Genomic DNA, 230,686 nt, shown 5'->3' on the forward strand with positions numbered 1-230,686 from the left:
TATGGCAGAGGATGGCGCGGGGGCTGTGGGATAGAGCGTTGCAGGATGTAAGAAACATCCTGTGGGGTTTTGGGGCTGCTTTGCAGCCCATTCGCAGCACAAGGCTGCTCCTACAGGGGCATGCGTTCTCCTGTAGGAGCAGCCTTGCGCTGCGAAGAGGCCTTCACTTACTGCGAATAACCCTTCAGGAAATTCCCGATCCGGCCAATCGCCGCCTCCAGGTCATCCACCCGCGGCAAGGTGACCACGCGGAAGTGGTCCGGCCACGGCCAGTTGAACGCCGTGCCCTGAACGATCAGCAGCTTCTCCGACAGCAGCAGGTCGAGCACGAACTTCTCGTCGTTGTGAATCGGGCAAACCTTCGGGTCGATCTTCGGGAATGCATACAGCGCACCCATCGGCTTCACGCAGCTCACGCCCGGGATGTCGTTCAGCAGTTCGTAGGTGCGGTTGCGCTGCTCCAGCAGGCGGCCCGGTGGCAGCACCAGGTCGTTGATGCTCTGGTAGCCGCCCAGCGCGGTCTGGATGGCATGCTGGGCCGGCACGTTGGCGCACAGGCGCATGTTGGCCAGCATGTCGATGCCTTCGATGTAGCTTTGCGCGTGGTGCTTGGGCCCGGAGATGATCAGCCAGCCGGAACGGAAGCCCGCCACCCGGTACGACTTGGACAGGCCGTTGAAAGTCAGGCACAGCAGGTCGGGGGCCAGCGAGGCGGTGCTGATGTGCACGGCTTCGTCGTACAGGATCTTGTCGTAGATCTCGTCGGAGAACACCACCAGGTTGTGCTGGCGGGCCAATTCCAGCATGCCCAGCAGCAGCTCTTTGGAGTACACCGCGCCGGTCGGGTTGTTCGGGTTGATGATCACCAGGGCCTTGGTGTTCGGGGTGATCTTGGCCTTGATGTCCTCAAGGTCGGGGAACCAGTCGGCCTGCTCGTCGCACAGGTAGTGCACCGGCTTGCCGCCGGCCAGGCTCACCGCGGCGGTCCACAGCGGGTAGTCGGGGGCCGGGATCAGCACTTCGTCGCCGTTGTTGAGCAGCGCCTGCATCGACATCACGATCAGCTCGGACACACCGTTACCCAGGTAGATGTCCTCGATGCCGACGCCTTCGATCTGCTTCTGCTGGCAGTACTGCATCACCGCCTTGCGCGCGCTGAAAAGGCCCTTGGAGTCGCTGTAGCCTTGCGCGGTGGGCAGGTTGCGGATCACATCCTGGAGGATTTCGTCAGGCGCCTCGAAGCCAAACGGCGCCGGGTTGCCGATGTTCAGCTTGAGGATGCGGTGGCCTTCCTCTTCCAGGCGCTTGGCGTGCTTGAGCACTGGGCCGCGAATGTCGTAGCAGACATTGGCGAGCTTGTTCGATTTGCTGAACTGCATGATGGGATCCCGATTGAGAAAACGCGCTACGCCCCGCCGAAAGGTTTGAAAGGGCAGGAAGCGGGTGCCAGACTGAACGCCTGGCACACGAAGCCAACTAATATACGTGCCACCCGCGCCCCGGAAAAGACGGTGCGCAGTGAAATTCAGCCTGCCGAGGTCCCTACATGCAAAAGATCGAGAAAACCCTGGAACAATGGCGGTCGATGCTCGACCCCGAGCAGTACCAGGTGTGCCGCCTCAAGGGCACCGAGCGGCCGTTCAGCGGCAAGTACAACAGCGAGCGCCGCGACGGCATCTACCATTGCATCTGCTGCGGCCTGGCACTGTTCGATGCGCAGACCAAGTTCGATTCCGGCTGCGGCTGGCCGAGCTTCTACGCCCCCATCGAGGACAGCGCGATGATCGAGATCCGCGACACCTCCCATGGCATGATCCGCACCGAAGTCACCTGTGCCCGCTGCGATGCGCACCTGGGCCACGTGTTCCCCGATGGCCCGCCACCGACCGGCCTGCGCTACTGCATCAACTCGGTGTGCATCGACCTGCGCCCGCGCGACTGACCGGAGCCCGACCATGGCTGGATCGATACTGGACATCCCCTGCGTGACCCTGGGCGGCGAGCACAAGAAGCTCGGCGACTTCCCTGGCAAGGCGCTGCTGGTGGTCAATACCGCCAGCCAGTGCGGCTTTACCCCGCAGTACAAGGGCCTGGAGCAACTGTGGCAGGCCTATCGCGCACGCGGCCTGGTGGTGCTGGGCTTCCCCTGCAACCAGTTCGGCAAGCAGGAGCCGGGCGATGCACGGGAAATTGCCCAGTTCTGCGAGCGCAATTTCGGCGTGAGCTTCCCACTGTTCCGCAAGGTCGAGGTCAACGGCCCCGGCAGCCACCCGCTGTTCGTCGAACTCAAGCAGCGCGCCCCGGGCATTCTGGGCAGCCAGAAAATCAAGTGGAATTTCACCAAGTTTCTGGTCGACCCGGCCTCTGGCCAGGTAACGCGCTACGCCCCCACCACCAAGCCGCAGGCCCTGGAAGCGGACATCGAGCGTCTGCTCAACCGTTGACCGGCACCCAGTGGTCGACCAGCGCCAGCAGCTCTTCACGGCGGAACGGCTTGGCCAGGTAGTCGTTCATGCCCGCTGCCCGGCAGCGCTCGCGCTCCTCGGGCATGGCGTTGGCGGTGAGGGCAACGATCGGCAGGTCGGGCCAGCGGCCGCTCTGGCGGATGCGCCGGCTGGCCTCGTAGCCATCCATCACCGGCATGTTGCAGTCCATCAGTACCAGGTCGAACTCGTCCTGTTCCAATAGCTCCAGGGCCTCGGCGCCCTGGGTGGCCAGTTGTACCTGGCAGCCGAGCTTGGCCAGCATGCCCTTGGCCACCAGCTGGTTCACCGGGTTGTCCTCCACCAGCAGGATGCGCGCGCGGCCTTGTTCCAGGGTGATGGCCGGGGTCGCCAGCGGGTGTTCGGGCTCATGGCCTTGCAAGGTGCGGCGCAAGGTCTGGTACAGGGCGTTGCGCGCCAGCGGCCGGGCCAGCTGGTGCAGGGGAGCGAGGGTGACCGACTGTTCGCTGGGCAGGAAGTTGCCGTAGGCGGTCACCAGCAAGATCGGTGTCTTCAGTGCCGGGCGCAGTTCGAACAGCTGGTCCAGGCTGTCGGTGATCAGCAGGTCGATGGCCGTGGCGTCCAGCCCCTCGCTGCTGTCATGGTGCTGGTAGGCAAGGCCCCAGGCGGGCAAAAGGTCCTGCAGCAGTTCATCGAGCCCGCTGCCGGCCGCGCTCAGCGCCGCCACGCGCCCGTGCAACGGTGCCGGCGGGATGGCTTCGGTGTGCACCGCCAGCGGCAGCTCGGCGGTGAAGCGGCTGCCGAAGCCCGGGTCGGACTTGATATGCAGGTGGCCCTGCATGGCCTTGCACAGGTTGCGTGTCAGCGCCAGGCCAAGGCCGGTGCCGCCGTACTGGCGGGTGATGCCGGCGCCGGCCTGGGTGAACGGCTGGAAGATCCGCGCCTGGGCTTCTTCGGGGATGCCGATGCCGGTGTCGCGCACTTCCAGGCGCACACCGCCGACGATGGTCGCCAGGCGCACATCCACGCGGCCGAAGCGGGTGAACTTGAGGGCGTTGGACAGCAGGTTGCTGACGATCTGCCGTACCCTCGTGGGGTCGCCAAGCACGCTGCTGGGGAAGTCGCGGGCGATCAGGCAGGTCAGCTCCACGCTTTGCGCGGTGTTCTGCGACAGCAGGTTGGCAGTGTCCTCGACCATCGAACCCATGTCGAACGGAATGCGCTCCAGCTCCAGCTGGCCGGCATCGAACTTGGACAGGTCGAGAATATCGTTGAGCAACTCCACCAGCACCTTGCCCGAGTCATGGGCAATCGCCAGCTGCTGGCGTTGCTCGCTGGGCAGCGGGCTGTCCAGGGCAAGGGCGATCATGCCGAGCATGCCGTTGAGCGGGGTACGGATTTCGTGGCTCATGTTGGCGAGGAAGGCGGCGCGCGCCTGGGCCATGTCCAGCGCCCGGCGGCGGGCTTCTTCCAGCTCCTGGTTGGACAGGCTCAGGCTGCTGTTGCTGGCCTTCAGCTCGTTGGTGCGTGCCGAGACGATATCTTCCAGCTCGTTGAGGTACTGGGTAAGGCGGTTTTCCGCGGTGCGCCGCTGCTCGATCTCGGTGGCCATGCTGACGAACTGCTGGTTGGCGACCTTCACCAGTACGCCGATCTCGTCGTGTTCGTGGCCGTGCGGGCAGGCCACGCGGGTTTGCCGGGGCTTGCGCGGGTCGCTGCCGCTGAGCGCGCCGATCACCGTCACCAGCGGCTTGGTCAGCATCATGTAGAACAGCGCCAGGAGGATGCCGGTCAGCACCAGGCTGCGGGCGAAACCGTTGAGCAAGGTGATGCCGGCACGGTCGAGAAAGCGGCTGCCGAAGGCGTAGGTGTCCACCTCCAGGTACAGGGTGCCGAGGTATTCCTCGGGCATGTGGGTCAGGTACAGGCGTTCCTTGAACTGGCGCTGGTCGCCAAACAGGAAGTCGCTGAGCGGCCGGTAGCGGTCCTGCAGGCGCGGCCGTTCGACGTCGGCCAGCACTGTTTCGTTGTTGTCGATCAGCCGCGCACGGATGATCGCCGGCGATTGCAGCAGGCCGCGGGTCAGCTCCAGGGCCAGTTCCGAGTCGATGTTGTAGGCGATGCGCGAGGCCGGGTTGTGGCTGATTTGCAGCAAGGCACGCACTTCACGGTTGATGGACGCGTCTTCGCTGGCATAATCGATGCCGATCTGGAAGAGACTGAGCAATGTTCCCAGGATGAAGCCGACCAGGACTGTCAACCGGGCTTGCTTGTATGACAGGCGATTGGTGAACTTGATATCCATGTGTCCCGAGCCGGTTTCACGTCCCTTGCGCTGCGCAAGCATAGCCGAATAGCCCCGGCTGCTGGTGGGTCTGTCTGTTCATTTCAGTTGATTGCCAAGCGGGGGCCGCTTTGCGCCCCTTCGCGGGCTTGCCCGCTCCCACAGGTATATCACTGCCCTCGAGATTTGCAGTGTACCTGTGGGAGCGGGCAAGCCCGCGAAGGGGCGCGCAGCGGCCCCAAAAAACTGAAATTCGTAGGAGTCGTCATGGACGCTCGCTTGATTGCTTTCCTGGACCGCGCCGAATCGGTCCTGGCCCGCCTCGAACCCCTGTTGCCGGCCCAGCGCCCGAACATCGACTGGGCCACCACCCTGGCCGCGCGCTGGCAGCGCGATGGCCGCAGCGGCTACCTGCTGCCGCTGGAAGTCAGCCTGGACATCCGCCTCAGCGACCTGATCGGCGTCGACCAGCAGCGTGACCAACTGGGCCGCAACACCCATCAGTTCATCAACGGCATGCCGGCCAACCATGCACTGCTGTGGGGCTCGCGCGGCACCGGCAAGTCGTCGCTGGTACGTGCCCTGCTGGCCGAGCACGCGGGTGCCGGCCTGCGCCTGATCGAAATCGAACGCGACCACCTGGCCGACCTGCCACGGGTGGTCGAGCAGCTGCAGAAGTTGCCGCAGCGCTTCATCCTGTTCTGCGATGACCTGTCGTTCGAAGCCGGGGAGGGCGACTACCGGGTGCTCAAGAGCGTGCTCGACGGCTCGCTCGAGCAGGCCCCCGACAACGTGCTGCTGTACGCCACCTCCAACCGCCGCCACCTGGTGCCGGAGAAGGAGAGCGACAACGAGAACTGGAAGCGCGTGGACGGCGAGCTGCACCCCAGTGAAGCGGTGGAAGACAAGATTGCCCTGTCCGACCGTTTTGGCCTGTGGCTGTCGTTCTACCCCTTCACCCAGGAACACTTCCTGAACGTGGTCGAGCACTGGATCGGCCAACTCGCGCAAACTGCCGGCCTGGCCTGGCAGCGCAGCGAAGAACTCGACATCCTCGCCGTGCGCTGGGCCACCGGCCGCGGTAACCGTAATGGCCGTTGTGCCTATCAGTTCGCCCGCTACTGGGTCGGGCTGCAATTGCTGGAGCAAAAGTAAATGATCGACCTCAATGCCAGTGGCGCCGGCCTCGACGGCTACAACCTGCTGGCGGCGCAAGTGCAGGCGCTGTTTGCCGACGAGCGTGACTTCATCGCCAATGCCGCGCAGTTTTCGGCATTCCTCTATAACCAGGTGGACGACCTGAACTGGGCGGGGTTCTACCTCAACCGCAACGAAGAACTGGTGCTGGGCCCGTTCCAGGGCCAGGTGGCGTGCGTGCGCATCCCGTTCAGCAAGGGCGTGTGCGGGGCGGCAGCGGCCACCCGGCAGACCCAGCGGGTAGAGGACGTGCATGCGTTCCCGGGGCACATTGCCTGTGACAGCGCGTCCAACAGCGAGCTGGTGATCCCGCTGGTGAAGGAGGGCAGGTTGATTGGTGTGCTGGACCTGGACAGCCCGAAGCTTGGGCGCTTCAGTGAGGCGGATCAGGTGGGGCTGGAGCGGTTGGCGGCGATTTTTCTGGAGCTGACCGACTGCTGATGGTCGTTGCCTGTACCGGCCTCTTCGCGGCTAAAGCCGCTCCCACAAGGATGGCATCAAGCCTGAAGGCAGTGCGGTCCCTGTGGGAGCGGCTTTAGCCGCGAAGAGGCCAGTACAGGTTAAAGCATCAGTCGTACATCACCTTCTTCTTCCAGGTCTCTTCCTCATCGGTCTTGAGCCCCTGGGTCAGTTCATTCTGCTCGTCCTCCGCCGGGGCCATGCGGTCCAGCACCTGGGCGTTGGCCCGGACCAGCAGCTTCTCCAGGTACGTCAGCTGCTCTTCATACACCTTCGGTTCCGGCTGCTTGCGCAGGTACTGCACGCCGCGCTCGAAGGCCAGGCGCGCCTGGCCCGGCTGGTTCTGCTGCAGGGCCTGCTGGCCGAGGTTGTTGAAGAACTCGATATGCAGCAGCACCAGGATGTGGCGGATTTCCTTGATCCATTGCTTGGCCTCGGGCGTGGGCAGGAAGCCCTCCTGGGCGGCGCGGGTCACCTGGTTGTGCAACGCCTCCAGCAGGAAGCGCACATCCTTGGCCTTGATCTCGGTCTGGATCGGGTTGGGCGGGTTGTTCACCGGAATCTGCCCGCCCTGGGCAATCAGCCTCTCCAGTTCGGCGATGCGCGCCTTGATCTCGGCATTGTGCTTGTCCATCGCCAGTTGACGCTGGTTGAGGTTGAGCTCCAGGCGGGTCAGCAGCAGCTTCAGCGCCGGGGTCATGAACTGGCCGGGGAAGGTCTCGGTGATTTCGCCACAGCGGCGCAGGCGGTCGGCCAGCTCGACCTTCATCCGGGCGCGCTCGAGCTTGCCGTTCTCGACCACATTGTTGAGGTAGCCGATCACGATCAGCAACGCGATACCCGCCACGATGAGCAGGGTGATCAGAAGTGGTGTCACCGTTAATGCCTCATTGAAGAAGAATTACAGCTTTGAGTGTAGTGAGTTTGCCGGGGGGCGAATAGCGGCTATATGCCTGTACCGGCCCTTTCGCGGCTAAAGCCGCTCCCACAGGTACGGCACTGCCTTCAAGCTGCGCACGGTCCCTGTGGGAGCGGCTTTAGCCGCGAAAGGGCCGGCACAGGATTGCCTCTCTCTATATCGGCAACCCAACCCGCATCTGCACCCCAACCTACCCGGAAGTCATTGATTTAAATAAATTTCTACAAAGGGGTTGACGCCTGTCCGAACCATCCATAGAATGCGCGCCACTTGCAGCGTAAAGCACACAGCGAAACGCGGCAGGGAGTGAAAGCAGGCAGTAATGCCAGCAGCGTGTCCCCTTCGTCTAGTGGCCTAGGACACCGCCCTTTCACGGCGGTAACAGGGGTTCGAGTCCCCTAGGGGACGCCAAATTGCGGGAATAGCTCAGTTGGTAGAGCACGACCTTGCCAAGGTCGGGGTCGCGAGTTCGAGTCTCGTTTCCCGCTCCAGTTTCTCCGGCAACGCTTAACTGCGGGGCAGGAAAAGAAAATCCAGGCTGAATCGTGAGGTTCAAACCTGGTGCACTGAAAAGTGTCGTGTGTCCCCTTCGTCTAGTGGCCTAGGACACCGCCCTTTCACGGCGGTAACAGGGGTTCGAGTCCCCTAGGGGACGCCATTTGCGGGAATAGCTCAGTTGGTAGAGCACGACCTTGCCAAGGTCGGGGTCGCGAGTTCGAGTCTCGTTTCCCGCTCCAGTTTAATACTGTGGCGTCTATGCGGTGCAGTGGTGGTGAAGGTCTTCATGGCGCTTCACGCCAATAGCGGTAAAGCTTCACAATGCGGGAATAGCTCAGTTGGTAGAGCACGACCTTGCCAAGGTCGGGGTCGCGAGTTCGAGTCTCGTTTCCCGCTCCAAACATGTAACGCAGAAAGGAACCTTCGGGTTCCTTTCTGCGTTTTTGCATGCCTGATTTTCCGGCGATGCCTGCGCGAACACTGGTGCGCAGGCATCGCAGTACTTAGCGATAACTGATGGTGAAGTCGAGCGCGCCTTTGGCCAGGCCAGGCGTAACCCGGTCGTCGGTCTGGTAGAAATGCGCACGATAGGGCAGGCGGGTCTCAGGGAGTTCGAGTTTTTTGTTGCTCGAGACGTGTTCATGCAGGGGGACGGGAGCCCCCAGATCATCGGTTATCTGGATGCCGATGCCTTTCGCCGTCGAACCATTGCCCAGGCTGAACAGGCCCTTTTTCGGGTCGATCGCCACCGAGCCGTCGGTACCTGTCAGGTAGATGTAGGCGGTGGCGGTGCTCGCTGCGGGGTCGTCGTCGCAGTTACTCAACTTGATATGGAACGGCATGCTGGTTGTGGTGCTGCCCTTTCCCGGGAAATCCGCCACTGTGTGGCTACCCAGGTCCACAGGGTCGGCACTCACGGCATCGCTTTCCAGCGTGCACTGTGCCTGGTGCAGGGTGGCGCTTGCCCGCAGGCGAAAGGCGTCAGGCAAATCCGTGGTGCTGCCATGGGCCAGTTCTTCATCCAGCACGACCGGCCCTGCCGCAATCGGCCCGGTCTTGACCAACGTGACCCTCATGTTTATCGGGCCGATAAACAGAGGGGAGGCCATGGTGGTCATGTTGGTACCGTAGTAAGGCACGGTATTGTCGCCGCTGACCGATCTGAAGTTGTTGTTGAGTTGTCCGGCGAACGGCCAGCCCATCTCGATCACCGCGCCAACCCCTGCGATTCTTGTCCTGACGACCCTGCTGGCCAAGCGCCCGTTGCTCAGTCGCATAGGCAGGTTGTGAACGAATGGAGTGGTGTAATCGACGTGTGCTTCCAGCAGTCGATCGTTGGCGTTGGTGCATTGGACGCGGGTGGTTGATGGGTCGAGCAGCCCGCCAAAGAGTTTGCTGGCGATGGGTTCACCGACTGGCAGATCCCTTGGCACCCATACGTCTGTGAAATCTGCCGAGAACAGCGCGGGGCCAGAGCCGTTCTGGGTGACGCAGCCTGATGCGGCATAGGCGGCTTGCAGGGGAATCAGAGGCAGGCTGGCGAACAGCAGGGCCGTCAGCAGGCGCGGGCGAGTGAAAGTGTTCATTGGTTGTTCCAGTCGGAGGGGGCTTGGCAGCGCAAGGTCTGCATGCGGTAGCCTTGTTCAAGCGGCAAGTTGGCGGGCGTGATATCGAAGCTGCATTGCTGCTCATTGCCTGCGGTCCATCTGGCCAGCAGTTGCTGTTGCTCAAGGTGGGTGGCCACCAGTGCCTGGCCACCTTGGCCGACCACCGCCAGTTCCTGGCCTTGGGCATCGCTGACCTGTGCGCCGAACGGCAAGGGGCGGCCGTCTGCTTGCAACAGGGTCAGCACCAGGCGGTTGACCCGGCGCGCCGCGAATTCCGCCAGTACTACAGCACCGCGGCGTGGTACCACCTGCGTGGCGCCGTTGTCGATTTCGATTTCCGGGTCGAGCTGGTCCAGTTGCAGCACCACGGGGTTGGCCCGGTAGGGGCGCATATAAGGTGCCAGGACATAGCCGTCGCGGTTGGTTTTGCCCTGTTGTGTCTGGCTGACCCCGATCCCGGCGATATCCGGCACATGCACCACGGCGTTGGTTTCGCCTATGAACGGTGCCAACAGCATGCCGCCGCCGTGTGCCAGCAGGGCGCCGCTGGTGCTCAGTGACAGGCTGCGGTAGTCGGAAGCTTCGCTGTAGCCCACGCCGTAGTTGGCGTGGCTGCCCTGGTAAGACAGCGACAGGCTGCCACTTTGTTGAGTGTCGTTGGCCAGCGTGGCCCGGTAGTTCAGGCGCCGTTCGTCGAAGTGGCCGCTGAGGCTGGCGCGTTCGCTGTACTTGCCGGCACTGTGCTGCAGGTCGAACGTGGCGCTGGAGGCATGGGCGAAGTCCAGGGGCAGGGTGATGCCCAGGCCGATGATGCGGTCGTTGCTGTGCGACGAAGTGAGTGATTGCGAGGCAAACAGGTTGAGGCTGATGTTGTGTGGCAATTGCGTGTTGTATTGCAGCTGATATTGGCGCCGTTGCAGGCGGCTGTGCCAGTAGTCGTCTTGTGACAGGGTGAGGCTGAGCGCGCCGGCATTGCCGAAGTGCTGGTACACCGAGGCCTCCACCCGGCTGCGGCGGCTGCCCAGGTACCGGTTGGAGGCGTTGCGCTGCAGGACGGCTTCGTCGTAGTCGCGGTAGCCGACGGTGGAATAGCGGTAGCCGGCAAAGCGCAGGCTGGTACCGCTGTCGAAGGCCTTGCCGTAGCGGGCCGAGAGGCTGTTGCCCTGCACTTCGCCCAGCGCCGGGCCAAGGTCGGTGGTGGCTTGCGTGATGTCCAGCGACAATGCGCCGAGTGCCCCGAAGTCCCGTGCCAGGCCCAGGGTGGCAGCGCGGTAGTAGTCGCCACCGAGTATGCCGGTATACAGCGTGCTGTCCCAGCCGATGCCGCGGGCCAGCGCACCCTGCCACAGCGCCGGTGTATCGGCCTGGCCTGTGCCGTGGTAGCGGCCCAGGGCCAGGTCGTAGCGCCACACGCCGGCACGCATCAGGTTGCTGAGTGTGGAGTAAGGCTGGATGAAGCGGCGCACCTGGCCATCGGCTTCGGTCAGTACCACTTCCAGCTCGCCGCTGCTGGCGCCAACGGCCAGGTCATCGATTTCGTACGGCCCGGGGGCGACGAAAGTGGAGTACAGCGGGTAACCGTTCTGCAGCACCTCCAGCTTGGCGTAGGTTTGCGCTACCCCGCGCAACACGGGGGCGTAGTTCTGCATGGTGTCGGGCAGCATCCCGGTGTCGGAGGCCAGCTTCACACCCTTGAACGGCAGGCTGCGGAAAACCTCACCCTGGGTGAAGGTTTCGCCGAGGGTGAGGGTGCCCCAGCGCGCCGGCAGGTCGCGCTGGGCGTAGGTATTGCTGCGCGTCCAGCGCAGGTCGCCCTGCTGGTTCTCGCGCAGGGCTTGCTGGCTGCGCAGGCGCCAGCCATACAGGTTAATACCGCTGTTCAGGTACAGGTCCTGGCTGTTGCGGCTGCCGCTGCCACGCCGGTTGCTGTGCTGGGCCGAGGCCTGGTAATTGACGAAAGCGACATTGATGCCATCGTCCCAGTGGCTTTCGGCGATGGCGCCGCTGGTGTCGCGGCGCAGGTAGGACTGCGGTATCGACAGGTTCAGGCGCAGCTTGCCGGCATCCAGGTCGGCACTGGCGCCGTCCAGCTGTGTGGCAAGGTCGATGCAGTTGCCTTCGTTACCGGGTTGCCTGACGGCCAGGTGCTGTTCCCGCACACCCACCTCACCCAGCAGTCCGGCGTTCAGGCATGGCACCAGGGCCTGGCCGTCGCTGCTCTCGTTCACCGTGATCTCCCGTTTGCCCATTGGGCTGAGGTTGACGTACAGATCCAGGGTGTAGCGGCCTGCTGCGAGGGGGCGGTGCTCGGCCAGAGCACGCAGGGCGAGGGCGCCGGCATCGGCAGGTTGGCCCGGGCTTTGGCGGATGAAGCCGGGTTCGAACTGCAGATTGGGTGGGGCGGCCACGGCTGGCAGGCTCAGCAGGCTTGCGCCGAGCGCGGGGAGGGGCAAAAAGCGCAGGCGTGACAGCGCCTGCCGGCGTTTGAAGGGCTTGAGCATGACGGATGCCTGGGTTGGACGTTGGAGTGCGGCGGTTAGGCGGTGCCGGCGGTGGCAAGCGAGGCGTGTTTGGCTAGGGCGAGGCGGTCGCTTGGTGGGGAGGGAGGATAAGGAGACGGATGGGGGAGGGCTGTAGGGTTAGTCCGGGGTGGGGGGGGATAAGTCGGCAGGGTGTTTGCTTGAGATCTTGATTTTGCAGCTTGTGAACATGGTGGTGCAGACAGTATCTGCACCACCAGTTCAGGTTTGCTACTTACTATTCAGCTAGTCTAGGAATCGCTTACGGCTTGGCTTTTTGCTTCAGCCGGTTTATAAAATGCGTACGGCTGAGCGTGTCCTCGAATACATTTTTGTATACGGCACCGTTATAATTGGATATAACGACGTTCCCCATTGTGTTTAGGACTCTGGCACCTTGTGGAGGGAGTGGCCGATTGTTCGAATCCACTGTCATATTCCCAAGGTGCTCCTCCGAAGGCGCTTGCGTGCTCGAATGAGTTGAATTCGTATCGTTGTAATCCGCATCCGGTATCAAAGGTGCCGCGTTTTGAGTGCTTTCTCTCCTGTTCGTAACGGTGCCACGATGGGCATTAATTTCGGGGAGATCACTGTTAGTGATGTTGTTCTGCTGTGGCTGTTGTTCACCGCCTGGAGTATGACTCGTTAATTGCACTCCGTTGTCCCCATCTTTCGCGATGTTAGGATTGTCTTTCTTGGCGTTCCTAGCCCTGATCCCGCCTCCGATTGTCCCTAACGACAACAGCAACGTACCGGCTATTGACAGTGCCAAGGACGCGACTACATATTTCTGTTTCTTTTTCGGGTCTTTCGTGAACGCGGCGGTAATCTGCGTAGCCAAAGATCCAACCGATGCGGCTACGCCTACAGCCATCACGCCCATGAGCAGCGGGCCAGCGGCGCCCCCGGTGAGCACGGTAAAGGTGACGGTCAACGCCAAGTTCATCACCAGAACGCCAATGTTCAGCCAGAATTCAACCTTACCTTCCTTCTTCTGTTTCTTCGGATCATCGTTCGATCCCCAGCCGCGGCTGTAATGCCCGGTGGGGTCCTGCCACATCACCGGGTTGCCAAGGCAGTACACGTAAGGGTTGATGCCCGCCACTTCAGGGTCCATGTTGTCCGGGCTGTTGAAGCGCATCAGGCCCGGGTTGTAGGCGCGGTAACCACGCCCCAGCATGTACCAGCCAAGGAACCCCTCGAGTGCTTCGGCATTGAACCCCAGCAGGCCCTGCAGCTTGCCTTCCTGCAGTTCGCCATAGGCACTGTAGGTCACTTCATGAACCTCGTCATTGGCCGCGCATTCAGCGATAACACTGTTGTTGTTACTGGCCATGTACAGGTGTGTTGCGTTGCCGTTGCCCGACTGTTGCATCCCCAGCGGTGCCACGCCGCCATACAGGTACTCGGTAAGCACGCCATCGCGCAGGGTACTGCTGACGCGATAACCCTCGTAACGCCGTTGCTCCTCGGCCTGCGCGCCGTGGCGCACGCCCAGCAGCTGCCCGTGGCCGTCATAGCGGAAGCTGGCCAGGGCCTTGCCATCGGGGGTCGTTACGCTGGTCAGCTGGCCGGTATCCTCGTCGTACACCAGGCTGTTGCCCTGTTCGTCCTTCAGCATGTTGCCGTCGGCGTCGTAATCGTCCTTGGTGAACGTCACCAGTGCCGGGTAATCGGCCGTCAGCGTGTGGCTCACGCTTTTCAGCTGGAAGGGCGAATCTTCGAAGAAATCGTAGAAGGCTTCGTCGATTTCGCCGTCTGCGAACTCGGTCAGGCAGAAGTAGATGTTGTCGTAGTCATCAAATTCAAATGCCTGATTGACGATTTCACGGCCCTTGCTATTGGTCGGCAATACGCTGCCTTCACACCCGTGGTTGTACAAGCGATCACGGTCATCATATTCAAAGGTTTCCGTCAGTACCGGCTCGCCCGCTTTGATCAGCCTGCGGCGGTGCAGCATGTCATCGTCGCGCCACAACTGGTCGATCGTGCGCTCATCGATAATGGTTTCCAGCTCTCGCTTGTCGGTGGTGGTTTCAACACGGCTCAGCTTGAGGGTGCGCGAAGTTTCCCGGCCCCGATGGTCATAGGCTTGCGTGCACAGTAGTTGCTGTTTGTGGGTGGCCTCGGCGCTGTTGGTGGTCAGTGTCTTATGCAACAGGCCAGCACTGTTGTAAGTGAACACTGCCCGCAGCGAGCCTTGAGTGATCGAGGCCAGCCTGCCGAGCTCATCGTATTCGTAGGCCTTTCGGCTGTTGTCGCTGTCGCTGTCGCTGTTCTCCAGCATGCGCCCTTGCAGCGAGGTGAGGAAATCACGCGTGTAGGTTTCGCCCGATTGCTTGTCTGCCCAGCTTTCACTGAGCAGGTAGCCCTGGTCGGTGTAGCTGTAGTTGCGTTTACCTTGCTCGTTTTCGGCTTCGGTAATGTCTGCCGAGGCCATGCTGTACTTGAAGTGGGAAGGCTTCTGGTTTTTCCCCGCGGTGATACGCGTTGGCGAGGTGCCGACCGCCAGATCGTATTCGTAGTTGATAGTACGGCCCGATTTCAAGACCCGTTTTTCCGGCAGCAACCGCGAGCCCAGGTACTCCCGCGTTTCCTGAAGTGGGCCAACGGTCATCGAGACCAGGCGGTCGATGTCGTCGAACTCACGCTCGCACACCGAAAGCCCTTCAGCGTCCCGCTGCGGGTGCACCAGTAGGCTGGTAGCCAGCTCATCGGTACTGTGGCGGGCGAACTTGCGGCTTAGCGCGGAGCCATCGGCGCGGTCGGTGCGCGCCATCCGTCCCCAGACGTCGTACTTGTAACCGGTGGTGCGTTTGTGTTCGGCGCGCGCTGTTCGCTCGCCGCTTGCCGGCACGCCGAAGGTAAAGGTTTCTTCGACGCTACGCCCAAACCCGTCATAGCGGTATGCGCGTGTCGACGCCGCGACGCCTTCTTTGTCCAGCGTTTGCACGTGCTCGGGTTTGTCGAAGTGGTTGAAGGTGGTGACGTTCTGGTTTTTACGCACACCGGGTTGATCCGGGTATTCCTCCCAGGAGGTGACGATATCCCCATCGGTGCCGAACGGGGAGCGTTCGGTGAACACGGTCACCTTGTCCGGGCGGACGGTGGCGCACCGGTTACCCCAGTTGTCGTATCGATGCTCGCTGGTCAGGGCCAGGTTGCGGCCGGGCAGGTGGTCGTAGGTGGTTTCTGTTTCCAGCTGGCCGAAGGCGTTGTACGCGGCCGAGTACACCTGATACGTCTGCTTTTGCCTGCTGCGTGAGGCCACCTCCTCGCATACCCGCTCTTCCTTGACGGTGCGGTTGAGGCCGTCGAACAGCATGCGGCTGATCACGCCCTGGTTGTCTTCGGTTTCCTGATAATTCTGCGCAGCCGATACCACATAGCGATAGTGGACCGTAGCGCGCCGCTCGGCATCGTCCGGTGCGGAGGTTTCGCTGGTCAGCCGATTGCTTGTGTCATAGCTGAAGCGCGTGACCGTGTGGTGAATGTCGACGTTTTCCAGCACCTGGCCTGTCAGCGGATGCTGGCTTTGTTTCGCGACCTTTTTGCTCAGGTTGTGCCCGGTGGTCGTCTGTGTGGTCTGCAAGACATCGCCGAATGCCTTGTGAAGGTCGCGGCTGAACTTCCACTCAAGCGTGGTGGTGGTGTCGGCCAGCACTTTGCCCAGGCTTGTCCCGTCATGCTCGCCATGCAGCGTGGTTTCGCGTTTGCTCATGCGCCCATGCAAACGCGCATTCCCAGGGTTGTCGAGGTAGCTACGCCTGACCGTGCTGAGGGGGCGCAGGGCTTGCGGATTGGACGCGTCCGACAGCACTTCCTGATCGATGGCCAGCCATGTCGAAGCGATTTTGCCGTGTTCGGGCAGGTCGGTACGGCCTTCCAGAACAACCAGCGCTTTATAGGTGAAATCCGTGCGCAGCGGAATCGCCCCTTGTACAACCCCGGCAAGCGCACTCGGGTAGACTGTCTCGCTTTTCACATGTTTCCTGAAGCCGTTAGGCTCGGCAGGGCATCTGTCAGCTTCGCCCGTGGCCTCGAAGTATTCCAGCACGGTGTACGAGCCATCCGCTCTGATTTCCTTGATGAGATTGCCTTCGGGGCTGTATTCGGTGGTGATGCATTCGGAGCGCTCTTTATTGGCATCATCCACCATTCCCCAGGTTGTCTTGACTGTTTTGGCCATCAGGAAGTTGCTTGGCTGATCGTCGAAGGGGGTGCCCAACTCGCCGTGATAGGCTATTCGGGTCAGGGTGACCTCCTTGCCCTGAACACGGGTTTCCAGGGTGGCGCGGTGGAAACGGTCGTACTCGGTCGTGACGATACGGTCGGCCTGGCCCGCACAACGCCGGGTAGCCGTGGACCAATAGCTGTAGCCTGGGTCGACGATGTCGTACAAATTGTCGCGGCCGTTGTTGCGCCAGGTAATGTCGCTGCCGTTGCCCATGTAGTTTTCAGCGGAGTAGTCATAGTCTGTGCGCATTTCAGGCTGGTCATGCCCTGGCAGAACGCGATGGCGCTTGACCCGTGGCAATTTCTTATCGACACCCGGCAATGAATGGCCAGGGTCACCGTCAACGCCATAATCCACGTGTTCCACGGCACCCGTTGGCCAGATCACTCTGGTTACACAGGTTTGTCCATGCACCTCCTTGTACTCGAACTGCCACTGGGTCTGGTCGGGCATGACTACGTGCTGCAGCTGCCGCCCATTGAATTCGAGCACATGGCTGGCCCGTACATCCTCGGCGTCAGGGTAGCGGGTGAACACGGTAGTACCGCCATATGTCACCTCCAGCAGCCGGCGGCCTTTGCCGGGGCCGTCGCGGTGGCCGTCGCGTACTTCAGTCAAGCAGAACCAGCCAGGCGCATTCGGGTTACTGGCATACGTCAGTTCGATCCATTGCCCGGTCGGTGCGTAGATGCGCGTTGGCAAGGCCACACGCTGTTTTCCTTCGCCCATGCTTTCGAGCACTTCGACCACGCCGGTACGGTGCACGACGCGGAAGAGACCTTCACCGTCCTTGTGGAAATGAAAGCTATCGAGTTTCTTCTCGCTGATGCTCTCGATGCCATCCACGGTGAACTGTTCGCCGGTAGACAGTGACAAGGCGCCGCCGCCTTCAGGGTAGGCGTGCTCGACAAAGCGGGTACCGTTCAAGTCCCAGCATTCGCCGTAACCGACATCGCCCCCACCCATTGAGTTGTAATTGAGGACCGGTTTCAGATTGGGCCCTGCGCCGCTGTTGGCGACCAGTTCAGGGATCGTGATGCTTAGCCCATATTGTCCGGTACGTTCTTCGACGCGGTTTTCGACCGCGAAGTTGTTGGCGTTGGAGTGCGCGGCCATGTTGCTCATGGGGTCACCTGTGATTTGGCATTGGTTGGGTAGTACAGCGTGCCGCAACGGTATCGGGTGTAGCCGTTTTCATCGGACTTGTGGGCACGGCCGATCATGACTTCGCCAGCGCTGCAGGTAAAATCGAATTGGTATTCCAATGCACCGTCTAGCCACTCACCGGGCTCTACGATCATCCTGTTCTTTTTGTCATTATCTATTTCGTCTTTATAAAACTCGGCGCAGGTGTAGGTGGTATAACCGTTCTCGTCGCCTTCATGTTTTCGTCCGATCATCACACTGTTTGTCGGGCAGGTGAAATAAATGTAGTCTACCTCTTCTTTTTTGTAGTTCGTGGCTTCTGTGCAGTTTTTGTCCGGTGGCTCGGCACTCACGCTGCTGGGTTTACGTCTGCCGCATTCAGATATGTTTACGGAGGTAAAGCTATTCTTCATCAGGATTTTTTCGGTGCCGTTACCTTTGACTTCGGTGCAGCCGTATGTTGTTTTTTTGTTTTCGTCGCCGATATGCTTTCGGCGAGTCATGACCATATTTTTTTCGCAGGTGACATCGCTATCTTTTTCTTTCACGGTGAGGGTTGTAGTGGCTCCGAGTGTTACGGCTTTCAATTCCGGTGTTTCATCATCGTCCGAAATTTTTATTTCAACACAGCTTAGCCTGCGCGTGATTCGTCCTGCGCCATTGCTGGTTTTTTCGGTAAGTTTGAATCCCACCGACTTCTCATTTCTGTCGTTGACGTAGTCTATGTATTTGCCGGTTTCGAACTCTACCAGCCGGTCAATGCCAATTTCTGGAAGTTGTGACGGATTGCGTGTGGTTTCGAGCCGGATGACAAAGCTCTTGTTATCTTCCGGGTCATCTTCCGTGTAGAAGGTGCTGTCCAGTTCCGTATTGCACAACCAGTCGTCGGTCAGCAGGATTTCTGCTGCGGAGGGAATATCCTGCATGATGATTTCAGTGGGTTGCATGTCATAGCAGTTCCCTGTGCCGATACCACCTCTATCGGCCAGGGAAAGTTTCAATGTCTTGCCGGCCCCGGCAGCGGGGATGTCCACGTTGCACCGACGCTCGCCATGATCGTCCGTGGCCTTTGAAACCAGAGTAAGGGTTCCGGCGTTGGCATGGGGTGCAGCCAAGCCAATAAGCATAAGTGTGAAAACTGGGAAAAGGATTGTCGTTGAAGCGAGGCGGGGCAGGCTTCGCCTTACCGTATGGGTCATGGTCGAGTTCCTTCGGTTTTGAAGAAGTTGTTGGCGCAGGCCGCAAGTGTTTACAACGGCGGGCTGGTTATGCTCAGGCTAAAATACAAGGCGCAGGTTGGCACCTGGCAGAAATGACAGGTATGGCTGCTGGAGCAGCGTGGCTGCGTGTTACCTCTGCATGCCGCTTGGACCTGTTATTTTTGCCAGTAGTGGAAACGAGCCGGCAGGCGTAGAACTTCATTCCGGAACGCTTGATACGGAGTGACAGTAATGAGTTCAACGGCTGATAACAGCCCCATTGCCAGCCTGGGGCAGCGCCCACATTCGAGTAACCCGAAACCCGTTATTGCAGGGTTGACTCAAGACCTTGAAGTGGATCTGGATGCGTTGGGCGGCGCCAATCTCAAGGCCTCTATCCGAGGGGCGAATCTGCAAGCGGGTGACGTGGTGCTTTCCAACTGGCGAGGCCTGGATGCAGAGGGGGTTGCATTTGATCTGGTAGCGGATGGCACAGTGGTAACCGACCCGGATAACGTGATTGTAGAGATAGACAACAAAATAGTGACCGCTGCCCGCGGCGGGTATGCGTTCTTGTCTTATCAAGTCAATGATAGTGCAAGCGATGAGTCGCTACGGCAGTTCTGCTATGTAGGGTTGCGTTCCGCCAGCCGACTGCCAGTGGTACAGGTGTTGCAATCACATGGTCTGGAAATCGTCAAGAAAGACGTACAGCATCTCAACGTGGTGGCAGCAGCTTATCAAGCCATACAAGAAGGTGACAAGGCTAAGCTGATAGTGCGTCGCTTCAGAAGCAATGGCAACGAATTGACGCCGGCGTTCGAAACGCCATTGATTAGCCAACAGAAGTTCAAGGGGGAGCCCCTCGAATGGCTTGTACCAAAATCGGCTTTCAATACAGTCACTACGGGTGGGTATCTGGAGATTGGTTACAAAGTCGAGCTTAAGGACGGCAGCGAACTCGAAGCTTCGCGAGTCCAGAAGTTTATGATCCGTGACGGTATTGACATCGGTACACTACTGCCAGCCCCCCGTGTAGAAAATGGCGGCAGTGACGAGATTGACCCTGGAAATTACGCCAATGGTCTGCCGGTTGCCATTGACGCCTATACGCAGCGTGCTGTTGGCGACTACATGATGCTGGCCTGGGTGTTGGCGTCGGGTGAAGCGCACGTGCAAGTTGTCCGTGTGGATCAAAGCAGCCTGGTGGCAAAGCAGTTTGTGCTGCGCATTGCACATGAATGGCTAGTTGCCAGTTTGGGTGCGGTGCAGGTGTTTTACCAGTATGGTCGTGAAGGTCACTCGCTGACGTCAGAGGTATTGTCGCTGAAGGTTACGAGGCCTCGCCTAACTCCCCCTATGCCCACAGTCAGGGGCAGTTCGTCGACCGGGGCAGCAGACGAATACAATATAAATGCCTTCGATATCAGGAAAAGTGGTGCATACGTCATCATTCCCGCCGAAGCCGACCTTCGCGAGGGTGAAGACTTCGAAGTGCATTGGCAGGGCGAGTCGAACGCGGGGCGGGTGATTATTAAAACCCCGGATGCGGAAGGCCCGCGAGTATTCAACGTGCCGGCTGATTTTGTTGCGGCCAATATGGGTACTACACCTTCGAAACGATTTGAAGTGTTTTACCGGATCGTTGACAGGGAGACAAACCTTTACTGGGAAAGCAAGCCGGTGAAGCTACTGATATTACCCCTGGCAGAAGAAAGATATCAGCTCATTGACTGCCCGGAAGCAAACGCTTCAGGAGAATTGGTGTTGGCGCCAGGTGGTGCAACGCTGACGTTGGCTCCTTGGGCTTTCATTAATGACAACCAGCTGCTGAGCATTCATTTAACCGGTGTGGCGCCTGATGATAGACCTGTGGCGGAAGTTTTGCGGGACAGCGTACCGGTTAGCGAATCGGAGGTTAAGGCAGGTGTAATCGATGCACTTTCTTACGCTGTGCTGGACAAGCTGAAATCGGGTGACAAGTTTTTTGTCTGGGCCAGTGTCAGTTTTGACGGAACTCAATGGTGGAGTTTTCCAAAGCTGGATCTGACACTCAAAAAGTGAACGCTATTCCAAGAACTCCAGACGACTTTTTCGAAAACGAGGCAAGCCTTGGCATGCTACACCGCCGGGTCGTCAACATGATTCGGCCAATACCATTTGCCGACGGAAACACTACATGGCACTTAATTTAACCAAACAATCGAGGGTTTGATCATGGCAGACCTTACAAAAGAACAAATCCTAAAGCGCTTGGCCTCTGGCACTGTCATTAGGGACTGGAGCGCTGTTGGCGCGCTGGCGCGAAGCCACATCAACCTGTTGCTTCGCGACCAGTTCCTGCAGGGGTACACCGACCAGTCGTTCATCGCGCCCATGAGTAGCCAGTTCGACCTGGATGAAGGTGGCCAATTGCGTGGCGAATTCCGCAACCTGGTATTCGGGCCGCCACAGCTTTCATTCGAAGATGCCACTTTGCTCTCGGCGGTTACAACGGTGCGGATGAGTATTCTTTCAGGTGATTATGTGCAGCATGCTCACTTGCCGGGCAGCCCCCCGATTTTGCTGCGGGCCTATAGTGTGGACGAGGCCATGGGGTATGCGGTCAGTGCGCAAGTCGAGCTGAAGTTGCAGCAGAGTGCGAGCGGGCAGTACACCCAGTTGATGCTGGCGCTTTCCGACGCCAGGCCCGATACGCTGGAGTGTGAGCTTGGCACAACCCCTTACGCCTCGAAACAGATTGGCCAGGCGGTATTCAGCCATTGGCTTGAGCAACCCGGCTATCGTCAGGTTTATATCCTGGCCCAGTTCGATCGTGAAGACTACGCGTCGATGTCGCCCATGGGGATCAAGGTATTGACCCAGATGGCGCCCTGGGGAGGCAAGACCGACAAGGCGTCCAAGGACAAGGCTGCCAGCGAAGGCGATGGTGCCGTGCTCTTGCTGATGCAGACGCGCTCGCATTTGCTGCCCGGCACGCTTCCACAGCCAGGTCACGATTTCCCTTTCCTGCTTCCCGGCACGGCCGCGGCAGGTGCCGAGTACTCATGCACACTGTTGCTTGACCCGGTCAACGAGGGGAAGCGCGCCGAGCCGTTGACCCAAGTGTTGAGGCCGGTGCGTATGCCCAATGCACATCGGTACACGTACAGTGCCGGTGACAAGTTCGTGCCGGCCGATGTGGTCGGGTTTGGTCATATCTCGCCCACTGAAGGTACCTGTCGGGTCGAGCCAGGTATCAAGAGTATCGTTGCGCAAGAGACGCTGCCGTTCAAACTCGAAGGCAGCACGCCCGTCGAGGGGTGGAATACGACAAACATCAGGAGCACTGCTGCCAGCGGCACCATCACGCGTGCGGGTGTGTATACGTCTCGCGATGCCGACGCGTTCACAGCGGATAGCCAGATCTCATTGGTGACGGGGCACTATGCCGATGGCAGTGACGGCGACCAGCAACGTGCTGCGTTGGTGATCGAGCATGTCAGGCCGGTACAGATTTCCCCTCGGGTGATGACCACTGGCGCCAATGGAGTGCCGATCCAGCTTGCCGCTTCAAGCGTAGATGGCGGCACCCTTCGCTGGGAAAAGGTCGATACACCGCAATCGCTTCGTGCTTCACGGGGGCCGGAGCGGGCCGGTAACCATAAGAAGCACGACCTTACGGGTGCTTACTCGGCCGATCTGGGAAAACTCGAGGATCTGGGTAATGGGAAGGCCAGGTTTACCCCGGCAAAGATCGAGCAGGGCACCCCTGAAATCCTGTTCCAGGTCATTCGGGCGACGGATACCCGCTCAGGCGCATTTGCCGACGCGACAGTCGTGATCGTGACATGGCCGCAAACCTTGTCTGTCGAACCATTTCATGTATCGAGCTACAAACCGAACGGCACGGTGCCGTTCAGCGTCAAGGTCACCCCCCCTGACCTGACATGGCATGTGTTTGGCGAGGGCGAAATAGGCCAGGACGGTATCTATACGCCACCCCTGGCAGCCAAACTGCCAGTTACTGTGGTCATGGCCGATTGGAACAACCTGATTAGCGGCTACGCGATCATCGAACACCGTCCGGTCGTACTGGCCAGCCCGGCGACCAGTGACTGGGATGACCTTGCTGTTTTCAGCATCGAGTTGCTTAGCCCTGGTGTGTGTTTCGCCAACGGTATGCAGCAAATTGAAGTGCTGATAACCATTAAGACAAAAGTGAATGGGGTGGGAGTTTCGCCGCCGATCAGTGACACAGAACTGGCCAGCCTCAAGTTATTCAACACTGAGGGCGGAAAGGTGATCGAGTTCCTGCCTGCCGGTGAAGAAGGCTTGGAGCCTGATGAACTATCAGAAGATTCCGTGAACGCCGGGACTTGGGCAGTGAGCAAAGACCGTAACCGGGTAGGAACACGGCCGGGGGCCACGCAGGGTGAAACGTTGCCCATGGACGCCAGTACCAGAACCAAGCATTTGTTCTTGCTGACCAACAGTGTGGGGACCCTGTTCGTGGGGGCTCAGTTCACCGGTGACGATAGAATTCCTTACAAATCCACTAGCTATAACGATGGTACTTCGAAAGTCAGGGTGACCGGTGAGGCGCCGCCAGATAAATACACTGAAGATGCCTATACATTCAAGCGTATCCCGGTCAAAGGTTGGGAAGGCGAGAACACCGAAGACTTCGATAAAACCGATGACACCACCGACTACTGGGTACTGGCAGGGGCGAAGAGCGATGATTTCAAGACGCTGAGTTTTCTAAGGCTGAAGTTTGACGACGACAACAAGGTATCGATGATCCGTTGGGAGTCAAACCAGCGCAAAGAGAAGTATTGCAGTTTCACCAGCTTTGCGTTTACGCCATTGAAACCCGCAGTCATGCAATATCCCCAGAATGCCGAAAACCCGGAGGATCCGGAAAAGTACCTGGTGTATGACGGTCTGTTGCAAGCGTTGGTGAAGGCTCAAGTCGGCGACCCTGACTTCCTGGATACTGAACTGGTCGAGAGCGCCAAGCCTGGGCGGGGCGATGTTTGTTTTGCGCTCCATCGGGTATCGAACCTGCCGCTCTTTTATGACAGTGAGAAAGATAAGCGCGAGAAATGGCGAGCGCCACTGGAACGGCCATTATTATTCCGTCTGATGGATCAATTCGGCAATTGGCATCGGCTCAAGGTTGATTTCCACCTTGCCAGTGGTGTGAAAGGTAGCCGCGACAAGCTGTCTTTCTCGGTCCGTTAATATTGATATTTTTGAGGTGAACCAGTATGTCCGGCAAAACGGCACTGCATTCGGGGGCTTTCAACTTCTCCAGTTTCATCAGTAATAGTGTTGACCCGCGTACCGGCCAGTATGGCCTGAGTATTGTATTACCTGTCTTGCGTGGCGACTATTTGGGTGGCGTAAGCTTCCCGCCATCGTTTACGTACAGTTCGTTGGGCGCAGGTGACTTCGGCTATGGGCAAGGCTGGGATATCAATCTTAGCAGCTTCATCGAGCATGCTTATCCTGAAGGGGGGAGTGCGCTATCGTTGTACACCGGTGAGCGTTTCACGGTAGACGGTGTCGAGGGTATCAGTGAGAAAAAACTGGATACTTTCCATTTTCACAAGGATGGCGATAAGGCGTTTCGAGTCGAGCATAAAGATGCTCAATTGACAGAAATTCTGGAACTTATAGAAATCGGTACCAAAGAACTGGCGCTGCCCACAAAGATTTACTCCGATTCGAAGCGCTGGCTTGAATTTGTCTACCGTGACAACCCGCAATTGCCAGGCAACCCCTGCTTGAGTGAAGTGCGTGACTCCGGGGTAGGTGGGAAACAGGGGCGTCGCCTGCTGTTGATCGAGTACCCGGGCGATATGATCATCACCTTGTACCCCGATCAACCTGCGGCGCGAGCCAGTTATACCCTCAAGTTCAACGGGCGGCAGCTCGAGCGTATAGTCCTGCCCACCGATGATGCGGCTTATTGGGAGTTCGCTTATCAACAGGTGCACGGGCAAACCTGTGTGACCCGGGTGCGCAGGCCGACCGGTGCGGTGGAACATATCGAATATGGCATAGACGGTGATCCGGGCCACAAGCTGCCAGGCGTCGATCAGTACTTGCCGCGGGTCAAGCGTCACCGCATCGTTCCGGGGTTTGGCCAGGCCGAACAGGTTACCGAGTACGAGTACTCTTCGACCAACTTCGTGGGTAATGGCAGCGATGTTGTCTGGAACAATAATGGCCGCGATAACCTCTACGATGTGGCCGACGCCAACTATTCCTACTGGAGTAAAACCACCGAGCGCTGCCCTGGGCAAGCGGACCGCACCGTGCTGAGAACCTTCGACCGCTTCCATCGTATGGTCGAGGAAAAACAAGTTCAGGGCATTTGCGTCATTACCACGGTTAGCCAATACCCAGGCAATTCGGCGGAGCCGTTCGGCAAGCAACCTGAAAACTTCCAGTTGCAGCAACTTTCGACTCAGCGCTGGCAAAAAGCGAACGGTAATCCGGGCACTGCCAAACACACCACCGAGTATGACCTGTTCGGCAACCTGATCAGAGAAGTTGCAGTCACTGGCGTCGAGACTGTGTACGAGTACTTCCCCGTTGACGGAGAGCCCGGCAAGTGCCCGGCCGACCCCCAGGGTTTTGTACGCTGGCGCAAGAGCCAGACCATCAAGCCATCGGCCAAAGGTGAGGGCGCAGCCGCGACCGAGCGTACCGAATTCGTATACAAGGCCCTTGACCCGGTTCCCCTGCCTGAGGGCACGCCCGACCCTGTCGCCAAGCCGTGGCTTGTGTTGAAAGAAGAACAAGCCTTCGTCATGGCGGGTGAGATGAAGGTGCCGCTGAGCCAGACGATTACCCATTACCATGAGTCCAAAGAAGACCTGTTGAGTTATGGGCGGCCGGCCGAGACGATCATGACCATGGGCGCAAAGCCTACGACCACCTCGTACAGCTACACGACAGAGGTGGTGGAAAACCATCCAGCCCTGGTCGTCAATCAGGTAGTGACGGGTTTCGATCACGGGCAGGCGCTGGAAGATGGAACCGTTCGCAATGTGCAGAAAACCTTTGCCTTGAAGCACTCGGCATTGACCGCAGAGCCGTTGCTCAACCGCGATGACAACGATGTGGAAATCGCCTATGCCTATGATCTGCTGGGCCGTGTGACTGTCGAGACGGTTGCGCCAAACGACAAGTTATACAAGGCTTCCCGCAAATACAGCTACGTGCTGGCGGTGGGGGACAGCCCGGCGGTGCAGACCTCGACCGATGTCAAGGGCGTGACCACCCGCACCCTGCTCGACGGCCTTGGCCGTGTGTTCGAAGAACAGCGTATGGAGGCCGACAGTGTCGAAATCTGGCGGCGCCAGCGGTATCGCAAGACCTACCTGGCCACCTACAACGCTTATGGCCAGCTTGCCGAAGAAACCGAGTACGACTGGATGGCCGATGTGGTTACCGAGCCGGGTATCCACCACGCAGTGGACCTGACGCTGCAGACAACATACGGCTACGACGACTGGGGCCAGCAAGCATGGCAAAGGGGGCCGGACGGCATCTGCCATTTCGAGGTGACGGACCCGGCTGGCACCGAGGCGTCGGCCCAAATGCCCATCACCCGTAGCTGGCGTGAGTCGGCGGATGGCACGGTTGCAAGCGGCGTGACCGAGACCTGGCTCAACCGCTTCGAAGAGGCCACGCACGTCAGGCGCTTCAGGAAAAAGGACGACACCGTTGCGTACAGCCAGCACACCTATCATTACGATGGCCTGGGGCGTGTGGCCCGGGAAGTGGCTGCCGACAAATCCACCACGCTGAGCACGTACGACACCTTTGGCCGTTTGCTGACACAGACGCTCCCCGACAGGTCGGTGGTAACCCGCCGCTACGCCACGTTTGACAGTGACGACCTTCCGGAGAGCATCGATGTCGATGGCATTGTGCTGGGCACGCAAACGTTCGATGGCCTGAAGCGGCTTTACCGGTCTGTCACCGGTGGGCGAGAGCGCATTCTGCACTACAAGCCTGGGTATAACCGACCAGAGAAGGTGTTCACGCCTTCCAGGCAATGGGTCGAGTATGAATATAACCCGGTGTTGGGCGAAGAGCCGCTCAAACGGACATCCAGTCGATTCACGGCTGACTACACCTATGACCCGGAGAATGCCCGGTTGCTGCGCTGTACAGAAGATGGGCAAACCCTGGAACGGGATTATTTCAGTACCGGGCAGATGAAATGGGAGAAGCGCACCGAGGGCAACGAAACGTTCGAAATGACGTATGCGTACAGCTATCGCGACCGTATGTTGAGCTACACCGATGTACTGGGCCAGGTGCAGGACTATCAGTATGACGATGCCGGGCGGCTGCAGAAGACTACCCTGGGCACGACAGTGGCGATGTTCGAGTACGACAAGCTGGGCCGAACATCGAAGATCGAAACCCGTGATGGTGATAACTACCTGATCACCTGGTTGGAGTATGACGAGTTCGATCGTGAACGCTGCCGTCGCTTCGATATGAAAGGTGAAATTCAGACGTTGACCCAGGATTATGATGAATGCGACCGCATTGAATGGAAAACGCTGTGGGCTGGCGAGCCGGGCGACAATATGCTGCGCCAAGCCGAAGCCTATGCCAATCATGTACGAGGTAATCTGCACGCGCCTGCGGTGACTGAAAAAGCCAATCAGCTGTTGAGGGCGATTTATGCCAGGCACACACCCTATCGGTCGAATGTTAAAGCAGACTCGGCCCAGGAAGACTGGTTGCGGCATGAGGTTTATGCCTACGATAGCCGCGGTCGCCTGTATGACTATAAATGCAGCGGAACACTGTCCCCGGTCGACCCGCAAGGTCATGTGATTCGTACACAGGCGTTTGAATTCGATGCCCTCGACAACATTTACCTGGTTATCACCGAGCTGACAGACAAAGACACTGATAAACCAGGTGAAAACGTGGCTGAATACTTCTTCGAGTGTGAAGACCCTGCGCAGCTCAGTAGCATAACCAATAGCTACCCGGGCTACCCCGCCACGGCGAAGTTGATCTACGATCCCGACGGGAACCTGACCGACGATGGTGAGGGCATGTTGATGGACTATGATGCAACCGGTCGTTTGAGGTCAGTCGAAAAGGCTGGTTTGATGTCGAGCTATCATTACGATGGTGTCGACCGCCTGAGTGGTCAAAGTGGAGGCTGAGTGTCTGGTCCTCTTACAGTGAAAGCCCGCGTTAGTGTGTAATGTTGTTCACTCAAGTCTGATGTGACATCGATTGGGGCTGCCTTGCAGCCCTTCGCGGGCAAGCCCGCTCCCACAGGTACGGTGCAAACCTCAGGGCACGCACAATCCTGTAGGAGCGGGCTTGCCCGCGAAGGGCCGCAAGGCGGCCCCAATCGCTTAAGTGAACAGCATTACGCGTTAGCGCGAGCTTTTTAATTTCCAGTCTGTGTATGGAAAGCAAAGAGGTCTTTTTGGCAACTGATAAAACTGTCAGTTGTGTGGGGGGGAGCCTCGGTTCTAAATATTCATGTGTTTTTTCGACAGCCCCCTCCTGAACTGCTGAGGCGCCAAAATGAAAATAGAAAGCGTGACCGTGGCTGATGTTGTATTTGCGCCTGTCTCACCTGAAATCGACTTGGCGCTATTGGCAGACCCATCCGACGGTACGATGCGCAGTGAGGTTTTGACCGACGATGCCATCGAGATTTCTTTGACGATCCAGAACTGGAATGCCGCAGGTGATCCCTCCATGGGAGAGTATGACCAGATGTGGCTGTATCACCTGCCGGAGCGCGGGGTGGAGGAGGAGCTCCACAGTGGTCAATATGATAGGGACAGTACTTTTCCCTTCCAGGTGAAGTTGGATAAGGCAAAGGTAAAATCATGGGGTGAAGGCAAACATGGTTTTTTTATCAGGGTGGTTGCTTACAATAATCCCTTGCCTGTTGATTTCCTCCCGTTGAACCTGATTTTCGATCGTGTGGCTCCTTATCCAAATCGACTTCCGACAGCATTCCCGGCTATTGCCGCTGTGCTGGATGCCAATATTGATGCGGTCGAGCTTACGTTGCCCACCTATCCGGATTGGGATGCCAGAGACATCGTGGCGTGGATCTGGCGCAGGGACGTGCCCAGCAACCCGGGCGACCTGGTGCCTGACGGCTTCACGCCGGTCACTGCAGTGCCATTGTCGATACCGGTGCCTGAGAAGGTCATTCGGGATGCAGGGGATGGCGGCATCCATATTGCCTATCTTTTAAGGGACATCGCCGGCAATGTGAGTGCCGTGTCAGTGCCCACGCGCGTTACGGTGGCGACTGGAGATTTGCCTACCCCGGCGGACTTCAAAAAGCCCCTGGTCTTGGGCATGAACGGCGGAGTGGTGGACCAGGATGCCGTGTTCAACGGTATTACGGTGGAAATTGGTTCCTTCCTGCATTGCAAGGCGACTGACCTGATCACGATCAAGTGGGGCACGCATACCTTCGAGACGCGGACTATCGGTTCGTTCCCGGTCAAGCTGGCCATCCCTGCCAGCGTTGTTTTGGATATTTACGGAAAAGGCTCTACCGGCGTGAAACCGGTCGAAGTAACGTATGAGGTACACCGCGGTGACTACCTGTTGGGCGGCGAAAAGGATTCATTCGACGTCAACCTCGAGCGCATTGGCCCAGTTGTGCCTGATCCGGATCCGGAATGGCCGGGGCCTGTGAACCCGAGCATGGCCTTGCCGGACGTTTATGGCGGTAATGACAACCAGAAAAATCGGCTGACCGAGAAAGACGAGCTGGCCGATGCCGTGTTGAAAGTAACGATCGATGCTGCATTCATGGAAGGTGACCTGGCCGAGTTCTACTACACCGATGAGCATGTCGTGGAGGCGGATCATGTCCTTGGGAAGGATGAGCCCGGTACTGAAATCGAAGTGACGATTCCATGGTCGTACATTCTTCGGCACGACAATGGTAGCCGTTTTGCTCACTACGAGGTCAGCCGTAAGGATGTGCCGAACAAGGCTGTTTCCAAACCTCAGCCAATTGTGGTGGAAGCTATTGTTCTACACCCCGAAGCGGCGGAGATCCGCGGCGGGTTCACAAGCGGAGGGCGTCTGTGGCTGAACTGCAGTTCGTTGTTTGACCCGGATGATTCCGCTGATGTTACTCCTGATGTACGTATCCAGATCCCTGACCTAAGCAAATGGTTGGCGGAAGGTGACGAATTGACACTGACTTGGTCGGCGACGCAGGGAACGGCTCCCGGTGGGGCCGAGATACCCGATGCCAAGTATGAGGATGTCATCGAGCTGGACAAAGACAACCCGCCGATCGGTTTCGTTTGGTCAATTCCTTACGCCGATGGCCTGAAGCCGATCTACGAGTTCGATAAAGCAAACAATAAATATGATGGGTTGGCGACCTTTACTTATGCATTCATGCGTAATGGCAAAGTTGTCAAATCCGACCCTGCCGTGGCGGTGGTATCAATGCACAGTTTTGGCACAGAGTGCCCTCTCGTTCGCCCTTGAGTGTTGGCGGTACAGCATATTGAGCATGGCTGTTGAAAAGTCGCATTGATCATCAGGCTTTTCCTACATGGTTTTAGGCGATTTCTTAATAGCCTTGCTCACGTTTCTGCTGCCCGTTCACGGGTGAATCGATGAGGCAAAGGTGCAATGATCAAGCAACGCAGTTTTACCCAGACCCCCTTGGCGCTAGCCTTTGGGCAATTATTACTGGGCGCTTCGGCCGTATTTCTTGTCGGGCCGGCAAACGCCTTGACGTTGGTGGACCATGAGAAAACTATCGGTGCCGGCACCCCTGTTGACAGCTACAGGGTCACTGACGGCGGGCGCTTGGTAGCCGAGGGCGCTACCACACAGCAGATCGACGTGCGTACAGGCGGTGGTTTGCACCTTGAGGGCTCCACGGTGTCAGCCACCGGGGTCGCTGCGGTCATGGTCAACGGCGGTGCTTCGGCAACCATCACTAGTGGCTCGCGCCTTACCAGCAACCTGTTCGGCCTCGATGTGCTGCGCAGTGCGACGGCTGGCGCCAGGGTGTCTGTAAATGGCAGCCATATCGAAGGGGGTATAGGCGGCGCCAGAGTGGCCGGCAGTTCTCATCTTTCCCTGACTGACAGTACCCTGGTGAGTAAAGGGGCGGCCGGTGCTGCCTTGCTGTTTGGCGATGCCCGGCTGGATGCGACCAACAGCCGGCTGACCGGCGCCACGGATGGCATCCGGGTGGTTGGCGATGGCCTTTCGACTAAACCTGCATTGATCAATCTGCAGGGCACACACGTGGAAGGCCAGAATGGCGCCGCCATCCGGGTGGGGAGTGCAAACCAGGCGCCCGGCGATGCGACGATCATCGTCACGGGCGGTACTACGCTGCTCGGCAGCAATGGCAACCTGCTGGAAGTGGCGAACAGCTCGAATGCCACGATGCAGGTCGAGGGCAGCAACCTGGTGGGTGATGTGTGGGTGGAGGCCGGTTCCAGTGCCAATCTGACTTTGGGCAACCAGGCCAGCCTGACCGGGCGCCTGACCAATGTCGAACACCTGGCGCTGAATGATGGCGGCCGCTGGAACATGGTGGAGGACAGTGAGCTCGGGCAACTGACCATGGCGGGGGGCTCGGTGCGGTTCGGTGAGGCCACGCAGTACCAGCGCCTTACCCTGGGCAGCCTGTCGGGCAGCGGTACGTTCATCATGGACGCCGACTTCAGCAGCGCCCAAAGCGACTTCCTCGACATTACCGGCACGGCCACCGGCAACCACAGCCTGCTGGTGGGCAGCAGCGGCAGCGAACCCACCCAGGCAAACAGCTTGCACCTGGTTCACGCCGCGGCGGGGGATGCGCAGTTCTCCCTGCTTAACGGGCCGGTGGACCTGGGGGCGTTCTCTTATGACCTGGTGCAGCGTGGCAATGACTGGTACCTGGATGGCGCGACCAAGGTGGTAAGCCCAAGCACCGAGGCGGCCATGGCCTTGTTCAATACCGCACCGACCGTGTGGTATGGCGAGCTGTCATCCCTGCGCAGCCGCATGGGGGAACTGCGCCTCGACGAGCGTAAATCAGGCCTGTGGGCGCGTAGCTATGGCAACAAGTACAACGTTTCTTCTTCTACCGGTACGCCGTACAGCCAGGTGCAACAGGGCTTCTCGCTGGGTGCCGATACCCCGTTGCCGTGGGGTGACGGCCAATGGTTGGCCGGGGTGATGGCCGGCTACAGCAGCTCGGACCTGAACCTGACCCGTGGCGCCTCGGGTGAGGTGAAAAGCTACTACCTGGGGCTGTATGCCACCTGGCTGGATGCCCAGAGCGGCTATTACCTGGACAGCGTGGTCAAGCTAAACCGCTTCGACAACCAGGCCAAGGTCAGCCTCAGCGATGGCCAGCGAACCGAAGGCGATTATGACAACGTCGGCCTGGGGGCGTCGGTGGAGTTCGGGCGCCACCTGGCGTTGGACGATGGCTACTTCGTCGAGCCTTTCGGGCAGTTGTCGGTGGTCGGCATCCAGAGCAAGGATTACCACCTGGACAATGGCTTGAAGGCCGACGGTGATGCCACGCGTTCCGTACTGGGCAAGGCCGGCGCGACGGCGGGCCGCACCGTCACGCTCGAGGGTGGGCAGTGGCTGCAACCCTATGTGCGTCTGGCCTATGTGCACGAGTTTGCCAGCAACAACCAGGTAAAGGTCAACGATCACCAGTTCGACAATGACCTCTCGGGTTCGCGTGGGGAGCTGGGCATGGGGGTGGCGGTGTCGTTGATGGACCGCCTGCAGTTGCATGCCGACTTCGACTACAGCAACGGCAAGGCACTGGAGCAGCCGTGGGGCGTCAACCTGGGAGTGCGTTACAGCTGGTAAACCATGGCGAGCCGTTCATTGCGCCGGACTGGACACGTTGGAGGTTGGGTTATGCGAAACGGGAAGTCGGATACGCTTTTTTCTCCGCCCTGGGTGGAAGGCTCGCTTGAAAACCTGGAGGGTGGCGCGCAAAACGTCATCCCTCTGGGCCTGCTGGAAAAGCCCCTGCGTGTGGATGTCACGCCATGGGAGGGCTCCAACCCCGCCCCTGGCATGCCGGAGACACTGGTGCTGTTGTGCCATGGTGTGCAGATAGGCGAAACCAGGCAATGGGAGGTTCCCATTGAGCCCGACGACTATTATGTCGAAATACCCCAGCTTCATCTCAGGGAGGACAGTACGCTTGAGTTGATATACAGGGTCACGGGTTACAACGGTGCTGAACGACACTCGGAGCCGCTGACAATAACCCTGGATCTGACCGGGCCCAGGTTGGGCGGTGATCGCGGTGGCCTGATATTCGACGCAGAGGCGCTCGCTGATGGCGTAACGGCGGATTACCTGGAGCGTCACGATGATGTGCTTGTTGCGCGGGTGCCGGACTATCAGGTCTTTGTGCCTGGAGACCACATTCGCTGGTTTTGGGATACGACGCTGTACGAAGACAATCTTGCCGGCGAGAAGGTTCTCAAGCACGGGGACTTTCCCGTCACGCTGGAAATCTCCGGCGATATCATCCGGGAACGTGGGGACGGGGCGCGCTTCGTGCATTACCGGCTGAACGATTATGCCGGTAACAAGAGTTCACCAGAAGAGCCGAAAGTGGTCCAATTGAAAGCTGATACGGCACCTCTGCCCAGGGAGTTGGGTTGGCCGGAAATCACTTATGCCACGGGAAGCGGGCAACAGGTGGAACTGGACCCCAACAAGAAGCTGAACTACATGCGGGTGGCTGTGCCATCGGGGGCTGCGTTCCCGGGGGAGAAGGTCGAGGTGCTATGGGGGGAGCCGGGTGGAATCGGCAGCTACCTGGCGACAGAGGAGGCGCCAGGCTTTCCCGGGCAGTACGATATTCCGCTGAACCTGATAGCACAGCACAGCGGCAAAGTGCTGAAAGTGTACTTTCAGGTGACGGACAAGAATGGCAAGGTTCATCCGTCTGATGTACGCCTGGTATCGTTCTTGCCGCTCACTCAAGGGCTTACGACGCCAAACGTCAGCCCTTCCAGCCATAAAACGGTTTTTCTGTCCAATGTCCCTGAAGAGGGATTGACCATCACCCTCGATGCCTGGCGCTATAGCCATACGGATCACCGGGTCACGTTGGTCGTCAGCGGTGTGGATGACCAGGGTAAGCCACTGATCCAGGAGGTGCTGAAAGACCATGCCTTGACCTTGGAGGAAGTGGAAAACGGCTTGGGGTTTGATGATGCGCTCAAGGCGACCAAGGCTTTTCTGCTTTCGCTCAAGCGTGACCTGCTCTCTGTGCGGGTTTCTGTCAGTTTCGATCAAGGCCTGACCTGGCCGCCATCGCCCAACTTTCCAATACTTGACCTGGACTTGCGCGACTGAGCGGCTGCGTCATATCGACGAACCGGGCAGCGGTTTTTCCACCAGCCGGGTGCTGCCACCGTAGTCGTTGATTGTGCTGAAGCGTACCTGCAATCCTTCTACGGGGTGGGTTGTCTTCAGTTCAAAGGCTTGGTTTTGCATGGGCAGCGCCATCAGCGCCGTGTCAATCTTTTCGGTTGTGCCCGCTTTGCCCACTTCCAGCCGGCCGAAGGTAAAGTGGTAGGGCGTGGGGTTGTGAACCTGCAGGTAGGCCTTGCCGTTCTTGCTGGCCAGCGACCACTGCAGGCTGTCCAGGTGCTGCTCCGGCACGCCTTGCACCTGGCTGGGCCGGTAGAACAGCTTGATGCGGGTGCGCATGGCGATCTTCAGCACATTTTGTTGCGCGCTATCGACCTGGGGAATTTCCTGCACATTGAAGTAGAACAGCGATTCGCGATCGGTGGGCAGGTTGTTTGGCAGGGCGTTTATTTTGACCAGTTGCTCGCGCTTGGGGTCGAGCCGGAACAGGGTGGGGGTTACGGCAAAAGGCACTGCGGTGCTGGTGTCGTCGGCCGCCGTGTTTACCCAGGCCTGCACCGCATAAGGTGCCTGGCTTGGGTTGGCGACAACCACCGAACTGCTGTGTTTGTCGCTGGGGTGGACAACGCGGGTGGCACTGATGGTCAATGCCGCTTCACTGGTTGAGGAAAGCGTTGCCAGGCAGGCAAAGCTGAGTACGTACTTGCGCAGCAGGGTCATGGACATGGTGGGACCGGCATGAGAGGCGAAACGGGTTGGTCCCCCTGGTGGTGCCAGGGGGGCTTGAATCAGCGAATATCGACATTGAAGGAGATGTTGGAATCGATCTGCCCTTCGGTCACCGTTGCCGAAGTGGTGACAAGGCGGGCGGAAAAGACCATCTCGGTATTGCCGGTGTCCTTCACCTCATAGGCCATCGACTCGGTATTGGGCGCAAGGCGGCTCGTGAGGTCGTTGATTGCCAGGCCCAGGCCGGTGCTGTAGCCGAGGCCGTCCTGGAGGGCATAAAGATTGCCATTGGTCGGGTCCGCACCAAAGCCCGCCTGGAAGGTGGCATAGGCATTCTGTGTGCCGGTCACGCAGCTTCCCGGTACGCGTAATGCGAAGTGTTTCTTGGGGGTTTCCTGGTTGGCTGCAGTGAAGTCGAACGTATTGAAGTTACCCAGGTTGATCAGCGGCAGGCTTGGGCCGCCTGGGGTAACGACCTCGATGGGGCAGGTGCCAGGCCCGCTGACAGTACCTTCGAAGTTGATGGGCTTGGCCATTGCCGCGCTGCTGCAAAGGCTCAGCGCAAGTACGGATAGTGTTTTTTTCATTGGATGATCCCTGTGTTGAGTGGCTGCGAACTCATGTATCTCAGCGCGCAGGCAGAGTACGCAGGGCAACACAGGGGGTCTGTAGGCGAAGGTTGCACATGCCGGGGGAAACAGGCTGGCCGAAGGGGCGCCATACCCCTTCGCCCGGGCAGCCCGGGATCAGTGGCGGGTATCGGCTGCCGCCGAAGCCAGCAGCTGCTTTTGCTCAAGCCAGTCAAACGCCTCGCCACGCTGCTCGCATTCGTAGCGGCGCTCTTCCAGGGCCTGGTACAGGTTCAGCTCTTCATCCGGCATGTAGTGCAGGCAGTCGCCGCCGAAGAACCACAGCAGGTCGCGTGGCACCAGGTGGGCGATTTGCGGGTAGCGCTGGATTACCTGGCAGATCAGGTCTTGGCCCAGGTACTGGCTTTCCAGAGGGTCTTGCGGCAGCAAGCTCAACAGCTCGTCGAAGCGCTCGAGGAACAGGGCGTGGCTTTCCTCCGGTACCTGCTCGGCTTCACCCAGGGCCACCAGGATGGTACGCAGGTGGTTGAGCAGTTGCAGATGGTATTCCAGGTGGGGGTTGGCCATGGGGGCGGTCCTCGGGGTGGTTGAAACGGGGGCGGAGTATACGCCGGTTGGGGGCGGGTTGGGGAAGGCGGTAGCCCACAGGTTCCACACCGGTCCGGAGTACTGCGCGGTACTGTAGGAGCGGCCTTGTGTCGCGAAAGGGCCGCAGAGCGGCCCCGGGATCTCAGCGTCAACGTCCAGGTAGCTGGGGCTGCTTTGCAGCCCTTTCGCGACACAAGGCCGCTCAGGGGACCGTGCAGCTTGCAAAGAAAAAGGCGACCCGAAGGCTAATGCCAGTCATCACTGCGTTAACCCGGCACGTGGGGCAACGGATCAGCGTACCTTGCCCTGTTCGGGCAGCAACTGCGCTTTGTCGAAGGCATCCACATCGATCACTGTCCGGCGTGCCTGTTCCGCTGCCTGCAGCCGTTGCCCTTCACCGGGCTGCAGTACACCACTCTCGACAGCCGCCCCAATCGCTGACTGGCCCGGGGCTGGCCGTACCTTGCCCTCCTTGATCGCCTGATGAAGCGCCTTGTGCAGTGGCACTGCTTCATCCAGCAAGTCGCAAGCCCGTTGCAGCGCTGCTACCGGGTCGCCCTCCGCCTTCGGCCTGAAGCAACCAGCAAGCAGCTCTTCCAGCGCCGGGTCGCCCTTGCCGCGGCCGATCAGCGCCGCCACTTCAGCATCCAGTTCATCGCTTGGCCCGGTATGGCGGCGACCGAAGGGGAACACCAAGACCCGTAGCGCGCAGCCGACAAAGCGGTTGGGGAAATTGTCGAGCAACCGGTCCAGGGCTGTTTCCGCCTGGCCCAGGCTCTCTTCCATCGCCCAGCGCAGCAAGGGCTGCATGTGTTCCGGTGAGCCCAGGTCGTGATAGCGCTTGAGCGCAGCACTGGCCAGGTACAGGTAACTCAGCACATCCCCCAGCCTTGCGCTCAGCCTTTCGCGGCGTTTCAGCGCCCCGCCCAGCAGCATCATCGACAGGTCAGCCAGCAGGGCGAAGGCCGCTGCCTGGCGGTTGAGTGCACGGAAATAGCCTTGGCTCAAGGCATCGCCCGGTACGGTTTCCAGGCGGCCCAGCCCCAGGTTGAACACCAGCGTGCTGGCCGCGTTACCGGCGGCGAACATGATGTGTTTCATCAGCAGGTCGTCGAATTCCTTCAATGCCTGGTCACGGTCCTCACGGACGGCCAGGGCCATTTCCTTGAGCACGAACGGGTGGCAGCGGATGGCGCCCTGGCCGAAGATCATCAGGTTGCGCGAGAGGATGTTGGCGCCTTCGACGGTGATGAAGATCGGCGCGCCTTGCCAGTTGCGCCCCAGGTAATTGTTCGGGCCCATGATGATGGCCTTACCACCGTGCACGTCCATGGCGTGCTGGATGCACTCGCGGCCACGCTCGGTAAGGTGGTACTTGAGGATCGCCGACAGCACCGAAGGCTTCTCTCCCAGGTCCACGGCCTTGGCGGTCAGTAGGCGGGCGCTGTCCATCAGCCAGGCATTGCCGCCGATGCGGGCCAGTGATTCCTGGATGCCTTCGAAAGCCGCCAATGGCACATTGAACTGCTCGCGGATATTGGCATATTGGCCGGTGACCAGGCTGGTGTACTTGGCGGCACCGGTGCCCACGGCGGGCAGGGAGATCGAGCGGCCTACCGACAGGCAGTTCATCAGCATCATCCAGCCTTTGCCGAGCATGGCCTGGCCGCCTATCAGGAAGTCCAGTGGCACAAATACGTCCTTGCCGCTATTGGGGCCGTTCATGAAGGCGGCACCCAATGGCAGGTGGCGTTTGCCGATTTCGACGCCGGGCGTGTCGGTAGGGATCAGCGCCAGGCTGATACCCAGTTCTTCCTGCTCGCCCAACAGGTGGTCCGGGTCGTAGGCCTTGAACGCCAGCCCCAGCAGGGTGGCGACGGGCCCGAGAGTGATATAGCGCTTTTCCCAGTTCAGGCGTAGGCCTATGACCTCTTCGCCGTTCCATTGCCCTTTGCAGACCACCCCGGTGTCAGGCATGGCACCTGCGTCGGAGCCGGCCAGCGGGCCGGTGAGGGCGAAGCAGGGGATTTCATCGCCACGCGCCAGGCGTGGCAGGTAGTGGTTGCGTTGTTCGTCAGTGCCGTAATGCAACAGCAGTTCGGCCGGGCCGAGCGAATTGGGCACCATCACGGTGGAAGCCAGGTCGCCGCTGCGGGTGGCCAGTTTCATCGCCACCTGGGAGTGGGCGTAGGCTGAAAAGCCCTTGCCGCCGTATTCCTTGGGGATGATCAGGGCGAAGAAGCCATTCTGCTTGATATGTGCCCAGGCTTCGGCCGGCAGGTCCATGTCCTGGCCGATCTGCCAGTCGCTGACCATGGCGCAGAGTTCTTCTGCCGGACCATCGATGAAGGCCTGTTCTTCTTCGGTCAGCTTCGGCGCCGGGTAGGCGAGCAGGGTGCGCCAGTCGGGGCGGCCGCTGAACAGTTCGCCGTCCCACCATACGGTGCCGGCGTCGATCGCCTCGCGCTCGGTTTGCGACATCGGCGGCAGGGTGCGCTGGAACCACTTGAACACGGGGCCTGTGAATACCTTGCGGCGCCATTCCGGCAGCGCCACCAGGGCGGCTTTCAGTGCCAGCGCTATCCAGAGCAGGGTCAGCAGCCAGCCGGGAGCGCTGCTGAAAATGCCCATCAGCAGCACATAAGCGGCCATGATGCCAAGAATCTGCAAGGGCGCCAGGCGCCGGTGCGTGAGGTACGCCGCGCCGATCACCAGCACCACCAACCACAACAGCAACATAATCGGTCCTCCTTGGAACCAGGGGGGTAAGCCGTCCCAGACAGCTTAGACGCAACGCTGCGAACGGCCGGGTCAGAACAGTGACAGGGTATGGCGGTGGGAGTTTCAGGGCATTGTTTGTCTGTACCGGCCTCTTCGCGGGTGAACCCGCTCCCACAGGTACTGCACCCTGCTCAGGTCTGGCGCAGAACCCTGTAGGAGCGGGTTTACCCGCGAAGAGGCCGGTACAGGCAACGAAAGTCTGGAGTAGACTGCACCCCTCCGCATTCATAAGGACGTTGCCATGCTGAAGATCTGGGGCCGCAAGAATTCGAGCAATGTGCGCAAGGCGCTATGGATCGCCCATGAACTGGGCCTGGATTTCGAGTCGATCGACGCCGGCGGCGCCTTCGGCGTGGTCAACGAGCCGCACTACCGTGCGCGCAACCCCAACGGCCTGGTGCCGATGCTGGAAGACGGCGACCTGACCTTGTGGGAATCCAACACTATCGTTCGCTACCTGTGCGCCGAGTACGGTGCGGAGCAGGGCTGGTACCTGGACGACCCGCGTCAGCGCGCGCTGGCGGACAAGTGGATGGACTGGACCACCTCGTCCTTCGCCACGCCGTTCCGCCCTCTGTTCTGGGGCCTGTTGCGCACCCCGGAAGACCAGCGCGACTGGGTGGCGATCAACGCTGCGCACAAGCAATGCGCCCAGCTGCTGGCCATTGCCGACGAAGCCCTGGCCAAACAACCGTACCTTTCCGGTGACCAGATCGGCATGGGCGACATCCCATTGGGAAGCTTCATCTATGCCTGGTTCGAAATGCCCATCGAGCGCCCGGCCATGCATCACCTGGAGGCCTGGTACGAGCGCCTCAAGGCCCGCCCTGCGTACCAGGCAGCGGTAATGACTGCGCTGACCTGATCGAACACCACGGCCACTTCGATAGTCATTATCAATACACATGACTGTACTTGTGCGGCCAGGCCAAGCACCATTGGCCGCACTCACTGCGCCAGTGCCTTTACCTGGCGTGTCCTGCACCTTTTTCTCGGTAAGTGACCCGCTATGAGTTCCGCCCTGTCCATCCGACAGCTGACCAAGACCTACGGCAACGGCTTCCAGGCCCTCAAGGGCATCGACCTGGATGTTGCCGAAGGCGACTTCTTCGCCCTGCTCGGCCCCAACGGCGCGGGCAAGTCCACCACCATCGGCATCCTCTCCACCCTGGTCAACAAGACCAGCGGCACGGTCAACGTGTTCGGCCACGACCTGGACCGCGAGCCGTCGGCGCTCAAGCGTTGCCTGGGCGTGGTGCCGCAGGAGTTCAACTTCAACCAGTTCGAGAAAACCTTCGACATCGTCGTGACCCAGGCCGGTTACTACGGCATCCCGCCCAAGGTGGCCAAGGAGCGTGCCGAGCAGTACCTGACCCAGCTCGGCCTGTGGGACAAGCGTGACGTGCAGTCGCGTTCGCTGTCGGGGGGCATGAAGCGCCGCCTGATGATTGCCCGCGCGCTGATCCACGAGCCGCGCCTGCTGATTCTCGACGAGCCAACCGCCGGTGTGGACATCGAACTGCGCCGTTCGATGTGGAGCTTCCTCACCGAGCTGAACCAGAAGGGCATCACCATCATCCTCACCACCCACTACCTGGAAGAGGCCGAGCAGCTGTGCCGTAACATCGGCATCATCGACCACGGCACCATCGTCGAGAACACCAGCATGCGCCAGTTGCTGGGCAAGCTGCATGTCGAAACCTTCGTGCTCGACCTCAGGCAGGACCTGGCCACTGCACCGGTGCTGCAGGGCTACCCGTGCCGGCTGCTGACCCCGCACACCCTGGAAGTGCAGGTGGACAAGGACATCGGCATCACTGCGCTGTTCGGCCAGCTGGCGCTGCAGAACATCGAGGTGCAGAGCCTGCGCAACAAGACCAACCGACTCGAGGAGCTGTTCGTGTCCCTGGTGGAAAAAAACCTGTCGAAGGTGGCCGTATGAGTGTGGAACTGCGCACCAACTGGGTCGCCCTGAACACCATCGTCTACCGCGAAGTGCGGCGCTTCCTGCGTATCTGGCCGCAGACCCTGCTGCCGCCGGCGATCACCATGGTCCTGTACTTCGTCATCTTCGGTAACCTGATCGGCCGGCAGATCGGCGACATGGGTGGCTTCACCTACATGGAGTACATCGTGCCGGGGCTGATCATGATGTCGGTGATCACCAACTCCTACGGCAACGTGGTGTCGAGCTTCTTCGGCAGCAAGTTCCAGCGCTCTATCGAAGAGCTGATGGTGTCGCCGGTATCGCCACACACCATCCTCGTCGGTTATGTGCTGGGTGGCGTGCTGCGTGGCTTGGCGGTGGGTGTGATCGTGACTTTCCTGTCGCTGTTCTTCACCCACCTGCAGGTGCATCACCTGGGCGTGACCGTGGTCGTGGTGCTGCTGACCGCCACCATCTTCTCGCTGCTGGGCTTCGTCAACGCGGTGTTCGCGCGCAACTTCGACGACATCTCGATCATCCCGACCTTCGTGCTGACGCCGCTGACCTACCTGGGCGGGGTGTTCTACTCGATCAACCTGCTGCCGCCGTTCTGGCAGACCGTGTCGTTGGCCAACCCGGTGCTGCACATGGTCAACTCGTTCCGCTACGGCATCCTAGGGGTGTCGGATATCAGCATTGGAACGGCGATTACCTTCATGCTGGTCGCCACCGCGGTGCTCTACCTGGTGTGCGTTCGCCTGCTGGTCAGCGGCCGCGGCATGCGTGCCTGAAGCCTTGCACCGGCATTGGCGCAGACGCCACTGCCGGCCCACCCACCAGCGCCAGTAGAGCATGGTGGTGAAGTAGCCAAGGATGCCCAGCACCACACCGCACACCACCGAGCCGAGCAGGAAGGGTTGCCACAGCGTCGACAGCTGGTCGGTGATCCACTGGAAAGTCAGCTCGTCGGGCAGGGTGCGTGTCGGTACCTGCATCAGCCAGGCGCCGGTCATGTAGGTGACGAAGAACACCGGTGGCATGGTCAGCGGGTTGGTCAGCCATACCAGGCTGACCGCGATCGGCAGGTTGCCGCGCAGCGGAATGGCCAGCGCGGCAGCCAGCAGCATCTGCGCCGGCATCGGGATCAGCGCCGCGAACAGGCCAACGCCCATGGCCCTCGCCACCGAATGGCGGTTCAGGTGCCAGAGGTTCGGGTCATGCAGCAACTTGCCGAAAAAGCGTAAGGACTTGTGTTCCCGAATACTGGTCGGGTCCGGCATGTAGCGTTTGAAAAGTCGGCGCGGCATGTAGGCTCCCGGAGCGTTGATCCGGGCAGTATGCCCTGATTCCCGCTCAGCCTCGTTTAGAGTTTGTGACAATTGTTGAGCAAGCGCTGCCGACAATTGGGCTATGCCTCAGAAGGTGATTTCGCTTCTGGAGCTCTACTTCATGCGCACAGGGGTGTTTGCGCTCGCGCTCGGGCTGTTGTGCCTGGGCTTTCTCCCCGCATTGCCATCGGTCGGATGGCTGGTGCTGCTGGCTGTAGTCGGTGGCCTCGGCCTGTTCACCCGGCTGTGGCCGCTGGGCTGTTTTCTGTTGGGGCTGTGTTGGGCCTGCGGGTCTGCGCAACAGGCGCTGGATGACCGCCTGGCAACCGGGCTGGATGGCCGCACCTTATGGCTTGAGGGTCGGGTGGTCGGTCTGCCGACCCGGACTGCGCAGGGTGTGCGCTTCGAGCTGGACGCGGCCCGCTCGCGGCGGGCAGAGCTGCCGCAGCGCCTGCAACTGAGCTGGTTCGACGGCCCGCCGCTGCGCGCGGGCGAGCAGTGGCGGCTGGCGGTGACCTTGCAGCGCCCGGCCGGGCTGCTCAACCCGCATGGGCCGGACCGTGAGGCGCAATTGCTGGCGCGGCGGGTCGGTGCGACCGGTACGGTCAAGGCCGGGCAGTTGCTGGCGCCGGTTGTCGGCGGCTGGCGCGACACGCTGCGCCAGCGCCTGCTGGCAGTCGAGGCCAATGGCCGGCAGGCAGCGTTGGTGGCGCTGGTGCTTGGCGACGGGGCGGGCCTGGCCCGGGAGGACTGGCAAACGTTGCAGGCCACCGGCACGGTGCACCTGCTGGTGATCTCTGGCCAGCACATCGGCCTGGTTGCCGGCTTGCTGTATGGCCTGATTGCCGGGCTGGCGCGTTGGGGGCTGTGGCCCGCTCGTCTGCCCTGGCTGCCCTGGGCGTGTGGCCTGGCCATGGCTGCGGCACTGGCCTACGGTTGGTTGGCCGGTGGTGGTGTACCGGTGCAGCGTGCCTGCCTGATGCTGGCCGTGGTGTTGCTCTGGCGCCTGCGCTTTCGCCACCTCGATGCGACCTTGCCGTTGCTGCTGGCGCTGGTTGCCGTGCTGCTGGTGGAGCCGTTGGCCGCGCTGCTGCCCGGGTTCTGGCTGTCGTTCGCGGCCGTGGCCACGCTTGGCTATTGCTTCAGTGCCCGCCTGGGCGGCTGGCGGCCCTGGCAGGCCTGGACGCGGGCGCAATGGGTGATTGCCATCGGTTTGCTACCGGTGCTGCTGGCTACGGGCTTGCCAGTGAGCCTGAGTGCACCGCTGGCCAACCTTGTTGCGGTGCCTTGGGTCAGCCTGGCGGTACTGCCGTTGGCGTTGCTGGGGACCTTGCTGCTGCCGCTGGGCGGGGTGGGGGAGGCGCTGCTCTGGCTGGCGGGTGGTCTGCTCGATGTGCTTTTCCGGCTGCTGGAGTTGGTGGCGCAACAGCAGTCGGCGTGGCTGCCAGCAGTTCTGCCATTGTGGGCCTGGCTGCTGGTGTGCCTGGGTACGCTGCTGGTTTTGATGCCCCGTGGCGTCCCACTGCGCGGGTTGGGTGGCGTGATGCTGCTGGCGCTGTGGGTACCCCGGGAGACGGTGCCGTTCGGCCAGGTCGAGGTCTGGCAGCTGGACGTCGGCCAGGGGCTGGCGGTGCTGTTGCGCACCCGGCATCACGACCTGCTGTACGACGCCGGGCCGGCCAGGGGGGAGAGCGACCTGGGCGAGCGGGTGGTGTTGCCGACCTTGCGCAAGCTGGGGGTGGGCAGCCTGGACCTGATGCTGGTCAGCCACGCCCATGCCGACCACGCCGGTGGTGCTGGCGCAATCATGCGTGGCCTGCCGGTCGAACGGGTGATCGGCGGCGAAGTGCTGGATGACATGCAACTGCAGCCTTGTGTCAGTGGCGACCAGTGGACGTGGGATGGCGTGCGCTTTTCGCTGTGGCGCTGGGCTGATGGGCAGAGCAGCAATGACCGCTCCTGTGTGTTGCTGGTCGAGGCGCAGGGTGAGCGGTTGTTGCTGGCGGGAGATATGGAAGCCGGTGCCGAACGGGCCTGGCTTGCGGCCACAGAAGCGCCGCGGATCGACTGGCTGCAGTCGCCGCACCATGGCAGCCGCAGTTCGTCCAGCGAGGCCTTCATCCGCGCCACGGCGCCGCGCGGGGTACTGATTTCGCGCGGGCGCAACAACAGCTTCGGGCACCCGCACGCGCAGGTGGTCGAACGTTATCGGCGGCATGGGGTGGTGATGCATGACACAGCGGAGCAGGGGGCGCTGCGGTTGGTGTTGGGGAGATTGGGGGAGGTCGAGAGTGTGCGCCGACAGAGGCGTTTCTGGAGGGATGCGGGCGGTGGCTGAGCTGGCCCTTTCGCGGGTAAACCCACACAGGGACGGCGTCGCACTTGAGATCACGCGGTACCTGTGGGAGCGGGCATGCCCGCGAACACCGGCAAAGCCGGTGCCATCCACCGCGTCGTCTTTTTCGCGGGCGCGCCCGCTCCCACAGGTACTGCGCTGGCTTCGAGTTGACGCTGAATCTGTGGGAGCGGGTTCACTCGCGAAAGGGCCAGTTCAGCCACCCGACAGCTCAAGGTAGAAACCGGGTAGGGCAATTCCCTGACCTCCGGCAGATGAGCCCCCGGCGCGCCTATGGTAGAGTGGCGGCCTTTTTCCGAAGGGGCGTTTACTGTGTGGGAATTGGTCAAGTCCGGTGGTTGGATGATGCTGCCGATCATTCTGAGCTCCATCGCTGCCATGGCTATCGTCGTCGAGCGCCTGTGGACCCTGCGCGCCAGCCGCGTCACCCCGCCGCATCTGCTGGGTCAGGTGTGGATGTGGATCAAGGACAAGCAACTGACCAGTGACAAGCTCAAGGCTCTGCGCGCCGATTCGCCACTGGGCGAGATCCTTGCCGCCGGCCTGGCCAACTCGCGCCATGGCCGCGAAATCATGAAGGAATGCATCGAGGAGGCCGCCTCGCGCGTCATCCACGAACTGGAACGCTACATCAGCACCCTCGGCACCATCGCCGCCATGGCCCCGCTGCTTGGCCTGCTGGGCACCGTGCTGGGCATGATCGACATCTTCAGCGCCTTCATGGGCTCGCAGATGACCGCCAACGCCGCAGTGTTGGCCGGTGGTATCTCCAAGGCCCTGGTCACCACTGCGGCCGGCCTGATGGTCGGTATCCCGGCGGTGTTCTTCCACCGCTTCCTGCTGCGCCGCATCGACGAGTTGGTGGTGGGCATGGAACAGGAAGCGATCAAGCTGGTGGAAGTGATCCAGGGCGACCGTGAAGTGGAAGTGGCCGGAGGCAAGGCGTGAAGTTCCGGCGCAATCGCCAGCGGGAGAGCGTCGACATCAACCTGGCGTCGCTGATCGACGTGGTGTTCGTCCTGCTGCTGTTCTTCGTGGTCACCACCACCTTCACCCGCGAGACCCAGCTGCGCGTCGAGCTGCCCGAAGCCGCCAGCGCCGAACAGGCGCCGCCCGACCAGGGCAAGCTGGTGGAAATCACCATCAGCGCCGAAGGCGTGTACTCGGTAAACAACCACCTGCTGCCCAAGAGCGACCTGGCCACCCTGAGCGAAGCGATCGAGCGTGAGTCGGGCGGCGACAACAAGCTGCCGCTGGCCATCAGCGCCGACGGCAAGACCCCGCACCAGGCTGTGGTCACCGCGATGGATGCCGCCGGCAAGCTCGGTTTCAGCCAGTTGCGCATGACCACCGTCGAGGCGGCCCAGGGCACGCCTTGATGGCCTTCGCCGACCGTCTGCTCGCCGCCTGGTACGCCGGGCACCCGGCCCTGGCGCTGCTGCGCCCGCTGGAAGCACTGTATCGCCGCGTGGTCACGCGCAAGCGGGCGCGTTTTCTCAGTGGCGAAAGTGCCAGCTACCGGGCCCCGGTGCCGGTCATCGTGGTGGGTAACATCACCGTGGGCGGTACCGGCAAGACGCCGATGATCCTCTGGCTGATCGAGCACTGCCGCCAGCAGGGGCTGAAGGTGGGCGTGGTCAGCCGTGGCTATGGCGCCAAGCCGCCGCAGCTACCCTGGCGCGTGCAGGCCGACCAGGCCGCTGAGCAGGCCGGCGATGAACCGCTGCTGATCGTGCAGCGCACCGGCGTGCCGCTGATGATCGACCCCGACCGCTCCCGCGCCGTGCAGGCACTGCTGGCCAGCGAACCCCTCGACCTGATCCTGTGTGACGACGGCATGCAGCACTACCGCCTGGCCCGCGACCTGGAGTTGGTGCTGATCGATGCCGCCCGCGGCCTTGGCAATGCCCGCTGCCTGCCGGCGGGGCCGTTGCGTGAGCCGGCCGAACGCCTGCACGAGGCTGACGCGGTGCTTTACAACGGCGCCAGCGCAGACCGCGCCGATGGCTTCGGCTTCTGCCTGAAGCCGTCCGCCCTGGTCAACCTGCGCAGCGGCGAGCGCCGCGCGCTCGACCATTTCCCCGCAGGCCAACGCCTGCACGCGGTGGCCGGTATCGGCAACCCGCAACGTTTCTTCAATACCCTGCTGGGGCTAAACTGGCAGCCGGTGCCGCACCCCTTTGCCGACCATGCGCAGTTCAGCGCCCAGAGCCTGGCCTTCAGCCCGCCGCTGCCGCTGGTCATGACCGAGAAGGATGCGGTGAAATGCCGGGCCTTCGCCGCTGACGACTGGTGGTACCTGGCCGTCGAGGCGCAGCCGACGCCGGCCTTCAGTGCCTGGTTCGACAACCAGTTGCAACGCTTGCTGCGCAAGCCCTGAGCCCTTTTTCAATTCCCGGCCACCTGGCCTAAAGGAAGCCTCAAATGGACACCAAACTGCTCGATATCCTGGCCTGCCCGATCACCAAGGGCCCGCTCAAGCTCAGTGCCGACAAGACCGAGCTGATCAGCAAGGGCGCCGGCCTGGCCTACCCGATCCGCGACGGCATCCCGGTCATGCTGGAAAGCGAGGCGCGCACCCTGACTGATGAAGAGCGTCTGGACAAATGAGCCTGGATTTCACCGTGGTGATCCCCGCCCGGCTGCGCTCCACGCGCCTGCCGGGCAAGCCATTGCTGCCGATCGCCGGCAAGCCGATGGTGCAGCATGTGTGGGAACAGGCCCGCAAGAGCGGCGCCAGCCGCGTGGTCATCGCCACCGACGACGCCAGCATCGTAGAGGCCTGCAAGGCCTTCGGCGCCGAAGTGCTGCTGACCCGTGCCGACCATGAGTCCGGCACCGACCGCCTGGCCGAAGTGGCCGCGCACCTCGGCCTGCCTGCCGATGCCATCGTGGTCAACGTGCAGGGCGACGAACCGCTGATCCCGCCGGTGATCATCGACCAGGTGGCAGCCAACCTGGCGGCGCACCCGGAAGCCGGTATCGCCACCCTGGCCGAACCGATCCATGAGCCGGAAACCGTGTTCAACCCCAACGCGGTCAAGGTAATCAGCGACAAGAACGGCCTGGCCCTGACCTTCAGCCGTGCGCCGCTGCCCTGGGCCCGCGATACTTTTGCCAAGGACCGCAACCTGTTGCCGGAAGGCGTGCCGTATCGCCGCCACATCGGCATGTACGCCTACCGCGTCGGCTTCCTGCAGGACTTCGTCAGCTGGGGCCCGTGCTGGCTCGAGCAGACCGAAGCGCTGGAGCAGTTGCGTGCCCTGTGGCATGGCGTGCGCATCCACGTCGAAGACGCCATCGAGGCGCCTGCCGTGGGCGTGGATACCCCTGAAGACCTGGAGCGCGTACGGCGCTTGCTGGAGGCCTGATGCGCGTCCTGTTCGTCTGCCTCGGCAATATCTGTCGCTCGCCCACCGCCGAAGGCGTGCTGCGCCATCAATTGCAGGCTGCCGGGCTTGCCGACCGGGTGCATGTGGCCTCGGCCGGCACCGGCGACTGGCACGTCGGCAAGGCGCCTGACAGCCGCACCTGCAAGGCAGCGCTGGCGCGTGGCTATGACCTTTCGCAGCAACGCGCCCAGCAGGTCAAGGCGGCGCACTTTGCCGAATATGACCTGATCCTGGCCATGGACGAGAGCAATCTCGGCCACTTGCGTGCGATGCGCCCGCACACCGCAGTGGGGGAGCTCGACCTGTTCCTGCGCCGCTATGGCGCAGCGCTGGATGAAGTGCCAGACCCGTACTACGGCGGCGCCGATGGCTTCGAGCAGGTGCTCGACCTGGTTGAAGCGGCGTGCCAGGCGCTGGTCCTGGAAATCAAGGGGCGGCTATGACAGTGCAGTGGCAGGAGCAGGTATCGCTCAAGCCGTACAACACCTTTGGCATCGACGTGAAGGCGCGGTATTTCACCCAGGCACATGACGACCAGGAGGTGCGCCAGGCGCTGGCCCAGGCGCAGCGAGGCCGCGTGCCGGTGCTGGTGATTGGCGGTGGCAGCAACCTGCTGCTGACCCGCGATATCGATGCGCTGGTGCTGCATATGGCCAGCCGTGGCCGGCGCGTGCTCAGCGACGATGGCGAACGTATCGTGGTCGAGGCCGAAGCCGGGGAGCCGTGGCACCCGTTCGTGCAGTGGGCACTGGCACAGGGCTATTGCGGGCTGGAGAACCTCAGCCTGATCCCCGGTACCGTGGGCGCCGCACCGATGCAGAACGTCGGTGCCTATGGCGTGGAGATCAAGGATGTGTTCGTCGGTCTGAACGCCCTGGATCGCGAGACCGGGGAGTTGCGTGACTTCGGCCTGGCGGAATGTGCCTTCGGGTATCGCGACAGCCTGTTCAAGCGCAACCCTGGGCGTTGGTTGATCCTGCGTGTGCGTTTTGCCTTGAGCCGAACGCTGCAGGCTCACCTGGATTACGGCCCGGTGCGCCAGCGGTTGGCAGAGCAGGGCGTGACCGAGCCGACCGCGCAGGCGATCAGCGAGGCGATCTGCAGCATTCGCCGCGAGAAGCTGCCAGACCCGGCAGAGCTGGGTAATGCCGGGAGCTTCTTCAAGAACCCGGTGGTCTCGGCGGAACTGGTCGAGGGAATCCGTGCGCAGTACCCGGGAGTGGTGGCTTATCCCCAGGCCGATGGCCAAGTGAAGCTGGCGGCAGGCTGGCTGATCGAACAGGCAGGCTGGAAGGGCCACCGCGAGGGAGATGCCGGGGTGCATCGTTTGCAGTCGCTGGTGCTGGTCAACTACGGCCAGGCGAGCGGGGCGCAGATGCATGCGCTGGCGCGGCGGATCCAGGCCGATATCCTCGAGCGGTTCGGAGTCGAGCTGGAGATGGAGCCTAACCTCTACTGATTGATCTGGCCTTGTCTCAGGCCCACTGGTACCCCCTGTAGGAGCGGCCTTGTGTCGCGAAAGGGCCGCAAGGCGGCCCCGGCAATTCATGCTGCGAAGCTGAAAAACTGGGGCCGCTTTGCGGCCCTTTCGCGACACAAGGCCGCTCCTACACAGAGCAGTGATGAGGCAGTAGCGCAAGAAAAAGCCCCGCCAGTGCGAACTGGCGGGGCTTTTTCATTCAGCCTTGGCTATCAACCGTGATGAGGCTTTTGCTCATCAGTGGCTTCCAGGGCTGGCTCCTCGGTGGCTGCAGCAGCTTCCTGTGCGGCCTTGGCGGCAGCCTCGGCCTCACGCTTGCGGCGACGCACTTCACGCGGGTCGTTCGGCGCACGGCCGTTGGCCAGCATGACAGTGGCAGGTTCCACCGCCGCAGGGGCTTCGACCGGTGCAGGCTCGACGGCCACTGGGGCAGGCTCGGCCACCACTTCTGGCTGGGCCTCGACAACCGGGGCAGGTTGCTCGGCAACCGGAGCGGCTTCGACCACGACCGGGGCCTGCTCGATTTCACCGGCCTCGACGGCAGGCGCTTCTACCGGTGCTTCGGCAACCACTACCGGTTCGGCAGCAGGTGCTTCGTCTACCACTGGCTGCGGAGCGACTTCGACCACTGGCTCGGCAGTTGCCTCGACCACGGCCACAGGCTCGCTGACCGGCTGCTCGACCACCGGGGCCACAGCCACTTCTTCAGCCTCGGCAGCAGCTTCGACCTGTACGACCTTCTCGGCCTGCTCGACCGGCTGGGCGACTTCGCTGTTGTCGGTTTCCGCTACGGCGGCGACTTCGGCGGTGGCAAGCTCGGCCTGCTGGTTGGCCTGGGCTTCGGCGTCGGCACTGATGTTGCTGCTGGCGACGGCGGCAGTCACGGCCAGGCCGGCAGCCAGTTCGGCACCCAGCTCGGTGGCCTGATGCGGTTGTGGCTGCTCTTCGCTGCCTTCTTCCTCGCTGCCATCGATCAGCTCGCCGTTGGCGTTGCGCTGACGCTCACGACGGTTGCTGCGACGACGCTGGCCACGGGAACGGCGGCGCGGGCGCTCGCCATCGGTGCCTTCCTGTTCGTCCTGCAGCAGCTCTTCGTTCGGCAGTTGCTCTTCGGCCAGCTCGGCAGCCTGCTCGGCGGCTTCTTCGGCTACGCGTGGCTGACGCTCTTCGCGTGGTGGGCGAGGGGCTCGTTCTTCGCGTGGAGCACGTTCTTCACGAGGTGCGCGCTCTTCACGCGGAGCACGTTCTTCGCGCGGTGCGCGTTCTTCACGCGGAGCACGCTCCTCACGCGGTGCGCGTTCTTCACGTGGAGCACGCTCCTCACGTGGGGCGCGTTCTTCGCGAGGTGCACGCTCTTCACGCGGGGCACGTTCTTCGCGTGGGGCACGTTCTTCACGGGCTACACGCTCCTCGCGCGGCTGACGTTCCTCACGCTCGGCAGGGGTAGCGTCCAGTGGCTCACGCAGTTCGCGCACGCGCTCTTCGCCACGGTTGCCACGACGGTCTTCGCGTGGCTGGCGTGGAGCACGTTCTTCACGCGGTGCACGCTCTTCGCGTGGGGCGCGTTCTTCACGTGGAGCACGCTCTTCGCGCGGGGCACGTTCTTCACGAGGAGCACGTTCTTCACGAGGTGCACGCTCGGCACGCTCTTCACGCGGCTTGCGCTCTTCGTCGCGGCGGCCGTTGCGGTTGCGGCTCTGCTGGCGGCCGTTGCGGCGTTCTTCGTTGCGTGGGCTGCGCTCGGCGGCCGGCTTCTCGGCGGCAGTGACAACCGGCGCGGCGGCAGGCTCTTCCTTGCCGGCGAACAGGCTTACCAGCGACTTCACCAGGCCCTTGAACAGGCTTGGCTCCGGGGCGACCGGGGCAGGGGCGACCGGTGCGGCAGGCTGCGGCTCTTCGACAGTGGTCGGTACCGGCGCGTTGGCGCGGGCCGGGGCGGTCTTGACCGCGGCTTCCTGGCGAACCAGGGTGCGAGTGGCGGTCGGCTGCGGCGCTTCTTCGGCTTCGGCGGCGGCGATCTCGTAGCTGGACTGGTTGCTCAGCACTTCCGGGTTGTCGTCGCGCAGGCGCTGGACTTCGAAGTGCGGGGTTTCCAGGTGATCGTTCGGCAGGATGATGATGCGCGCACGGGTACGCAGTTCGATCTTGGTGATCGAGTTGCGCTTCTCGTTGAGCAGGAAGGCAGCCACTGGGATCGGCACCTGGGCACGAACTTCGGCGGTGCGGTCCTTCAGGGCTTCTTCTTCGATCAGGCGCAGGATGGCCAGCGACAGCGACTCGACGTCACGGATGATGCCGGTGCCGGAGCAGCGCGGGCAGACGATGCCGCTGCTTTCGCCCAGCGAAGGGCGCAGGCGCTGACGGGACATTTCCAGCAGGCCGAAGCGCGAGATGCGGCCGACCTGGACGCGGGCGCGGTCGGCTTCCAGGCACTCGCGAACACGTTCTTCGACGGCGCGCTGGTTTTTCGCCGGGGTCATGTCGATGAAGTCGATGACGATCAGGCCACCGATGTCACGCAGGCGCAGCTGGCGGGCGATTTCCTCGGCCGCTTCCAGGTTGGTCTGCAGGGCGGTTTCTTCGATGTCGCTGCCTTTGGTGGCGCGCGCCGAGTTGATGTCGATGGACACCAGGGCTTCGGTCGGGTCGATCACGATCGAACCGCCGGACGGCAGGTCGACCACGCGCTGGAAGGCGGTCTCGATCTGGCTTTCGATCTGGAAGCGGTTGAACAGCGGCACGCTGTCTTCGTACAGCTTCACCTTGCTGGCGTACTGCGGCATCACTTGGCGGATGAAGGTCAGGGCTTCTTCCTGGGCATCGATGCTGTCGATCAGCACTTCGCCGATGTCCTGGCGCAGGTAGTCGCGGATGGCGCGGATGATGACATTGCTTTCCTGGTAGATCAGGAATGGCGCGGCGCGGTCCTGGGACGCTTCCTTGATGGCGGTCCACAGTTGCAGCAGGTAGTCGAGGTCCCACTGCATTTCTTCGCTGCTGCGGCCAAGGCCGGCAGTGCGCACGATCAGGCCCATGTCGCCCGGCACGGTCAGGCCGTTCAGGGCTTCACGCAGTTCGTTGCGCTCTTCGCCTTCGATGCGGCGGGAGATGCCACCGGCGCGCGGGTTGTTCGGCATCAGCACCAGGTAGCGGCCGGCCAGGCTGATGAAGGTGGTGAGGGCGGCGCCTTTGTTGCCGCGCTCTTCCTTCTCGACCTGGACGATGACTTCCTGGCCTTCGCTCAGTACTTCCTTGATGTTGACCCGCCCTTCGGGGGCTTTCTTGAAGTATTCGCGGGAGATTTCTTTCAGCGGCAGGAAGCCGTGACGTTCGGAACCGAAGTCGACGAAGGCGGCTTCGAGGCTGGGTTCGATGCGGGTGATCTTGCCTTTGTAGATGTTGGCCTTTTTCTGCTCGCGCGCGCCGGACTCGATGTCCAGGTCGTAGAGACGTTGGCCGTCCACCAGGGCTACACGCAACTCTTCGGGTTGAGTCGCGTTAATCAGCATTCTTTTCATGTTGTACCGTCGGTTTCCGGGCTGCCGGAAACGGCGTTCGGCACACACGACGTCTCATGGTCGGTGCCAAGGTGCGCAAAGGGTGGCCGGGCCACCCCCGTGTCGAGCGACGTTCGGCACCAGCCGGTTGCCCAGCCTGCCGTTGTCGCGACGACGCGTCCTGTTTGCTGCGGTGCCAACAAGGCCCCGGTGGCTTCGAATTGGAATCCGAATCAACCAAGCGGGCCTTGTGCACTCAGTCAGGAGGAGGAATCAACCGTCAGCCGTGGACGCCCGGAGGCATCTGTTCAGGACCTTATCCGCTCGCCAGCCGTTCAGTGGGCTGGTGGGCCGGACGCGGTGCTACACGGTCCGAGGGCTGTGCATCTCCACCCTGCACGTATCCCTGATAATTCGGGTGCTGCCGCGCGCTGAATCCGCAACGGGTTGCATTTTTCGCCAACGCAGGTTCTGCGCTGGCGCCATTCATGTCCAAGGCAGGTATTTCCGAAGCATTCGCCGGGCGTTGCGTGGAAGCGACGGGGCGGGCAGAGGTGCAGCGAAAAGAATCGGGTAAGCAGGTGAAACACCGCACTTGTCGTTTTTTTTCGGTCTTCTCTACACAGCGCTGGTGGCGATTCCAGGCAATTCGGTAAACTGGCGAAAACCCCGTAGGACGGCCTCGCGTCCTGGAGAATTGCGTTGGTCAGGGACCGGCTAGGAGCCTGGTGCCGCTGGCCTGCCGCTTTTGGCGGCGTTCGCGACTATAGCAGCAATGATTAAGTGCTTCAATTCCATAAAAAATTGTTATGATCCCGCCATGACGACCAATACCCCTCCGACTTCCGGCGTTCAGCTGATCGAAGTCGCGCCGGAGCTTGCCGGCCAACGCATCGACAATTTCCTCATCACGGCCCTCAAGGGCGTGCCCAAGACCCTGGTGTACCGCATCCTGCGCAAGGGTGAGGTACGGGTCAACAAGGGGCGCGTCAAGCCGGAGTACAAGATCCAGGCCGGCGACATCGTGCGGGTACCGCCCGTCCGCCTGCCGGAACGTGACGAGCCGGCGCCGGTAGCCCAGGGCCTGTTGCAGCGCCTGGAAGCGGCCATCGTCTACGAAGACAAGGCGCTGATCGTGATGAACAAGCCGGCCGGCATCGCCGTACATGGCGGCAGCGGCCTGAGCTTCGGCGTGATCGAGGCGCTGCGCCAGCTGCGCCCGGACGCCAAGGAACTGGAGCTGGTGCACCGCCTGGACCGCGATACCTCCGGCCTGCTGATGATCGCCAAGAAGCGCAGCATGCTGCGCCACTTGCACGCCGCGCTGCGCGGCGATGGTGTCGACAAGCGCTACATGGCGCTGGTGCGCGGCCACTGGCCGACCTCGAAGAAGCAGGTCAACGCGCCGTTGCTCAAGAGCAACCTGCGCTCCGGCGAGCGCATGGTCGAGGTGAACGACGAGGGCAAGGAGGCGCTGACCCTGTTCCGCGTGCTGCGCCGCTTCGGCGAGTTCGCCACCATTGTCGAGGCGCGCCCGATCACCGGTCGTACCCACCAGATCCGTGTGCACACCCTGCATGCCGGGCATATGATCGCTGGCGACAGCAAGTACGGCGACGAAGACTTCAGTCGTGAAATTCGTGACTTGGGCGGCAAGCGTCTGTTCCTGCATGCTTATGCGCTGACCGTACCGCTGCCGGACGGTGGCGAGCTGAAGCTCGAGGCGCCAGTGGATGAAGTCTGGGCGAAAACCGTTGAACGTCTGAGTGCGTCCTGACCTATGAAAAAAGGCTATGAGCTACTGATCTTCGACTGGGACGGCACGCTGGCCGACTCGATCGGGCGTATCGTCGAGGCCATGAACGCCGCCGCCGAGCGTGCCGGTGAGGCGCAAAGCAGCGAGGACGCGGTCAAGGGCATCATCGGTCTGGCTCTGGGCGAGGCGATCCACACCCTGTACCCGCACCTGGCGCCTGCTCAGGTCGAAAGCTTTCGTCAGCACTATGCCGATATCTACATGGCCCTGGACCAGCAGCCCTCGCCGCTGTTCGAGGGCGTGGTCGAGTCGCTGGATGCCTTCCGTGCCGAGGGTTACCGCCTGGCGGTGGCCACCGGCAAGGCGCGTCGCGGGCTGGACCGGGTGCTCAAGGCCAATGGCTGGGAGCAGTTCTTCGACATCACTCGCGCCGCCGACGAGACCCGCGGCAAGCCGCACCCGCTGATGCTCGAGGAAATTCTCGGTCATTGCGGTGTCGAACCGGGGCGTGCGCTGATGGTTGGCGATTCGGCATTCGACCTGCAGATGGCCAGCAATGCTGGCATGCACTCGGTGGCCGTGGGCTATGGTGCCATGTCGCTGCAGGCGCTGGCCGAGTTTGGTCCGCAGGTGTGCATCGATCATTTTTCCCAGTTGCGTGAGTGGCTGGGTGGTTCCGCAATTCCATTTCCAAGGTAGGTAAGCATGGCAGACGAATGGAAAGCCCCCGAGGCCGAACCCGAGGAGCGCGAAGAGCGCAAGAGCTGGAAACTGCTGGAAAAGACCCTGCTGGCAGGCGTTCAGGAGCAGCGCCGGGCGCGACGCTGGGGGATCTTCTTCAAGTTGCTGACCTTCGTCTACCTGTTCGGCATCCTGATCCTGTTCACACCGTTGATGGACATGGACAAGGCCGCGTCGCGCAGTGCCAGCCATACCGCGTTGGTCGAGGTGCGCGGGGTGATTGCCGATCAGGAGCCGGCCAGTGCCGACAATATCGTCAAGAGCCTGCGCGAGGCGTTCAAGGACAGCAAGACCAAGGCTGTGGTGATGCGCATCAACAGCCCGGGAGGCAGCCCGGTGCAGTCGGGTTACGTGTATGACGAAATCCGCCGTCTGCGGGCCGAATACCCGGCCATCAAGCTGTATGCGGTCATCGCCGACCTTGGCGCTTCCGGTGCCTACTACATCGCCAGTGCGGCGGACGAGATCTATGCCGACAAGGCCAGCCTGGTGGGCTCGATTGGTGTGACGGCGGCCGGTTATGGCTTTGTCGGCACCATGGAGAAGCTGGGTGTGGAGCGGCGTACCTACACTGCAGGCGAGCACAAGGCCTTCCTCGATCCGTTCTCGCCGCAGAAGCCGGAAGAGACCGAGTTCTGGCAGGGCGTGCTGAATACCACGCACCAGCAGTTCATTGCCATGGTCAAGCAGGGGCGGGGCGAACGCCTGAAGGACAAGGAGCATCCGGAACTGTTCAGTGGCCTGGTCTGGTCGGGCGAGCAGGCCAAGGAGTTGGGCCTGGTGGACGGGCTGGGCAGTGCCAGCTATGTGGCGCGCGAGATCGTGGGCGAGAAGGAGCTGGTGGACTTCACGGTGCAGGAGTCTGCGCTCGATCGCTTCTCCAAGCGTGTGGGGGCCAGTGTGGCTGAGCGCTTGGCGATGTGGATGGGGTTCCAGGGGGCGCAGTTGCGCTGAGGGTTCGTCGCCCGTTTTGCGGTGTTTGTGAGATCGAGCGCCGCCCGCGCGGCGCTTCGCGGGGCAAGCCCGCTCCCACATTTGTTTTGGGCCAATCATTCCTGTGCCAGGTGGGTTGCAGCCTTGGTGTGTGGCTGGAGATGGTTGAAGGGCAGTTGCCCCCTTCGATATCAAATGGAACAAACAAAGCGGACACAGGTGCTCTCACAGGAGTGACTGGCCCGAAACAGATGTGGGAGCGGGCTTGCCCCGCGAAGCGCCGCGCGGGCGGCGCTCGATCTGTCAGGCGCAAAAGATCTTGAGGCGAACTACGGGATAACCACTCCTTCCCTGGTCAACATATCCACCAGCCGAATCAATGGCAGCCCGATCAGGCTGGTCGCATCGCACCCATGTGTGCTCTGAAACAAACTCACCCCCAGCCCCTCGGCCTTGAAGCTGCCGGCGCAGTCCAGCGGCTGTTCCGCCGCCACATAGCGTTCCACTCGCTCTCGGTCCAGTTCGCGCAGGGTCACGGTAAACGGCACGCAGTCCACCTGGCAGTGCCCAGTGGCGCTGTTCAGCAGTGCCAGTCCGGTCAGGAAGCTCACCTGCTGCCCGCTGCACTCCAGCAGCTGCTCGCAGGCTCGTTCGAAGGTGTGCGGCTTGCCCAGTACCTGCTCGCCCAGCACCGCAACCTGGTCCGAGCCGATGATCAGGTGCCCGGGGTGGCTGCCCGCCAGGGCCTCGGCTTTTTGTCTGGCCAGCCGGCGCACCAGCTCCACCGCCGGTTCGTCATCCAGGCGCCGCTCGTCTATATCGGGGCTTGCCCAGGTGAAGGGCAGGTGCAGGCGCGCAAGCAGTTCGCGGCGGTAGGCAGAGCTGGAAGCCAGTAACAGAGGAAGCATGGTAGACTCCTGAATCAGTTGAACAAATTCTATCACGCACGATGCCGCCGAATTTCCTTTGACAGGGGCGGGGGGCATCCCTAGAATGCTGCGCCTATGTTGAATGACCCGATTCCACCTCACGTTGACCCGCGCAAATTAGCCGATCGTGGCGTAACCCTTAACGGTTCGCTGCAACTCGCTGATTTGGAAAGACTCTGCGACCCGCTTTCCGACAATGTCGGTACGGTGCAGGCGAAGTTCGATTTTGAACGAGATGAACAGCACGTGGTGGTTATCCACAGCGAGCTGGACGTCGAAGTCAAGATGGTTTGCCAGCGTTGTCTTGAGCTGGTCACCCTGCCGATCCACAGCGAATGTACATACGCCGTGGTGAAGGAGGGTGCGAATACCCAGTCGTTGCCGAAAGGCTATGACGTGCTGGAACTGGGCGAAGATCCTTTGGATCTGCAGGCATTGATCGAGGAGGAGCTTCTGCTCGCCTTGCCAATCGTGCCTGCTCATCATCCGGAAGAATGCCAGCAGCCGGCGGGCGCAGACGAGCCCGAATCGAGCAAGGACGAGGTATCGCGGTCCAACCCGTTCAGTGTTTTGGCGCAGTTAAAGCGTGACCCAAACGTTTAGGAGTTAATCAATTATGGCTGTTCAGCAGAACAAAAAATCCCGCTCTGCCCGTGACATGCGCCGTTCGCACGACGCCCTGTCGGAAAACGCGCTGTCGGTAGAGAAAACCACCGGTGAAGTACACCTGCGTCACCACGTTTCGCCAGAAGGCGTATACCGTGGTCGCAAAGTGGTCGACAAGGGCGCTGACGAGTAATCCTTGTCCGCTCAGATCATCGCGATCGACGCAATGGGCGGGGACTTCGGTCCCCGCAGCATTGTCCAGGCTAGCATTGCCTGCCTTTCGGCTACCCCCTCGCTGCACCTGACCCTCGTCGGTCAACCCTCCCTCCTTGAAGATCTTGTCAGCGGCCTTGCGGCTGCGGATCGCGCGCGCCTGCAAATCGTGGCCGCCAGCGAGGTGGTCGGCATGGACGAGCGGCCATCCCAGGCGCTGCGCGGCAAGCCGGACTCGTCGATGCGCATCGCCCTTGAACTGGTGCGCGACGGCAAGGCCCAGGCCTGCGTCAGCGCCGGCAATACCGGGGCGCTGATGGCGCTCTCGCGTTTCGTGCTCAAGACACTGCCGGGTATCGACCGGCCGGCCATGGTGGCGGCGATCCCGACCCAGACCGGGTACTGCCAGTTGCTCGACCTTGGCGCCAACGTCGACTGCAGCGCCGAGAACCTCTACCAGTTCGCCGTGATGGGCTCGGTGGCGGCCCAGGCCCTGGGTGTGCAGCGGCCGCGCGTGGCGCTGCTTAACATCGGTACCGAAGACATCAAGGGCAACCAGCAGGTCAAACTGGCGGCCAGCTTGTTGCAGAACGCCCGCGGGCTCAACTACATAGGCTTCGTCGAAGGTGACGGGTTGTATCGTGGCGAAGCCGATGTGGTGGTGTGCGACGGGTTCGTCGGCAACATCCTGCTCAAGTCGAGTGAGGGGCTGGCGACGATGATCGGCGCGCGCATCGAGCAGTTGTTCAAGGGTGGCGTGTTGTCGCGGGCAGCCGGGGCCGTGGCCATGCCGCTGCTCAAGCGCCTGCAGGCCGACCTGGCACCGGCGCGGCACAATGGCGCGAGTTTCCTGGGGTTGCAGGGCATCGTCATCAAGAGCCATGGCTCGGCGGGGGTGCAGGGCTTCCAGAGTGCCATCCAGCGGGCGTTGATCGAGATCCAGGAAAACCTGCCGCAGCGCTTGCATGGGCGGCTCGAGGACCTGCTGTTGTAGCCTGTACCGGCCCCTTCGCGGGTAAACCCGCTCCCACAGGTGCTCCACAACCTTCAGGTCTGTGGTAACCCTGTGGGAGCGGGTTTACCCGCGAAAGGGCCGGTGCTGAAGGAATAAAGACCTTAGGCATATCGCCGCTGAAGTGCTTAAATGTGACCGCTTGGTCTGCGTCTCCATCCAAGCTTTCAGATTCCGCGCCTGGCCCAAAGCCCGGCGCACCCTATCCGACGACAAGATCATAAGGGCTTGTTCAATGTCTGCATCTCTCGCATTCGTCTTTCCCGGTCAAGGTTCCCAGTCGCTGGGCATGCTCGCCGAGCTCGGCGCCGAGAAGCCAGTGATCATCGAAACCTTCAAGGAAGCGTCCGAGGCACTCGGTTACGACCTGTGGAAGCTGGTCCAGGAAGGTCCGGAAGAACAACTCAACCAGACCGACAAGACCCAGCCGGCCATCCTCACCGCGTCCATCGCGCTGTGGCGCCTGTGGCTGGAAGAGGGCGGTGCCAGGCCGGCCTTCGTCTCCGGTCACAGCCTGGGTGAATACAGTGCCCTGGTTGCCGCCGGCAGCCTGAGCCTGAAAGATGCCGTGCGCCTGGTCGAGCGCCGTGGCCAGCTGATGCAGGAAGCCGTGCCGGCCGGTCATGGCGCCATGGCCGCCATTCTCGGCCTGGATGACGCCGTGGTCGTGGAAATCTGCGCCGAAGCGGCCGAAGACCAGGTGGTCAGCGCGGTCAACTTCAACTCGCCAGGCCAGGTGGTCATCGCCGGCAACAAGGCCGCCGTCGATCGCGCCATCGAGCTGTGCAAGGCCAAGGGTGCCAAGCGCGCCCTGCCGCTGGCGGTCAGCGTGCCGTCGCACTGCGCGCTGATGAAGCCGGCTGCCGAGCGCTTTGCCGAGTCGGTCAACGCCATCGAGTGGCACGCCCCGCAAATTCCCGTGGTGCAGAACGTCACCGCTGCCGTTGCCGCTGACCTCGATGCCCTCAAGCACGACCTGCTGGCGCAGCTGTACCAGCCAGTGCGCTGGGTCGAATGCGTGCAGACCCTGGCCGCTAATGGTGCGGTCAACCTGGTCGAGTGCGGCCCGGGCAAGGTCCTGGCTGGCCTGAACAAGCGTTGCGCCGATGGCGTGACCACCTACAACCTCAATACCCCTGACGCCGTCGCCGCCACCCGCGCGGCACTGGCCTGATTTGGAGAAGCTTGCATGAGCCTGCAAGGTAAAGTTGCACTGGTCACCGGCGCCAGCCGTGGCATTGGCCAGGCCATCGCCCTCGAGCTGGGCCGCCAGGGCGCGACCGTGATCGGCACCGCCACTTCGGCCTCCGGCGCCGAGCGCATTGCTGCCACCCTGAAAGAACACGGCATCACCGGTACCGGCATGGAACTGAACGTGACCAGCGCCGAATCGGTTGAAGCTGTGCTGGCCGCCATCGGTGAGCAGTTCGGCGCACCGGCCATCCTGGTCAACAACGCCGGCATCACCCGTGACAACCTCATGCTGCGCATGAAGGACGACGAGTGGTTCGACGTGATCGATACCAACCTGAACAGCCTCTACCGTCTGTCCAAGGGCGTGCTGCGTGGCATGACCAAGGCACGTTGGGGCCGTATCATCAGCATCGGCTCGGTCGTCGGTGCCATGGGCAACGCCGGCCAGGCCAACTACGCGGCCGCCAAGGCCGGCCTGGAAGGCTTCAGCCGCGCCCTGGCGCGTGAAGTGGGCTCGCGTGGCATCACCGTCAACTCGGTGACCCCGGGCTTCATCGACACCGACATGACCCGTGAGCTGCCAGAAGCGCAGCGCGAAGCCCTGCAGACCCAGATTCCGCTGGGCCGCCTGGGCCAGGCAGACGAAATCGCCAAGGTGGTTTCGTTCCTGGCATCCGACGGCGCAGCCTACGTAACCGGCGCCACCGTGCCGGTCAACGGCGGGATGTACATGTAACACTGCAACTCAATGTGACGGATTTCGTAAAAAAAGAGTCATACTGCGAGCCTAAAATCCGTTATAAAGCTGCAACCAGATTCCAGGCAGCGGGTGTGGTGACTGGTGTGAAGGTGCGTTTAGCTTGAAAAGCGAACGTCTTTCTATAAAATTAGCCACCGGCCAGCTGCCTGACATATATCCATTAGGAGTAAACCTAGGTATGAGCAACATCGAAGAACGCGTCAAGAAAATCGTCGCCGAGCAACTGGGCGTCAAGGAAGAGGAAGTGACTCTCGAGAAGTCCTTCGTCGATGACCTGGGTGCCGATTCGCTTGACACCGTTGAGCTGGTGATGGCTCTGGAAGAGGAATTCGAGACCGAAATCCCTGACGAAGAAGCCGAGAAGATCACTACCGTTCAAGCTGCTGTAGACTACGTCAAAGCCCACCAGGCCTAAGACGCTGTAGTCGACGCTTCTTGTCGGGAAAAACCGCACTGCCTTTGCCGGCGTGCGGTTTTTTCTTTGCGAGCACCCTGCGTTTTGCAGATCGGGCTCGTTCACCGGGTACCAAGAGCTTGTTGCCATTTCATTCCATTGCTTGAATGCAATGGCAAGAAACTCTGTCATTAGAAAAGGAGAGTACTGTGTCGCGTAGACGCGTCGTGGTCACCGGTATGGGTATGCTGTCGCCACTGGGTACTGATGTACCGAGCACCTGGCAGGGCATTCTGGCTGGCCGCAGTGGCATCGGTCCGATCGAACACACGGACCTGTCTGCCTACTCCACCCGTTTTGGCGGCTCGGTGAAAGGCTTCGAGGTCGAGCAATACCTGTCGGCCAAAGAGGCCCGCAAGCTCGACCTGTTCATCCAGTACGGCCTGGCGGCCGGGTTCCAGGCAGTGCGTAATGCCGGCCTGGAAGTCACCGACGCCAACCGCCAGCGTATTGGCGTGGCCATGGGCTCGGGTATCGGCGGCCTGACCAACATCGAAGAAACCAGCCGCACCCTGCACGATTCGGGGCCGCGTCGCATTTCGCCGTTCTTCGTGCCTGGCTCGATCATCAACATGATCTCCGGCTTCCTGTCGATCCACCTGGGGCTGCAAGGGCCGAACTACGCCATCGCCACCGCGTGCACCACTGGTACCCACTGCATCGGCATGGCTGCGCGCAACATCGCCTACGGTGAAGCCGACGTGATGATCGCCGGCGGCGCCGAAATGGCCGCCTGCGGCCTGGGCATGGGCGGCTTCGGTGCCTCCCGTGCACTGTCCACTCGCAACGACGAGCCGACCCGGGCCAGCCGCCCGTGGGACAAGGGCCGTGACGGCTTCGTGCTGTCCGACGGTGCCGGTGCCCTGGTGCTCGAAGAACTGGAGCACGCCAAGGCTCGCGGCGCGACCATCTATGCCGAGCTGGTCGGCTTCGGCATGAGCGGTGACGCCTACCACATGACTTCGCCACCCGACACCGGCGAAGGCGCTGCCCGCTGCATGGCCAACGCCCTGCGTGATGCCGGCATCCAGCCGGAAGAGGTCAGCTACATCAACGCCCATGGCACCTCGACCCCTGCTGGCGACGTGGCCGAAGTGGCGGCGATCAAGCGCGTGTTCGGTGAGCATGCCTACAAGCTGGCGGTCAGCTCGACCAAGTCGATGACCGGCCACCTGCTGGGCGCCGCCGGTGCCGTGGAAGCGATCTTCAGCGTGCTGGCGATCAACAGCCAGATGGCTCCGCCCACCATCAACCTGGACGAGCCGGACGAAGGCTGCGACCTCGACTTCGTACCGCACCAGGCGCGCAGCATGCCGATCGATGTGGTGCTGTCCAACTCGTTCGGCTTTGGCGGCACCAACGGTTCGCTGGTATTCCGCCGGTTCGCCGATTGATGCAAAGCTGGATCGATGGCCAGCCGGCGGCTGCAGTCAACCTGCAGAACCGCGGCCTGGCCTACGGCGATGGGCTGTTCGAGACCATCGCCGTGCGCGGCGGCCGGCCCAGCCTGCTGGACGCCCACCTCGCACGCCTGGCGCTGGGCTGCCAGCGCCTGGCGATCAGTGCCGACCTGGCGCTGGTGCGCGACGAACTCCTGCGCTATGCCAGCCAGCTCGGTGATGGCGTAGCCAAACTCATCCTTACACGTGGTGACAGCCAGCGCGGTTACGCATCGGTTGCCGGTGCCGCGCCGCGCCGTATTCTGCAGGGCAGCCCGTTGCCCAGCTATCCTGTCGAACATGCCGAGCACGGCGTGCGCCTGTTCCCGTGCCAGACCCGGCTTGGGGAACAACCGCTGCTGGCCGGCCTCAAACACCTCAACCGCCTGGAGCAGGTGCTGGCCCGTGCCGAATGGCAGGACAGCGAACATGCCGAAGGCCTGATGCGTGATGGGCAGGGCAGGGTGATCGAAGGGGTGTACAGCAATCTGTTCCTGGTGCGCGATGGCGTGCTGTTCACGGCCGACCTCAGCCGCTGTGGCGTCGCTGGCGTGATGCGGGCCGCGTTGCTGGAACAGGCAGCGCTGCTGGGCATCCCGGTGCAGGTCTGCGACCTGCCGTTCGAAGCGCTGGAGCAGGCAGATGAAGTATTTGTCTGCAACAGCGTCTACGGTGTCTGGCCCGTGCGTGGCGTTGCCGCGCTAAACTGGTCGCCGGGCCCGCTCACCCGTAAACTGCAGGCCGTTGCCCGTACGTTACTGGAAACCTGAATTCGTGAGACGTAAATTCCTGCTGCTGCTGGAAATGGGCTTGATCCTCGCCGGCCTTGCCGTGGGCTGGTCGGCCTGGAAGGTCAACTCGGTCCTGGAGCAGCCCCTGCACGTGACGCAGGAGCGCCTGCTCGACGTGCCCAATGGCACCACCCCCAATCGCATGTTCTACCGCATGCAGAACGAAGGGTTGCTCGACGACGCCGTCTGGTTGCGCCTGTACTGGCGCTTCAACATGGCCGGCACCCCCCTGCACACCGGCGAATACCGCCTGACCCCCGGCATGACCGTGGAGCAGTTGTTCGATGCCTGGCGTCGGGCCGACGTGGTGCAGTACAACCTGACCCTGGTCGAAGGCTGGACCTTCCGCCAGGTGCGCTCGGCCGTGGCCAAGCATGAAAAGATCAAGCACACGCTGGATGGGCTGTCCGATTCGGAAGTGATGGACAAGCTCGGCCATACCGGTGTGTTCCCCGAGGGGCGCTTCTTCCCGGACACCTACCGCTTCGTGCGTGGCATGAGCGACGTCGAGTTGCTGCAGCAGGCCTATATGCGCCTGGACGAAGTGCTGGCCAAGGAGTGGGCCGAGCGCACCACCGACCTGCCATACCGTGACCCGTACCAGGCGCTGATCATGGCCTCGCTGGTAGAGAAGGAGACCGGCATTCCTCAGGAGCGCGGGCAGATCGCCGGCGTTTTCGTGCGGCGCCTGCGCCTGGGCATGATGCTGCAGACCGACCCTACCGTGATCTACGGCATGGGTGAGCGCTACAACGGCAAGATCACCCGCGCCGACCTGCGCGAGCCGACGCCCTACAACACCTACACCATCACCGGCCTGCCGCCGACCCCGATCGCCATGGTCGGTCGCGAAGCGATTCACGCGGCGCTCAACCCGTCCGATGGCACCAGCCTGTACTTCGTCGCCCGTGGCGATGGCAGCCACGTGTTTTCCGACGACCTCGACGACCACAACTCGGCGGTGCGCGAGTTCCAGCTCAAGCGCCGTGCGGACTACCGCTCCAGCCCCGCGCCGCAATCGCAGCCAGAGCCGCAGCCACAACCCCAACCACAACCAAGTACCGACGAGGTCGAACAGCCCGAGGCGCCTGCCGACGAGTCTACCGCGCAGCCAGCGCCCGACCAGCCGCCTGTGCAGGACGCCCCTGCCGGCGGCGCGCAAGCGGCCGAACGGCCGATGCCTGACGAACAACATTAAGGACTGCCTGTGAGCGGCTTGTTTATTACTTTGGAAGGCCCCGAAGGCGCGGGCAAGAGCACCAACCGCGACTACCTGGCTGCGCGCCTGTGCGAGCAGGGCCTGGACGTGGTGCTGACCCGTGAGCCCGGCGGCACGCCGCTGGCCGAAAAGGTGCGCGAGCTGCTGCTGGCGCCCAGCGATGAAAGCATGGCGGCCGACACCGAACTGTTGCTGGTGTTCGCTGCGCGTGCCCAGCACCTGGCGCAGGTGATCCGGCCGGCGCTGGCCCGCGGGGCCGTTGTCTTGTGTGACAGGTTTACCGATGCCACTTACGCCTACCAGGGCGGCGGGCGCGGTTTGTCGGTCGAGCGGATCGCCACCCTGGAGCAGTTCGTTCAGGGCGACCTGCGCCCGGACCTGACCCTGGTCTTCGACCTGCCGGTCGAAGTGGGCCTGGCCCGCGCCGCCGCCCGTGGCCGCCTGGACCGTTTCGAGCAGGAAGGTCAGGCGTTCTTCGAGGCGGTGCGTCAGGCCTACCTGCAGCGCGCCAACCGCGAACCACAGCGCTATAGCCTGCTCGATGCCGCCCAGCCTCTGGAGGCCGTGCAGCGCTCCATCGATGCGTTGCTACCAGGCATCGTGGAGCGTTGCCGTGGCTGAGGCCTATCCCTGGCAGCAGGCGCTCTGGCAACAATTGGCTGGCCGCAGCCAGCACGCTCACGCCTACCTGCTGCATGGGCCGCAGGGCATCGGCAAGCGGGCCCTGGCCGAGCGCCTGATGGCCCGCCTGCTGTGCCAGCAGCCCCAGGGCCTGGAGGCCTGTGGCGCGTGCAAGTCCTGCCTGCTGCTCAAGGCCGGTAGCCACCCGGACAACTTCGTCCTCGAGCCCGAAGAAGCCGACAAGCCGATCAAGGTCGACCAGGTGCGCGAGTTGGTGGCCTTCGTGGTGCAGACCGCGCAGTTGGGTGGGCGCAAGGTGGTACTGATCGAGCCGGTGGAAGCGATGAACGTCAACGCCTCCAACGCCCTGCTCAAAAGCCTTGAAGAACCCTCCGGCGACACCGTGTTGCTGCTGGTCACCCACCAGCCCAGCCGCCTGTTGCCGACCATCAAGAGCCGTTGCCAGCAGGTCGCCTGCCCGCAGCCCAGCCTGGCCCAGAGCCAGGCCTGGCTGGCTGGCGCGCTGCCCGACAGTGACGAGGCCGAGCGCGACGAGTTGCTGACCCTGGCTGCCGGTTCGCCGCTGATGGCGGTCAGCCTGCAGGCGCAAGGCGTGCGCGAGCAGCGCGCGCTGGTCACCGACGGGGTGAAGAAGCTGCTCAAGCAGCAGCAATCGCCCAGCCAGCTGGCCGATGCCTGGAACGGTGTACCGCTGTTGCTGCTGTTCGACTGGTTCTGCGACTGGGCGCACCTGATCCTGCGCTACCAATTGACCCAGGACGAGGAGGGGCTAGGCTTGGCCGATATGCGCAAGGTGGTGCAGTACCTGGCGCAGAAGAGCCGCCAGGCCAAGGTGCTGGAGGTGCAGGCATGGATCCTGGAACAGCGCCAGAAGGTGCTGGGCAAAGCCAACCTCAACCGCGCCCTGCTGCTTGAATCGCTGCTGGCCCACTGGCTGCAGTTGCCGGGCGCCCGCTGATTTTCATTTTTTCATGTGTGCCGTTATCCCATGCTCGTAGATTCCCATTGCCACCTCGACCGTCTTGACCTGAGCGCCCACCAGGGCTCCCTCGATGCTGCCTTGCAGGCGGCGCGTGAGCGCGGGGTCGGGCATTTCCTGTGTATTGGCGTCAGTGCCGAGAATGCTGGTGCGGTGAAGGCGCTGAGCGAGCGCTACGCCGATGTCGATTGCTCGGTAGGCGTGCACCCGCTGGACCTGGCGCCGGGCGAAACGCCGGCGCTGGAATGGCTGCTGCGCGAACTGGCTCACCCGCATGTGGTCGCGATTGGTGAAACCGGGCTGGATTACCACTACGAGCCGGAAGCAGCCGAGTTGCAGCAAGCCTCGTTCCGCCTGCACCTGGAGGCCTCGCGGCAGACCGGCAAACCGGTGATCGTGCATACCCGTGCGGCGCGTGCCGATACCCTGGCGCTGCTGCGCGAGGCCAACCTGCCGCAGGCTGGCGTGCTGCACTGCTTCACCGAAGACTGGGACATGGCCAAGGCGGCGCTGGACCTGGGGTATTACATTTCGTTGTCTGGCATCGTTACCTTCCGCAATGCCGATGCCCTGCGTGAAGTGGCGCGGCAGGTGCCGGTCGATCGTTTGCTGGTGGAAACGGATTCGCCGTACCTGGCGCCGATCCCGCATCGGGGCAAGCCGAATTTGCCGCAGTACGTGCGTGAGGTGGCGGAGTACGTGGCTTCGTTGCGCGGGGCCAGTTATGAGCAGTTGGCAGAACAGACCACTGCCAACTTCAAGCGCTTGTTCCCGTTGGCGCGGGTGAGCTGATTCGAAGGGGGTGGGTGTGCGAGGGCTACCAGGTGCCTGTCACAACATCTTCAGCGCCTGTGAGATCGAGCGCCGCCCGCGCAGCGCTTCGCAGCACAAGGCTGCTCCTACATCTGTTTCGGGCCAGTAACGCCTGTTCCGATGCACGCGGCCGCCTTGTTTGCCCGGCACGATATCGAGGTGGACACCACGGGCCCGCGCGGGTCTGCCTCAGGAATAACTGGCCCGAAACAGATGTAGGAGCAGCCTTGTGCTGCGAAGCGCCGCGCGGGCGGCGCTCGATCTGACAGGCGCTGCAACTATCGTGGCGGGCGCCTGGTGGTCCTCATGCAATCCCCACCAACCCCAAACTTGAACCCCGGCTTCATTACCCCTCGAAACACAAAAAAAACCCGGGTTCTGGGGGGGGAATCCGGGTTAAGACCATTAGGAGTAAAACAAAGGTACGCGGTCCCTGAGCACCTTTATCGGCGCGCCACTTGGGGGGGATGCGCCGCGCCAACACTTCAAGTATTGGTCAGCTTTGGCGCAGTGCCAGTGCATATTGATCGTTTTTTAAACAGATTTGGAATACGACAACGTTTCATTCCTCCCGCAGCGCATGGCCGTAAGCATCATGAAACACAGACATGCTAGGATGATCCGTGCAATTTCCCGCAAGTTAGGCATAATAAACCGCTTCGATTGTCATCCAGTCCTTCCTATGCAGAAAGAACCTCGTAAGGTCCGTGAGTTTCGCCGTCGCGAACAGGAAATCCTCGACACCGCGCTTAAGCTGTTTCTCGAACAGGGGGAAGACAGCGTCACCGTCGAGATGATCGCCGACGCTGTGGGCATCGGCAAAGGCACGATCTACAAGCACTTCAAGTCCAAGGCGGAGATCTACCTGCGCCTGATGCTCGACTACGAGCGCGACCTGAACGCGCTGTTGCATTCGGCCGACGTCGATCGCGACAAGGAAGCCCTGTCGCGAGCCTACTTCGAGTTCCGCATGCGCGATCCGCAGCGTTACCGGCTGTTCGACCGCCTGGAAGAAAAGGTGGTCAAGGGTAACCAGGTACCGGAAATGGTCGAACAGCTGCACAGCATCCGTGCCTCCAACTTCGACCGCCTGACCCAGCTGATCAAGGGCCGTATCAGCGAAGGCAAGCTCGAAGACGTGCCGCCGTATTTCCATTATTGCGCCGCCTGGGCGCTGGTGCACGGCGCCGTGGCACTGTACCACTCGCCGTTCTGGAGCAATGTGCTGGAGGACCAGGAAGGCTTCTTCCAGTTCCTGATGGACATTGGCGTGCGCATGGGCAACAAGCGCAAGCGCGACCCGGAACCCTCGAACTGAAGCATCCGCGTTCAGGCAATACGCAGTACCTGTAGGAGCAGCCTTGTGCTGCGAAAGGGCCGGTACAGCCAGCACACATCTGCATGGCTGTACCGGCCCTTTCGCAGCACAAGGCTGCTCCTACCTATTTCGGCGATGTGCAGGGCTTGCAAAAACCTGATTTATGAGTCAGGTTTTGCCAGCCCCCATCATCCATGCCGGAGTCATTCATGATCGTCGATCGTCAAGGCAGGCGTTTTCGCAACCTGCGCGTCAGCCTGACGGCTGCCTGTAATTATGCCTGCACCTACTGCGTACCAGACGGCAAGCGCCTGGTAGCAGCACAGGACGAACTGCCGGCGGATGCCCTGGCCCGTGGCGTGGCCTACCTGATCGACGCCGCCGGCATCGAACGCTTGCGCATCACCGGCGGTGAGCCATTGGTCAGTCCACGTCTGGATGCCTTCCTGGCCGCCGTGGCCAAGCTCGACCTTGACGATATCTCGCTGACTACCAATGGCCAGCTGCTGACGCGCAAGTTGCCCCAGTTGCAGGCGGCAGGTATCCGCCGATTGAACGTTTCCCTCGACACCCTCGACCCACAGGCCTTCCGCCGTATCGCCCGGGGCGGCGACCTGGCCAGCGTGCTGGCGGGCATGGAGCGGGCTAGCGCCATGGGCATGCAGATCAAGGTGAACATGGTGCCGATGCGCGGGCACAACCTCGATCAGGTGCTGCCGTTGCTGGATTACTGCCTTGAGCGCGGCTTCGAACTGCGCTTCATCGAACTCATGCGCATGGGCCACCTGGCCCGTGACCACAACGCCTTCCTGCAGCAGTTCGTCGGCCTCGACCAACTGCTCGCACTGATCGCTGGCAAGCATGCCTACGTTCAGGTCGACGCGCCGCTGGATGCCACCGCCTTGCGTTATCAGGTACCCGGCAAAGGCCACTTCGGCGTGATCGCCAACGAAAGCGTACCGTTCTGTCGCACCTGTTCGCGGCTGCGCCTGTCCTCCACGGGCTGGCTGCACGGCTGCCTGTCGTCGGGCAATCGCCATTTCGTCGGTGACCTGCTGGAAAAACCGCGGCATCAGGCGCTGCCGGCCCTGCAGCGCTTGCTGGTCAAGGCCTTGGCAGACAAGCAGGACCTGGCGTTTTCCGGCGATGTGATGGTGATGAAGGTGATCGGTGGCTGAAGCTGGCGCAAAAGCTGCATCCGCCGGCTATTCGCCGGTTTTTCGTCGCCGGCCACTGGAGGAAAGATGCGTAGCCTGGTTTTGCTGCTGGCGCTGATGGCGCTGGGCGGTTGCATGAATGTCAGCGATATGGGCGAGGGCGTCCGTTACCACATGAGCGATGCCGGTCTGCTGGACCACAGCGATACCCGGCGCACCCTGTCGATCCGCCTGCAGCCCGATTCGTTCATCTTCATCGGCCAGGGCGCGTTCGTGCCCCCAGGCAAGGGGCCGGTGCCGCGGCAGAACGCGGTAGCCGAGCAGGCCTACAAGAGCTTCGTCGAGTATTTCCCGCTGGTACGCCGCGCCCAAGGGCCACTGGGCCTGGAAGAGGCCATCGCCCAGGCGCGTTCGGTGGGTGCCGACTACGTGCTGTACACCCGCTTCGCCCGGACCGACGACCGTATCGGCAATGGCGACGAGTGGTATGACGAACAGGCGGTCGACCGCCTGGGCTGGGACACCGGCGTGGTGCAGATGATGCTCATCGAAACCAGCACCCGCTACCTGATCGACACTGCGCGTATCAAGAGCCGTGGCGGTTTGTTGACGTTCCACGATAAAACCCCGGAGGATTTGCTTGGCGCGCCGATGCGCGAGTACGCTCGTAGCCTTCTGGGTGTGAGTGAATGAGGCAAGCGTGATGAGCGATTCCGGCAAGGCCAATGATCTTCTGGCGCAGATTCCCAAGGCCAAGGGCCTGCCGCCGGTGCATCTGTGGAACCCGGATTTCTGCGGTGACATCGACATGCGCATCGCCCGTGATGGCACCTGGTACTACCTGGGTACGCCGATCGGTCGCAAGCCGATGGTGCGGCTGTTTTCCACCATCATCCGCCGCGATGGCGATGACTACTTCCTGATTACCCCGGTAGAGAAGGTGGGCATCCGCGTCGACGATGCGCCGTTCGTGGCCGTGGCGCTGGACGTGGAAGGTGAGGGTGAGCAGCAGGTGCTGCGCTTCACCAGCAATGTCGAGGACCAGGTCGAAGCCGGGCCGGCCAACCCGCTGCGCGTGGTGATCGACCCGGTCACGCAGGAGCCATCGCCGTATGTGCTGATGCGCAGCAACCTTGAGGCGCTGATTAATCGGAATGTGTTCTACCAGTTGGTAGAGCTGGCGGTGCCGCGTGAGATCGATGGGGAAGAGTGGCTTGGGGTCTGGAGCCACGGTGAGTTTTATCCGATCGGGCGTAGCAGCTGAGATCTCTGTTGCCTGCACCGGCCTTTTCGCGGGCTCGCCCGCTCCCACAGGGTTCTCCACAGGCTTCAAGGGTGTGGAAGCGGGCAAGCCCGCGAAGAGGCCGGCACAGGCAATAATCGGCCTCTTGGTTTTTCCCCGAATTGGTCATTTGTCTCTCTGCCCCACAGGCCTAACCTGCAGGCAATTGCCATCCAGGAGAAGCCCCCCATGAAACCCTTCAGCATCATCCTTTTCGGTCTGTTCGCCGCTCAAACCCCTGCCTGGGCGCACGGCGACGCTGCCGACCAGGTCAAGGTCCTGCTGCAGCAACAACCCTCGAACGCCCCCGGCAAGAGCGCCGTGATGCTCACCGTCAGCTACGCCCCCGGCCAGGCATCACCCGCGCATCAGCACCCGGGCGCAGTGATGGCCTACGTGCTGGAAGGGGCAGTGGTATCGAAGCTCGATAACGAGCCGGAGAAAACCTACAAGGCCGGTGAATACTGGTACGAAGCCCCGGGTACCGTGCACAGCGTGTCACGCAACGCCAGTCAGAAGCAGTCAGCCAAGTTGCTGGTCTGGAGCCTGGTGGATGAAGGCAGTGCGGTCACGTTGCCCTATCCAGCAGCAGGCTCGGAGCGCTGAGCCTGCCCCAGCCGGGTTGTCACTTCCTGCATCAGGTTCGGGTCCAGTACCTGGCAAGGCGCGACCTGCGCGTTGCTGGTGTAGAACGGCGGCAGATTTTGCGCCAGTCGAGCAACGTCCTTGGCAGTGCAGCCTGTTGGCAGCAACACATATTGCAGGCTTGAGGGGAAGGACGGCGCGGTGTGCCGTTCCATAGTGGAGCCATAGGCGCCAAGGGTCATGACCGCCTCGCTGCCGGCCGGGTCCGGAAAACGGAGCAGGACGAATGTGCAGTAACGGGGGTGGGTGAGATGCTGGTGTGCTTCGTCGCGGACCTGTGGGTCGTCATGGTTCATCAGGTTCCAGCGTAACGCGGCGTAGCTGCGAGTGGTCTCCATGAACGCAGTGCGAATGGGGGAGCGCGTTTCGTCACCGCCCAGGCAGGCCAGCAGATTGCCGAATGGGTCCAGCAAGGCTACGGCGTTGCACGTATCTGCCGCGAGTGCTGTATCGACCAATGGCTCGGCCAGTTCGATGCCGGGCAGGCGAGGGTCTGCACTTTTGATGCGCAGGCTCCATGGGCTCAAACCCGCCAGGGCCTGGCGTACCAAGCTCCGGCTGGGTAGGGCGATCGGGTCTTTCAGGGCAGATGGCGGCAGGCCGGCGTTGCTGCTTTCGTCGTGCACATGGTTCACGCTGGCCTCGAACAACGAACGGGTAAGGCACATCGTTGCAGCATCGATGCGTTCGCCGGCGTAGATCGGCCCTTGCGCCGCCCCGACATAGTCGCGATCAAAAGGGCTGCCGACAGCATAGTAGCCCCACGTGGCTTGCGCGCGCAGACGAAGTGCGGCCGGCAGGCCGGGGAATTCGAAGCGGCCGTCATGATTGATGCCGGCAAAGGTGTCGAGCGCACTTACCGCAACATTGAAGCCGGCAGTCAGCAAGGCGCCTGCGCACATGGCGCAGGGGTCGAGCGTGGTGATGACGGTCAGTTCATGCGCAGGGGGGAGGGCAAGGCGCTGCTGGTTGTCGAAATACCAGTCGACCAGCCGGCGCTCACCATGCCCCGTTGGGTCGTGAAGCCTGAATGCGGGTTGCGCCTGGCTGGCAGAGGGCTCCAGCACGCGGTTGTGCAGGGCGACCAGTACCTTGCCAGTGGCATTTTCGATGATGCAGCCACCCACGGCGAACGTTGCTTGTCGGCTAGCCAGGAGGGCCTGGTTGGCGGCGATTGCTACCGCTTGCTGAGCGTTCTGGGTGAAATCGTTGGCTTTCATGCTTGCCCTGTGCTCGTCGAGGGATCTCGGACGATACAGCAGCTGTGCACTGGCATGAGGGGATAAGTGCAACAAAAAACCTCCAGTGCTTGCGCATCTGGAGGTTTTCAATGTTTGGCTCCGCGACCTGGACTCGAACCAGGGACCCAATGATTAACAGTCATTTGCTCTACCGACTGAGCTATCGCGGAATCTGTGCGTATCTTACTGATTGCCTAGGGGAAGTCAAGCCACCCCTAGGCAAAACAATGAGTTACAGCACCTGCACGATAGCTTTGGTCACCACGTGGATGTTGCTCTGGTTCAGCGCGGCCACGGCGATGCGGCCGGTGTCCAGCGCATAGATGCCGAACTCGTTCTTCAGGCGGGCGACTTGTTCGACGGTCAGGCCCGAGTACGAGAACATGCCAACCTGGCGGCCAACGAAGCTGAAGTCGCGGTTGGCGCCATATTCGGCCAGCAGCGCAACCATCTGCTTGCGCATGCCGTGGATGCGCTCGCGCATTTCGGCCAGCTCGGTTTCCCACATCTGGCGCAGTTCGGCGCTGTTCAGCACGGTGGCAACGATGGTTGCACCGTGGGTCGGCGGGTTGGAGTAGGTGGTGCGGATCACGCGCTTGACCTGCGACAGTACGCGGGTGCTTTCGTCCTTGGAGGCGGTGACGATCGACAGCGCACCGACGCGCTCGCCGTACAGCGAGAACGACTTGGAGAACGAGCTGGACACGAAGAACTCCAGGCCCGACTCGGCGAACAGGCGCACGGCGAAGGCGTCTTCGGCGATGCCGTCACCGAAGCCTTGGTAGGCCATGTCGAGGAACGGCACGTGGCCCTTGGCCTTGACCACTTCCAGGACGTTTTTCCAGTCGTCCAGGCTCAGGTCGACGCCGGTCGGGTTGTGGCAGCAGGCGTGCAGCACCACGATCGAGCCGGAAGGCAGCTTGTTCAGGTCTTCGAGCATGCCGGCGCGGTTGACGTCGTTGGTCGGCGCGTCGTAGTAGCGGTAGTTCTGCACCGGGAAGCCGGCCGATTCGAACAGCGCGCGGTGGTTTTCCCAGCTCGGGTCGCTGATGGCAACCACGGCGTTTGGCGACACACGCTTGAGGAAGTCGGCACCAATCTTCAGCGCGCCGGTACCGCCGACGGCTTGCACGGTAACCACGCGGCCAGCGGCCAGCAGTGGCGACTCGGCACCGAACAGCAGCTTTTGTACAGCCTGGTCGTAGGTGGCGATGCCGTCGATCGGCAGGTAGCCGCGCGAGGCGTGCTGGGCGGCACGCTGGGTCTCGGCTTCGATCACGGCGCGCAGCAGCGGAATGCGGCCTTCCTCATTGCAGTACACGCCCACGCCCAGGTTGACCTTGTCGGTACGTGGGTCGGCGTTGAATGCTTCGTTGAGGCCCAGAATAGGGTCGCGGGGTGCCAGCTCGACAGCGGAAAACAGGCTCATTGTTACCTTGGCTCTGATTGGAGTGTGATAGGACGTACACGCTCCAGCCCGAATGCACTGAAGCGGTGCACAAACGGGGAGTCAGTATAGTGATACCGACCGGTCACCGCGACAGTCCGGCATCGCTTTTCCGGTCATTTGCGCAAATATTTTTCGACCATTGGTCTAATTGCCGGGTCCACCGTAACAAGCGCTCACAGCTGTGCCTTGAAAGCGCCCCCCGGCGGGCGCATTTGGGTATAGACTACTGGCTAAATTTACAGTTGCTGCAACACCGTGAGGTCCGTCATGTCCGAGTTTCAGCTCGTCACCCGTTTCCAGCCGGCCGGCGACCAGCCCGAGGCCATTCGCCAGATGGTCGAAGGCATCGAGGCGGGGCTGTCGCACCAGACGCTGCTCGGGGTGACCGGCTCGGGCAAGACCTTCAGCATCGCCAACGTCATTCAGCAGGTGCAGCGCCCGACCCTGGTGCTGGCGCCGAACAAGACCCTGGCCGCGCAGCTATATGGCGAATTCAAGGCGTTTTTCCCCAACAATGCGGTGGAGTACTTCGTTTCCTACTACGACTACTACCAGCCTGAAGCCTACGTACCGTCGTCCGACACCTTCATCGAGAAGGACGCTTCGATCAACGACCACATCGAGCAGATGCGCCTGTCGGCGACCAAGGCGCTGCTGGAGCGGCGTGACGCGATCATCGTCACCACCGTGTCGTGCATCTACGGCCTGGGCAGCCCCGAGACCTACCTGAAAATGGTCCTGCACGTGGACCGCGGCGACAAGCTCGACCAGCGCGCGCTGCTGCGCCGCCTGGCCGACCTGCAATACACCCGCAACGAGATGGACTTTGCCCGCGCCACCTTCCGCGTGCGTGGCGATGTGATCGACATCTTCCCGGCCGAATCGGACCTCGAGGCCATCCGCATCGAACTGTTCGATGACGAGGTGGAGAACATCGCCGCCTTCGACCCGCTGACTGGCGAGGTCTTCCGCAAGCTGCCGCGTTTCACCTTCTACCCCAAGAGCCACTACGTCACCCCGCGGGAAACCCTGCTGGAGGCGGTGGAAGGCATCAAGGAAGAGCTCAAGGACCGCCTGGGGTACCTGCAGAAGGCCAACAAGCTGGTCGAGGCCCAGCGCCTGGAGCAACGCACCCGCTTCGATCTGGAGATGATCCTGGAGCTGGGCTACTGCAACGGCATCGAGAACTACTCGCGCTACCTGTCCGGGCGCCCGGCCGGGGCGCCGCCGCCCACCCTGTACGACTACCTGCCGCCCGATGCGCTGCTGGTGATCGACGAATCCCACGTCAGCGTTCCGCAGGTCGGCGCCATGTACAAGGGCGACCGCTCGCGCAAGGAAACCCTGGTCGAGTACGGCTTCCGCCTGCCTTCGGCGCTGGACAACCGGCCGATGCGTTTTGACGAGTGGGAAGATGTCAGCCCGCAGACCATCTTCGTGTCGGCCACCCCGGGCCCCTACGAGGGCGAGCACGCCGGGCGGGTGGTGGAGCAGGTGGTGCGCCCCACCGGCCTGGTCGACCCACAGGTGGAAGTACGCCCGGCGCTTACCCAGGTGGATGACCTGCTGTCGGAAATCCGCAAGCGCGTGGCGCAGGGCGAGCGGGTGCTCGCCACCACGCTGACCAAGCGCATGGCCGAAGACCTCACCGACTACCTGGCCGACCACGATGTGCGGGTGCGTTACCTGCACTCGGACATCGACACCGTCGAGCGGGTGGAGATCATCCGCGACCTGCGCCTGGGTACCTTCGACGTGCTGGTGGGCATCAACCTGCTGCGTGAGGGCCTGGACATGCCCGAGGTGTCGCTGGTGGCGATCCTCGATGCCGACAAGGAAGGTTTCCTGCGCTCCGAGCGCTCACTGATCCAGACCATCGGCCGTGCTGCGCGTAACCTCAATGGCCGGGCCATCCTGTATGCCGACAACATCACCGGTTCCATGCAGCGCGCCATCGACGAGACCGAGCGTCGTCGCGAGAAGCAGATCGCATTCAACCTGGCCAATGGCATCGTGCCCAAAGGTGTGGTCAAGGACATCACCGATATCATGGAAGGCGCCACCGTGCCCGGCGCGCGCAGCAAGAAGCGCAAGGGCATGGCCAAGGCAGCGGAGGAGAGCGCCCGTTACGAGGCCGAGCTGCGCACGCCGGGCGAGATCACCAAGCGCATCAAGCAGCTGGAAGAGAAGATGATGCAGTTCGCCCGCGACCTGGAGTTCGAGGCCGCGGCGCAATTGCGCGACGAGATTGCCCAGCTGCGCGAGCGGTTGATTACCAGCTGAAGCCTGGCGCGGGCCTTGTGGGAGCGGGCGTGCCCGCGAAGAATTCAGCGCGGTGGCTGGCACCGGCTGCGCCGGTGTTCGCGGGCGCGCCCGCTCCCACTCCCACAGGGACCGCATACAGTCTGAAATAGCCTCAATGTGCTTCTCCCGCTTTCAGCCCCTCTGGCAACTTCCGCGTCAACAACACCGCCACCATGCTCACCGCCAACCCGATCCCCACAAAGTGGAACGCATCGTTGTAGGCCATGATCAGCGCCTGCTGGTGAGTGATCTCGCTCAACTTGCCCAGCGCCGCATTGTCATTGCCCAGCCGCTCCGCCAGTTGCGCCAACCGCTCCGCCACCTGCGGGTTGTTCGGCACCAATGCCTCCCTCAGGTAATCGAAATACACCTTGGTCCGTGCATCCAGCAGGGTGGCCAGCAGCGCAATGCCGATCGCACCGCCCAGGTTACGCAGGATATTGAACAGGCTCGACGCCGAACCCGCATCCTGCGGCTGTATATACGCCGTGGCGATCAGCGAAATGGTCACCATGATCATTGGCTGGCCGATGGCACGGATGATCTGGATATGGTTGAACTGCGGCCCTGCAAAGTCCGGGTTGAGCACCCCCGAGCCGAAACTGGCGGCGCCGAACAGGCAGAACCCCAGTGCGCATAACACCTTGGGCGACACCACTTTCATCAGTTGCGGCACCAGCGGGATCAGGAACAGCTGCGGGATACCCATCCACATGATCACCTCGCCGATCTGCAAGGCGTTGTAGCCCTGTACCTGAGCCAGGTACAGCGGCAGCAGGTAGATCGACCCGTACAAGCCCACCCCCATGCCCAGGCTGGCGATGCTCGACAGGCCAAAGTTGCGGTTGCCGAGAATGCGCAGGTTGATCAGCGGGTGTGGCTTGGAAAACTGCAGAATCACGAAGGTGATCAGGCTGACCAGGGCGATGCTGCCAAGGCCGACGATCAGCTGCGACTCCAGCCAATCCTTGCGGTGGCCTTCCTCCAGGAACACCTGCAGGCAGCCAAGCCCCAGGCCCAGGGTGACGATGCCGGCGTAATCGGTACTTTTCAGCAGTTCCCAGTGCGCGTCCTTCTTTTCCAGCCCGTACAGCAGGCCGGCGATCATCACCAGGCCCGGTGGGATATTGATGTAGAAAATGTATTCCCAGCCCCAGTTCTCGGTCAGCCAGCCGCCCAGGGTAGGGCCGATGGAGGGGGCGAAGGTGGCGGTCATGGCGAACATGGCCATGCCCTTGGCGCGGTGGTGTTCGGGCAGCTTGATCAGGGTCAGGGTGAAGGCCAGCGGGATCAGCGCACCGCCGGTAAATCCCTGCAGGGCGCGGAACAGGATCATGCTCTCGAGGTTCCAGGCCATCGAGCACAACAGCGACGACAACAGGAAACCGCCGGATACCCACACCGCCAGGCGCCGCGCCGACAGCAGCTGCACCAGCCAGGCGGTGAGCGGGATCATGATGATCTCCGCGACCAGGTAAGAGGTGGAAATCCACGAGCCTTCCTCCAGCGTCGCCGACAGTGCGCCCTGGATGTCCTTGAGCGACGAGTTGGTGATCTGGATGTCCAGCACCGCCATGAAGGCGCCAAGCATCACGCTCATTACCGCGATCCAGTCCCTCCGGGTCGGCTCTGCGGTGGGCCTGAGCAGCTGGTCACCGGCCATTGTGGCCTTCGTCTTCGCTGCGCAGGTCGACGGTGGCGGTCACCGACATGCCAGGGCGGATGCGCCCGTGCAGTGGGTTGTCGGCGCGGAAGGTCAGCTTGACCGGGATGCGCTGCACCACCTTGGTGAAGTTGCCGGTGGCGTTGTCAGGCGGCAGCAGGCTGAACTGCGCGCCGGAGGCGGCGAACAGGCTGTCGACCCGGCCTTCGATCGGTGTGTCGGGGTAGCTGTCGAACAGCAGTTCGGCACGCTGGCCGGGCTGCATGCGGCCGATCTGGGTTTCCTTGAAGTTGGCCTGCACCCAGATGTCTTCGTCCGGCACGATCGACAGCAGGTAGGCACCGGCCTGTACCACCTGCCCATCGCGCGCGTTGCGCTGGCCGATGCTGCCGCTGATCGGTGCGCGGATTTCGCAGCGGGTCAGGTTCAGTTCGGCCTGGGCCAGGTCGGCGCGGGCGTTGGCGATCTGCGCGTCGAGGCGCTTGAGCTCGGCGGTCAGCGCATTGACCTGCTGGCGCTGGCTTTGCAGGTCGGCACGGGCCTTGTCGACCTGCGAGCCGGCGACATGGCTGTCTGCGGACAGGGTGGTGACCCGCTCTTCCGATACGAAACCTGGCTTGCGCAACTTCTCGGCGCGGCTCAGGTCCAGGCGCGAGCGGTCGAAGGTGGCCTGGTTGGCCGCCACCTGGGCCTGGCCGGCGGCGATCAGGCTGGCTTGCTGGGTCAGGCGGCTTTGCGCCTGCACCTGTTCGGCTTCGCGGGTGGCCAGGGCGGCACGGGCGCGTTGCACGGCCAGTTCGAAGTCGGCGGCCTCCAGGCGCACCAGCAGGTCGCCTTTCCTGACATGCTGGTTGTCCTCGACCCGCACCTCGTCGATGCGTGCGCCCAACTGGCTGGAAATGCGCGTGATCTCGCCCTGTACGTAGGCGTTGTCGGTGCTTTCGTAGAAGCGGCCCTTGAAGTACCAGTGGCCCAGGAAGGCAAGGGCGATGACGGCCACCACGGTGAAGAAGACCAGCAGGCGGCGTTTGAGTTGGGCAGGCATGAGGACTATCGTTCCAGAAATGTAAATAAATTTAACAGCGGCACACGGCCGGTCGACAAGTGACGTTCGCGCCATTGCTGGAGCCCGGTGCCTGCCTCCTGCTAACATCCCGCCTTTGTTTCATCTTTCGTTCGAGACTCTCCATGACCACCGTACGCACGCGTATCGCGCCATCGCCTACCGGCGACCCCCATGTCGGCACCGCCTACATCGCCCTGTTCAACTACTGCTTTGCCAAGCAGCACGGCGGTGAGTTCATCCTGCGCATCGAAGACACCGACCAACTGCGCTCCACGCGCGAGTCGGAACAGCAGATCTTCGATGCCCTGCGCTGGCTCGGCATCGAATGGAACGAAGGCCCGGACGTCGGCGGCCCGCATGGCCCGTACCGGCAGAGCGAGCGTGGCGAGATCTACGCCAGGTACGCCAAGGAGCTGGTTGACGCCGGCCATGCCTTCTACTGCTTCTGCACCGCCGAAGAGCTGGAGCAGATGCGCGCCGAGCAGCAAGCCCGTGGCGAAACCCCGCGCTACGACGGCCGCGCGCTGCTGCTGAGCGCCGAGGAAGTGCAGCGTCGCCTGGACGCTGGCGAGCCGCACGTGATCCGCATGAAAGTGCCGAGCGAAGGCGTGTGCGTGGTTCCGGACATGCTGCGTGGCGATGTCGAGATCCCGTGGGACCGCATGGACATGCAGGTGCTGATGAAGAACGACGGCCTGCCGACGTACTTCCTGGCCAACGTGGTTGACGACCATCTGATGGGCATCACCCACGTGCTGCGCGGCGAAGAGTGGCTGCCATCGGCACCCAAGCTGATCAAGCTGTACGAATACTTCGGCTGGGAACAGCCCAAGCTGTGCTACATGCCGCTGCTGCGTAACCCGGACAAGTCCAAGCTGTCCAAGCGCAAGAACCCGACCTCGGTGACTTTCTACGAGCGCATGGGCTTCATGCCCGAGGCGATGCTCAACTACCTGGGCCGCATGGGCTGGTCGATGCCGGACGAGCGCGAGAAGTTCTCGCTGGCCGAGATGGTCGAGCACTTCGACCTGTCGCGTATCTCGCTGGGCGGCCCGATCTTCGACATCGAGAAGCTGTCCTGGCTGAACGGCCAGTGGCTGCGCGAACTGCCGGTCGAGGAGTTCGCCGCGCGCCTGCAGAAGTGGGCGTTCAACAGCGACTACATGATGAAGATCGCCCCGCACGTGCAGGGCCGGGTGGAAACCTTCAGCCAGGTTGCCCCGCTGGGCGGGTTCTTCTTCGAAGGCGCGCTGAAGCTGGACGCCAAGCTGTTCGAAAGCAAGAAACTGTCGGCCGACCAGGTACGCCAGGTGATCCAGCTGATCCTGTGGAAGCTCGAAAGCCTGCGTCAGTGGGAAAAGGAGCGCATCACCGGTTGCATCCAGGCGGTGGTAGAGGCGCTGGAGCTGAAGCTGCGTGACGCCATGCCGCTGATGTTTGCCGCCATTACCGGCCAGGCCAGCTCGGTTTCGGTACTGGACGCCATGGAAATCCTTGGCCCGGACCTGACCCGCTACCGCCTGCGCCAGGCCCTGGACCTGCTGGGTGGTGTGTCGAAGAAAGAAAACAAAGAGTGGGAAAAGCTGCTGGCCTCCATCGCCTGACAGTGGTCCCGAGGCTATAAGCCGAACCTGTGGGAGCGGGTTCACCCGCGAATACGATGGTGCGTTTTCCGTCGCATTCGCGGGTAAACCCGCTCCCACAGGGCTCACTGTTCAGTTTTGGCAAGGGCAGGGCGGTAAGTGATTGTTATCTGTGAAAAATTTTTTGAATATTTTGAAAAATTCGTTTGACAGCCCTGCAATCCGATCTTAATATGCGCCCCGTCCACAGCGATGAACGAAAACGAAACGCCAGGCACCCAGCCAGCGCTTCGGTTCAAAGCGACATTGTGGGGCTATAGCTCAGCTGGGAGAGCGCCTGCATGGCATGCAGGAGGTCAGCGGTTCGATCCCGCTTAGCTCCACCAAATTCCGTCTGGCAGCCAAGGCTGTCGGGCAAGACCGGGTCCAGCAACCGGGTCTTGAAGGTAAGAAGGTTCGTCCCCTTCGTCTAGTGGCCTAGGACACCGCCCTTTCACGGCGGTAACAGGGGTTCGAGTCCCCTAGGGGACGCCAGTTTTGCACAAGCGATGTTTCAGGATGTCGCTGGGCCGAGAGGCTAAAAATCCGGGGCTATAGCTCAGCTGGGAGAGCGCCTGCATGGCATGCAGGAGGTCAGCGGTTCGATCCCGCTTAGCTCCACCAATTTTTGCCGCGGTTCGCGCAAGCGGATCGGCACGAAGGTTACGTCCCCTTCGTCTAGTGGCCTAGGACACCGCCCTTTCACGGCGGTAACAGGGGTTCGAGTCCCCTAGGGGACGCCACTTTTCCTGCGTTTTGCAGGGCTTTAAAGGCTCGTCGATTACTGATGAGCCTTTTGTTTCGGGGCTATAGCTCAGCTGGGAGAGCGCCTGCATGGCATGCAGGAGGTCAGCGGTTCGATCCCGCTTAGCTCCACCATTTCTGCCGCGGTTCGCGCAAGCGGATCGGCACGAAGGTTACGTCCCCTTCGTCTAGTGGCCTAGGACACCGCCCTTTCACGGCGGTAACAGGGGTTCGAGTCCCCTAGGGGACGCCACGTTTACCCGCGTTTTGCGGGACTTTTAAGGCTCATTCGATTATTGAATGGGCCTTTTGTTTTTCTTCCCTATTCAAAACTTCGCGACCGACAGGCGGCTGCAGATTCTGCTTGCCAAAAAATATTATGCGAATAATATTTCGATCATCATATTTTGATCTGCGAGTGGCCTGATGAGCGACAAGAAGAGCAGAACCCGCGAACGCATCCTCGAGGCGGCGCGAAGTGCGCTGATCCAGCATGGCCCGGCCGAGCCTAGCGTCAGCCAGGTCATGGGGGCGGCAGGCCTGACCGTCGGTGGCTTCTACGCCCATTTCGACAGCAAGGACGAGTTGATGCTCGAAGCGTTCCGTCAGTTGCTGGGCGAGCGCCGCGCCTTGCTCGCGCAGATCGACCCCAGCCTGGATGGCGCCGGGCGGCGGGCGCTGGCCAGTGCCTTTTACCTGTCGCGCAAGCACCGTGATGCCGAAGTGCATGCCTGCCCGCTGCCCAACTCGCTGGGCGAGATGCAGCGCCTGCCGGAGGCCTTCCGCGAGGTGCTGGCCGAGCACATCGAGTTGATGGCAGCCGCCATGGTCGACCGCCCCGAGGATGCCGACAAGGCCTTGGCCGACCTGGCCCTGATGGTTGGCGGCCTGGCGCTGGCCCGTGCCCTGGGCACCAGCGAGCTGTCTGATCGTATTCTGCGCGCCGCCAAATCGGCGGTGCTTTAACCCTGGAGCATGGCGATGACTACCCTGAGCTGGATTCGTGGTGTCAATGGCACCCTGGGCCACCTGGCCCCCGAGCATGTCGCGGGCAAGATGCGCCGTGCCTTCATGACCCCGCGCAACCTGCCGCCACGGGATTGGGAGTTGCCCGTGCTGGCCAGCGCCGAGCGCATCACTCTGCGCTTCGGCTTGTCGGCCTTGCGCTGGGGCAAGGGGCCGGCCGTGCTGCTGATGCACGGCTGGGAAGGGCGCCCGACCCAGTTTGCCGCGTTGATCGAAACCTTGGTCCAGGCCGGGCATACCGTGGTGTCGCTGGAGGGGCCGGGGCATGGGCGTTCGCCCGGCGAGCAGGCAAATGTGGTGCTGTTTGCCCGAGCGCTGCTGGAGGCTGCCGCCGAACTGCCGCCGCTGCGCGCGGTTATTGGCCATTCCATGGGCGGCGCCAGTGTATTGCTGGCCCTGCAGATGGGGCTGCGCACAGAGGCAGCGGTCAGCATTGCCGCTCCGGCGCGGCTGTTGGGCGTACTGCGTGGCTTTGCCCATCGCCTGGGGCTGCCAGCGCGGGCGCGGGCGGCATTCATTCGCCAGGTGGAGCGGGATGTGGGCATGCAGATTGCGCGGCTGGATGTGACGGGTTACCAGCTGGAGTTGCCTGGGCTGGTGGTGCATGCCGCCGATGATGCGTTGGTGGCAGCTGATGAGGCCCAGGTCATCCACAAGGCCTGGTTCGATAGCCGCCTGATGCTGCTGGAGGCGGGTGGCCACCAGCGGGTGCTGTCCGATCCGCGCCTGAGTGCAGCGGTGCTGGAGCTGCTGGCCCGGGCTGGCGCGGTCCCTGTAGGAGCGGCCTTGTGTCGCGATGGGCTGCGCAGCGGCCCCGGCAATCTGTGTCGGGACTGAGATTTTGGGGCCGCTGCGCGCCCCATCGCGACACAAGGCCGCTCCTACAGGGACCGCGTAGCCCCGCAGGCAAGTGCAGAAGGGCTGGACTTTCCCTCGGCCGTCCCTGCTAAATCCACTTTTGCTCCAAGGAAGCGAACATGAGCTGGGACCTGGCAACACCTTTCGTCATCGACCTGCGCGTCGGCAGCGAGGATATCGACGGCCTTGGCCACGCCAACAACGCGGTCTACGTCACCTGGCTGGAGCGCTGCGCCTGGCGCCACTCCCAGCGCCTGGGCCTGGACCTGGCCGAATATCGCCGACTTGACCGGGCCATGGCCGTGGTGCGCCACGAAATCGACTATCTGGCCGCTGCCTACGAGGACGACGAGCTGCAACTGGCCACCTGGATCATCGACTGGGACCAGCGCCTGCGCATGACCCGGCGCTTCCAGCTCAAGCGCCCGCGCGACGGCGTGACCTTGCTGCGCGCCCAGACCACCTTTGCCTGCATCGAGCTGTCCAGCGGCAAGCCCAGGCGCATGCCGGTGGAGTTCCTCGACGGTTACGGCCCGGCGCTGATCGGCGCCTGAAACACCGGCAATTTTTGTTAGACTGCCGGCTTTTTCCGCCGAGACCCCGACATGCAAATTGCCCTGGCCCCCATGGAGGGGCTGGTCGACAACATCCTGCGCGACGTGCTGACCCGCGTGGGCGGTATCGACTGGTGCGTCACCGAGTTCATTCGGGTGTGCGACCGCCTGCTGCCGCCTTCCTCGTTCGACAAGCTGGCACCCGAGTTGCGCAATGGCGCGCGGACTGCCGCAGGGGTGCCCATGCGTGTGCAGCTGTTGGGCTCGGACCCTGTGTGCCTGGCGGAAAACGCCGCGCTGGCCTGCGAGTTGGGCGCGCCGGTGATCGACCTGAACTTTGGTTGCCCGGCCAAGACCGTGAACAAGTCGCGTGGTGGGGCGGTGCTGCTCAAGGAGCCGGAGCTGCTGCACGCCATTGTGCGAGAGGTGCGCCGTGCCGTGCCGGCGCATATCCCGGTCACCTCGAAGATGCGCCTGGGTTTCGACAGCCCCGATGGCGCGCTGGAGTGTGCCACGGCGCTGGCCGAAGGCGGCTCGGCGCACCTGGTGGTGCATGCACGGACCAAGGTCGAGGGCTACAAGCCGCCGGCCCACTGGGAGTGGGTGGCGCGGGTGCAGGATGTGGTCAAGGTGCCGGTGTTCGCCAATGGCGAGATCTGGACCGTGGACGACTGGCGGCGCTGTCGTGAGGTCAGTGGCGCCGAAGACATCATGCTGGGCCGTGGGCTGGTTTCGCGCCCCGACCTGGGGCTGCAGATTGCCGCGGCGCGTGACGGGCGGGAGTACCAGCCGATGAGCTGGGAGGACCTGCTGCCGTTGCTGCGCGAGTTCTGGCGCCAGGCCCAGGCCAAGTTGTCGCCGCGCTATGCGCCGGGGCGGATGAAGCAGTGGCTGGCGATGCTGACCCGCAGTTATCCCGAAGCGGTTGTGCTGTTTGCCGAGTTGCGGCGGGAAGATGACTGTGCGCGGATCAGCAGGTTGCTGGGGGTTGAGGCGGTTTCCATCGAGGCTTGTGTTGCCTGATCCGGCCCTTTCGCGGGCTCGCCCGCTCCCACAGGGACTTCACGGATTCTGAGCCCTGTGCAGTACCTGTGGGAGCGGGCGTGCCCGCGAAGAGGCCATCAAATCCAATGCAGGAATTTAGATTTTTTCTGCTCCCCCCCTTGAAAGCATTTCCCTCGGCCATATCTCTTGAGTACGCGATGCCGAAGTCGGGTCGCGTAATGACTTACTTGCTGAATCTCAGGAGTTCATGACCATGACCACCGCTTTCTCTCTCGCTCCACTGTTCCGCCATTCCGTTGGTTTCGACCGTTTCAACGACCTGTTCGAATCCGCGGCACGTAACGAGGCTGGTAGCAGCTACCCGCCCTACAACGTGGAAAAGCATGGAGATGACCACTACCGCATCGTGGTTGCTGCAGCCGGTTTCCAGGAAGAGGACCTCGACCTGCAGGTTGAAAAAGGTGTCCTGACCGTGACCGGTGGCAAGCGCGACAATGGCCCTGCTGAAGTGACCTACCTGCATCAGGGTATCGCGCAGCGCGCCTTCAAGCTGTCGTTCCGCCTGGCTGACCATATCGAAGTCAAGGCCGCCGGCCTGGCCAATGGCCTGCTCAGCATCGACCTGCTGCGCATCGTGCCTGAAGAAGCCAAGGCCAAGCGCATTCCGATCAACGGCGACAAGCCAGCGCTGAACTGATCGTGTAGATGTGAAAAAGGGCACCCCCCCCAGGGGTGCCCTTTTTTGTGTCCGTTCCCACGGTCCCCTTGTAGGAGCGGCCTTGTGTCGCGATGGGCTGCGCAGCAGCCCCAAAATCTTGGTTCCAGCATCGATTGCCGGGGCTGCTGCGCAGCCCATCGCGACACAAGGCCGCTCCTACAGGGGCTGCGTCAGCGTCACCAAAGTCGCGTCAGTCGTTCGGTCAGTAATCCGCCGGCGCCTCCAGCAACATCTGCCGGAACTCCGGCAACGGCAGCGGCCGGCTGTGCAAGTACCCCTGGTACAGGTGGCAACCCAGCCGTTCCAGGAACTCCAGCTGCTCGGTCAGCTCCACCCCTTCGGCAATCACCGCCAGGTCCAGGCTGCGGGCCATGGCGACGATGGCGCGGACGATTTCGGCGTCGTTGGGGTCCACCGGTGCATCGCGCACGAAAGTCTGGTCGATCTTCAGCGCATCCACCGGCAGGCGCTTCAGGTAGGTGAGCGAGGAATAGCCGGTGCCGAAGTCATCCATGGCAAAGCTCACCCCGTAGCGCTTCAGTTCGCGCATCTTGCTGATGGTGTCTTCCAGGTTCTGGATGACGATGCCTTCGGTAATTTCCAGCTTCAGCATCTGCCGTGGCAGGCGGTAATCGTCCAGGCTGCGCAGCACCCGCCCGACAAAGTCGTTCTGGCGGAACTGCCGTGGGCTGATGTTCACGCACAGGCTGAAATCATCGGCGTCGATCAGCCCGTCGCCGAGCATGCGCGCGCAGGCATCGCAAGCTTCGTCGAGGATCCAGCTGCCAACTTCCAGGATCAGGCCGCTTTCTTCCAGCACCTGAATGAACTGCGCGGGCGGCTGCTGACCCAGTTGCGGGTGATGCCAGCGCAGCAGCACCTCGGCGCCGACGATGCGGTTGTCGCGGGCATCCACCTGTGGCTGGAAGTGCAGCGCCAGCTCGCCGCGGGCCAGGGCCAGGCGCAGGTCGTTTTCCATGCGCAGGCGCTCGCTGGCAGCCTTCTGCATGGTGGTATGGAACAGCTGGGTGGTGTTGCGCCCGGAGTCCTTGGCCCGGTAGAGGGCGATATCGGCACGCTTGAGCAGGTCGGCCGGGGTGGCGCCGTGGTCAGGGATCAGCGCCACGCCGATGCTGGGTGTCACCTGCAGGCGCTGGCCGTCCAGCGACATCGGCTCGGCCAGCAGTTCGCGCAGGGTGTCGGCCAGCCCGCGGACTTTCTCTTCGACCAGCTCGCGGCTCCCTTCCAGGCCGCTGAGCAATACCACGAACTCGTCGCCACCCAGGCGCGCCACGGTGTCTTCCAGGCGCACGCTGGCTTCCAGCCGTGCGGTGATGATCTTCAGCACCGTGTCGCCCACCGGGTGGCCCAGCGAGTCGTTGATGTGCTTGAAGTGGTCGAGGTCAAGGAACAGCAGGGCGCCGCGCAGGTTGTGGCGCCTGAGCAGGGCGATCTGCTGGCTCAGGCGGTCCATCAGCAGGGCACGGTTGGGCAGGTTGGTCAGCGGGTCGTGGTAGGCCAGGTGGCGAATCTGTGCCTGGGCGTTCTTCAGCTGGCTGACATCGCGGGCGGTCAGCAGCAGGCAGTCCACCTCGTTGAGGGTGATCGGCTCCACCGACACCTCCACGGTAAGGATATCGCCACGCTTGTTGCGCCCCAGCATCTCGCGGTGGTGCACCCGGCCACGCTCGCGCAACTCGGCCAGCAGGGCGCTGCGCTGCTTGTCGTCGGCCCAGATGCCGATCTCGTACACCGTGCGGCCGACCACGTCGGCGGCGTTGTAGCCGGTCAGGCGGCAGAAACCGTCGTTGATTTCCAGGTAGCGACCGCTGTAGCGTTCGGTGATGGTGATGGCGTCAGGGCTGGAGTGGAAGGCCTTGGCAAACTTTTCCTCGCTGGACTTCAGCGCCGCCTCGGCGCGCTGCTGCTGGGTGATGTCGCGCAGGGTGGTAACACTGCAAGGCTGGTCATCGACGGTGATGAGGCGGCTGGAAATCACGCAGGTCAGCGGTGCGCCATTGCGGTGGTTGACCACCACGGCGACGTTGCTCAGGGCCTGCTCGCGGATTACCCGCTCGATGCGTTGCGCGCGCTCGACTGACTCCGCCCACAGGCCGATTTCCTCGGCAGTTCGGCCGATCACCTGGTCGGTGCCCCAGCCGAAGGTCTGGGTGAACGCCGGGTTGATCTCGATGAACTGGCCAGTGTCCTGGCGAGTGACGCAGATCGGGTCGGGGCTGACCTGAAACAGGCTGGCGAACTTCTCTTCCGAGGCGCTCAGGCGCTGTTCGCGTTCCACCTGGTCGGTGATGTCGAGCAAGGTGCCAGCCATGCGCAGCGGGTTGCCCTGCTCGTCGCGGTACAGCCGGGCGCGGCTTTCGATGTAGCGCGAGATGCCGTTCTCCAGTTGTACCCGGTAGGTGATCTGGTAGTTGCCGGCAGGCCCTTCGCGCAGGCTGCGGTAGGCCTGGCGCATCGAGTTGCGCTCCTGCTCCGGTACCCCTTCGAAAAACGCGTCGAACGATTCGTGAAAGGGAATGGGCGGCAGGCCGTGCAACTGCGCGGCACGGGCCGAGCCGTAGAGCATGCCGCTGGGGATATGCCAGTCCCAGGTGCCCAGCTGTGCCGAGTCCAGGGCCAGGTCCAGGCGCTCCTGGCTGTCCTTCAGGGCCTGCTCGGCGCGCTTGCGTTCGGTAGTGTCGACGAAGGTGCTGATCAGATAGGTCACGCCTTCCAGCTCGATGCCCTGGGTGCAGAGGATGCCGTCATGCACCTTGCCGCTGATGGCGCGGAACTGCACCTCGAGGATCAGCGGGCCACTGTTGGCCCGGGTCGATTCCAGCATCTGGTGGCGCTGTTCGGGGTTGACCCACAGGCCCAGTTCCAGGCTGGTCTTGCCGATCACCTGGCTGCCGGGCCAGCCGAACATGTCTTCGAAGTGCTGGTTGACCTCGAAGATCATGCCGTCGTGGCGGCGGGTGAGCAAAATGGCATTGGGGCTGAGGTGGAACAGGGTGGCGAAGCGTTTTTCCGAATTGATCAGCGCCGTTTCCCGCTCGCGTTGGCGGGTGATTTCACGGATCACCCCGATCATCTGCGGCCGGCCGTTCGGGTCGTGGGTCAGGCTGCCGTTGATCTCCAGCCAGTGCAGGCTGCCGTCCGGCCAGCGTATACGGTGGCGCATGGCCTGTTCTACCGGTTCGCCGTTGAACACTGCCTGAAACACCTGGCGTGTACGCGCGCGGTCTTCCTCGGGCAGCAGGTCGAGGTAATCGACATCGGCGGGCAGCGGGCGCTGCGGGTCGAAGCCGAACAGGGCCTGGGTGCCCCGTGACCAGCTGACCCGGCCGCTTTCGATATCCCATAGCCAGGCCCCCAGCCGCGCGCCGTTGAGCGCGGCCAGCAGTTGCGGGGCGTTCTGCCAGGCCTGCTCGGACTCCTGAGGGTCGGCCGCAGGTATGCGCGGCAGGCGCAAAAAGCGATTCGCTGATTTGGGCATCGGTACCAGACCTTTGGCGTGTGACGCGTCCTTGGAGGTGGCAATACCGGGCTGACGACCGGTCAGGCGGGCCCTGCGTGGCTGTCGAGCAGGGCCATGAATGCCCTGGCCGCGTTCGATAGCGTACGCTCCGTGTGCAAAATGTAGCCTAGCTGGCGCGACAGCTGTATGCCCGGCAAGGCGATGGGTGCAACCTGTTCGTCGAGCATGGTGCGCGGCAGCACGCTCCAGGCCAGGCCGATCGACACCATCATCTTGATGGTTTCCAGATAGTTGGTGCTCATGGCGATGTTCGGCGTCAGGCCCTGGCTTTCGAACAGGCGCTGGACAATATGGTGGGTAAAGGTGTTGCCGCCGGGGAACACGGCCGGGTGGCGGGCGACGTCGGCCAGGCTGACCGTATGGTTGTTGGCCAGCGGGTGCTCGGGGGCGGCGACGAAGTCCAGGGCGTCGTCCCACACCGGCACGGCCTTGACCAGGTGGTGCGGCTCGGGCGCCAGGGTGATAACGGCAATCTCGGCGCGGCCATGGAGGATTTCGTCGTAGGCCTGTTCCGAATCCATGAACTGAATATCCAGCGCCACTGCCGGGTATTCCCGAGTGAAAGCCCGCAATAGCGGGGGAAGGCGGTGCAAGCCGATATGGTGGCTGGTGGCAAGGGTCAGCCGACCACTCACTTCCCCGGTCAAATTGGTCAGTGCGCGCCGGGTATCATCGAGGACGTTGAGGATCTGGTAGGCGCGGGGCAGCAAGGCGCGTCCGGCCTCGGTCAGGGTCACCTCGCGGCCCAGCCGGTCGAACAGGCGCACATCCAGTTGCTGTTCCAGCCCGGCGATGCGCTTGCTGACGGCCGGTTGGGTCAGGAACAGGCGGTCGGCCGCCCCGGAAAAGCTACCGGTTTCGGCAATCGCGATGAAGGCACTAAGGTTCGCCAGATCCATGGGTTTGTATTCCTGTTGGTTATCCAAAGCATAAAAATTATGAATTTGAGTTATTCAATTTAACCCCCTAGCATCGACCGCACAAGCCAAGGGGTCTTTGGCATAGAAAGACGCTGATGAGGAACAGTCTGATGGCTGGCAAAACGCTCTACGACAAACTCTGGGAAGCCCATGAGGTCAAGCGCCGTGATGACGGCTCGTCCTTGATCTACATCGACCGTCACATCATCCACGAAGTGACGTCGCCCCAGGCCTTCGAAGGCCTGCGCCTGGCCAACCGCAAACCTTGGCGCATCGACACCAACATCGCCACGCCGGACCACAACGTGCCGACCACGCCAGAGCGCAAGGGCGGTATCGAGGCCATCGTCGACCAGGTGTCGCGCCTGCAGGTGCAGACCCTCGACGAGAACTGTGACGAATACGGCATCGTCGAATTCAAGATGAATGACGAGCGTCAGGGCATCGTCCACGTCATCAGCCCGGAGCAGGGTGCCACCTTGCCTGGCATGACCGTGGTCTGCGGTGACTCGCACACTTCCACCCACGGCGCCTTCGGTGCCCTGGCCCACGGCATCGGCACCTCCGAAGTAGAGCACGTGCTCGCTACCCAGTGCCTGGTCGCCAAGAAGATGAAGAACATGCTGGTGCGCGTGGAAGGCCAGTTGCCTGCCGGCGTTACCGCCAAGGACATCGTCCTGGCCGTGATCGGCAAGATCGGTACTGCCGGTGGTAACGGCCACGCCATGGAATTTGCTGGCAGCGCCATCCGCGAATTGTCGATGGAAGGCCGCATGACCATCTGCAACATGTCCATCGAAGCCGGTGCCCGCGTAGGCCTCGTGGCGGTGGACGACACCACCGTTGCCTATGTCGAAGGCCGCCCGTACGCGCCGAAGGGCGAGCAGTGGAAGCAGGCGGTCGAAGCCTGGAAAGGTCTGGTTTCCGACGCTGATGCGGTGTTCGACACCGTGGTCGAGCTCGACGCTGCGCAAATCAAGCCGCAGGTCAGCTGGGGCACCTCGCCGGAGATGGTACTCGCCGTCGACCAGCGCGTGCCGGACCCGGCTGCCGAGCCTGACCTGATCAAGCGTGGTTCGATCGAGCGCGCCCTCAAGTACATGGGCCTCGCCGCCAACCAGGCGATCACCGATATCAAGCTCGACCGCGTATTCATCGGTTCGTGCACCAACTCGCGCATCGAAGACCTGCGCGCCGCTGCCGAAATCGCCAAGGGCCGCAAGGTCGCTGCCAACGTCAAGCAGGCGCTGGTGGTACCGGGCTCGGGCCTGGTCAAGGCCCAGGCCGAGCGTGAAGGCCTGGACAAGATCTTCCTCGAAGCCGGTTTCGAATGGCGTGAACCAGGCTGCTCGATGTGCCTGGCGATGAACCCGGACCGCCTGGAGAGCGGCGAGCACTGCGCGTCCACCTCCAACCGCAACTTCGAAGGCCGTCAGGGTGCCGGTGGCCGTACCCACCTGGTCAGCCCGGCCATGGCCGCCGCCGCCGCGGTGACCGGCCACTTCATCGATGTCCGCGAGTTGATCCAAGGGAGCGCAGCATGAAAGCCTTTACCCAGCACACTGGCCTCGTCGCGCCGTTGGACCGTGCCAACGTCGACACCGACCAGATCATCCCCAAGCAGTTTTTGAAGTCGATCAAGCGCACCGGCTTCGGCCCCAACCTGTTCGACGAGTGGCGTTACCTGGATGTGGGCCAGCCATACCAGGACAACAGCAAGCGCCCGTTGAACAAGGAGTTCGTGCTCAACCACGAACGCTACCAGGGTGCCAGCGTGTTGCTGGCGCGGGAGAACTTCGGTTGCGGCTCCAGCCGTGAGCACGCCCCATGGGCGCTGGACGAGTACGGCTTCCGCAGCGTGATCGCGCCGAGCTTTGCCGACATCTTCTTCAACAACAGCTTCAAGAACGGCTTGCTGCCGATCATCCTCAGCGACGAGGAAGTCGACGAGCTGTTCAAGCAGGTCGAAGCCATTCCGGGCTATCAGCTGACCATCGACCTGCAGGCGCAGGCGGTGACCCGTCCGGATGGCAAGGTGTTGCACTTCGAGATCGATGCGTTCCGCAAGCACTGCCTGCTCAACGGCCTGGACGACATCGGCCTGACCCTGCAGGACAGCGATGCGATCAAGGCCTTCGAAGGCAAGCACCGCGCCGGGCAGCCTTGGCTGTTCCGGGATGCCTGAAGTTTGCAGGTGACAGTACCGGCCTCTTCGCGGGCGCGCCCGCTCCCACAGGGATATCACCAACCCTGAGAGCAGCGTTGTACCTGTGGGAGCGGGCATGCCCGCGAAAGGGCCGGTACAGGCAGCAAGAAACCAAAAGGATCGAGACATGACCAGCACCCAGCACACCGATGTGGTCCAACGCCAGTTCGGCGAACAGGCCAGCGCCTACCTCAGCAGCACCGTGCACGCCCAGGGCAGTGAATTCGCCCTGCTGCAGGCCGCGCTGGCGGGGCAGGGCCATGCCCGTGTGCTGGACCTGGGCTGCGGCGCCGGTCATGTCAGCTTCCACGTCGCCCCGTTGGTCGCCGAAGTGGTCGCCTACGACCTCTCGCAGGCCATGCTCGACGTGGTCGCCAGCGCCGCCGCCGAGCGCGGCCTGGCCAATATCACCACCGAGCGCGGTGCCGCCGAACGCCTGCCGTTCGCCGACGCTTCGTTCGACTTCGTCTTCAGCCGCTACTCGGCCCACCACTGGAGCGACCTGGGCCTGGCCCTGCGCGAAGTGCGCCGGGTGCTCAAGCCGAGTGGCATGGCAGCGTTCATCGACGTGATGTCGCCGGGCAGCCCGCTGCTCGACACCTACCTGCAAACGGTCGAAGTACTGCGCGACACCAGCCACGTGCGCGATTATTCCGCCGCCGAATGGCAGCGCCAGGTCAGCGAGGCTGGCCTGCATGTACGCAGCCACACCCGCCAGCCGCTGCGCCTGGAGTTTTCCAGCTGGGTCGAGCGCATGCGCACCCCCGAGCCAATGCGCGTGGCAATTCGCCAATTGCAGCAAGCCATGGGTGAAGAAGTACGGCAGTATTACCAGATCGAGGCCGATGGTTCGTTCAGCACCGATGTACTGGTGTTGTGGGCCGAGCGTTAAGAACTTTTCGGTGGGGCCCGCTTGGCCGCACCGCGTGATTGGATAGAGGAAAGCATGAGCAAGCAGATTCTGATTCTCCCAGGTGACGGTATCGGCCCGGAAATCATGGCCGAGGCGGTCAAGGTGCTGGAGCTGGCCAACGACAAGTTCCAGCTCGGCTTCAGCCTGGAGCACGATGTGATCGGTGGTGCCGCCATCGACAAGCACGGCGTGCCGCTGGCCGACGAGACCCTGGAGCGTGCGCGCAAGGCCGATGCCGTGCTGCTGGGCGCCGTGGGCGGGCCGAAGTGGGACAAGATCGAGCGTGACATCCGCCCCGAGCGCGGCCTGCTGAAAATCCGTTCGCAACTGGGCCTGTTCGCCAACCTGCGCCCGGCCATCCTCTACCCGCAACTGGCCGACGCCTCGTCGCTCAAGCCAGAGATCGTTTCCGGCCTGGACATCCTCATCGTCCGTGAGCTGACCGGCGGTATCTACTTCGGTGCCCCGCGTGGCCAGCGCGAGCTGGAAAACGGCGAGCGCCAGGCCTACGACACCCTGCCGTACAGCGAAAGCGAAGTGCGCCGCATCGCCCGTGTCGGCTTCGACATGGCCCGCGTGCGTGGCAAGAAGCTGTGCTCGGTGGACAAGGCCAACGTCTTGGCTTCCAGTCAGCTGTGGCGTGAAGTTGTCGAGGACGTGGCCAAGGACTACCCGGATGTGGAACTGAGCCACATGTACGTCGACAACGCCGCCATGCAGCTGGTGCGCGCGCCCAAGCAGTTCGATGTGATGGTGACCGACAACATGTTCGGTGACATTCTGTCGGATGAGGCTTCCATGCTGACCGGTTCCATCGGCATGCTGCCTTCGGCGTCGCTGGATGCCGACAACAAGGGCATGTACGAGCCGTGCCACGGCTCGGCGCCGGACATCGCAGGCCTTGGCATCGCCAACCCGCTGGCGACCATCCTGTCGGTGTCGATGATGCTGCGTTACAGCTTCAATCAGTCGGCTGCCGCCGAGGCGATCGAGAAGGCCGTGAGCCTGGTCCTGGACCAGGGCCTGCGCACCGGCGACATCTTCTCGGAAGGCTGCCGCAAAGTTGGTACGCAGGAAATGGGCGACGCAGTAGTCGCAGCGCTGCGGAATCTGTAATCTCTCTGGCCCGCCACCCAAAATTCCCGGTGGCGGCCCACTTTTAGCAAAGGTGTAGTTGCGATGAAACGTGTAGGTCTGATCGGTTGGCGCGGTATGGTCGGTTCCGTGCTCATGCAGCGGATGCTGGAGGAGCAGGATTTCGACCTCATCGAGCCGGTGTTCTTCACCACCTCCAATGTTGGCGGCCAGGGCCCGAACGTGGGCAAGGATACAGCTCCGCTCAAGGACGCTTATTCGATTGAAGAACTCAAGACCCTCGACGTGATCCTGACCTGCCAGGGCGGCGACTACACCAACGAGGTCTTCCCCAAGCTGCGTGAAGCCGGCTGGCAGGGGTACTGGATCGACGCCGCCTCGTCCCTGCGCATGCAGGATGACGCGGTGATCATCCTCGACCCGGTCAACCGCAAGGTCATCGACCAGCAGCTGGACGCGGGCACCAAGAACTACATCGGCGGCAACTGCACCGTCAGCCTGATGCTGATGGGCCTGGGTGGCCTGTTCGAGGCCGGCCTGGTCGAGTGGATGAGCGCCATGACCTACCAGGCGGCCTCGGGTGCCGGCGCGCAGAACATGCGCGAGCTGATCAAGCAGATGGGTGCTACCCATGCTGCCGTTGCCGATGACCTGGCCAACCCGGCCAGCGCCATCCTCGACATCGACCGCAAGGTGGCCGAGACCATGCGCAGCGAAGCCTTCCCGACCGAGAACTTCGGCGTGCCGCTGGCTGGCAGCCTGATCCCATGGATCGACAAGGAGCTGCCGAACGGCCAGAGCCGTGAAGAGTGGAAGGCCCAGGCCGAGACCAACAAGATCCTCGGCCGCTTCAAGAGCCCGATCCCGGTCGACGGCATCTGCGTGCGCATCGGCGCCATGCGTTGCCACAGCCAGGCGCTGACCATCAAGCTGAACAAGGACGTGCCGCTGGCCGACATCGAAGGCATGATCAGCCAGCACAACCCTTGGGTGAAGCTGGTGCCTAACCAGCGTGAAATCAGCATGCAGGAGCTGAGCCCGACCAAGGTTACCGGCACCCTGAACATCCCGGTTGGCCGCCTGCGCAAGCTGAACATGGGCTCCCAGTACCTGGGCGCGTTCACCGTAGGTGACCAGCTGCTGTGGGGCGCGGCCGAGCCGCTGCGTCGCATGCTGCGGATTCTGCTGGAGCGTTGATCGTTCCGGTCTGACCGAAAACCCGCGCTGGTGACAGCGCGGGTTTTTTTGGGTCTGGAGACGCGTTTTGGCTGCAAGGTGCTTGCCACGGCGTTTTCAGCGCCTGTGAGATCGAGCGCCGCCCGCGCGGCGCTTCGCGGGACAAGCCCGCTCCCACATCTGTTTCGGGCCAATCACTCCTGTGAGGGCACCTCTGTCCGCCTTGTCTGTTCCCTTCGATATTGAAGGTTGCCACGCTGCACTTCATCAACCTCCAGCCATGCACAAAAGTTGCAACCCACCTGGGACAGGAAAGACTGGCCCGAAACAGATGTGGGAGCGGGCTTGTCCCGCGAAGCGCCGCGCGGGCGGCGCTCGATCTCACAGGCGCTGCAAATGCTGCGACAAGCCTCCGTCAGCCATCGCGCAATCTACTGTAGAACTTTGCCCGGCGAAGGTAAGGCCAGCACAGACAAAACTCTACAATCCAAGTAAAGTGCCGCCCCCCGCCGTTTTCAGCAAAAGGATCCCTTCCATGACACACCCTTTGGACATCGCCGTCGTCGGCGCCACCGGCAGCGTCGGTGAAGCCCTGGTGCAGATCCTCGAAGAGCTGGATTTCCCGGTCGCCACCCTGCATCTGCTGGCCAGCATGGAATCGGCGGGCAGCAGCGTGATGTTCGCCGGCAAGAAGCTGAAGGTGCGTGAAGTGGACAGCTTCGACTTCGCCCAGGTCAAGCTGGCCTTCTTCGCCGCAGGCGCCGCCGTCAGCCGCAGCTTTGCCAGCAAGGCGCTGCAGGCAGGCTGCACGGTCATCGACTTGTCCGCTGGCCTGGACGACGCCCTCGCCCTGGTGCCAGAAGCCAACGCCGAACGCCTGGCCAGCCTGGCATTGCCCGCCCGCATCGTCAGCCCGTGCTCGGCCGCAGTTGCCCTGGCCGTTGCACTGGCACCGCTCAAAGGCCTGCTGGATATCGAGCGGGTGCAGGTAATGGCCGCGCTGGCAGTGTCCGCACAAGGCCGTGAAGCGGTCAACGAACTCGCCCGGCAAACCGCCGAGCTGCTCAATGCCCGCCCCCTGGAGCCGCGCTTCTTCGATCGCCAGGTGGCGTTCAACATGCTGGCCCAGGTCGGAGCCGCCGATGAGCAAGGTCACACGGACCTGGAGCGCCGCCTGGTCAGCGAGCTGCGCGTGCTGCTGGGCCTGCCGGAACTGAAGATTTCCGTGAGCTGCGTTCAAGTCCCGGTGTTTTTCGGCGATAGCTTCAGTGTGGCGGTGCAGAGCCGTCGCCCGGTAGACCTGGACGCGGTCAATCAGGCCCTCGAGGCGGCCGACAGCGTCGAACTGGTGGAGCGCGATGATTATCCGACCCCGGTAGGCGACGCAGTGGGCCAGGACGTGGTCTATGTTGGTCGTGTACGGCACGGTGTTGATGAAGACCAGCAGCTCAACCTCTGGCTGACCACCGACAACGTGCGCAAAGGCGCCGCGCTCAATGCCGTGCAAGTGGCGCAATTGTTGATTAAACACATGCCGTAAAAGATACTGGCGAGCACTATTGTCCTGCTCCGCATGCAGGTTTCAGGACGCTTTATACAAGGGAAGAGGTCATGCTTCGAATTCGCAAACTGGTTCTGGCCATGGCTGCAGCATCGGCGCTGTCGTCGGGCATGGCGAATGCCCTGGGCCTGGGGGAGCTGACCCTCAAGTCGGCACAGAACCAGCCCCTGGACGCCGAGATCGAGCTGCTCGACGTGCGCGACCTCACCGCCGCCGAAGTGGCGCCGAGCCTGGCGCCGCCGGAAGAGTTCAGCAAGGCCGGGGTGGCGCTGCCGACGTACCTCGAAGACCTCACCTTCACGCCGGTGATCAACCCCAACGGCAAGAGCGTGCTGCGGGTTACCTCCAGCCAGCCGCTGCCTGAACCGGTGGTAAAGTTCCTGGTCCAGGTGATGTGGCCGCAGGGCCGCCTGCTGCGTGACTACAGCGTGCTGCTCGACCAGGCCAAGGCCCAGGGCGAAAAGCCGGCGGCAGGCAATGTCGCGCCAGCGGTGACCGCTGCCGGCAGCTACACCACCCAACGCCGCGACACCTTGTGGCAGATTGCCGCGCGCAACACCCAGGGTGGTTCGATCCAGCAGACCATGATCGCGATCCAGGCGCTGAACCCGGACGCCTTCATCGGCAACAACATCAACCAGCTGAAGGTTGGCCAGGTGCTGCGCCTGCCCGATCAGCAGCAGATCCAGAATATCGCGCAGGGCGAGGCGACCGCTGAGGTGGCCGAGCAGTATGCCGCCTGGCGTGAAGGCCGCCGCCTGGGCCCGCGTGCCCGCCAGCTGGACGCCACCCGTCGCGGTGCCGCCGAGGCAGCACCGGCGCGTATCGCCCAGGGCGACAACCTGCGCCTGGTCAGCCCGGGCAACCAGGCCGGTGCCGACCAGGCCAAGGCCCTCAACGACAAGCTGGCGGTGGCCCAGGAAAGCCTGGACACCAGCCGTCGCGACAACGAAGAACTCAAGAGCCGCATGGCCGACCTGCAGAGCCAGCTGGACAAGCTGCAGCGTCTGATCGAGCTGAAGAACAACCAGTTGGCCCGCCTTGAAGCCCAGGGTGCGGCGGCACCGGCCCAACCGGTCGCCAAGCCTGCGCCTGCCGCCGTCGATACCGCACCCAAGCCGGTGCCCGCCGCCGAGGCCGCACCTGCCGGTCAGCCTGGCAGCGTGGTCGACGAAATCATGGGCAACCCGCTGCTGCTTGGGCTGATTGCCGGTAGTGCCTTCCTCGTACTGCTGCTTCTGCTGTTGCTGCTGGCGCGCAAGCGCAAGGCCCAGCAGGAGGCTGAAAAGCACCTGCGCATGGCGCGGGCGCTGGAAGAAGAGCAGGGCGCAGGCTTCGACAGCGATAGCGCAAGCTTCGATGGTGTCGAGGTCTCGGCCCCGAGCGTGACCCTGTCGCCGGCCGTGGTCGCCGCTTCGGCTGCCGCCGCCACCGCCGCGGAAAAAACATCGGCACCCGCCGTCGAAGCGCAACCTGAACCACAAGTTGACCCCCATGCAGCGCTGCTGGCGGAGGTCGAGCAATGCGTGGCCGAAGGCCGCCTGAACCGCGCTACCGACCTGCTGGAGCCTGCCGTGGCCGCCGCGCCGCAGCGTGACGACCTGCGCCTGAAACTGATGGATGTGTACGCCCGCCAGGGTGACCAGAGCGCGTTCGTCGAGCAGGAACGCAAGCTGCCGGCCAGCGAGCCGAACAGTGCAGCTGTTGCCGGGCTGAAAGAGCGCTACCCGGCCATGCTCGGCCTGGCCGCTGCCGGCCTGGGCGCGGCGGCCCTGGCTGCCGAGATGGATGAGCAGTACGTGCAGGAGCTGCTGCAGGATCAGCCTGAAACGCCAGTGGTTGCCGATGTGGCACCCGAGGAAGTGCCGGCGTTCGAGCCAGAGGAGGCGGTTGAACCAGAGGCCGTTGCCCAGGCGGAACCTGAGGCAGTGCTCGAGCCCGAAGTTGATCTGGATGCTGAGCTGGATGCCTTCGATGAAGTGCCGACCCTCGATGCGCCGGGCCTGGACGAGCAGGACCTGGACAGTGCCTTCGACCTGAGCCTGGGTGACGACTTGCCCGAGCAAGACCCGCTGGCGACGCCGCTGCTGGACGAATCGGTGGCCCAGCAACCTGTCGTCGACGAGCCGGTACTGGATGAACCGATGCTGGAAACGGCTCAGCCGGAAGACGAGCCGTTTGCCGTGGATGCCGAGCTGCAGGCCGACGCCGACGCCGAGTTCGAGGCCATGCTGGCTCAGGCCGAGACACAGCCCGCTGTGGACCTATCCGACTTCGACCTCGACATCAGCGAGCCGGTTGCCCCGGCCGCCCCGGCTGCGGTGGACGAAACCCCGGTGGATGTCGCCGCCGAGTTGGCTGCCTTCGACAGCGAGCCAGCGTTCGACCCGCTTTCCGAGTTCGACCTGCCGTCCGACTTCGATCTTTCGCTGTCGCTGGAAGACGATTCGCCGGCAGCCAAGAGCTTTGCCTCGGAGCTGAACGACGTCAACGCCGAACTGGACAAGCTGTCGCAGAGCCTCGAATCGCCGTCGCTGGAGCCGCATTTCACCAGCGAGGACGCGGTTGCCCAGCCAGAGCCCGAGCCACTGGACGACCTGGACTTCGACTTCTTCTCCGGTAGCGACGAAGTGGCCACCAAGCTTGACCTGGCTCGTGCCTATATCGACATGGGCGACAACCAGGGCGCGCGCGACATCCTCGATGAAGTGGTCAAGGATGGCGACGACAGCCAGCGCCAGGAAGCCGAGGACATGCTCTCCCGACTGGTCTGATGTAAGCAGGGCCGGCCTCTTCGCGGGCTTGCCCGCTCCCACAGGATCTCCACACATTTTCGACCTTGTGAGTAACCTGTAGGAGCGGGCATGCCCGCGAAGAGGCCCTCAAGCGCGACACACGTTCAACGGCAGCCCTACACGGCTGCCGTTGTCGTTATAATCCCCGCCATTCCGTACACCCCACAGGTTTCATGCTCTTGGACATCATCGACACCGCCGCCGCCGAGTCCGCGGCCGAAGGCTACTCCCGCATCGCCCTGGGCGTGGAATACAAAGGCGCGCGCTATCGTGGCTGGCAGCGCCAGGCCAGTGGCGTGCCCAGTGTCCAGCAGGCCCTGGAGCAGGCCCTGTCCAAGGTGGCCAACGAGCCGATCTCGGTAATCTGCGCCGGGCGCACCGACGCCGGCGTGCATGGCTGCGGGCAGATCGTGCACTTCGACACCCGCGCCGTGCGCGACGAACGCGCCTGGACCATGGGCACCAACTTCAACCTGCCCCATGACATCAGCGTGGTCTGGTCGCGGCCGATGCCGGCCGACTTTCATGCCCGCTTCAAGGCCTGCGCCCGGCGTTACCGCTACGTCATCTACAACGATCCGATCCGCCCGGCGCACCTGGCCGAGGAAGTCACCTGGAACCACCGCCCGCTGGATGTCGAACGCATGGCCGAAGCCGCGCAGTACCTGCTCGGTACCCATGACTTCAGTGCCTTCCGCGCCAGCCAGTGCCAGGCCAAGTCGCCGATCAAGCACATCTACCACCTGCGCGTCACCCGCCATGGCCAGATGATCGTGCTGGATGTGCGTGCCACGGCCTTCCTGCACCACATGGTGCGTAACATTGCCGGTGTACTGATGACCATTGGTGCCGGAGAGCGCCCGGTCACCTGGGCGCGTGAGGTGCTGGAGGGGCGCAACCGCCGCGAAGGCGGGGTAACGGCGCACCCGTACGGGCTCTACCTGGTGCAGGTGGAGTACCCCGAGGAATACGCGCTGCCCAAGCGTTACATAGGCCCACACTTTTTGACCGGCTACGAGGCATTGGCAGACTGACGGGCGAAAAGTCATTTGCTAACATCCGGCCTTTCACCGTAACAAGCAGGGTTCGCTGTCCATGAGCAATGTTCGCAGCAAGATCTGCGGGATTACCCGCATCGAAGACGCACTGGCCGCTGCCGAAGCGGGCGCCGATGCCATCGGCCTCGTCTTCTATGCGAAGAGCCCGCGCGCCGTGGACGTGCGCCAGGCGCGGGCGATCATCGCCGAGCTGCCACCGTTCGTGACCACGGTCGGGCTGTTCGTCAACGCTTCGCGCTGCGAGCTGAACGAGATCCTCGAAGTGGTTCCGCTGGACCTGCTACAGTTCCACGGCGATGAAACCCCGCAGGACTGCGAAGGCTACCACCGCCCCTGGATCAAGGCCCTGCGCGTGCGCCCGGGCGACGACCTGGAGGCGGCCTGCCAGCTTTACGCCGGTGCCCGCGGCATTCTGCTGGACACCTATGTGCCAGGCGTACCCGGAGGCACCGGTGAAGCGTTCGACTGGTCGCTGGTGCCGGCGCGCCTGAGCAAGCCGATCATCCTGGCGGGCGGGTTGTCTGCCGACAATGTCGGCCAGGCCATCGCCCAGGTGCGGCCGTACGCGGTGGATGTCAGTGGCGGCGTGGAGCAAGCCAAGGGCATCAAGGACGCGGCGAAGATCGAGGCATTCATGCGTGCGGTGAAACAGGCGTGATGGCAGATGTGACGGCTGGCTGCGCGCCATCGTCCATAGCTTTCGCAGCCCTGCGGGGCAGCCGCCTGCGCCTTTGGCGGCAAGACAACACATTAGCGGTGGGGTGGCGCGCTGGAAGTCCCGGCGGCCGGTCCATCATCGTTTCATAAAAGATTTTGAGCTCAAGGGCAGGGCAGGGCCGGCGACACCGGCCAACGCCTGCCAATACTGGAGAAAGAAAGCATGAGCAACTGGTTAGTCGACAAACTGATCCCTTCGATCATGCGTTCCGAGGTGAAGAAGAGCTCGGTGCCTGAAGGCCTGTGGCACAAGTGCCCGGCCTGCGAGGCCGTGCTGTATCGTCCGGAGCTGGAAAAGACCCTGGATGTCTGCCCCAAATGCAACCACCACATGCGCATCGGCGCACGTGCGCGCATCGACATCTTCCTCGACGCCGATGGCCGTGCCGAACTGGGCGCCGACCTGGAGCCGGTCGACCGCCTGAAGTTCCGTGATGGCAAGAAGTACAAGGACCGCCTGACCGGGGCGCAGAAGCAGACCGGCGAGAAGGACGCCCTGATCTCCATGAGCGGCACCCTGATGGGCATGCCGATCGTGGTCAGCGCCTTCGAGTTCTCGTTCATGGGTGGTTCCATGGGTGCCATCGTCGGCGAGCGCTTCGTGCGCGCGGCCAACTATGCCCTGGAGCACCGCTGCCCGATGGTCTGCTTCTCCGCTTCGGGCGGTGCACGCATGCAGGAAGCGCTGATCTCGCTGATGCAGATGGCCAAGACCTCGGCCGTGCTGGCGCGCCTGCGCGAAGAAGGCATCCCGTTCATCTCGGTACTGACCGACCCTGTGTACGGTGGTGTTTCCGCCAGCCTGGCCATGCTTGGTGACGTGATCGTCGGCGAGCCGAAGGCACTGATCGGCTTCGCCGGCCCGCGCGTGATCGAGCAGACCGTGCGCGAGAAGCTGCCGGAAGGCTTCCAGCGCAGCGAGTTCCTGCTGGAGCACGGCGCCATCGACCTGATCATCTCCCGTGGCGAGCTGCGCCCGCGTCTGGCCCGCCTGCTGGCGCAGATGACCGGCCAGGAAACCCCGGAGCAAGCGCGTGAGGCGGCTGCCGTCGCGTGATGAAACAACGATCCCTGGGCGAATGGCTCGCCTACCTCGAGCAGTTGCACCCCTCGGCCATCGACATGGGCCTGGAGCGTTCGCAGAAGGTGCTTGCCCGGCTGGCGCTGGGCAAGCTGGCGCCACGCGTGGTGACGGTGACCGGCACCAACGGCAAGGGCTCGACCTGCGCCTTCGTGGCCTCGCTGCTGCGTGCCCAGGGGCTCAAGGTCGGCGTGTACAGCTCGCCGCACCTGTTGCGTTACAACGAGCGGGTGCTGATCGATGGCCAAGAGGCCAGCGATGAGCGCCTGTGCGAAGCCTTCGCCGCCGTCGAGGCGGCGCGGGGCGATATTTCCCTGACCTACTTCGAGATGGGCACCCTGGCCGCGTTCTGGTTGTTCTACCAGTCGCAGCTGGATGCCGTGGTACTGGAAGTGGGCCTTGGTGGCCGCCTGGACACCGTGAACGTGGTGGATGCCGACCTGGCCCTGGTGACCAGCATCGGCGTCGACCATGTCGATTACCTGGGTGATACCCGCGAGCTGGTGGCGTTCGAGAAGGCCGGCATCTTCCGTCAGGGCAAGCCGGCACTGTGCGGTGACCTGGATCCGCCTCGGCCGCTGCTGGACAAGGCCGCCGAACTGGCTGCGCCGCTGTTCCTGCGTGGTCGTGACTTCGACCTGGCCAGCGCCGATGGCAGCTGGAGCTGGCGGGGTACTGCGGCTGATGGTGCGCAGGTAGAGCTGCGTGGCCTGCCTTTGCTCGACCTGCCCATGGAAAACGCCACGCTGGCCCTGCAGGCCTACCTGCTGATGGGCCTGCCCTGGGACGCCGGGCAGATTCGCCAGGCGCTGCTGGCTACCCGCATCACGGGTCGCCTCGACCGTCGCCTGCTGAGCTGGCAGGGCAAGCCGGTGGAACTGTTGCTGGACGTCGGGCACAACCCTCATGCCGCGGAGTACCTGGCCCGGCGCCTGGCGGCCCGGCCGCTGAAGGGGCGCCGCCTGGCGGTGTTCGGCCTGCTCGCCGACAAGGACCTGGACGGTGTTGTCGCGCCGCTGCAGGGGCTGGTCGATGACTGGGCAGTGGCGCCACTGGATACCCCGCGCAGCCGGCCAGCTGCGGAGCTGGCCACGGCCTTGACGAACGTCGGCGCCGCGGTGAAGTCTTATGCCAGCGTCGATGCTGCCCTTGAAGGGCAGTGCGCGCAGGCAACGGCGGATGACCAGATCTTGCTGTTCGGTTCGTTTTTCTGTGTTGCCCAGGCACTGGAATGGCTGGAGCGGCACACCCAGGAGGGTGGAGTAGATGGTAGTGCTGGATAAAGGGATGAAACAGCGCATGGTGGGTGCGTTGGTGCTGGTGGCGCTGGCGGTGATTTTCCTGCCGATGCTGTTCACCCGCGAGGACGAGATGCGTCAGGTGCGCGTCGAGGCCCCGCAGGCGCCGGCCATGCCAAGCCTGCCGGAAGTGAAGGTGGAACCGGTCGCCGTGCCGGAGCCGCAGGCCATTGCGCAAGAGCCGCAACAGCCACCGGTGGTGGTGGACGAGTCCACCGCGCCGGCGAGCACGCCCAGCCAGCCGATTACCCCGTCACCGCAGACCCAGCCTCAGGCGCAGGTGCAGCCTCAGCCTCAGCCTCAGCCTCAGCCCGTCAAGCCGCAGGCGCCCGTGTCCAAGGTCGAGCCTCAGTCGGCAGCCAAGCCGGCCGCGCCGGCGGCGCCATCGAAGATCGACGTCAATGGCCTGCCGGTCAGCTGGTCGATCCAGTTGGCCAGCCTGTCCAACCGTGCCGGGGCCGAAAAGCTGCAGCAAACCTTGCGTAGCCAGGGTTACAACGCCTATATCCGCTCGGCGGGTGGCATGAACCGGGTGTACGTGGGGCCGCTGATCGAGCGGGCCGAGGCCGAGCGCGTGCGTGACGCCATCAACCGCCAGAACAGCCTCAAGGGCTTCGTGGTGCGCTTCCAGCCTGAGCGCAGCTGAGTCTGGCTGACTCGGGCCCTTGTAGGAGCGGCCTTGTGTCGCGATCGGGCCGCATGGCGGCCCCAGCGATTTTGGCTGTGTCCGAGACCCTTGGGGCCGCTGTGCGGCCCGATCGCGACACAAGGCCGCTCCTACAGAAGTCCGCATGCTAATCCACCCGACATTCCGCTTACTCCCAGCCCGCCGCTCTGTTAAAATGCGCCGCCTCAAACGTCTGCAGGCAGCACCGTGGCATTTACCTTGGTTGATTGGGCGATCATCGCGATCATCGCCGTCTCCACACTGATCAGTCTCAAGCGCGGCTTCGTCAAGGAAGCCTTGTCCTTGCTCATCTGGATCATTGCCGGTGCGGTTGCCTGGATGTTCGGTGGTTCGCTCTCGGTGTATCTTGAAAGTTACATCCAGACGCCGTCGATGCGCGTCATCGCCGGCTGCGCCATTCTTTTCGTCGCCACCTTGCTGGTGGGGGCCATGATCAACTTCCTCATCGGCGAGCTGATCCGCGTGACCGGGCTGTCCGGTACCGATCGTTTCCTGGGCATGGCCTTCGGCGCCGCGCGCGGGGCCTTGCTGGTGGTGGTGGCCATCGGGCTGATCAGCCTGGGGCCGGTTCAACAGGACACCTGGTGGCAGGAATCACGCCTGATACCACAATTTCTCTTGGTCGCCGACTGGTCGAAAAACCTGATCCTGGGTTTTACCGGCCAGTGGACACCCAGTGGGCTGATCGGCACTCCAGCTGATCTTCCGTTCAAGGAACAGTTGCTCGGGCCGGCAAAGCCCTGAGCGCTATTCACTCAAGTTTCGTCAAAGTAGGGGTTGCGTCGCATGTGTGGCATCGTCGGTATCGTCGGTAAGTCGAACGTCAATCAGGCGCTGTATGACGCGCTTACGGTCCTCCAGCACCGCGGCCAGGACGCTGCCGGTATCGTGACCAGCCATGACGGCCGGTTGTTCCTGCGCAAGGATAATGGCCTGGTGCGCGACGTGTTCCAGCAGCGCCACATGCAGCGCCTGGTCGGCAACATCGGCATCGGCCATGTGCGCTACCCGACTGCGGGCAGCTCGACCTCGGCCGAGGCCCAGCCGTTCTACGTCAACTCGCCATACGGCATCACCCTGGCACACAACGGCAACCTGACCAACGTCGAGCAGCTGGCCAAGGAGATCTACGAGTCCGACCTGCGCCACGTCAACACCAACTCCGACTCGGAAGTACTGCTGAACGTGTTCGCCCATGAGCTGGCGGTGCGTGGCAAGCTGCAGCCGACCGAAGAAGACGTGTTCGCCGCGGTTTCCCACGTGCACAGCCGCTGCGTCGGCGGTTACGCCGTGGTGGCGATGATCACCGGCTACGGCATCGTCGGCTTCCGTGACCCCAACGGCATCCGCCCGGTGGTGTTCGGCCAGCGTCACACCGACGAAGGCGTGGAATACATGATCGCCTCGGAAAGCGTGGCCCTGGACGTGCTCGGCTTCACCCTGATCCGCGACCTGGCGCCGGGCGAAGCGGTGTACATCACCGAAGAAGGCCAGCTGTACACCAAGCAGTGCGCCGAAGCACCGAAGCTGCAACCGTGCATCTTCGAGCATGTCTACCTGGCCCGCCCGGACTCGATCATGGATGGCGTGTCGGTGTACAAGGCCCGTCTGCGCATGGGTGAAAAACTGGCCGACAAGATCATGCGCGAGCGCCCCGAGCACGACATCGACGTGGTCATCCCGATCCCGGACACCAGCCGCACCGCGGCCCTGGAACTGGCCAACCGCCTGGGCGTCAAGTTCCGTGAAGGTTTCGTCAAGAACCGCTACATCGGCCGTACCTTCATCATGCCCGGCCAGGCCGCGCGCAAGAAATCGGTACGCCAGAAGCTCAACGCCATCGAGCTGGAGTTCCGCGGCAAGAACGTGATGCTGGTGGACGACTCGATCGTGCGCGGCACCACCTGCAAGCAGATCATCCAGATGGCCCGCGAAGCCGGCGCCAAGAACGTCTACTTCTGCTCCGCAGCCCCTGCGGTGCGCTACCCCAACGTCTACGGCATCGACATGCCGAGTGTTCACGAACTGATCGCCCACAACCGTACCACCGAACAAGTGGCCGAGTTGATTGGCGCCGACTGGCTGGTCTACCAGGACCTGCCGGACCTGATCGACTCGGTCGGTGGCGGCAAGATCAAGATCGACCACTTCGATTGCGCGGTATTCAACGGTGAGTACGTCACCGGCGATATCGACGAAGCCTACCTCGACCGTATCGAGCAGGCTCGTAACGACCTGGCCAAGGTCAAGAATCAGGCGGTCAGCGCGATCATCGACCTCTACAACAACTGATTTCGGGAGCGACGGCATGACGGATCAATGGGATGCCGGACGACTGGACAGTGACCTCGAGGGTGTCGGTTTCGACACCCTGGCGGTGCGCGCCGGTCAAAACCGTACACCGGAGGCCGAGCACAGCGAAGCGCTGTTCCTGACCTCCAGCTATGTGTTCCGCACGGCTGCCGATGCCGCCGCGCGCTTTGCCGGCGAAACGCCGGGCAACGTCTATTCGCGCTACACCAACCCGTCTGTGCGTGCCTTCGAGGAGCGCCTGGCGGCCATGGAAGGCGCCGAGCAGGCCGTGGGCACCTCCACCGGCATGGCGGCGATCCTCGCCGTGGTGATGTCGCTGTGCAGTGCCGGTGACCATGTGCTGGTGTCGCAGAGCGTGTTCGGCTCGACCATCAGCCTGTTCGAGAAGTACTTCAAGCGCTTTGGCGTGCAGGTGGACTACGTGCCACTGGTCGACCTCGCCGGCTGGGAAAAGGCCATCAAGGCCAATACCAAGCTGCTGATCGTCGAATCGCCGTCCAACCCGCTGGCCGAGCTGGTCGATATCACCGCCCTCAGCGAAATCGCCCATGCCCATGGTGCCATGCTGGTGGTGGACAACTGCTTCAGCACCCCTGCGCTGCAGCAGCCGCTGAAGCTGGGTGCCGACATCGTGTTCCACTCGGCCACCAAGTTCATCGACGGCCAGGGCCGCTGCATGGGTGGCGTGGTTGCCGGCCGTGCCGAGCAGATGAAAGAAGTGGTGGGCTTCCTGCGTACCGCAGGCCCCACCCTCAGCCCGTTCAACGCCTGGATCTTCACCAAGGGCCTGGAAACCCTGCGCCTGCGCATGCGTGCGCACTGCGAAAGCGCCCAGGTACTGGCCGAGTGGCTGGAGCAGCAGGAGGGCGTGGAGAAGGTGCATTACGCCGGCCTGCCGAGCCACCCCCAGCACGAACTGGCCAAGCGCCAGATGAGTGGCTTCGGTGCGGTGGTCAGCTTCGAGGTCAAGGGTGGCAAAGAGGGCGCCTGGCGCTTCATCGACGCTACCCGGGTGATTTCCATCACCACCAATCTGGGTGACAGCAAGACCACCATCGCCCACCCGGCCACCACCTCCCACGGTCGCCTGACGCCACAGGAACGTGAAGCCGCCGGCATCCGCGACAGCCTGATCCGCGTTGCCGTGGGCCTGGAAGATGTGGCCGACCTGCAGGCCGACCTGGCGCGTGGGTTGGCGGCACTGTGATCGAAATCCGCGGCGGTACGCCCGGCCATAACGGCCGGGTAGCCCTGGTGACCGGTGCCGCGCGCGGCATCGGCCTGGGCATTGCCGCCTGGTTGATCTGCGAAGGCTGGCAGGTGGTGCTCAGCGACCTTGACCGCCAGCGTGGCGCCAAGGCGGCCAAGGCCCTGGGTGACAATGCCTGGTTCATTACCATGGACGTTGCCGACGAGGCCCAAGTCAGCGCCGGGGTGTCCGAGGTGCTGGGGCAGTTTGGCCGCCTGGACGCGCTGGTGTGCAATGCGGCCATCGCCAATCCGCACAACCAGACCCTCGAAAGCCTGAGCCTGGCGCAGTGGAACCGGGTGCTGGCGGTCAACCTCAACGGCCCGATGTTGCTGGCCAAGCATTGTGCGCCGTACCTGCGTGCGCACAACGGGGCGATCGTCAATCTCACCTCCACCCGAGCGCGGCAGTCCGAGCCTGATACCGAGGCCTACGCGGCGAGCAAGGGCGGCCTGGTGGCCTTGACCCATGCCCTGGCTATGAGCCTTGGCCCGGAGATCCGCGTCAATGCGGTGAGCCCGGGCTGGATCGATGCCCGTGACCCGTCGCAGCGCCGTGCCGAGCCGTTGACTGAAGCGGACCATGCCCAGCACCCGACGGGCAGGGTAGGGACGGTGGAGGACGTGGCGGCCATGGTTGCCTGGCTGTTGTCTCGGCAAGCGGCGTTCGTCACCGGCCAGGAGTTCGTGGTCGATGGCGGCATGACCCGCAAGATGATCTACACCTGAGCCTTTTGCATATCCTGTACCGGCCTCTTCGCGGGCACGCCCGCTCCCACAGGTATTTCTCACATGTCAGCATCTGTGGAGATCCTGTGGGAGCGGGCGTGCCCGCGAAGAGGCCAGTACAGGCTATCGACAGCCGCAGACAGGTAAACCGCTTTTTGCTCTTTTCTGAAAAAAATTCAATGGGGCTATTGACTTAGCTTCGCCACCTGCGTAAATTTCGCGGCCTCAGCGAAGCAAACGCAACAAGCAACATCGCGAGGGTGATTAGCTCAGCCGGGAGAGCATCTGCCTTACAAGCAGAGGGTCGGCGGTTCGATCCCGTCATCACCCACCACTTCCTGAGATGTTCCTGGTGCTTCGAGTTTCGCAAGAAGCCGATAGCCAGAGAGGAACGCACTGCGCAGCGGTAGTTCAGTCGGTTAGAATACCGGCCTGTCACGCCGGGGGTCGCGGGTTCGAGTCCCGTCCGCTGCGCCATTTTTCAGTAACAGATGGGTGCCTGGCACCGGTCTGAAGCCACAAGGCAAACGCCTTGGGCTGATCCCAGTTTCAATCGGGCGAAAGCCTGAACGATACGCAGCGGTAGTTCAGTCGGTTAGAATACCGGCCTGTCACGCCGGGGGTCGCGGGTTCGAGTCCCGTCCGCTGCGCCATCTTCGTTTCAAGGTCCCTTGAACACCTTGAAGCAAACACAAGAGAAGCGATCACGTTATCGCTTTTTTTGTGCCTGCCCTGAGGCCATCGCGCCGGAAGGGCAGACCCAGGTTTCAATCGGGCGCAAGCCTGAATGATACGCAGCGGTAGTTCAGTCGGTTAGAATACCGGCCTGTCACGCCGGGGGTCGCGGGTTCGAGTCCCGTCCGCTGCGCCATCTTCGCCTCGAGGCCCCTTGAACGCCTCGAAGCCACGATAAAGCGACCTTCGGGTCGCTTTTTTCGTTTTTACGCCTGGCAATTGGCGCCCCTGACCCAGATTTACACGAACCTGACAGACTCTTCACCGATCAGCGGTTCCTGTGCCTGCCTGCTGTGTTGCACAATAGGCACCTTCTCGACTTACCCGGAATTCGCAATGACCAGATCTTCCGTCTTTGGTGCGCTCGGGCTGGCCCTGGTGCTGGCGGGCGTGACCGGTTGTTCCTCGAAAAAAGCCGCCGTCTACGAGCACGAGAACTTCGATGACTCGGGCACCTTCTCGCGCAGCTTCCCGGTGAGCGATGCCGGCTCCTGCGAGGCCGCCCGGCGCGCCTTGCTCAGCCAGGGCTACATCATCACCAGCAGCGGCGCCAACCAGGTGGTGGGCAACAAGAGCTTCCAGCAGAACAGCGAGAACCACCTGCAGATCAGCTTCAACGTCACCTGTGCGCCGGATGTGAGCGACGAGCAGCGTTCGACCATGTTCGCCAACGCCCTGCAGGACCGCTACGCCCTGAAAAAGTCCAACACCTCCGCCAGCCTGGGCGTTGGTGTACTGGGGTCGGTGTCGATGCCGATCGGCTCCAGCGACGACTCGATGGTCAAGGTGGCCAGCGAGACGGTGACGGCGGCGCAGTTCTATGACCGCTATTTCGCCCTGGTGGAGAGCTACCTGCCAAAGCCCAAGCCTAAACAGGAGAGCAAGGCCAAGGTCGAGGAGCCCGCGCCGAAGGTCGAAGCGCCGGCGGCTGCCTTGGGGCTGCCGGAGCAGGCCGCGGCGGCGCCGGTGGCGGCGCCTTTGGTTGAGGCGGCGCCAGCCTCGGCCCCTGTTGCCCCGGCCAGCGAGGCGGTAGCCGCGCCGGTGGTGGATGACAGCCAAGGCTCGCAGCCGGTGGCCCCGCCAGCGGAAGCGGCACCGATCGAGGTGCAGCAGGAAGCCCAGCCTGTCGAAGCCGCGGCGCCCGCACTCTGATTTTCAGCCTGTACCGGCCTCTTCCCACCTGATCGGTTATCGCGAGCCCTTGTAGGAGCGGCCTTGTGTCGCGAAAGGGCTGCGAAGCAGCCCCGGGGTTTCAGCGCAGATGCACAAATTGCCGGGGCTGCTTCGCAGCCCTTTCGCGACACAAGGCCGCTCCTACAAGGGCCTGCGTGGGCTGGCTTGCCGGTGATAACTTCCTGAACACCTGCTACGTTTACCACTCATAAGCTTGTCATCATTCCTTCACTCCACCTGCTTAGGTTGAAGGCGACACCGATAAAGATCATGAGATGAGAGGACGCAGGGCTATGGACGAATACCAGGAAGAACTTCTCGAATTCCAGGCTTATGAACTGGACACCCCGGAACCGGCTGACGACGCTACCGAGCTCTAGCCCGCCCGCCGCTGGCTGCGGCGAAACTCCCCCGGTGTAAGGCCCGTCCAGCGCTTGAAGGCGCGCTGGAAGGCCTCGGCCGACGCAAACCCCAGCAGATAGGCAATCTCGCCAAAGGCCAGCTCCGTATCGCGGATGTAGGTTTCGGCCAGGTCGCGCCGTGTTTCGCTGAGCAGGTCGCGAAAGCGCGTGCCTTCCTCGGCCAGTTTGCGGCGCAGCGTCCAGGTCGGCAGTTGCAGGTGCAGCGCCACTTCTTCCAGGTCCGGTTCACGGCCACCATTGAGCAACGGGCCCAGCAGGTGGGTGATGCGCTCACCCAGGCTGCGCACCCGCGTACGCTGCAGCATTTCCGCCTCGCACAGCTGCAGCAGGTGCTGCCAGGTGCTCGGGCAGTGCCTGGGGTTGGCCAGCTGCAGCGTGGCGCGGCTCAGGCGCAGCTGGTTGCCGTCGGCCGCGAACTGCACGGGCGCGCTGCACAGCGGCTGGTAGCGCGCGGCATAGGCGGGTGCGGCAAACTCGATGTCCATATGTTCGGCCTGCACCGCCGTACCGGCCAGGTCGGCAAGCTGGGCGAGCCAGCCGGCGAGTAGCGAATCGACCACGAAACGGTTGTAGGCGTTGTAGGGGCTGATGGAGTAGAAGCGTAGCCAGGCACCTTGGGCATCTTCCTGAAAACTGGAGTGGCCACGGTAGTTGGCGGCGTACAGCGGCTCGAAGCGCAACAGGGTGCGTGCCGCCTCGCCCAGGTTCGGTGCCTGGGCAGCGGTGACCCCGGCCAGGCCGGCATGCGCCAGGCGGCTCAGGCGCCCCATGTGCAGGCCCAGCGCGGCCTCGCCGCACAGTTCGATGGCGGCGTGCCCCAGGTGCATGTAGCGCGGGATCGACAAGCGCGCACCGGCTTCGCCCAAGCGCGCCGCATCCAGGCCATAGCGGCGCAGCAGCGGCTCGGGGTCGTGGCCCAGTTCGCGCAGGGCCTCGGTCAGCGGCTGGACAAAACCAACCGACAGGTCGCCCAGGCGCACGCGGGGGCGGGCCATGGGCTTACAACCACAGGTTCAGCAAGCGGGCGCCAGGGCTGGGGGTGCCCGCCAGCAATTCACCCGCCTGGTGGGCAAAGCCCTGGCCGTCGCTGCCCTGTTCCCAGAACTGCCCACGCATGAACACGCTCATGCTGCTGACGCCGGCCCCGGCCGCTTCGGTCAGGCGCTGCCAGGCCGCCTGTTCGCTGACTTCGCCGCGCTGCAAGGCCAGCCCGGCGCTGGCATCCTGATGGCGATTGCCGCGCCAGGGCGCTTGCCAGCTGCCCTTGCCGCTGAGGAACACCGGGTTGGCGATCAGTTGTACCGCCTGTCGTGCCAATTGCTGGTGGTTTTCCGGGTACCAGCTGTCACTGCCCACCAGCACGCCCAGGCGCCCGGCAGGGGTTTGCAGTACTTGCAGCGGGTGCTGGCGGCCATCGTGCACATAGCGGCGCATTTCGCTGTCGGGGAACTGCTGGCGTTGCGGTTGGCCCAGCAGCGAGCCGTCGCCGGCGAACACCACGCTGCTGTTGAACAGCGGGCCGCTACCGGCATGCAGCACGCCCTGTTTCACGTAGGGGGCGGGCAGCACGATGGAGCCGGCCACCAGGGTGACGTTGAACTCCTTGGCCAGGCCGCCGAACAGTTGCTGGTAGTCCGCAGCCATCTGCTCGGCTTTCATGCGCAGGTGCGCGTCGGCGCGCCAGTCGTCCCCGTCGGCACGGAGCATGGCCAGGCCATAGCGCAGCGGGTTGCTCAGTTCCAGCCATTGCAGGGCTTCGCGGCTTTGCGTGACCTGGTACAGCTCGTTCTTTTCGCCGCGTGCCCACAGCCAGGTACCGATGTGCTCTGGCAGCACCACCACCGTACGCGGGCCGACAAGCCCTTGGCTACGTGCCTGCTCCAGGTAGGCCGCGAGCTTGCGGTGCAGGCGTTGCAGGTTCTGGTAGTCGCCCGGGTAGAGCAGCGGTTCGACGCCGAGCAGGTTGCCGTGCTCGCCCGGCACGCCGTGGTTCAGCGCCAGTTCGATGCGCAGGTCGGACAGGTAGTGGCCTTCCGGGCGCTGCTGGGTCCAGAAACCGTAGCCGCAGAGGGCGGCGATCATCACCAGCGCCAGGGCGCTTGCCAGGAGTTTTCGCATGAAGCAGGACAGCGCCTTGGAAACGAGAGTTTCCTAGGGTAGTCGTGCTGTGCGCGAGGATCAATAACTTGTCAGTTTCGATCATTGAGCCCGTTCAAACGGCTGTTTAATGTCGCAGGCAGACAAACGACGGGGCCCGCCAACCGGTGCGGCATCCGCATTCCGTGATCACGCCACATGGGGACCTTTCCATGGCCGCCGACCGCTACCCGCACCTGCTCGCCCCGCTGGACCTGGGCTTCACCACCTTGCGCAACCGCACCCTGATGGGCTCGATGCACACCGGCCTCGAAGAGCGCCCGGGCGGCTTCGAGCGCATGGCGGCGTACTTTGCCGAGCGCGCCCGCGGTGGCGTCGGCCTGATGGTCACCGGCGGCATCGCGCCCAACGATGAGGGTGGGGTGTATTCCGGGGCGGCCAAGCTCAGCACCGAGGAAGAGGCCGACAAGCACCGTATCGTCACCGAGGCGGTACACGCTGCCGGCGGCAAGATCTGCCTGCAGATCCTGCATGCCGGGCGCTACGCCTACAGCCCGCGCCAGGTGGCGCCCAGCGCGATCCAGGCGCCAATCAACCCGTTCAAACCCAAGGAGCTGGACGAGGCGGGTATCGAGAAGCAGATCGCCGACTTCGTCAATTGCGCGGTGCTGGCCCAGCGCGCCGGTTACGACGGCGTCGAGATCATGGGGTCGGAAGGCTACTTCATCAACCAGTTCCTCGCCGCCCACACCAACCACCGCACCGACCGCTGGGGTGGCAGCTATGAAAACCGCATGCGCCTGGCGGTGGAGATCGTCAGCCGGGTGCGCGGCGCGGTCGGGCCGAACTTCATCATCATCTTCCGCCTGTCGATGCTCGACCTCATCGAGGGCGGCAGCACCTGGGACGAAATCGAGCTGCTGGCCAGGGCCATCGAGCAGGCCGGCGCGACCTTGATCAATACCGGCATCGGCTGGCACGAAGCGCGTATCCCGACCATTGCCACCAAGGTGCCGCGTGCGGCCTTCAGCAAGGTCACCGCCAAGCTGCGTGGCGTGGTGAACATTCCGCTGATCACCACCAACCGCATCAATACTCCGGAAGTGGCCGAGGCGGTGCTGGCCGAGGGCGATGCCGACATGGTCTCGATGGCACGGCCGTTCCTGGCCGACCCGGACTTCGTCAACAAGGCCGCTGCCGGCCGCGGAGACGAAATCAACACCTGCATCGGCTGCAACCAGGCCTGCCTGGACCATACCTTCGGCGGCAAGCTGACCAGTTGCCTGGTCAACCCGCGTGCCTGCCACGAGACCGAGCTCAACTACCTGCCCGTGCGCACCGTGAAGCGCATTGCCGTGGTCGGCGCTGGCCCGGCCGGCCTGGCGGCAGCCACGGTGGCGGCCGAGCGCGGCCACGCGGTGACCCTGTTCGATGGCGCCAGCGAGATCGGCGGGCAGTTCAATGTGGCCAAGCGGGTACCGGGGAAAGAAGAGTTCCATGAAACCCTGCGTTACTTCCGCAACAAGGTCAAAAGCACGGGCGTAGACCTGCGCCTGAACACCCGGGTCGATGTGCAGGCCCTGGTGGACGGAGGCTACGACGAGATCATCCTGGCCACCGGCATCGCACCGCGCACGCCGGCCATCCCCGGTGTCGAGCATGCCAAGGTGCTCAGCTACCTGGATGTGCTGCTCGAGCGCAAGCCGGTGGGCAAGGCTGTCGCGGTGGTTGGTGCGGGCGGCATCGGTTTCGACGTTTCCGAGTACCTGGTGCACCAGGGCGTGGCTACCAGCCAGGACCGTGAGGCGTTCTGGAGGGAGTGGGGCATCGACACCCATCTGCAGGCACGTGGTGGCGTGGCCGGGATCAAGGCCGAGCCGCATGCCCCAGCGCGGCAGGTGTACCTGTTGCAGCGCAAGAAATCCAAGGTGGGTGACGGCCTGGGCAAGACCACCGGCTGGATTCACCGTACCGGGTTGAAGAACAAACGGGTGCAGATGCTCAACAGCGTTGAGTACCTGGGTATCGACGATGCCGGCCTGCACATTCGCGTGGCCGATGGCGAGCCGCAGGTGCTGGCGGTGGACAACGTGGTGATCTGTGCCGGGCAGGAGCCGCTGCGCGAGCTGCAGGACGGGCTGGTGGCGGCGGGGCAGTCGGTGCACCTGATCGGTGGGGCCGATGTGGCGGCCGAGCTGGATGCCAAGCGGGCGATCAACCAAGGATCGAGATTGGCGGCTGAGCTCTGAGATCGCCGGGGCCGCTTTGCGGCCCTTCGCGGGCTTGCCCGCTCCCACAGGGATAGCGCACTCCTGACTGTGGGAGCGGGCAAGCCCGCGAAGGGCTGCAAAGCAGCCCCGGGATTTCACTGGTAAACTCGCAGCATGCTCCTCCACCTCCCCCAAGCTCCCCTGCAGCCCCTGAACCTGCCCTGGCTGACAGCAGCGCAGATCAAAGCCGCCATCCTGCGCCTGGACCTGATCGACCCGCTGATCAGTGGCAACAAATGGTTCAAGCTACGCCACCACCTGCAGCAGGCCAGCGCCAGCAACGCCCCGGGCCTGATCAGCCTCGGCGGCAACCATTCCAACCACCTGCACGCCCTGGCCGCTGCCGGCAAGCGCTTCGGCTTCGCCACCGCCGGCCTGCTGCGTGGCGACGCCCAGGACACGCCAACCGTGCGTGACCTGCAGGCGCTGGGCATGGAACTGCACTGGCTGGGCTATGGCGGCTATCGCGCACGAAACCAAGCGGGTTTCTGGGAACCCTGGCAGGCACGCTACCCGGGTTGGCACTGCATCCCTGAAGGGGGCGGCGGGCTGGCCGGTGCACAGGGCTGCGCGCTGATCATGCAGCAGGCGCGCGCGCAAATCGCGGCACTGGGCTGGTCGGGCTACGACGCCTGGTGGCTGGCTGCCGGAACGGGGACTACCCTGGCCGGCCTGGTAATGGCCGAGGCGGGCGCACATGTGGTGCATGGTGCATTGGCTGTACCCAGAGACCATGGTGTGCCGGAGGCGGTAGCGACACTGGCCGGCGCGCATGGCTACCAGCTGCACGACGCCTGCCGTGGCGGTTTCGGCAAATTCGACGCTGAGCTGATGGCGTTCATCACCGATTGCGAGCGGCACACCGGCGTGCCGCTCGAAGCTCTCTACACCGGCAAGGCCCTGCTGGCCCTGCGTGAGCAGGTCGAGGCCGGGCTGTTCGCGCCCGGCACCCGCCTGATCGTGGTGCACACCGGCGGCCTGCAGGGCCGGCGCGGTTACTTGTAGGGCAGCATGCGCAGCAGCGTGTTGTCGCGCTGCACATAGTGGTGATACAGCCCGGCCACAGCGTGCAGGCCGATCAGCCAGTAGCCCCAGCTGCCGATGCGTTCATGCCAGCCTTTGATGAACTTGGCCTGGTCCGGGTTCGGGCCAATCAGGTGCGGCAGCTCCAGGCCGAAGAACGGCACTGGTTTGTCGGCGGCGCTGAGGATCAGCCAGCCGGCCAGCGGCAGGATGATCATCAGCAGGTACAACGCCAGGTGCATCAGGTGCGCGAGGCCGGTCTGCCAGGCCGCAGGTTTGGGCACGATGGGTGGAGTCGGGCGGCTCAGGCGGATGGCCAGGCGCAACCAGACCAGCACGAACACGCTGAGCCCGAGCATGAAGTGCAGGTCCTTCATCAGGTTGCGCTCGACGCTGTCCTTGGGGAACAGGCCACGCAGTTCGATTAGGGCATAGACAGCGGCCAGCAGCACCAGCATCAGCCAGTGCAGGGCGATGGACAGGCGCGCGTAATGGGTCGCGGGGGTGGATGAAACCATGATCGGTCCTCGTCATCAGGTCGGAATGGCGCTCTTGCCGGCGCTCAGGAAGTACTGTAATGGCTACGGGGGAACAAATCTTTGCGCCAGGTCTGTGAAAATTGTGTTGTCTGCACCGGCCTCTTCGCGGGCTTGCCCGCTCCCACAGGCATAGCGCAGAGCCAGAGACCTGTGCAGTACCTGTGGGAGCGGGCAAGCCCGCGAAGAGGCCGGAACAGCCGGCATCATGCCTCGGGTGTAAATGGCCAATTGTCAGCCACCAGAAACACCCGCTCGGCCTCCTGCCACGCCCCGTCAGCCTCTTGTTCCAACCTCACCAGCAACTGCGCCGGAGCCTGCCGCTCCAGCACGTGCAGCCACGCCGCAAACTGCTCCACCGCCCAGCACTCCTGCGCCTCGACCCGCGCCGGCGCCAGCCAGGCATGCCGTTGCAGCGGCTGCCATCGCTCACCTTCGCCCATGACCCAGTCCCGCCGCCGCAGCCAGCGCCCGCGCAGGTGCTGCGGGTTGGCGCCCTGTGGTGGCTGTGCATGCCCAGGCCACGGGTAGAACAGATAGCCACCCAGCCACACATGCGCCTGCACCTGCTCCACCCCCAGCCGGGCCAGCACCTCGCGGCTGTGCGCGCCCGCCGACATGGGCAGCTGGTGTCGCGCCAGGTGCGCCAGTTTGCTTCCCAGTCGGTCATGGCAGCCCGGCCCCAGCCAGGCGGCGGGGTCGTGCCCGGGATGCTCCGGGCCCAGGTACAGCTTGATGGCCAGTTCCAGGTGGTGCACACCGTCGCGGTCGCGCAGCACCACATCCAGCTCGCCCAGGGTGCGCCCGCCGTCGCGAATCGCCAGGTTGGCCGCCAGTAGTTCAATGCCCGGGGCCTGGCCCAGGGCGAATTGCCACAGCCGTTCGTAGTAGTGCCCCAGGCGCCGGCTGCCCAGCTGCGCCAGCCAGTCGCGCAATGGGCGGTCATCGTCATCCAGCGCCCGCAGCCAGTCTGCCAGGCGCTGTGGCTGGTCCGCCCAAAGGCTGCCCGCCAGCGGGTGGCGCTGGGGGCAGGGCGGGGCGCTGAGCAACGGGGGCGACAGCAGGGCCCAGGCCAGGTCGCGCACGTTGGGGCGGCGTAGCTGCCGGGGCAGGTCGTGGAGCAGGGCGAATGGCATCATCCTGCGAGCATAGCCGGTTTGCCGCTACCCGGTGGTTTCGCCCATAATCGCGGCATAGTCACCCGCCGCAGAGCCTCGCAGGAGCCCCATGGAGCAATTTCGCAATATCGGTATCATCGGCCGCCTTGGCAGCTCGCAGGTGCTCGACACCATTCGCCGACTGAAAAAATTCCTCCTCGAGCGCCACCTGCACGTGATCCTCGAGGACACCATCGCCGAAGTGCTACCCGGCCATGGCCTGCAAACCTCTACCCGCAAGCTGCTGGGCGAGGTCTGTGACCTGGTCATCGTGGTCGGCGGTGACGGCAGCCTGCTGGGCGCCGCCCGCGCCCTGGCCCGGCACAACATTCCGGTGCTGGGCATCAACCGAGGCAACCTGGGCTTCCTCACCGACATCCGCCCCGACGAGCTGGAAGAGAAGGTCGCCGAAGTGCTCGACGGCCACTACCTGGTGGAAAACCGCTTCCTGCTGCAGGCCGAAGTACGCCGCCACAACGAAGCCATCGGCCAGGGTGATGCGCTGAACGACGTGGTGCTGCACCCGGGCAAGTCCACGCGCATGATCGAGTTCGAGATCTACATCGATGGCCAGTTCGTCTGCAGCCAGAAGGCCGACGGCCTGATCGTCGCCACCCCCACCGGCTCCACCGCCTACGCGCTGTCGGCCGGCGGCCCGATCATGCACCCCAAGCTCGACGCCATCGTCATCGTGCCGATGTACCCGCACACTCTGTCGGGCCGGCCGATCGTGGTCGACGGCAACAGCGAGCTGAAGATCGTGGTGTCCAAGGACCTGCAGATCTACCCGCAAGTATCCTGTGACGGCCAGAACCACTTCACTTGTGCCCCCGGCGACACCATCACGGTGAGCAAGAAACCGCAGAAGCTGCGCCTGATCCACCCGCTGGACCACAACTACTACGAGGTCTGCCGCACCAAGCTAGGCTGGGGCAGCCGCCTGGGAAGCAGGGACGACTGATGCTCGATCCGGCGCGTAGTTTCGACATCATCGGTGACGTGCACGGTTGTGCGCTGACCCTTGAACGCCTGCTCGACGCCCTTGGTTACAAGCGTGTGGCAGGCGTGTGGCGCCACCCGCGGCGCCAGGCGCTGTTCCTTGGCGACATCGTCGACCGCGGGCCACGCATTCGCGAGGCGCTGCACATCGTCCACGACATGGTCGAGGCCGGCCAGGCGTTCTGCATCATGGGCAACCATGAGTACAACGCGCTGGGCTGGGTTACCCCGGCACTGCCTGGCAGCGGCAAGGCCTTCGTGCGCGAGCATACGCCGCGCCACGCCCGGTTGATCGACGAAACCCTGGCCCAGTTTGCCCATCACCCCGCTGACTGGCACGACTTCGTCAACTGGTTCTACGAATTACCGCTGTTCGTCGACGCCGGGCGCTTCCGCCTGGTGCATGCCTGCTGGGACCCGCGGCTGATCGAGCCGCTGCGCCAGCAGTACCCCGACGGGCGTATCGACGAGCACTTCATCCAGGCCTCGGCGGTGAGCGGCAGCTTTGCCGCCACCGTGTGCAACCGCCTGCTGCGCGGCACCGACATGCGCCTGCCGGACGGCCTGACCCTCACCGGTGGCGACGGCCTGACCCGTGCCTTCTTCCGTACCAAGTTCTGGGAAGAAGACCCGCAAACCTACGGCGACATCGTGTTCCAGCCAGACGCCCTGCCCGCGGAAGTGGCCAGCACCCCGCTCAGTCACAGCCAGAAGAACGCCCTGCTGCGTTATGCCGAAGACGAGCCCATGCTGTTCGTCGGCCATTACTGGCGCAGCGGCCGCCCGGCGCCGATCCGCGCCAACCTGGCCTGCCTGGACTACAGCGCCGTGCTCTACGGCAAGCTGGCCGCCTATCGGCTGGATGATGAAACCCGCATCGACCCGCACAAGTTCGTCTGGGTCGATGTCGACCGCCCACAGGCCAACCAATGAACATTATCGAAGTGATGCGCCTGCCGCTGTCGGTCGACCTCAGCGGCTTCGTTCACCTGCTGCAGCGCCTGCAGGTGCCGCACCGGGTCAGCGAGGAGGGCGATGCCCAGGTGCTCTGGGCCCCCGACACCCTGGCCGCAGACGTCCGCGAACTCTACCAGCGCTACCCTGACGGCAACGCCGACCTGCCAGCCACCACCGATCCTGTGGGAGCGGGCGAGCCCGCGAAAGGGCCCTCCCTGGCGGAACAGGCCCGCGCCTGCAAAATCACCACCCTGACCCTGCTGCTGTGCTTCATCGTCGCCGGCCTCACCGGCCTGGGCGACAACTTCACCACCATCAGCTGGTTCACCTTCCTCGATTTCCGCGTCCAGGGCGACTACCTGTACTTCAGCCCGCTGGCGCAAAGCCTGGACGAAGGCCAGTGGTGGCGCCTGGTATCGCCCATGCTGCTGCATTTCGGCGTGCTGCACCTGGCCATGAACAGCCTGTGGTACTGGGAACTGGGCAAACGCATCGAATTGCGCCAGGGCCCGTGGGCGCTGCTGGGCCTGACCCTGCTGTTCAGCCTGGTGTCCAACCTGGCCCAGCACTACAGCAGCGGGCCGAGCCTGTTCGGCGGCCTGTCCGGCGTGCTGTACGGCCTGCTCGGGCACATCTGGCTGTACCAGTGGCTGGCACCCGACCGTTACTTCAACCTGCCCAAGGGCGTGCTGGTGATGATGCTGATCTGGCTGGTGGTGTGCCTGAGCGGCGTGATCGACACCCTGGGCCTTGGCCAGATCGCCAACGCCGCCCACGTCGGCGGGCTGCTCATCGGATGCCTGACCGGGCTCTTGGGTGGGGCGCTGGCCCGGCGTAAACTGTCGGCTTGAATCAGGAGACACTATGTCCACTTTCGCGCAAATGATTGAAAACATCACCCCGGAAATCTACGAGAGCCTGAAACTGGCCGTGGAAATCGGCAAATGGTCGGATGGCCGCAAGCTCACTGCCGAGCAGAAAGAGCTGTCGCTGCAGGCGGTAATCGCCTGGGAGATGAAAAACCTGCCCGAAGACCAGCGTACCGGCTACATGGGCCCGCAGGAGTGCGCCTCGAAGTCCGCGCCGATCGCCAACATTCTGTTCAAGTCGGACTCGGTACATTGATCGAACTCGCTCGTGGCTCGTTGAGCAAGATGGCGGTAAGCCTGCAGGCGCCAGTGGTGCAGTACAGCTTCCGTCTGGATGACACGCAGGTGCCGGTCAACCCGCTGATCGGCCAGCGCCTGCGCCTCGAATACCTCGGCGCCATTCACTGCAGCCATTGTGGCAAGCGCACCAAGACCAGCTTCAGCCAGGGTTACTGCTACCCGTGCATGACCAAACTGGCCCAGTGCGACGTGTGCATCATGGCCCCGGAAAAGTGCCACTACGACGCCGGCACCTGCCGCGAACCGTCGTGGGGCGAACAGTTCTGCATGACCGACCATGTGGTCTACCTGGCCAACTCGTCGGGGATCAAGGTCGGTATCACCCGCGCCACCCAGCTGCCCACCCGCTGGCTCGACCAGGGTGCCAGCCAGGCCCTGCCGATCGTGCGCGTGGCCACCCGCCAGCAGTCCGGCCTGGTCGAGGACTTGCTGCGCAGCCAGGTGCCGGACCGCACCAACTGGCGCGCCCTGCTCAAGGGCGACGCCGATGAGCTCGACCTGGTGGCCATTCGTGAACAGGTGTTCGACGCCTGTGCCGATGGCCTGCGCGAGCTGCAGGGGCGCTTCGGCCTGCAGGCGATCCAGCCGCTGGCCGACGCCGAAGTGGTGCAGATGAAGTACCCGGTCGAGGCCTACCCATCGAAGATCGTCAGCTTCAACCTCGACAAGGACCCGGTAGTGGAAGGCACGCTGCTGGGCATCAAGGGCCAGTACCTGATCTTCGACACCGGTGTGATCAATATTCGCAAGTACACGGCCTACCAGTTGGCCGTGCTCCAGTAAAAAGGACCTGCACATGCGTACCGAACAACCGCAAGTGATCTACCTCGAGGATTACCAGGCGCCCGAGTACCTGATCGACGAGACGCACCTGACCTTCGAGCTGTTCGAGGACCATACCCTGGTTCACGCGCAACTGGTCATGCGCCGCAACCCGGCACGCGGTGCCGGCCTGCCGCCACTGGCGCTCGATGGCCAGCAGCTGGAACTGCTGCGCGCCTCGCTGGATGACCAGGAGCTGCAGCCGGGCGACTACCAGCTCGATGCCGACAGCCTGACCGTGCAGCCCAAGGCTGAGCGCTTCACCCTCGACACCAGCGTGAAGATCCACCCCGAGAGCAACACCGCACTGGAAGGCCTGTACAAGTCGGGCAAGATGTTCTGCACCCAGTGCGAGGCCGAAGGCTTCCGCAAGATCACCTACTACCTCGACCGCCCGGACGTGATGAGCACCTTCACCACCACGGTCATCGCCGAGCAGCATCGCTACCCGGTATTGCTGTCGAACGGCAACCCGATCGGCAGCGGGCCGGCAGACGATGGCCGCCACTGGGCGACCTGGGAAGACCCGTTCATGAAGCCGGCCTACCTGTTCGCTCTGGTGGCCGGTGACCTGTGGTGCGTCGAGGACAGCTTCACCCGCCAGTCCGGCCGTGACGTGACCCTGCGCATCTACGTAGAGCCCGAGAACATCGACAAGTGCGACCACGCCATGGTCAGCCTGAAGAAGTCGATGCGCTGGGACGAGGAAGTCTATGGCCGCGAGTACGACCTGGACATCTTCATGATTGTCGCGGTCAACGACTTCAACATGGGCGCCATGGAAAACAAGGGCCTGAACATCTTCAACTCCAGCTGTGTGCTGGCCCGTGCCGAAACGGCCACCGATGCCGCCCACCAGCGCGTCGAAGGCGTGGTTGCCCACGAGTATTTCCACAACTGGTCGGGCAACCGCGTCACCTGCCGTGACTGGTTCCAGCTGTCGCTGAAGGAAGGCTTCACGGTGTTCCGCGATGCCGAGTTCAGCGCCGACATGAACTCGCGCACGGTCAAACGCATCGAAGACGTGGCCTACCTGCGTACTCACCAGTTCGCCGAAGACGCTGGCCCCATGGCCCACCCGGTGCGCCCGGACAGCTTCATCGAGATCTCCAACTTCTACACCCTGACCGTGTACGAGAAGGGCGCCGAAGTGGTGCGCATGGTTCGTACCCTGCTGGGCGCAGACGGCTTCCGCAAGGGCAGCGACCTGTACTTCGAACGCCACGATGGCCAGGCGGTGACCACCGACGATTTCATCAAGGCCATGGAAGACGCCAACGGCGTCGACTTCACCCAGTTCAAGCGCTGGTACAACCAGGCCGGCACCCCGCGCCTGGAAGTCAGCGAGGCCTATGACGCGGCCGCGCAGACCTACAGCCTGACCTTCCGCCAGAGCTGCCCGCAGACCCCGGACAAGGCCGAAAAACTGCCGTTCGTGATCCCGGTGGAGCTTGGCCTGCTGGATGCCGCAGGCAACGACCTGCCGCTGCAACTGGTCGGTGAAGCGACGGCGCAGGGCACCAGCCGCGTGCTGTCGGTGACCGAGGCCGAGCAGACCTTCACCTTCCAGGGCATCCGGGCCAAGCCGCTGCCTTCGCTGCTGCGTGGCTTCAGTGCACCGGTCAAGCTGAGCTTCCCCTACGACCGCGACCAGCTGATGTTCCTGATGCAGCACGACAGCGACGGCTTCAACCGCTGGGAGGCGGGGCAGCAGTTGTCGGTGCAGGTGCTGCAGGAGCTGATCGGCCAGCATCAGCGCGGCGAAGCACTCAAGCTCGACCAGCGCCTGATCAGCGCCCTGGGCACCGTGCTCGGCAACGAGTCGCTGGACCCGGCCATGGTTGCCGAAATGCTTTCGCTGCCGGGTGAGGCCTACCTCACCGAAATCAGCCAGGTGGCCGACGTGGACGCCATCCATGCCGCCCGCGAGTTCGCCCGCCAGCAGATCGCCGAGCAGCTGTTCGACGCCCTGTGGGCGCGCTACCAGGCCAACCGCGAAGTGTCGCGCAGCACCGCCTACGTGGCCTCGGCCGAGCACTTCGCCCGCCGCAGCCTGCAGAACATCGCGCTGTCGTACCTGATGCAGAGCGGCAAGCCGCAGGTGCTGCAGGCGACCCTGGAGCAGTTCGAGCACTGCGACAACATGACCGAGCGCCTGACCGCCCTGGCCGTGCTGGTCAACTCGCCGTTCGAGGCCGAGCGGGCCAAGGCGCTGGAAGCCTTTGCCGAGCACTTCAAGGACAACCCGCTGGTCATGGACCAGTGGTTCAGCGTGCAGGCGGCCAGTACGCTGCCGGGCGGGCTGGCGCGGGTCAAGGCGCTGATGCAGCACCCGGCGTTCACCCTGAAGAACCCGAACAAGGTACGTGCGCTGGTCGGCGCCTTTGCCGGGCAGAACCTGGTCAACTTCCATGCGGCGGATGGCTCCGGCTACCGCTTCCTGGCGGACCTGGTGATCGAGCTGAATGCGCTGAACCCACAGATCGCTTCGCGGCAGCTGGCACCGCTGACCCGCTGGCGCAAGTATGACGATGCGCGTCAGGCCCTGATGAAGGGCGAGCTGGAGCGGATTCTGGCTTCTGGTGAGCTGTCCAGTGATGTGTATGAGGTTGTGAGCAAGAGCCTGGCTTGAGTTTTCCGTAGCCTGAGCCGACCTCTTCGCGGGTAAACCCGCTCCCACAGGTACTGCACCGCTTTCATGGGCTGTGCAGGACCTGTGGGAGCGGGTTTACCCGCGAAGCTTTTGGAGCCGACAACAAAACATAACACCCCGCCCGTTGTGTTCCCGCAAATATCCCCGCTACGATCCCCTCAAGCTATTGCAGGCCTCTAGATCAGGCTTTTCGCAGTACCTGCAGTGCATTGACCCACCACACAAGAACACAACAGGGGGACAGTCATGAGGGAACAGAACAGGCGCTTTGCCTGGCCATTGGCAGCCAGCGCGGTACTGGCGCTGGGGCTTGGCGTGTGGGCTGACAGCGTGCAAGCCGCTGCCGCCGACGAGTATTCCACCGAATCGGCCAAGGCCAGCCAAAGCCTGCTGATCGACGCCACCCATGCCGGCAAGCGCCTGGTGGTGGTGGGCGATCGCGGCCATATCCTGTTCTCCGACGACCAGGGCAGCACCTGGACCCAGGCGCGGGTGCCCACCCGGCAACTGCTGACCGCCGTCTTTTTCCTCGACGACAAGCGCGGCTGGGCCGTCGGCCACGATGCGCTGGTGCTCGCCAGCAGCGATGGTGGTGCCACCTGGAGCAAGCAGTTCGAAGACCTGTCCCGCGAAGCACCCTTGCTCGATGTCGCCTTCCTCGACGCCCAGCACGGTTTTGCCGTAGGTGCCTATGGCGCCTTGCTGGAAACCACCGACGGCGGCCAGCACTGGCAGGACGTGGCCGAGCGCCTGGACAACCCCGACCAGCTGCACCTGAACGGTATCGCCCAGGTGCGTGACGCGGGCTTGTTCATCGTCGGCGAGCAGGGTGGCATGTTCCGCTCCGCCGACAACGGCCAGACCTGGGCCAAGGTCGAGGGCCCTTACGAGGGCTCGCTGTTCGGCGTGATCGGCACTGCCCAGCCGCACACCCTGCTGGCCTACGGCCTGCGCGGCAACCTGTTCCGTTCCGCCGATTTCGGTGACAGCTGGCAGCCGATCGAGCTCAAGGCCGCACGTGGCAACCTCGAATTCGGCCTGGCAGGCGCTACGCTTGTCCAGGACGGTAGCCTGGTGCTGGTCGGCAATGGCGGCAGCGTGCTGCGCAGTACCGATGATGGCCAGACCTTCAGTGTCTACAACCGCGCCGACCGCATTGCCCTGGCCGGCGTCAGCGGCCTGGCCGATGGCGGCCTGCTGCTGGTAGGGCAGGGTGGCGTGCACCTGGCTGACCCGCAGGGTGCTGACCAGGAGGTGCGTCCATGACCAGCAGGGAGAGCATCACCATGCACCCGCATCACCAGGACAAGGCCACGCTGCTCGAACGCCTGATCTTCAACAATCGCCCCGTGGTCATCGCCCTGTGCGTACTGGTCAGCATCTTCCTGTTCTGGCAGGCCACGCAGATTCGCCCGTCCACCAGCTTCGAGAAGATGATCCCGCTGCAGCACCCGTTCATCGAGCAGATGATGGAGCACCGCAACGACCTGGCCAACCTCGGCAACACCGTGCGCATTTCGGTGGAGGCCGTGAATGGCGACATTTTCGACAAGGACTACATGGAGACCCTGCGGCAGATCCATGACGAAGTGTTCTACATCCCAGGCGTCGACCGTGCCGGGCTGAAGTCGCTGTGGAGCCCCAGCGTGCGCTGGAGCGAGGTCACCGAGGAAGGCTTTTCCGGTGGCGAGGTGATCCCCAACACTTACAACGGTTCGCAGGACAGCCTCGACACCCTGCGCGACAACGTGCTCAAGTCGGGCCAGGTGGGGCGCCTGGTGGGCAACAACTTCAAGTCCAGCATCGTCGACGTGCCGCTGCTGGAGAGCTACCCAGACCCGCAGGACCCGGGCAAGCAGGTGAAGCTGGACTACCAGCAGTTCTCGCACCAGCTGGAAGAAAAGATCCGTGACAAGTTCCAGGCGCAGAACCCCAACGTGAAAGTGCACATCGTCGGCTTCGCCAAGAAGGTCGGCGACCTGATCGACGGCCTGGTGATGGTGGCGATGTTCTTCGGCGTCGCCCTGGCCATCACCTGGGTGCTGCTGTACTGGTTCACCTGGTGCATCCGCAGCACCATCGCCGTGCTCATCACCACCCTGGTGGCGGTGGTCTGGCAGCTGGGCCTGATGCATGCGGTGGGCTTTGGCCTGGACCCGTACTCGATGCTGGTGCCGTTCCTGATCTTCGCCATCGGCATTTCCCATGGGGTGCAGAAGATCAACGGTATCGCCCTGCAGTCGAGTGACGCCGACAACGCCCTGACCGCCGCCCGGCGCACGTTCCGCCAGCTGTTCCTGCCGGGGATGATCGCCATCCTCGCCGACGCCGTGGGCTTCATCACTCTGCTGATCATCGACATCGGGGTGATTCGTGAACTGGCCATCGGCGCTTCCATCGGTGTGGCAGTGATCGTGTTCACCAACCTCATCCTGCTGCCGGTAGCGATCTCCTACGTCGGCATCAGCAAGAAGGCCGTCGAGCGCAGCAAGCAGGACGCCACCCGCGAGCACCCGTTCTGGCGCCTGCTGTCGAACTTCGCCAGTGCCAAGGTGGCGCCGGTGTCGGTGGCCCTGGCGCTGGTCGCCTTCGCCGGTGGCCTGTGGTACAGCCAGAACCTGAAGATCGGCGACCTCGACCAGGGCGCGCCGGAATTGCGCCCCGACTCGCGCTACAACCAGGACAACAACTTCATCATCAGCAACTACTCGACCAGTTCCGATGTGCTGGTGATCATGGTCAAGACCCCGCCGGAAAGCTGCTCGATCCACTCGACCATGGCGCCGATCGACGAGCTGATGTGGACCATGCAGAACACCCCGGGCGTGCAGTCGGCAATTTCCCTCGTGACCGTGTCCAAGCAGGTGATCAAGGGCATGAACGAGGGCAGCCTGAAATGGGAAACCCTGTCGCGCAACCCGGACATCCTCAACAACTCCATCGCCCGCGCCGACGGCTTGTACAACGGCGACTGCTCGCTGGCGCCGGTGCTGGTGTTCCTCAACGACCACAAGGCCGAAACCCTGGAGCGGGTCACTGCCGTGGCCAAGGCGTTTGCCGACAGCCACAACAAGGAAGGCCTGCAGTTCCTGCTGGCGGCGGGCAATGCCGGGATCGAGGCGGCGACCAACGAGGTGATCAAGTCGGCCGAGCTGACCATCCTGATCCTGGTGTACATCTGTGTGGCGGTGATGTGCCTGATTACCTTCCGCTCGTTCGCCGCCACCCTGTGCATCGTCCTGCCGCTGGTGCTGACCTCGGTGCTGGGCAACGCGCTGATGGCCTACATGGGCATCGGGGTCAAGGTGGCGACCTTGCCGGTGGTGGCGCTGGGTGTGGGCATTGGCGTGGACTATGGCATCTACATCTACAGCCGGCTGGAAAGCTTCCTGCGCGCCGGGTTGCCGTTGCAGGAGGCTTATTACGAGACCCTGCGCTCGACCGGCAAGGCAGTGCTGTTCACCGGCTTGTGCCTGGCCATCGGCGTGTGCACCTGGATCTTCTCGGCGATCAAGTTCCAGGCGGACATGGGGCTGATGCTGACTTTCATGTTGTTGTGGAACATGTTCGGGGCGCTGTGGTTGTTGCCGGCGTTGGCGCGGTTCCTGATCAAGCCGGAGAAGATGGTGGGCAAGGAGGGGGGCTCCATTTTCGCTCATTGACCGCAAGGGGCCGCTATGCGGCCCATCGCGACACAAGGCCGCTCCTACAGGGGAACGCGTATCGGAAGGCTGATGCGATCCCTGTAGGAGCGGCCTTGTGTCGCGATGGGCTGCAAAGCAGCCCCAGGGCTATAATGCCAACTCATTTCAGATTGGTACCCCCATGTCCCCCCTCGCCACCGCCCTGCAGTCCTGCGACATGCTCCTGATCGACGGCCTGCACGCCTTCGACTTCACCTCCGATGAATCCGGCCTCACCATCGAATGCATGGACGGCCGCCAGCTCCGCCGCTGGTCCTTCACCCCCGAGCAGATCACTGCTGCCATCGCCGTGGGTGACGAGTGGCAACTCGACGATGCCAACGGCGAGCATCGACTAGTCTGTATGAGTGCCTTTCGTGCCCCGGATGATGACGAAGATGAATCGGATCTGGACGAGCCTGCTGACCGCTAGCCTGATGAGCGTGACCCTCCACGCCCACGCCGCTACCTTGCTGGTGGGCAGTTACACTGATGGCGCCAGCCAGGGCATCTACCGCTATCAGTTTGACGAAAAGACCGGCCATATCGACCCTGCGCCGCAGCAGGTGGTGAAGAGTGTCAGCCCTTCGTGGCTGGTATTGTCGGCCGATCAACGCCAGCTGTTCGCGGTCAATGAAACCCCGAACGGCCATGCCAGCAGCTTCAGCGTCAGTGCAAAAGGCGAGATCAAGCCCATCAACCAGGTGGCCAGCCAAGGTGACGAGCCGACTCACGCCAGCCTCAGCCAGGACCAGCGTTATCTGTTCGTGGCCAACTACGCGGTCAAGCCCGACCCTGGCGGCAGCCTGGTGGTAATCCCGGTGGCCAAGGACGGCAAGCTCAAGCCGGTGGTGCAACAGGCCCGGCACAAGGCGAGCGGGGTCAACCCCGAGCGCCAGGCTGGCGCCCATGTGCATTCGCTGGTGCTGTCACCCGACGGCCGCCACCTGTATGCCAGCGACCTGGGTGCCGACAAGGTGTTCATCTACCGCTACGACGGTGCAAGCGCAGACCACCCGCTGACGCCGGCGATCCCCGCGTCGGTGGACCTGCCGCCGGGCAGCGGGCCGCGCCACCTGTTGTTCGACGCCAAGGGCCGGCACGCCTACCTGACCCTGGAAATGAGTGCCGACGTGGTGATGTTCGATGTGCAGGAGGGCAACCTGGTCGAACGCCAGCGCCTGCCCCTGACCGAGAGCAAGGAAGCTGCGGCGAAAGCGGCAGGTGGCTTGCACCTGTCGGCAGACGGGCGCTTCCTGTATGTGAGCAACCGAGGCACGGCCAACGAGATCGTGGTGTTCAGCGTGGGCAAGCAGGATGGCCAGCTGACGTTCCTGCAGCGCCGTTCGGTGGAGGGGGATCATCCCCGCGAGTTCGCCCTCGATCCGAGTGACAACTTCCTGCTGGTGGCCAACCAGAAGAGCAACCAGATCGTGGTGATACGCCGCGATCCGCGCAGCGGCAAGCTGTTGGAGACAGTGCAGACGCTGAAGCAGGATGCGCCGTCGGACCTGAAGTTCATCGAGTGATATCGATCGGCGTGATATTCGATACTGCCGCAATGAATTTTTGCCTGCGGCTTCGGCGGCGTAAGTTTGACCCAAGGCCCAAACAGGCCAACGTCAAACCACCGCCGTCGAGGTCAGCCCAGATGAACTTCAATCTCTTCCCGGTCATTGCCGCATCCGCCATTTCCGCTTCGGTCGTATTGCCGACGCATGCCCATGCCGACAGCAGCGGCAAGGCGTCTGCTACCCATAGCTACACCGAACAGTACCTGCGCCAGAGCGCCAACTTCCATGCGGCATTGAGTGGCAAGCACAACCACTGAAGCTGACTCGGTCCCTGTAGGAGCGGCCTAGTGTCGCGAAAGGGCCGCAGAGCGGCCCCGGCAATTTCTGCTGTGACGCAAAAACCTGGAACCGCTGCGCGCCCCAATCGCGACACAAGGCCGCTCCTACAAGGGATCGCGTGAAGCTACCCCTCCAGCCAGCTCCGCACTCGCGGATAAGCCGCCTCGGCGAACCACTGCGGTTCGACCCCGGCAAACTGGCGCATCAGGGGCAGCAACGCGGCATCGGCAATGCGGCATTGAGTGGCAAGCACAACTACTGAACCTGACTCGGTCCCCTGTAGGAGCGGCCTTGTGTCGCGAAAGGGCCGCAGAGCGGCCCCGGCAATTTCTGCTGTGACGAAAAACCTGGGGCCGCTTCGCGCCCCTGTCGCGACACAAGGCCGCTCCTACACGGGATCGCGTGAAGCTACTTGGCCATGACTGACCTGAACAGCTCCGAAGCCAACCACCCCTCCAGCCAGCTCCGCACCCGCGGATAAGCCGCCTCGGCGAACCACTGCGGTTCGACCCCGGCAAACTGGCGCATCAGGGGCAGCAACGCGGCATCGGCAATGCTCGGGTGCGTGGCCAGCAAGTAGGGCCTGCCTGCCAGCAGGCCTTCGAGCTCCGCCAGCCAGGCCTCGGCCTGCTGGCGGTAATGCTCGCGGGTATGCTCGGGGTAGCGCTCGGCATACTTGTACAGGTTCACCTGCGCCTTGAACGTGCTGTCGTTGCGCGCAATCAGGGTTTCAGCCTGCTGCGCCGCCACAGGGTCGGCCTGCAGCCGCCAGTCCTGCGGGTCGTTTTGCGCCAGCGCCCAGCGCATGATGTCCAGGCTTTCTTCGAGCACCCCGGCACCGGTATCCAGTACCGGCACCGTGCCCTTGGGTGACAAGGCCAGCAGTTCTGCCGGCTTGTTCTTCATCGCTACCTCGCGAATCTCCACCTCGCACCCCGCATAGCGCAGGGCCAGGCGCGCGCGCATGGCCCAGGGGCAGCGGCGGAACGAGTAGAGGATCACCCGCACACCTCCACGTCACTCAGGCCATTGCCTTGGCGGCGTACCTGGATCTGCACCGGGATGCGTTCGTGCATTTCCTGCACGTGGGAAATCACCGCCACCTTGCGGCCCTGGGCCTGCAAGCCGTCGAGGGCGTCCATGGCCAGTTGCAGCGACTCGGGGTCGAGGCTGCCGAAGCCTTCGTCGATGAACAGCGATTCGATGCGCAGCGTGCTGGAGGCCATCGAGGCCAGGCCCAGGGCCAGGGCCAGCGACACCAGGAAGGTTTCCCCGCCAGACAGCGAGTGCACCGAACGCAGTTCGTCACCCATCTCGGTGTCCAGCACCAGCAGGCCGAGGGCGCTGCCGCCGCGTTTGAGGCGGTAGCGGCGGGCCAGCTGGCGCAGCTGGGCGTTGGCGTGGTGCAGGAGCAGGTCGAGGTTGTAGCCCTGGGCGATCTTGCGGAACACATCGCCCGAGGCCGAACCGATCAGGGCGTTCAGGCGAGCCCAGCGTTGCCACTGCTGGTGGGCCTGTTCTATTTCCGCCGCCAGCGCCTGGTGCGCCTGTTGGCGACGCTGGTCATCGGCCTGCTGTGCACGCAGTTCGGCGCATTGCTGCTCATGGCCGGCCAGGCGTTCACGCAGTTCGGTCAGGGCCTGTTCCAAGGCGTCGGCCGAGGTGTCCACAGTCATTTGCGCGGCATGTTGCTGCAGGCGTTGTTCACGTTCCTGCAGCAGCACGCGGCCCTGTTCGATGGCCTTTTCGGCGCCTTGCAGGCGCTGGCGCAGCTCATTGACCTGCGCATCCTCCATGCCCAGCAGGCGATCCAGGCCGGCGTCGTCCAGTTCCGGGTGTTCTGCGCGCCACTGGGCGATCTGGCCCTGCAACTGCTGGCACTCGGCGTCCAGCGCCTGCTGCTGCTGGGTGTTGGCCTTGAGTTCGCTGGCCAGTTGCACGCCTTGGGTACGCAGCTCCTGCAGGCGCTGGGCAGTGTCGGCGTCGAGGGCGCGGGCCTGCTCCAGCGCGGCGTCCATGTGCTGTTGCCAGGCTTCGGCGCTTGTGTGCCCGCCAAGCAGTTCGCCAAGCGAAGCCTGGGCCTGTTGGCGCTGCTCGTCGAGGGCGGCAAGTTTCTGCTGCAGCTGCTGCTGGGTCTGCACGCGTGCCTGCTGCTGGTCGCGCAGCTTGTCCAGCTGGGCCTGGCGGGCTTGCTGTTCTTCCTGTTCGTCCTTGCGCTGCTCCAGTTGCTGCAGGCGTTGGGCGATCTGCTGGTCCAGGGCGAGGAAGGCATTGGCCGGGTCGTCGTTCAAGGCCTTGAGGGCCTCTTCGGGCAATACGCCGGCAAGGTCCGCGAGGCCTTGCTGCAACTGCTGCTCGTCGCTGGCCAGGGCCTGGTGCTGTTGCTCCAGGTGGCGCTGGGCTTGCTGTTGCGCCTGCTGGGCGGCCTGCAATTGCTGGTTGAGACGGGCTGCATCTTTTTGCAGGGCGAGCAGGGCGCTCTGGCGTTTCTCGTCCTGGCCGATTTCTTCGTCCAGGCGCCGCAGCTGGCTGTCGAGCCAGGCACTGCGGGCCTTGTCGTCCTGCGGGGCCAGGGCCGGCCACAGGCTGTGCGCCTGCACCTGGGCCACCAGCGGTTGCAGCTGTTCGTCCAGGTGCTGCTGTTGCTGCTGGAAGTCCTTGAGCTGGGCGTTGACCACGCCCAGCTGGGTGCGCAGCTCCACCAGCTTGCTGTTGAGGGTTTCGACCTGCTTCTGCGCGGCATCTTCTTCGGCCTGGTCATGGCGACCCAGGCTTTGCAGCAGCGCTTCAGGCTGGTGGAACGGGTGCTCGGCGCTGCCGCACACCGGGCAGGGTTCGCCGTCGCGCAACTGGCCGCGCAACTCTTCGACGCTGGTGTTGCGTGCCAGGCGCTGGCGTTCCAGCAACTGGCGGGTGAGGTTGAGCGCTTGCTCGGCGGCTTCCAGCTCGGCCTTGGCGGCGGTGCCTTCGGTAATCAGTTGCTGGCGCTGCTGCATGGCCTGCTGCTGACGCACGCGCACGGCCTCCAGCTGCTGGCGCAGTTCCAGTTCACGGCCATGCAGGCGTGACAGCTCTTCCACGGCGCGCTGCTGCTTGCGGTTGTCCTGCAGCATGCCACCCAGCAGGTCGATCTGTTCTGCCAGGGCCTGGGGTTCGGCCTTGGCTTCGCGGAACAGCAGCTCGAAGGCATCGCGCTCGGCCTGCAAGTGCGCATTGGCCTGGCTGGCCTGGGCCTGCAGGCCGGGCAGCTCTTCACGGCCCTTGGCCAGGCGGCCACCGATCAGCATCACTTGCTTCAGTTGCGGCAGGTAGGCGTGCCAGGCATTGGCCAGGCCCGCCAGGTGCTGGCTGTCGGCGAGCGCGGTGTCGATCTGCGCCAGTTGCTGCAGGCTGCGCTGCTGGTTGTCTTCCAGCTGCTGCAGGTGCTGCTGGCCTTCGGCGACCTGCTGCTCGGCCTGCTGGCCGGCGCTGCGCTGTGCTGCCAGCTCCTGCTCCAGACGGGCCAGGTTGTCCTGGGCGGCGAAGGCCTGGCGCAGGCGAGGGGCGTTCTCGCTGTGTTGGGCCTGGCTATCGGCAAGCGCCTGACGCGCGGCGTCCAGCGCCTGTTCGAGCTCGCTGGTGCGCACTTGCAGCTCGGCTTGCTGCTGCTGTTGCTCGGCGATCTTCGCTGCCAGCGGTGCCAGTTGCGCGGTCAGTGTCTGCTGGCGGTGGAACTGGTGACGCTGCGGGGCCAGGCGCTCCAGGCGCACCAGGTCCAGGCGCTGCTCAGCCAGTTGTTGCCAGCCCTGTTCGGCGGCCTGCAGCGCGGTGCCGGCTTCGGCGTGCTGGGCCTGCAGCTGGCGCTGCTCGTTCAGCCAGTTGCGTTGCTGCTCCAGCTGGCGCTCGCCGGCCTGGTCGGCCTTGAACTGCTGCTGCGCCTGTTCCAGGCGCTGGTCGAGCTCGGCGCGGGCTTCGGCGGCCATCGGCAGCAGGTGGCTGGCACGGTCCTTCAGGGCATTGTGGGCCTCGCCGGCTTCGCGTGCCTTGCTGAAGGCCCGCTGGCCCAGGCGAGTGTAGATGGCGGTGTTGGTGAGCTTTTCCAGCAGCTCGCTGCGTTCTTTGTCGTCGGCCTTGAGGAAGGCGCCGAATTCGCTCTGGGCCAGCATCACCGCGCGGGTGAACTGTTCGAAGTTCAGGCCCAGGCGGGCTTCGACCAGTTGCTTGTATTCGTTCTTGCCGCTGCCCAGTACCTGCTCGCTGTCCAGGTCATAGAAGCTCTGGCGGCTGTGCTGCAGCTTGCCGTTGGCCTTGTCGCGGGCGCGGTTGGCTTCCCAGCGGGCGCGGTAGCGGCGGCCATCGATGCCGACGAAATCGACTTCGGCAAAGCCGCTGCCGGTGCCGCGGCGCAGCAGGTTGCGCGGGTCGGAGGTAGGGATCTCGCCGTCTGCATCCGGTACCTTGGCCTCGCGGCCAATGTCGTTCAGCCGTGGCACGGTGCCGAACAACGCCAGGCACAGGGCGTCGAGCAGGGTACTTTTACCCGCCCCGGTAGGCCCGGTGATGGCGAACAGGCCGGCGCTGGCCAGCGGTTCGGCGGTGAAATCGATATCGACCGGGCCGGCCAGGGATGCCAGGTTCTTCAGGCGGATGGCAAGAATCTTCATGGCTGTTCCTCTTCCTGCTGCACGTCCTGCAACAGCAGGGCGAAGTCGGCCAGCGCCTGTTCGTCGGCGGGGTTGCCATAGGCCTGCTCCCAGGCGCGGCTGAACAGGTCCTGCGGGGTCATCTGGGCCAGTTCGACAAAGGCCAGGTCATCGTCTTCGGCATTGTTGCGGCCGGCGTATTCGGCACTGATGCGGATCAAGCGCACGGCCTTGCCTTCCAGTGCGGTTTCGATCTGCTGGCGCAGGTCGGGTTGCGGCTCGTCCAGTATCACCCGCACCTCCAGCCAGGGCTGGCGGTTGGGGTCTTCGAGCAGGTCGATCACTGGCAGCTCGGCCAACTGCTCCAGCAGTTCGCCCAGTGGTGCCGGGCCGACCCGTTGCAGGGCCACGGCGCGCGGTACCGGGCGCGGTTCGACGCTGACCAGGCCGGTGCCGTCAAGCTCCACTTCCAGCACCTGGTGCGGGTAGTTGATTTCGGCGAACGACAGCGGGATCGGCGAGCCGCTGTAGCGGATGCGTTCTTCGCGGTTGACCTTCTGCGGCTTGTGCAGGTGGCCCAGGGCGACGTAGCTGATGGCCTTGTCGAACAGCTTGGCTGGCAGCGCCTCGGCGTTGCCGATGATCAGGCTGCGCTCGGAGTCCTCCGACACCGCGCCACCGGCCATGTGCGCGTGGCTGATGGCGATCAGCGCCTGGTCCTTCTTGCGCTTCTTTTGCGCGGCGGCGATCAGCTGCTGGTGCACCTGGGTGATGCCTTGCAGGTAGTCGTCGCCCAATTGCGGGCCGGTCACCTCGGCCGGGCGCAGGAAGGGCAAGGCCAGGCACCAGGCGGCGACCTTGCCACGGCCGTTGGTCAGCGGTATCAGCAGGCGTTCGGCGTCCAGCTGGCCCTCGTCCAGCCAGTGCACACGGCCCAGGGCATGGGTGCGCAGGCGGCGCATCAGTGCCGCGGGCAGCTCGATGCGCGAGCCGGAGTCGTGGTTGCCGGCGATCATCACGATGTCCAGCTTCGGCTGTTGTTCGTGGGCCTGGACGATGAAGTCGTAGAGACGTTCCTGGGCTTTGACCGGCGGGTTGACCGTGTCGAAGATATCGCCGGCGATCAGCAGCGCATCCGGCTGGCGCAGGCGCAGCTGGCCGAGCAGCCAGTCGAGGAAGCAGGCGTGTTCGAAGTCGCGTTCCTGGCCGTGCAGGCTTTGGCCCAGGTGCCAGTCGGAGGTATGAAACAGACGCATGGATGACCTGTTGGTGTCGAGTCGAGCAAGCGGGGAAAGGGCGGTATGGTAACCCAAGCATGGGGCTAACAGGTGCTCGCCTGAAAGTGTGTCGGCGAACACCTGGCAGCCTTGATGCGATCACGCTTTCTGTAGGAGCGGCCTTGTGTCGCGAAAGGGCCGCAAGGCGGCCCCGGCGATTTTGCGGTGATGCGAAGATCCTGGGGGCGCTTTGCGCCCCTTTCGCGACACAAGGCCGCTCCTACAGGGGCCGCGCTTGTCTTGGGGCTGTGTCCTAAGCGGGTTGATTCTGAAGCATTGGGGGCAGGTTCAGAAATATCTTACGGTGGCACCGGCTGCGCCGGTGTTCGCGGGCATGCCCGCGAAGAGGCCCGCACAGCAACCACTTACTTGGGATAGAGCGGCGGCAGGCTGCCGTTCTCGCCGGTCGGCAGCAATACCTGCTCAGCCGGCGGAATCGTACCGATCGCCCGCCACAAGTCTTCACCCTGCCAATACTGCCCGCTCTCGCTATACAGCGCCCCGTTCAACCCATCCAGTGCATCCGACAACGGCACGAACCGCGCCGCCATCTCGGCCAGGGTCTCCGGCTGCTGGCGGGCCCAGGCGTCCAGCGCCTGGCGGGTTGCCTGTGGGTCGTTGGCCTGGCACGCGCGCTTGAGATCATCCAGCAAGGTACGCGGGCTCGGCCCGGCCTGCGCGGCGCGCAGCACCGCTGGCTGTGAGCGGGCGCGCCACCACAGGGCAAAGCCCAGCAAGGTGGTGAGGGCGAACACCAGGGTGGCCAGCTGCCATGGCCACAGCAAGCTGCTGGCACTGCTGTTGTCACCAACCGGGGTGTCGGCGCTCAGCGCCGGGTTGTCCTGCACGTTCAGCGTGCGCGCCGGCAGGCTGCTGTGCTCCAGGTGGTCTTCGCGGGTGTTCCACCAGGCCACTTCCAGCGCCGGCAGGGCCAGCGTACCGCTGTGGGTCGGCACCAGGGCTTCGCGCTCTTCGCGGTTGGCGGTCATGCCGCGCTCGCTGATTTCGTTGCGCAGCAACGGCTGGTCGGGGTAACGGCGCAGGCCGGTGATTTCGGTGGCTGGCAGCGGCGGCAACTGGGTGCTGGACAAGCCTTCGGCACGCAAGGTGATGTTGCGGGTCAGCGAGTCGCCAATCTGCACCTGCTGGTTGCCAGGGTCGGGGTTCCAGTGCTCTTCCAGGGTCAGGCTGCGGGCCGGTAGCCATGGCACGCCAGCAGGCCAGGCCGCCGGAATCGGCCGTACGGCCAGGCGCAATGGCAGCGAGCTGACCTGCACCTGGTGGCCGGCCCGGGCCGTGCCGTTGGCTTGTGGGGCTTGGTCCGGGCTGGCGGCGGCGGTGGCGGTGAAGGTCAGTGGCGGGATGTCGAGGGTGCCGCTTTGCTGGGCATACACGGCATAGCGGGTTTCGATCACGCCGTGGCGGACGCCGTTGATTTCCTTTTCATAGGTGCGCGATTCACCCAGCGGTTCGACTTTGGCGTTTTCCAGTTGCAGCGGGCTGAGGCTGCTGTCGTCGTACAGTGCCACCGAATGGTAGATGCGCAGGGTGAGCACGGCCTGGGCCTGGACGTAGACCTCGCTGCTGTCGAGCGTGGCTTCGATGAACACCTGCGAGGCACTGTCCTGGCGGCTGGCATCGGCCTGCAGCACTTGCAGTTCGATGGCCTGGCTGTGCGACTGGCCCAGTTGCAGTTCGGGGATGCGCAGGCTGCCGCTGCGCCGCGGCAGCAGGGTGATGATCCAGCGGGTGCTGGCGCGGGTTTCGCCGTCGAGACTGTGCAGGCTGTTCAGTTGGCGCGTGCCGCGCACTTCGAAGTCACCCTCCAGCGCGCGCAGGTCGGGCTTGCCGAACTGGGTGACGTCCTGGCTTTCCAGGGTGAGCTCCAGGCTTTCGCCGGCTTCCAGGCGGGTACGGTCGACGCTGGCGCGCAGCAACGGTTCGGCCTGGGCCAGCACGGCCCACAGCAGACTGAGGAGAAAGACGCCGAAGCGACTCATCGTGGGGTTTCCTGATGCAATTGCTGTTCATACCAGAATTTGCGCCGCAGCAGCTCCGCCGGGTTGTCGGGGATCTCCCGCAGCCATTGTTCCAGGGCCTGGCGCTGTTCGGCATCGAGGCTGGTCGATACCGGGCGCTGCGGCGGCTGGATGACGCTGTCATCCGCGCCCGCCTGGTTGCCGGGCGCTACCTGGCTGTTGCTGCTGCCTTCGCCGGGCTGTTCGGCGCTGGCTTGTTCGTCGTTGCCGGGCGTGCCCTGGGCCGGGCTGCTGGCCGAGCTGCTGTTGCCTTCGGTTTCGCTGCCGGGCGTGCCTTGGGCATCGCTGCCGGCCGGTTGTTCCTCGGCCTTGGCTTCGCGCTGTTGCAGCAGTTGCTGCACCAGTGCCTGGTTGTCCAGCGCCACTTGCAGGTCGGGCTGGCGTTCCAGGGCTTGTTCGTAGGCGTCCAGGGCTGCTTCCAGTTCACCGCTGTGGGCCAGGGCATTGCCTCGATTGTAGTGGGCGGCGGCGGTGTCGCCTTGGGAAAAGGCCTCGGCGGCGCCGGCATAGTCGCCCGCCTGGTACAGGGCCATGCCGCGCCATTGCGGGTCCTGGAACTGGCGCGCAGCGCTGGCCGGGCGGTTCTGCTCCAGCAGGCGCTGGCCTTGCTGGTCGGGGCGCAGCCACAGGTCGTTGAACTCGAAGGCCTGGCTGGGCTGGGGCAGGGCCAGCAGCAGCGGCAGGCAGAACAGCCAGCCGCGTCGGCCGGCACAGGCGGCCAGCAGCAACAGCGGCAGCAGCAGCCAGTAACCCTGGTCGGCCCAGCTGTCCAGTTGCAGGGTCTGGCCGTCATTGCGCCCGGCGCGCGGGTTGTCGAACAGGCCCAGGCCACGCAGGTCGAGGTCGTCGATGCGGGCATGCCGGTAGCGCCCGCCGGTGCCGCTGATGAAGCCCTTGAGGCTGGCGCTGTCCAGGCGTGGCAACAGGATGCCGCCCTGGTCGTCCTTGAGGTATTCGCCATTGGCCTGGCGCACCGGTGCGCCTTCGCGGCTGCCGATGCCCAGCATCAGCAGGCTCGGGCCCTGGCGGCCGAGGGCCTGGGCGATGCCTTGGCGCTCCGGGGCGCTGAGCGACGAGCCGACCAGCAGCAGGCGGCCCTGGCCCAGGCCGCTCTGGGCCAGCAGGGCCAGGCCTTTTTGCACGGCCAGGTCGGCGCGCTGGCCGGGTTTGGGCATGATCGACGGGTCGATCGCCTCGAGCAGGTTGCGGCTGGTGGCCAGGTCATCGGACAGTGGCACCAGGGTGTGCGCGGAGCCAGCGTAGACCACCAGCGCGGTCTGGCTGTCGCGGCGGTGCTCCAGCAGGTCGAGGATCTTGCGCCGCGCCTGCTCCAGGCGGTTGGGCGGGCTGTCCTCGGCGAGCATCTGCGGGGTCAGTTCGAGCAGGATCACCAGCGGGTCGGCCGGGCGCTGGCGGCTTTCTTCCACGCGCTGCCAACTGGGCCCGAGCAGCGCCAGGATCACCAGCACCCAGGCCAGGCCCAGCGCCACCCACGGCAGCTTGCTGGTGCTGCCGCTGCCACCGCCGAGCAGGACGCCATGGAACGCCGGCGGCAGAATCATCTGCCAGCGCCCGGCGCGCTTGCGCCGGTGCCACAGTTTGTACAGCAGCCAGGCGAGCAGGGGCACGGCCAGCAGCCAGAGCGGGCGCAGCCATTCGGGCCATAGTTCGATCATCGCCGCCTCCTCAGGCGCAGGCGCTTCAGGCGCTGGCGCCATTCCGGGTGCGGTTGCAGGAAGCGCGGCTTGCGCAGCAGGCGGTGCAGCAGGTTGTCGGGCCATTGCACGGCCAGCACCAGCAGCACGCTCAGCAGCAAGGCCAGGGCCAGGGGCCAGGCATACAGGGCCTTGGCCGTGCGCGCCTGGGTCGGTTGCTGGGCCACCGGTTCGAGCTGGTCGAGGGTGTCGCCGATGGCGTCCAGTTCGGCGCCGTCATGGGCGCGGAAGTAGGTACCGTGGGTGATGTCGGCAATTTCCTTGAGCGAGGCTTCGTCCAGGTCCAGGCTCGGGTTCAGGCCGAGCAGGCCGGGGGTGCCACTGGCCTCGGGGTTGGCGCCGATGCCGATGGTGTAGATACGCACGCCTTCCTGGGCGGCCAGGCGGGCGGCGGTCAGCGGGTGGATCTGCCCGCCGTTGTTGGCGCCGTCGGTGATCAGCACCAGCACCCGGCTTTGTGCCGGGCGTTGACGCAGGCGCTTGACCGCCAGGCCAATGGCATCGCCAATGGCAGTGTTCTTGCCGGCGATGCCGATCTGCGCCTCGTCGAGGAAGGTGCGCACGGTGCGCCGGTCGAAAGTGAGCGGCGCCTGCAGGTAGGCCTGGCTGCCGAACAGGATCAGGCCGACGCGGTCGCCTTCGCGGTCCTGCAGAAAGTCGCCGAGCAGCGCCTTGACCAGGTCGAGGCGGCTGATTTCTTCGTTCTGCCACTGCATGTCGGGGAAGTCCATCGACCCGGACACATCCACCGCCACCAGCAGGTCGCGGCCGCTGGCAGCCACTGGCACCGGCTCGCCCAACCATTGCGGGCGGGCGGCGGCGCACAGCAGCAACAGCCAGATGACGACAAAGGGCGCCTGCTGGCGCCAGGTCGGCAGGTTGAGCCGCGCGCGGCGCCCGGCCAGGCCTTCCAGTTCGTCGAGAAAGCCCACCTTGAGCACCGGTTCGCCGCTGTCGGCGGCCGGCAGCACCAGGCGCGCCAGCCACGGCAGCGGCAACAGGGCGAAGACCCACGGCCAGGCCAGTTCAAACATGCTTGCGAATCCAGGTTTCGACGGCTTGGCTGAGCCCGGCGATGGCCTTGTCGTCGAGCTTGCACTCGGGTTTGTAGGCGCCCTCTACCAGTACCATCCAGCGGGTCAGGCCGGCGGCCGGGCAGCGGTTGTCAAGAAACGCCAACCACTGGCGACCGTTCAGGGTATGGCTGTTGGCACCCGGGTAGTGGCTGCGGCACAGGCGCTTGAGCAGGGCGTTGATCTGTTGCAGCCAGGCCCCGGCCGGGGCGCCGTCGTAGGGGCGCGGCAGCCGCGCCAGTTCGGCCAGCGCTTCCACGCGCACCGGGTCCAAGGGTTGTTCGGCACGCACGATGCGGCGTTTGCCCGGGCGCCAGTGGCGCACCCGCCACAGGCCCCAGGCCAGCAGCGGCAGCACGGCCAGCAGCAGCCACCAGCCGGGTGCCGGTGGCCACAGGCCGATCGGCGCGGGGGCGATCAGCGGCTGCAGTTGGTCAAGCGGGTTCATTGGCCGCTGCTCTTCATGACGCGCTCCGTGGCCGCTGGGCGTTCAGGTACTCGCGCAGTTGCTCGATCATTTCGCTTTGGGTGCTCAGTGGCATCAGCAGCACGCGCAGCTTTTGCGCCATCAGCTCCCAGCGCTCGATGCGCGCTTCGGCCTGCTGGCGGTAGGCCTGGCGCAGGTTGGCGTCCAGGGTGTCGAGCTCCAGCTGCGCGCTGCGCTGGGCAAAGCGCAGCAGGCCGGCGGCAGGCAGGGCGTGGTCGAGCGGGTCGGACACCGGCATCAGCAGCAGGTCGCAATGGCGCGAGAGCATGGCCAGGTGCTGCTCCACCTGGGCAGTGAGCGAGCGCTCATCGCAGATCACGATGGCCAGGCTGCCGGGGCGTAGCACTTCGCGGGCGCGGCGCAGGGCCAGGCCGAGGCTGTCGGCCCCGGGGCTGGCTTCGGTGTGCAGCGCCTGGTTGACCTTGGCCAGGCGGTTGAGCAGTTGCAGCAGGCTCTGCTTGCTGCGCCGGGGCTTGATTTCGTGGTGTTCGTTGTCGCCGAACACCAACCCGCCGATGCGGTCGTTGTGGCCCAGCGCGGCCCAGCCAAACAGCGCGGCGGCCTGGGCGGCCAGCACCGACTTGAACATCAGCCCCGAGCCGAAGAACAGCCGTTGGCTCTGCTCGACGAGGATGAAGATGGGCCGTTCGCGCTCTTCGTGGAACAGCTTGGTGTGCGGCTCCTGAGTGCGCGCGGTGACCCGCCAGTCGATGTTGCGCACATCGTCGCCGGCCTGGTAAACGCGCACCTGGTCGAAGTCCACGCCGCGCCCGCGAAGCTTGGAGTGGTGCAGGCCCACCAGCGGGCTGCGCTGGCCGGGCCGGGAAAACAGCTGGATTTCGCGCACGCGGTGGCGCATGTCGATCAGCTCGGCAAGGCCGATGCGGATGCCGGGCTCGGCCAGCGACGCGGTGGGCATGGGCTCAGGCAACGGCGACGACGTCGAGGATGCGCTGGACCACGCGGTCCTGGTCGATCCCCGCCGCCTCGGCCTCGAACGAGAGGATGATGCGGTGGCGCAGTACGTCGAACAGCACCGCCTGGATGTCTTCGGGGCTGACGAAATCGCGCCCGGCCAGCCAGGCGTGGGCGCGCGCGCAGCGGTCCAGCGAAATGGAACCACGCGGGCTGGCGCCGTAGGCGATCCAGTCGGCCAGTTCGGCATCGAACTTGGCTGGGGTGCGGGTGGCCATCACCAGTTGCACCAGGTATTCCTCCACCGCGTCGGCCATGTACAGGCCGAGGATTTCCTTGCGGGCGGCGAAGATCGCCTGCTGGCTGACCCGGCGCTCGGGCTTGGTCTCGCCGCCCAGGGCTTCACCACGGGCCTGCAACAGGATGCGCCGCTCTACCGCAGCGTCGGGGAAGCCGATTTTCACGTGCATCAGGAAGCGGTCGAGCTGGGCTTCGGGCAGCGGGTAGGTGCCTTCCTGCTCGATCGGGTTCTGCGTTGCCATCACCAGGAACAGCGGCGACAGGTCGTAGGTGCTGCGGCCCACGCTGACCTGGCGTTCGGCCATGGCTTCGAGCAGTGCGGACTGCACCTTGGCCGGGGCGCGGTTGATTTCGTCGGCCAGCACCAGGTTGTGGAAGATCGGCCCCTGCTGGAAAACGAAGCTGCCGGTTTCCGGGCGATAGATTTCGGTGCCGGTGATGTCGGCCGGGAGCAGGTCGGGGGTGAACTGGATGCGATGGAACTGCGCCTCGATGCCTTCGGCGAGCTCTTTGATGGCCTTGGTCTTGGCCAGGCCCGGCGCACCTTCGACCAGCATGTGGCCGTCGGCCAGGAGCACGATCAACAGCCGCTCGACCAGTTTCTCCTGGCCTAGGATCTGGGAAGAAAGAAAGGTGCGCAGCGCGATCAGCGCTTCACGGTGTTCCATCGGTGACGGTTCCTGGTATGGGGCCGCAGGCGGCTGGAAGCAGCAGCCCTGGCAAGGGGTGATACTTTAATCCATCCGGGGGGGTGGCGACCAATGGCGGCAGGGAAATTTAGGTGCGTTTTACATAATGTATCGGGCCGCCAGGTGCTCGCCGTGGCATTTTCGGGGCCTGTGAGATCGAGCGCCGCCCGCGCGGCGCTTCGCGGCACAAGGCCGCTCCCACATCTGTTTCGGGCCAGTCATTCCTGTAAGGTCTCCTCTGTCCGCCTTGTTTGTTCCATTCGATATTGAAGGGCGCAGTTGTTCTTCATCCATCTCCAGTCATGCACCAAGGCTGCAACCCACCTGGCACAGGAATAACTGGCCCGAAACAGATGTGGGAGCGGCCTTGTGCCGCGAAGCGCCGCGCGGGCGGCGCTCGATCTCTGCATCACCTCAACGCTCAAGACAAACATCTGGCAGCGTTGCCGAAATGTCCTGTAAAGGAATGGCCATTGCCTGATGTTCCGCGGCGGCGTGCTGGCGCCTGCTTGTGCTTTTTGTACAAGCAGGAGGCAGGACAATGGGCCTGAACAGCTGTAGCACTGCACGCATCACGCCGGTCACTCTGCGTTTTGGCGTGTTCTTCGATGGCACCGGTAACAACCTGAACAATGTGATGCCGGTGGATGCACCGGTGGGTAAAGGGGGCAGTTATGCCAATGCCTTGAGCAATGTGGCCCTGTTGCATGCGCTGTATCCGGCGCAGGGGGCCAATGCTGACGGGACCATGGCGTTTCTGAAGCGCTATGTCGAGGGCGTTGGCACCTTGGCCGGGGAGGCGGATCATGCCTATGCCTCGGCCACCGGGTGTGGGCGCTGGGGGGCCGAGGCGCGGGTCGCCGAGGCCTTGGCGGGAATTGCCGGGCAGTTGCGGGACTGGGGCCAGGCGCATCCACAGGCAAGGCTCGAGCGGGTCGAGTTCGACCTGTTCGGTTTCAGCCGGGGTGCGGCGGCTGTGCGGCATCTGGCCAACCTGCTGCATGATGGCGGCAGCAGCCTGTTGGCTGTGTCCTGCGGCATCGTTATCAATTTCATCGGCCTGTTCGACACGGTGGCGGCGATCATCGCGCCGCTGCAGGGCGACTTCGACCCCGCCGACGACCGCCATGGTGGCTTGCGCCTGGGCCTGGGTGCGGGCATTGCCCGGCAAATGGTGCAGCTGGTGGCGGGTGACGAGCAGCGGCACAACTTCCCGCTGGTGCGCAGTGGCCATGACATCGTGTTGCCGGGCGTGCACTCGAACATTGGCGGTGGTTACCCGGATACCACGCAAGAGCAGGTGCTGCTGTGCAAACCGCAGTCACAGCGGGTGCCGCTGGGTATGCGCGCCGAGCAGACTCGGGTGCATGCCACCGTCAGTGCCTTGCTGGCGTCGGCGTTCGGCGAACTGGGGGCGCCCAGGCCACAGGTGCTGGCCTGGGAGGAGCCGATTGCCGGTGGCCGGCCGAGCGAGGCGCAAAAGCAGGTGTATGCGGCGGTGTACCGCGAGCGGGAAGTGGCGGGGCAGCTTTCCCGGGTGTACCTGAGCATCATGCGTGAGTTGGCGGTGCGGGCGGGTGTGCCGTTTGCGCCGTTGGGTGGGCAGGCTGAGCATCGGTTGCCGGAGGAGTTGCTGGGCATCAGCCGCAAGTTGCACGGGTTTGCCTTGGGTGAGAGTGAGCAGCCTGGGTTGACCGAGGATGAGCAGCGTTTTTTGCGCGACAGGTATGTGCATGCGTCGGCGAACTGGAATGCGTTGAAGGGGTTGCGTAACAGTGTGCTGGATGTGCTGTTCGTCGATCGGCCGGGGGCAGGGGGGCGGGTGATGCATGCGAATCCGCCAACTTGAGTGAAGCTTCTTTGGCTGGCGATGGCGCGATCCCTCGTAGGAGCGGCCTTGTGTCGCGAAAGGGCCGCAAAGCGGCCCCAGCGATTTCTGCGGCGAAGCTGAGAATGCTGGGGCCGCTGCGCGCCCCATCGCGACACAAGGCCGCTCCTACAGGGGCTGTATTGACGTATCGGTCTTGTGCAAAGCAGTTGCGTTGTATTCCTCGACCAGGTGGTCGAGGAACACGAACAGCTTATGGTTCATCTCATCCCAGTTGTTGGCGCGCAGCGCGGCGGGTTGCTGTACGAAGCGGCGATCGGCGAGGGTGGCCAGTTCACCTTCGGACGCGGCGATCAGCAGTTCGACCACCTCGGCGGTGAACTCCATGTGGCACTGGAAGCCATACACCAGATTGCTGTATTCGACGATCTGGCGCGGGCAGCCTTCGCTGGTGGCGAGGACTTTGGCGTCGGCCGTCAGGCCTGGCATGTCGTTGTGCCAATGGCCGACCTGTAGAACTTCGCCAAAGTGGGCGACTTTGCCATCGGCTTTGCCTGCAGCTGTCAGGCGGATGGGGAATTTGCCAATTTCCTTTTCCGGGCTGTGGCCAAACCGGGCACCCAATGCCTCACCGATGAGCTGGGAGCCCAGGCAGATACCGACCACGGCCTTGCCGGCAGTAATGGCTTGCCGGATCAGCCGACATTCGGCGGCAGCATCGAAGTGTGGACATTGTGCGACGGTGGTGGCCGGGTCTTGTGGCCCTCCGAGCACGACCAGCAGGTCGAAGTGGCTGGCATCCGCAGGCAGGGCCTGGTTGGCGTAGACACGGGAGTAGCTGGCGTCATGACCTCGGGCCTTGACCCAGGTTTCATAGGCACCGGGTGCTTCGAATGATTCGTGGACGATGAAGTGGACTTTCATGGTGAGTCTCTACGGTGATGGTGCAGTAGGCACTGCCCGGCAGCCAGTTGCTGCCGGACAGGTCTCGATGGTTCAGTCGGCCTCGCCCAGGGCGTCCAGCAAGCCCTTCAGGTACGCGCTGCCTTGCGCATCCAGCAGCTGCAGGGGCAGGCGTGGAGCGCCGACATCCTGGCCGAGCATCTTCAAACCGGCCTTGATGGTGGTGGGCAGGCCACGGCGGGTGATGTATTCCAGCAGTTCGTACTGGCGGTAGAACAGCGCGCGAGCTTCAGCCAGGTCGCCTTGCTGCACCGCGTCCCACAGCGCCAGGTTCAGCGCCGGGATCAGGTTGGGCGCGGCGGTGCACCAGCCAGTGGCGCCGGCCACCAGGGCTTCCAGGGTGAGCGGGTTGCAACCGTTGTAGAAGGCCACCTGGCCATCGGTGGCCTTGAACAGGCGGTGCATGCGCTGGATGTCGCCGGTGCTTTCCTTGACCATCGTCACATTGGGCACTTCGCCGAGGATGCGCAGGATCAGCTCCACCGACAGGTCGGTGCCGCTGGTGCCCGGGTTGTTGTAGAGCATGATCGGAATGTCGATGGCCGCGCCCACCGCCTTGTAGTGGGCGACCACTTCGGCTTCGGTGAGCTTCCAGTAGGAGATGGGCAGCACCATCACCGCCGTGGCGCCGCAGGCCTGTGCCAGGCGGGCGCGTTGCACGGTGCGTGCGGTAGTCAGGTCGGAGACGCTGACCACGCTGGGTACGCGGCCGGCAATGCGTGCCAGGCTGAAGCGCACCACCGTTTCCCATTCGCTGTCGGACAGGTAGGCGCCTTCGCCGGTGCTGCCCAGTGGTGCGATGGCGTGTACGCCGTCTTCTATCAGGCGGTCGATGGACAGGCCCAGGGCATCCAGGTCGAGCGCGCCGTCTGCCGTGAAGGGAGTGATGGTGTAGCCGATAACGCCGCGAATTACAGGTGTAGACATAACCAGGCACCTCTGCCGTTGTTGGGGAAAGAGTACAGCTTCAGTCAGCCCAGGCAGTCGCCATGGGCACGCAAGGCACGGCGCGCGTAGTAGCTGAACGCGGCACCATGACGTTTGGGGGTGGAGATCCAGTCGTGGGCTTCCTTGCCCAGGGCATCCGGGATGGGGCGAATTTCACCGGCGCCCATGGCCAGCAGCTGCATCTTTGCCGCGCGCTCGAACAGCATGGCAAGGACGCAGGCTTCCTCGATCGAGCGGCCGGCGATCAGCAGGCCATGGTGGGAAAGCAGGATCGCGCGCTTGTCGCCGATCGCCCTGGAAATGATTTCACCTTCTTCGTTGCCCACCGGTACGCCGGGCCATTCCTTGAGGAACGCGCAGTCGTCGAACAGCGGGCACAGGTCCATGTGCGAGATGGCCAGTGGCACTTCCAGCATCGACAGGGCGGCGCTGTGCAGCGGGTGGGTGTGGATGATGCAGTTGACGTCGGGGCGTGCGCGGTACAGCCAGCTGTGGAAGCGGTTGGCCGGGTTGGCCATGCCGCGGCCTTGCAGCACGGTGAGGTCTTCGTCGACCACCAGCAGGTTGGAAGCGGCGATCTCGTCGAAGCCCAGGCCGAGTTGTTGCGTGTAGTAGGTGCCAGGCTGCTCTGCGCGGGCGGTGATCTGCCCGGCCAGGCCGGAGTCGTGGCCACCGTCGAACAGGATGCGGCAGGTGAGGGCGAGTTTTTGTCGAGGGGTGTAGGTGTTGTCGGCCAGCGCCGTCAGCATCTGCTGCTGTGCGAGTTTGACGAGTTGGTCCTTGGGGGTCTGCATGGTGTTCGTCATGGGCGGTACCTGCATGGGGAAGGGCGATGGGATTGCTGATCGGCGAGGGCGCCGTCAGGACACAATCGCGATATTAATGACACAAAGTGTCATATACAAGCGATGTGTCATCGCCAGCGCCAGTCATCTGAGACTGCGAGGGGGGAGGTATGGCGGGGTTGTCAGAGGTGGTGCAGGCAACGATCGGCAGGCCAGCCCTGGTCACAGGGCTGGCACGTGCCCTTCAAGGCGCGCCGAACAGCATCGTCCAGTAAACGCCGTTATCGCTACGCGAGTTCTCGGCAAAGGCCGCACCCACCTGGGTAAACATCGGGTTCATCAGGTTGGCGCAATGCCCGGGGCTGGCCAGCCAGCCGGCCATCGCCTTGCTCGGTGACCCCTGGCCTGCGGCAATGTTCTCGCCGATCTGCCGCCCACGGTAACCGGCATCCCAGGCCCGATCCGCGGGTAGATCACCGTCGAGGTCGCGGTGCGCGAAGAAATTGTCGTTGGCCATCGCCCGGCTGTGGCGCTGCGCCGCCGTTCCCAGGGCGGTGTTCCAGGTCAACGGGCGTGCAGCGGCAAAGCGCTTGCGACCACACAGGCGTGGTTTCGCCCGTGCAGCGTTCACCTGTGCCAGCAACGCGTTGCTTGCCGATCGCCTATCGCCGAGCTGGGCATCGAGCAGGGGCCGAGCCAGCAGCACCCGCCATTCATTGCGTGAGCGACTGACGCCGATATCGGCATATTGGCTATCGAGCAGGGCTGCGCAGTAGTCGCTGCGCAGCATGTCAAAGGCCTCCTCGGCATCTCGCGCGCCGACCAGGCGGATGGCCCGCACCTTCACCGCCTGATAACCCGCAGCTTTCAATCCTTCTCGCAAACCCCCGCCGTAGCCGACCGGCAATGCCAGTTTCGGTTTCAGCACAAGTGGCGTCGAGCCCCGGACAATGCGCCGCTCGCAGCGTTGTGGCTGGGTGCGATAGTCGTTGATGGCTGCCACCAGTTGCCTTTCCCCGCTGGCATGGGCGGGGTTGGCGAACAGGGGAAGAAAAGGAATGAAGCAGAGCGAGACAAAGGGGGAGCGACGGACTGCTTGGCGCATGGGGTGAATGGCTCTGGTGAATGACGGCGGCAAGGCCGATTTGAGGGCTCGCCTAAGACTGTGCGCCTCAATACAGGTTCACGTGTACGGGGTACAATTTTTCGCGGGTACTCAACTTGAATGCTGCAACAAGGTAAACCGCAATGACACAAGCTACCGATCAGGCTTTTTACGACCGCGCGGATGCGCATATCGAACTGGCGAACCAGCAGATCGAGAAAATCGAAGACCTGGGCAAGGTCAGTGCCTCGCTGACCTTCGGCGCCTCGCGCTTCAATGCCTGGATGAGTGCCCGCAGTTTCAAGACCGGTGCGGAGTTGGCTGCCGCGCGGGAGGAGCTGTTGAAGTATTTCTGCGAGCAGTACCGGATGATGCTCGAGGACAACCTGGACGAGCACATCGAGCATTTTGACCGGTATGTGCTGGGTAAAGGCGACTGAACCCTATGGGGCAGGCGGTTTCCTTGTAGGAGCGGCCTTGTGTCGCGAACGGGCTGCGGAGCAGCCCCAGGACCTCAGCCGAAATGCACAAATTGCTGGGGCTGCTCTGCAGCCCTTTCGCGACACAAGGCCGCTCCTACAGCGGTACGCGATGTGGGGATAAACCCGGTGACGGGCTATCGGGCCTTTTTCTCCAGAATCCGCGCCCCGGTACCTTCCTTGCCCAGCACATCCTCGGGGTTGCGCAGCGGGCAATCCTCCAGCGACAGGCAGCCGCAACCAATGCAGTTGTCCAGGCTGTCGCGCAACGCTTCCAGAGTACGAATGCGGGCGTTCAGGTCTTCGCGCCAGGCGGTCGACATCTCGCCCCATTGCGCTGCCGTGAGCTTGCTGTTGGGCGCATAGCGGCTGAAGGCCTGCTTGATCTCCTCAAGCGGAATACCCGTGCGCTGCGCCACCTTGATAATGGCCAGCGTACGCAACACCAGTGAAGGATAGCGGCGCTGGTTACCCGCCGTACGGACGCTGGCGATCAGCCCCTTGGTCTCGTAGAAGTGCAGCGCAGAAACCGCCACGCCGCTGCGTTTGGCCACTTCCCCTACCGTTAGCATCCGTGTGTTGTCCGCTGCCATGCCTGTTGACCTCAAGTTAACTCGAGCTCTTATAGTCCTGCCCGATCTTCCCCGCAACCGCTTTCCCTGATGATCGGAGCACTGCATGAACAAAAGGACGTTACTGGCCTGGGCTGGCGCTGTTGCAGGTGTGCTGGCCGCTGCCTATGCATTGGTCGGCAGTGGCTCGGCGCCGCCGGCTGCGGCGGCATGGCCGGCGACCAAGGTGGCGCTGGCCACGGCCGAGCAGGTGCAGCTGGCACGGCAGAACTTTGCCTCGGGGGAACTGGAGGCGGTCAACCAGGTACAGGTGGCGGCCGAGACGGCGGGGCGCATCACCCGCATCGCCTTCGAGTCGGGGCAATGGGTGAGTGCAGGGCAATTGCTGGTACAGCTGAACGATGCCCCGGAGCAGGCCCAGCGCGTGCAGTTGCGCGCCAGGCTGCGCAATGCCGAAGTGGTGCTGCAGCGCAGCCGCAAGCTGCGCGCGGTGAACGCCGTGTCACAGGAGCTGCTCGACAATGCGGCCACCGCCGTGGACGTGGCCAGCGGTGAGCTGCAGCATGTCGAGGCGCTGATCGCGCAGAAGGCGATACGCGCGCCGTTTGCCGGCAAGCTCGGCATTCGCCGGGTGCATCAGGGCCAGTACCTGAGCGCCGGTGAGACCATCGCCAGCCTGGCCGACATCAGCCAGCTTCACGTCAATTTTTCCCTGGGCGAACAAGCCGCCCCCGAAGTGCACGTGGGGCAACTGCTGGTGCTGACGGTGGATGCGGTGCGCGGGCAGGACTTCCAGGCCCGGGTGGTCGCGGTGGACCCGGTGGTGAGCAAGGCGCGCCTGGTGCAGGTGCAGGCGGCCTTGCCGAACCCGGGCGGGCAGTTGCAGCCGGGTATGTACGCCGGCGTGCGCCTGGATGCCGCGCAGCCGTCAAGCGTGCTGGCCGTGCCGGAAACCGCGATCACCTACACCGCCTACGGGCAGACGGTGTTCGTCGCTACCCGGGACCCGGAACAGGGCACCCGGGTCAGCCGGGTGCGGGTGACTACCGGTGAGCGCTGGCAGGGGCGGGTGGAGATTACCTCAGGCCTGGCGCCCGGTGACCAGGTGGTGGTTTCCGGCCAGTTGAAACTGAGCGACGGCATGCCGGTCGAGCCAGTGGCGCAAGACAGCCTGCAGGCCAGCCAGGGAGGGCGGCAATCGTGAAGTTCACCGACCTCTTTGTCCGCCGCCCGGTGCTGGCGCTGGTGGTCAGCAGCCTGATCATCCTGCTGGGGCTGTTTGCAATGGGCAAGCTGCCGATCCGCCAGTACCCGCTGCTGGAAACCTCCACCATCACCATCAGCACCGAGTACCCCGGCGCCTCTGCCGAGCTGATGCAAGGCTTCGTGACCCAGCCGATCACCCAGGCGGTGTCGTCGGTCGAGGGCATCGACTACCTGTCCTCGTCGTCGCAGCAGGGGCGCAGCCTGATCACCTTGCGCATGGTGCTCAACCGCGATTCGACCCAGGCGCTTGCCGAGACCATGGCCAAGGTCAACCAGGTGCGCTATCGCCTGCCGGAAAAGGCCTACGACCCGGTGGTGGAGCTGTCGGCAGGTGACTCCACGGCGGTGGCTTACGTGGGCTTTGCCAGCGAAATCTTGTCGATACCCGAGCTGAGCGATTACCTGTCGCGGGTGGTGGAACCGCAGTTCTCCGGCATCGACGGTGTGGCCAAGGTGCAGTCGTTCGGCGGGCAGCGCCTGGCCATGCGCCTGTGGCTGGACAGCGAACAGATGGCCGGGCGCGGGGTGACGGCCGCCGACGTGGCGCAGGCGGTGCGTGCCAACAACTACCAGGCGACGCCGGGGCAGGTGCGTGGGCAGTACGTGCTGGCCGATATCCAGGTGGACACCGACCTGACCCGGGTCGAGGACTTCCGCGAGCTGATCATCCGCAACGATGGCACCGACCTGGTGCGCCTGCGCGATGTCGGCACCGTCGAGCTGAGCGCGGCCGCCACACAGACCAGCGCCACCATGGACGGCAAGCCCGCCGTGCACCTGGGGCTGTTCCCCACCCCAACCGGCAACCCGCTGGTGATCGTCGAGGGTATTCGCCAGCTGCTGCCGCAGATCCGCCAGACCCTGCCACCCGGGGTGGAGGTGGCGCTGGCCTACGAGACCGCACGCTTCATCGACGCCTCGATCGACGAGGTGTTGCGCACCCTGGTGGAAGCCATGCTGATCGTGGTGTTGGTCATCTGGCTGTGCCTGGGCTCGCTGCGCAGCGTGGTGATCGCGGTGGTGGCCATCCCGCTGTCGATGCTCGGCGCGGCAGGCCTGATGCTGCTGTTCGGCTTCAGCCTGAACCTGCTGACCTTGCTGGCGATGGTGCTGGCCATCGGCCTGGTGGTGGACGATGCCATCGTGGTGGTGGAGAACGTGCACCGCCATATCGAAGAGGGCAAGTCGCCGGTTGCCGCGGCGCTGGCCGGGGCGCGGGAAATCGCCGGGCCGGTGATCGCCATGACCCTGACCCTGGCCGCCGTATACGCGCCGATCGGCTTGATGGGCGGGCTGACCGGCACGCTGTTCCGTGAGTTTGCCCTGACCCTGGCGGGGGCGGTGATCGTGTCCGGCATCGTCGCGCTCACCCTGTCGCCGGTGATGAGTTCGCTGTTGTTGCAACCCGGCCAGCAGCATGGCGCCATGGCCAACATGGCCGACCGCCTGTTCGGCATGCTGACCGGGGCCTATGGGCGAGTACTTGCCTACACCCTGTCGCATCGCTGGATCAGTGGTGGTGTGGCGCTTCTGGTGTGCCTGAGCCTGCCTTGGCTATACCTGCTGCCGCAGCGCGAACTGGCCCCGCCCGAGGACCAGGCGGCGGTGCTGACGGCCATCAAGTCGCCGCAGCATGCCAGCCTGGATTATGTGGAGCGCTTTGCCCTGAAGCTGGACCAGGTGATGAAGTCCCTCGCCGAAACCACCGACACCTGGATCATCAACGGCACCGACGGCCCGGCCGCCAGTTTCGGCGGCATCAACCTCAGCGCGTGGCAGGCCCGCGAGCGTTCCGCCGCGCAGGTGCAGGCGCAGTTGCAGCAGGCCGTGGCGGATATCGAGGGCAGCAGCATCTTCGCCTTCCAGGTGGCCTCGCTGCCGGGTTCCAGCGGTGGCTTGCCGGTGCAGATGGTGTTGCGCAGCGCACAGGACTACCCCGAGCTGTACCAGACCATGGAGATGATCAAGCAGCGCGCCCGCGGCAGCGGCCTGTTCAGCGTGGTGGACAGCGACCTCGACTACAACAACCCGGTGGTCAAGGTGCGCATCGACCGCGCCAAGGCGGCCAGCCTGGGCATCAGCATGCAGGCCATCGGCGAGTCGCTGGGCGTGCTGGTGGGCGAACAGTACCTCAACCGCTTCGCCCTGTTCGGGCGCTCCTACGACGTGATCCCGCAAAGCATCCAGGACCAGCGCCTGACGCCGGCGGCGCTGAACCGCCAGTACGTGCGCGCCGAAAACGGCAGCCTGGTGCCGCTGGCCACAGTGGTGCACCTGGACATCGAAGTGGCGCCCAACCGCTTGCTGCAGTTCGACCAGCAGAACGCCAGTACCCTGCAGGCGATCCCGGCGCCCGGTGTGTCGATGGGGAATGCCGTGGCATTTCTCGAACAGCTTGCCGCCGAACTGCCACCTGGCTTCAGCCATGACTGGCAATCGGAATCGCGCCAGTACGTGCAGGAGGGCTTTGCCCTGATGTGGGCGTTTCTCGCCGCCCTGGTGGTGATCTACCTGGTGCTGGCCGCGCAGTACGAAAGCCTGGTGGACCCGCTGATCATCCTGGTGACCGTGCCGTTGTCGATCTGCGGTGCGTTGCTGCCGCTGGCGCTGGGCTGGGCCACGCTGAATATCTACACGCAGATCGGCCTGGTGACCCTGATCGGGCTGATCAGCAAGCACGGCATCCTGATGGTGGAGTTCGCCAACGAGATCCAGGTGCGTGACAACCTCGACCGTGCCGCCGCCATCGTCCGCGCCGCGCAGATACGCCTGCGGCCGGTGCTGATGACCACGGCGGCGATGACCTTCGGCGTGCTGCCGCTGCTGTTTGCCAGCGGCGCCGGGGCCAACAGCCGCTTTGGCCTGGGGGTGGTGATCGTGTGCGGGATGCTGGTGGGGACCTTGTTTACCCTGTTTGTGCTGCCGACGATCTATGCCTTGCTGGCGCGAGACCATCGGGTGACCACGGTGCGGGGGCAGCAGTTGGCGGAGGCTGAGCGGGTGTTGGACATGTGAGGTAAACCTGGCCACATGCGCGATCCCTGTAGGAGCGGCCTTGTGTCGCGAAAGGGCTGCGCAGCAGCCCCGGCAATTTGTGCACCTGCGCGGAAATCCTGGGGCTGCTGTGCAGCCCTATCGCGACACAAGGCCGCTCCTACAGGGATCGCGCAAGTTTTGGGATATCGAGCATGGCGCTGGTTTGATCAGCCAGGCGACCGATCCCGGCGCATCTGGGTAACCAGGGTAAAGCGATCATCCGGGTGCACCGTCTCGGACACCGCCATCAGGTCGCCGTTTTCCTCGCGGTAATGGCGAATGATCTTCAGCCCCGGCGCGCCTGCCTCGGCCTTCAGCACCCGGGCCATTTCCGCGGTCAGCAACACTGCCCGCACCTGCTGGTCGACCACCGCGATCGCCCGGCCATAGTGCTGCTCGATCAGCCCCGCAATCAGTTGGTCGGGGTGCTCGCGGGCCAACTCGATGACCTCGGCATAGTCGCGCTGCGCGTACACATCGGTCCAGCACAGCGGCGCCGCGTTGTGCACGCGGTCGACACGGATGCTCGACACGCAGAAGTAGTGCTCGCCCGGAACCAGCCCCAGCCGCGCCGCCTCGCTCAGGTCGGCGACGAAGTGGCGCACGTCCTGGATTTCCCGTTGTTGGGTTTCCGCCAGGTGCGCCAGGTCCGCCACGCTGGCCAGTGACTGCGAGTAGCCACCGCGCGGGCTGCTGGCCTCCACCCGGGTACCCACGCGCTTGCGCCGCGATACCAGCCCTTGGTTGAGCAACTGGTTGATCGCCGCGCGCACAGTGTGTCGGCTCACATCGTACAGGTCGCACAGCTCGAACTCTGTCGGCAGCAGGCTGCCCACTGGGTAGCGGCCACTGGCGATGCCTTCCATCAAGTCCTTGGCCACGGTGCTATAGCGCGTCGGGTTCATACCTTTGGTCTGTCTCGCGAATTTGTAACAGCGGCGGGGCGCAATGCGGCCCCGGAAATCAAGCCTGTGCGGGCAGGCTCATATGCAGCAAGGGGAACGGCCGGCCTTCGCCATCCAGCGGTGAGCGGCCGGTCTGGATGAAACCGTAATGCCGGTAGAACCCCACCGCCTGCGGGTTCTGCTCGTTGACATCGACGCTCATCACGCTGTGCTTCTGGCGGCCGAAGTCCAGCAGCGCGCGGCCTATGCCCTGGCCATGGCGCTCAGGGGCGACGAAGAGCATTTCCACGTGGTTGCCATTGAAGCCGATGAAGCCCAGCGGGCGGTCTTCGGTGTCAACCGCGACCCAGAGCTCGACGGCCAGGAGGTAGACGTCGCGCAATTGCGGCAGCAGCGCGTCGATGTCGGACGCTTGCAGAAAGTGGTGCGTGGCGCGCACGGCGCGCAGCCAGATATCGAGCAGTTGCGGGTGGTCTGCAGCGATGCTTTGGCGAATGATCATGGAGTCATGCCTGGGGAGACCGGGAGGAAAAAAGGGTACCCGGATTGTGTGGGGCGGGGCAATGGACGGTGGGGCAGGGCATCAGCTGATGTGTTGCCCGGGCCGGCCCTTTCGCGGGTAAACCCGCTCCCACAAGTACGGCACTGCCCTCGAGCCCGGCGCCGTACCTGTGGGAGCGGGTTTACCCGCGAACATGGGCGAAGCCCGTGCCATCGATGGGCTCGACTGCAATCCACGTCGATAGTTAGAAGCCTGCCTCCAGGCCCAGCAGGTCTTGCACCGTCTGCCTGCGGCGAATCATCCGTAGCGCTCCATCCTCGATCAGGAACTCCGGCAGCAACGGCCGGCTGTTGTAGTTCGACGACATCGACGCGCCATAGGCCCCGGCGTCGTGGATCACCAGCAGGTCACCCACCTGCGCCTGGGGCAGGTCGTGCGGGGTCAGTTCCTGATCATCCTGGGTAAACACATCACCCGACTCGCACAGCGGCCCGGCCACCACGGTCGGCTGCCGTGGGCGGTCAACCGGCTGGCCGTCGGCGTCGAGCAGGGTCATGCGGTGGTAGGCCCCGTACATCGCCGGGCGCATCAGGTCGTTGAAACCGGCGTCGATCATGACGAAGGTGTTGCGGCCCACCTGCTTCACGGCACGTACCTCGGCCACCAGGTAGCCCGATTCCGCCACCAGGAAGCGCCCTGGCTCGATCTCCATGCGCACGGGGTGGCCCAGCATCGCTTCGATCTCCTTGCGGGCCACGGCCCAGGTCCGGGCGTAGCGTTGCAGGTCGACCGGCTTGTCGCTGCTGCGGTACGGGGTGGAAAGGCCGCCGCCAATGGAGAACGCCTCGATGTCCACGCCCAGGCGGCCGATCAGCTCGATCATCGAGCGCGCCACTTGCTCCAGATGCAGGTAATCCACCCCCGAGCCGATGTGCATGTGCACCCCTACCAGGTGCAGGCCATGGGTTTTCACGCAGGCCAGCGCTTCACCCAGCTCTTCGTGCCAGATGCCATGCTTGCTGTTCTCGCCGCCGGTGTTGGTCTTGCGGCTGTGGCCATGGCCGAAGCCGGGGTTGATGCGGATCCACACGCGGTGGCCGGGCGAGCGTTCACCCAGTTGGCGCAGCATGTCGATGGAGCCGGCGTTAACTTCGATCTTCGAGGCCACCACCCGCTCCAGGGTCGGCCGGTCCAGCGCGTCGCAGGTCAGCACCACGCCGGCAGGGTCGCCATCCACGCTGGCGCCCGCGGCAAAAGCCCGCTCCATTTCGCCCAGCGACACTGCGTCCAGCACCAGGCCGTGGGCACGCATCAGGCGCAGCACATGCAGGTTGGGGTTGGCCTTCTGGGCGAAGCGCACGGTGTCGAACACCTTCAGCTGTTCGACACGCTCGGCGATGGTGCCGGCGTCATAGGCCCACAGCGGCGAGCCGTGCTGGCGGACAGCCTCGGCCAGAAGAGTGAAGGGTGCAGTCATGGCGGCGCTACTCATATAAGGAAGGCCACGAGGATGAGCCAAAGCAGGAATTCAGAAAAATAGCTATTTTTCTGTCAGCCATTCATATCTGATATGACCATTGCCGACTTGCTAGGTGTTGCCCGTGAAACTGTCCGTCCGCCATATCGAAGTGTTCCGCGCCATCATGGCCGCTGGCAGCGTCACCGGTGCGGCGCGCCTGCTGTTTACCTCGCAGCCCACCGTCAGCCGTGAGCTGGCGCGGCTGGAGCAGGTAACCGGGCTGAACCTGTTCGAGCGCGAAGGTGGCCGCCTGGTGGCGACGGCCCAGGCGCTGCTGTTGATCGAGGAGGTTGAACGGGCCTACGTAGGGCTGGAGCGCATCGACCGCTTTGCCCAGGCCATCCGCAATTTCGAGCAGGGCCGGCTGGCCATTACCTGCCTGCCGCTGTTTTCCCAGACCTTGCTGCCCAAGGCTTGCCAGCGCTTTCACCAGCAGCACCGGGGCGTGAGCGTGAGTATCCTGGCGCAGGAGTCGCCGTTGCTGGAGGAGTCGCTGGTTGCCCAGCAGCATGACCTGGGCCTGACCGAGGTAGAACAGATACCGCGTGGCGCCTACGGCGAATTACTGTTCAGCGCCAACATGGTGTGCGTGCTGCCCGACGGGCACCCGTTGCAGGCCAGGGCCGAGCTGGAGCTGAGCGACTTCCACGAGGTCGACTTCATCAACCTGGCCAGCCTGGACACCTACCGGCAGCGCCTGGACCAGCACTTTCGCGCGGCAGGGGTGAACCGCCGCACGGTCATCGAGACCACCAGTGCTGCCTCGGTGTGTGCCATGGTCAGGCAGGGCCTGGGGGTGGCGATCATCAACCCGCTGAGCGGGCTGGAGGCGGCGCAGGGCGGGTTGCCGATCCGGCGGTTGCGGGTGTCGGTGCCGTACCAGGTGATGCTGATCAGGCCGGACCACCGGCCGGCGTCGGCGGCGGTGGAGCCGTTTTGCCAGGCGTTGCGGCAACAGGCCCAAGAGATGCAAGCGGCACTGATCTGAAGCCTGGCGCGGCCTTTGTAGGAGCGGCCTTGTGTCGCGATGGGCCGCAACGCGGCCCCAGCAATGTATGCCGTGACGCCGAGATTCTGGGGCCGCTTTGCGGCCCATCGCGACACAAGGCCGCTCCTACAGGGATCGCGCAAGCATTTGGATTGCTGTATGGCTCAGAGTTCGCAGACGAAGGTGCCGGTCCCGGCCAGGATGTTCTCCAGGGTTTCCTTCACTTCATCCATGTCACTCAACTCGCTGGTCAGGTTGATCTCCAGCACCTCATCACCCTTCAGCGCATCCCGGTCGCCGGCCGCCACTTCGATCAGCAGGCGCTTGGCGCTCAGGGTCACTTTCAGGCCATCCAGCGTCGACGGCTCGTCATCCAGGGTCAGGTCGACGGTGTCTTCGTCCGGGTAGCGGGTCAGCAGGAACATCTGACCCTTGTCGCTGTGGCAGCACAGGGTCGCCATGTTGTCTTCCTCGTCATCGCAAGGGGTGGCGAACAGCAGGGCAGTATTGATTTGCATGGACAAGGCTCGGATCAAAGGAAACGGAAGGGAATTCTGACAGTCTTGCCGACAGGCATAAACGTAAAGTTACCCCCCCTTGACCGAAATTGTCGCAGCGCTGCAAGCCTTGATGACCGATCAGTCGTTAAGCTTCGGCGAGCCCTGGGCGTGCCTGCGCACGTTCAACGCCTGGTTTTACCGTCCGCCTTGCCACGGGTTGGCTATCGTTGATCCGTACACGGCGCACGCAGCGACGCTTCAATTATTACAAAGCCCAAGCGGAGTACCACAGATGGCGTTCTTCACCGCAGCCAGCAAAGCCGACTTCCAGCATCAACTGCAAGCGGCCCTGGCGCAGCACATCAGCGAACAGTCCCTGCCACAAGTCGCGCTGTTCGCCGAGCAGTTCTTCGGCATCATCTCTCTGGACGAACTCACCCAACGCAGGCTTTCCGACCTGGCCGGCTGCACCCTGTCAGCCTGGCGCATCATCGAGCGTTTCGACCCCGAATACCCGCAAGTACGGGTGTACAACCCCGATTACGAACGCAATGGCTGGCAATCGACCCACAGCGTGGTCGAAGTGCTGCACCACGACCTGCCGTTCCTGGTCGACTCGGTACGCACCGAGCTCAACCGCCGCGGCTACAGCATCCACACCTTGCAGACCACCGTGCTCAGCGTGCGCCGCGGCGCCAAGGGCGAGCTGCTTGAACTGCTGCCCAAGGGCAGCCAGGGCGAGGGTGTACGCCATGAGTCGCTGATGTACCTGGAGATCGACCGTTGCGCCAACGCCGCCGAGCTGACGGTACTGGCCCGCGAGATCGAGCAGGTGCTGGCCGAGGTTCGGGTGGTGGTTGCCGACTTCGAACCGATGAAGGCCAAGCTGCGTGAAGTGGTGGCGGAGGTGGAGCAGACCGCCTTTGGCCCGGCGCAGCACGAAAAGGGCGAGGTGAAGGCTTTTCTCGAGTGGCTGCTGGACAACCACTTCACCTTCCTGGGCTATGAAGAATTCACCGTCAAGGGCGACGCCGATGGCGGCCAGATGGTCTACGACGAGCAGTCGTTCCTCGGCCTGCCGCGCCGCCTGCGCGTGGGCCTGACGAGCGACGAGCTGCGCATCGAAGACTATGCCGTGGCCTACCTCAACGAACCGTTGCTGCTGTCGTTCGCCAAGGCCGCGCTGCCAAGCCGCGTACACCGCCCGGCCTACCCGGACTACGTGTCGATCCGCCAGCTGGACGCTGACGGCAAGGTGATCAAGGAACACCGCTTCATGGGCCTGTACACCTCGTCGGTGTACGGCGAAAGCGTGCATGCCATCCCTTATATCCGGCAGAAGGTTACCGAAGTCGAGCGCCGCTCGGGCTTCGATCCCAAGGCCCACCTGGGCAAGGAACTGGCCCAGGTGCTGGAAGTGCTGCCGCGCGACGATCTGTTCCAGACCCCGGTCGACGAGCTGTTCAGCACCGTCATGTCGATCGTGCAGATCCAGGAACGCAACAAGATCCGCGTGTTCCTGCGCAAGGACCCGTACGGCCGCTTCTGCTACTGCCTGGCCTATGTACCGCGGGAAATCTACTCCACCGAAGTGCGGCAGAAGATCCAGCAGGTGCTGATGGAGCGCCTGAAGGCCAGCGACTGCGAGTTCTGGACCTTCTTCTCCGAATCGGTGCTGGCCCGTGTGCAGCTGATTCTGCGGGTAGACCCGAAAAACCGCATCGACATCGACCCGCAGCAGCTGGAACGCGAAGTGATCCAGGCCTGCCGCTCGTGGCATGACGACTACTCGGCGCTGGTGATCGAGAACTTCGGCGAAGCCCAGGGCACCAACATCCTCGCCGACTTCCCCAAAGGTTTCCCGGCGGGTTACCGCGAGCGCTTCGCCGCGCACTCGGCGGTGGTCGACCTGCAGCACGTGCTGAACCTGTCGGAAAGCAAGCCGCTGGCGATGAGCTTCTACCAGCCGCTGACCCAGGTCGGCGAGCGCACCCTGCACTGCAAGCTGTACCACGCCGACACGCCGCTGGCGCTGTCCGACGTGCTGCCGATCCTGGAGAACCTTGGCCTGCGCGTGCTCGGCGAGTTCCCGTACCGCCTGCGCCATGCCAGTGGCCGCGGCTACTGGATCCACGACTTCGCCTTCACCTACAGCGAAGGCCTGAGCCTGGACATCCAGCAGCTCAACGACACCCTGCAGGATGCCTTCATCCACATCGTCCGCGGCGATGCCGAGAACGACGCCTTCAACCGCCTGGTGCTGACCGCCGGCCTGCCATGGCGCGACGTGGCGCTGCTGCGCGCCTACGCCCGTTACCTGAAGCAGATTCGCCTGGGCTTCGACCTGGGCTACATCGCCAGCACCCTGAACAACCACACCGACATCGCCCGCGAGCTGACCCGGTTGTTCAAGACCCGCTTCTACCTGGCGCGCAAGCTCACCCAGGAAGACCTGGATGACAAGCAACTGCGCCTGGAACAAGCCATCCTGACCGCGCTGGACGACGTGCAGGTGCTCAACGAAGACCGCATCCTGCGTCGCTACCTGGACCTGATCAAGGCCACCCTGCGCACCAACTTCTACCAGCCGGACGCCAACGGCCACAACAAGTCGTACTTCAGCTTCAAGTTCAACCCCAAGCTGATCCCCGAACTGCCTAAACCAGTGCCCAAGTTCGAGATCTTCGTCTACTCGCCACGGGTCGAGGGCGTGCACCTGCGCTTTGGCAACGTCGCCCGCGGCGGCCTGCGCTGGTCCGACCGTGAGGAAGACTTCCGCACCGAAGTGCTGGGCCTGGTGAAAGCCCAGCAGGTGAAGAACTCGGTCATCGTGCCGGTCGGTGCCAAGGGCGGCTTCCTGCCGCGCCGTCTGCCGCTGGGCGGCAGCCGTGACGAGATCGCCGCCGAAGGCGTGGCGTGCTACCGCATCTTCATTTCCGGCCTGCTCGACATCACCGACAACCTGAAGGACGGTGGCGTGGTACCGCCGGCCAACGTGGTGCGCCATGACGATGACGACCCGTACTTGGTGGTGGCGGCCGACAAGGGCACCGCGACCTTCTCGGACATCGCCAACGGCATCGCCATCGACTACGGCTTCTGGCTGGGCGACGCCTTCGCCTCGGGCGGTTCGGCCGGTTACGACCACAAGAAGATGGGCATTACCGCGCGCGGCGCCTGGGTGGGCGTGCAGCGCCACTTCCGTGAGCGCGGCATCAATGTGCAGGAAGACCCGATCACCGTCATTGGCGTCGGCGACATGGCCGGCGACGTGTTCGGCAACGGCCTGCTGATGTCCGACAAGCTGCAACTGGTGGCGGCGTTCAACCACCTGCACATCTTCATCGACCCGAACCCGGAGCCAGCCGCAAGCTTTGCCGAACGCAAGCGCCTGTTCGACCTGCCGCGCTCGGCCTGGAGCGACTACGACACCAGCATCATGTCCGAAGGCGGCGGGATCTTCCCGCGCAGTGCCAAGAGCATCGCCATCAGCCCGCAGATGAAAGAGCGCTTCGCCATCGAAGCCGACCGCCTGACCCCGACCGAGTTGCTCAATGCGCTGCTCAAGGCACCGGTAGACCTGCTGTGGAACGGTGGCATCGGTACCTACGTCAAGGCCAGCACCGAGAGCCACGCCGACGTCGGCGACAAGGCCAACGACGCGCTGCGGGTCAATGGCAACGAACTGCGCTGCAAGGTGGTGGGCGAGGGCGGCAACCTGGGCATGACCCAGCTTGGCCGGGTCGAGTTCGGCCTGCATGGCGGCGCCACCAACACCGACTTCATCGACAACGCCGGCGGCGTGGACTGCTCCGACCACGAGGTCAACATCAAGATCCTGCTCAACGAAGTGGTGCAGGGTGGCGATATGACCGAGAAGCAGCGCAACCAGCTGCTGGGCAGCATGACCGACGAAGTGGCCGGCCTGGTGCTGGGCAACAACTACAAGCAGACCCAGGCGTTGTCGCTGGCGGCCCGCCGTGCCCGCGAGCGGATTGCCGAGTACAAACGCCTGATGGCCGACCTGGAGGCCCGAGGCAAGCTGGACCGCGCCATCGAGTTCCTGCCGTCCGAAGAGCAGTTGGCCGAGCGCCTGGCCGCCGGCCAGGGCCTGACCCGCGCCGAGCTGTCGGTGCTGATCTCGTACAGCAAGATCGACCTCAAGGAACAGCTGCTCAAGTCGCTGGTGCCGGACGACGACTACCTGACCCGCGACATGGAAACCGCCTTCCCGCCGTCGCTGGTCAGCAAATTTGCCGAGTCCATGCGCCGCCACCGCCTGAAGCGCGAAATCGTCAGCACCCAGATCGCCAACGACCTGGTCAACAACATGGGCATCACCTTCGTCCAGCGCCTGAAGGAGTCGACCGGCATGAGCCCGGCCAACGTGGCCGGGGCCTATGTGATCGTGCGCGACATCTTCCACCTGCCGCACTGGTTCCGCCAGATCGAGGCACTGGACTACCAGGTGCCGGCGGAGATCCAGCTGACCCTGATGGACGAGCTGATGCGCCTGGGCCGCCGTGCCACCCGCTGGTTCCTGCGCAGCCGCCGCAACGAGCAGGACGCCGGGCGCGACACCGCGCATTTCGGGCCGAAGATCGCGCAACTGGGGCTCAAGCTCGACGAGTTGCTCGAAGGCCCGACCCGCGAGCGCTGGATGGTGCGCTACCAGGGCTTCGTCGAGGCTGGTGTGCCGGAGTTGCTGGCGCGCATGGTGGCTGGCACTACCCACCTGTACACCCTGTTGCCGATCATCGAGGCTTCGGACGTTACCGGCCATGACCCGGCGCAGGTGGCCAAGGCGTTCTTCGCCGTGGGCAGCGCGCTGGACCTGACCTGGTACCTGCAGGAAATCAGCAACCTGCCGGTGGAGAACAACTGGCAGGCGCTGGCCCGCGAGGCGTTCCGCGACGACATCGACCTGCAGCAGCGGGCGATCACCATCTCGGTACTGCAGATGGCCGATGCGCCGGAAGACATGGACGCCCGCGTGGCGCTGTGGGCCGAGCAGCACCGGGTGATGGTGGAGCGCTGGCGCGCCATGCTGGATGACCTGCGCAATGCCACCGGTACCGACTATGCGATGTACGCGGTGGCCAACCGCGAGCTGGTCGACCTGGCCATGAGCGGGCAGGCGGCGGTGGTGCCGTCCTGAGCCATGAGCTGAAATGAAAAGCCCCGGCAGTGATGCCGGGGCTTTTTTATTCCTGTGCTGGCCCTTTCGCGGGTGAACCCGCTCCCACAGGGATATCACAAGACTTGAGTGCAGTGAGGTCCCTGTGGGAGCGGGTTTACCCGCGAAGAGGCCGGTACAGGCTTACTTGAACCTGCGCTCCACTCCTTTTTCCACCAGAATCTTCGCCGAAATCTCCTCCACCGAAAAATGCGTGGAATTGATGTTGGGAATGTTCTCCCGGCGGAACAGGTTTTCCACCTCGCGCACTTCGAACTCGCACTGGGCAAAGCTGGAATAGCGGCTGTTGGGCTTGCGCTCGTGGCGGATGGCAGTGAGGCGGTCGGGGTCGATGGTCAGGCCGAACAGCTTGTTGTGGTGCTTTTTCAGCACCGCCGGCAGCTGCAGGCGCTCCATGTCGTCCTCGGTCAACGGGTAGTTGGCGGCGCGGATGCCGAATTGCATGGCCATGTACAGGCAGGTGGGGGTCTTGCCGCAGCGCGATACGCCTACCAGGATCAGGTCGGCCTTGTCGTAGTAGTGGGTGCGCGCGCCATCGTCGTTGTCCAGGGCGAAATTCACCGCCTCGATGCGTTCCATGTAGTTGGAATTGCCGCCAATCGAGTGCGACTTGCCGACGGAATACGACGAATGGGCAGTCAATTCTTGTTCAAGCGGGGACAAAAACGAAGAAAAGATGTCGATCATGAAGCCATTCGAGGTAGCCAGGATCTCACGGATGTCCTGATTGACGATGGTGTCGAAGATGATCGGGCGTACACCATCGCGCTCGGCCGCGGCGTTGATCTGTTGGACCATGGTCCGCGCCTTTTCCGGCGAATCGATGTAGGGACGGGTGAATTTATTGAACGGAATGCTCTCGAATTGAGCGAGCAGACTCTGGCCCAGGGTTTCGGCAGTGATGCCGGTGCCGTCGGAGATGAAGAACGCGGTTCGTTTCATTTGCGATCTGGGCCTTAAGCTGATGACGTTTCTTGGATATGATAAGTTCGGTTTGCCGAATGCGGCTGTCGGCATTCTCACTTATTTTCCAGGTACAGGCCACAAGCGTCCGGCCAAGTCAACGAAGGCAGGCGGGCGCCCTTGAGCTTTTCCAATACAGTTAGTGGAGAGATCACCTTGGTAGAGTACGTAGTTTCCCTCGATAAGCTCGGCGTCCATGATGTGGAGCATGTGGGGGGCAAGAACGCATCCCTGGGCGAGATGATCAGCAACCTCGCAGGTGCTGGTGTATCGGTGCCGGGCGGCTTTGCCACTACGGCGCAGGCGTACCGCGATTTTCTCGAACAGAGTGGTCTCAACGACCGTATCCACGCCGCGCTCGACGCACTCGACGTGGATGACATCAACGCCCTGACCAAGACCGGCGCGCAGATTCGCCAGTGGGTCATGGAAGCCGACTTCCCGGCCCGCCTGGATTCGGAAATCCGTACGGCCTTCGCCGAAATGGCTGCCGGCAACGACAACATGGCAGTTGCCGTGCGCTCCTCGGCCACCGCCGAAGACCTGCCGGACGCCTCGTTCGCCGGCCAGCAGGAAACCTTCCTCAACATCCGGGGCGTCGACAACGTGATCCGCGCGGCCAAGGAAGTGTTCGCCTCGCTGTTCAACGACCGTGCCATCGCCTACCGCGTGCACCAGGGCTTCGACCACAAGCTGGTGGCCCTGTCCGCCGGCGTGCAGCGCATGGTCCGCTCCGAAACCGGCACCGCCGGCGTCATGTTCACCCTCGACACCGAGTCGGGCTTCCGCGACGTGGTGTTCATCACCGGCGCCTACGGCCTGGGCGAAACCGTCGTGCAGGGTGCGGTCAACCCTGACGAATTCTACGTGCACAAACAAACCCTGGAGGCCGGCCGCCCGGCTATCCTGCGCCGCAACCTGGGCAGCAAGGCCATCAAGATGGTCTACGGCGAAGAAGCCAAGGCCGGCCGTTCGGTCAAGACCGTCGAAGTGGACCGCGCCGAGCGCGCGCGCTTCTGCCTGACCGATGCCGAGGTCAGCGAGCTGGCCAAGCAGGCCATGATCATCGAGCAGCACTACCAGCGCCCGATGGACATCGAATGGGCCAAGGACGGTGACGACGGCAAGCTGTACATCGTCCAGGCGCGCCCCGAGACGGTGAAGAGCCGCTCCAGCGCCAACGTCATGGAACGCTACCTGCTCAAAGAGAAGGGCACCGTACTGGTCGAAGGCCGCGCCATTGGCCAGCGCATCGGCGCCGGCAAGGTCCGCGTGATCAACGACGTATCGGAAATGGACAAGGTCCAGCCGGGCGACGTGCTGGTCTCCGACATGACCGACCCGGACTGGGAACCGGTGATGAAGCGCGCCAGCGCCATCGTCACCAACCGTGGCGGGCGTACCTGTCACGCGGCGATCATCGCCCGTGAGCTGGGCATTCCGGCCGTGGTCGGTTGCGGCAACGCCACCCAGGTGCTGAAAGATGGCCAGGGTGTGACCGTATCTTGTGCCGAAGGCGATACCGGCTTCATCTTCGAGGGCGAGCTGGGCTTCGACGTCAAGCAGAACTCGGTCGACGCCATGCCTGACCTGCCGTTCAAGATCATGATGAACGTCGGCAACCCGGACCGTGCGTTCGATTTCGCCCAGCTGCCCAACGCCGGTGTCGGCCTGGCGCGCCTGGAGTTCATCATCAACCGCATGATCGGCGTGCACCCCAAGGCACTGCTGAACTACGCAGGCCTGCCGGCCGACCTGAAGGACAGCGTCGACAAACGCATCGCCGGCTACAACGACCCGGTCGGCTTCTATGTCGAGAAGCTGGTCGAAGGCATCAGCACCCTGGCTGCGGCCTTCTACCCGAAAAAGGTCATCGTGCGCCTGTCGGACTTCAAGTCCAACGAGTACGCCAACCTGATCGGCGGCAAGCTGTACGAGCCGGAAGAAGAAAACCCGATGCTGGGCTTCCGTGGCGCTTCGCGTTACATCAGCGAATCGTTCCGTGACTGCTTCGAGCTCGAGTGCCGTGCGCTCAAGCGCGTGCGCAACGAGATGGGCCTGACCAACGTTGAGATCATGGTGCCGTTCGTACGCACCCTGGGTGAAGCCAGCCAGGTCGTCGACCTGCTTGCCGAAAACGGCCTGGCCCGCGGCGAAAACGGCCTGCGCGTGATCATGATGTGCGAACTGCCGTCCAACGCCATCCTCGCCGAAGAGTTCCTGGAATACTTCGACGGCTTCTCGATCGGCTCCAACGACCTGACCCAGCTGACCCTGGGCCTGGACCGTGACTCGGGCATCATCGCCCACCTGTTCGACGAGCGTAACCCTGCGGTGAAGAAGCTGCTGGCCAACGCCATTGCCGCGTGCAACAAGGCTGGCAAGTACATCGGCATCTGCGGCCAGGGCCCGTCGGACCACCCGGACCTGGCCAAGTGGCTGATGGAACAGGGCATCGACAGCGTGTCGCTGAACCCGGACTCGGTACTCGAAACCTGGTTCTACCTGGCCGAAGGGCAGGGCGCGGTCTGATGCAGTAAAACGCGGGGGTACGTCTGGCGTACCCCCGCCTGGTTTTTTCCAGGGCGAGCTCCAGCAATGGATCCCGCCCTTTTTTGTGCACCAAGCAACCTTATGCAAAGCAGCAGCACTCTATTCCCCGTGGCCCTGCTCAGTGCCGAGCGCCGCGGCGACCTCAGCGAAGACGTGTACCGGATCAAGGCCGGCAACAGCCCTGACCCCAGCGTCGAGCTGGCTGTCACCCGCCTGGGGCTGGCCGATCAGGGCTTGGCCCAGGGCGTGCCGGTCATTCTCCTGCACGGCAGCTTCTCCAACCGCCGCTTCTGGTACTCGCCCAAAGGGGTTGGCCTGGGGGCCTATCTCGCCCGCGCCGGCTTCGATGTGTGGATCCCGGAAATGCGCGGCCACGGCCTGTCGCCGCGTAACCATGACTGGAAGCACAACAGCGTCGCCGCCTATGCCCGCGATGACCTGCCGCTGATTGCCGCGTTCGTGCGCGAGCAATCGGGCCAGGCGCCGCACTGGGTCGGCCATTCCCTGGGTGGTACGACCCTGGCGGCAGCGCTGGGCGGTGGCTTTCTGCCTGCCGAGGAGGTGGCCAGCGTGGCGCTGTTCGGTACCCAGATCAGCCGCGTGTACTGGCCGTTGAAGGTGCCGCCGCTGGCCTGGGGGGCGAAGCTGCTGCTCAAGCGTTGGGGGCAGATTTCCGGGCCGCGTTTCAAGCGTGGGCCGGAGGATGAGCCGATCGGCCTGGCCCTGGAGAGCATGCGCTGGCATGGCCTGTTCGGGCGCTTTGGCGACAGGCAGAGCGACTGGTGGGCGGGGCTGGCCAAGGTGGATGTGCCGCTGCTGGCGGTGGCGGGTGCGGGGGACTTCCAGGACCCGGTGTGGGCCTGCCGCAAGCTGTTCGAGCAAATGGGCGGTGAGCGCAAGCAGTTTCTGCGGCTGGGGCTCGAGGAAGGCTTCGAGGCTTTCGGGCATGTCGACATGCTGGTGAGCAAGGCCGCGCAGGTGCAGGTGTGGCCGCTGGTGGAGCGTTGGCTGCGGGATCCGCTGGTGCCGGTGCATGAATCCACGGTGGTGGCGGAGCCTGTGCCCATCAGCTGAGTTTGCGTCGCCTGTACTGGCCCTTTCGCGGGCACGCCCGCTCCCACAGGGACCTCACAGCATTCAGCCCCTGTGTGATCCCTGTGGGAGCGGGCGTGCCCGCGAAAGGGCCGGTACAGGCAAAACACAACTGACTGCTTGGTCCCGGATGACTGCAATGGGCTCTACGGTGTAGCCTTGGCCGATACCCGCTTTCGTTGTGACTGACAGGAGCTTCCCATGCAGCATTACGTTACGCCCGACCTGTGTGATGCCTACCCGGACCTGGTGCAGGTGCTGGAACCGATGTTCAGCAATTTCGGCGGCCGCGATTCGTTCGGCGGCCAGATCGTCACCATCAAGTGCTTCGAAGACAACTCGCTGGTCAAGGAGCAGGTCGAGCTCGATGGCAAGGGCAAGGTCCTGGTCGTCGATGGTGGTGGCTCGCTGCGCCGTGCATTGCTCGGCGACATGCTCGCCGAGAAGGCTGCCAAGAACGGTTGGGAAGGCCTGGTCATCTACGGCTGCGTGCGTGACGTCGACGTGCTGATCCAGACCGACGTCGGCGTGCAGGCCTTGGCCAGCCACCCGATGAAGACCGACAAGCGCGGCATCGGCGACCTCAACGTGGCAGTGACCTTTGCCGGGGTGACCTTCCGCCCGGGCGAGTACGTGTATGCCGACAACAATGGCGTGCTGGTCTCGCCAAGCCCGCTGAAAATGCCGGAGTGATGCGCCGCCCGCGCTGATGGAGCTTTGATGTTCGAGGAAGACAACGCGCAGTGGGGGCTGGTCCACGCCCTGGTGCTCGATGGCAAAGGCGGCGCGCGCTCGATTGCCCGTACCGAGCTGGACGACCTGCAGCTGCAACCCGAGCAGAGCCTTTGGCTGCACTGGGACCGCAGCCATCCGCAAACCCGCACCTGGCTGCTGCACGACAGCGGCCTGAGCGCGTTCGCCTGCGAGCTGCTGCTGGAAGAAAATACCCGGCCGCGCCTGCTGCCCATGGCCGATGAACAGTTGTTGCTGTTCCTGCGTGGGGTCAACCTCAACCCGGGTGCAGAGCCTGAAGACATGGTCTCGGTGCGCATCTTCGCCGAGGCGCAGCGGGTTATCTCGCTGCGCCTGCGGCCGTTGCGCGCCAGTGACGAGATTCTCCAGCAGCTCGAAGAAGGCAGGGGCCCGAAATCGGCCTCCGAGCTGTTGCTGCTGATGGGCGAACTGCTGACCGAAAAGGTCCAAGGCCTTGTCAGCGACCTGTCCGAACTGGTCGACCTGGAAGAAGAAAAGGTCGAATCCGACGAACGGTACACTCCAGAGAATGGTTGCCTGCAGCAGATCCGCCGGCGTGCCGCCGGCCTGCGGCGTTTCCTGGCTCCGCAGCGAGAGATCTACGCCCAGCTGTCGCGTAGCAAATGGAGCTGGTTCGTCGATGCCGACGCCGATTACTGGAACGAGCTGAACAACAGCCTGATCCGCTACCTCGAAGAGCTGGAACTGGCCCGCGAGCGGGCCGCCCTGGTGCTGGAAAGCCAGGATCGCCGGCGCAGCGAGCGCATGAACCGCACCATGTACCGCTTTGGCATTATCACCTGCATCTTCCTGCCCATGAGCTTCATTACCGGGCTGCTGGGCATCAATGTCGGCGGCATCCCGGGGGCGGAAAACCCCTATGGCTTCCTGTTTGCCTGCATCGTCGTGCTGGGGCTGGCGGTGGGGCAGTGGTGGCTGTTCCGGCGGTTGCGGTGGGTATAGATGTCGATTGACCTGCTCTGGCCTCTTCGCGGGCACGCCCGCTCCCACAGGGACACCACAGCCTTCAGGTTCTGTGGGATCCCTGTGGGAGCGGGCGTGCCCGCGAAGAAGCCGACGCGCATTCATTTTGAAACACTCGTCCCAAATCGATGTGTGACCCATCGACCGGCCATCTCGTCTCTGACTGACACTGCGCGAGGTGCCCATGCACGATCCGTTTGAAGAATCCCTGCGCGACCTGCTCAAGGCGTCACCCTCCGGCAATGACCGGGACGACCGGGACGACGCCGCTTGCCTGGGTCGCGTGCTGAAAACCGCCAACCGCCAGGTTGGCGCGGGCGATCTGTTCAGCCTGCTTGGCCGCTGGAGCCAGGCGCTGCTGATCGCCGTGAACAATGGCGCGGCGCATGTTGCGCCGGTGCGTCGACACTCTTCCCGCAACGCTGCCAACGGCAGCAAAGCAGATAAGGCCGATTGAATATGGAACTCGATCTCTGGACCCAGAGCCTGGTCACCGCCATGACTGCCCTTTGGACCAAGGTAGCGAACTTCATCCCCAACCTGTTCGGCGCGCTGGTCGTGGTGCTGCTCGGTTTCGTGGTGGCCAAGCTGCTCGACACGCTGCTGTCCAAACTGCTGGCCAAGTTCGGCCTGGACCGCCTGATGGCTGGCACCGGCCTGACCAAGATGCTCGGCCGGGTCGGCATCCAGGTACCCATCTCCACCCTGATCGGCAAGATCGTCTACTGGTTCGTGCTGCTCATCTTCCTGGTCTCGGCCGCCGAGTCGCTGGGCCTGGAGCGGGTCTCGGCAACCCTCGACATGCTTGCCCTGTACCTGCCGAAGGTGTTCGGCGCAGCCCTGGTGCTGCTGGCTGGCGTGCTGCTGGCCCAGGTGGCAAACGGCCTGGTACGCGGCGCAGCCGAAGGCATCGGCCTGGAATACTCGGCAGGCCTGGGGCGTATCACCCAGGGCCTGGTGATCATCATCAGCATCTCGGTGGCCATCAGCCAGCTGGAGGTGAAAACCGACCTGCTGAACCATGTGATCGTGATCGGGCTGATTACCGTTGGTCTGGCCGTTGCGTTGGCAATGGGCCTGGGCAGCCGCGAAATCGCCGGGCAGATCCTGGCCGGCATCTACGTACGCGAGCTGTACCAGGTGGGCCAGCAGGTGCGGATTGGCGAGGTCGAAGGGCATATCGAGGAGATCGGTACGGTCAAGACGACGCTGCTGACCGATGATGGCGAACTGGTATCGCTGTCCAATCGTGAGCTGCTTGAACAGCGAGTCAATAGCCGCTAACCGCACAAAGCTGTTAATGTATGCCGCCGCGAAAATCGACCCACGGGGTCGCGCGGCGACATTGACCTGACTGTCGGCCAGATCCGTTTTGAATAAAGTTCATTCGCCGCCCATGCGTTATGACCCCCGCGAGCTCACCGACGAAGAGTTGGTGGCGCGTTCGCATGAGGAGCTGTACCACGTTACCCGCGCCTATGAAGAGCTCATGCGGCGCTACCAACGGACCCTGTTCAACGTCTGTGCGCGTTATCTGGGGAACGACCGTGACGCGGACGATGTCTGTCAGGAAGTCATGTTGAAAGTGCTGTACGGGCTGAAGAACTTCGAGGGTAAGTCCAAGTTCAAGACCTGGCTCTACAGCATCACCTACAACGAATGCATTACCCAGTACCGCAAGGAGCGCCGTAAACGTCGGTTGATGGATGCCTTGAGTCTGGACCCTGTTGAAGAGGCGTCCGAAGACAAGGCTCCGAAGCCGGAAGAAAAAGGCGGGCTGGACAAGTGGCTGGTGCATGTGAACCCGATTGACCGGGAAATCCTGGTGCTGCGTTTTGTCGCAGAGCTGGAATTTCAGGAAATTGCCGACATCATGCACATGGGGCTGAGCGCGACAAAAATGCGCTACAAGCGCGCGCTAGACAAGCTTCGGGAGAAATTTGCCGGCCTCGATGAAACTTAGTGGCGTGCAAATATCTCTAACGAACCGGCGAGTTCTGCTAGACTTGCCGTCGAGTTGTCCCCCTTGTTTGTGGTGGGACTGCTTAACTATCACCAGATGGGGATTTAACGGATGAAATTGAAAAACACCTTGGGCTTGGCCATTGGCTCGCTCGTCGCTGCTACTTCGTTCGGCGTTCTGGCTCAAGGCCAAGGCGCTGTGGAAATCGAAGGCAACGTTACCAAGCAGTACTACGACAGCGAACGTAACTTCAAGAACGACGGCACCAATCCTGGTGTTCGCCTGGGCTACTTCCTGACCGACGACGTTTCCCTGGACCTCGGCTACAACGAGACCCACAACGCTCGTGGTGAAGTCTTCAACAAAGACATCAAAGGTTCCAAGGCCAAGCTCGACGCTACCTACCACTTCGGTACCGTGGGCGACGCTCTGCGTCCGTACGTTTCCGCCGGTTTCGCTCACGAGAGCCTGGGCCAGGCCACTCGTAGCGGCCGCGACCACTCCACCTTCGCCAACGTTGGCGCTGGCGCCAAGTGGTACATCACCGACATGTTCTTCGCCCGTGCTGGCGTAGAAGCCATGTACAACATCGACAACGGCAACACCGAGTGGGGCCCGACCGTTGGTGTTGGTCTGAACTTCGGCGGTAGCCCGAAGCAAGCTGAAGTCGCTCCGGCTCCAGTTGCCGAAGTGTGCTCCGACTCCGACAACGACGGCGTTTGCGACAACGTCGACAAGTGCCCAGACACCCCAGCCAACGTTACCGTTGACGCTGATGGCTGCCCGGCTGTTGCCGAAGTCGTTCGCGTTGAGCTGGACGTCAAGTTCGACTTCGACAAGTCGGTCGTCAAGCCAAACAGCTACGGCGACATCAAGAACCTGGCTGACTTCATGAAGCAGTACCCACAGACCACCACCACCGTGGAAGGTCACACTGACTCCGTCGGCCCAGACGCTTACAACCAGAAGCTGTCCGAGCGTCGTGCCAACGCTGTCAAGCAGGTCCTGACCCAGCAGTACGGCGTGGAATCCAGCCGTGTTGACTCGGTTGGCTACGGCGAAACCCGTCCGGTTGCCGACAACGCCACCGAAGAAGGCCGCGCTGTCAACCGTCGCGTTGAAGCTCAGGTAGAAGCCCAGGCCAAGTAATTGGTTTGAAGCTTCATGAAAAACCCGGCCTCGGCCGGGTTTTTCTTTGCCTGGGATTTATCCGGTCTCAAAGCCTGCACAATGCCTGTAGGAGCAGCCTTGCGCTGCGAAGAGGCCATTACAGCAACAGAATACCATTGCCCGTACCGGCCTCTTCGCAGCGCAAGGCTGCTCCTACAGGGATGGCGTTCAGCCCGCGACTGCGATCAGCCCCAGGGCCTGCTGTTCCCCAACCACCTCCCCAATCACCAAAATCGCCGGGCTATGCAAGCCAAACCCCCGCGCATCCTCGACCATCCCCCGCACATCGCTCCTGCATTCCCGCTGCTGCGGCAACGAGGCATTTTCGATCATCGCCACCGGCGTCGCCGGTGCCATGCCCCCGTCCAGCAACCCTTGGCGCACCTGCTCCAGCCTGGCCACGCCCATGTACACCACCAGCGTCGTCCCGCCCTGGGCCAAGGCCGCCCAGTTCAGTTCGCTGTCGTCCTGGGTATGTGCCGTGACCAGCGTCACGCCCCGGCTCACACCCCGTGAGGTCAAAGAAATCCCGCATTGCGTGGCGCCAGCCAGGCCGGCGGTGATCCCGTTGACCACTTCCACCTCAATGCCATGCCCCTGCAGCCACAGCGCCTCTTCACCACCACGGCCGAAGATGCACGGGTCGCCGCCCTTGAGCCGGACCACGCAGCGCCCTTGCCGCGCATGGCGCAGCATCAGGCGCTGGATGAACGCCTGCGGCGTGGAGCGGCAGCCGCCGCGCTTGCCTACGGCAATCACCCGGGCCTGTGGGCAATGCTCCAGCACCGCCGGGTTGACCAGGTCGTCGATCATCACCACAGCGGCTTGCTGCAAGGCGCGTACAGCCTTGAGGGTGAGCAGTTCGGGGTCACCAGGGCCAGCACCAACCAGCCAGACTTTCGCATTCATCAGGGTTTCCTCATCGGCAAGGTGCGTTCAGCCCTTGAGCAGGGTGAGCAGCAATATCAGGTTGAACAGCAAGGACAGCAGCGCCAGAGTGCGCCAGACCTTCAACGGTTCGCGCTCCAGCAACGGCCGTGGCCGGCTGGGCAGTTCCTGGCGGTCGCCACGTTCGAGCAGCAGCAACCAGTGTTCGGCGGTTTCGAAGCGCTGCGCCGGGTCCGCTGCCAGTGCCTGCTGCAGGTTGTGCTGCAGCCATTCCGGCAGGTCGGGGCGGTAGCGCGCGGCGTTGACCGGCTGGCCGAAGCGTGGGCGCTGGAAGGCCTCCACCTCGCCGTAGGGGTAATGCCCGGTCAGCAGGTGATACAACGTCACACCCACGGCATACAGGTCCTGGCGTGGGCTGGGCGGTTGGCCGTCGAACGCTTCCGGGGCAATGTATGACGGTGTGCCCGGCAACTCGTGCAGCGGGTCTTCGGACAAGCCCGGGCAGTAGGCCAGGCCGAAGTCCAGCAGGCGCAGCTGCCCATCGCTGCCCAAGTGCAGGTTCTCTGGCTTGATGTCGCGGTGCAGCAGGTTGCGCCGGTGCAGTACGCCGACCGCTTGCAGCAGCTGCCGGGCCAGCTCCAGCCACTGCGGCATGGGTAGCGGGCCGTGCTCGGTCAGCAGCGCTGCCAGGCTCTGGCCGGGGTATTCGCGCATCACGTAGTACAGGTGCTGGCGCTGGCTGGCGGTGTGCAGTTCGGGGAAGTGTCGGCCAGCGACCCGGCGCAGGAACCATTCTTCCAGCAACAGCCCTTGCGCCGCGCCGGGCTCCTGCTCGCGTGCGGCGGGCAGGGTCTTCAGCAGCCAGGCATGGCCCTGGGCATCGCGCACCCGGTACAGCAGCGACTGGCGGCTTTGCGAAAGCAGCTTTTCGGCTTGCCAGCCATCGATTACCTGGCCTTCACGCAGCGGGCCGGGCACTGGCCATTGCTGCAGCTGCGCCAAGGTGTCGCCCAGGTTGGCCGTGCCCAGTTGCTCGACCTGCACCAGCAAGGCACTGGCGTTGTCCTGGCTGCCGTTCAGGTGCGCGCTGGCGACCAGGGTGTCGACGGCCAGTTGCAGGTCGGGTTGCTCGCGCAGTACCGCCTGGATGTGCTGGTCGCCCAGGCTGGCCCATACGCCATCGCTCAACAGCAGGAAGCTCTCGCCCGGCTGCAGCTCACCTTCCAGATAATCCACCAGCAGGTGCTGGTCCAGGCCCAGCGCGCGTTTCAGCACATGCTGCATGCCTGGCTGGTCCCATACATGGTCTTCGCTCAGGCATTGCAGGCGCCCAGCGTGCCAGCGGTACACGCGGCAGTCACCCACGTGGGCCAGGGTAAAGCGCCGGCCACGCAGCACCAGCGCGCTGAGGGTGGTCAGCAGTGGCTGGCCACTGCCTTGGGCGCGCAGCCAGCGGTTCTGTGCCAGCAGCAGGCGGTCGAGGGCCTGGGCCACGCTCCAGGTCGCGGGGGTGGCGTAGTAGTCCAGGGCCAGCGCCTGCAGGCTGGCACGGGCTGCCAGGCCGCCATCGGCACATTGGCTGACGCCGTCGGCGAGGGCGAACAGGTAGCCTTTGCTGGCGGCCAGCTCCGGCGCCGGGGTAACCAGGCGCAGGGCGTCCTGGTTTTCCTCGCGCGGCCCGGTGGCGCTGGCCTGGGCAAAGTTCAGTTGCAGGCTCATGGCTGTGCCTCAGACCCGCGCCGCGGTAACCGCAGCCGAGCCCCAGGTGGTGCGCCAGCGCTGTTTCACGCCGTGCAGGCCGAACCAGGCCAGCAAGCCCAGGCTGGCGAACAGCCACAGCCCCAGCTGGTAGTCACCGGTGTGCTGCTTGATGGTGCCAAGCCCGGCGGCCAGCAGGAAGCCTCCGATGCCGCCGGCCATGCCGATCAGCCCGGTCATCACGCCGATCTCCTGGCGGAAGCGTTGCGGTACCAGCTGGAACACCGCGCCATTGCCGGCCCCCAGGCCGAGCATGGCGCTGACGAACAGGGCCAGTGCCGCGGCGGCGCTAGGCAGGTTGAAGCCGACTGCAGCGATGCAGATGGCCGCCACGCTGTACATGCCCAGCAGGGTGCGGATGCCGCCGAAGCGGTCGGCCAGGGCGCCGCCGAGCGGGCGCATCAGGCTGCCGGCGAACACGCAGGCAGCGGTGTAGTAGCCAGCGGTGACCGGGCTCAGGCCATACTGATCGCTGAAATAGCCGGGCAGGGCGCTGGCCAGGCCGATGAAGCCGCCGAAGGTGACGCTGTAGAAGAACATGAACCACCAGCTGTCACGGTCACCCAGTGCCTTGAGGTAGTCGGCCATGGCTTTTGGCTTGGGCCGCTGCGGAGCATTGCGTGCCAGCAGGGCGAACACCAACAGGGCCAGCAACAGCGGGACCAGCGCGAAGCCGAACACATTGTTCCAGCCAAAGCCCGCAGCTAGCGCCGGGGCCAGCAGGGCGGCGAACACCGTGCCGGAGTTGCCGGCGCCGGCAATGCCCATGGCTTTGCCTTGGTGCTGTGGCGGGTACCACTGCGAGGCCAGCGGCAGTGACACGGCGAACGAGGCGCCGGCAAAGCCGAGGAACACTCCCAGCAGCAGCGCTTGTTCATAGCTGTGCACGCCCAGGTGCCAGGCAGCGGCGAGGGCGACGATGACCACCACCTGGCCGATCAGCCCGGCGGTCTTGGGTGACAGGCGGTCTACCAGCACGCCCATGGCAAAGCGCAGGATCGCCCCGGCCAGGATCGGCGTGGCCACCATCAGGCCCCGTTGTTGTGCACTCAGCTGCAGATCGGCGGCAATCTGCACCGCCAGTGGGCCAAGCAGGTACCAGACCATGAAGCTGAGGTCGAAGTACAGGAACGCGGCGAACAGCGTGGGCACATGCCCGGATTTCCAGAAGCTGGTACTCATCGAACACCTCACTCGGCAATGCAACGGAACGAAAAAGACGCCGCTACCCGCTCCACGTGGGTGGAGGGGAGAGCGACGTCTTTGTCGGGATCAAGTGGGCAACCGCCGTTGGCTACCGGTGATAGTTTGTTCAGCAAGAGATGGGCCAACTCTGAGAAGTTGCAGCCCCCTTGTAGGAGCGGCCTTGTGTCGCGATGGGCTGCGCAGCAGCCCCGGCAATCTCTGCCGCGAAGCTGAGATCCTGGGGCTGCTGCGCAGCCCATCGCGACACAAGGCCGCTCCTACAGGGACCGCGTGAAGCAGGTTGCTAGCCCAGCATCTCGTGCATGGCAATGATCTGCTCGGCCACCTGGATCAGCTTCTGCTGCCGGCTCATGGCCTGGCGGCGCATCAGGGTGTAGGCCTGTTCTTCGTTGCAGTCCTTCATCTTCATCAGCAAACCCTTGGCCTGCTCGATGCGCTTGCGCTCGGCCAGTTGCTGGTCGCGCGCAAGCAGCTGCGCCTTCAGCGCCTGGTCGCTTTCGAAGCGGGCCATGGCCACGTCCAGGATCGGTTGCAGCCGCGCGGCATGAATGCCTTCGACGATGTAGGCGCTGACCCCTGCCTGGATCGCCTGGCGCATCACCCCGGGGTCGTGCTCGTCGGTGAACAGCACGATCGGCCGCGGTTGGTCACGGCTGACCAGGACCACCTGTTCCATTACATCGCGGTCCGGTGAGTCGGTATCGATCAGCACCACGTCCGGGCGCACCGTTTCGACGCAGGCGGGCAGGTCGATGGTCAGGTCTGGGGCTTCGATGACCTCGAAGCCGGCCTCGCTCAAGGCCGCCTTGAGGCGGCCGAGTTTGCTCTGGGTGTCGTCGATCAGCAGGATGCGCAACATGAATGGTCCCCCTCACGCGCCGACACGGGCATCGGGCAGGTCGCCCAGTGCATGCAGGCTGAAACTGCGGGCATAACCGTAGGGGTCACTGCCGTCCCAGCGGCTGCCATCGATCAGCAGGCTGCTGCGCATCGGCTGCTCGGGGCAGGCCACGCCGAGGCTTTGTGCCGCCTCGCCATACAGTGCCAGTTGCTGGACCTGGCGGGCCACGCCGAGGTAGTCGGGGTCGTCGCGCAACAGGCCCCAGCGGCGGAACTGGGTCATGAACCACATGCCGTCGGACAGGTACGGCAGGTTGGCCCGGCCATGATCGTGCAGGCGCAGGGCGTGCGGGTCTTGCCAGTGGTTGCCCAGGCCATCGTGGTAGCTGCCGAGCAGGCGTGGTTCGATACTTGCCAGCGGGGTGGCCAGGTAGGCGCTGCCGCTGAGCAGTTGCGCAGTGCTGCGGCGGTTCTCCGGGCTTTGCTCGATGAAGCGGCTGGCGGCGAGGACCGCCTTGATCAGCGCGCGGGCGCTGTTGGGGTATTGCTCGGCAAAGGCGCGGGCGCAGGCCAGGACCTTTTCCGGGTGGTCCGGCCAGATCGACTGGCTGGTGGCCAGGGTGAAGCCCTGGCCCGTGGCTACGGCATCGGCAGCCCAGGGTTCGCCCACGCAGAAACCGTCGATGCGCCCGGCCTGGATATGCGCGGCCATCTGCGCTGGTGGCACCACCACGCTGTCGACGTCGCGCAGCGGGTGGATGCCCTGGCTGGCCAGCCAGTAATACAGCCACATGGCGTGGGTGCCGGTGGGGAAGGTCTGGGCGAAGGTGAGGCGTGCGCCATGCTGGTGCACCAGGCGCGCCAATGCTTCAGGGTTGGTCACGCCTTTGCGCTGCAGGGCCGGAGACAGGTTTATGGCCTGGGCGTTCTGGTTCAGCCCCATGAGCACGGCCATGGCGCTGGCCGGTACACCGCCGATGCCCAGGTGCACGGCGTACACCAGGCCATACAGGCAGTGCGCGGCATCCAGCTCGCCGCTGACCAGTTTGTCGCGCAGCCCGGCCCAGGAGCCCTGGCGCTTGAGGTTGACGGTAAGGCCGTGCTGCTGGGCAAAGCCCTGGGTGGCGGCGACTACCACCGAGGCGCAGTCGGTCAGTGCCATGTAGCCGATGTTCAGACTGGGCTTTTCCGGCGCGTCGCTGCCGTTGACCCAGGCCAGGGGCGTTGCTCGGGGTACAGTGTTCACAAGGTTCCTCGCCCGTACTGATAAGGCTGTGGGCTTTTCCGGTGCAACCGATGTGCCATCTGGCAGCATCCCTGTGGAGCAACTGCCTTGTGCCGCCTGCATTGGCCTCATCGCCGGCAAGTCAGCTCCCACGGGTACAGCGCAGGTTTCAGCCCTTGTGTTGCCCCTGTGGGAGCCGGCTTGCCGGCGATGGGCTGCGCAGCAGCCCCACGATTTGCTGTCATGCCGGCCTCACGCTGGCTATAATCGCCCCCTCATTCACCCCGAGCCTTGCCCGCCCATGTATACCCTGGCCCGCCAGCTGCTGTTCAAGCTTTCTCCGGAAACCTCCCACGACCTGTCCCTGGACCTGATCGGCGCCGGTGGCCGTCTTGGCCTCAACGGCATGCTGTGCAAGCAGCCGGCGGCTTTGCCGGTTACGGTCATGGGCTTGAACTTCGCCAACCCGGTAGGCCTGGCGGCCGGCCTGGACAAGAACGGCGCGGCCATCGACGGTTTCGCCCAGCTGGGCTTCGGCTTCGTCGAAATCGGCACAGTCACCCCGCGCCCGCAGCCGGGCAACCCCAAGCCGCGGCTGTTCCGCCTGCCGGAGGCAACGGCCATCATCAACCGCATGGGTTTCAACAACCTGGGCGTTGATCACCTGCTCGGCCGGGTGCGGGCTGCGCGTTACAACGGCGTGCTGGGCATCAACATCGGCAAGAATTTCGACACCCCGGTGGAGCGTGCCGTCGATGACTACCTGATCTGCCTGGACAAGGTTTACACCGACGCCAGTTACATCACGGTCAACGTCAGTTCGCCAAACACCCCGGGCCTGCGCAGCCTGCAGTTCGGCGATTCGCTCAAGCAGCTGCTCGATGCCCTGGCCGAGCGCCGCGAGCAATTGGCCGGCACGCATGGCAAGCGCGTACCTCTGGCAATCAAGATTGCCCCGGACATGAGCGACGAAGAAACCGCCCTGGTGGCCGCCGCGCTGATGGAGTCGGGCATGGATGCGGTGATCGCCACCAACACCACGCTGGGCCGTGAAGGTGTCGAAGGGTTGCCGTACGGTGGCGAGGCGGGCGGCCTGTCGGGCGCGCCGGTGCTGGAGAAGAGCACCCATATCGTCAAGGTGCTGGCGGGCGAGCTGGGCGGCAAGCTGCCGATCATTGCCGCTGGCGGCATTACCGAAGGCCGCCATGCCGCCGAGAAGATCGCTGCCGGGGCGAGCCTGGTGCAGATTTATTCGGGCTTCATTTACAGAGGGCCAGCGTTGATTCGCGAGGCGGTGGACGCTATTGCTGCGATGCCGCGGTGACCTGGCCGGCCCATTCGCGGGCATGCCCGCTCCCACAGGGTTCAGCGCACTGCTGAAGCCTGTGGGAGCGGGCGAGCCCGCGAAGAAGCCAGCGCGGATATGGATTCGAAGTCATAAAAAAGGGCCCCATCAAGGGGCCCCTGGGCCTTCGCCCGCCGCCCGGATAGGGCGTGCATGGTAAATCGAATTCAGTGTCCTCGTTCAGCCAACGGCGTGATTTTCGTTGAGTCTATGGATGCCAGCGGTGCCAGTCATTCCGTCCCAGTTATCACCGCGACCTTCACGCCAGCCGTTGATCCAGGCTTGGCGAACAGAAGGAAGATTGAAGGGGCAAAGTTCGCGGGATTTGCCGGTGACCCCGTATTGGTAGCCACGTGAATATGCTCTTTCCAACGGATCACGCTTAAGTCTTCTCATAGGGTGTTGCCCTCACTTGTTGACTGTAATGTCCCGTCGGCCTCTCCGAGGCCGGGCAGAGTCTTTCTGCCGGTGTGCGCTCGCTGCCGGCGTGGCGAGCTGAAAGTGCCACCTCGTTGCGAAGTGGCCTGAGACCAGTTCTATCGAATGCGAGTCACCGTGTGAATGATCGATTTGTCATAAGCACGTAACCTTTCCAAGGGTGAGGGGATAAGTAAATAAATGCGACTCAACCTTGTTTAGCGTTGAGCCCGCTATGATCAGGGTTTGCCGATCATTGACGCCATTTCGCCAGCGTTGCTCGCGGATGACAGAAATAATTTGAAATGCGACGAAGGGTCACATCGGCCCCGGTATCGCCAGAATTTTTCGTACTGCCTGATGATCTAAGCTGTCTTTGCCACTGGGCCAAGCACGGATCGGTCAGGCGGCCCGGCCTTTCACCGCACGCGCGCGTGCCGGGAAAGGCCACCCGCACGCCTGCTGGAAAGGTGTGCGGGCAAACATCGCGGGGCGATGCGTCGCCCCGTCAGTCAAATAGCCCAAGGCGCTGGATTACTCATGTCGGACCGTTTCGAACTTTACCTCACCTGCCCCAAAGGCCTGGAAGGCCTGCTTGCCGAAGAGGCGCGGGGCCTCGGCCTGGATGACGTGCGCGAGCACACCTCGGCCATTCGCGGCGCCGCCGACATGGAAACCGCCTACCGCCTGTGCCTGTGGTCACGTCTGGCCAACCGGGTGCTGCTGGTACTCAAGCGCTTCTCCATGAAGAACGCCGACGACCTCTACGACGGTGTGCACGCGGTCGACTGGGCCGATCACCTGGCAGCCGATGGCACCCTGGCGGTGGAGTTCAGCGGCCATGGCTCGGGCATCGACAACACTCACTTCGGTGCGCTGAAGGTCAAGGACGCGATCGTCGACAAGCTGCGCAACCGCGAAGGCCTGCGCCCGTCGGTGGAAAAGATCGACCCTGATGTGCGCGTGCACCTGCGCCTGGACCGTGGCGAAGCCATTCTCTCCCTCGACCTTTCCGGGCACAGCCTGCATCAGCGTGGCTACCGCCTGCAGCAAGGTGCCGCGCCGCTGAAGGAAAACCTGGCGGCGGCGGTGCTGATCCGCGCCGGCTGGCCGCGCATTGCCGCCGAAGGTGGCGCGCTGGCCGACCCGATGTGCGGTGTGGGTACCTTCCTGGTCGAAGCGGCGATGATCGCCGCCGATATCGCGCCCAACCTCAAGCGTGAACGCTGGGGCTTCAGTGCCTGGCTCGGCCATGTACCGGCGCTGTGGCGCAAGGTGCATGACGAGGCGCAGGCGCGGGCACAGGCCGGCCTGGCCAAGCCACCACTGTGGATCCGTGGCTACGAGGCCGACCCGCGGCTGATCCAGCCAGGCCGCAACAACGTCGAGCGTGCCGGCCTGGGCGACTGGGTGAAGATCTACCAGGGCGAAGTCAGCACCTTCGAGCCGCGCCCGGACCAGAACCAGAAAGGCCTGGTCATCAGCAACCCGCCCTATGGCGAGCGCCTGGGTGACGAAGCCAGCCTGCTGTACCTCTACCAGAACCTCGGCGAGCGCCTGCGCCAGGCCTGCATGGGCTGGGAGGCGGCGGTATTCACTGGCGCGCCGCAGCTGGGCAAGCGCATGGGCATTCGCAGCCACAAGCAGTACGCGTTCTGGAACGGCGCCTTGCCGTGCAAGCTGCTGCTGTTCAAGGTGCAGCCCGACCAGTTCGTTACCGGCGAGCGCCGCGAGGCGCAGCCTGAAGGCGCGGAAAGCCGCCAGCAGGCAGCACCGGCCAGCGAGCCGGCGCGCCTGTCGGAAGGGGCGCAGATGTTCGCCAACCGCCTGCAGAAAAACCTCAAGCAACTGGGCAAGTGGGCCCGCCGCGAGCAGGTCGATTGCTACCGCTTGTACGATGCCGACATGCCCGAATATGCCCTGGCGGTCGACCTGTACCAGGATTGGGTGCACGTGCAGGAATACGCCGCGCCACGTTCGGTCGACCCGGACAAGGCCCAGGCACGCCTGCTCGACGCGCTGGCAGCCATCCCGCAGGCCCTGGGCATTTCGCCGCAGCGTGTGGTGCTCAAGCGTCGCGAGCGGCAGAGCGGCACGCGCCAGTACGAGCGCCAGGCAACCGAAGGCCGCTTCCAGGAAGTGAACGAAGGCGGCGTCAAGCTGCTGGTCAACCTCACTGACTACCTCGACACCGGCCTGTTCCTCGACCATCGCCCGATGCGCATGCGCATCCAGCGCGAAGCAGCCGGCAAGCGCTTCCTCAACCTGTTCTGCTACACCGCCACGGCTACCGCGCATGCGGCCAAGGGCGGCGCGCGCAGCACCACCAGCGTCGACCTGTCGAAAACCTACCTGGACTGGGCGCGGCGCAACCTGGCGCTCAATGGCTTCTCCGAGCGCAACCGCCTGGAGCAGGGCGATGTGATGGCCTGGCTGGAGGGCAACCGCGACAGCTACGACCTGATCTTCATCGACCCGCCGACTTTCTCCAACTCCAAGCGCATGGAAGGCGTGTTCGACGTGCAGCGTGACCACGTGCAACTGCTGGACCTGGCCATGGCCCGCCTGGCGCCGGGTGGCGTACTGTATTTCTCCAACAACTTCCGCAAGTTCCAGCTGGACGAGCACCTGATGGCGCGTTACGCGGTGGAGGAAATCACGGCCCAGACCCTGGACCCGGACTTCGCCCGCAATAACCGTATCCATCGCGCCTGGCGTCTGCAGCTTCGTTGAGGCGACGAGGTACATTGCGCGGCTAATGGCCAATAGCTATAACTGAGGGCAGGGCAAGATAATCCGCAGGACGCTGACGTGACGAGATGGGTGTATGTCAAAGGGTGGCGTGCGTGCGCGGTTGCTTGGCCTGTGCACAGAGGCGGTGTCCGCCTGGGCGGTGGCCCTGGTCGCCCTGGTCGTGGGCGGCCTGTTGACGGCCGTCCTGGCGTTAGCCACGCAAACCTTCTACAAGCAGCAGCTGCGCCAGCGCTTCGAGCTGCTGGCCAGCGAGCGTTTCAGCCGTATCGCCGAGCGGTTTGACGAACAGCAGCAGCGCCTTGACGGGCTGCGGCGGTTTTTCAGCTTTTCCAACGAAATCACCCCACACGAGTTCGACGGCTACGCCAGGCCATTGCTGCAGCGGACCCTGGCCTACGCCTGGGCGCCGCGTGTCGAGGCCGCGCAACGCGCCGAGTTCGAGCGCCAGGCCAGTGCGCATTCCGGCCCGGGCTATGTGATCCGCGACCAGGATGAGCAAGGCCAGTGGCGGCCATCCCCCCAGCGCGACCATTACTTCCCGGTGCTCTATACCCAGTCGGGTGAATTGCCCGGGTTGCCCTATGGGCTGGACCTCGCCGGCCAGGAAGTGCCCCTGGCGGCACTGGCGCGGGCGCTGGGGCCGGGCAGCATGGCGGTGTCCGAGCCACTGCCCATGTTCGATACCAGCTCGGATGCGCGTGGCCTGCTGATGGTGGCGCCGGTGTTTTCCGATGCCAACCCCCGCGGCGCGGCAGTGGGCTATGTGATGGCCTTGCTGAGCATGCGTGAGCTGGTCAGTGACGGGCGCCCGGTTTCGGCAGACGATAACCTGGTGGTGCGTATCGTCGACCCCACCGGGCTGCATGGCCCCGAGGTGATGTTCGATTCGCAGAACCCGGTCGCACCCCTGCCGCTGGCTACCAACCAGCTGTTGCACCTGGCTGATCACCACTTCCAGCTGAGTATCCGGCCGAGCCTGGCCTTCGTGCGCGCCAACCGTTCCTCCGCAGTGCTGGCGGTGAGCCTGCTGGGCGGCTTGTTGAGCCTGCTGCTCAGTGTCTTGCTCTACAGCTTGTTCAGCCAGCGCCAGCGCGCCTTGGCCCTGGTCGAGCAGCGCACCGCCGAGCTGCGGGTCAGCGAGCAATCCCTGCGTGGCACCCACAACCAGCTGCGCAGCGTGCTGGATGCCGCAACCCAGGTGGCGATCATCGCCACCAACCTCAAGGGTGTGGTCAGCACCTTCAACGCCGGCGCCGAGCGCATGCTCGGTTACCCCGCCAGTGAGGCGATCGGCCAGCTGCGCCTGGAAGACCTGGTGCTGCCCGAGGAGTTGAGCCTGCGTGCCCATGCCTTGAGCCTGCGTTACGGCCGGCCGATTGAAGGTGGCCAGGCCATGTTTGCCGAAACGGTGCAGGAGCATGGCGCCGAGCCGGGGGAATGGACCTTGCTGCGCGCCGATGGAAGCCAACTGGTGGCCAACATGCTGGTCACCGCCATGCTCGATGAACAGGGGTTGTGGGTCGGTTACCTGGCGATCTGCATCGATGTCACTGAACGGCGGCGGGTGCATGAAGCACTGGCGGCGCGTGACCGCCTTCTGGAAAAGCTCAGTGCCGAGGTACCGGGCGGCATCTATCAGTACCGCCTGGATGGCAACGGCCATTCCTGCTTTCCGTACGCCAGCATGGGCCTGTACGACATCTACGAAGTCGATTTGCAGCAGTTGCGCGAGGATGCCACGGCGGTGTTCGAGCGTATCCACCCGGATGACCTGGAGCGCGTGCGCCGCTCGGTGCGTTACTCGGCCGAACACCTGTCGCCCTGGCGCGAAGAATATCGGGTCTGCCTGCCGCGTGCCGGGCTGCGCTGGGTGCGTGGCGAGGCGACACCGGAGGTGGGCGAGCAGGGCTGCACCTTGTGGCATGGCTACCTGACCGACATCTCCGACCTCAAGGGCGTGGAGGAAGAGTTGCGTGCGCTGTCGGTGACCGACTCGCTGACCGGCATCCATAACCGCCGTTACTTCCAGGAGCGGCTCAAGCTCGAACTGGAGCGGGCCCAGCGCGATGGCCAGGCACTGGCGGTGATCATGCTCGATATCGATCACTTCAAGCGCATCAACGACCATTTCGGCCATGCCGTCGGCGACCGCGTGCTGCGCAGCCTGTGCCTGCGTATCGGCCAGCGTTTGCGGCGTACCGATGTGTTCTGCCGGCTGGGCGGCGAGGAATTCATGGTGCTGTGCCCGGGCAGCGATGCCGAGCAGGCGCGGCTGCTGGCGCTGGAGCTGTGGCAAGGAGTGCGCAATGTGCCGGTGGAAGGCGTGGGCAGGGTGACCGCGAGTTTTGGTGTGGCGGGCTGGCGACCGGGGGAAGGGGCCGATGCCTTGCTGTTGCGGGCTGATGCAGGCGTGTATGCGGCCAAGCAGGCCGGGAGAGATCGGGTGGAGGGGGAGTTGGCCTGATCGTTTTTGGTTGTCGGTACCGGCCCCTTCGCGGGCTTGCCCGCTCCCACAGGTACTGCACCGTTATTGAACTTGGTGCAATACCTGTGGGAGCGGGCAAGCCCGCGAAGAGGCCGGTACTGGCTACCTATACCTATCAGTTGGCCGCTGTGCTGCCGGCCAGTTTCGGCTGGCGATACAGGTCCAGCAGCACCTGGTCGAGCACCTGCGAGGCACCCCACGGTTTCGGATCGTTGAGGATCGCCGCCACCGCCCAGGTATGGCCGTTGCTGTCACGGCTGAAGCCGGCAATTGCCCGCACGGTGTTCAACGTGCCGGTCTTGATGTGCCCTTCGCCGGTCATGGCGGTACGCTTCAGGCGCTTGCGCATGGTGCCGTCCATACCCACCAGCGGCATCGAGCTCATGAACTCGGCGGCATAGGGGCTCTTCCAGGCGGCCTGCAGCATCGCGGCCATCTCCCGGGTGCTGACCCGTTCGGCACGCGACAGGCCGGAACCGTTTTCCATCACCAGGTGTGGCGCGGTAATGCCTTTCTTCGCCAACCACTGGCGCACCACGCGCTGGGCGGCGCGGGCGTCGTCACCGTCGGCATCGGTGCGGAACTGCGCGCCAAGGCTCAGGAACAGCTGCTGGGCCATGGTGTTGTTGCTGTACTTGTTGATGTCGCGGATCACTTCCACCAGGTCTGGCGAGAAGGCACGGGCCAGCAGGCGAGCACCCTTGGGCACGTTCTCGAAGCGGTCGCCACCCTGGATGCTGCCACCCAGCTCGTTCCAGATCGCGCGCACGGCACCGGCGGCGTAGGTTTGGTGGTCGAGCAGCGACAGGTAGGTCTGCGAGTTGCAGCCGTCACCCAGCTGGCCGCTGACCGTTACGCTGATGCCATCGGCCTGCTGCACCGGGTTGTAGCGCACATCACCCGAGCACTGTTTGGAGGCAACCGCCTTGACCTGGTTGTCGATGCGGATACTGGCAATCGGCGGTTCGACCGCGATGGTGACCTTGCCGCCATCGTTGCGGGCCACGAAGCGCAGGGCCTTGAGGTTGACCAGCAGCGAGTCGGGCTTGACCAGGAACGGCTTGTTCTCATCACCGCCGTCGTCGTTGAACTGCGGCAGGTTGGGCTGCACGAAGTGGCTGCGGTCCAGCACCAGGTCGCCGGTGATGGTGCGCACGCCATTGGCGCGCAGGTCACGCATCAGCAGCCACAGCTTCTCCATGTTCAGTTTCGGGTCGCCGCCACCCTTGAGGTACAGGTTGCCGTTGAGTACACCGTTGCTCAGGGTGCCATCGGTGTAGAACTCGGTTTTCCACTGGAAGGTCGGGCCGAGCAGTTCGAGGGCGGCGTAGGTGGTGACCAGTTTCATGGTCGAGGCCGGGTTGACCGAGACATCGGCATTGAACACGGTCGGTGTGCCGGGGCCGTCCAGCGGCAGCATCACCAGCGACAGGGCAGAATCCTGCAGCTTGTTGGCTTTGAGGGCCTGCTGCACTTTGGCAGGCAGCGTGGTGTTGACGGCGGCGGCCTGGCTGGGCAAGGCGAGTGGCAACAGCAGGCCGGCAAGAACGAGGGGACGAAGCGTTTTGATCATGATCGATAAATACCCTACGGCGAGGGAAAAGGGCATTGGGGCTGTAAGGGATGATGGCCCCAGGGTGAAAGAATACGCATTATGCCCCAAGCGCAGCGACGATGCGCCACGTTCGACGGAAAAGCACCCCCAATAAAAAAGGCCACCCCTTGGGGTGGCCTTTTCAGCGATCGAGCCGGGCCGGTATTACTCGGCCTTGTTGATCGGCTTTTCCGGGTACCAGGCGTCCAGCAGCGGGCTGACTTCGATCTTGGTCAGTTCGCTACGGCCTTTGAGCCAGGCTTCAACGGCTGCACGCTGTTCTTCGCTGACCGAGCCACGTTTGACCGAGCACACCAGGCCGAAATCGTCACCGCCTACATAGTCCAGGCCATTGGCGTCCATGGCTTCTGCCAGGAACGCGTCGAGGAAAGCATCGATTGCCTGGTCATCCAGATCTTCCTTGAATTCCAGGTTCAGCTCGAAGCCCAATTCCTGAAACTCGTCGACACACAGCTTCTTGCGCAGACGACGGGAGCGGTTTGTGGCCATGAAACAATCCTCTTAGGTAATAACGCCGCGCAGTCTACCAGTTAACACGCCTGGCTGCCTGCCTGTGTGCAGGTGCCTGTGGCCAGTTCCTTGGCCAGGGCACGTTCTACCCGGCACATATGCCGCGCCAGCGCCTGGCGCCGCAGGCGTAACTGGTCGGGAGGCAAGCCGCTTGCCTCCAGGGCTTCGCAGGCCTTCATCAGCGCGGGGGCTTCCAGCATCCGCGCGGCGCTGAGCACCTTGTGCGCCTGTTCGGCAATGGCATCGCTGTCGTGCTGCGGATTCAATGCCATCAAGGTGGCCAGGTCGGCCTGCAGGCTCTGCTGCAATGCCTGCAGGAAGCGCTGGCGGTCGTTCGGGTCATGCCCGACCACTGTGGCCAGGCCGTCCAGGTGGTACAGCTTGCGCCGCGGTTTGTGCTGGCGACGCGGGCGGATGCCGGCCAGGCGCTGGCTGAGCGTGCCCAGGCTGATGGGTTTGAGCAGGCAGTCGTCCATGCCGGCGCTCAGGCACTTTCGGCGTACCTCCGGCTGTGCGTTGGCGGTGTAGCCGAGAATGGTGCAGCGCGGCCGCTTGCCATGGCGTTCCTCGGTACGCACGGCGGTGGCCAGCTGGTAGCCGTTCATGTGCGGCATGTTGCAGTCGAGCACCAGCACATCGAAGTCGCCCGCCCGCCAGGTGGCCAGGCCTTCGCGACCGTCGCGGGCGCTGGTGTGCTCCAGCCCCAGGTAGCCAAGCTGCTGTGCCATCAGTTGCAGGTTGGCCGGGTGGTCGTCGATCACCAGCACGTTCAGCCGTGGGTCGGGCACATCGAGGTTCTCTATCAGCGGGGCCGGCTGCGCCGCAGCGTCAACCCGCTGCAGCGGCATTTTCAGGCGTACTTGGGTGCCGACATCCTCCAGGCTCTTGATGGTCAGGCTGCCGCCCATCATTTCGCACAGGTTGCGACAGATGGCCAGGCCCAGCCCGGTACCCGCGCGGGCGCTCTGGCTATGCGGGTTGGCCTGGATGAACGGGTTGAACAGGCGTTGCAGGTCGTCGGCGTGGATACCGATGCCACTGTCGCGCACTTCCAGCTCCAGCACGGCGGGGGTAGTGCTGCCGTCGTCCACCAGGCCGACGCAGATGCGCACCTGGCCATGCTCGGTGAACTTGATGGCGTTGCTCACCAGGTTGGACAGGACCTGCTTGAAACGCAAGGGGTCGAGCAGGGCATGGCAGCGTGCGGCCGGTGCGATCATCACCTCCAGGGCCAGGCCTTTCTGCCGCGCCTGGCCTTCGAAAATGCGCCCCACCGATTCGACCAGGGCCGCCAGGTCGACGGCCTCCGGGGCGAGGGACAAGTGCCCCGACTCGATGCGCACGATGTCGAGGATATCGCCGATCAGGCCCAGCAGGTCCTTGGCCGAGTGGTGGGCCAGCTCCAGCGCGCAACGGTCTACCCGGCCTTGGTCGGCACGCTTGACTGCTAGCTCGAGCATACCGATGACCGCATTCATCGGGGTGCGGATTTCGTGGCTGATGGTGGCCAGGAACGTGCTTTTGGCGCGGTTCGCATCGTCGGCCTGCTGCTTGGCCTGGCGCAGCTCCATGACCAGATGGCGGCGCTCGCTGATGTCGATCCAGCCACCGATGATGCCTTGCACCTCACCCAGTGAGTCGCGGTACGGCAGGATCCAGTGGTAGATGGTCATCTCCCGGCCCTGGATCCGTAGCGGCCGGTCCATGATCAGTGGCGAGCCTTCTGCCATCACCTTCAGGTAGTCGGCGTGGATCTGCCGGGTCTGCTCGAAATCGGCGAACAGGCTCCCCTCCAGGTTCTTGCCGATGACCTCTTCGGAGCGGGCTTGCACGGCTTCCAGATAGCTGTAGTTGCAGCTTTGCAGGCGGCCCTCGCGGTCACGCACGTACATGGGGTGGGGCGTGCCGTTGAGCAGGGCGCGCATGAACGCCAACTGGTCGTTCAGCGCCCGTTCGGCGCGTTGCCGCTGGCGAATCTGCAGGCGCAGGCGGGCATTCCACAGCAAGGCCAGCAGCAACAGCACGGCGGTGCCCAGTACCACCTGTATCGCCAGCCGGCGGTAGCCCTGGTCGTTGCCATCCTCGTGCAGGCTGAAGCCGCGCCAGCGGTTGTTGATGACCCCCAGTTCTTCCGGCGAGATGCTCAGCAGCGCCTTGTCGAGGATCGACACCAGCGCCTGTGACGGGGCACTGGTGGCCATGGCGAAGTTGGCGGGTTCGCTGCCGACGGTGGCCCGGATGACCAGTTCGGGGTTGCCGGCCAGCGCGTGGTTGGCGTCGATCAAGGTGGTGATCACCGCATCGACGGCACCGCTGTTGAGCAACGCCATGGAATAGAACGAGCTTTCGGTCTCGACCCAGCCGATTTGCGGATAGTGCCGCGACAGCATGGCGTCCATGGCGCTGTAGCGGGTAATGGCGATGCGATGCCCTTGCAGCTGTTCCAGCGAGGTGAAGGGTTGTTTGTCCTTGCGGCTGACCAGCACATAGGCGCTTTCCAGGTAGGGCTGGCTGATTTGCAGGTCGTCTTCGTTCACCCCGCCGGTGGCCAGTGCGGCGATGACATCGGCGCGGCCATCCTTGAGGCGGGCAATCATGTCGGCGAGGCCGCTGGCGCGCTGCACTTCGAAACGCAAGCCGGTGCGCAGGCGAATGAGTTCGAGCAGGTCGGCGGTGATACCGCGAAAATGCCCCGAGCCATCGAAATAGGAGACCGGTGCAGCGGTCTCGTCGATCGCCACGCGCATCACCGGGTGATCCTGCAGCCATTGTTCTTCTGCGTCGGTCAGTTGCAGCCTGCGGTCGGTCAGCAGCAGGTCGCTACCGGCGCTCCAGCGCTTGAAGATACTGGCGCGTATGGCCAAGGTCTGTCCGTCCAGGGTGGCGTTCACCATCTCCATCAGCACCCTGTCCTCGTGGCGCAGGGCAAAACCGAAGCCGATGGCTTCGTGCTTGCCGAAACTGGCCATGCGCAGGCGCGGCAGGTGGCCGCGATTGAGCTGGTAGTGGGTGGAAATGGTATCGCCGATGAATACGTCGGCCTGGCCGAACGCCACGGCACTCAGGGCCTGGCTGGACGAGCCGAAGGCCAGCAGCTCGGCCTTGGGGTAGGCGCTTTTCACCTCCTGCCGGGGCAGGTAGTGGTAGAGCATGCCCAGGCGCATGCCCGCCAGGCCCATGTCCAGCGCCCGGCTTTCGTCCTCGCGCGTTACCAGCACTGGTTGGTCGATGGCATAGGGGTGCGACAGGGCCAGGTCATCGCTGGCCGCTTCGTAGCCATTGGAGCTGCCAAGCAGGTCGATGTCGCCCTGCCGGAGCGCCTCCACCGCCGCTTGCCGGCTGGAAAAGCGCAGCACTCGCACGGGCAACTGCAGGGCCTTGCCGATCAGGCTCGCGTACTCGGCGGTAAGGCCCTGGTAGTCGCGGCCCCCACTGGTGATGTCGAACGGCGGGTAGTCCGGTGCCGAGGTACCCAGCACCAGTTCCTGACGGCCTTCGAGCCATTGACGTTGTTCGCTGGTGAGGGCAGGCAGTGCCGGCCTGGCCGATGAGCGTGCCAGCAAGGCATAGGACGAGGCCTCGTGATGGGTAGCCTGTGCCACGCCGCTGAACAGAAGCAGGGTGAGCAGCAGGCGAACGATAAGGCGCACCATGACTACCCTCAGACCAGCGCGTTGCGTTTGGCCATTTCGATCAGGTCGACCAGCGTATTGACCTGAAGTTTGTGCATTAGGCGCTTCTTGTAGGTACTGACGGTCTTGCTGCTGAGAAACATGCCCTTGGCAATTTCCTTGTTGCTGCGGCCTTGGGCGAAGAGTTGCAGCACCATCAGTTCGCGGTCATTCACCTGGCGGAAAAGTTGCAAGTCGGCATCTACCGCCTGGTCATGCTTGATTGCCTGGCTGGGGAAGTAGTTGTAACCGGCCAGCACGGCCTTGATTGCACTGAGCAGTTCGCTCAGGTCTTCCTGCTTGCACACGTAGCCTGCAGCACCCGAGTGCATGCAGCGTACGGCAAACAATGCGGGAGACTGCGCGGTCAGTACCAGCACCTTCAGGGGCAGGGCCATGGCCTGGAACCGGGCAAGCACCTCCAGCCCATCCAGCTTGGGGATGCTGATGTCGAGGATGACCAGGTCGGGCGCGGTTTCGCGAATCATCTGCATGGCGTCCACGCCGTTGTCCGACTCGCCGACAACCTTGTAATTCTGGTTTTCCAGCAACATACGGACGGCCAGGCGGATGACGGGATGATCGTCGACGATAAATATGGAATGCATGTTCAACTTCCCTGCGGGCTATTGAGGGTGACAGGCGGCACCATATCGCAGTTGGAAGTCATCGGGCATGCGAGGAAGGGCTATTAGCCCTATATGGGAAATGGCTTACAAGATAAAACAAAACGGGCTACGAGGCAGGCGCGTTTAACTCGATGTCAAAGCGTGATTGGTAACTTTTCATTTGTTTTTATTCGTGCTGTTTAACTTGCTGCCAATATATGTAGGAAGTTTCCCACAATACACGGTGCAGCATCCGGGCGATGCCCGGGCTGCACCGGCAGGGCTCAGGTCGGGCTGGAGCGCCCGGTCATTTCCCGGGCCATTTCGCTGGCATAGCTGTCGGTCATCCCGGCGATGAAGTCGATCATGCGCAGGAAGGCGCTGTGCAGCGAGCCGTGTGGGTCGGGGGCATTGTTGCCGATCAGGTCCAGTACCCGGCGGCTCTTGAACGACGGCGTGCGTCCGCCGTGCTGTTCGAGGGCGGCGCCGCAGAAGGTGTTCAGCAGAATCTCCAGCGTGGTGTAGGCGCCGATCTCGTGCAGGGTCTTGCGCTTGTCCTGGAAGATCTTGTTGCGTGCCATGTCCTTGGCCTGCAGCACGCAGCGCTTGGCCGGGCCGTGCATGTGTTCGACCAGGTCGCCCGCCAGCTGGCCGGCCAGCAAGGCTTGCTGCTGCTCGACGAAGGCGCGGGCGGCAGCGTTGGTCAGGTGCTCGATGGCCTTGCCGCGCAGGATCGCCAGCTTGCGCCGCCGGGAGTCGCCTGGGCCGAGCTGACGGTAGGTTTCCGGCAGGTCATCGCCGACCAGGTCGAGCAGCAGCGCTTCGACTTCCGCGTACTGCAGCAACTCCATTTCCAGGCCGTCTTCCAGGTCGATCAGCGCGTAGCAGATGTCATCCGCAGCCTCCATCAGGTAGACCAGCGGGTGGCGCGCCCAGCGCTGATGTTCCAGTTGCGGCAGGCCGAGCTTGCGGGCGATCTGTTCGAGCAGCGGCAGTTCGCTCTGGTAACTGCCGAACTTGTGCTTCTTGTAGCCCAGGGCGTCGGCGTGGCGTGCGCTCCACGGGTACTTCAGGTACGTGCCGAGGGTGGCATAGGTCAGCCGGGTACCGCCGTCGAACTGGTGGTACTCCAGCTGGGTGAGTACCCGAAAGCCTTGGGCGTTGCCTTCGAAGTTGAGGAAGTCGGCGCGCTCGTCGTCGCTCATGTCGTCCAGCCAGCCACGCCCGGCGGCCTGCTGGAACCAGTGGCGGATGGCGTCTTCGCCAGAGTGGCCGAACGGTGGGTTGCCGATGTCATGGGCCAGGCAGGCCGACTGCACGATCATCCCCAGGTCGCTGGGGGCGCACCAGTCCGGCAGGCTGTCGCGCAGGGTTTCGCCGACGCGCATGCCCAGCGAGCGGCCGACGCAGCTGACTTCCAGCGAGTGGGTCAAGCGTGTGTGGATATGGTCGTTGCTGGAAACCGGGTGCACCTGGGTCTTGCGCCCGAGGCGGCGGAAGGCACCGGAGAAGATGATGCGGTCGTGGTCCTTGTGGAAGGGGCTGCGCCCGAGTTCATCGGCGCTGTACAGGGCTTTGCCCAGGCGTTCGCGGGTGAGCAGGGTGTGCCAGTCCAAGGCGCGGTCTCCTGTAGGTCGAAGGCAGCAGCATATCCTGTAGGAGCGGCCTTGTGTCGCGATAGGGCCGCAACGCGGCCCCCGGATTTCAGCAATAGTGCACAAATTGTCGGGGCTGCTATGCAGCCCTGTGGCGACACAAGGCCGCTCCTACAGGGATCGCGATGGTCAGGGGCGGCGGCTGCCTTGCAGGTACAGGCGCAGCAGCGGCAGCAGGCTGGTGCCCAGGCGCAACAGCCGCGCCAGGTTGCCGCTGCGCACGCCCTTGCCGGTGAGGAAACCCAGCGCCACCACGGCGCCAATCCCCCACAGCGGCGCATGCTTGATGCCCAGCCCGTCGTGCAGCGAGCTGCCCATGCCGCGCACGCGGCGCAGCGGCTCAAGCAACTGTGCGGACTCGTGGCGGATTTCCTGGCGGTGCATTTCCATGCGCAGGCGCAGCAGCGCCTTGCGCAGTTCCCGCGGGTTTCGGGTGTTTGGCAGTTCTGGCAGGCTCATGGCAACAGGCGCTCCCGGTCCTTGGCAAGTTCCTCGAGGGTGGCGCCGAAGGGCGACGACTCGTCGAACACCGCTGCCTTCAGGCGCAGGCCGCAATACAGCGCGGCGATGCCGTAGAACACGCACAGGCCGATGATGCCGGCCAGGCGATAGCTGTCCCACAGCAATACCAGCAACAGCCCGGACAGCGCCGTCAGCAGCAGCAGGGCGAATACCAGGGCCAGGCCGGCGAACAGCAGCAGGCTCAAGGTGCGGCCCTTCTGCTCCTGCAACTCGATGCCAAACAGTTCGATATGGCTGTGCAGCAGCCCCAGGGCAGCCGCGCCCAGGCGCCTGCCCGAGGCGCTGGCGCCGTTGGCGTCGTTCTCCATGGGAACCCCTTAGCGCCGGTTGGCCAGCAGGCCGATCAACAGGCCGACGCCAGCGGCAATGCCGATCGCCTGCCATGGTTTTTCCTGCACGTACTGTTCGGCACTGCCCAGTGCTGCCTGGCCGCGCTCGCGCACCGAGTCCTGGGTCAGCTGCAGGCTTTCGCGGGCCTGGGCCAGGCGGTCGTGGATCTGTTCACGCAACTCGTCAGCCTGGTCGCCGGCCAGGTTGGCGGTGTCGGCCAGCAGCTTCTCGGTGTCACGGACCAATGCCTGGAAGTCAGCCATCAATATCTCTTGTGCAGTCTTTGCCGATTTGCTGGCCATGGGTGTCTCCCTGTCGATGAGTGTTGGTAGTTCGAGTGATAGCACGCGCGGAAGGTTCAAGTGCCGGCGCTGGTATGGGCCTTGCTAAGGCTTTGCCACGTTGCGGGGCGCCCCAGGCAGGTATTGCGCCGATTAGGGGCGCCAGCGCAGCGGATACCGATAAACCTTAACCCAATCCACGACAAACCCAAGAAAAAACCACGCAGGCTCCGCCCGGCTCACCGAAACAGGGCAGGGGGCTGGCACCGATTCGGTGCAGGGATGCAGGTTCTTGAACTGTCCTGGTGCCTTTTTCAGCAGGTCTGCCTATTTCATGGAAAACATGCACAGCGCGATGGACTCCCTGGTCCACGGTTCCAACACCCTGTTCATTCTCATGGGCGCCATTCTGGTGCTGGCCATGCACGCCGGCTTCGCATTTCTCGAAGTAGGCACGGTGCGCCACAAGAACCAGGTCAACGCCTTGTCGAAAATTCTCAGCGACTTCGCTATCTCGGCATTGGTGTACTTCTTCATCGGCTACTGGATCGCCTACGGGGTCAATTTCTTCCAGCCGGCGGCAGCGCTGGCGGCCGACCATGGCTATGCGCTGGTCAAGTGCTTCTTCCTGCTGACCTTCGCCGCGGCGATCCCGGCGATCATCTCCGGGGGCATCGCCGAGCGGGCGCGCTTCGTGCCGCAACTGTGTGCCACGGCGTTGATCGTGGCGTTCATCTACCCGTTCTTCGAGGGCGTGGTGTGGAACGGCAACCTGGGCGTTCAGGCCTGGTTGCAGGCACGCTTCGGCGCGCCGTTCCATGACTTTGCCGGCTCGGTGGTGGTGCATGCCATGGGTGGTTGGCTGGCGCTGGCGGCGGTGCTGCTGCTGGGCGCACGCCGCGGGCGCTACCGCGATGGCCGGCTAGTGGCGTTTGCGCCGTCGAGCATTCCCTTCCTGGCATTGGGGTCGTGGATCCTGATCATCGGCTGGTTCGGCTTCAACGTCATGAGTGCCCAGACCTTGCAGGGTGTCAGCGGCCTGGTGGCGATCAACTCGCTGATGGCCATGGTCGGTGGCACCCTGTCGGCCTTGCTGGCCGGGCGTAACGACCCGGGCTTCCTGCATAACGGGCCGCTGGCCGGGCTGGTAGCGGTTTGTGCCGGTTCCGACCTGATGCACCCGATTGGTGCGCTGGCCACCGGCCTGGTGGCGGGTGCGCTGTTCGTCTGGACCTTCACCGCGGCGCAGAACCGCTGGAAGATCGATGATGTGCTGGGTGTGTGGCCGTTGCATGGCCTGTGCGGTGTCTGGGGTGGCATGGCTTGCGGCATCTTCGGCCAGGAGGTGCTGGGTGGCATGGGCGGTGTCAGCCTGGTCAGCCAGTTGCTGGGCAGCCTGATGGGCGTGGTGGTGGCATTGGCCGGCGGATTTGCCGTGTATGGTGCAATCCGCGCGCTGCACGGGCTGCGCTTGAGCCATGAGCAGGAGTTCCAGGGCGCGGACCTGTCGCTGCACCGTATCGGCGCCACCAGCCAGGATTGAGCCAGGTCAGGTGCACGGACGGCAGGACAGACCTAGAATAGGTTTCTCCCTGCCAAAGCGGACTTGCCCCCATGCTGCCTGAATGCCAACTGTTCGGCACCCTCGGCTGCCACCTGTGTGAAGTGGCCGAGGCCGTGCTGATGCCCTTTGTCGACCATGGCCTGCTGGTAGAACTGGTCGACATTGCCGAGAACGAAGCCCTGTTCGAACGCTATGGCCTGATCATTCCGGTGCTGCGCCGCTGTGACAATGGCGGCGAGCTGCACTGGCCGTTCGATGCTGGACAGGTGGTGGCGTTTCTCGCGCAGTAATCGCGCAAGGGGAGGTCTGTCCCTGCTCCATGCGGCGTGCTGCGTTGTGATGATCCGCTGCCGGCACGTTGAGGCCGGCATCCTTCAGCTGTCATCAGGAACCCAGCCATGCTCATTTCCCCCCATTTCACCCTCGATGAAATGACCGTTTCTCAGCTCGCCGCCAGGGAAGGGCTCGACAACAATCCTCCAGCCGAAGCGCGTGCCAACCTGCAGTTGCTGTGCAATGCATTGGAGCAGGTGCGCGCGCTGTTCGGTGCACCGGTCATCGTCAGCAGCGGCTATCGCAGCCCCGCAGTCAACCAGCGCATTGGCGGGGCGCTGACGAGCAAGCATCTGCAGGGGCTGGCGGCTGACTTCACGGTGATTGAAGTGAGCCCGCGCGAGGTGGTGCGCCGGATCAGCGAAAGCGCCATCCCCTTCGACCAGCTGATCCTCGAATTCGATAACTGGGTGCACCTGGCCGTGTCGCGTAGCGACCCCCGGCGCCAGGTGCTGACCATCCGCAAAGGCACCGGCTATCTGCCGGGGCTGCAATGAAGCGCATTGACGGCGGCAAGGGGATGTTCGTATGCTGTATATAAATACAGTGTCGAGGTGAAGCCATGCTCAATGTCGAGCAACTCAAGTACAGCGTCAACCGCATGCCCGTCGAGCGGGTGGCCGACGCTGTTCTGGAACTGCGCCTCGAAGGCCTGGTGACCGACGACCGTACGCCGTTCGGCAAGGTCCACTTCAATACCTGTTTCGCCGAGATCGAGGCCCTGTTCCAGCGTGCCGGCTACCACCGTGGGCTGGACGTGGTGGGGTACCAGGGGTTGCTGTATGCCCTCTACGACCCTGGGCGCTGGGAGCCGGTGCAGGTGTTGCGCTGGCTGAAGGAGCGCTGCGAGGCCATTGCCCAGGCTGGTTGAGGGCGCGGGCTTGGGGGATAATGCGCGGCCGTGAACGTTTCGAGCCCTGTCATGACAACGCCTTTCGACCCCGCCCGCCAGCAAGCCAGCACGGTGTGCCTGCCCCCCGGTAACTGGGCGACGGTGCTCGACTGCCTGTGTGACCATTTCAAGGCCATCGACCGCGCCCAGTGGCTCGACCGCTTTGCCCGGGGCCGGGTGCTGGATGCCGAGGGGCGGGCGGTTTCTGCCGAACTGCCTTACAAGCGCGGTATGCGTTTGCACTACTTCCGTGAGGTGCCGAACGAGCGGCCGATCCCGGTGCAGGAGACCGTACTGCATGTGGATGAGCACCTGGTGGTAGCCGACAAGCCGCATTTCCTGCCAGTGACGCCGACTGGCGAATACGTCGAACAGACCTTGCTGCGCCGCCTGATCCGCCGCCTGGGCAACCCGCATCTGGTGCCGTTGCACCGTATCGACCGGCATACCGCCGGGCTTGTGCTGTTTTCCGCCAACCCGCAGAGCCGCAGTGCCTACCAGCGGCTGTTCCCCGAACGACGTATCGACAAGCGCTACCAGGCCATTGCCGCGGCCATGCCGCAGCACGATTTCCCGCTGGTGCACAAAAGCCGCCTGGTTCATGGCGAGCCGTTTTTCCGCATGCATGAGGTAGAGGGGGAGGCCAACAGCGAAACCCTGGCCGAAGTGCTGGAGAAGAATGGCGAGCTGTGGCGTTACGGGCTGTCGCCGGTGACTGGCAAGACCCATCAGTTGCGTGTGCACATGGCGGCATTGGGGGCGGGGATCTGCAATGACCCGTTCTATCCGCAGTTGGTCAACGAAGAGGATGACTACCAGCGGCCACTGAAGTTGCTGGCGCAGAGCCTGCGCTTTGCAGACCCGCTGAGCGGGGAAGAGCGCTACTTCGAGAGCTGCTTGCAGCTGGATTGGTAGTCTGGACGGGGTCGTTGTAGGAGCGGCCTTGTGTCGCGATGGGCCGCGAAGCGGCCCCGGCATTTTTTGCATCACCGCTGAACTCCTGGGGCCGCTTCGCGGCCCATCGCGACACAAGGCCGCTCCTACAGGGCCCTAGCGGTTGAACCGCTCCACCAGCGAGTACTGGGTGCCCGCCGTGCTGGTCAGCTCTTCGCTGAGCAGCGCCGAGTGCTGGGCCTGTTCGGCAGTCTGGTCGGCCAGGTCGGCGATGGTGCTGATGTTGCGGCTGATCTCGTCAGCCACTGCAGTCTGCTCCTCGGTCGCCGCAGCAATCTGGGTGGCCATGTCGGTAATGTTGGCTACCGCTTCACTGATGCCCACCAGTGCCTCGTCGGCCTGCATCACACGGTCGACGCCTTCCTGCGCCTGGCGATGGCCGGTTTCCATGGTCAGCACGGCATTGCTGGCGGTTTGTTGCAGCTTGGCGATCAGGCCGTGGATCTGCCCGGTGGATTCGGCAGTGCGCTGGGCCAGCTGGCGTACTTCGTCGGCCACCACGGCAAAGCCTCGGCCCATTTCACCGGCACGTGCCGCTTCGATGGCCGCGTTCAGCGCCAGCAGGTTGGTCTGGTCGGCGATGCCCTTGATCACATCGACCACGCCACCAATCTCGTCGCTGTCCTTGGCCAGTTGCGTCACCGTCTGGCCGGTCTCGCCCACCGCCGCCGACAGGCGCTCGATGGCCTCGCGGGTTTCACCGGCAATCTGCCGGCCCTGGCTGGTCAGGCGGTTGGCTTCCTGGGTGGCATCGGCGGTGCGCTGCACGTGGTTGGCCACTTCCTGGGTGGTGGCGGCCATCTGGTTGACCGCAGCGGCAACCTGCTCGGTCTCCACCCGCTGGCGTTCCAGGCCCGAAGAACTCTTGTGCGCCAGCTCGTCGGACTGGCGCGCCTGTTCGCTGAGGTGTTCGGCGCTGTCCTGCAGGCGGGTCAGGCAGGTTTTCATGCGCGCGTCCTGGCTGAGCATGGCCATTTCCAGGCGCGCCTGCACGCCACGGCTGTCGGTGTACATCTGCGCGATCAGCGGGTCGGAAGTGGTCTGTTCGGCCAGGCGCAGCAGGCGCTTGAGGCCGCGCTGCTGCCAGCTCAGGCCCAGCAGGCCCAGCGGTACGGAAAGCCCGGCAGCCAGGGCGAAGCCCCAGGAATGGCCCAGCCAGTTGCCGATCAGGAAGCCCACCTGGCTGATCAGGATGAACGGCAACCAGTCCTGCAGCACCGGCAGCCACTTGTCCCGGCGTGGTACCGGCGGCTTGCCCTGGTTGATGCGCTGGTACAGCGCCTCGGCGCGGCGGACCTGCTCGGCGGTAGGCTTGACCCGTACCGACTCGAAGCCGACCACCTGGTTGTTGTCGAAGATCGGCGTGACATAGGCGTTGACCCAGTAGTGGTCACCGGACTTGCAGCGGTTCTTGACGATACCCATCCACGGCTGGCCCTGCTTGAGGGTTTGCCACATGTGGGCAAACACCGCTGGCGGCACGTCGGGGTGGCGCACCAGGTTGTGCGGCGCACCGGTCAGCTCTTCGCGGGTGAAACCACTGATCTCGATGAAGGCATCGTTGCAGTAAGTGATCACACCTTTGGCATTGGTGGTGGAGATCAACCGCTGCTGGGCAGGGAAAGTCCGTTCTCTCTGGGTAATCGGCTGGTTGTTACGCATGGGTTGATAGTCCGCAGGGCTTTCGACAGGTATCGGCAAGCCGCTGGTTTTATTGAATGAATAATTAATGTGCTTGATCTGTGGCAATAAGCCATCACTTGATCTGGGTTAGCCAGCGAGCACGTTCAAGCAAGTTGGCGTCATTATTGCATTTTTTCTGCTGTTTCATGACGTATAAGTCGAATGATGACCGATTAGCTAGCCAAGAGCCAGCATCGGATAGCTGAACAGGGTGAAGTGCACCAGGTTCAGGCCGAAATGGCAGAGCACCGCCGCCGCCACGCCGCCCCAGCGGTACGCCAGGCCGTAGCCGATACCGGCAAGGGTGGCCAGGTACACCCATTGCCAGCCGGCCCCCAGGTGGGCCAGGCCGAACAGCAAGGCGGCGGCGAACAATGCCAACCCTTGGTGGCGCAGTAGCCGTTGCAGGCCGGCCTGGATGTAACCGCGGAACAACAGTTCTTCGGTCAGGCTTACCAGCAGCAGGTTGTTCAGCAGCCAGAGCCAGGCCTGGTCGGGCCATTTCGGGGCCCAGGCCAGCATGCCCAGTGCCCAGGCGCCGCCCAGGCAGGCGAGCAGGGTCAGGGGCAGGGCGTACAGCAGGCTGGTCGCCAGGCCCTGGCTGCGCCACAGGAACAGCCAAGGGCAGGCCAGCAGCAGCCAGGCGCCGATCAGCGGTTTGTCCAGGTTCAGGTACATCGTGAAGGGCAGGGCGCCGGGGCTGAGGACAACGCCGTCGATGACCTTGGCAGCGTTGAAGCCGGGCAGCCAGTGCAATGCCAGGGCGATGGCCAGGAGGATGAACAACGTGTGGCCGAGGGCTTGTTGCCAGCGCTGGGGGCGGCGAGCGAGCAGGGCGCTGGCAAGCAGGGCGAGAAAGGTGGGCAGGGTGGTGATGCCGAGGTTGCCCTGGCTCAGGGCGAGGGTGTAGCCGAGTGCCAGGAGTGAAAGTGCGATCAGGTGGAAGCGAGGCACGAGTGGTCCTTTTCGGGTAAACGGAAACGGGCCGCTACGCGTCGTCTGTAGGAGCGGCCTTGTGTCGCGATGGGCCGCATAGCGGCCCCAGATTTCAGCTTCGCCGCCGCTAACGAGCGGGGCCGCTGCGCGCCCCATCGCGACACAAGGCCGCTCCTACAGGCGATCGGCGTGCACAGCAGCCCCAAGCATACCCGCCTCAACCCGCAATCAGCTGGCGCAACACGTAATGCAATATCCCCCCCGCCTTGAAGTACTCCACCTCATTCACGGTATCGATCCGGCACAGCACCTCGATCTGCTCCTGCTGCCCATCCTCGCGGGTGATGCGCAACGGCAGGCTCATGCCCGGGCAGATCTGTGCGCCGTTCAAGCCAAGCACATCGATCTTCTCCTTGCCGGTCAGCCCCAGTTGCTTGCGGTTGTGCCCGGCCTTGAACTGCAGCGGCAGTACGCCCATGCCTACCAGGTTGGAGCGGTGAATGCGCTCGAAGCTTTCCGCCAGTACCGCTTTGACCCCCAGCAGGTTGGTGCCCTTGGCGGCCCAGTCGCGGCTCGAGCCGGTGCCGTATTCCTGGCCGGCGATCACCACCAGCGGAGTGCCTTCCTGCTGGTAGCGCATGGCCGCGTCGTAGATCGACAGCTTCTCGCCACTGGGCACGTGCAGGGTGTTGCCACCTTCTTCGCCCGCCAGCATTTCGTTGCGGATGCGGATGTTGGCGAAGGTGCCGCGCATCATCACTTCATGGTTGCCACGCCGCGAGCCGTAGGAGTTGAAGTCGCGGGGCTCCACGCCCTGCTCACGCAGGTAGCGCCCGGCCGGGCTGTCGGCCTTGATGTTGCCGGCCGGGGAAATATGGTCGGTGGTCACCGAGTCACCCAGCAGCGCCAGGATCCGCGCACCCTGGATGTCGGTGATCTGCGGGGGCGGCCCGCCGATGTCGTCGAAGAACGGCGGATGCTGGATATAGGTGGAGTCGGCCTGCCACACGTAGGTGGCCGCCTGCGGTACCTCGATGGCCTGCCACTGTGCATCGCCGGCGAACACCTCGGCGTACTCCTTGTGGAACATCGCCGTGTCGACCTTGGCCACGGCAGCGGCGATTTCCTGCTGGCTGGGCCAGATATCGCGCAGGTACACCGGCTGGCCATCCTTGCCGGTGCCCAGCGGATCGCGGGTCAGGTCCAGGCGCACGCTGCCGGCCAGGGCATAGGCCACCACCAGCGGCGGCGAGGCCAGCCAGTTGGTCTTGACCAGCGGGTGCACGCGGCCTTCGAAGTTGCGGTTGCCCGACAACACCGAAGCCACCGTGAGGTCGGCGCTGCCGATGGCTTTTTCGATCGCTTCATCCAGCGGGCCGGAGTTGCCGATGCAGGTGGTGCAGCCATAGCCGACCAGGTCGAACCCCAATTGGTCCAGATAGGTGGTGAGCCCGGCGGCCTTGAAGTAGTCGGTGACCACCTTGGAACCCGGCGCCAGCGAGCTCTTGACCCAGGGTTTGCGTTGCAGGCCTTTTTCCAGGGCCTTTTTCGCCACCAGCCCGGCGGCCATCATCACGCTGGGGTTGGAGGTGTTGGTACACGAGGTGATCGCGGCAATCACCACGGCGCCATCGCGCAGTGTGTGGGTCTGGCCTTGATGGCTGTAGTCGATCTCCCCCGCCTGGTCGGCGTTGCCCACCGCCACGCCGCCGCCACCTTCGCTTTCCAGGCGGCTGACCTCTTTGGCCAGCGGCTTGGGTTGCAGTTCGATGAAGTGGTCGAAGGCCTGGCTGACCTGGCCCAGGGCTACCCGGTCCTGCGGCCGCTTGGGCCCTGCCAGGCTGGCCTCGACCTCGTGCATGTCCAGCGCCAGGCTGTCGCTGAACAGTGGCTCCTGGCCCGGCTTCCGCCACAGGCCCTGGGCTTTGCAGTACTGCTCGACCAGTTGCACGGTCGCCTCGGGGCGGCCGGACAGGCGCAGATAGTCCAGGGTCACCTGGTCGACCGGGAAGAAGCCGCAGGTGGCGCCGTATTCCGGGGCCATGTTGGCGATGGTCGCACGGTCGGCCAAGGGCAGCTCGGCCAGGCCATCACCATAAAACTCGACGAACTTGCCCACCACGCCCTTCTTGCGCAGCATCTGCGTCACAGTCAGCACCAGGTCGGTGGCGGTGATGCCTTCGCGCAGTTTGCCGGTCAGCTTGAAGCCGATCACTTCGGGGATCAGCATCGACACCGGCTGGCCGAGCATGGCTGCCTCCGCTTCGATGCCGCCCACGCCCCAGCCGAGCACGCCCAGGCCATTGATCATGGTGGTATGCGAATCGGTACCGACCAGGGTGTCGGGGAAGGCGTAGGTGCGGCCATCGGCCTCACGGGTCCAGACGGTGCGGCCGAGGTATTCGAGGTTGACCTGGTGGCAGATGCCGGTGCCCGGCGGTACCACGCGGAAGTTGTCGAAGGCGCTCTGGCCCCAGCGCAGGAAGGCATAGCGCTCGCCGTTGCGCTGCATTTCGATGTCGACGTTCTCGCTGAAGGCCTGCGGCGTGCCGTAGCGGTCGACCATCACCGAATGGTCGATCACCAGGTCCACGGGTGACAGCGGGTTGATCCGCTGCGGGTCGCCGCCGGCCTTGGCCATGGCTGCGCGCATGGCGGCCAGGTCGACCACGGCCGGCACACCGGTGAAGTCCTGCATCAGCACCCGCGCCGGGCGGTACTGGATCTCGCGGTCGGAGCGTCGCTCGCCCAGCCATTGGGCGAGGGCGTGCAGGTCGTCGCCGGTGACGGTCTTGCCGTCTTCCCAGCGCAGCAGGTTTTCCAGCAGCACCTTCAGCGACATGGGCAGGCGCTGCAGGTCGCCCAGTTGGCGGGCGGCTTCGGTGAGGCTGAAGTAGTGGTAGGTCTTGTCGCCGACCTGTAGGGATTTGAGGGTATTCAGGCTATCGAGCGAGGGCATTGCCAACTCCTTCTGCGCCGGTGCCTGGCAAGATCTGCCGGTGGCACCGCTCTGTATCGATCCGCACGGCACGGACCTGGCTGAAAGGTCAGGTTAGACCGCTTTGCGCCACCTGACCCTTTTCTGGACCGGCGGGGCGTGTCGCAGGTTCCGATCTTCCTTTATCATCGCCGCCCTGCCGGTGCCTGTGGCGCGCCAGCCGAAGTGGAGTGAGAGATGAATACCCTGTTCATGCATTGCCGGCCCGGTTTCGAGGGTGAGGTGTGCGCCGAAATCAGCGAACATGCCGCCCGCCTGGGTGTTGCCGGCTATGCCAAAGGCAAGCCGCAAAGTGCCAGTGCCGAGTTTGTCTGTAGCGAGGAGGGCGGTGTCGAGCGGTTGATGGGGGAACTGCGCTTCAACCAGCTGATTTTCCCGCGGCAGTGGGCCCGTGGCGGTTATGTCGAGCTGCCGGAAAGCGACCGCATCAGTGTGCTGCTGGCGCACCTGGCCGGGTTCCCGGTGTTTGGCAGCCTGTGGCTGGAGGTGCTGGACAGCAACGAAGGCAAGGAACTGTCTACCTTCTGCCGCAAGTTCGAGGTGCCGCTGCGCAAGGCTTTGGAAAAGGCCGGGCGCCTGGTCGACGACCCCAGCCGCCCACGCCTGCTGCTCACCTTCATCAGCGGCCGCCGGGTATTTGCCGGTGTTGCCCCGGCCAACAACAGTGCGCTGTGGCCCATGGGCATCCCGCGCCTGAAATTCCCCCGCGAGGCGCCCAGCCGCTCGACGCTCAAGCTGGAAGAGGCCTGGCACCAGTTCATCCCGCGCGAGCAGTGGGAGCAGCGCCTGGGCGATGACATGACCGGTGTCGACCTGGGGGCCTCGCCGGGTGGCTGGACCTACCAGCTGGTGCGCCGGGGCATGCTGGTGACCGCCATCGACAACGGGCCGATGGCCGAAAGCCTGATGGACACCGGGTTGGTTCAGCACCTGATGGCCGATGGTTTCACCTGGCAACCGAAGCAGCCGGTGGACTGGATGGTGTGCGACATTGTCGAGAAACCGGCGCGTACCACCTCGCTGATCGAGACCTGGCTGGGCGAGGGGTTGTGTCGTGAAGCTGTGGTCAATCTGAAGCTGCCGATGAAACAGCGCTATGCGGAAGTTCGCCGGCTGCTCGACCGCATGGAGGCGACCTTCAAGGCGCGCAAGATCAAGGTGTCGATTGCTTGCAAGCAGCTGTATCACGACCGCGAGGAAGTGACCTGCCATCTGCGCCGGTTGGACTTGAAGCCGCGCTGAGTTTCGGGCGCAGGGTTTGGGTTCTGTGGGGTTGCAGGTGCATGGCTTGAGTTTTTGGTTGGTGTTGAGATCGAGCGCCGCCCGCGCGGCGCTTCGCGGGGCAAGCCCGCTCCCACATCTGTTTCGGGCCAGTCACTCCTGTGAGGGCACCTGTGTCCGCCTTGTTTGTTCCATTCGATATCGAGGGGGCGCGACTGCTCTTCATCGATCTTCAGCCATGCCCCAGGGCTGCAACCCATCTGGCGCAGGAGTAATTGGCCCGAAACAGATGTGGGAGCGGGCTTGTCCCGCGAAGCGCCGCGCGGGCGGCGCTCGATTTCGACGCACACACAAACCTTAAGGCATGCGTCTGAGGCCCCTTGGTCGAAATGGCGCGATGCGCGACAATAGCGATCATTTGCGGAGTCCCCCATGACCGATTTCACCCCCGACGCCATCCTCGACGCCACCGGCCTGAACTGCCCGGAACCGGTGATGATGCTGCACCAGCACGTGCGCAACCTGGCCGCTGGCGGCCTGCTCAAGGTCATCGCCACCGACCCCTCGACCTGCCGCGACATCCCCAAGTTCTGCAACTTCCTCGGCCACGAACTGCTGCAGCAGCAGGAAGACGCCGGTACCTTCCTGTACTGGATCCGCAAGAAAGCCGACTGAGCCGCTCTGGAACACGCCCGGCGTTGCGCCTACACTGCGTTCCCCAGACAGGAGAGCTCCATGCTGATAGTTGCCGACGAGAACATCCCGCTGCTCGATGCCTTCTTCCAGGGTTTCGGCGAAATCCGTCGTTACCCGGGCCGAAGCCTCGATGCCGCCAGCGTAAAGGACGCCGACATCCTGCTGGTGCGCTCGGTGACCAAGGTCGACCGCCAGTTGCTCGAAGGCAGCCGCGTGCGCTTTGTCGGCACCTGCACCATCGGCACCGACCACCTCGACCTGAACTACTTTGCCGAGGCCGGCATCCACTGGAGCAGCGCACCGGGCTGCAATGCCCGCGGCGTGGTCGATTACGTGCTGGGCAGCCTGCTGACCCTGGCGGAACTGGATGGCGTGGCACTGCCCGAGCGCGTGTATGGCGTGGTAGGCGCGGGTGAGGTGGGTGGCCGCCTGGTGCGGGTGCTGCATGGCCTGGGCTGGAAGGTACTGGTATGCGACCCGCTGCGCCAGGCCGCCGAGGGCGGTGACTACGTCAGCCTCGAAACCATCCTGCAACAGTGCGATGTGATCAGCCTGCACACCCCCTTGCAGCGTGGCGGCGAGCACCCGACCTGGCACCTGCTGGGCCAGGCGCAGCTGGCGCAGTTGCGCCCCGGTGCCTGGCTGGTCAACGCCAGCCGTGGCCCTGTAGTGGACAACGCCGCCCTGCGCGAACTGCTGCTGGACCGCGAAGACCTGCATGCGGTGCTGGATGTGTGGGAGGGGGAGCCGCAGGTCGACCTGCAACTGGCCGACCTGTGCACATTGGCTTCGCCGCACATTGCCGGCTACAGCCTCGACGGCCGCCAGCGTGGTACGGCGCAGATCTACCAGGCGCTGTGCCGCTTCCTCGGTGTGGATGAACAGGTGCAACTGGCCGACCTGCTGCCCCGGCCGCCGCTGGCGCAGATCGAGCTGGATGCCAGCACCGACCCGGCCTGGGCCTTGGCCACCCTGTGCCGCGCGGTGTACGACCCACGCCGCGACGATGCTGATTTCCGCCGCAGCCTCAGCGACGACCCGCAGCAGCAGCGTGCAGCGTTCGACCAGCTGCGCAAGCAGTACCCGCCACGGCGCGAGATCGAAGGGCTGGCGGTGCGCTTGCGCGGGGAGTCGCCGCAGTTGGCGCAGCTGGTCAGTGCCTTGGGTGGGGTGTTGGTCTGACAGCCTTTTGAAAGCTGTGCCGGCCTCTTCGCGGGCTTGCCCGCTCCTACAGGGACCACACAGGCCCTGAGGTCAATGGGGGACCTGTGGGAGCGGGCAAGCCCGCGAAGAAGGTTGAGCTGATCTGTCAGGATTATCCAAGGCAAATAAAAACCCGGCGCAAGCGCCGGGTTGCAAGAATTCGCCGATCAACCTTTGCGTACGCGCTCTACCCGGCTTTCTTCCAGCGCCTTGCAGGCCTTCTGGATCATCTGCTCGGTGATCGGTACTTCGCGCCCCTGGGCATCGATGATCGAACCGCACACCTGCGGCTGAGGGGTAGTCCGGGGCTTCTGGTTGTCGCTGCCATGCTGCAAGCTCATGTATTGTCTCCTCATCAGGTTCAAGCGCAGGTTAACCCTGTGCCGTGACTGGCCTGTGACAGTACCTGCAGGGTCACGGCAGGCACAGTCGAACAGAAACGGCGGTAAAGCTCCATAGCCTGGTTAGACCGATAGGCTATAGCAACCCTGCAAGGGTTCCACAGGCGTGGATGAGTGGTAGGCTGCGGTTTCCCCGCCAATGTGGTCAGCGCCATGCCCGAATCGGTTTCCCCGCGTCAACGCCGCGCCTTGCGCCTGGGTTGGCAGTTTGTCCGTCCGTACCGTCGCCAGGTGCTGCTGGCCTTGCTGGCCCTGGTAGTCACCGCCGCCATCACCCTGTCCATGGGGCAGGGCATCCGCCTGCTGGTGGACCAGGGCTTCATGACCCGCTCCGTGCATCAGCTCAACCAGACCATCGGCCTGTTCCTGCTGCTGGTGGTGGCCCTGGCGGTGGGTACCTTCAGCCGCTTCTACCTGGTGTCGTGGATCGGCGAGCGCTGCGTGGCCGATATCCGTCGGGCCGTGTTCGACCACCTGATCGGCCTGCATCCCGGGTTTTTCGAAGACAACCGCAGCTCCGAGATCCAGTCGCGGCTGACCGCCGACACCACCTTGCTGCAATCGGTAATCGGCTCTTCGCTGTCGATGTTCCTGCGCAACGCGCTGATGGTCATCGGTGGCGTGGTGTTGCTGTTCATCACCAACCCCAAGCTCACCAGTATCGTGGTGGTGGCCCTGCCGCTGGTGCTGGCGCCGATCCTGCTGTTCGGCCGCCGGGTACGCAGCCTGTCGCGGCAGAGCCAGGACCGGGTGGCCGATGTGGGCAGCTATGTGGCCGAGACCCTCGGGCAGATCAAGACCGTGCAGGCCTACAACCACCAGGCGCATGACCGCGAGCTGTTCGCCGGCACGGTGGAAGCGGCGTTTGCCGTGGCCCGGCAGAGGATTGCCCAGCGCGCCTGGCTTATCACCCTGGTGATCGTGCTGGTTCTGGGAGCGGTGGGGGTGATGTTGTGGGTTGGCGGCATGGACGTGATCGCCGGGCGCATTTCCGCGGGCGAACTGGCCGCCTTCGTGTTCTACAGCCTGATCGTCGGCAGTGCGTTCGGCACCCTCAGCGAGGTGATCGGCGAGTTGCAGAGGGCGGCGGGCGCCGCCGAGCGCATTGCCGAACTGTTGGCGGCGCGCAGTGCGATCCTGCCGCCCGCCATGGCGCAGGTGCTGCCACAGCAGCGGGCCAGTGGGCATATCGAACTGCAGCAGTTGGTGTTCGCCTACCCATCACGGCCCTCGGTGGCGGCTGTCGATGGCCTGAGCCTGACCATCGAGCCGGGGCAGACCGTGGCGCTGGTGGGCCCGTCGGGGGCGGGCAAGTCGACCTTGTTCGATTTGTTGCTGCGCTTCTACGACCCCCAGCAGGGGCGCATCCTGCTTGATGGCCGGGCGATCACCGAACTCGACCCCGATCACCTGCGCCAGCAGTTCGCCCTGGTGGCACAGAACCCCTCGCTGTTTCGCGGCACGGTCGAGGCCAACATCCGCTATGGCCGGCCCGAGGCGACCCTGGCCGAGGTCGAGGCAGCCGCCCGGGGTGCCCATGCCGACGCATTCATCCGGCAATTGCCGCAGGGCTACCAGACACCGCTGGGCGAGGGCGGCATTGGCCTGTCCGGCGGGCAGCGGCAGCGCCTGGCCATCGCCCGTGCGTTGCTGGTCGATGCGCCGATCCTGTTGCTGGACGAAGCCACCAGCGCACTTGACGCGCAAAGCGAATTCCTGATCCAGCAGGCGCTGCCCAGCCTGATGGCCGGGCGCACCACCCTGGTGATCGCCCATCGCCTGGCTACTGTCCAGCATGCCGACCGTATCGCGGTTATCGACAAGGGCAGGCTGGTGGCGGTGGGGACGCATCGCCAGCTGATCGAAGAGAGCCCGCTGTATGCCCGGCTGGCGGCCTTGCAGTTCACCACGGGGTAGCTTGTAGTGGCGTTGTAACATTTCTGTAGTATTTGCCTGAGAGTATCTAGCTCAACTGTTGCGTAAGTGCTCGACCTGGCTGCCATTGCTTGATGGCAGCCTTTTTTTGGCCTGCCAGTAACCGGGCTGCGTTGCACCCCATTGCCAACTTGCGCGGCCCCCGGTCTTCCTCCTGCTTTCCGAGATCCAAGATGTTGCGTAAATCCCTCAGAGTGCAAATTCTTTCCCTGCTCGGCGGCAGTCTGGTGGCGATGTTGCTGATCGCCCTGGTGTGCTTCCAGTTCCTCTCCTCCAGCGTGCGCGGCTACGCCGAGCTGGTCGACGGGCCGCTGCGGGCCTCGCAGTTGATCGACGAAGCCAACCTGCAGTTCAAGATCCAGGTGCAGGAATGGAAGAATGTGCTGTTGCGCGGGCGCCAGCCGGCTGACATGGACAAGTACTGGCAGCAGTTCCAGGCTCGCGAGCAGCAGGTGCAGCAACTGCTCGGGCAATTGATCGACAGCAGCGACGCGAGGCTCAAGGCGCCGTTGCAGCAACTGCGTGACAGCCACCGGCAGCTGGGCCAGGCCTATGCGCAGGGTCGCCAGGCATTTATGGCGTCGGGCAGCGACCCGGTAGCCGGCGACCAGGCGGTCAAGGGCGTGGACCGCGCCGTCAGCGAGCAGATGAGCGAACTGGTCGAGCAACTGCGTGCCGAAGCCCGTCAGCACGCCGCCAGCCTGAGTGCCGGCGCCGAGCGCACGGTATGGCTGGGCCTGCTGGTGATGCTGGCCTCGGCCGTGCTGGTGGGGCTGCTCAGCCTGTGGTTGGTCAACCGCAGCCTGATCGAGCCGATCCGCCAGTTGATCGACTATGTCGCGCAGCTGAGCCAGGGCCGCTTTGCCGCCCGGGTAGACAGCCGCCGCGAGGACGAACTGGGGCGCCTGGCGCGGGCCGCCAACACCCTGCGCGATTTCCTCGCCGACACGGTCGGCCGGCTGCAGGACAACGCCCAGGAACTGGAAGGCGCCAGCGGCCAGCTGCGCAGCATCGCCGGCGACATGGCCCGTGGTACCCACGACCAGTTCCAGCGCACCGACCAGGTGGCCACGGCCATGCACGAGATGTCCGCCACCGCCCAGGAAGTCGCCCGCCACGCCGCCGAGGCCGCCCGCGCGGCGGACGACGCCGACCACAGTGCCCAGGCGGGCGAGCAGGTGATGCAGCAGACCATCGACATCATCGGCGCGGTCAACCGCGAAATTGCCGGCACGGCGGCGGTGATTCGCGATCTGGAGCATGACAGCACGCGCATTGGCAAAGTGCTCGAAGTGATCCGTGGCATTGCCGAGCAGACCAACCTGCTGGCGCTCAACGCGGCCATTGAGGCGGCCCGTGCCGGCGAGGCCGGGCGAGGTTTTGCGGTCGTCGCCGATGAAGTGCGCAGCCTGGCCCAGCGCACGGCGGCGTCGATCGCCGAGATCCACCAGATCATCGAAGCGGTGCAGTCTGGGGCGGTGGAGGCGGTCAAGGCCATCGAAAGCGGCCAGCAGCGCAGCGAGGAGGGTGCCGAGCAGGTGCAGCAGGCCGGGCAGATGCTGCAGCGCATCACCCTGGCAGTGGAAGCGATCCGCGACATGAACCGGCAGATCGCCACGGCGGCCGAAGAGCAGACCAGCGTGGCCGAGGACATTTCCTGCAACCTGATCGAAATCACCCGCATCGCCACGGCCAACCAGCAGGCGGTGCAGCATACCGAACAGGCGGGGCAGCGCCTGCATGGGTTGTCGGGGCAGCTGGGTGAAGTCACCTCCCGCCTGAGCGCCTGACGCCCTACCATGCCTGACGCGGTCCCTGTAGGAGCGGCCTTGTGTCGCGATGGGCCGCAAAGCGGCCCCAATGTCTCGGCAACAGTGCGGATATCGCAGGGGGCTGCTTTGCAGCCCATCGCGACACAAGGCCGCTCCTACAAGGGCAGCGCAAGGCGGGGAAATCCGCCATTTCATTGCAGTGCATCCGGCCCCTCTGGCGGATTGTCGCCATGCTCCCCGTCGCCCGCCTCCTGTATTCACTGCTTCAGACCCAGTTGGCACGTTCCCTGCTCAAGGCGGCGCGCGTGTACACAACAACTGGATAACATCAATGAAGAAATTCCTGCTGACGTTCCTCTGCCTGGGCGTCATCGGCTGCTCCAAACCCGCGGAGCCGGAAAAGACCGTCGATGTGCTGCTGATCGGCGGTGGCATCATGAGTGCCAGCCTGGGCACCTACCTCACCGAGCTGGAGCCTTCCTGGAAGGTCGACGTCTACGAACGCCTGGACCAGGTGGCCGAAGAAAGCTCCAACGCCTGGAACAACGCCGGTACCGGTCACTCCGCGTTCTGCGAGCTGAATTACACCAGCGTCGGTAAAGACGGCAGCATCGACATCAGCAAGGCCGTTGGGGTCAACGAGCAGTTCGAGGTGTCCAAGCAGTTCTGGGCCTACCAGGTCGAGCAGGGCGTGTTGAGCAACCCGAAGTCGTTCATCAACAACGTGCCGCACATGAGCTTTGTCTGGGGTGACGACAACGTCGCCTTCCTGCACAAGCGCGTCGACGCCCTGCAGCACAGCTCGCTGTTCCGCGGCATGGAAATCTCCGAAGACCACGAGCAGATCCGCAAGTGGGCACCGCTGGTGATGGAAGGCCGTGACCCGGAGCAGAAAATCGCCGCCACGCGCATGGCCATCGGCACCGACGTGAACTTTGGCGAAATCACCCGCCAGTTGTTCGCGGCGATGACTCGCAACCCCAATGTGTCGCTGAACCTGCGTCATGAAGTGCGCGACATCGTGCGCAACGACGACGGCACCTGGCATGTGCGGGTGGCCGACCTGGCCAATGGCGGCGAGGAAAAGGCCGTCAACGCCCGCTTCGTGTTCATCGGTGCCGGTGGTGGCGCGCTGAAGCTGCTGCAGAAGTCGGGCATCCCTGAAGCCGAAGGCTATGCCGGCTTCCCGGTCGGTGGCCAGTTCCTGATGACCGACAACCCCGACCTGGTCGCCCGCCACCAGGCCAAGCTGTACGGCAAGGCCTCGGTCGGCGCGCCGCCGATGTCGGTACCGCACCTGGACACGCGGATGATCGATGGCAAGCAGGTGCTGCTGTTCGGCCCGTTCGCCACCTTCTCCACCAAGTACCTCAAGCACGGCTCGCTGCTGGACATGTTCGCCTCGCTGAACAGCCACAACGTGCTGCCGATGGTCAATGCCGGTATCGACAACATCGACCTCAGCACCTACCTGATGGGGCAGTTGATGCTCAGTTTCGATGACCGCATGAACGCGCTGCGCGAGTACTTCCCCAACGCCAAGAACGAAGACTGGAAGCTGCTGCAGGCCGGCCAGCGGGTGCAGGTGATCAAGAAGGACCCGGTACTGGGCGGTGTGCTGCAGTTCGGTACTGAAGTGGTGGCGGCTCAGGACGGCAGCATCGCTGCATTGCTGGGGGCATCGCCGGGTGCCTCGACCGCGGCGCCGATCATGCTGACCGTGCTGGAAAAGACCTTCAAGGACCGTATCCAGTCGCCAGCCTGGCAGGCCAGGCTCAAGGAAATCGTGCCAAGCTATGGGCAGAAGCTGAACAACAACCTGGCGCTGACCAACCAGACCCGGGCCTGGAGCAGTGAGCGCCTGCAGTTGCTGTATGTGCCGGTGGAGGCCGAGCAAGCGTTATGACCGGTTGATGCAGCCCTTTGCAGGAGCGGCCTTGTGTCGCGAGAGGGCTGCGAAGCAGCCCCGGCGATATGTGCAGCGATGCCGGGATCTGGGGCCGCTTTGCGGCCCATCGCGACACAAGGCCGCTCCTACAGGGACTTTTCAATGCACAACAAAAAGCCCGCACTAGGCGGGCTTTTTGACGAGGATTTGGTCGGAGAGACAGGATTCGAACCTGCGGCCTTCTCGTCCCGAACGAGACGCGCTACCTGGCTGCGCTACACTCCGATGAAGGAAATCCTACTGCATACTTTTTTTGCACGCAAGCCCTTGTTGTTAAAAGGGCCTTTGCAAAAAACAGGCTGCGATCAGAGCTCTTTGACGGTGCGGATCTGGTCCTTGTTCAGGCGTGTGCGCTTGCCGTCCAGCTGCTCGAATTCGTAGAAACCGGAGTCTTCATCGAACTTCGGTGTGTCGGTGGCCTGGATTTCGCGACCGTCGTTCAGGGTAATGACGGTTGGCGATGCGCAGCCAGCGAGGGCGCCCAGGCCCAAGGCGAGCAGGAAGGCGGGTAGGGTCCGTTGAATCATCGTGTTTCTCCAGTGCGATGGTGCTAGATGACATTAAGACGCAGGGCGTCCACGCAAGTTCCGTCTACAGTGCAGCATAGCGGCAAACCCGGGGCATTGATCGAGGGCAAGGGCCACGGGCGTCACGCTGTGATGGGGGCGTGCTGTGTTATAACTGCGGCCATCCCATCTTCTTGTGACGGACCCCCATGAAAGCCAAGGCAGATACCCCCTTCGTGCCGCTGAACATCGCGGTGCTCACGGTCAGCGACACCCGTACTTTCGACACCGATACCTCCGGCCAGCTGTTCGTCGACCGGCTAAGCGCGGCTGGCCATCGCCTGGCCGAGCGCGTGCTGCTGAAAGACGACTTGTACAAGATTCGCGCCCAGGTCGCCACCTGGATTGCCGATGACAGCGTGCAGGTGGTGCTGATCACCGGCGGCACCGGCTTTACCGGCCGCGACAGCACGCCCGAGGCCGTGGCCTGCCTGCTGGACAAGCAGGTAGAAGGCTTTGGTGAGCTGTTCCGGCAGATTTCCGTGGCCGACATCGGTACCTCCACCGTGCAGTCGCGCGCCCTGGCTGGGCTGGCCAACGGTACCCTGGTGTGCTGCCTGCCGGGTTCGACCAACGCGGTGCGCACCGGTTGGGACGGTATCCTCGCCGAGCAACTGGATGCCCGCCATCGCCCGTGCAACTTCGTGCCGCACCTGAAGCAGGCAGCGGCCTGCGACAGCCGTGGCTGAGGTCCGCCAGGCCCGGCCGCTGATGCCGGTAGAACAGGCCCTGGAGCAGCTGCTGGCTTTGGCCGAGGCGGCACCGATCCGCGACACCGAGAACCTGCCGCTGGCCGAGGCCGAGGGCCGTGTGCTGGCCACCGACCTGGTGGCCTCGCTCGACCTGCCGCCTTGGCCGAACAGTGCCATGGACGGTTACGCCCTGCGCATGGCCGACTGGCAGGGCGAACCACTGCCGGTCAGCCAGCGGATTTTCGCCGGCCATGCGCCGCAGCCGCTGCAACCGGGCACCTGTGCGCGCATCTTCACCGGGGCACCGCTGCCCGAAGGTGCCGACTGCGTCGAGATGCAGGAAAACACCGAAGTGGCGGAGGATGGCCGGGTACGCTTTCTCGAAGCGTTGAATACCGGGCAGAACATTCGTCCCCAGGGCCAGGAAACCCGCAAGGGCGAACAGGTGATGAGCGCCGGCACCCGGCTGGGGCCGATCGAGCTGGGCCTGGCCGCGACCCTGGGCCATGGCCGGCTGGACGTGGTGCGAAAGGTGCGGGTGGCGGTGTTGTCCACCGGTGACGAACTGGTCGAACCCGGCCTGCCGCTGGGGCCGGGGCAGATCTACAACAGTAATCGCCGGCTGCTGGTCAGCTGGCTGCAGAGGCTGGGCTGCGACGTGGTCGATGCGGGCATCCTGCCGGATGACCTGGCGCGCACCCGTAGCTGCCTGGCCGAGCTGGGCGATGTCGACCTGATCCTGTCCACCGGCGGTGTCTCGGTGGGGGAGGCCGACTACCTCGGCGCCGCCCTGCGCGAAGCTGGCGAACTGGCCTTGTGGAAGCTGGCGATCAAACCGGGCAAGCCGCTGACCTTCGGCCACTTCCAGGGCGTGCCGGTAATCGGCCTGCCGGGTAACCCGGCCTCGACCCTGGTCACCTTCGGCCTGCTGACCCGGCCCTACCTGTTGCGGCGTCAGGGCGTGGCCGATGTCACGCCGTTGCGCTTCGACATGCCGGCCGGCTTTGACTGGCCCAAGCCCGGCACGCGCCGCGAGTACCTGCGCGCCCGCATCGAACAGGGCCGGGTGCGCATCTACAAGAACCAGAGCTCTGGCGTGCTGCGCAGTGCGGCCTGGGCCGAGGGGTTGGTGGAGGTACGCGAAGGCAGTACGCCGAAGCAGGGTGACAGCGTGCCGTTCATCCCCTTCAGCGAGCTACTTGGCTGAGCGGCCCAGCCAGGCACTGGCCAGCGGCGCGGCCTCGGCCGGAGCCGCCAGTGCCAGGCGCATGTGCACGTTCTCCAGTTGCTGGGCGGCCACGCTCCAGTCGTGGCGCTGGCGGGCGAACTGGCGCCCGGCGTCGCTCAACTGGCTCATGCGCCAGGGCTGGTTGAGCAACTGGGTGATCAGCAGGGCCAACTGGTCGCCATCCTCACTGCCCAGGTAGTGCTCACCATTGTTCGCGGCCAGGCCTGAAACGCCTTTGCCGGTGGTGATCACCGGCAAGCCGGCGGCCATCGCTTCGAGGATTTTCACCTTGGAGCCACCGGCATAGCGCAGCGGTGCGAAGAACAATGCCGAACGCCGTTGCAGTTCACGCAGGTCGGGGCGGTAGCCGAACCATTCGATGCGCGGGTCGTTCCAGTGCAGTTTCCAGCTGGCCGGCATGGCATGCCCGGCAATCGCCAGGCGCACCGCCGGGTTGCTCATCCAGACCTGCGGCATGATGTCTTCCAGCGCCCATTCGATGGCCTCCAGGTTGGCGCCATACTCGAAGTTGCCAACGAACAGCAGGCGCTGGCTGTGCAGCGCGGGTTGCACGTGCTGGTAGAAATCACAGTCCACGCCATTGACCACCACGTTCACCGGGCGCCCGCTGATCTGCGCGATCAATTCGGCATCGTGGGCGCTGACTGCCACCAGTTCGGTGGGTTGGCGCAATACCCGCTGTTCCCAGCGTCGATAGCGCCAGCGGTCGAAGGCGTTGAGCGGGCGCAGCCATAGCGGCAGGCGATCGTGGCTGGCGCCGCCCATCACCGACTCCAGGGTGTGCTCGCTGAGCATGTACGGCAGTCCGCGTGCCTGCAGGGCCTTTTCGAAGGGCTGGAAACTGTAGCTGTGCTCGATCTGGATCACGTCCCAGGGCTCGTCCAGCAAATGCTCGAAGCGGTGCCGCAGGCAAGGGGCCAGGCCATTGATGATTGCCCGCATGGGGTAGGCGAGGATCGGTGAGGCCAGCAGGTTCAGCGGGCTGTGCAGGGGCCGGCGGGGTAGCACGATCAGGCGTTCGAGCAATGGTTCCAGGGCTTCGCGGGCAGCATCGCCGAGCGGGATCTTCGATTGCACCAGCAGGGTAATCCGGTGGCCCCGCTGTGCCAGTGCGCGTATCAGGTGGTATTGCCGGGTCTTGCTGCCGCTGGTGGTTGGCCAGGGCAGGTACGGCAGTGTCCAGAGAATGCGCATGACCCGAAATCCTCGCTAAAGGCTGCGGATAGCAAGACGCGCCCGTGGGCAGCAGTGGTAGAACACTGCCGGGGGCGCGTCCGTGGCAATAAAGTGTATTTGCTGAGCATAGCCGTGCATTGCCAGGCGTGTGGGAAAAGACCGGCCAACGCTTGTCGGTTGACGTTCGGCCCACGCGGTCAATTTTTGTAGGAGCGGCCTTGTGTCGCGATAGGGCCGCAGAGCGGCCCCGGCAATCTCCGCAGCGAAGCTAAAAATGTGGGGCCGCTTCGCGCCCCTATCGCGACACAAGGCCGCTCCTACAAAACTGATCGCGTTGGCCTGCTATTTTTTCGGGCGCATGCAACGATCCGCGACTGCAAAGGGTCGAGATCTGGGTTGATCACTTCACGGAGGCGCGCACATGCAAGGGCGCAAGGCAATGCTGATCCTGCACGGCAAGCAGGCCATGAACGAAGACGTGCGCAGCGCCGTGCATGGCCTGCGCGACAGCGGCTGGGTACTGGATGTGCGGGTCACCTGGGAGGCCGGCGACGCGCAGCGCCTGGTCACCGAGGCGCTGGCCGCCGGCTACGGCCATATCGTCGCCGGAGGCGGCGATGGCACGCTGCGTGATGTCGCCGAGGCCATGGGGCAGGCAGGTACCGAGGCCACCCTGGCGTTGTTGCCGCTGGGCACGGCCAATGATTTTGCCAAGGCCGCCGGCATACCCCTGGAGCCTGCCACGGCCCTGGCATTGCTGAACATACCCGCACGGCCAATAGACCTGGGCCAGGCCGGCGACCAGTTGTTCCTCAACATGGCCACGGGCGGTTTTGGCAGCCAGGTCACGGCCAACACCTCCGAAGACCTGAAGAAAGTGCTGGGCGCGGCTGCCTACCTGTTCACTGGGTTGTCACGCTTCAGCGAACTGCAGGCAGCCTCGGTGGAGCTGCAAGGGCCGGGCTTCGACTGGCAGGGTGACCTGCTGGCGCTGGGGATCGGCAATGGCCGCCAGGCCGGGGGTGGGCAAGAGCTGTGCCCCGAGGCCCTGGTGGACGACGGCTTGCTCGATATCGCCATCCTGCCGGCACCACAGGAGATGGTCGGGGCGCTGCGTGAGCTGTTGGCTGGCAACGGGTTGTTAGTCAGGGCCAGGTTGCCCTGGGTCGAGATCAAGTGCTCGCAGGGCCTGGACATCAACCTCGATGGCGAGCCGGTGCAGGCCGACAAGTTGCGCTTCCAGGCCAGGCCCGCTGCACTGCGCCTGCATCTGTCGGAAGGGTCGCCGTTGCTCAGTCGTCCAGGCTGATGATTTTCTCGCGCACGGCGAACAGCACCAGGCCGGCCACATCATGGATCTGCAGGCGTTTCATGATTTGCGAGCGGTGGGTTTCCACGGTCTTGATCGAAAGGCCCAGGCCGGTGGCGATTTCCCGGGTGGACTTGCCACGCACGATCAGGCGCAGGATCTCCAGCTGTCGCGCCGTGAGGTTATGCCGCTCGCCCGCGGGTTGCTTGCCCTGCCTGGCGTGCTGCAGCGCCTGGTTGATGACCGTATGGGCGATGGCTGGGCTGAGGTAGCGCTCGCCGTTGCGCACCGCGGCCAGGGCCTGTTCCAGTTCGGTGGCGCTGGTGTCCTTGAGCAGGTAGCCGTGGGCGCCGCTTTCCAGGGCCCGCATGATCAGGTCCGGGTCGGTGTGCATCGACAGGATCAGCACCTTGCAGGTGTTGCCGCTGGCGCGCAGTTGGGTGAGGGCGTCCAGGCCGCTGGTCGAGCGCATGGAGATGTCCAGCAAGACGATGTCCGGCGCCAGCGTGCGCACCTGTTCGAGCAACTGGCTGCCGTCGTCGGCTTCACCGATCACGTCATAGCCGGGGATGTCGCAGACCAGTGCGCGCACCCCGGCGCGGATCAGCGAGTGGTCGTCTACCAGCAGCAGTCTACAGGTCATGGGTTGCAGTACTCCTGGCGCGTTCCTGGGTGCGCGGTGGCCATGGGAACATTGCCTCGATGCGCGTGCCCAGGCCGAGCTGGCTGGTGATGTCCAGGCTGCCCTGCAAAGCGGTTACCCGCTCCTGCATGCCGGCCAAGCCCCGCTGGCCTGCTTCGGCCGGTTGCCTGGCTGGCACGAAGCCGCGGCCATCGTCGTGGATCGATAACGCCAACCCCTCGGGGGTGCGCTGCAGGCGGACGACCAGGTTGCGTGCCTGGGCGTGGCGCAGCATGTTGGTCACGGCTTCCTGGGTAATGCGGAACACCGCCATGGCCACGGCCTCGTCGATGCCGCCCAGGCGCTGGTTGCACGCCAGGCTCCAGTGCACGCCGCTGTTGCCCAGGGTGCGCACCAGGTGCGCGCGCAGGCTGGCCTCCAGGCCCAGGCTGGCCAGCTGCCGTGGGTTGAGCAGGGCGGAGACATCGCGCACGTTGCCCAGGGTGTCATCCAGCGTGCTGCGCAGGGCGTCGCAGTGGCCTTGCAGGTCATCGGGCATGCGCTTCTGCAGCCACTGCAGTTGCAGCTTGGCGGCGGTGAGCAGCTGGCCGATGTCATCGTGCAATTCCCGGCTCAGGTGCTGGCGCTCGTCTTCCTGGACCTTGAGCATGCGCCCGGCCAGTTCCGCCGGGCGAAGGCTGATCGACCTGGCGCCCAGGGCCAGGTGCACGGCAGCGCCCAGCGTGGCGGCCAGCTGCAGCAGCAGCAGGCTGGCCGGGATCGCCTGGTCGGTCAGGTACAGCGACAGGGTGGCAACCAGCGAGGCCACGCACAGCCCGACCGTCGCCCAGCGCAGCAGGGTAGTGCGGAAGCAGCACCGCAAAGAAGTCTTCAAGCGTGGAAACATAGGTAGGGAAGCCACTGAAGTATTGCTGATGGAGGCCTTGCACAATCCATGTCAGAGGCTTTGGAGCAGTACTTTATATTTTCTTTCGAACACGTGATCTTGCGGCCTTGCTGCAGGTCGCAAGCGTTTGTGGGGCCGCATATTACCACTTCGCAGTGCATTGGTCGCGATCGGGTAACGCTATGAAACGCCTGCGGGGCGGGCGCTGGAGGGTAGCAAAGTGCCACTTGGCTTGATCGCACAACAGGCACTTGCCATTGAACTTGCGCGCTGTTGATTCAACTTGGCCCCCGGCAACCTGGAAAACTTCGAGAACTTTCCAAGTTCGACCTGGGTGGGCCTGAATAAACGTGCCCGGCTGCATTTCAAGCCAGTTCAATATGTGGCAGATGAGCGGCCGGAGTGCGTGCTGCCTGCCGTCTCGGTATGCGGGTGGATGCACACGCTGCCTTGCTCGTCGCAGGAGGTGCAGGGTTGTGCAAACGTTTGCTGCACGGCCTTGGCCAGTTCACCCAGCAGTACCAGCTGCTCGCCGATGTCCAGGTTGAGCCGCCCGGTGCAAGGGTCGACCAGTTCCAGTTGCCAGGCCAGCAGGGTCAGGCAGGCCCCTACCGCGGGCAGGGCTTCGCGCTGCAGGCGACCGACCTGGCAGGCCGGTGCCAGCAACTGCTGCAGGGCGGTGGTGTAATGGGCGACTTCGCGCAGGCCCAGGTGTGTGGCCTGTCGAGCAAGGTTGTCGAGGGCGTTGTCCAGGCAGTGGCAGGCATCCGGGTCGTTGTCGATCAGCTCCAGATGCTGCAGGCATTCCTGGGCCTGGGTCAGCAGTACCTGGGCATCCAGCAGGAACCCCTGCAGGGCGTTATCGAACGACAAGGCGCTGTCCATCATGATGCCCCCGCGCGTGGGGCGGGCACAGGGGACGGGCACGCCAAAACGATAGCTAGCAAAAGCCTGACTCCATTCATGCAATGAGAATGGCGTCACATTAATGGCTAAAGGATATCGCGAACATCAGGTTGCACCCGATTGTGGCTAAGGGTTTCCCTGATAAGGGCCTCAGGTGGGGAACTTTTACTGTCCCGCTTAATCACCCGTGCTTCCCGCAGTAAAGCATGATGGTAAAGTGATATCAATCGCCTTCACGGCATTTTTCCACAAGGGTCAAGGTGTGCGTGAAGCTGCCGATACAGGGTGGATGATTTCACTTTTTCCGACTCAAGCCTGGGGGCTTTCCAATGGCTGGCATTCTCGACACGGTAGACCAACGCACGCAACTGGTGGGTGAGAACCGCCTGGAAATCCTGATGTTTCGCCTGGCCGGCCGCCAGCTGTTCGCGATCAACGTGTTCAAGGTGCAGGAAGTGCTGCAACTGCCCAAGCTGACCCTGATGCCCCAGCGCCACGCTTTCGTCTGCGGTGTGGTCAACCTGCGCGGCCAGACCCTGCCGGTGATCGACCTGTCCCAGGCGATCGGCATGCGCCCGCTGCAGCCGGGGCCGGACAGCACCATCATCGTCACCGAATACAACCGCTCGGTACAGGCCTTCCTGGTGGGCGGTGTCGACCGCATCGTCAACATGAACTGGGAAGCGATCATGCCGCCGCCATCCAGCGCCGGACGCCAGCATTACCTGACCGCCATCACCAAGGTCGATGACAAGCTGGTGGAAGTGATCGATGTGGAGAAGGTGCTGGCCGAGATCGTGCCGTACAACGCCCGGGTTTCCGGCGACAAGCTCGCCGACCCGGTGCTGGCCCGGGCCCGTGGCCGCGAAGTGCTGCTGGTGGACGACTCCAGCGTGGCCCTGGCGCAATTGCGCGACACCCTGTCCCAGCTGGGTGTGAAGCTGCACGTGGCCAGTGATGGCCTGAAGGCGTTGCGCATGCTCAAGGGCTGGGCCGACGCCGGAGAGGACGTGTGCGAGAAGCTGCTGATGGTGTTCACCGACGCCGAGATGCCGGAAATGGACGGCTACCGGTTGACCACCGAGATCCGTGGCGATGCCCGTTTGCGCCAGCTGTACGTGGTGTTGCACACCTCGCTGTCGGGTAGTTTCAACGAATCCATGGTGAAGAAGGTGGGCTGCGACAACTTCCTGTCCAAGTTCCAGCCCGATCGCCTGGTCGACGTGGTCAAGCAACGCCTGTTGCTGGATGCCGCTACCGCGTGATCCCGGCCCCTGCCGGGTATAAGCTTGGCGTTTTGGCATGACGCGAGGCGGCAGGGATGTTTCTCAGTGAGCTGTATCGGTACCCGGTGAAGTCGGGGCAGGCGCAACGCCTGCAGGCTTCACCGGTGGGATTGCTGGGGTTGCAGGGTGACCGGCGCTGGATGGTGGTGGAGGAAGAAAACGGACGCTTCCTTACCCAGCGCGCCTGGCCTCGGCTAGGCCAGATCAAGGCAAGCGATGATGACAGCGGCCAGTTGCTGCTGGAGGCACCTGGGCAGGCACCGTTGCGGGTGCCTGTGCCGCCTGCCGATGACGCCCTGCGCGGCGTGACCATCTGGCGCGATACCCTGCGCGTGCCGGATGCGGGCGATGCGGCGGCGGCCTGGCTGAGCCAGCTGCTGGGCAAGGCCGTGCGCCTGGTGCATTGCCCGGAGCAGCGCGCGCGTTACCTGCCCAATGGCTATGGCTTCAACAGTGACCGGGCGGCGTTCCCGGACGGTTTCCCGTTGTTGCTGATCGGCCAGGGTTCGCTGGACGAACTCGACCGGCGTATCGGACGGCCCATGGAGATGCTGCGCTTTCGGCCCAACCTGGTGGTGCAGGGGGCTGAACCGTTTGCCGAAGATGGCTGGAAGCGGATTCGTATCGGCAGCCTGGAGTTTCGCGTGCTCAAGCCCAGTGTGCGCTGCATCTTTACCACCATCGACCCGGCTACCGGCGAGCGCAGCGAGGACCGCGAGCCGATGGCCACGCTCAGGACCTTCCGTGATAAGGAGGGGGATGTGCTGTTCGGGCAGAACCTGGCGGTGGATGGCAGTGGGTGGTTGGAGGTAGGGATGCAGGTCGAAATCCTGGAGTAGCTGTGTTGCCTGTTCCGGCCTCTTCGCGGGTAAACCCGCTCCCACAGGTACTGCACCGCATTCAGGACCGGTGAAATATCTGTGGGAGCGGGTTTACCCGCGAAGAGGCCGGCACAGGCTCACTAGCAATCACATGTCATCGAAGTACCGCTCATGCCAATCCACCAGCGGCTGCGGCGAGTTCAGCTTCTGCCCATAGATCACCGAATACGACAGCACGTTCTGCACATACTGGCGCGTTTCGTCGAACGGGATCGATTCCACCCACACATCGAAGCTCAGGTGCTTGGCGCCTTTGAGCCACTGCCGCACGCGCCCGGGCCCGGCGTTGTAGGCTGCCGAAGCGAGTACCCGGTTGCCGTTGAACTGGCTGTGCACCTGGCTCAGGTAGGCCGCACCCAGCTGGATGTTCTTGTCCGGGTTGAGCACCTGCGCCGGGGATGCCAGCGGGATGCTGAACTTGCGCGCGGTTTCCTTGGCCGTGGCCGGCATCAACTGCATCAGGCCGCTGGCACCCACCGGGGAACGGGCATCCTCCATGAACGCGCTTTCCTGGCGGGTAATGGCGAATACCCAGCTTGAATGCAGGCCGCGGACCTTGGCCTCGCGCACCAGGGTGTCGCGGTGGGCCATCGGGAAGCGAATGTCCAGATCGTCCCAGTACTGCGCCTGGCTGATGGTGCGAATGGCCGGGAAGTACCAGCGCAGGTCGTAGCCCAGGCGCGCCTGGGCGACCATTTCGTCGCGGGTGAAGTGGCGGCTGACGTGGTACCACTCGCGGCGGCCTTCGACGATCTGGCCACGGGCGTGGAACTCCAGGGCACGGCGGATGCCCGGGGTGTTGCGTACCTTGTTGACCAGCTGCGGGCTGAGCACCAGCGGCTTGTTGTTCAGCTGGTAAGGGGTCTGTGCCCGGTCGGCGGCGAGGAAACCGTAGAAGTCACGCTCACGCGCCACGGTCTTGTACAACAGCGGGATCTGAGGGTTGTTCGGCTGTGCCAGCTCCAGGCTGCGCGCTTGCCAGTATTTCCAGCGGCTGCTGCTGGCCAGGTCCTGGGGCAGGCGGCGGGTCAGTTCGTAGGCGTCTTCCCAACGCCCCAGGCGCAGCAGCAGGCGCAGGCGCCATTCGCTGACGGTGTTGTCACGCAGTTCGGGGTCGTAGCGGGTCATCAGGTCGAGTGCGCGCGGGTCGTAGCGGCGCGCCAGGGTCAGGCCGATCTCACGGGCGATGGCCACCTTCTCGTCACGGGAAAAGTGCATGCGCTGGGCGTAGTCGTCGAGCAGCGCCATGGCCCGCTCCGGGTCCTGCCGGGCCAGGCGGCGCAGGCCGAGGCTGACCACGTCGGACATGGCTTCGTTGACCGGGGTGAAGCGCGACGGCTGGTTGAGCAGCTCGGGTTTCTGCGCCACATCGACCAGCAGGCGCCCCTGCGGGGCGAGGGTGGTCAGGGTCTTGACCAGGTTGTTGGCCAGGCCGTAGTTGCGCGCCTGGGCCGCCAGCTTGGTGCGTTGCCAGCGCTTGGCCTCGGTCAGCTGGCCCTCGGCCGCCCACATGCCGAACAGCGTGTCGCAGGTGGCCGGCTGCGACTTGCCGACGTTCCACAGTTTGTCGGCCGTGGCAAAACCTTCGGCGCGCAGGCCGTGGCTGAGCTGGTACTGGCCGTTGAGGCAGTCCAGTTCGGTGAAGTTGAGCTTGGGGTCGTAGTACTTGGCGAAGGTGTTCCATTCGCCGCGTTCGGCCAGCCAGCGCAACCAGCGCAGCTTCATCCAGTTGGCCTGGGGCAGGTCGCCATGCTTGGCGAGGAAGCCTTCGATTTCCTGGTTGCTGGCGGTTTTCAGGCGGGCGGTGAGTTCGTCGTAGGCCAGGTAGGGCGTCAGCGGGTAGTCGCTGAGGGCCTGGGCATAGCGCAGGTACGGGCCTTTGTCGCCTTTGGCCAGCGCGCGCTTGGCCTCGTCATAGTACTGGCGTTGCAGGGAAAGGTCGGCGGCCTGCGCCGCGCAGGTGGCGGCGGTGAGCAGCAGGCAGGATGCAATATGTAACAGGCGGCTGCGCATGATACGTCCGGGCAGTTGAACCATGGGGAAGTGACGGCGGAGCCAGCACTGTTGGAAGCTATTGCCTTAGCTTAGCTGTTTGCCGGCGGCGGGTGAAAGCACTGTGCTTGTATCGGGATATTAAGTTCGACCAGATGTCGCAAAGGCCTCGCCGGTTGGCCAGGCGGATGCCGTCGAGGGCCAAGTCAGGTAGAATGCGCGCCCGATTTATGGAGACCAACATGACCCTGCTCAAATTCAGCGATGTGTCCCTCGCATTCGGCGCCATGCCGCTGCTGGACAAAGTGTCCTGGCAGATCGCTCGTGGCGAGCGGGTGTGCATCATCGGCCGCAACGGCACCGGCAAGTCGAGCATGCTGCGCCTGGTCAAGGGCGAGCAGAAGGGCGACGACGGCGAAATCTGGCGTGCCCCGGCCCTGAAGATCGGCGAGCTGCCGCAGGAACTGCCGGTGGCCGACGAGCGCACGGTGTTCGATGTGGTGGCCGCAGGCCTGGATGGCGTGGGCGAGTTGCTGGCGCAGTTCCACCACCTGAGCCTGAACATCCAGGGCGATGAAGACCTGGAAAAACTCATGCACGTCCAGCACGAGCTGGAAGCCCGTGACGGCTGGCGCCTGCAGCAGGTGGTGGAAAGCACTCTCAGCCGCCTGCAGCTGCCGGCCGACAAGACCCTGGCCGAACTGTCCGGTGGCTGGCGCCGCCGCGTGCTGCTGGCCCAGGCGCTGGTGTCGGAACCCGACCTGCTGCTGCTCGACGAACCGACCAACCACCTGGACATCGGTGCCATCGCCTGGCTCGAAGAGGCCCTGCGCGGCTTCAACGGCGCGGTGCTGTTCATCACCCACGACCGTTCCTTCCTGCAGAACCTGGCCACCCGCATCCTCGAACTGGACCGCGGCGGCCTGATCGACTGGAACGGCGACTATGCCAGCTTCCTGGTGCACAAGGAGGCCGCGCTGGCTGCCGAGGAAACCGCCAACGCATTGTTCGACAAGCGCCTGGCTCAGGAAGAAGTGTGGATCCGCCAGGGCATCAAGGCTCGCCGCACCCGCAACGAAGGCCGCGTGCGCGCGCTGAAGGCCCTGCGCGTGGAGCGCAGCGAACGCCGCGAGCGCCAGGGCAAGGCCAACATCCAGATCGAGGCGGCGGAAAAGTCCGGCAAGCAGGTGATGGTGCTGGAAAACGTCAGCTTCCATCACCCCGACGGGCCTGTGCTGGTCAAGGATTTCTCCATGGTCCTGCAGCGTGAGGACCGCATCGGCCTGCTGGGCGCCAACGGTACCGGCAAGACCACCCTGCTCAAGCTGATGCTCGGCGACCTGGAGCCGACCACCGGCAAGGTCGAGCGCGGCACCAAGCTGGAAGTGGCCTATTTCGACCAGATGCGCCACCAGCTCGACCTGGAAAAAACCGTTATCGACAACCTGGCCGAAGGCCGCGACTTCATCGAGATCGATGGCCAGAACCGCCATGTGCTGAGCTACCTGGGCGATTTCCTGTTTAGCCCTCAGCGTGCCCGTACGCCGGTCAAGGCGCTCTCGGGTGGCGAGCGTGCTCGGCTGTTGCTGGCCAAGCTGTTCAGCAAGCCGGCCAACCTGCTGGTGCTTGACGAACCGACCAACGACCTGGATGTGGAAACCCTCGAGCTGCTCGAGGAGGTGCTGTCCAACTACAAGGGCACCGTGCTGATGGTCAGCCACGACCGGGCCTTCCTCGACAACGTCGTCACCAGCACCCTGGTGTTCGAAGGCGAGGGCAAGGTGCGCGAATACGTCGGTGGTTACGAGGACTGGATTCGCCAGGGTGGCTCGCCGAAACTGCTGGGCGTGACCGAGAGCAAGGGCGGCAAGTCCGAGCTCAACAGTGCGGTGGTGGAGAAGGTCGAGGCCAAGCCGGCGCCTGCGCCTGTTGCAGAGGTGGCCGATGGTTCGAAGAAGAAGCTCAGCTACAAGCTGCAACGTGAGCTGGAAATGCTGCCGGGGCAGATCGACGAACTGGAGCAGCGCATGGCCGAGGCCCAGGAAGAAGTGAATGCGGCGGGCTTCTATCAGCGGCCGATTGCGGAAACCTCGGCAGTGCTGGCCAAGATCGAGAAGCTGCAGGGTGAGCTGGATGTGCTGGTGGAGCGCTGGGCCGAGCTGGAAGGCTGATCGGCGTTAGCCTGGCCCGGCCATTTCGCGGGCTTGCCCGCTCCCACAGGATCACCACAGCTTTCAAGGCTTGTGGAGAACCTGTGGGAGCGGGCAAGCCCGCGAAGAGGTCGGCACCGGTTGAATCATTCCTTCTTCTGCAACCGCACCGCCAGTACATCGCACGGCGCACCATGCAGCACGTCATTGGCCGTGGACCCCAGCAGCAACGCCAGGCCGTGACGGCCATGGCTGCCGACCACGATCAGGTCGCACTTCTGGTCCTTGGCCAGCTGGTGGATTTCCTGGCGCGGCTGGCCATAGGTCAGGTGCGAGTCGCCGCGGTGGATGTCCGGGTATTTGTTGAACAGGCGGTCCATGCGTTCCTTGGCCTGATCGAACTGCTGCTGTTGCAGCTGCGACAGGTCCATCGGCACGTCACCGCCGAACGCCATGGCCATCGGCTCGACGATGTGTACCAGCGAAACCTTGGCATTCGACGGTGCAGCCAGCGCCATGGCACGTTTGATCACCGGGTCGCATTCCTCGGTCAGGTCGACGGCGACCAGAAGATGTTCGTAGGACATGAGCGGAACTCCTGACAATCGCGATAGAAGAAGTATGGTCGCTTTCGGGCGGGTCTTCCGTGAAAAATGGCTAACCAGCTCATTTGCAACGTTTTATGAGAACTACAGATATGACGGTATTGCTGGTGGTGTCAATCCTCGCGCTGATTCTCAGCCCGCTTTCCTGGTTGCGCACCTCGCGCAAGCAGAGCGAGCAGATGAAGCTGCGCCTGGAGGCTCGGCGCATGGGTTTGGCCATGCAGCTGGCGCCGCAGCAGTGGCCGCACTGGCTGGAAAAGGAGCCGCCAAGCCCGTGCCCGCAATACCACCGGGCACGTCGCCGCGGGCATGAGGACAGCTTCAGCTTCTGGCAGATCACCCCTGGGGTGTGGTGGAACCAGTGGCGTGAACCCTGCGAGGACCCACGCTTCATGGAGGCCCTGGCGCGCTTGCCGGCGAGTGTCTACAAGGTCGAGGCCGATGCCCGGATGATCGCGCTGTACTGGACCGAGCGGGGCGATACGGCTGTGTTGCAGGATATTGCCCACGTCCTCGAAACCCTGGCCTGAAACCTGTTTTGCACGGGCCCTGTAGGAGCGGCCTTGTGTCGCGATCGGGCTGCGCAGCAGCCCCTGAGATATCAGAGAAAAGCAAAGATTGCCGGGGCTGCTGCGCAGCACAAGGGTATGCGGCGCTCTTTAAGCCTCTATAACGACAAAGCGGCGGCTTGGCCGATCCCCTGAAGGGGTGGGGTGCCAAGTCGCCGCTTTGCGTTCTGCTGCGCAGAAAAGGCCAGGCAGGCCGGGTATGCATTCAAGCAAGTGCCAGTGTAGCCGTTCGAGGTCGCCGCGCAAGGCAAAAGCTGCAGCATTCTCCTGCGGTTCATGGTCAATCGCCGACATGAATGGTCAGCAATCACTGTCATCATGTTTTGTACCGGGACGCTACAAAATGACCGGAAAGTCGTGTTTTCACCTTGCTCGCGAGCATTTGACAACGCCGATCTTTTCGGAGAATGTGTGCACACCCAAATCAAACGGGCGTATGAATTGAGCGTTTGTATGTCATGACGCCAAGCCATACTTCCGACTAGCGCGCTGACGGGTGTGCCTGGGGCAGGGCAGCTAGGCCTGCTTTTGCTGCAGCGATCGGCGTGTACTGTTCAGCTTCCATATCGTGGAGATCAGTTGATGATTTACGAAGGTAAAGCCATCACGGTTAAGGCTCTTGAAAGTGGCATCGTCGAGCTCAAGTTCGACCTCAAGGGTGAGTCCGTCAACAAGTTCAACCGCCTGACCCTGAACGAACTGCGCCAGGCCGTCGATGCCATCCAGGCCGACGCCTCGGTCAAGGGCGTGATCGTCAGCAGTGGCAAGGACGTGTTCATCGTCGGCGCCGACATCACCGAGTTCGTCGACAACTTCAAGCTGCCCGAGGCCGAACTGGTCGCCGGCAACCTGGAAGCCAACCGCATCTTCAACGCCTTCGAAGACCTCGAAGTGCCGACCGTCGCGGCCATTAACGGCATCGCCCTGGGCGGCGGCCTGGAAATGTGCCTGGCCGCCGACTACCGGGTCATGTCCACCAGCGCCAAGATCGGCCTGCCGGAAGTCAAGCTGGGTATCTACCCGGGCTTCGGCGGCACCGTGCGCCTGCCGCGCCTGATCGGTTCGGACAACGCCATCGAGTGGATCGCTGCCGGCAAGGAAAACCGTGCCGAAGACGCCCTGAAAGTGGGTGCCGTCGACGCCGTGGTCGCGCCTGAACTGCTGATGGCCGGTGCCCTTGACCTGGTCAAGCGCGCCATCAGTGGCGAGCTGGACTACAAGGCCAAGCGCCAGCCCAAGCTGGAAAAGCTCAAGCTCAACGCCATCGAGCAGATGATGGCCTTCGAGACTGCCAAGGGCTTCGTCGCCGGCCAGGCCGGCCCGAACTACCCAGCCCCGGTCGAA

181 protein-coding genes, 17 tRNA genes and 3 pseudogenes (1 of these 201 running past the window's edge) are annotated in these 230,686 nt (G+C 63.7%); 130 read left to right on the plus strand and 71 right to left on the minus strand.

What is annotated here, in order from left to right; translation table 11 throughout:
• Positions 1–167 precede the first annotated feature (167 nt).
• Complete coding sequence (locus C163_RS06995; protein WP_013971543.1) at positions 168–1,379, minus strand: pyridoxal phosphate-dependent aminotransferase; 1,212 nt, start codon at positions 1,377–1,379, stop codon at positions 168–170.
• Between the two features lie 167 nt (positions 1,380–1,546).
• Here C163_RS06995 and msrB point away from each other — a divergent pair, with 167 nt between their 5' ends.
• Together msrB and C163_RS07005 are read left to right on the plus strand one after the other, a co-directional pair.
• Positions 1,547–1,942: a peptide-methionine (R)-S-oxide reductase MsrB gene (gene msrB, locus C163_RS07000; protein WP_025338187.1), complete on the plus strand. Its 396-nt coding sequence runs from the start codon at positions 1,547–1,549 to the stop codon at positions 1,940–1,942.
• A gap of 13 nt (positions 1,943–1,955) precedes the next feature.
• A complete protein-coding gene (locus tag C163_RS07005; RefSeq protein WP_025338188.1) occupies positions 1,956–2,444 on the plus strand; it encodes a glutathione peroxidase in 489 nt (162 codons plus the stop codon).
• On the opposite strand, the gene C163_RS07010 is transcribed toward C163_RS07005, so the two are convergent.
• Positions 2,434–4,791: a response regulator gene (locus tag C163_RS07010; RefSeq protein ID WP_025338189.1), complete on the minus strand. Its 2,358-nt coding sequence runs from the start codon at positions 4,789–4,791 to the stop codon at positions 2,434–2,436. The genes C163_RS07005 and C163_RS07010 overlap by 11 nt on opposite strands.
• Positions 4,792–4,995: 204 nt before the next feature.
• Between C163_RS07010 and C163_RS07015 the strand changes: the two genes are divergently transcribed.
• Positions 4,996–5,883, plus strand: a complete 888-nt coding sequence (locus C163_RS07015) for an ATP-binding protein (RefSeq protein WP_013971547.1) — start codon at positions 4,996–4,998, stop codon at positions 5,881–5,883.
• On the plus strand, positions 5,884–6,366 hold the full coding sequence (locus C163_RS07020) for a GAF domain-containing protein (RefSeq protein ID WP_003260813.1): 483 nt from the start codon (positions 5,884–5,886) through the stop codon (positions 6,364–6,366).
• A 127-nt stretch (positions 6,367–6,493) separates the two neighbouring features.
• Here the strand turns inward: C163_RS07020 and C163_RS07025 are convergent, their stop codons facing one another.
• Entirely contained in the window at positions 6,494–7,261 is a 768-nt protein-coding gene (locus tag C163_RS07025) for a hypothetical protein (protein WP_025338190.1), read from the minus strand.
• A gap of 377 nt (positions 7,262–7,638) precedes the next feature.
• On the opposite strand from C163_RS07025, the gene C163_RS07030 reads away from it, so the two are divergent.
• The 5 genes from C163_RS07030 to C163_RS07050 all read left to right on the plus strand — a co-directional run bounded on the left by C163_RS07030 (position 7,639) and on the right by C163_RS07050 (position 8,200).
• Positions 7,639–7,714: transfer RNA gene (locus tag C163_RS07030), tRNA-Glu, on the plus strand.
• A gap of 4 nt (positions 7,715–7,718) precedes the next feature.
• A tRNA-Gly gene (locus tag C163_RS07035) sits at positions 7,719–7,794 on the plus strand.
• A 91-nt stretch (positions 7,795–7,885) separates the two neighbouring features.
• Positions 7,886–7,961: transfer RNA gene (locus C163_RS07040), tRNA-Glu, on the plus strand.
• Positions 7,962–7,964: 3 nt separating this feature from the next.
• A tRNA-Gly gene (locus tag C163_RS07045) sits at positions 7,965–8,040 on the plus strand.
• Between the two features lie 84 nt (positions 8,041–8,124).
• Positions 8,125–8,200 (plus strand) — tRNA-Gly (locus C163_RS07050).
• 104 nt (positions 8,201–8,304) lie between these two features.
• On the opposite strand, the gene C163_RS07055 is transcribed toward C163_RS07050, so the two are convergent.
• The 4 genes from C163_RS07055 to C163_RS07070 form a co-directional block, all read right to left on the minus strand.
• A complete protein-coding gene (locus C163_RS07055) occupies positions 8,305–9,387 on the minus strand; it encodes a fimbrial protein (protein WP_025338191.1) in 1,083 nt (360 codons plus the stop codon).
• Positions 9,384–11,909 (minus strand): fimbria/pilus outer membrane usher protein, encoded by a 2,526-nt coding sequence (locus C163_RS07060; protein ID WP_025338192.1) that lies wholly within the window; start codon positions 11,907–11,909, stop codon positions 9,384–9,386. The genes C163_RS07055 and C163_RS07060 overlap by 4 nt, the downstream gene beginning before the upstream one ends.
• A 280-nt stretch (positions 11,910–12,189) precedes the next feature.
• Positions 12,190–17,289: an RHS repeat-associated core domain-containing protein gene (locus tag C163_RS07065; protein WP_025338193.1), complete on the minus strand. Its 5,100-nt coding sequence runs from the start codon at positions 17,287–17,289 to the stop codon at positions 12,190–12,192.
• Complete coding sequence (locus tag C163_RS07070) at positions 17,286–18,509, minus strand: hypothetical protein (protein WP_025338194.1); 1,224 nt, start codon at positions 18,507–18,509, stop codon at positions 17,286–17,288. Before C163_RS07070 ends, C163_RS07065 begins: the two co-directional genes overlap by 4 nt.
• A 252-nt stretch (positions 18,510–18,761) precedes the next feature.
• On the opposite strand from C163_RS07070, the gene C163_RS07075 reads away from it, so the two are divergent.
• From C163_RS07075 to C163_RS07100, 6 genes are all read left to right on the plus strand, one after another.
• On the plus strand, positions 18,762–20,573 hold the full coding sequence (locus tag C163_RS07075; RefSeq protein WP_025338195.1) for a hypothetical protein: 1,812 nt from the start codon (positions 18,762–18,764) through the stop codon (positions 20,571–20,573).
• Positions 20,574–20,726: 153 nt separating this feature from the next.
• Positions 20,727–23,735, plus strand: coding sequence for a hypothetical protein (locus C163_RS07080; RefSeq protein ID WP_025338196.1), 3,009 nt, complete (start codon positions 20,727–20,729; stop codon positions 23,733–23,735).
• Positions 23,736–23,761: 26 nt separating this feature from the next.
• Positions 23,762–27,703 carry an RHS repeat protein gene (locus C163_RS07085; RefSeq protein ID WP_025338197.1) on the plus strand — a complete coding sequence of 1,314 codons (3,942 nt, stop codon included), beginning with the start codon at positions 23,762–23,764 and terminating at the stop codon, positions 27,701–27,703.
• A gap of 373 nt (positions 27,704–28,076) precedes the next feature.
• Entirely contained in the window at positions 28,077–30,029 is a 1,953-nt protein-coding gene (locus tag C163_RS07090) for a hypothetical protein (protein WP_025338198.1), read from the plus strand.
• Positions 30,030–30,176: 147 nt separating this feature from the next.
• Positions 30,177–32,378, plus strand: a complete 2,202-nt coding sequence (locus C163_RS07095; protein WP_025338199.1) for an autotransporter outer membrane beta-barrel domain-containing protein — start codon at positions 30,177–30,179, stop codon at positions 32,376–32,378.
• Positions 32,379–32,429: 51 nt separating this feature from the next.
• A complete protein-coding gene (locus tag C163_RS07100) occupies positions 32,430–33,890 on the plus strand; it encodes a hypothetical protein (protein WP_025338200.1) in 1,461 nt (486 codons plus the stop codon).
• Positions 33,891–33,899: 9 nt separating this feature from the next.
• On the opposite strand, the gene C163_RS07105 is transcribed toward C163_RS07100, so the two are convergent.
• The 4 genes from C163_RS07105 to C163_RS07120 form a co-directional block, all read right to left on the minus strand.
• Positions 33,900–34,634: a molecular chaperone gene (locus tag C163_RS07105; protein ID WP_025338201.1), complete on the minus strand. Its 735-nt coding sequence runs from the start codon at positions 34,632–34,634 to the stop codon at positions 33,900–33,902.
• Between the two features lie 62 nt (positions 34,635–34,696).
• On the minus strand, positions 34,697–35,173 hold the full coding sequence (locus tag C163_RS07110) for a fimbrial protein (protein WP_049866755.1): 477 nt from the start codon (positions 35,171–35,173) through the stop codon (positions 34,697–34,699).
• 210 nt (positions 35,174–35,383) lie between these two features.
• A complete protein-coding gene (locus C163_RS07115; RefSeq protein ID WP_025338203.1) occupies positions 35,384–35,794 on the minus strand; it encodes a PA2817 family protein in 411 nt (136 codons plus the stop codon).
• Positions 35,795–36,106: 312 nt separating this feature from the next.
• Entirely contained in the window at positions 36,107–38,554 is a 2,448-nt protein-coding gene (locus tag C163_RS07120; RefSeq protein WP_025338204.1) for an acyl-CoA dehydrogenase, read from the minus strand.
• 283 nt (positions 38,555–38,837) lie between these two features.
• Between C163_RS07120 and C163_RS07125 the strand changes: the two genes are divergently transcribed.
• From C163_RS07125 to C163_RS07135, 3 genes are all read left to right on the plus strand, one after another.
• On the plus strand, positions 38,838–39,461 hold the full coding sequence (locus C163_RS07125) for a glutathione S-transferase (RefSeq protein WP_013971559.1): 624 nt from the start codon (positions 38,838–38,840) through the stop codon (positions 39,459–39,461).
• Between the two features lie 144 nt (positions 39,462–39,605).
• Positions 39,606–40,538 (plus strand): ABC transporter ATP-binding protein, encoded by a 933-nt coding sequence (locus tag C163_RS07130; protein WP_013971560.1) that lies wholly within the window; start codon positions 39,606–39,608, stop codon positions 40,536–40,538.
• Positions 40,535–41,314: an ABC transporter permease gene (locus C163_RS07135; RefSeq protein ID WP_003260104.1), complete on the plus strand. Its 780-nt coding sequence runs from the start codon at positions 40,535–40,537 to the stop codon at positions 41,312–41,314. Before C163_RS07130 ends, C163_RS07135 begins: the two co-directional genes overlap by 4 nt.
• Before the next feature lie 9 nt (positions 41,315–41,323).
• Here C163_RS07135 and C163_RS07140 read toward each other — a convergent pair.
• Positions 41,324–41,830: pseudogene (locus C163_RS07140) on the minus strand (DUF2062 domain-containing protein); the annotation flags it as partial.
• Between the two features lie 142 nt (positions 41,831–41,972).
• Between C163_RS07140 and C163_RS07145 the strand changes: the two are divergent.
• The 8 genes from C163_RS07145 to murB all read left to right on the plus strand — a co-directional run bounded on the left by C163_RS07145 (position 41,973) and on the right by murB (position 49,058).
• Entirely contained in the window at positions 41,973–44,189 is a 2,217-nt protein-coding gene (locus C163_RS07145; protein WP_025338206.1) for a DNA internalization-related competence protein ComEC/Rec2, read from the plus strand.
• A gap of 330 nt (positions 44,190–44,519) precedes the next feature.
• Positions 44,520–45,155, plus strand: coding sequence for a MotA/TolQ/ExbB proton channel family protein (locus C163_RS07150; protein ID WP_016391244.1), 636 nt, complete (start codon positions 44,520–44,522; stop codon positions 45,153–45,155).
• On the plus strand, positions 45,152–45,586 hold the full coding sequence (locus C163_RS07155; RefSeq protein ID WP_025338207.1) for a biopolymer transporter ExbD: 435 nt from the start codon (positions 45,152–45,154) through the stop codon (positions 45,584–45,586). Before C163_RS07150 ends, C163_RS07155 begins: the two co-directional genes overlap by 4 nt.
• Positions 45,586–46,587 carry a tetraacyldisaccharide 4'-kinase gene (lpxK, locus tag C163_RS07160; RefSeq protein WP_025338208.1) on the plus strand — a complete coding sequence of 334 codons (1,002 nt, stop codon included), beginning with the start codon at positions 45,586–45,588 and terminating at the stop codon, positions 46,585–46,587. Before C163_RS07155 ends, lpxK begins: the two co-directional genes overlap by 1 nt.
• A gap of 44 nt (positions 46,588–46,631) precedes the next feature.
• Entirely contained in the window at positions 46,632–46,817 is a 186-nt protein-coding gene (locus tag C163_RS07165) for a Trm112 family protein (protein ID WP_011532874.1), read from the plus strand.
• A complete protein-coding gene (gene kdsB / locus C163_RS07170; protein WP_025338209.1) occupies positions 46,814–47,578 on the plus strand; it encodes a 3-deoxy-manno-octulosonate cytidylyltransferase in 765 nt (254 codons plus the stop codon). Before C163_RS07165 ends, kdsB begins: the two co-directional genes overlap by 4 nt.
• Positions 47,578–48,042, plus strand: coding sequence for a low molecular weight protein-tyrosine-phosphatase (locus tag C163_RS07175; protein ID WP_003259973.1), 465 nt, complete (start codon positions 47,578–47,580; stop codon positions 48,040–48,042). The genes kdsB and C163_RS07175 overlap by 1 nt, the downstream gene beginning before the upstream one ends.
• Positions 48,039–49,058 carry a UDP-N-acetylmuramate dehydrogenase gene (murB, locus tag C163_RS07180; RefSeq protein ID WP_025338210.1) on the plus strand — a complete coding sequence of 340 codons (1,020 nt, stop codon included), beginning with the start codon at positions 48,039–48,041 and terminating at the stop codon, positions 49,056–49,058. The genes C163_RS07175 and murB overlap by 4 nt, the downstream gene beginning before the upstream one ends.
• Positions 49,059–49,291: 233 nt before the next feature.
• On the opposite strand, the gene rne is transcribed toward murB, so the two are convergent.
• Positions 49,292–52,597: a ribonuclease E gene (gene rne / locus C163_RS07185; protein ID WP_025338211.1), complete on the minus strand. Its 3,306-nt coding sequence runs from the start codon at positions 52,595–52,597 to the stop codon at positions 49,292–49,294.
• 799 nt (positions 52,598–53,396) lie between these two features.
• Here rne and rluC point away from each other — a divergent pair.
• The 3 genes from rluC to sppA are packed head-to-tail and all read left to right on the plus strand — an operon-like array spanning position 53,397 to position 56,027.
• The gene (rluC, locus tag C163_RS07190; RefSeq protein ID WP_025338212.1) at positions 53,397–54,353 is read left to right on the plus strand and encodes a 23S rRNA pseudouridine(955/2504/2580) synthase RluC; all 957 of its coding nucleotides are present in this window, start codon (positions 53,397–53,399) and stop codon (positions 54,351–54,353) included.
• 3 nt (positions 54,354–54,356) lie between these two features.
• Complete coding sequence (locus C163_RS07195) at positions 54,357–55,031, plus strand: HAD family hydrolase (protein WP_025338213.1); 675 nt, start codon at positions 54,357–54,359, stop codon at positions 55,029–55,031.
• A 6-nt stretch (positions 55,032–55,037) separates the two neighbouring features.
• Positions 55,038–56,027, plus strand: coding sequence for a signal peptide peptidase SppA (gene sppA, locus C163_RS07200; RefSeq protein ID WP_025338214.1), 990 nt, complete (start codon positions 55,038–55,040; stop codon positions 56,025–56,027).
• A 308-nt stretch (positions 56,028–56,335) separates the two neighbouring features.
• On the opposite strand, the gene C163_RS07205 is transcribed toward sppA, so the two are convergent.
• A complete protein-coding gene (locus C163_RS07205) occupies positions 56,336–56,914 on the minus strand; it encodes a nucleoside triphosphate pyrophosphatase (protein WP_025338215.1) in 579 nt (192 codons plus the stop codon).
• 96 nt (positions 56,915–57,010) lie between these two features.
• On the opposite strand from C163_RS07205, the gene C163_RS26270 reads away from it, so the two are divergent.
• The 17 genes from C163_RS26270 to C163_RS07290 all read left to right on the plus strand — a co-directional run bounded on the left by C163_RS26270 (position 57,011) and on the right by C163_RS07290 (position 71,420).
• The gene (locus C163_RS26270; protein WP_012313431.1) at positions 57,011–57,538 is read left to right on the plus strand and encodes a YceD family protein; all 528 of its coding nucleotides are present in this window, start codon (positions 57,011–57,013) and stop codon (positions 57,536–57,538) included.
• 13 nt (positions 57,539–57,551) lie between these two features.
• On the plus strand, positions 57,552–57,734 hold the full coding sequence (gene rpmF / locus C163_RS07215; RefSeq protein ID WP_003247154.1) for a 50S ribosomal protein L32: 183 nt from the start codon (positions 57,552–57,554) through the stop codon (positions 57,732–57,734).
• 3 nt (positions 57,735–57,737) lie between these two features.
• Complete coding sequence (plsX, locus tag C163_RS07220; RefSeq protein ID WP_075044133.1) at positions 57,738–58,748, plus strand: phosphate acyltransferase PlsX; 1,011 nt, start codon at positions 57,738–57,740, stop codon at positions 58,746–58,748.
• A gap of 253 nt (positions 58,749–59,001) precedes the next feature.
• On the plus strand, positions 59,002–59,940 hold the full coding sequence (gene fabD, locus C163_RS07225) for an ACP S-malonyltransferase (protein ID WP_023661404.1): 939 nt from the start codon (positions 59,002–59,004) through the stop codon (positions 59,938–59,940).
• A 15-nt stretch (positions 59,941–59,955) separates the two neighbouring features.
• Positions 59,956–60,696: a 3-oxoacyl-ACP reductase FabG gene (gene fabG, locus C163_RS07230; RefSeq protein WP_003247160.1), complete on the plus strand. Its 741-nt coding sequence runs from the start codon at positions 59,956–59,958 to the stop codon at positions 60,694–60,696.
• 202 nt (positions 60,697–60,898) lie between these two features.
• A complete protein-coding gene (gene acpP / locus C163_RS07235) occupies positions 60,899–61,135 on the plus strand; it encodes an acyl carrier protein (protein WP_016715141.1) in 237 nt (78 codons plus the stop codon).
• Between the two features lie 188 nt (positions 61,136–61,323).
• Positions 61,324–62,568, plus strand: coding sequence for a beta-ketoacyl-ACP synthase II (fabF, locus tag C163_RS07240; protein WP_025338216.1), 1,245 nt, complete (start codon positions 61,324–61,326; stop codon positions 62,566–62,568).
• Complete coding sequence (pabC, locus tag C163_RS07245) at positions 62,568–63,383, plus strand: aminodeoxychorismate lyase (protein ID WP_025338217.1); 816 nt, start codon at positions 62,568–62,570, stop codon at positions 63,381–63,383. The genes fabF and pabC overlap by 1 nt, the downstream gene beginning before the upstream one ends.
• Positions 63,384–63,387: 4 nt before the next feature.
• A complete protein-coding gene (gene mltG, locus C163_RS07250; RefSeq protein ID WP_025338218.1) occupies positions 63,388–64,602 on the plus strand; it encodes an endolytic transglycosylase MltG in 1,215 nt (404 codons plus the stop codon).
• Positions 64,603–64,611: 9 nt separating this feature from the next.
• Positions 64,612–65,244: a dTMP kinase gene (gene tmk / locus C163_RS07255; RefSeq protein ID WP_025338219.1), complete on the plus strand. Its 633-nt coding sequence runs from the start codon at positions 64,612–64,614 to the stop codon at positions 65,242–65,244.
• The gene (locus tag C163_RS07260; protein WP_025338220.1) at positions 65,237–66,223 is read left to right on the plus strand and encodes a DNA polymerase III subunit delta'; all 987 of its coding nucleotides are present in this window, start codon (positions 65,237–65,239) and stop codon (positions 66,221–66,223) included. Before tmk ends, C163_RS07260 begins: the two co-directional genes overlap by 8 nt.
• Before the next feature lie 30 nt (positions 66,224–66,253).
• Positions 66,254–67,036, plus strand: a complete 783-nt coding sequence (locus C163_RS07265; RefSeq protein WP_025338221.1) for a TatD family hydrolase — start codon at positions 66,254–66,256, stop codon at positions 67,034–67,036.
• Positions 67,037–67,739: 703 nt separating this feature from the next.
• A complete protein-coding gene (locus C163_RS07270) occupies positions 67,740–68,375 on the plus strand; it encodes a TetR/AcrR family transcriptional regulator (RefSeq protein WP_003260720.1) in 636 nt (211 codons plus the stop codon).
• Positions 68,376–68,584: 209 nt separating this feature from the next.
• Positions 68,585–69,553 carry a GTP 3',8-cyclase MoaA gene (locus tag C163_RS07275; protein ID WP_025338222.1) on the plus strand — a complete coding sequence of 323 codons (969 nt, stop codon included), beginning with the start codon at positions 68,585–68,587 and terminating at the stop codon, positions 69,551–69,553.
• 66 nt (positions 69,554–69,619) lie between these two features.
• Positions 69,620–70,225 carry a DUF4823 domain-containing protein gene (locus C163_RS07280; RefSeq protein ID WP_013971585.1) on the plus strand — a complete coding sequence of 202 codons (606 nt, stop codon included), beginning with the start codon at positions 69,620–69,622 and terminating at the stop codon, positions 70,223–70,225.
• Between the two features lie 10 nt (positions 70,226–70,235).
• Positions 70,236–70,796 carry a DUF1285 domain-containing protein gene (locus C163_RS07285; protein WP_025338223.1) on the plus strand — a complete coding sequence of 187 codons (561 nt, stop codon included), beginning with the start codon at positions 70,236–70,238 and terminating at the stop codon, positions 70,794–70,796.
• Between the two features lie 207 nt (positions 70,797–71,003).
• Positions 71,004–71,420 (plus strand): cupin domain-containing protein, encoded by a 417-nt coding sequence (locus C163_RS07290; RefSeq protein WP_025338224.1) that lies wholly within the window; start codon positions 71,004–71,006, stop codon positions 71,418–71,420.
• Here the strand turns inward: C163_RS07290 and C163_RS07295 are convergent.
• From C163_RS07295 to C163_RS07305, 3 genes are all read right to left on the minus strand, one after another.
• Positions 71,393–72,679, minus strand: coding sequence for a cytosine deaminase (locus C163_RS07295; protein ID WP_025338225.1), 1,287 nt, complete (start codon positions 72,677–72,679; stop codon positions 71,393–71,395). The genes C163_RS07290 and C163_RS07295 overlap by 28 nt on opposite strands.
• Positions 72,680–72,794: 115 nt before the next feature.
• Positions 72,795–72,870: transfer RNA gene (locus tag C163_RS07300), tRNA-Asn, on the minus strand.
• A 62-nt stretch (positions 72,871–72,932) separates the two neighbouring features.
• Positions 72,933–74,129: an amino acid aminotransferase gene (locus C163_RS07305; protein ID WP_025338226.1), complete on the minus strand. Its 1,197-nt coding sequence runs from the start codon at positions 74,127–74,129 to the stop codon at positions 72,933–72,935.
• A gap of 288 nt (positions 74,130–74,417) precedes the next feature.
• Here C163_RS07305 and uvrB point away from each other — a divergent pair, with 288 nt between their 5' ends.
• Positions 74,418–76,433, plus strand: coding sequence for an excinuclease ABC subunit UvrB (gene uvrB, locus C163_RS07310; protein ID WP_025338227.1), 2,016 nt, complete (start codon positions 74,418–74,420; stop codon positions 76,431–76,433).
• 133 nt (positions 76,434–76,566) lie between these two features.
• On the opposite strand, the gene C163_RS07315 is transcribed toward uvrB, so the two are convergent.
• Both C163_RS07315 and C163_RS07320 read right to left on the minus strand, forming a co-directional pair.
• Positions 76,567–78,117 (minus strand): MDR family MFS transporter, encoded by a 1,551-nt coding sequence (locus tag C163_RS07315; protein ID WP_025338228.1) that lies wholly within the window; start codon positions 78,115–78,117, stop codon positions 76,567–76,569.
• On the minus strand, positions 78,107–79,162 hold the full coding sequence (locus tag C163_RS07320) for an HlyD family secretion protein (RefSeq protein ID WP_025338229.1): 1,056 nt from the start codon (positions 79,160–79,162) through the stop codon (positions 78,107–78,109). The genes C163_RS07315 and C163_RS07320 overlap by 11 nt, the downstream gene beginning before the upstream one ends.
• A 143-nt stretch (positions 79,163–79,305) precedes the next feature.
• Between C163_RS07320 and gltX the strand changes: the two genes are divergently transcribed.
• The 12 genes from gltX to C163_RS07380 all read left to right on the plus strand — a co-directional run bounded on the left by gltX (position 79,306) and on the right by C163_RS07380 (position 85,689).
• On the plus strand, positions 79,306–80,787 hold the full coding sequence (gene gltX / locus C163_RS07325; protein WP_025338230.1) for a glutamate--tRNA ligase: 1,482 nt from the start codon (positions 79,306–79,308) through the stop codon (positions 80,785–80,787).
• Between the two features lie 289 nt (positions 80,788–81,076).
• Positions 81,077–81,152, plus strand: a tRNA-Ala gene (locus C163_RS07330).
• A 72-nt stretch (positions 81,153–81,224) separates the two neighbouring features.
• A tRNA-Glu gene (locus C163_RS07335) sits at positions 81,225–81,300 on the plus strand.
• A 53-nt stretch (positions 81,301–81,353) separates the two neighbouring features.
• Positions 81,354–81,429 (plus strand) — tRNA-Ala (locus C163_RS07340).
• A gap of 43 nt (positions 81,430–81,472) precedes the next feature.
• Positions 81,473–81,548, plus strand: a tRNA-Glu gene (locus tag C163_RS07345).
• A gap of 60 nt (positions 81,549–81,608) precedes the next feature.
• Positions 81,609–81,684: transfer RNA gene (locus tag C163_RS07350), tRNA-Ala, on the plus strand.
• 42 nt (positions 81,685–81,726) lie between these two features.
• Positions 81,727–81,802: transfer RNA gene (locus C163_RS07355), tRNA-Glu, on the plus strand.
• Between the two features lie 173 nt (positions 81,803–81,975).
• On the plus strand, positions 81,976–82,515 hold the full coding sequence (locus C163_RS07360; protein WP_013971594.1) for a TetR/AcrR family transcriptional regulator: 540 nt from the start codon (positions 81,976–81,978) through the stop codon (positions 82,513–82,515).
• Between the two features lie 15 nt (positions 82,516–82,530).
• A complete protein-coding gene (locus tag C163_RS07365) occupies positions 82,531–83,412 on the plus strand; it encodes an alpha/beta fold hydrolase (RefSeq protein ID WP_025338231.1) in 882 nt (293 codons plus the stop codon).
• Positions 83,413–83,552: 140 nt separating this feature from the next.
• The gene (locus C163_RS07370) at positions 83,553–83,987 is read left to right on the plus strand and encodes a thioesterase family protein (protein WP_025338232.1); all 435 of its coding nucleotides are present in this window, start codon (positions 83,553–83,555) and stop codon (positions 83,985–83,987) included.
• Positions 83,988–84,038: 51 nt separating this feature from the next.
• On the plus strand, positions 84,039–85,010 hold the full coding sequence (locus C163_RS07375) for a tRNA-dihydrouridine synthase (protein WP_025338233.1): 972 nt from the start codon (positions 84,039–84,041) through the stop codon (positions 85,008–85,010).
• A 235-nt stretch (positions 85,011–85,245) separates the two neighbouring features.
• Positions 85,246–85,689, plus strand: coding sequence for an Hsp20 family protein (locus C163_RS07380; RefSeq protein ID WP_003260273.1), 444 nt, complete (start codon positions 85,246–85,248; stop codon positions 85,687–85,689).
• A gap of 223 nt (positions 85,690–85,912) precedes the next feature.
• On the opposite strand, the gene C163_RS07385 is transcribed toward C163_RS07380, so the two are convergent.
• Together C163_RS07385 and C163_RS07390 are read right to left on the minus strand one after the other, a co-directional pair.
• Entirely contained in the window at positions 85,913–89,209 is a 3,297-nt protein-coding gene (locus C163_RS07385; RefSeq protein ID WP_025338234.1) for a PAS domain S-box protein, read from the minus strand.
• 62 nt (positions 89,210–89,271) lie between these two features.
• On the minus strand, positions 89,272–90,150 hold the full coding sequence (locus tag C163_RS07390) for a LysR family transcriptional regulator (RefSeq protein WP_025338235.1): 879 nt from the start codon (positions 90,148–90,150) through the stop codon (positions 89,272–89,274).
• 131 nt (positions 90,151–90,281) lie between these two features.
• On the opposite strand from C163_RS07390, the gene leuC reads away from it, so the two are divergent.
• The 21 genes from leuC (at position 90,282) to C163_RS07495 (ending at position 110,936) form a co-directional block, all read left to right on the plus strand.
• Positions 90,282–91,715 (plus strand): 3-isopropylmalate dehydratase large subunit, encoded by a 1,434-nt coding sequence (gene leuC / locus C163_RS07395; protein ID WP_025338236.1) that lies wholly within the window; start codon positions 90,282–90,284, stop codon positions 91,713–91,715.
• Positions 91,712–92,356 carry a 3-isopropylmalate dehydratase small subunit gene (gene leuD, locus C163_RS07400; protein WP_015269431.1) on the plus strand — a complete coding sequence of 215 codons (645 nt, stop codon included), beginning with the start codon at positions 91,712–91,714 and terminating at the stop codon, positions 92,354–92,356. Before leuC ends, leuD begins: the two co-directional genes overlap by 4 nt.
• A gap of 148 nt (positions 92,357–92,504) precedes the next feature.
• Positions 92,505–93,269, plus strand: coding sequence for a class I SAM-dependent methyltransferase (locus C163_RS07405; RefSeq protein ID WP_025338237.1), 765 nt, complete (start codon positions 92,505–92,507; stop codon positions 93,267–93,269).
• Between the two features lie 54 nt (positions 93,270–93,323).
• On the plus strand, positions 93,324–94,406 hold the full coding sequence (gene leuB / locus C163_RS07410) for a 3-isopropylmalate dehydrogenase (protein WP_025338238.1): 1,083 nt from the start codon (positions 93,324–93,326) through the stop codon (positions 94,404–94,406).
• 63 nt (positions 94,407–94,469) lie between these two features.
• Entirely contained in the window at positions 94,470–95,582 is a 1,113-nt protein-coding gene (gene asd / locus C163_RS07415; protein ID WP_003260268.1) for an aspartate-semialdehyde dehydrogenase, read from the plus strand.
• Between the two features lie 514 nt (positions 95,583–96,096).
• Positions 96,097–97,101 (plus strand): aspartate-semialdehyde dehydrogenase, encoded by a 1,005-nt coding sequence (locus C163_RS07420; RefSeq protein WP_025338239.1) that lies wholly within the window; start codon positions 96,097–96,099, stop codon positions 97,099–97,101.
• Between the two features lie 71 nt (positions 97,102–97,172).
• Positions 97,173–99,896, plus strand: a complete 2,724-nt coding sequence (locus tag C163_RS07425; RefSeq protein WP_025338240.1) for a FimV/HubP family polar landmark protein — start codon at positions 97,173–97,175, stop codon at positions 99,894–99,896.
• 194 nt (positions 99,897–100,090) lie between these two features.
• Positions 100,091–100,951: a tRNA pseudouridine(38-40) synthase TruA gene (truA, locus tag C163_RS07430; protein ID WP_025338241.1), complete on the plus strand. Its 861-nt coding sequence runs from the start codon at positions 100,091–100,093 to the stop codon at positions 100,949–100,951.
• Positions 100,952–101,012: 61 nt separating this feature from the next.
• Complete coding sequence (locus tag C163_RS07435; protein WP_025338242.1) at positions 101,013–101,633, plus strand: phosphoribosylanthranilate isomerase; 621 nt, start codon at positions 101,013–101,015, stop codon at positions 101,631–101,633.
• A 222-nt stretch (positions 101,634–101,855) separates the two neighbouring features.
• On the plus strand, positions 101,856–102,749 hold the full coding sequence (gene accD / locus C163_RS07440) for an acetyl-CoA carboxylase, carboxyltransferase subunit beta (RefSeq protein WP_025338243.1): 894 nt from the start codon (positions 101,856–101,858) through the stop codon (positions 102,747–102,749).
• On the plus strand, positions 102,749–104,056 hold the full coding sequence (folC, locus tag C163_RS07445; protein ID WP_025338244.1) for a bifunctional tetrahydrofolate synthase/dihydrofolate synthase: 1,308 nt from the start codon (positions 102,749–102,751) through the stop codon (positions 104,054–104,056). Before accD ends, folC begins: the two co-directional genes overlap by 1 nt.
• A complete protein-coding gene (locus tag C163_RS07450) occupies positions 104,040–104,717 on the plus strand; it encodes an SPOR domain-containing protein (protein WP_025338245.1) in 678 nt (225 codons plus the stop codon). Before folC ends, C163_RS07450 begins: the two co-directional genes overlap by 17 nt.
• A gap of 228 nt (positions 104,718–104,945) precedes the next feature.
• Positions 104,946–105,503 (plus strand): CvpA family protein, encoded by a 558-nt coding sequence (locus C163_RS07455; protein ID WP_013971612.1) that lies wholly within the window; start codon positions 104,946–104,948, stop codon positions 105,501–105,503.
• A gap of 42 nt (positions 105,504–105,545) precedes the next feature.
• A complete protein-coding gene (gene purF / locus C163_RS07460) occupies positions 105,546–107,051 on the plus strand; it encodes an amidophosphoribosyltransferase (RefSeq protein ID WP_025338246.1) in 1,506 nt (501 codons plus the stop codon).
• A 16-nt stretch (positions 107,052–107,067) separates the two neighbouring features.
• Positions 107,068–108,279: an O-succinylhomoserine sulfhydrylase gene (locus tag C163_RS07465; RefSeq protein WP_025338247.1), complete on the plus strand. Its 1,212-nt coding sequence runs from the start codon at positions 107,068–107,070 to the stop codon at positions 108,277–108,279.
• Positions 108,276–109,049 (plus strand): SDR family oxidoreductase, encoded by a 774-nt coding sequence (locus tag C163_RS07470; protein WP_013971614.1) that lies wholly within the window; start codon positions 108,276–108,278, stop codon positions 109,047–109,049. Before C163_RS07465 ends, C163_RS07470 begins: the two co-directional genes overlap by 4 nt.
• Before the next feature lie 258 nt (positions 109,050–109,307).
• Positions 109,308–109,383, plus strand: a tRNA-Val gene (locus C163_RS07475).
• Between the two features lie 66 nt (positions 109,384–109,449).
• Positions 109,450–109,526, plus strand: a tRNA-Asp gene (locus tag C163_RS07480).
• A gap of 99 nt (positions 109,527–109,625) precedes the next feature.
• A tRNA-Asp gene (locus tag C163_RS07485) sits at positions 109,626–109,702 on the plus strand.
• Between the two features lie 141 nt (positions 109,703–109,843).
• Positions 109,844–109,920: transfer RNA gene (locus C163_RS07490), tRNA-Asp, on the plus strand.
• Between the two features lie 200 nt (positions 109,921–110,120).
• Complete coding sequence (locus C163_RS07495) at positions 110,121–110,936, plus strand: DUF2242 domain-containing protein (protein ID WP_025338248.1); 816 nt, start codon at positions 110,121–110,123, stop codon at positions 110,934–110,936.
• A 397-nt stretch (positions 110,937–111,333) separates the two neighbouring features.
• On the opposite strand, the gene C163_RS07500 is transcribed toward C163_RS07495, so the two are convergent.
• Positions 111,334–112,374, minus strand: coding sequence for an AraC family transcriptional regulator (locus C163_RS07500; protein WP_025338249.1), 1,041 nt, complete (start codon positions 112,372–112,374; stop codon positions 111,334–111,336).
• A gap of 4 nt (positions 112,375–112,378) precedes the next feature.
• Entirely contained in the window at positions 112,379–113,497 is a 1,119-nt protein-coding gene (locus C163_RS07505; protein ID WP_025338250.1) for a nitrilase-related carbon-nitrogen hydrolase, read from the minus strand.
• A 191-nt stretch (positions 113,498–113,688) separates the two neighbouring features.
• On the opposite strand from C163_RS07505, the gene C163_RS07510 reads away from it, so the two are divergent.
• Together C163_RS07510 and C163_RS07515 are read left to right on the plus strand one after the other, a co-directional pair.
• Positions 113,689–115,725 (plus strand): NADPH-dependent 2,4-dienoyl-CoA reductase, encoded by a 2,037-nt coding sequence (locus tag C163_RS07510; protein ID WP_025338251.1) that lies wholly within the window; start codon positions 113,689–113,691, stop codon positions 115,723–115,725.
• Between the two features lie 135 nt (positions 115,726–115,860).
• Positions 115,861–116,751 (plus strand): 1-aminocyclopropane-1-carboxylate deaminase/D-cysteine desulfhydrase, encoded by an 891-nt coding sequence (locus C163_RS07515; protein ID WP_025338252.1) that lies wholly within the window; start codon positions 115,861–115,863, stop codon positions 116,749–116,751.
• Here C163_RS07515 and C163_RS07520 read toward each other — a convergent pair.
• Positions 116,742–117,287 carry a cytochrome b gene (locus C163_RS07520; protein ID WP_025338253.1) on the minus strand — a complete coding sequence of 182 codons (546 nt, stop codon included), beginning with the start codon at positions 117,285–117,287 and terminating at the stop codon, positions 116,742–116,744. The genes C163_RS07515 and C163_RS07520 overlap by 10 nt on opposite strands.
• Positions 117,288–117,511: 224 nt before the next feature.
• Positions 117,512–118,444, minus strand: a complete 933-nt coding sequence (locus C163_RS07525) for a DUF1853 family protein (RefSeq protein ID WP_025338254.1) — start codon at positions 118,442–118,444, stop codon at positions 117,512–117,514.
• Between the two features lie 88 nt (positions 118,445–118,532).
• Here C163_RS07525 and C163_RS07530 point away from each other — a divergent pair, with 88 nt between their 5' ends.
• The 11 genes from C163_RS07530 to C163_RS07580 all read left to right on the plus strand — a co-directional run bounded on the left by C163_RS07530 (position 118,533) and on the right by C163_RS07580 (position 130,576).
• Positions 118,533–119,423, plus strand: coding sequence for an NAD(+) kinase (locus C163_RS07530; RefSeq protein ID WP_025338255.1), 891 nt, complete (start codon positions 118,533–118,535; stop codon positions 119,421–119,423).
• On the plus strand, positions 119,423–120,394 hold the full coding sequence (locus C163_RS07535) for a metallophosphoesterase (RefSeq protein ID WP_025338256.1): 972 nt from the start codon (positions 119,423–119,425) through the stop codon (positions 120,392–120,394). Before C163_RS07530 ends, C163_RS07535 begins: the two co-directional genes overlap by 1 nt.
• A complete protein-coding gene (locus tag C163_RS07540) occupies positions 120,391–121,269 on the plus strand; it encodes a rhomboid family intramembrane serine protease (protein ID WP_025338257.1) in 879 nt (292 codons plus the stop codon). Before C163_RS07535 ends, C163_RS07540 begins: the two co-directional genes overlap by 4 nt.
• A 13-nt stretch (positions 121,270–121,282) precedes the next feature.
• The gene (locus C163_RS07545) at positions 121,283–121,543 is read left to right on the plus strand and encodes a YeaC family protein (protein ID WP_003260154.1); all 261 of its coding nucleotides are present in this window, start codon (positions 121,283–121,285) and stop codon (positions 121,541–121,543) included.
• Positions 121,540–122,370 carry a DUF2797 domain-containing protein gene (locus tag C163_RS07550; RefSeq protein ID WP_025338258.1) on the plus strand — a complete coding sequence of 277 codons (831 nt, stop codon included), beginning with the start codon at positions 121,540–121,542 and terminating at the stop codon, positions 122,368–122,370. The genes C163_RS07545 and C163_RS07550 overlap by 4 nt, the downstream gene beginning before the upstream one ends.
• Before the next feature lie 13 nt (positions 122,371–122,383).
• A complete protein-coding gene (gene pepN, locus C163_RS07555; protein WP_025338259.1) occupies positions 122,384–125,041 on the plus strand; it encodes an aminopeptidase N in 2,658 nt (885 codons plus the stop codon).
• Between the two features lie 267 nt (positions 125,042–125,308).
• The gene (locus tag C163_RS07560; protein ID WP_025338260.1) at positions 125,309–126,328 is read left to right on the plus strand and encodes a YCF48-related protein; all 1,020 of its coding nucleotides are present in this window, start codon (positions 125,309–125,311) and stop codon (positions 126,326–126,328) included.
• A 20-nt stretch (positions 126,329–126,348) separates the two neighbouring features.
• Positions 126,349–128,724 carry an RND family transporter gene (locus C163_RS07565; protein WP_024086538.1) on the plus strand — a complete coding sequence of 792 codons (2,376 nt, stop codon included), beginning with the start codon at positions 126,349–126,351 and terminating at the stop codon, positions 128,722–128,724.
• Positions 128,725–128,887: 163 nt separating this feature from the next.
• Entirely contained in the window at positions 128,888–129,178 is a 291-nt protein-coding gene (locus C163_RS07570; protein ID WP_025338261.1) for a DUF5629 family protein, read from the plus strand.
• The gene (locus tag C163_RS07575) at positions 129,144–130,274 is read left to right on the plus strand and encodes a lactonase family protein (RefSeq protein ID WP_025338262.1); all 1,131 of its coding nucleotides are present in this window, start codon (positions 129,144–129,146) and stop codon (positions 130,272–130,274) included. The genes C163_RS07570 and C163_RS07575 overlap by 35 nt, the downstream gene beginning before the upstream one ends.
• Positions 130,275–130,396: 122 nt before the next feature.
• The gene (locus C163_RS07580) at positions 130,397–130,576 is read left to right on the plus strand and encodes a hypothetical protein (RefSeq protein WP_025338263.1); all 180 of its coding nucleotides are present in this window, start codon (positions 130,397–130,399) and stop codon (positions 130,574–130,576) included.
• 146 nt (positions 130,577–130,722) lie between these two features.
• Here C163_RS07580 and C163_RS27070 read toward each other — a convergent pair.
• The 10 genes and pseudogenes from C163_RS27070 to C163_RS07625 all read right to left on the minus strand — a co-directional run.
• A pseudogene (locus tag C163_RS27070) lies at positions 130,723–130,830 on the minus strand (glutathione S-transferase); the annotation flags it as partial.
• 176 nt (positions 130,831–131,006) lie between these two features.
• A complete protein-coding gene (locus C163_RS07585; protein WP_025338264.1) occupies positions 131,007–131,600 on the minus strand; it encodes a glutathione S-transferase in 594 nt (197 codons plus the stop codon).
• Positions 131,597–135,241: an AAA family ATPase gene (locus C163_RS07590; protein WP_025338265.1), complete on the minus strand. Its 3,645-nt coding sequence runs from the start codon at positions 135,239–135,241 to the stop codon at positions 131,597–131,599. Before C163_RS07590 ends, C163_RS07585 begins: the two co-directional genes overlap by 4 nt.
• Positions 135,238–136,476, minus strand: a complete 1,239-nt coding sequence (locus C163_RS07595) for an exonuclease SbcCD subunit D C-terminal domain-containing protein (protein WP_025338266.1) — start codon at positions 136,474–136,476, stop codon at positions 135,238–135,240. The genes C163_RS07590 and C163_RS07595 overlap by 4 nt, the downstream gene beginning before the upstream one ends.
• 386 nt (positions 136,477–136,862) lie before the next feature.
• On the minus strand, positions 136,863–138,497 hold the full coding sequence (locus C163_RS07600) for a BatD family protein (RefSeq protein WP_025338267.1): 1,635 nt from the start codon (positions 138,495–138,497) through the stop codon (positions 136,863–136,865).
• Positions 138,494–140,212, minus strand: a complete 1,719-nt coding sequence (locus C163_RS07605) for a tetratricopeptide repeat protein (RefSeq protein ID WP_025338268.1) — start codon at positions 140,210–140,212, stop codon at positions 138,494–138,496. The genes C163_RS07600 and C163_RS07605 overlap by 4 nt, the downstream gene beginning before the upstream one ends.
• The gene (locus C163_RS07610) at positions 140,209–141,285 is read right to left on the minus strand and encodes a VWA domain-containing protein (RefSeq protein ID WP_015269460.1); all 1,077 of its coding nucleotides are present in this window, start codon (positions 141,283–141,285) and stop codon (positions 140,209–140,211) included. The genes C163_RS07605 and C163_RS07610 overlap by 4 nt, the downstream gene beginning before the upstream one ends.
• Positions 141,278–141,772, minus strand: coding sequence for a DUF4381 domain-containing protein (locus C163_RS07615; RefSeq protein ID WP_015269461.1), 495 nt, complete (start codon positions 141,770–141,772; stop codon positions 141,278–141,280). The genes C163_RS07610 and C163_RS07615 overlap by 8 nt, the downstream gene beginning before the upstream one ends.
• A 13-nt stretch (positions 141,773–141,785) precedes the next feature.
• The gene (locus C163_RS07620; RefSeq protein ID WP_025338269.1) at positions 141,786–142,730 is read right to left on the minus strand and encodes a DUF58 domain-containing protein; all 945 of its coding nucleotides are present in this window, start codon (positions 142,728–142,730) and stop codon (positions 141,786–141,788) included.
• A gap of 4 nt (positions 142,731–142,734) precedes the next feature.
• On the minus strand, positions 142,735–143,694 hold the full coding sequence (locus C163_RS07625; protein ID WP_013971644.1) for a MoxR family ATPase: 960 nt from the start codon (positions 143,692–143,694) through the stop codon (positions 142,735–142,737).
• Between the two features lie 562 nt (positions 143,695–144,256).
• Here C163_RS07625 and C163_RS07630 point away from each other — a divergent pair.
• Complete coding sequence (locus tag C163_RS07630; protein WP_025338270.1) at positions 144,257–145,564, plus strand: DUF2235 domain-containing protein; 1,308 nt, start codon at positions 144,257–144,259, stop codon at positions 145,562–145,564.
• A gap of 147 nt (positions 145,565–145,711) precedes the next feature.
• Here the strand turns inward: C163_RS07630 and C163_RS07635 are convergent, their stop codons facing one another.
• The 4 genes from C163_RS07635 to C163_RS07650 form a co-directional block, all read right to left on the minus strand.
• On the minus strand, positions 145,712–146,467 hold the full coding sequence (locus C163_RS07635; RefSeq protein WP_025338271.1) for a type 1 glutamine amidotransferase: 756 nt from the start codon (positions 146,465–146,467) through the stop codon (positions 145,712–145,714).
• A 72-nt stretch (positions 146,468–146,539) separates the two neighbouring features.
• Complete coding sequence (locus C163_RS07640; protein WP_025338272.1) at positions 146,540–147,433, minus strand: dihydrodipicolinate synthase family protein; 894 nt, start codon at positions 147,431–147,433, stop codon at positions 146,540–146,542.
• Positions 147,434–147,477: 44 nt separating this feature from the next.
• A complete protein-coding gene (locus tag C163_RS07645) occupies positions 147,478–148,260 on the minus strand; it encodes an aldolase (RefSeq protein ID WP_025338273.1) in 783 nt (260 codons plus the stop codon).
• Positions 148,261–148,483: 223 nt separating this feature from the next.
• Complete coding sequence (locus tag C163_RS07650; RefSeq protein WP_025338274.1) at positions 148,484–149,344, minus strand: CAP domain-containing protein; 861 nt, start codon at positions 149,342–149,344, stop codon at positions 148,484–148,486.
• A 143-nt stretch (positions 149,345–149,487) separates the two neighbouring features.
• On the opposite strand from C163_RS07650, the gene C163_RS07655 reads away from it, so the two are divergent.
• Complete coding sequence (locus tag C163_RS07655; protein WP_025338275.1) at positions 149,488–149,784, plus strand: DUF3144 domain-containing protein; 297 nt, start codon at positions 149,488–149,490, stop codon at positions 149,782–149,784.
• 176 nt (positions 149,785–149,960) lie between these two features.
• Here C163_RS07655 and soxR read toward each other — a convergent pair whose 3' ends face one another.
• Positions 149,961–150,416, minus strand: a complete 456-nt coding sequence (soxR, locus tag C163_RS07660; protein WP_016500816.1) for a redox-sensitive transcriptional activator SoxR — start codon at positions 150,414–150,416, stop codon at positions 149,961–149,963.
• An 85-nt stretch (positions 150,417–150,501) separates the two neighbouring features.
• Here soxR and C163_RS07665 point away from each other — a divergent pair, with 85 nt between their 5' ends.
• Both C163_RS07665 and C163_RS07670 read left to right on the plus strand, forming a co-directional pair.
• Positions 150,502–151,599, plus strand: coding sequence for an efflux RND transporter periplasmic adaptor subunit (locus tag C163_RS07665; RefSeq protein ID WP_025338276.1), 1,098 nt, complete (start codon positions 150,502–150,504; stop codon positions 151,597–151,599).
• Positions 151,596–154,676, plus strand: a complete 3,081-nt coding sequence (locus C163_RS07670) for a MexW/MexI family multidrug efflux RND transporter permease subunit (RefSeq protein WP_025338277.1) — start codon at positions 151,596–151,598, stop codon at positions 154,674–154,676. The genes C163_RS07665 and C163_RS07670 overlap by 4 nt, the downstream gene beginning before the upstream one ends.
• A gap of 188 nt (positions 154,677–154,864) precedes the next feature.
• Here the strand turns inward: C163_RS07670 and C163_RS07675 are convergent, their stop codons facing one another.
• The 3 genes from C163_RS07675 to lysA form a co-directional block, all read right to left on the minus strand.
• A complete protein-coding gene (locus C163_RS07675; RefSeq protein ID WP_025338278.1) occupies positions 154,865–155,602 on the minus strand; it encodes a GntR family transcriptional regulator in 738 nt (245 codons plus the stop codon).
• 58 nt (positions 155,603–155,660) lie between these two features.
• Positions 155,661–156,104 (minus strand): acetyltransferase, encoded by a 444-nt coding sequence (locus tag C163_RS07680; RefSeq protein WP_025338279.1) that lies wholly within the window; start codon positions 156,102–156,104, stop codon positions 155,661–155,663.
• A 244-nt stretch (positions 156,105–156,348) separates the two neighbouring features.
• On the minus strand, positions 156,349–157,581 hold the full coding sequence (gene lysA, locus C163_RS07685) for a diaminopimelate decarboxylase (protein WP_025338280.1): 1,233 nt from the start codon (positions 157,579–157,581) through the stop codon (positions 156,349–156,351).
• A 124-nt stretch (positions 157,582–157,705) separates the two neighbouring features.
• On the opposite strand from lysA, the gene C163_RS07690 reads away from it, so the two are divergent.
• Positions 157,706–158,611, plus strand: coding sequence for a LysR family transcriptional regulator (locus C163_RS07690; RefSeq protein ID WP_025338281.1), 906 nt, complete (start codon positions 157,706–157,708; stop codon positions 158,609–158,611).
• Positions 158,612–158,775: 164 nt separating this feature from the next.
• Here C163_RS07690 and C163_RS07695 read toward each other — a convergent pair whose 3' ends face one another.
• Entirely contained in the window at positions 158,776–159,129 is a 354-nt protein-coding gene (locus tag C163_RS07695; RefSeq protein ID WP_013971664.1) for a hypothetical protein, read from the minus strand.
• Positions 159,130–159,403: 274 nt separating this feature from the next.
• Here C163_RS07695 and C163_RS07700 point away from each other — a divergent pair, with 274 nt between their 5' ends.
• Entirely contained in the window at positions 159,404–164,269 is a 4,866-nt protein-coding gene (locus tag C163_RS07700) for an NAD-glutamate dehydrogenase (protein ID WP_025338282.1), read from the plus strand.
• 162 nt (positions 164,270–164,431) lie between these two features.
• On the opposite strand, the gene C163_RS07705 is transcribed toward C163_RS07700, so the two are convergent.
• Positions 164,432–165,250 carry a pyruvate, water dikinase regulatory protein gene (locus tag C163_RS07705; protein WP_024086557.1) on the minus strand — a complete coding sequence of 273 codons (819 nt, stop codon included), beginning with the start codon at positions 165,248–165,250 and terminating at the stop codon, positions 164,432–164,434.
• A 177-nt stretch (positions 165,251–165,427) separates the two neighbouring features.
• On the opposite strand from C163_RS07705, the gene ppsA reads away from it, so the two are divergent.
• From ppsA to C163_RS07745, 8 genes are all read left to right on the plus strand, one after another.
• On the plus strand, positions 165,428–167,803 hold the full coding sequence (gene ppsA, locus C163_RS07710; RefSeq protein WP_025338283.1) for a phosphoenolpyruvate synthase: 2,376 nt from the start codon (positions 165,428–165,430) through the stop codon (positions 167,801–167,803).
• Between the two features lie 102 nt (positions 167,804–167,905).
• Complete coding sequence (locus C163_RS07715; RefSeq protein ID WP_256220391.1) at positions 167,906–168,898, plus strand: alpha/beta fold hydrolase; 993 nt, start codon at positions 167,906–167,908, stop codon at positions 168,896–168,898.
• 219 nt (positions 168,899–169,117) lie between these two features.
• The gene (rraA, locus tag C163_RS07720) at positions 169,118–169,609 is read left to right on the plus strand and encodes a ribonuclease E activity regulator RraA (RefSeq protein WP_021785500.1); all 492 of its coding nucleotides are present in this window, start codon (positions 169,118–169,120) and stop codon (positions 169,607–169,609) included.
• Between the two features lie 27 nt (positions 169,610–169,636).
• Positions 169,637–170,632, plus strand: a complete 996-nt coding sequence (locus tag C163_RS07725; RefSeq protein ID WP_025338285.1) for a zinc transporter ZntB — start codon at positions 169,637–169,639, stop codon at positions 170,630–170,632.
• Positions 170,633–170,837: 205 nt separating this feature from the next.
• The gene (locus C163_RS07730) at positions 170,838–171,110 is read left to right on the plus strand and encodes a hypothetical protein (RefSeq protein WP_004376140.1); all 273 of its coding nucleotides are present in this window, start codon (positions 170,838–170,840) and stop codon (positions 171,108–171,110) included.
• A gap of 2 nt (positions 171,111–171,112) precedes the next feature.
• On the plus strand, positions 171,113–171,937 hold the full coding sequence (locus C163_RS07735) for a mechanosensitive ion channel domain-containing protein (RefSeq protein WP_004376138.1): 825 nt from the start codon (positions 171,113–171,115) through the stop codon (positions 171,935–171,937).
• A gap of 112 nt (positions 171,938–172,049) precedes the next feature.
• Positions 172,050–172,616, plus strand: coding sequence for an RNA polymerase sigma factor SigX (gene sigX / locus C163_RS07740; RefSeq protein ID WP_003248665.1), 567 nt, complete (start codon positions 172,050–172,052; stop codon positions 172,614–172,616).
• 111 nt (positions 172,617–172,727) lie between these two features.
• Positions 172,728–173,765: an OmpA family protein gene (locus tag C163_RS07745; RefSeq protein ID WP_004376136.1), complete on the plus strand. Its 1,038-nt coding sequence runs from the start codon at positions 172,728–172,730 to the stop codon at positions 173,763–173,765.
• A 189-nt stretch (positions 173,766–173,954) separates the two neighbouring features.
• On the opposite strand, the gene cobA is transcribed toward C163_RS07745, so the two are convergent.
• From cobA to C163_RS07770, 5 genes are all read right to left on the minus strand, one after another.
• Positions 173,955–174,695 (minus strand): uroporphyrinogen-III C-methyltransferase, encoded by a 741-nt coding sequence (gene cobA / locus C163_RS07750; protein ID WP_025338286.1) that lies wholly within the window; start codon positions 174,693–174,695, stop codon positions 173,955–173,957.
• Positions 174,696–174,722: 27 nt separating this feature from the next.
• Positions 174,723–176,393 (minus strand): bifunctional protein-serine/threonine kinase/phosphatase, encoded by a 1,671-nt coding sequence (locus tag C163_RS07755; RefSeq protein ID WP_025338287.1) that lies wholly within the window; start codon positions 176,391–176,393, stop codon positions 174,723–174,725.
• A gap of 9 nt (positions 176,394–176,402) precedes the next feature.
• Positions 176,403–177,614: a NarK/NasA family nitrate transporter gene (locus C163_RS07760; RefSeq protein WP_025338288.1), complete on the minus strand. Its 1,212-nt coding sequence runs from the start codon at positions 177,612–177,614 to the stop codon at positions 176,403–176,405.
• A gap of 307 nt (positions 177,615–177,921) precedes the next feature.
• Positions 177,922–178,497 carry an ANTAR domain-containing response regulator gene (locus C163_RS07765; protein ID WP_025338289.1) on the minus strand — a complete coding sequence of 192 codons (576 nt, stop codon included), beginning with the start codon at positions 178,495–178,497 and terminating at the stop codon, positions 177,922–177,924.
• Positions 178,498–178,509: 12 nt separating this feature from the next.
• Positions 178,510–179,724: a CmpA/NrtA family ABC transporter substrate-binding protein gene (locus C163_RS07770; protein WP_025338290.1), complete on the minus strand. Its 1,215-nt coding sequence runs from the start codon at positions 179,722–179,724 to the stop codon at positions 178,510–178,512.
• 280 nt (positions 179,725–180,004) lie between these two features.
• Between C163_RS07770 and C163_RS07775 the strand changes: the two genes are divergently transcribed.
• Positions 180,005–181,027: a quinone-dependent dihydroorotate dehydrogenase gene (locus tag C163_RS07775; protein WP_025338291.1), complete on the plus strand. Its 1,023-nt coding sequence runs from the start codon at positions 180,005–180,007 to the stop codon at positions 181,025–181,027.
• A 201-nt stretch (positions 181,028–181,228) separates the two neighbouring features.
• On the opposite strand, the gene rmf is transcribed toward C163_RS07775, so the two are convergent.
• The gene (gene rmf / locus C163_RS26275; RefSeq protein WP_003248687.1) at positions 181,229–181,444 is read right to left on the minus strand and encodes a ribosome modulation factor; all 216 of its coding nucleotides are present in this window, start codon (positions 181,442–181,444) and stop codon (positions 181,229–181,231) included.
• A 561-nt stretch (positions 181,445–182,005) separates the two neighbouring features.
• Between rmf and rlmKL the strand changes: the two genes are divergently transcribed.
• The gene (rlmKL, locus tag C163_RS07780) at positions 182,006–184,198 is read left to right on the plus strand and encodes a bifunctional 23S rRNA (guanine(2069)-N(7))-methyltransferase RlmK/23S rRNA (guanine(2445)-N(2))-methyltransferase RlmL (RefSeq protein WP_025338292.1); all 2,193 of its coding nucleotides are present in this window, start codon (positions 182,006–182,008) and stop codon (positions 184,196–184,198) included.
• Between the two features lie 94 nt (positions 184,199–184,292).
• Entirely contained in the window at positions 184,293–186,683 is a 2,391-nt protein-coding gene (locus C163_RS07785) for a diguanylate cyclase (protein ID WP_025338293.1), read from the plus strand.
• 136 nt (positions 186,684–186,819) lie between these two features.
• On the opposite strand, the gene dacB is transcribed toward C163_RS07785, so the two are convergent.
• The 8 genes from dacB to C163_RS07825 all read right to left on the minus strand — a co-directional run bounded on the left by dacB (position 186,820) and on the right by C163_RS07825 (position 195,917).
• Positions 186,820–188,277, minus strand: coding sequence for a D-alanyl-D-alanine carboxypeptidase/D-alanyl-D-alanine-endopeptidase (gene dacB, locus C163_RS07790; RefSeq protein WP_025338294.1), 1,458 nt, complete (start codon positions 188,275–188,277; stop codon positions 186,820–186,822).
• Positions 188,278–188,463: 186 nt separating this feature from the next.
• Positions 188,464–188,808: a YggL family protein gene (locus C163_RS07795; protein WP_004376110.1), complete on the minus strand. Its 345-nt coding sequence runs from the start codon at positions 188,806–188,808 to the stop codon at positions 188,464–188,466.
• A gap of 41 nt (positions 188,809–188,849) precedes the next feature.
• A complete protein-coding gene (locus tag C163_RS07800) occupies positions 188,850–192,482 on the minus strand; it encodes an ATP-binding protein (protein WP_025338295.1) in 3,633 nt (1,210 codons plus the stop codon).
• Between the two features lie 8 nt (positions 192,483–192,490).
• Complete coding sequence (locus C163_RS07805) at positions 192,491–193,108, minus strand: response regulator transcription factor (protein WP_025338296.1); 618 nt, start codon at positions 193,106–193,108, stop codon at positions 192,491–192,493.
• A gap of 284 nt (positions 193,109–193,392) precedes the next feature.
• Positions 193,393–194,724 carry a deoxyguanosinetriphosphate triphosphohydrolase gene (locus C163_RS07810; protein ID WP_013971681.1) on the minus strand — a complete coding sequence of 444 codons (1,332 nt, stop codon included), beginning with the start codon at positions 194,722–194,724 and terminating at the stop codon, positions 193,393–193,395.
• A 168-nt stretch (positions 194,725–194,892) separates the two neighbouring features.
• Entirely contained in the window at positions 194,893–195,222 is a 330-nt protein-coding gene (locus C163_RS07815; protein ID WP_013971682.1) for a hypothetical protein, read from the minus strand.
• Positions 195,219–195,593 carry a phage holin family protein gene (locus C163_RS07820; RefSeq protein ID WP_025338297.1) on the minus strand — a complete coding sequence of 125 codons (375 nt, stop codon included), beginning with the start codon at positions 195,591–195,593 and terminating at the stop codon, positions 195,219–195,221. Before C163_RS07820 ends, C163_RS07815 begins: the two co-directional genes overlap by 4 nt.
• Before the next feature lie 9 nt (positions 195,594–195,602).
• The gene (locus tag C163_RS07825) at positions 195,603–195,917 is read right to left on the minus strand and encodes a YqjD family protein (protein ID WP_025338298.1); all 315 of its coding nucleotides are present in this window, start codon (positions 195,915–195,917) and stop codon (positions 195,603–195,605) included.
• 313 nt (positions 195,918–196,230) lie between these two features.
• Here C163_RS07825 and C163_RS07830 point away from each other — a divergent pair, with 313 nt between their 5' ends.
• The 5 genes from C163_RS07830 to C163_RS07850 all read left to right on the plus strand — a co-directional run bounded on the left by C163_RS07830 (position 196,231) and on the right by C163_RS07850 (position 199,600).
• A complete protein-coding gene (locus C163_RS07830; protein WP_025338299.1) occupies positions 196,231–197,439 on the plus strand; it encodes an ammonium transporter in 1,209 nt (402 codons plus the stop codon).
• Between the two features lie 71 nt (positions 197,440–197,510).
• Positions 197,511–197,750: a glutaredoxin family protein gene (locus tag C163_RS07835; protein ID WP_025338300.1), complete on the plus strand. Its 240-nt coding sequence runs from the start codon at positions 197,511–197,513 to the stop codon at positions 197,748–197,750.
• 108 nt (positions 197,751–197,858) lie between these two features.
• Positions 197,859–198,290, plus strand: a complete 432-nt coding sequence (locus C163_RS07840) for a D-Ala-D-Ala carboxypeptidase family metallohydrolase (RefSeq protein ID WP_025338301.1) — start codon at positions 197,859–197,861, stop codon at positions 198,288–198,290.
• Between the two features lie 65 nt (positions 198,291–198,355).
• Entirely contained in the window at positions 198,356–198,664 is a 309-nt protein-coding gene (locus tag C163_RS07845; RefSeq protein ID WP_004376097.1) for a hypothetical protein, read from the plus strand.
• Between the two features lie 51 nt (positions 198,665–198,715).
• Entirely contained in the window at positions 198,716–199,600 is an 885-nt protein-coding gene (locus C163_RS07850) for a pseudouridine synthase (protein ID WP_025338302.1), read from the plus strand.
• Positions 199,601–199,735: 135 nt separating this feature from the next.
• Here the strand turns inward: C163_RS07850 and C163_RS07855 are convergent, their stop codons facing one another.
• The 3 genes from C163_RS07855 to acnA all read right to left on the minus strand — a co-directional run bounded on the left by C163_RS07855 (position 199,736) and on the right by acnA (position 205,217).
• Positions 199,736–201,301: a PAS domain-containing methyl-accepting chemotaxis protein gene (locus C163_RS07855; RefSeq protein ID WP_025338303.1), complete on the minus strand. Its 1,566-nt coding sequence runs from the start codon at positions 201,299–201,301 to the stop codon at positions 199,736–199,738.
• 198 nt (positions 201,302–201,499) lie between these two features.
• Positions 201,500–202,276: a CPBP family intramembrane glutamic endopeptidase gene (locus tag C163_RS07860; protein WP_025338304.1), complete on the minus strand. Its 777-nt coding sequence runs from the start codon at positions 202,274–202,276 to the stop codon at positions 201,500–201,502.
• 199 nt (positions 202,277–202,475) lie between these two features.
• Positions 202,476–205,217, minus strand: coding sequence for an aconitate hydratase AcnA (acnA, locus tag C163_RS07865; protein ID WP_025338305.1), 2,742 nt, complete (start codon positions 205,215–205,217; stop codon positions 202,476–202,478).
• A gap of 216 nt (positions 205,218–205,433) precedes the next feature.
• Here acnA and rlmM point away from each other — a divergent pair, with 216 nt between their 5' ends.
• The 3 genes from rlmM to pdxB all read left to right on the plus strand — a co-directional run bounded on the left by rlmM (position 205,434) and on the right by pdxB (position 208,355).
• Positions 205,434–206,498 carry a 23S rRNA (cytidine(2498)-2'-O)-methyltransferase RlmM gene (gene rlmM / locus C163_RS07870; protein WP_025338306.1) on the plus strand — a complete coding sequence of 355 codons (1,065 nt, stop codon included), beginning with the start codon at positions 205,434–205,436 and terminating at the stop codon, positions 206,496–206,498.
• Between the two features lie 411 nt (positions 206,499–206,909).
• Positions 206,910–207,152 carry a sulfurtransferase TusA gene (tusA, locus tag C163_RS07875; protein ID WP_025338307.1) on the plus strand — a complete coding sequence of 81 codons (243 nt, stop codon included), beginning with the start codon at positions 206,910–206,912 and terminating at the stop codon, positions 207,150–207,152.
• 60 nt (positions 207,153–207,212) lie between these two features.
• Complete coding sequence (gene pdxB, locus C163_RS07880) at positions 207,213–208,355, plus strand: 4-phosphoerythronate dehydrogenase PdxB (RefSeq protein ID WP_025338308.1); 1,143 nt, start codon at positions 207,213–207,215, stop codon at positions 208,353–208,355.
• 188 nt (positions 208,356–208,543) lie between these two features.
• Here the strand turns inward: pdxB and C163_RS27295 are convergent, their stop codons facing one another.
• Positions 208,544–208,717: a PA1571 family protein gene (locus C163_RS27295; RefSeq protein ID WP_170978823.1), complete on the minus strand. Its 174-nt coding sequence runs from the start codon at positions 208,715–208,717 to the stop codon at positions 208,544–208,546.
• A gap of 213 nt (positions 208,718–208,930) precedes the next feature.
• On the opposite strand from C163_RS27295, the gene C163_RS07885 reads away from it, so the two are divergent.
• The 4 genes and pseudogenes from C163_RS07885 to mqo all read left to right on the plus strand — a co-directional run bounded on the left by C163_RS07885 (position 208,931) and on the right by mqo (position 214,390).
• The gene (locus C163_RS07885; RefSeq protein ID WP_025338309.1) at positions 208,931–210,694 is read left to right on the plus strand and encodes an ABC transporter transmembrane domain-containing protein; all 1,764 of its coding nucleotides are present in this window, start codon (positions 208,931–208,933) and stop codon (positions 210,692–210,694) included.
• A 764-nt stretch (positions 210,695–211,458) separates the two neighbouring features.
• Positions 211,459–211,569: pseudogene (locus tag C163_RS27660) on the plus strand (hypothetical protein); the annotation flags it as partial.
• Between the two features lie 228 nt (positions 211,570–211,797).
• A complete protein-coding gene (locus C163_RS27665; RefSeq protein ID WP_371257960.1) occupies positions 211,798–212,502 on the plus strand; it encodes a methyl-accepting chemotaxis protein in 705 nt (234 codons plus the stop codon).
• 313 nt (positions 212,503–212,815) lie between these two features.
• Positions 212,816–214,390 (plus strand): malate dehydrogenase (quinone), encoded by a 1,575-nt coding sequence (gene mqo / locus C163_RS07895; protein ID WP_025338311.1) that lies wholly within the window; start codon positions 212,816–212,818, stop codon positions 214,388–214,390.
• 190 nt (positions 214,391–214,580) lie between these two features.
• On the opposite strand, the gene C163_RS07900 is transcribed toward mqo, so the two are convergent.
• Together C163_RS07900 and C163_RS07905 are read right to left on the minus strand one after the other, a co-directional pair.
• A tRNA-Pro gene (locus C163_RS07900) sits at positions 214,581–214,657 on the minus strand.
• A gap of 80 nt (positions 214,658–214,737) precedes the next feature.
• A complete protein-coding gene (locus tag C163_RS07905; protein ID WP_025338312.1) occupies positions 214,738–214,959 on the minus strand; it encodes a YgdI/YgdR family lipoprotein in 222 nt (73 codons plus the stop codon).
• A 188-nt stretch (positions 214,960–215,147) separates the two neighbouring features.
• Here C163_RS07905 and moaB point away from each other — a divergent pair, with 188 nt between their 5' ends.
• Complete coding sequence (moaB, locus tag C163_RS07910; protein WP_025338313.1) at positions 215,148–215,687, plus strand: molybdenum cofactor biosynthesis protein B; 540 nt, start codon at positions 215,148–215,150, stop codon at positions 215,685–215,687.
• Positions 215,688–215,709: 22 nt separating this feature from the next.
• On the plus strand, positions 215,710–216,897 hold the full coding sequence (gene glp, locus C163_RS07915; protein WP_049866790.1) for a gephyrin-like molybdotransferase Glp: 1,188 nt from the start codon (positions 215,710–215,712) through the stop codon (positions 216,895–216,897).
• Here the strand turns inward: glp and C163_RS07920 are convergent.
• A complete protein-coding gene (locus C163_RS07920; protein WP_025338315.1) occupies positions 216,886–218,133 on the minus strand; it encodes a glycosyltransferase family 4 protein in 1,248 nt (415 codons plus the stop codon). The two genes, glp and C163_RS07920, sit on opposite strands and share 12 nt — an antisense overlap.
• Before the next feature lie 403 nt (positions 218,134–218,536).
• On the opposite strand from C163_RS07920, the gene yegS reads away from it, so the two are divergent.
• A complete protein-coding gene (gene yegS, locus C163_RS07925; protein WP_025338316.1) occupies positions 218,537–219,424 on the plus strand; it encodes a lipid kinase YegS in 888 nt (295 codons plus the stop codon).
• Here the strand turns inward: yegS and C163_RS07930 are convergent.
• From C163_RS07930 to C163_RS07940, 3 genes are all read right to left on the minus strand, one after another.
• Positions 219,408–220,067, minus strand: a complete 660-nt coding sequence (locus tag C163_RS07930) for a response regulator transcription factor (protein WP_025338317.1) — start codon at positions 220,065–220,067, stop codon at positions 219,408–219,410. The genes yegS and C163_RS07930 overlap by 17 nt on opposite strands.
• Positions 220,057–220,953, minus strand: a complete 897-nt coding sequence (locus C163_RS07935; RefSeq protein ID WP_025338318.1) for a sensor histidine kinase — start codon at positions 220,951–220,953, stop codon at positions 220,057–220,059. Before C163_RS07935 ends, C163_RS07930 begins: the two co-directional genes overlap by 11 nt.
• 375 nt (positions 220,954–221,328) lie before the next feature.
• Entirely contained in the window at positions 221,329–221,838 is a 510-nt protein-coding gene (locus tag C163_RS07940; protein ID WP_025338319.1) for a hypothetical protein, read from the minus strand.
• A 350-nt stretch (positions 221,839–222,188) separates the two neighbouring features.
• On the opposite strand from C163_RS07940, the gene C163_RS07945 reads away from it, so the two are divergent.
• Positions 222,189–223,124, plus strand: coding sequence for a chemotaxis protein CheV (locus C163_RS07945; RefSeq protein ID WP_015269524.1), 936 nt, complete (start codon positions 222,189–222,191; stop codon positions 223,122–223,124).
• 56 nt (positions 223,125–223,180) lie between these two features.
• Entirely contained in the window at positions 223,181–223,984 is an 804-nt protein-coding gene (locus tag C163_RS07950) for an MOSC domain-containing protein (protein WP_025338320.1), read from the plus strand.
• Positions 223,985–224,113: 129 nt separating this feature from the next.
• On the opposite strand, the gene C163_RS07955 is transcribed toward C163_RS07950, so the two are convergent.
• Complete coding sequence (locus C163_RS07955; RefSeq protein WP_025338321.1) at positions 224,114–226,039, minus strand: transglycosylase SLT domain-containing protein; 1,926 nt, start codon at positions 226,037–226,039, stop codon at positions 224,114–224,116.
• Between the two features lie 221 nt (positions 226,040–226,260).
• Here C163_RS07955 and C163_RS07960 point away from each other — a divergent pair, with 221 nt between their 5' ends.
• Entirely contained in the window at positions 226,261–228,189 is a 1,929-nt protein-coding gene (locus C163_RS07960) for an ATP-binding cassette domain-containing protein (protein WP_025338322.1), read from the plus strand.
• 125 nt (positions 228,190–228,314) lie between these two features.
• Here C163_RS07960 and C163_RS07965 read toward each other — a convergent pair whose 3' ends face one another.
• Positions 228,315–228,755: a universal stress protein gene (locus C163_RS07965; protein WP_013971709.1), complete on the minus strand. Its 441-nt coding sequence runs from the start codon at positions 228,753–228,755 to the stop codon at positions 228,315–228,317.
• Positions 228,756–228,865: 110 nt separating this feature from the next.
• Here C163_RS07965 and C163_RS07970 point away from each other — a divergent pair, with 110 nt between their 5' ends.
• Positions 228,866–229,303, plus strand: a complete 438-nt coding sequence (locus tag C163_RS07970; protein WP_013971710.1) for a hypothetical protein — start codon at positions 228,866–228,868, stop codon at positions 229,301–229,303.
• Between the two features lie 621 nt (positions 229,304–229,924).
• Positions 229,925–230,686, plus strand: partial view of a fatty acid oxidation complex subunit alpha FadB gene (gene fadB / locus C163_RS07975; RefSeq protein ID WP_025338323.1) — the 5' portion only. 1,386 nt of this gene lie beyond the right edge of the window; 762 of the gene's 2,148 nt are visible here — the first part of the coding sequence; its start codon is at positions 229,925–229,927; its stop codon lies beyond the right edge, outside the window.

The organism is Pseudomonas sp. FGI182 (assembly GCF_000511325.1).
GTDB lineage: Bacteria > Pseudomonadota > Gammaproteobacteria > Pseudomonadales > Pseudomonadaceae > Aquipseudomonas > Aquipseudomonas putida_Z.

Excerpts from the sequence above, each read along its gene's own strand:
- rmf (WP_003248687.1), bottom strand. The coding sequence starts at position 181,444 with ATGAGAAGACTTAAGCGTGATCCGTTGGAAAGAGCATATTCACGTGGC.
- acnA (WP_025338305.1), bottom strand. The coding sequence starts at position 205,217 with ATGCCCTCGCTCGATAGCCTGAATACCCTCAAATCCCTACAGGTCGGC.
- C163_RS07820 (WP_025338297.1), bottom strand. The coding sequence starts at position 195,593 with ATGGAGAACGACGCCAACGGCGCCAGCGCCTCGGGCAGGCGCCTGGGC.
- C163_RS07565 (WP_024086538.1), top strand. The coding sequence starts at position 126,349 with ATGCACCCGCATCACCAGGACAAGGCCACGCTGCTCGAACGCCTGATC.
- purF (WP_025338246.1), top strand. The coding sequence starts at position 105,546 with ATGTGTGGCATCGTCGGTATCGTCGGTAAGTCGAACGTCAATCAGGCG.
- C163_RS07435 (WP_025338242.1), top strand. The coding sequence starts at position 101,013 with ATGAGCAATGTTCGCAGCAAGATCTGCGGGATTACCCGCATCGAAGAC.
- C163_RS07135 (WP_003260104.1), top strand. The coding sequence starts at position 40,535 with ATGAGTGTGGAACTGCGCACCAACTGGGTCGCCCTGAACACCATCGTC.
- C163_RS07405 (WP_025338237.1), top strand. The coding sequence starts at position 92,505 with ATGACCAGCACCCAGCACACCGATGTGGTCCAACGCCAGTTCGGCGAA.
- C163_RS07060 (WP_025338192.1), bottom strand. The coding sequence starts at position 11,909 with ATGCTCAAGCCCTTCAAACGCCGGCAGGCGCTGTCACGCCTGCGCTTT.
- C163_RS07745 (WP_004376136.1), top strand. The coding sequence starts at position 172,728 with ATGAAATTGAAAAACACCTTGGGCTTGGCCATTGGCTCGCTCGTCGCT.
- C163_RS07560 (WP_025338260.1), top strand. The coding sequence starts at position 125,309 with ATGAGGGAACAGAACAGGCGCTTTGCCTGGCCATTGGCAGCCAGCGCG.
- C163_RS07085 (WP_025338197.1), top strand. The coding sequence starts at position 23,762 with ATGTCCGGCAAAACGGCACTGCATTCGGGGGCTTTCAACTTCTCCAGT.
- C163_RS07010 (WP_025338189.1), bottom strand. The coding sequence starts at position 4,791 with ATGCTTGCGCAGCGCAAGGGACGTGAAACCGGCTCGGGACACATGGAT.
- pepN (WP_025338259.1), top strand. The coding sequence starts at position 122,384 with ATGCGTACCGAACAACCGCAAGTGATCTACCTCGAGGATTACCAGGCG.
- C163_RS07825 (WP_025338298.1), bottom strand. The coding sequence starts at position 195,917 with ATGGCCAGCAAATCGGCAAAGACTGCACAAGAGATATTGATGGCTGAC.
- C163_RS07730 (WP_004376140.1), top strand. The coding sequence starts at position 170,838 with ATGCACGATCCGTTTGAAGAATCCCTGCGCGACCTGCTCAAGGCGTCA.
- C163_RS07795 (WP_004376110.1), bottom strand. The coding sequence starts at position 188,808 with ATGGCCACAAACCGCTCCCGTCGTCTGCGCAAGAAGCTGTGTGTCGAC.
- accD (WP_025338243.1), top strand. The coding sequence starts at position 101,856 with ATGAGCAACTGGTTAGTCGACAAACTGATCCCTTCGATCATGCGTTCC.
- C163_RS07535 (WP_025338256.1), top strand. The coding sequence starts at position 119,423 with ATGCTCGATCCGGCGCGTAGTTTCGACATCATCGGTGACGTGCACGGT.
- C163_RS07115 (WP_025338203.1), bottom strand. The coding sequence starts at position 35,794 with ATGGCCAACCCCCACCTGGAATACCATCTGCAACTGCTCAACCACCTG.
- C163_RS07935 (WP_025338318.1), bottom strand. The coding sequence starts at position 220,953 with ATGTTTCCACGCTTGAAGACTTCTTTGCGGTGCTGCTTCCGCACTACC.
- lpxK (WP_025338208.1), top strand. The coding sequence starts at position 45,586 with ATGGCCTTCGCCGACCGTCTGCTCGCCGCCTGGTACGCCGGGCACCCG.
- leuC (WP_025338236.1), top strand. The coding sequence starts at position 90,282 with ATGGCTGGCAAAACGCTCTACGACAAACTCTGGGAAGCCCATGAGGTC.
- C163_RS07575 (WP_025338262.1), top strand. The coding sequence starts at position 129,144 with ATGAATCGGATCTGGACGAGCCTGCTGACCGCTAGCCTGATGAGCGTG.
- C163_RS07830 (WP_025338299.1), top strand. The coding sequence starts at position 196,231 with ATGGAAAACATGCACAGCGCGATGGACTCCCTGGTCCACGGTTCCAAC.
- C163_RS07065 (WP_025338193.1), bottom strand. The coding sequence starts at position 17,289 with ATGAGCAACATGGCCGCGCACTCCAACGCCAACAACTTCGCGGTCGAA.
- C163_RS07205 (WP_025338215.1), bottom strand. The coding sequence starts at position 56,914 with ATGCTTCCTCTGTTACTGGCTTCCAGCTCTGCCTACCGCCGCGAACTG.
- rluC (WP_025338212.1), top strand. The coding sequence starts at position 53,397 with ATGACGACCAATACCCCTCCGACTTCCGGCGTTCAGCTGATCGAAGTC.
- C163_RS07360 (WP_013971594.1), top strand. The coding sequence starts at position 81,976 with ATGAGCGACAAGAAGAGCAGAACCCGCGAACGCATCCTCGAGGCGGCG.
- C163_RS07130 (WP_013971560.1), top strand. The coding sequence starts at position 39,606 with ATGAGTTCCGCCCTGTCCATCCGACAGCTGACCAAGACCTACGGCAAC.
- C163_RS07640 (WP_025338272.1), bottom strand. The coding sequence starts at position 147,433 with ATGTCTACACCTGTAATTCGCGGCGTTATCGGCTACACCATCACTCCC.
- C163_RS07365 (WP_025338231.1), top strand. The coding sequence starts at position 82,531 with ATGACTACCCTGAGCTGGATTCGTGGTGTCAATGGCACCCTGGGCCAC.
- C163_RS07105 (WP_025338201.1), bottom strand. The coding sequence starts at position 34,634 with ATGTCCATGACCCTGCTGCGCAAGTACGTACTCAGCTTTGCCTGCCTG.
- C163_RS07800 (WP_025338295.1), bottom strand. The coding sequence starts at position 192,482 with ATGGTGCGCCTTATCGTTCGCCTGCTGCTCACCCTGCTTCTGTTCAGC.
- C163_RS07265 (WP_025338221.1), top strand. The coding sequence starts at position 66,254 with ATGCTCGTAGATTCCCATTGCCACCTCGACCGTCTTGACCTGAGCGCC.
- C163_RS07020 (WP_003260813.1), top strand. The coding sequence starts at position 5,884 with ATGATCGACCTCAATGCCAGTGGCGCCGGCCTCGACGGCTACAACCTG.
- C163_RS07840 (WP_025338301.1), top strand. The coding sequence starts at position 197,859 with ATGCTCATTTCCCCCCATTTCACCCTCGATGAAATGACCGTTTCTCAG.
- C163_RS07955 (WP_025338321.1), bottom strand. The coding sequence starts at position 226,039 with ATGCGCAGCCGCCTGTTACATATTGCATCCTGCCTGCTGCTCACCGCC.
- C163_RS07930 (WP_025338317.1), bottom strand. The coding sequence starts at position 220,067 with ATGACCTGTAGACTGCTGCTGGTAGACGACCACTCGCTGATCCGCGCC.
- tusA (WP_025338307.1), top strand. The coding sequence starts at position 206,910 with ATGACCGATTTCACCCCCGACGCCATCCTCGACGCCACCGGCCTGAAC.
- asd (WP_003260268.1), top strand. The coding sequence starts at position 94,470 with ATGAAACGTGTAGGTCTGATCGGTTGGCGCGGTATGGTCGGTTCCGTG.
- C163_RS07850 (WP_025338302.1), top strand. The coding sequence starts at position 198,716 with ATGACAACGCCTTTCGACCCCGCCCGCCAGCAAGCCAGCACGGTGTGC.
- C163_RS07715 (WP_256220391.1), top strand. The coding sequence starts at position 167,906 with ATGCAAAGCAGCAGCACTCTATTCCCCGTGGCCCTGCTCAGTGCCGAG.
- C163_RS07370 (WP_025338232.1), top strand. The coding sequence starts at position 83,553 with ATGAGCTGGGACCTGGCAACACCTTTCGTCATCGACCTGCGCGTCGGC.
- C163_RS07650 (WP_025338274.1), bottom strand. The coding sequence starts at position 149,344 with ATGCGCCAAGCAGTCCGTCGCTCCCCCTTTGTCTCGCTCTGCTTCATT.
- C163_RS07175 (WP_003259973.1), top strand. The coding sequence starts at position 47,578 with ATGCGCGTCCTGTTCGTCTGCCTCGGCAATATCTGTCGCTCGCCCACC.
- C163_RS07510 (WP_025338251.1), top strand. The coding sequence starts at position 113,689 with ATGGCCGCCGACCGCTACCCGCACCTGCTCGCCCCGCTGGACCTGGGC.
- sppA (WP_025338214.1), top strand. The coding sequence starts at position 55,038 with ATGGCAGACGAATGGAAAGCCCCCGAGGCCGAACCCGAGGAGCGCGAA.
- C163_RS07570 (WP_025338261.1), top strand. The coding sequence starts at position 128,888 with ATGTCCCCCCTCGCCACCGCCCTGCAGTCCTGCGACATGCTCCTGATC.
- C163_RS07055 (WP_025338191.1), bottom strand. The coding sequence starts at position 9,387 with ATGAACACTTTCACTCGCCCGCGCCTGCTGACGGCCCTGCTGTTCGCC.
- C163_RS07920 (WP_025338315.1), bottom strand. The coding sequence starts at position 218,133 with ATGCGCATTCTCTGGACACTGCCGTACCTGCCCTGGCCAACCACCAGC.
- C163_RS07530 (WP_025338255.1), top strand. The coding sequence starts at position 118,533 with ATGGAGCAATTTCGCAATATCGGTATCATCGGCCGCCTTGGCAGCTCG.
- C163_RS07390 (WP_025338235.1), bottom strand. The coding sequence starts at position 90,150 with ATGGATCTGGCGAACCTTAGTGCCTTCATCGCGATTGCCGAAACCGGT.
- folC (WP_025338244.1), top strand. The coding sequence starts at position 102,749 with ATGAAACAACGATCCCTGGGCGAATGGCTCGCCTACCTCGAGCAGTTG.
- C163_RS07505 (WP_025338250.1), bottom strand. The coding sequence starts at position 113,497 with ATGCGAAAACTCCTGGCAAGCGCCCTGGCGCTGGTGATGATCGCCGCC.
- C163_RS07845 (WP_004376097.1), top strand. The coding sequence starts at position 198,356 with ATGCTCAATGTCGAGCAACTCAAGTACAGCGTCAACCGCATGCCCGTC.
- rraA (WP_021785500.1), top strand. The coding sequence starts at position 169,118 with ATGCAGCATTACGTTACGCCCGACCTGTGTGATGCCTACCCGGACCTG.
- C163_RS07100 (WP_025338200.1), top strand. The coding sequence starts at position 32,430 with ATGCGAAACGGGAAGTCGGATACGCTTTTTTCTCCGCCCTGGGTGGAA.
- C163_RS07785 (WP_025338293.1), top strand. The coding sequence starts at position 184,293 with ATGTCAAAGGGTGGCGTGCGTGCGCGGTTGCTTGGCCTGTGCACAGAG.
- C163_RS07195 (WP_025338213.1), top strand. The coding sequence starts at position 54,357 with ATGAAAAAAGGCTATGAGCTACTGATCTTCGACTGGGACGGCACGCTG.
- C163_RS07495 (WP_025338248.1), top strand. The coding sequence starts at position 110,121 with ATGACCAGATCTTCCGTCTTTGGTGCGCTCGGGCTGGCCCTGGTGCTG.
- C163_RS07635 (WP_025338271.1), bottom strand. The coding sequence starts at position 146,467 with ATGAAAGTCCACTTCATCGTCCACGAATCATTCGAAGCACCCGGTGCC.
- uvrB (WP_025338227.1), top strand. The coding sequence starts at position 74,418 with ATGTCCGAGTTTCAGCTCGTCACCCGTTTCCAGCCGGCCGGCGACCAG.
- C163_RS07625 (WP_013971644.1), bottom strand. The coding sequence starts at position 143,694 with ATGGAACACCGTGAAGCGCTGATCGCGCTGCGCACCTTTCTTTCTTCC.
- C163_RS07380 (WP_003260273.1), top strand. The coding sequence starts at position 85,246 with ATGACCACCGCTTTCTCTCTCGCTCCACTGTTCCGCCATTCCGTTGGT.
- C163_RS07645 (WP_025338273.1), bottom strand. The coding sequence starts at position 148,260 with ATGACGAACACCATGCAGACCCCCAAGGACCAACTCGTCAAACTCGCA.
- C163_RS07305 (WP_025338226.1), bottom strand. The coding sequence starts at position 74,129 with ATGAGCCTGTTTTCCGCTGTCGAGCTGGCACCCCGCGACCCTATTCTG.
- glp (WP_049866790.1), top strand. The coding sequence starts at position 215,710 with ATGCCGGTAGAACAGGCCCTGGAGCAGCTGCTGGCTTTGGCCGAGGCG.
- C163_RS06995 (WP_013971543.1), bottom strand. The coding sequence starts at position 1,379 with ATGCAGTTCAGCAAATCGAACAAGCTCGCCAATGTCTGCTACGACATT.
- C163_RS07580 (WP_025338263.1), top strand. The coding sequence starts at position 130,397 with ATGAACTTCAATCTCTTCCCGGTCATTGCCGCATCCGCCATTTCCGCT.
- C163_RS07465 (WP_025338247.1), top strand. The coding sequence starts at position 107,068 with ATGACGGATCAATGGGATGCCGGACGACTGGACAGTGACCTCGAGGGT.
- mqo (WP_025338311.1), top strand. The coding sequence starts at position 212,816 with ATGAAGAAATTCCTGCTGACGTTCCTCTGCCTGGGCGTCATCGGCTGC.
- C163_RS07735 (WP_004376138.1), top strand. The coding sequence starts at position 171,113 with ATGGAACTCGATCTCTGGACCCAGAGCCTGGTCACCGCCATGACTGCC.
- C163_RS07605 (WP_025338268.1), bottom strand. The coding sequence starts at position 140,212 with ATGATCGAACTATGGCCCGAATGGCTGCGCCCGCTCTGGCTGCTGGCC.
- C163_RS07120 (WP_025338204.1), bottom strand. The coding sequence starts at position 38,554 with ATGTTGCTGTTGTGGTTGGTGGTGCTGGTGATCGGCGCGGCGTACCTC.
- moaB (WP_025338313.1), top strand. The coding sequence starts at position 215,148 with ATGAAAGCCAAGGCAGATACCCCCTTCGTGCCGCTGAACATCGCGGTG.
- C163_RS07425 (WP_025338240.1), top strand. The coding sequence starts at position 97,173 with ATGCTTCGAATTCGCAAACTGGTTCTGGCCATGGCTGCAGCATCGGCG.
- C163_RS07095 (WP_025338199.1), top strand. The coding sequence starts at position 30,177 with ATGATCAAGCAACGCAGTTTTACCCAGACCCCCTTGGCGCTAGCCTTT.
- C163_RS07725 (WP_025338285.1), top strand. The coding sequence starts at position 169,637 with ATGTTCGAGGAAGACAACGCGCAGTGGGGGCTGGTCCACGCCCTGGTG.
- C163_RS07665 (WP_025338276.1), top strand. The coding sequence starts at position 150,502 with ATGAACAAAAGGACGTTACTGGCCTGGGCTGGCGCTGTTGCAGGTGTG.
- C163_RS07950 (WP_025338320.1), top strand. The coding sequence starts at position 223,181 with ATGTTTCTCAGTGAGCTGTATCGGTACCCGGTGAAGTCGGGGCAGGCG.
- C163_RS26270 (WP_012313431.1), top strand. The coding sequence starts at position 57,011 with ATGTTGAATGACCCGATTCCACCTCACGTTGACCCGCGCAAATTAGCC.
- C163_RS07600 (WP_025338267.1), bottom strand. The coding sequence starts at position 138,497 with ATGAGTCGCTTCGGCGTCTTTCTCCTCAGTCTGCTGTGGGCCGTGCTG.
- C163_RS07295 (WP_025338225.1), bottom strand. The coding sequence starts at position 72,679 with ATGAAAGCCAACGATTTCACCCAGAACGCTCAGCAAGCGGTAGCAATC.
- C163_RS07450 (WP_025338245.1), top strand. The coding sequence starts at position 104,040 with ATGGTAGTGCTGGATAAAGGGATGAAACAGCGCATGGTGGGTGCGTTG.
- leuB (WP_025338238.1), top strand. The coding sequence starts at position 93,324 with ATGAGCAAGCAGATTCTGATTCTCCCAGGTGACGGTATCGGCCCGGAA.
- gltX (WP_025338230.1), top strand. The coding sequence starts at position 79,306 with ATGACCACCGTACGCACGCGTATCGCGCCATCGCCTACCGGCGACCCC.
- C163_RS07805 (WP_025338296.1), bottom strand. The coding sequence starts at position 193,108 with ATGCATTCCATATTTATCGTCGACGATCATCCCGTCATCCGCCTGGCC.
- C163_RS07005 (WP_025338188.1), top strand. The coding sequence starts at position 1,956 with ATGGCTGGATCGATACTGGACATCCCCTGCGTGACCCTGGGCGGCGAG.
- C163_RS07075 (WP_025338195.1), top strand. The coding sequence starts at position 18,762 with ATGAGTTCAACGGCTGATAACAGCCCCATTGCCAGCCTGGGGCAGCGC.
- C163_RS07705 (WP_024086557.1), bottom strand. The coding sequence starts at position 165,250 with ATGAAACGAACCGCGTTCTTCATCTCCGACGGCACCGGCATCACTGCC.
- C163_RS07165 (WP_011532874.1), top strand. The coding sequence starts at position 46,632 with ATGGACACCAAACTGCTCGATATCCTGGCCTGCCCGATCACCAAGGGC.
- C163_RS07775 (WP_025338291.1), top strand. The coding sequence starts at position 180,005 with ATGTATACCCTGGCCCGCCAGCTGCTGTTCAAGCTTTCTCCGGAAACC.
- C163_RS07320 (WP_025338229.1), bottom strand. The coding sequence starts at position 79,162 with ATGCCTGCCCAACTCAAACGCCGCCTGCTGGTCTTCTTCACCGTGGTG.
- C163_RS07540 (WP_025338257.1), top strand. The coding sequence starts at position 120,391 with ATGAACATTATCGAAGTGATGCGCCTGCCGCTGTCGGTCGACCTCAGC.
- C163_RS07970 (WP_013971710.1), top strand. The coding sequence starts at position 228,866 with ATGACGGTATTGCTGGTGGTGTCAATCCTCGCGCTGATTCTCAGCCCG.
- C163_RS07630 (WP_025338270.1), top strand. The coding sequence starts at position 144,257 with ATGGGCCTGAACAGCTGTAGCACTGCACGCATCACGCCGGTCACTCTG.
- rlmKL (WP_025338292.1), top strand. The coding sequence starts at position 182,006 with ATGTCGGACCGTTTCGAACTTTACCTCACCTGCCCCAAAGGCCTGGAA.
- fabG (WP_003247160.1), top strand. The coding sequence starts at position 59,956 with ATGAGCCTGCAAGGTAAAGTTGCACTGGTCACCGGCGCCAGCCGTGGC.
- C163_RS07285 (WP_025338223.1), top strand. The coding sequence starts at position 70,236 with ATGAGCGATTCCGGCAAGGCCAATGATCTTCTGGCGCAGATTCCCAAG.
- C163_RS07145 (WP_025338206.1), top strand. The coding sequence starts at position 41,973 with ATGCGCACAGGGGTGTTTGCGCTCGCGCTCGGGCTGTTGTGCCTGGGC.
- C163_RS07620 (WP_025338269.1), bottom strand. The coding sequence starts at position 142,730 with ATGCCCACCGCGTCGCTGGCCGAGCCCGGCATCCGCATCGGCCTTGCC.
- soxR (WP_016500816.1), bottom strand. The coding sequence starts at position 150,416 with ATGGCAGCGGACAACACACGGATGCTAACGGTAGGGGAAGTGGCCAAA.
- leuD (WP_015269431.1), top strand. The coding sequence starts at position 91,712 with ATGAAAGCCTTTACCCAGCACACTGGCCTCGTCGCGCCGTTGGACCGT.
- C163_RS07520 (WP_025338253.1), bottom strand. The coding sequence starts at position 117,287 with ATGGTTTCATCCACCCCCGCGACCCATTACGCGCGCCTGTCCATCGCC.
- pabC (WP_025338217.1), top strand. The coding sequence starts at position 62,568 with ATGCAAAGCTGGATCGATGGCCAGCCGGCGGCTGCAGTCAACCTGCAG.
- cobA (WP_025338286.1), bottom strand. The coding sequence starts at position 174,695 with ATGAATGCGAAAGTCTGGCTGGTTGGTGCTGGCCCTGGTGACCCCGAA.
- C163_RS07525 (WP_025338254.1), bottom strand. The coding sequence starts at position 118,444 with ATGATGCCATTCGCCCTGCTCCACGACCTGCCCCGGCAGCTACGCCGC.
- C163_RS07700 (WP_025338282.1), top strand. The coding sequence starts at position 159,404 with ATGGCGTTCTTCACCGCAGCCAGCAAAGCCGACTTCCAGCATCAACTG.
- C163_RS07080 (WP_025338196.1), top strand. The coding sequence starts at position 20,727 with ATGGCAGACCTTACAAAAGAACAAATCCTAAAGCGCTTGGCCTCTGGC.
- C163_RS07765 (WP_025338289.1), bottom strand. The coding sequence starts at position 178,497 with ATGTTGCGCATCCTGCTGATCGACGACACCCAGAGCAAACTCGGCCGC.
- C163_RS27665 (WP_371257960.1), top strand. The coding sequence starts at position 211,798 with ATGTCCGCCACCGCCCAGGAAGTCGCCCGCCACGCCGCCGAGGCCGCC.
- fabD (WP_023661404.1), top strand. The coding sequence starts at position 59,002 with ATGTCTGCATCTCTCGCATTCGTCTTTCCCGGTCAAGGTTCCCAGTCG.
- C163_RS07280 (WP_013971585.1), top strand. The coding sequence starts at position 69,620 with ATGCGTAGCCTGGTTTTGCTGCTGGCGCTGATGGCGCTGGGCGGTTGC.
- rne (WP_025338211.1), bottom strand. The coding sequence starts at position 52,597 with ATGAAAAGAATGCTGATTAACGCGACTCAACCCGAAGAGTTGCGTGTA.
- C163_RS07090 (WP_025338198.1), top strand. The coding sequence starts at position 28,077 with ATGAAAATAGAAAGCGTGACCGTGGCTGATGTTGTATTTGCGCCTGTC.
- C163_RS07545 (WP_003260154.1), top strand. The coding sequence starts at position 121,283 with ATGTCCACTTTCGCGCAAATGATTGAAAACATCACCCCGGAAATCTAC.
- rpmF (WP_003247154.1), top strand. The coding sequence starts at position 57,552 with ATGGCTGTTCAGCAGAACAAAAAATCCCGCTCTGCCCGTGACATGCGC.
- C163_RS07315 (WP_025338228.1), bottom strand. The coding sequence starts at position 78,117 with ATGGCCGGTGACCAGCTGCTCAGGCCCACCGCAGAGCCGACCCGGAGG.
- kdsB (WP_025338209.1), top strand. The coding sequence starts at position 46,814 with ATGAGCCTGGATTTCACCGTGGTGATCCCCGCCCGGCTGCGCTCCACG.
- C163_RS07615 (WP_015269461.1), bottom strand. The coding sequence starts at position 141,772 with ATGAACCCGCTTGACCAACTGCAGCCGCTGATCGCCCCCGCGCCGATC.
- C163_RS07960 (WP_025338322.1), top strand. The coding sequence starts at position 226,261 with ATGACCCTGCTCAAATTCAGCGATGTGTCCCTCGCATTCGGCGCCATG.
- C163_RS07940 (WP_025338319.1), bottom strand. The coding sequence starts at position 221,838 with ATGGACAGCGCCTTGTCGTTCGATAACGCCCTGCAGGGGTTCCTGCTG.
- C163_RS07590 (WP_025338265.1), bottom strand. The coding sequence starts at position 135,241 with ATGAAGATTCTTGCCATCCGCCTGAAGAACCTGGCATCCCTGGCCGGC.
- C163_RS07070 (WP_025338194.1), bottom strand. The coding sequence starts at position 18,509 with ATGACCCATACGGTAAGGCGAAGCCTGCCCCGCCTCGCTTCAACGACA.
- C163_RS07695 (WP_013971664.1), bottom strand. The coding sequence starts at position 159,129 with ATGCAAATCAATACTGCCCTGCTGTTCGCCACCCCTTGCGATGACGAG.
- yegS (WP_025338316.1), top strand. The coding sequence starts at position 218,537 with ATGCAAGGGCGCAAGGCAATGCTGATCCTGCACGGCAAGCAGGCCATG.
- C163_RS07835 (WP_025338300.1), top strand. The coding sequence starts at position 197,511 with ATGCTGCCTGAATGCCAACTGTTCGGCACCCTCGGCTGCCACCTGTGT.
- C163_RS07375 (WP_025338233.1), top strand. The coding sequence starts at position 84,039 with ATGCAAATTGCCCTGGCCCCCATGGAGGGGCTGGTCGACAACATCCTG.
- C163_RS07760 (WP_025338288.1), bottom strand. The coding sequence starts at position 177,614 with ATGAGTACCAGCTTCTGGAAATCCGGGCATGTGCCCACGCTGTTCGCC.
- C163_RS07420 (WP_025338239.1), top strand. The coding sequence starts at position 96,097 with ATGACACACCCTTTGGACATCGCCGTCGTCGGCGCCACCGGCAGCGTC.
- C163_RS27295 (WP_170978823.1), bottom strand. The coding sequence starts at position 208,717 with ATGAGCTTGCAGCATGGCAGCGACAACCAGAAGCCCCGGACTACCCCT.
- C163_RS07270 (WP_003260720.1), top strand. The coding sequence starts at position 67,740 with ATGCAGAAAGAACCTCGTAAGGTCCGTGAGTTTCGCCGTCGCGAACAG.
- dacB (WP_025338294.1), bottom strand. The coding sequence starts at position 188,277 with ATGATCAAAACGCTTCGTCCCCTCGTTCTTGCCGGCCTGCTGTTGCCA.
- C163_RS07275 (WP_025338222.1), top strand. The coding sequence starts at position 68,585 with ATGATCGTCGATCGTCAAGGCAGGCGTTTTCGCAACCTGCGCGTCAGC.
- C163_RS07290 (WP_025338224.1), top strand. The coding sequence starts at position 71,004 with ATGAAACCCTTCAGCATCATCCTTTTCGGTCTGTTCGCCGCTCAAACC.
- C163_RS07885 (WP_025338309.1), top strand. The coding sequence starts at position 208,931 with ATGCCCGAATCGGTTTCCCCGCGTCAACGCCGCGCCTTGCGCCTGGGT.
- sigX (WP_003248665.1), top strand. The coding sequence starts at position 172,050 with ATGCGTTATGACCCCCGCGAGCTCACCGACGAAGAGTTGGTGGCGCGT.
- lysA (WP_025338280.1), bottom strand. The coding sequence starts at position 157,581 with ATGACTGCACCCTTCACTCTTCTGGCCGAGGCTGTCCGCCAGCACGGC.
- C163_RS07595 (WP_025338266.1), bottom strand. The coding sequence starts at position 136,476 with ATGCGTCTGTTTCATACCTCCGACTGGCACCTGGGCCAAAGCCTGCAC.
- C163_RS07965 (WP_013971709.1), bottom strand. The coding sequence starts at position 228,755 with ATGTCCTACGAACATCTTCTGGTCGCCGTCGACCTGACCGAGGAATGC.
- C163_RS07385 (WP_025338234.1), bottom strand. The coding sequence starts at position 89,209 with ATGCCCAAATCAGCGAATCGCTTTTTGCGCCTGCCGCGCATACCTGCG.
- C163_RS07015 (WP_013971547.1), top strand. The coding sequence starts at position 4,996 with ATGGACGCTCGCTTGATTGCTTTCCTGGACCGCGCCGAATCGGTCCTG.
- C163_RS07110 (WP_049866755.1), bottom strand. The coding sequence starts at position 35,173 with ATGGCCAAGCCCATCAACTTCGAAGGTACTGTCAGCGGGCCTGGCACC.
- C163_RS07610 (WP_015269460.1), bottom strand. The coding sequence starts at position 141,285 with ATGTTTGAACTGGCCTGGCCGTGGGTCTTCGCCCTGTTGCCGCTGCCG.
- C163_RS07855 (WP_025338303.1), bottom strand. The coding sequence starts at position 201,301 with ATGCGTAACAACCAGCCGATTACCCAGAGAGAACGGACTTTCCCTGCC.
- murB (WP_025338210.1), top strand. The coding sequence starts at position 48,039 with ATGACAGTGCAGTGGCAGGAGCAGGTATCGCTCAAGCCGTACAACACC.
- C163_RS07675 (WP_025338278.1), bottom strand. The coding sequence starts at position 155,602 with ATGAACCCGACGCGCTATAGCACCGTGGCCAAGGACTTGATGGAAGGC.
- C163_RS07680 (WP_025338279.1), bottom strand. The coding sequence starts at position 156,104 with ATGATCATTCGCCAAAGCATCGCTGCAGACCACCCGCAACTGCTCGAT.
- C163_RS07755 (WP_025338287.1), bottom strand. The coding sequence starts at position 176,393 with ATGAGCCTGCAACTGAACTTTGCCCAGGCCAGCGCCACCGGGCCGCGC.
- C163_RS07815 (WP_013971682.1), bottom strand. The coding sequence starts at position 195,222 with ATGAGCCTGCCAGAACTGCCAAACACCCGAAACCCGCGGGAACTGCGC.
- C163_RS07500 (WP_025338249.1), bottom strand. The coding sequence starts at position 112,374 with ATGGCCCGCCCCCGCGTGCGCCTGGGCGACCTGTCGGTTGGTTTTGTC.
- acpP (WP_016715141.1), top strand. The coding sequence starts at position 60,899 with ATGAGCAACATCGAAGAACGCGTCAAGAAAATCGTCGCCGAGCAACTG.
- C163_RS07515 (WP_025338252.1), top strand. The coding sequence starts at position 115,861 with ATGCTCCTCCACCTCCCCCAAGCTCCCCTGCAGCCCCTGAACCTGCCC.
- truA (WP_025338241.1), top strand. The coding sequence starts at position 100,091 with ATGCTCTTGGACATCATCGACACCGCCGCCGCCGAGTCCGCGGCCGAA.
- rlmM (WP_025338306.1), top strand. The coding sequence starts at position 205,434 with ATGAATACCCTGTTCATGCATTGCCGGCCCGGTTTCGAGGGTGAGGTG.
- C163_RS07655 (WP_025338275.1), top strand. The coding sequence starts at position 149,488 with ATGACACAAGCTACCGATCAGGCTTTTTACGACCGCGCGGATGCGCAT.
- C163_RS07945 (WP_015269524.1), top strand. The coding sequence starts at position 222,189 with ATGGCTGGCATTCTCGACACGGTAGACCAACGCACGCAACTGGTGGGT.
- pdxB (WP_025338308.1), top strand. The coding sequence starts at position 207,213 with ATGCTGATAGTTGCCGACGAGAACATCCCGCTGCTCGATGCCTTCTTC.
- msrB (WP_025338187.1), top strand. The coding sequence starts at position 1,547 with ATGCAAAAGATCGAGAAAACCCTGGAACAATGGCGGTCGATGCTCGAC.
- C163_RS07125 (WP_013971559.1), top strand. The coding sequence starts at position 38,838 with ATGCTGAAGATCTGGGGCCGCAAGAATTCGAGCAATGTGCGCAAGGCG.
- C163_RS07905 (WP_025338312.1), bottom strand. The coding sequence starts at position 214,959 with ATGATTCAACGGACCCTACCCGCCTTCCTGCTCGCCTTGGGCCTGGGC.